We start from the raw sequence: 228,494 nt of genomic DNA, 5'->3' as shown, positions 1-228,494 counted from the left end.
GCCCGGCCGTCGTGGAGCGTCCGCGACCTGGCCGACCGGCTCACCGCCGACGGCCGGCTGCTGGACGAGCTGCACGCCGGCGACCTGGACGTCCGATGCCGGCTGGCCGGCGCGCACGACGCCCTGGATCCGGCCGCTGCCCGCGCGCTGCGGCTGCTCTCGCTCGCGGACACCGCGCGGCTGCTGGTGGACACGGCGGCCTGGATCCTCGGGGAGTCGCCCGCCCGCACGGAGGAACTGCTGGAGCAGCTGGTCGACGCGCACCTGCTGACCGGCGGCCGGCCCGGCGAGTACCGCCACTCCCCCTCGTCCGTCCGGTCGCCCGCGAGCTGAGCCACTGCGTCGACGGCGAACCGGACCGCCACGGCGCCCTGGAGCGCGCGGCGCACCACCCGGGGGCGCTGGCCGCCGCGGCCTGCTGAGCCGCCCCGCCCCACCCGCTCGCCCCCGCCCCACCCGCTCGCCCCCGCCCGGCCGCGCCGGGTCAGCCGCCCGCCCGCAGCACCCGGGAGAGTCCGAGGGCGGCCGTCCGGACGGCGGGGGCGAGCTGGGCGGGGCGGAAGCGGTCCCGCGGCACGGCCACCGACAGCGCCGCGACCGCGGTGCCGCCGCCGTCGAAGACCGGCGCGGCGATGCAGCTCACGCCGAGCGCGGACTCCTGCTCCTCGTAGGCGAGGCCGGAGACCTGCGCCTGCTCGACGGCTGTGCGCAGCCGGGCCGGGTCGGTCAGCGAGTACTCGGTGAGGCCGGTCAGCGGACCGGCCAGGATCTCCTCGGTGAGGGCCGGGCCGGAGAAGGCCAGCAGCGCCTTGCCGACGCCGGTGCAGGTGAGCGGGAGGCTGCCGCCGACCCGGGAGGGCAGCGGCAGGGCGTCGTGGCCGTGGATGCGCTCCAGGTAGACCACCCGGTGGCCGTCCCGGACGCCGAGGTGGACGGTCTCGTGGGTGGCCTCGTAGAGGTCCTGGAGGAAGGGCAGCGCGGTCTCCCGCAGGCCGTGCCGCCGCGGCACCAGGGTGCCGAGTTCGAAGAGCTTGCCGCCGAGGCGGTAGCGGTCGCCGGAGCGCTCCAGCAGGCCGAGCCGGACGAGGTCGGCGGCGAGCCGGTGGGCGGTGGTCTTGGTCAGGCCGGCCCGCTCGGCGAGTTCCGTGAGCCGGTACGGCCCGCCGGTGGGCCGGAAGCAGTCGAGGATCCCGACCGCCTTGTCCAGCATGTTGCCCTGCTCCGCGTTCCGCACCACGCAACGATGATGCGCCGCCGCGGCGGCCGCGGTCCAGCTCGGGCCGGCGGGGCTGCCGCGGTCCGGATCAGGCCGGCGCGGCGGCCGCGGTCCGGATCAGGCCGGCGGGGCGGTCACCGGGCGCCAGCCGGGATTGGTGGAGAGGATCATGGTGCTGGACGGCGGCCCGTACTCGGCCAGCCGCTCGATCAGCGCCTCGAAGGCCTGCATCGTCGGGGCCTCCACCCGCAGGATGCTGCACACGTCGCCGGTGACCCGGTGGATCTCCCGGACGCCCGGCCAGGTCGCCACCTCCGGATCGCGCATCACGCACCGCGGCCCGTAGCAGGAGACCCGGACGAAGGCGGCGACCGTCCAGCCGGCCCGGACGGCGTCGATCTGCGCGTGGTAGCCGGCCACCACCCCGGAGTCCTCCAGTCGGCGGACGCGTTCGGCGACCGCCGGCGGCGACAGGTGCACCCGCCGGGACAGCTCGCTGAAGGACAGCCGGGCGTCCTCCTGGAGTTCCCGCAGGATGGCCCAGTCCATGTCGTCCATGGGGGCACCTTTCGATCGCAAAGTGATCACGCCGATTGCGTTGCGTATGGATGGCCGGACGGCCCTACCGCCGTTGATCCAGTATTCCACCGGCCCGCCCTGCGGCGCCATCATGGCCGGGCCTGCAACAAGGAGGGTGATCCCCATGGAAGAGACCGCCGTGAAACCCGCGGTACGGCCGGCCACGGCCCGGGAGCGTGCCGACCGCGCAGCCGCCACCGGAGGTGTGCCCACCCTGGAGTTCCACGGCCTGGTCCCGTACGACGCCTACGTCCGCGCCTCCGACCTGCACCGGCTCCAGCAGCCGCTGAGCGAGGACGCCGGCGAGATGTCGTTCCTGGTGGTCAGCCAGGTGATGGAGCTGTACTTCGGGCTGGCCCGGCACGACCTGACCGACGCCCAGCAGCGGCTGCGCGGCGACGACGTGTGGGGCGCGCTGCTGCCGCTGCGCCGCGCGGCGCTCCACCTGGAGGGCTCACCGCCAGCTGGCAGACGCTGCGCTGGATGACCCCCGCGGACTTCAACCGGTTCCGCAACCTGCTCGGCGAGGGCTCCGGCTTCCAGTCGGCGATGTACCGGCGGCTGGAGTTCCTGCTGGGCCTGCGGACGGCCTCGCTGATCCGGCCCTTCCGCTCCCAGCCCGAGGTGCACGCCGAGCTGACCGCGGCGCTGGCCGCGCCCAGCCTGTGGGACGACGTCGTCGCGCTGCTCGCCCGCAGCGGCCACGAGCTGCCGCGCGACCTGCTGGACCGGGACTTCAGCACCGAGCACGAGGCGCACCCCGCGGTCGAGGCCGCCTGGGTCGACATCTACCGCGACCACGGCCCCGGCAACCACCTGCGGGAGCTCGGCGAGGCGCTGACCGAGGTCGCCGACCGGTTCGGCGACTGGCGCTACCGGCACCTGAACACCGTCCGCCGCACGATGGGCGCCAAGCCGGGGAGCGGCGGTTCCAACGGTCTGGCGTGGCTCCAGCGCAGCATGGCCAGGGAGGCCTTCCCCGAGCTGTGGTCCGCCCGCACGTACATGTGAGAAGAGAGAGCCAGCTGTGAGCACCCGACCGACCCTCCTGGACGAGGAGGAGGCCCACCGGCTCGACGCCGCCGACCCGGGCCACCGCGAGCTTTTCCACATCCCGCCCGCCGACGGCGGCCGGTACGCCGAGACCGCGTACTTCGCCGGAAACTCGCTCGGCCTCCAGCCGCGCGCCACCCGGGACGAACTGCTCGCGGACCTCGCCGACTGGCAGCAGCTCGGCGTCGAGGGCCACCTGGAGGCGGGCCGGCCCTGGCTGCCGTACCACGAGCTGCTCACCGATGCGGCCGCCCGGCTGGTCGGTGCCCGGCCCGAGGAGACCGTCGTGATGAACTCGCTGACGGTCAACCTGCACCTGCTGATGGTCTCCTTCTACCGGCCGGCCGGGCGCCGCACCCGGATCGTGATCGAGGACGCCGCCTTCCCGTCCGACAGCTACGCCGTGCGCAGCCAGGCCCGGTTCCACGGCCTCGACCCGGACGCCACGGTGCTGCGGCTGCGGCCGCGCGCCGGCGAGTCGGTGCTGCGCACCGAGGACGTGCTGGCCTTCCTGGACCGCGAGGGCGACACGGTCGCGCTGCTGCTGCTCGGCGGCGTCAACTACCTGACCGGCGAGCTCATGGACATCCCGGAGATCACCGCGGCCGGCCGGGACGCCGGCGCCGTCGTCGGCTGGGACCTCGCGCACGCCGCCGGCAACGTGCCGCTGCGGCTGCACGACTGGGGCGTGGACTTCGCCGCCTGGTGCTCGTACAAGTACCTCAACGCCGGGCCGGGTGCGCTCGGCGGGGTGTTCGTCCACGGGCGGCACCTCGCCGATCGCACGCTGCCCCGGTTCGAGGGCTGGTGGAGCACGGAGGCGTCGACCCGCTTCCGGATGGCGCCCGTCGCCGCCCCGCCGGCGTCGGCGGAGGCCTGGCAGGTGTCCAATCCGCCGATCTTCGCGATGGGGCCGGTGCGCACGTCGCTGGAGCTGTTCGACAAGGTCGGCATGGACGCGCTGCGGGCCCGCAGCGTCCGGCTCACCGGCTACCTGGAGCGGCTGCTGGACGCCGTCACGCCGGGCCGCCCGCTGACCGTCGTCACCCCGCGCGACCCGGAGCGGCGCGGCTGCCAGCTGTCGCTGCGGATCGGCCGCGGCAGCGCCGCCGAGCTGGCCCGCCGGCTGCGGCACGAGCAGGGCGTGGTGACCGACGCGCGGGAGCCCGACATCGTCCGGCTCGCCCCCGTGCCGCTGTACTCGACCTATCACGACTGCTGGCGCGCCGCCGACGCGCTGGCCCGCACCGTGGCGGAGGACGCATGAGGAACGACGGCGAGGTCGCCATCGTCGGCGCCGGCCTGACCGGCTGCCTGCTCGCCTGCTACCTGGCCCGCCGCGGCCAGCGGGTGGTGCTCTACGAGCGGCGCCCGGACCCGCGCACCGGCAGCCCGGAGCGCGGCCGCTCGATCAACCTCGCGCTGTCCGAGCGCGGGCTCGACGCGCTGCGCCGGATCGGCCTGGAGGAGCGGGTGATGGCCGACGCGCTGCCGATGCGCGGCCGCATCATCCACCCGGTGGCGGGCGAGCCCGCCTTCCAGGCGTACAGCCACGACGGCGAGCGGGCGATCAACTCGATCAGCCGCGGCGCCCTGAACAACGCGCTGCTGGCGGCGGCCGAGGCCGCACCAGGTGTCCGGGTGCGGTTCGAGCACCGGCTGACCGGGCTGGACGCGCGCACCGGCGACCTGCTGTTCGACACCCCCGGCGGCGAGCTGAAGGCCACCGCCGCGGTGGTGCTGGGCGCCGACGGCGCCGGCTCGGTCGTCCGCGCCCGGCTGGTCGCCGACGGGTACGCCGAGGAGGCCGCCGACCACCTGGACTACGGCTACAAGGAGCTGGCCGTCCCGGCGGTCGACGGCGACTTCGCGCTCGACCCGGGCGCCCTGCACATCTGGCCGCGCGGCACCTCGATGATGATCGCGCTGCCCAACCCGGACCGCTCCTTCACCTGCACGATGTTCTGGCCGACCACCGGCCCGGGCAGCTTCGCGTCGCTGACCGGCCCGCGGGCGGTCGAGGAGCACTTCGCCGCCCACTACCCCGACGTCGTGCCGCTCGCCCCGGGCCTGGTCGACGACTACCTGCACAACCCGGTGGGCCGGCTCGGCACCGTGCGGTGCACGCCCTGGCAGGCCGAGGGCCGGGTGGCCCTGGTCGGCGACGCGGCGCACGCCATCGTGCCGTTCTACGGGCAGGGCGCCAACTGCGGCTTCGAGGACGTGGTCGAGCTCGACCGCTGCCTGGCCGCGACCGGCGGCGACTGGGCTCCCGCGCTGGCCCGCTACCAGCGTCGCCGCAAGGCCAACGCGGACGCGATCGCCGAGATGGCGCTCGCCAACTTCGTGGAGATGCGGGACAAGGTCGCCTCGCCGGTCTTCCGGTTCGTCAAGAGCGTGGAGCACACGCTGGAGCGGCCCTGCCGGGCCGGTACGTGTCCCGGTACGAGCTGGTGTCGTTCTCCACGGTGCCGTACGCCGAGGTGCGCGACCGGGTGCGCCGCCAGCAGCGGCTGCTCGCGGCCGGCGCCGCGGTGGCACTGGCCGGCACGGCGGCGGTCGCCGTCCGTCTGATCGGGAGGAAGAAGCGGTGAGCGAACGACTGTGGCACCCCGGCCTGCTGGCCGGCCGTCCGGACGGTGCGCCGGGCCTGCTGCGCAACCACGTCGGCGGCGAGTTCGTCGGATCGGCCGCCACCTTCACCAAGACCAGCCCGGTGACCGGCGAGGTGCTGTTCGAGGTCGCCGAGGCCGACGAGGCCACGGTGGACGCGGCCGTCGGCGCGGCCCGGGCCGCGCTGCGCGGCCCGTGGGGCCGGATGGGCGAGCAGGAGCGGGCGGCCGTGCTGCGCCGGGTCGCCGACGAACTCGAGCGCCGCTTCGAGGACATGGTGGCGGCCGAGATCGGCGACACCGGCAAGCACGTGGCGCAGGCCCGCACCCTGGACGTGCCGCGCGGCGCCGCCAACTTCCGGGCCTTCGCGGACATCGCGTCCACCACGCCCACCGAGTCGTTCACCACCGCGACGGCGGACGGCGGACGGGCACTCAACTACGCGGTGCGCAAGCCGGTCGGCGTGGTCGCGGTGATCGTGCCGTGGAACCTGCCGCTGCTGCTGCTGACCTGGAAGGTCGCCCCCGCGCTGGCCTGCGGCAACACCGTGGTGGTCAAGCCGTCCGAGGAGACGCCGTCCTCGGCGACGCTGCTCGCCGAGGTGATGGCGGCGGCCGGGGTGCCCGCGGGCGTGTTCAACGTGGTGCACGGCTTCGGGCCGGACTCCGCCGGCGAGTTCCTCACCCGCCACCCCGGGGTGGACGCGATCACCTTCACCGGGGAGTCGTCCACCGGCAGCGCGATCGCCAAGGCGGCGGCCGACGGGGTCAAGGCGGTCTCCTTCGAGCTGGGCGGCAAGAACGCCGGCCTGGTGTTCGCCGACGCCGACCTGGACGCGGCCGTGGAGGGCTCCGTCCGCTCGTCGTTCACCAACGGCGGGCAGGTCTGCCTGTGCACCGAGCGGATCTACGTGCAGCGCCCGGTCTTCGAGGAGTTCGCCGAGCGGCTGGCCAAGCGCGCCGGCGAACTGGCCTTCGGCTGGCCCGCCGACGAGGCCACCGGCACCACGCCGCTGATCTCCCGCCAGCACCGGGAGAAGGTGCTCGGCCACTACGACCTGGCCCGCGCCGAGGGCGCCGAGGTGCTCGCGGGCGGCGGCGTGCCGCACTTCGGCGACGCCCGGGACGGCGGCTGGTACGTCCAGCCGACGGTGTGGACGGGCCTCGGACCGGACGCCCGGACCAACCGCGAGGAGGTCTTCGGGCCGGTCTGCCACCTCGCCCCGTTCGACGACGAGGACGAGGCGTTCGCCCTCGCCAACGACAGCGCGTACGGGCTGGCCGCGACCGTGTGGACGCAGCACGTCGGCCGCGCCCACCGGGCCGGGGCCGCCCTGGACGCCGGCCTGGTCTGGGTCAACACGTGGTTCCTGCGCGACCTGCGCACCCCGTTCGGCGGCATGAAGGCCTCCGGGGTGGGCCGCGAGGGCGGCGTGCACTCGCTGGACTTCTACAGCGAACTCACCAACGTCTGCGTCCAGCTCTGAACCCCCGAAAGGCATCCCGACCGTGACGCTGCACCCCGAGCAGACCGCCGAGCTGGCCGCCCGGCTGGACGAGGCGGCCACCGCCCGCACCCCGATCCCGCAGGTCGCCGCCGCGGCGGGCGCGGACACCGACGACGCCTACGCCGTGCAGGAGGCCCTGGTCGGCCTGCGGCTGGCCCGCGGCGAACGCCCCGTCGGCCTCAAGATGGGCCTGACCAGCCACGCCAAGATGGCCCAGATGGGCGTCTCCGAGGTGATCTGGGGCCGGCTCACCGACGCGATGGAAGTCCCGGACGGCGGAGCCGTCGACACCGCGGCCTACATCCACCCCCGGGTCGAGCCCGAGGTGGCGTTCCTGATGGCCCGGGACGTCGAACCGGGCGACTCCTTCGAGGAGGCGGTGGCGGCTGTCGCCCCGGCGCTGGAACTCATCGACTCCCGGTACGCCGACTTCCGCTTCGCGCTGGCGGACGTGATCGCGGACAACACCTCCGCGGCGGCGTTCACCGTCGGCGCCTGGCAGCCGCCGCCGGCCGGGCTCGCCGACCTCCCCGTCCGGCTGGAGATCGACGGCGAGGCGGTGGAGAGCGGCTCGACGGCGGCGATCCTCGGCGACCCGCGCCGGGCCTTCGAGGAGGCCGTGCGGCTCGCCGACCGGCACGGCGTCCGGCTGCGCAAGGGCTGGGTGCTGCTGGCCGGCGCGGCCACCGCAGCCGTGCCGCTGCGCCCCGGCGCACAGGTCCGGGCCGTGGTCGAGGGCCTGGGCGCGGCCGCGCTGCACGCGCTGCCGGAGAGGGACGGCCGTGGCTGACGCCCGGGTGGTGGCGGGCAAGGCCGTGCCGCGCGGCCGGTTCCCGCACGTCAAGGTGGCCGGCGGGATGGTCTTCGTCTCCGGGACGAGCAGCCGCCGGCCGGACAACACGATCGCGGGCGCCGAGGTCGACGCGCTGGGCACCACGGCGCTGGACGTCCGGGTGCAGACCCGCGCCGTGATCGAGAACATCCGCGACCTGCTCCGCGAGGTCGGCGCCGACCTCTCCGACCTCGTCCAGGTCACCGCGTACCTGGTGAGCATGAACGACTTCGGCGGCTACAACGAGGTCTACGCCGAGTACTTCGACGAGCACGGCCCGACCCGCACCACCGTCGCCGTGCACCAGCTGCCGCACCCGCACCTCTTGATCGAGATCCAGGCCGTCGCCGTGCTGCCGAACGCCACCGGACAGGAGAGTTGACCCATGAGCGAGATCACCGACCCGATCGGCTTCCCGGGCTGGATCGAGGCCAACCGGCACCTGCTGAGGCCGCCGGTGAACAACCGTCAGATGTTCCCGACCGGCGACGACTTCATCGTCCAGGTGGTGGGCGGCCCGAACGCCCGCACCGACTTCCACGTCGACCCGTACGAGGAGTTCTTCTACCAGGTCAAGGGCGACATGCACGTCGACCTGATGACCGCCGACGGGCCGCGGACGGTGGACATCCGGGAGGGCCAGATGTGGGTGCTGCCCGGGAACACCCCGCACTCCCCGCAGCGGCCCGACCCGGAGTCGATCGGGCTGGTGATCGAGCGGGTCCGCGAGGAGGGCACCCTGGAGCGGTTCCAGTGGTACTGCCCGGCGTGCGACGCGCTGGTGCACGAGGTGGAGCTCCAGGTCCGCGACATCGTCGCCGACCTGCCGCCGGTCTTCCAGGCCTTCTACGCCGACGAGAAGGCCCGCACCTGCGGCGGCTGCGGCGCGCTGCACCCGGGGAAGGGCGCGTGAGCGGCCCGGTCGTCGACGTCCACACCCACCTGGTGCCGCGCGGCTGGCCCGACCTCGCGTCGGCCTGCGGCGGCACCGGCTGGCCGTGGCTGCGGATCGACTCCGAGCGGCAGGCCATGATCATGGTCGGCGAGAGCGAGTTCCGGCCGGTCGGCTCCGAGTGCTGGGACGCCGATGTCCGCCGGGCGGACATGGCGGCCGACGGCGTGGACCTCCAGGTGGTCTCCCCCACCCCGGTCTTCTTCGGCTACGAGCGGCCCGCCGCCGAGGCCGCCAAGGTCGCCAGGATCTTCAACGACCTCACCCTGGAGGTCACCGCGCGCGGCGACGGTCGGCTGGTGCCGTTCTGCCAGGTCCCCCTGCAGGACCCGGACGCGGCCTGCGCCGAGCTCGACCGCTGCCTGGCCGCCGGCCACGCGGGGGTGGAGATCGGCAACCACGTCGGCGACCGCGACCTCGACGACGAGGGGATCGTCGCCTTCCTCCAGCACTGCGCCGAGGTCGGCGCGCCGGTCTTCGTCCACCCCTGGGACATGCCGGACGGGCCCCGGCTCGACCGCTGGATGGCCCGCTGGCTGACCGGCATGCCCGCCGAGACCCACCTGTCGATCCTGGCGATGATCCTCGGCGGGGTCTTCGACCGGGTCCCGGACACGCTGCGCCTGTGCTTCGCTCACGGCGGCGGCAGCTTCCCGTTCTGGCTGGGCCGGGCCGACAACGCCTGGCACCGGCGCGGCGACCTGGTGCGCGGGCGCTCCGAGCACCCGCCGAGCCACTACACCGACCGCTTCCTGGTCGACTCGGTGGTCTTCGAGCCCGCCGCGCTGCGCCTGCTGGTCGACACCCTCGGCGAGGACCAGGTGGTGCTCGGCAGCGACTACCCGTACCCGCTGGGCGAGCGGCCGGTCGGCCGGGTCGTCCGCGAGGCGGACTTCCTGACGGACAAGCAGCGCGACAAGCTGCTGTCCGGCAACGCGCTGCGCTTCCTGGGCCGCGGGTGAGCGCCGCGGAGGACCGCTCGGTGCTGGAGCGTCCGGCTCCGGCGCCCGACCTCACCGTCCGCTACGGCGACGGGCCGGACGGGGTCGCCGATGTCTGGCGCGGCGACGGGCGCGCGGCGTCCCGGCCGCTGGCGCTGATGGTGCACGGCGGTTTCTGGCGGCCGGAGTACGACCGGCGGCACACCCGGCCGCTGTGCGCGGCGCTGCGCGCGGCCGGCTGGTCGGTGGCGGCGGTGGAGTACCGGCGCAGCCCGGGCCGCCCGGACGAGTCGGTGCGCGACGTGGCGGCGGCGCTGGCCACGCTGCCGGGCGAGCTGGCCGGGCAGGTGCCGTTCGACGGGTCGACCGCGGTGCTCGGACACTCCGCGGGCGGGCACCTGGCGCTGTGGGCCGCCGCGGTGGCCCCCGCAGCGCGGCCGGCCGGCACGGTCGCGCTGGCGCCGGTGGCTGATCTGCGGCTGGCCGACCGGCTGGGCCTGGACGGCGGGGCGGTCGCCGACTTCCTCGGCGGCCCGCCGCAGGACCGGGCGGACCTCGACCCGGTGCGGCTGGCGGCACCGGCCGCACCGGTCGTGCTGGTGCACGGCACGGCGGACGCGATCGTCCCGCCGTCACTGACGGAGTCCTACGCGGCGGCGCATCCCGGCGCCCGGGTGCTCGCGCCGGTGGGCGCGGGCCACTTCGCGCCGATCGACCCGCTGAGCACGGCCTGGCCGGCCGTCCTGGAGGCGCTGGCCTCGCTCGGCGGCTGACCGGCCCGGACGGCGCACGGGGCCCGGCCGGGAGCGTTCCCGGGCCGGGCCCCGTGCGGGCCGGACGGCACGTCAGGCGTTCAGCACGCCCGTGCCGAGCAGGCCGAAGAGGATCACGCCGATGGCGATCCGGTAGACCACGAAGGCGTTGAACGAGTGCTTGGCGACGTACTTCAGCAGCCAGGCGATCGACGCATAGGCGACCACGAAGGAGACCGCGGTCCCGACCACGAGCGGCGTGGTGCCGACCCCGGCGCCCAGGGCGTCCTTCAGCTCGTACAGGCCGGCGCCGGTGAGGGCGGGGATGCCGAGGAAGAAGGAGAGCCGGGTGGCGGCCACCCGGTCGAGGTCGAGGATCAGACCGGCGGACATCGTCGCGCCGGAGCGCGAGAAGCCGGGGAAGAGCAGCGCGAGGATCTGCGAGGATCCGACGATCATCGCGTCCTTGAAGGTGGTGTCGTCCTCACCGCGCTTGTGACGGCCCATCTGGTCGGCCGCCCACATGACGGCGCTGCCGACGATCAGGGATCCGGCCACCACCCAGAGCGAGGCCAGGGTGCCCTCGATGAGCGGCTTGGCGGCGAGGCCGACGACGACGATCGGGATCGTCGCGTAGATGACCCACCAGGCGAACTTGTAGTCGTGGTGGTACCGCTCCTCGCGGTTGACCAGGCCACGGCCCCAGGCGGAGACGATCCGCACGATGTCCTTGAGGAAGTACAGCAGCACGGCGGCGATGGCGCCGACCTGGATGACCGCGGTGAAGCCGACGACGGAGGCGTCGTCGACCGGGATGCCCATCAGGCCCTCGGTGATCTTCAGGTGGCCGGTCGACGAGACGGGCAGGAACTCGGTCACCCCCTCCACGATTCCCAGGACAACCGCCTGTCCGACAGTGATCGCGCTCACGTGCACCTTCCCAGTGATGTCGGGCAAATCGTCCGGAGATCGACACGCGGGCACGCCGGCCATCGCATGTGACTACAGGAATGTAGACGTGTGCAGCCCCGCCGTCCAACCACCCCGGACCCTCCGGCATCAGGATGAACGAACGGTTAACCGCGCCCGACCACCGGTCGTCCGCCGGGTACCGGCATCATCGCAGGCGCGTCATCCCAGCCGTCGGAGCAGCTCCGCCGCGACCTGCGCCGAGGAGGCCGGGTTCTGGCCGGTCACCAGGTTCCGGTCGACGACCACGTGCGGGGCCCACGGCCCGCCCTCGACGAAGTCGGCGCCGAGGTCGACCAGGCGGTCCTGCAGCAGCCACTTCGCCCGGTCGGCGAGGCCGGCCTGGGTCTCCTCGGCGTTGGTGAAGCCGGTCAGCCGGTAGCCCGCGAACGGGGAGGTGCCGTCCTCGCCGCGCGCGGCCAGCAGGGCGGCCGGACCGTGGCAGACCACCGCGAGCGGCTTGCCGGAGGCCAGCGCCCGGCCGAGCAGCCGGCCGGAGTCGGCGTCCACCGCCAGGTCCTCCATCGGCCCGTGGCCGCCTGGGTAGAAGACCGCGGCGTAGTCGGCGAGGTCCACCGCGGCCACGTCGACCGGGCTCCGCAGCTCGTCCATCGCCGCGAGACCGGCGGCGACCTCGTCGGCGCCCTGCTGCCCGCCGTTGGCGTCCGCGGACAGGCTCGCCCGGTCGACCGTCGGCTCCACCCCGCCCGGGGTGGCCACCACGACCTCGTGCCCGGCCCCGGTGACCGCCCGGTACGGCACCACGACCTCCTCGGCCCAGTAGCCGCTCGGGTGCTTGGTGCCGTCCGCCAGCGTCCAGTGGTCGGCGCCGGTCAGTACGAACAGGATCTTCGCCATGTCTCGTCCTCCAGGAGAGTGCGGGCCGCCGGGGCCCGGGTCGCGCTCCGGTGCCCCGGCCGGGACACCGTCGCGCCGTGGTTCCGACCGTAGGCGCCCGGCCCACCGGCTTCCACCAGGAACACCGCTGCCTGCCATCGGGAAACCGATGGCTCCCGCCGGTTAGGGTCGCGCCATGACCTCCCGCGGCCCCGATCCGTCCCGGCCGGCGCGCCGCGCGCCGGCCGGGACGGACCTCAACCTGCTGCGCACCTTCCTCGCCGTGCACCGGGCCGGCTCGTTCACCGCGGCCGCGCCGCTGCTCGGGCTGTCGCAGTCCACCGTCACGGCGCAGATCCGCACCCTGGAGGAGCAGCTCGGCCGGGAGCTCTTCCGGCGGCTGCCGCGCGGCGTCGAACCCTCCCCGTACGCCGACGAGCTGGCGGGCCGGGTCACCGGACCGCTGGACGCGCTCGCGGCGGCCGCCGCGCACCTCGGCGGGGACGAGGCCCCGGCCGAGCCCGTCCACCTGGCGGGCCCGGCCGAACTGCTCTGCCTGCGGGTGCTGCCCGCGCTGGCCCCGCTGGTGGCGCAGGGCGTCCGGCTGCGGGTGGCGACCGGGCTCACCGAGCCACTGCTGGCCGAGCTCCGGGCCGGCCGTCACGACCTGCTGGTCGCCACCTCGCGGCCGCCCGGCCGGACGCTGGCGGCCGTCCCGCTGGCGGACGAGGAGTTCGTACTGGTCGCCGGCGGGCGGTGGGCCGAGCGGGCCGGCGGACCGGACGGGGTCGCCGGCCGGGGGCCGGCCGCGCTGAGCGACGTCCCGCTGGTGGCCTACGCGCCGGACCTGCCGATCGTCCGCCGGTACTGGCGGCACGTCTTCGGCCGCCGGCTGACCCGCCCGGCCGCGCTCACCGTCCCCGACCTGCGCGGCGCCCTGGCCGCGGTGGCGGCCGGCGCCGGCTTCACCGTGCTGCCGCGCTACCTGTGCCGGGAGGAGCTGGCCTCCGGTGCCCTGGTGGCGCTGCTGGAGCCCGCGGACGCCCCGATCAACACCGCCTACCTGGTGGAGCGGCCCGGCGCGGCCGCCGACCCGCACGTGGTCCTGGTCCGCGATCTGCTGCTGCGCGCCGCCCGGGCCTGGTGACGCCGGGCCGGGTGCCGTATGGTCCGGTGCCGTCGGGCCCGGTGGCCTCCGCCGGGCGGCTCACGGCACGTCCGGGAGCACGGCCCCCGGATCCGGAGCGGGCGCCCGGTCGGGCCCGGGGCCGGGCGCGGCGTCGGGGGCCGGGGCGGCCGGCAGGGTGAGCAGCATGGTGGTGCCGCCGCCGGGGGTGTCCTCGACCTCCAGCGAGCCGCCCATCGCCTCGGCCAGGCCCCGGGAGAGGGCGAGGCCCAGGCCGACTCCGGTGGTGTTGTCGCTGTCGCCGAGGCGCTGGAACGGCAGGAAGACGCGGTCGCGGTCCTCGGGCGCGATGCCGGGCCCGCGGTCGACCACCCGGATCTCCACCCGGTCGAGCAGGCCGCTGGCGGTCACCAGCACCGGCGCGCCGGGTGCGTTGTACCGCAGGGCGTTGGTCACCACGTTGGCCAGCACGCGTTCCAGCAGCGGCGGGTCGGCGAGCACGGGCGGGGCGGTGTCGAGGTCGAGCGGGCGGACGGGGGCGTCGGGGTCGGCCAGCGAGTCCAGCGCGCGGGGCAGCACCTCGTCCAGGTGGGTGGGCCGCAGGTGCAGGGTGAGGGCGCCGGCCTGCAGCCGGCTCATGTCGAGCAGATTGTCGACCAGCCGGGTGAGCCGGACGAGCGAGGCGTCGGCGAGGTCGAGCAGCTCGGCCCGGTCGGCGTCGGAGAATTCGACGTCCGGGCTGCGCAGGGAGCCGATCGAGGCGAGGGCGGCAGCCAGCGGAGTGCGCAGGTCGTGGCTGACCGCGGCGAGCAGGGCGGTGCGCATCCGGTCGGCGGCCCGGATCGGTTCGACCTCGGCGGCGACCGTGGCCAGCCGGTCGCGTTCCAGGGCGGCCGCGACGTGCGCGCCGAACGCGGTCAGCACCTTCTGGTCGGCGGCGGGCAGCCGGCGGCCGGTCAGCACGAGGAGCGCGTCCGGGCCGACCGGCAGTTCGGTGACCGGCCGGTCGGCGGTGGGCGGGCCGTCGGCGTCGCTCCGGGCCAGCACCCGGCCGGCCGCCCGGTCCAGCAGGGCGACGGAGTCCATGGCGAACGCCGTCCGCGTGCGCTCCAGCAGCGCGGGCAGCGCGTCCGCGCCGCGCAGCACGCTGCCGGCGAGGGTGGAGAGGGTCTCCGCCTCGGCGGTGGCACGGGCCGCCCGGGCGGTGAGCCGGGTGGCGTGGTCGACCACGGTGGACACCGTCAGCGCCACCGCGGCGAAGACCAGCAGCGCGATGATGTTGTTGCTCTCGCCGATGGTGAAGGTGTGGACGGGCGGGATGAAGAACCAGTTGAGCAGCAGCGAGGCGGTCAGCGAGGCCAGGAGGGCGGAGGTCGCGCCGCCGAGCAGCGCCACCGCCACCACGCCGAGCTGGAAGATCAGGGCGTCGGTGGTCAGGTTGACGGAGCCGTGGAAGCGCGACAGCAGCAGGGTCAGCAGGGTGGGGACGACCAGGCCGGCGACGAAGCCGGCGACGGTGCGGCGGCGGGAGTGGCGCCGGCCGAGCGAGGGCAGCCGGCCGCGGCCGGTGAAGGCGTGGGTGACCATGTGGACGTCGATGTCCTCGGAGGCGTCCACGGTGGTCTCGCCGATGCCGGGGCCGGTGAGGAAGCGGTTGATCCGCCCCCGGCGGCTGGTGCCGAGGACGAGCTGGGTGGCGTCGTGCGCGCGGGCGAAGGCGAGCAGCGCGGCGGCGATGTCGTCGCCGACCACCACGTGGTAGCTGCCGCCGAGGGTCTCGACCAGCCGCCGCTGCTCGGCGAGCGCGCCGGGTGAGGCACCGGCCAGGCCGTCGCTGCGGGTGACGTGGACGGCGAGCAGTTCGCCGCCGGCCGTCCGGTCGGAGATCCGGGCGGCCCGGCGGATCAGCGTCTCGCCCTCCGGGCCGCCGGTGAGGGCGACGACGACGCGTTCGCGGGTCTCCCAGACCCGGTCGATGGCATGGATGGCGCGGTAGTCGCGCAGGCCCTCGTCGACCCGGCCGGCCACCCAGAGCAGGGCGAGTTCGCGCAGCGCGGTGAGGTTGCCGACCCGGAAGTAGTGGGAGAGCGCGGCGTCCACCTTCTCCGCCTGGTAGACGTTGCCGTGCGCCATCCGGCGGCGCAGGGCCTGGGGGCCATGTCGACCAGCTCGATCTGGTCGGCCCGGCGGACGACCTCGTCGGGGACGGTCTCCCGCTGCGGGATGCCGGTGATCTTCTGGACGACGTCGTTGAGCGATTCGAGGTGCTGGATGTTGACGGTGGTGATGACGTCGATCCCGGCCGCGAGCAGCTCGTCGACGTCCTGCCAGCGCTTGGCGTTGCGCCCGCCGGGGATGTTGGTGTGGGCGAGTTCGTCGACGAGGGCGACCGCGGGCCGGCGGGCGAGCAGTGCGTCGAGGTCCATCTCCTCGAACTCCGCGTCCCGGTAGGACCGCCGGGCGCGTGGCAGCACCTCCAGTCCGTCCGCCATCCGGCGGGTGTGCCGCCGGCCGTGGCACTCCAGGTAGCCGATCACGACGTCGGCGCCGCGCTCGCGCCGGCGGCGGGCCTCGTCCAGCATCCGGTAGGTCTTGCCGACGCCGGGGGCGGCGCCGAGGTAGACCCTCAGCCGGCCGCGCGCGGCGGGGGCGGGGTGGCGGGGCATGGCAGGGGTGTCTCCTCGCAGGGGCGGCGGGCCGGGTACGGGGACGGCCGGCCCGGGTGCGCGGTCACCCCGCGCGCCCGGGCCGGCCCGGCGTCGTCCGTCGATCGGACGGACGGTCACTTCGTGCTGGCGAGAGCGTTGTTGAGCAGGACGACATTGACGCCGGCCTGGCCGAGGAAGCCGAGCGAGCGGCCGTCGGTGTACGTGCCGATCAGCTTGTTCAGGGTGTCCACGGAGAGGTTGCGGGCCTTGGCGACGCGGTCGACCTGCTCCTTCGCGTAGGCGACGGAGATCTGCGGGTCGAGGCCGGAGCCGGAGGCGGTGACGGCGTCCACCGGGACGCTCGCCGGGGCGACGCCGTCGAAGGCGGCGACGGCGGCGCGGCGCTCCTGGACGGCCTTGAGCAGGTCCTCGCTGTCGGGGCCGAGGTTGGACGCGCCGGAGCTCTTCGGGTCGTAGGCGTTGGCGGCGGGCCGGGGCTGGAACCACTTCGGGTCCGGCTGGGCCTGCTCGTTCGGGTCGTCGGGGTGCTTCTTGGGGAGGTCGTAGTTCTGGCCGAGCAGGCTGGAGCCGACCTCCTTGCCGTCGGCCTTCACGATCGAGCCGTCGGCCTTGGCGGGGAAGGCGGCCTGGGCGATGCCGGTGACGAGCAGCGGGTAGGCGAGGCCGAGGATCACGGTCATCACCAGCAGCATCCGCAGGGCGGTGAGGTGGGTGCGCACGGTGGTGGGCAGGGGCTTGGGCATGGTGCTTCCTCCTTCCGGGGATCAGCTGAGGCCGGGGATGAACTGGACGATCAGGTCGATGGCCTTGATGCCGACGAAGGGCACGATCAGGCCGCCGAAGCCGTACACCGCGATGTTCCGGCGCAGCAGAGAACTGGCATCCGAGGGGCGGTACTTGACGCCGCGCAGGGCGAGCGGGATGAGCCCCACGATGACCAGCGCGTTGAAGACGATCGCCGAGGTGATGGCGGACTGGGGCTGTGCAGCCCCATGATGTTGAGGTGGCGCAGCCCCGGGTAGACGCCAGCGAACATCGCGGGGATGATCGCGAAGTACTTGGCGACGTCGTTGGCGATCGAGAAGGTCGTCAGCGCGCCCCGGGTGATCAGGAGTTGCTTGCCGATCTCGACGATCTCGATCAGCTTGGTGGGGTTGGAGTCGAGGTCCACCATGTTGCCGGCCTCCTTGGCCGCCATGGTGCCGGTGTTCATCGCGACGCCGACGTCGGCCTGGGCCAGCGCGGGGGCGTCGTTGGTGCCGTCGCCGGTCATCGCGACGAGCTTGCCGCCGGCCTGCTCCTTCTTGATGAGGGCCATCTTGTCCTCGGGCGTGGCCTCGGCGAGGAAGTCGTCGACGCCGGCCTCCTCCGCGATCGCCCGGGCGGTCAGCGGGTTGTCACCGGTGATCATCACGGTCCGGATGCCCATCCGGCGCAGCTCGTCGAAGCGCTCCTTCATGCCGGCCTTGACGACGTCCTTGAGGTGGATCACACCCAGGACGCGAGGAGTCCCGTCGCCGATCTTCGAGGCGACCACCAGCGGGTGCCGCCGGCGGCGGAGATGCCGTCGACCAGCCGGGCGACGTCACTGCCGACGCTGCCGCCGTTCTCCGTCACCCACCGGCTCACCGAACCGGCCGCGCCCTTGCGGACCTGGTGGACGCCGTCCGGCTCGTCGAGGTCGACACCGGACATCCGGGTCTGCGCGGTGAACGGCACCCAGGTGGCGTGCGCCAGCTCGCCCTGGGCGCGGGCCCGCAGGCCGTAGCCGGTCTTGGCGAGGACGACGATCGAACGGCCCTCGGGGGTCTCGTCGGCGAGCGAGGAGAGCTGGGCGGCGTCCGCGAGCTCCTCGACGGTGACACCGCTCGCCGGCTGGAACTCGGAGGCCTGCCGGTTGCCGAGGGTGATGGTGCCCGTCTTGTCGAGCAGCAGGGTGTTGACGTCGCCGGCGGCCTCCACCGCACGGCCCGACATGGCGAGCACGTTGCGCTGCACCAGGCGGTCCATGCCGGCGATGCCGATCGCGGAGAGCAGGGCGCCGATGGTGGTGGGGATGAGCGCGACGATGAGCGCGACCAGCACGATCATCGACTGCGGCGCGCCGGCGAAGGTCGCCATCGGCTGCAGGGTGACGACCGCGACCAGGAACACGATGGTCAGGGACGCCAGCAGGATGTTGAGCGCGATCTCGTTCGGGGTCTTCTGCCGGGCGGCGCCCTCGACCAGGGCGATCATCCGGTCGATGAAGGTCTTGCCGGGCTCGGAGGAGATCTTCACGACGATCCGGTCGGACAGCACCTTGGTGCCGCCGGTCACCGCGGAGCGGTCGCCGCCGGACTCGCGGATCACGGGCGCGGACTCGCCGGTGATCGCGGACTCGTCGACCGAGGCGACGCCCTCGACGACGTCGCCGTCGCCCGGGATCGTCTGGCCGGCCTCGACCACCACGTGGTCGCCGAGCCGGAGCGCGGCCCCGGCGACGGCCTCCTCCGCCTGCGAGGCGGGCCAGCCGGTGAGGCGGCGGGCCATGGTCTCCGTCCTGGCGCGGCGCAGGGTGTCGGCCTGCGCCTTGCCGCGGCCCTCGGCCACGGCCTCGGCCAGGTTGGCGAAGACGGTGGTGAGCCAGAGCCAGACCGTGATCGCCCACGCGAACACGGACGGGTGGGCGACCGCGGAGACCGTCGTCACGACCGAACCGACCTCGACCACGAACATGACCGGGTTCTTGACCATGACGCGCGGGTCGAGCTTCTTCACCGCGTCGGGCAGGGAGGCGACGATCAGCTTGGGGTCGAGGAGGCCGCTGGAGACTCTGTGCGCGGTCGCGGGGCCCTGGTCCGCCGGTGCGGGGGCCGGTGTGAGGGTGGTGGACATCAGTGGAGACCTTCTGCGATCGGCCCGAGGGCCAGGGCCGGGAAGTAGGTGAGGCCGACGACGATCAGCACGACGCCGGACAGGAGTCCGACGAACAGCGGCTTGTGCGTGGGCAGGGTGCCCGGGGTCGCCGGGACGGGCTGCTGCCGGGCCAGCGAACCGGCCAGGGCGAGCACGAACACCATCGGCAGGAAGCGGCCGAGGACCATCGCGAGGCCGAACGCGGTGTCGTACCACGGCGTGTTCACCGTGATGCCGGCGAACGCCGAGCCGTTGTTGTTGGCGGCCGAGGTGAACGCGTACAGGACCTCGGAGAAGCCGTGCGGCCCGGAGTTCAGCATCCCGGCGCGCTCGGCGGGCAGCGCCATCGCGACACCGGTGCCGATCAGCACGATCGCCGGGGTGGTGAGGATGTAGAGGGAGGCGAACTTCATCTCCCTGCCGCCGAGCTTCTTGCCCAGGTACTCCGGGGTGCGCCCGACCATCAGACCGGCCACGAACACCGCCACGATGGCCAGGATCAGCATGCCGTACAGGCCGGATCCGGTGCCGCCGGGCGCGATCTCGCCGAGCATCATGTTGAAGATCGTGAGGCCGCCGCCGAACGGCGTGAACGAGTCGTGGAAGGAGTTCACCGCGCCGGTGGAGGTCAGTGTCGTCGACGCGGCGAAGAGGCTGGACGCCGCGATGCCGAAGCGCTGCTCCTTGCCCTCCATGGCGCCGCCGGCCGCCTGCAGGGCGGTGCCGGAGTGGTGCGCCTCGGCGAAGGTGATCAGCGCGGCGGAGGCGACCCAGAAGAGGCCCATCACGGCGACGATCGCGTAGCCCTGCCGGTGGTCGCCGACCATCCGGCCGAAGGTGCGGGGCAGCGAGAAGGAGATCACCAGCAGCAGGAAGATCTCCAGCCAGTTGGTGAGGCCGGTCGGGTTCTCGAACGGGTGGGCGGAGTTGGCGTTGTAGAAGCCGCCGCCGTTGGTGCCGAGCTCCTTGATGACCTCCTGCGAGGCGACCGGGCCGCCGGGTATCGCCTGCGGGTTGCCGGTGAGCGTGGTCAGCTCGTGGAAGCCGTGGAAGTTCTGCACCACCCCGTTGGCCACCAGGACCAGCGCGAAGACGATCGAGACCGGCAGCAGCAGGCGCAGCACGATCCGGGTGAGGTCGACCCAGAAGTTGCCGAGGCGGTCGGTGCGGTTGCGGGTGAAGCCGCGGATCAGCGCGGCGACCACGGCGATGCCCACCGCAGCGGAGACGAAGTTCTGCACCGCGAGGCCGGCCATCTGGACGAGGTGCCCCATCGCGGACTCGCCGCTGTAGGACTGCCAGTTGGTGTTGGTGGTGAAGGAGATCGCGGTGTTCCAGGCCTGGTGCGCCGCCATCTGCGGCACGCCGAGGCTCAGCAGCAGGTGGGTCTGGAGGCGGATCAGCCCGTACAGGAAGAGCACGGAGACGGCGGAGAAGGCCAGCACCGAGCGGAGGTAGACGGGCCAGCGCTGGTCGGCGTCGCCGTCGACGCCGACGACCTTGTACAGGCCGCGTTCGATTCTGAGGTGTCTGGCGGAGGTGAGGAGCTTGGCGATGTAGTCGCCGAGGGGGCGGTAGCACAGGGCCAGGGCGCCCACCAGGGCGAGGGCCTGCAGCCAGCCCGCGAGAGTGGCACTCATGGTCAGAACTTCTCCGGGTGGATCAGCGCGAGGACGAGGTAGCCGATCAGGGCCGCTGCGACGAGCAGGCCCACGACGTTCTCCGCGGTCACAGCTTCTCCACCCCTCGGGCGATCAGGGCGATGACGGCGAACACGAGGATCGTGACGCCGACGAAGACGAGGTCCGACATGGCTCCACCACGGTGGCTGAGGGGCAGGCCGGGCGGCCCGCGAGGGAGCCCGTCCGGCGCCGGTGGAAGACCGGCATAGGAAGCCAACCAGCGGTTTTAGCCCGTTGGGGCGGCCCTGACGCGCTCCATACGGGCCGGCCTGCGGCCTTGACGCGGTCTTGACGGTGCCGGCCGCGGCGCACCACGGCAGCGGGCCCCGCGCGGCGTGGTCGCCGCCCGGGGCCCGCTGCCGGAACAGGTGCCTGAGCCCCTGCCGGGGCCCGTCCGTCAGAGCCGCTCGGGCTCGGGGACCTTCCGGCGCTGCTCGGGCTCGCCGCGCCGCACCGCGCCGGGGGCGCGCCTGGCCGGGTGGTCGGCGCGCGGCGCCGAGGAGAGCTGCCAGGGCACGCTGATGACCATCACGCCGGAGGTGAACAGCAGCCGGCTCTTCAGCCAGAGCGCGGACTGGTTGTGCAGCAGGTGCTCCCACCAGTGGCCGACCACGTACTCCGGGATGAACACGGCGACGGCGTCCCGCGGCGTGCTCCGCCGGTACTCCCGGACGTATTGGACGACCGGCCGGGTGATCTCCCGGTAGGGCGAGTCGAGCACCTTCAGCGGCACGCCGATCCCGAACGCGTCCCACTGGCGGGTCAGTTCCTCGGTGGCGTCCTTCTCGACGGCGACCGACAGCGCCTCCAGGGTGTCCGGACGGAACGCCTCGGCGTAGCCCAGCGCCCGCAGCGTGGGCCGGTGGAGCTTGGACACCAGGACGATGCCGTGCACCTGCGCCGGGCGGGCGGACTCGGCCTGCGGGTCGTCCACCGCCAGCTCGGCGGCGACGGCGTCGTAGTGGCGCCTGATGCCGCGCATCATCAGCCAGAGCAGCACGGCCGCGACCACGGCCAGCCAGGCGCCCTGGGTGAACTTAGTGATCAGCACGATCACCAGCACCAGCGCGGTGGTGGCCGCGCCGAAGGCGTTGATCACCCGGGCGCGCAGGGCCGCCCGGCGCACCGCCGGGTCGGTCTCGGTGCGCAGCGCGCGGTTCCAGTGCCGGACCATGCCGATCTGGGAGAGCGTGAACGAGGTGAAGACGCCCAGGATGTACAGGTGGATCAGGCTGGTGACGTCCGCGCCGTACAGCCACAGCAGGCCGCCGGCGACCACGGCGAGCGCGATGATGCCGTTGGAGAAGGCCAGGCGGTCGCCGCGGGTGTGCATCTGGCGGGGCAGGTAGCGGTGCTCGGCGAGGATCGAGGCCAGCAGCGGGAACCCGTTGAAGGCGGTGTTCGCGGCCAGGATGAGCACCAGCGCGGTGGCCGCCTGCACCAGGTAGAACAGCAGGCTGCTGCTGCCGCCGAAGATCGCCGATGCCAGCTGGGCGATCACCGTCTGCTGGGTGAACGCGGCGCAGTCGCCGGCGATGCCGGTCAGCTGGCACGGGTCGTCCACGTAGTGCACCTTGGCGACCAGCGCCAGGGCCGTCACCCCGATGAACATGACGATCGCGGTCAGGCCCATGACGGCCATGGTGGAGGCGGCGTTCTTCGACTTGGGCGCGCGGAACGCCGGGACGCCGTTGGAGATCGCCTCGACACCGGTCAGCGCCGTGCACCCGGAGGCGAAGGCGCGCAGGCCCAGCATCAGCAGGGCGAGCCCGGCGAGGAGTCCTTGCCGTGCGAGGCGGTGACGCCGTAGGCGGCGCTCTCCGCGACCGGCGCGTCGCCGAACACCATCCGCACCAGACCGGTCGCGATCATCAGCAGGATCGCGCCGATGAAGACGTAGGTGGGCGCCGCGAACGCCTTGCCGGACTCGCGGACGCCGCGCAGGTTCATCGCCGTCAGCAGGGCGACGAAGCCGACCGCCATCGGCACCCGGTAGTCGGCGATGCCCGGGAAGGCGGAGATGATGTTGTCCACCCCGGAGGCGACCGACACCGCCACCGTCATCACGTAGTCGACGAGGAGCGAGGCGGCCACCACCAGGCCCGCGTTGGCCCCGAGGTTGCGGGACACCACCTCGTAGGAGCCGCCGCCGCTCGGGTAGGCGTGCACCACCTGCCGGTACGAGAGCACCACGACGACCATGAGCGCCACCACGGCGGCCGCGATCCACGGGGTCAGGTACAGGAAGGCGGTGCCGCCGACGGTGAGCACCAGCAGGATCTCCTGGGTGGCGTAGGCCACCGAGGAGAGCGGGTCGGAAGCGAAGATCGGCAGGGCCAGGCGCTTGGGGAGCAGCGTCTCGCCCAGCTCCTCGCTGCGCATCGCGCGGCCGATCACGAGGCGCTTGAGCGCCTGGGGCAGATTGAACACACGGGCGAGCGTAGGCGGCGGCGGGCGCTGCGCAATGCCTCGTCCGGGTCGGCCCGGAAGGCCGTCCGGCGGGGTGTCGCCGCAGATCAGAGGCGGTACGACCGGCATCCGAGCGCGTGTTCGGGGCCGTTCGGCACGGCGTTAAGACCGCGTCAATGTTCGCACGCGGACTCGGACATTCCCCGCCTTTCGGGCACTTTGCGGGGGTCCGGACGTCCGCGGGCCAGGCCCCGGGGCCGCCCCGGCGACCGGCGGGAGGTCAGCCCACGTGGACGCGCGGGCGCCGCAGCCGGTCCGGCTCGGCCTCCCGGAGGACCTCCCGGGTGACCGGCGCCACCTCGCCCTGGCCGAACAGGAAGAACCGCATGAACTGGGCGAACGGGTTGCCCTCCGTCCACTCGAAGTAGATGTGCGGCTGCTCCCCCGTCCGGTCCCGGATGTGCAGCAGCATCGCGGCCAGCGCGTTGGGGATGCTGGAGTGCTCCAGCGTCAGCACCCGGTAGCGGTCGTGCAGGACCTCGCCGCGGACGGTCAGCTCGGCCTCGAAGTCGGACGCGTCGCTGACGGTGACCTCGACGAAGACCAGGTCGTCCTCGACCGGGATGTCGTTGTCCGTCCGGATCTGCCGCAGCTTCTCGCGGTACTCCTCCAGGTCGCGGCGGTCGGGCTGGTTGGCGATCAGCCGGATCGAGCGGTGCGAGCAGTCCCGGACGAAGCGCTCCGCGACCGGGTCGAGGACGACGTCGGTGACCCGCAGTTCGAAGGCGCGGGCCAGCCGGGAGGCCAGCGAGACCAGGATGATGCCGGCGATGAAGCAGGCGCCGATCTTGACGCCGTCGGGCCGCTCGGCGATGTTCACCGCGGTCGTGTAGACGAAGACCGCCGCGATCACCGCGAAGCCGATCGTCCAGTGGCGCTGGCCGGCCCGGCGCGCCGCGATGGTCACCGCGATCGCCGCCGAGGTGATCAGGACGAGGACACCGGTCGCGTAGGCGCCGCCCTGCTTGTCGACGCTGGCGTCGAACAGCCAGGTCACCAGGAAGGCGATCGCGGTGAGGACGAGCACCATCGGGCGGACGGCGCGCGCCCAGTGCGGTGCCATGCCGTAGCGCGGCAGGTAGCGCGGCATCAGGTTCAGCAGACCGGCCATCGCGGAGGCGCCGGCGAACCAGAGGATGGCGATGGTGGACAGGTCGTACACCGTGCCGAACGCGGCGCCCAGGTACTGATGGGCCAGGTAGGCCAGGGCGCGGCCGTTGGCGGCGCCGCCCGGCTCGAACGCGGCGGGCGGGATGAGCAGGGTGGTGATGAAGCTGGTGGTGATCAGGAAGACGCTCATGATGGCGGCGGCCGTGGTCAGCAGCTTCCGGGCGCCGCGGATCCGCCCGGTCGGCCGCTCCTCGGTGTCGGTCGGGTCCCCCTCGATGTGCGGCATCACCGCGACACCGGTCTCGAAGCCGGACAGGCCGAGCGCCAGCTTCGGGAACACCACCAGCGCCACCCCGATCATGGCGACGACGTTGCCGTGCTCGACGGTGAGCGCGTGCGTCCAGTCGCTGACCAGGTGCGGCTCCTGCAGCACGTGCCACAGGCCGTCCACGACGACGACCACGTTCAGGGCCAGGTACACCGCGACCAGGACGACCGCGACGCCGATCGCCTCCCCGAAGCCCTTCAGGAACACCGCGCCGAGGAGCGCGATCAGCAGCAGGGTGACCGGCACCTGCTTGCCCTGCAGGGCACTGGCGATGTGCGGGTTCTCCACCAGGTGGGCGGTGGCGTCCGCGGCGGACAGCGTGATGGTGATGAGGAAGTCGGTGGCGGCGAAGCCCAGCAGGGCCAGCACGAACAGCTTGCCCTTCCAGAACGACAGCAGCCGCTCCAGCATGGCGATCGAGCCCTCGCCGTGCGGGCTCTCCTGGGCCACCCGCCGGTACACCGGCAGGGCGCCCAGCAGGGTCACCACCACCAGCACGATGGTCGCCACCGGCGACAGCAGCCCGGCCGCCAGCGCCGCGATGCCCGGCTGGTAGCCCAGGGTCGAGAAGTAGTCGAGACCGGTCAGGCACATCACCCGCCACCAGCGCTGGCCCGGGTGCGCGGCCGGTGACTGGGCGTGCGGCCCGGGATGCTGCTTGACCTTGTCGGCCAGGCCCTCCAGCAGCCAGGCCCGGAAACGCTGCCCGGCGGACGCCCCGGGCTCCGGACCGGTCGACGCTGAGGAGACCACGTGCACTCCCGTCTGGATTCCCCTGCTGACCTGCCCGCCGGACGGACCGGCGGCCTGGTCAGCGTAAGCGCCGGGGGTCGGCCCGGCGTGGAGCCCGGCGCCCGAGTCGCCACATCGGCCCAGGGGCCCGGCGGCCCAGCGGCCCGCCCGGGCGGGCGGGCGCCGGGGGCACGGGCGGGCGCCGTCGAAAAATTCCTCCGGGCGGGCGGCAACCCTTCCGGCCGCGGCGGCAACTGAGGGGCAGACAGTGCCCCCTGCCCCAAGGAGCAACCCGCATGTCCGCTTCCTCGCACCGCCGCCCGGTCGGCCGCCGCCGCCTCGCCCTGATCGGTGCCGCCGCCGTGGCCGCCGCCGGGCTGGGCGCCGCCCCGCTGGTGATGAGCGCCGACGCCGCGGCCACCGACCTCGCGCACGGCGTCCTGCCGGCCAAGGACGGCTGGGCCGCGAGCGGCGCGGGCACCACCGGCGGCCGGGCGGCGGACGCCGCCCACGTGTTCACCGTCTCCACCCGCGCCGAGCTGGTGAAGGCGCTGAAGGCGGCCCCGGCCGACGCCCCGCGGATCATCCAGGTCAAGGGCGTCATCGACGCCAACACCGACGACGCCGGCAGGCCGCTGAGCTGCCAGTCCTACGCGGCGGGCACCGGCTACTCGCTGGCCGCGTACCTCAAGGCCTACGACCCCGCCGTCTGGGGCCGCTCCAAGGTGCCGTCCGGCAGCCAGGAGAGCGCCCGCCGGACTGCGCAGCAGAACCAGGCCGCCCGGATGACGTTCGCGGTGCCGTCCCGGACGACGATCGTCGGCGTGCCAGGCACCGGCGCCGGGATCACCGGCGGCAGCCTCCAGGTGAAGAACGCCGACAACGTCGTCATCCGGAACCTCACGCTCACGGACGTCCGGGACTGCTTCCCGCAGTGGGATCCCACGGACGGCTCCACCGGCAACTGGAACTCCGAGTACGACGCGGTCACCCTGCGCGGCTCCACCCACGTGTGGGCCGACCACAACACGTTCTCCGACGGCCCGCACTACGACGGCGCCAACACGTCGTACTTCGGCCGGGAGTACCAGGTCCACGACGGCGCGCTCGACATCACCAACGCCTCCGACCTGGTCACCGTCGAGTACAACCGGTTCACCAACCACGACAAGACCATGCTGATCGGCAGCAGCGACAAGGACACCAGGCTCCGGGTGACGCTGCACCACAACGTCTTCCAGGGCATCGTCCAGCGCGCGCCGCTCGCCCGGGTGGGCCAGGTGCACCTGTACGACAACTACTACGACACCGCGAAGCTCAACGGGTACGCGCACAGCTACAGCATCAACGCGCGGGCCGGCGCCCAGGTCGTGGCGCAGGACAACTACTGGGCGCTGTCGGCCGACCGCAAGGTCGCGCAACTGCTCAGCGGCGACGGGACGGGCGCCGTGGCGGGCAGCGGCAACCTGGTGAACGGCACGGTCACCGACCTCGTGGCGGCGTACAACGCGGCCGGGCCGAAGAAGAAGATCAAGGCGACCGTGAACTGGACCCCCACCCTCACCGCGGGCCTGGAGACCTCGATCGGCGGCCTGCCCGCCGAGCTCGCCCGGAAGGCCGGGGCCGGCGTCCTCACCGCGACCGGCACCGTCGCGGGCTGAGCCGGCACGGGCGGGTCGGGGACGGACGGGTACGGACGGCCGGGCACCGGCGGGAGGCGCGGGGCGATGACCACCGAAGGGCTGTGGGACGGCCGGGAAGGGCTGCCCGGCTGCGGGCCCGCGCGCCCGTCCGGCACCGGCCCGGCCTCCCGCGGACCGGCTCCGGCCCGCCCGCGCACGGCTGATACGCTGCCGCCTCGCACAGCGGGTGTGAACGTTAACATCTCACCGAGAGGCCGCAGCACGGGCATGACCGCCGATGAGGCGTCCGCGGAGTTCCACGGGTTCTTCGAACGCCACCACGCCGAACTGGCCCGACTGGCATACCTCCTGACAGGCGAGGCCGACACCGCCGACGATCTCGCCGCAGACGCGATGGTCGCCCTCTGGCACCGCTGGGACCGCGTCCGCCGGGCCGACCACCCGATCGCCTACGCCCGCGGGGTGGTCGCCAACCTGGCACGCGGCCGGATCCGCAGCGCCGTCCGGGAACGCCGCCGCGTCCTGGCGTTCTGGTCGCACCGCCCCGAGCGGACGGACGATCCCGACGTCGCCGCCGTCGTGGACGTCCGCGCCGCGCTCGCCCGGCTGCCCCTGCGCAAGCGGGCCTGCGTGGTACTGCGGCACGCCTTCGACCTCTCGGAGCAGGACACCGCGCGGGCCCTGGGCATCTCGGTCGGTACGGTGAAGAGCCAGACCTCCAGGGGGATGGCGGAGTTGGAGAAGCTGCTCGGGGCACGGGCCGGCGAAGCACTCACGGGCAGGAGGAGCTGATGGACGACCTGCGCAGCCGACTGCGGGACGCCGCCGACGGCCACCGGCCCGACCGTGAGCGGATGCTGGCCCGCGTCGAGCGCGGCATGGCCCGCCCCTCCCCGACCGCCCCGGTCGGCACCGGGAGCGCACCGCCGTGCTGTCCTGGCCCAAAGTGGTGCTCGCCACCCTGGCCACCGCGGGCGCCATGACCGTCGGCGGCTTCGCGGTGGGCGCCATCGTGCACGGCGGCCCGCAGCCCGCACGGAGCGCGGCCGCCGGCCCGACCGGATCCGCCCCGCCCGTCTCCGCCACGGCATCCGGCCCCGCCGTCCCGTCAGCGACCCGTTCTCCGGGGCCGACCGGGAGCCCGGCCCGCAGCGGCTCCGCCCGGCCGTCCGACGGAACCCCGGACCCGGCGGGGCGGACCTCCGCCGCACCGACGGGCGCGCACGGCCGCACCTCGGACGGGCCACTGTGGTCCGACGGCTCGGTCGACCCGCACAGCACCGACGCCTGGGCGCAGAGCAACGTCACGGTGAAGACCAGGGCGCCGCTCACCGCGCTCACCGTCGAACTGCGGATCGCCCTCACCCCGGGGGTCGCCGACACCGGGCACTGGCAGACCCTGCCCGCCGCCGACGTCGACGTCTCGGTCCGCCGGGACAGCGGTTTCCTGGTCTACCGGTGGACCCTCAAGGCCGGCCGCACCGTCCCAGCCGGGCAGATCGTCTTCGCCGGCCAGTACACCCACGCCACCGGCGGACGGGATGCCAAGGACGACAGCTACCTGGCCGACGGCACCGCCGCCGCCGGTCCGGCGGCCGTCTGGGGGACTTCGCCCGCACCTCCTGAGCGGCCCGGCCCGCGCCGGGCCGGGCGGGCACCGGCCTCACCCGCCGCGGACGACTGCGGCGCACGTCCCGCAGACGCGCTGGCCCCAGCGGGGCGGATACCAGTCGGCACCGGCGTCCGCGGGCTGGTAGGGGTCGCGCTGCAGGCCGGCGGTGTCCAGGCCGCAGCAGGTCCGCCCGGCCGGCCCGGCCCCCGGGTCCGCCGCGGTCGCGTCCGGGTCCACGGTCACCGCGTGCACGACCAGTGCCGCCCGGCCGACGGCCGGGTGCTCGCCGCCGCCGAGTTCGCGGGTCGTCGGCGGTTCCTCGATCTCCAGCATCACCACGATCGGCCTCATGCTCCGAGCCTCCCGCCGGTGGCGGCCGCCCGCATGTCGCGACCGCCCGGGCGGCAGGTTCCGGCCGTCTTTCCTGTGCCGGACATGACAGCAGTGCGGCAGTCGGCTCCGGACGGGTTGCCGGGAGGTTGCGGGACGGGCCCGGGGGCCGCCCCGTCCGCCTGCCGGCCGCCCGTTCCCGCAGGTGGGAGCGGGCCACGGCGGCAGGGCCGGGCCCGGCCCGCCGTCCGGCGGAGCAGTGGCCGAAAGTCGCCCATCCTTGCGCAAGACGCTGCAAGAAATTTCAGGCAGCGGGGTGGATCCGTGCTTCGATGCCGGTCGGGCCGAAGGCCACCGGCCGCTCCCCCACCGCCGGCCCGCCCTTTCCGACTCGACGGAGGAAGACCATGCACGTCACCGTCGGCCGCCCCCGGCCCCGACCGGTCCTGTCGCTGCTGCTCGCCCTGCTCGTCACCGCCCTGCTCGTCCCAGCCGGCACCGCCGCGGCCGCCGGAGCGGCACCGTCCTCGGTGTCCGTACCCGTCCGGGTGACGGCGGCCACCGACCCCGGCGACACCGTCCTGCTGTCCGGGAGCGTCGCCGAACTCGGCGCCTGGGATCCGGCCGAGGCCGTCCCGCTCACCACCGACGGCGGCGGCTCGTCGCTCTGGTCCGCGACCGTTCCGCTCCCGGCGGGCAGTCAGGTCCAGTACACGTACCTCCGGCGCACCGGCGCCGGCGAGCTCGTCCGCGAGGACGTCCCCGTCCGGTCCGTGTTCGTGTCCGCGAACGGGCACCTCGCCCTCGACGACCAGTGGAACGTCGCGGACGGCAACCCCGTCACCACCGTCTTCAACGCCGAGGCCACCACCTGGTACGGACAGCAGCTCCTCGTCAGCGGGAGCCTCCCCGAACTCGGCGCCTGGGATCCGGCCAAGGCCGTCCCGCTGAGCACCAGCGCCTTCGTCTACCCGCAGTGGACGGGCTTCGCCACCCTGCCGCCCGACACCGCCCTCCGGTACAAGTACCTGACCAGGGACCCGGACGGCACCGTCACCTGGGAGAGCGGCCCGGACCGGTCCACCACCACCCCGCCGAGCGGCGGCACCCTGATCGTCCACGACACCTGGCGGTAGGGCCCGGCCCGCGCCGGACGGCCGGGGGCGGATGCGGCGCGCCCCGGCCGTCCGGCGCCGAGAGGCCGGCCGTCCACCGCTCAGGAGCGGACGACGCTCACGCCACCCAGCAGGCCCCAGGCGTCGACGCGTACGGTCGGCCCGCCCGCGGTGCTCGGCCCGTCGTCGCTGACACCGCCCAGCCGGATGCCGCCGACCACCACGCGCACGTCGGGACGGACCCGCAGCCGCACGCCGCCGATCAGGCTCAGCTTGGTGATCCTGAGTTCGGCACCGTCCGGGATCTCCACGTCCGTGAGATCCACGTCCACCCCGCCGATCAGCGAGGCGGTCAGGGTGCGGCTGTGAATCTCGGCGCCCGCCAGACGAGTTCCCCCGATCACACTGACCCGGACATCGGTCTTCCGGTCGTCCCGCTTCTCACTGTTCGTCATGTACTCACCGTAGAGCGGCAGGAAGGCCGCCGACAGTGCTCGGTGACACCTGCCGCGCGTGACATCCGTCAGGTGGTGCACCCGGAGTTGAGCGCGATGTAGCCCTCGGTCAGGTCGCAGCCGTAGACGGTGAACTCGCCGTCGCCGATGCCGAGGTCGACCCCGATGACGATCTCGTCCCCGGCGAGGTAGGCACGGGCGCGTGCCAGCATCGCGTCGTCGGGCTCCTCCGGGAACATCTCCAGCTCCCCGTAGTGGATCCGCACCCGGGCCGGTTCGATGTCGAGGTCGTCGTCGAGCTTGCCGATCGCCATCGCGACCCGGCCCCAGTTGGGGTCGGCACCGTGGACGGAGGTCTTGACCAGCGGCGAGTTCACCACGGCCTTGCCCACCCGCTTGGCCTGGGCGTCGTCGCGGGCGCCGGTGACCCGCACCTCCAGCAGCTTGCTCGCACCCTCGCCGTCGGAGGCGATGTTCCGGACGAGGGAGAGCGCGGCCTCGTACAGCACCCGCTCGAACTCGTCCTCGTCCACCGGGCCGGCCAGGCCGTTGGCGAAGACGGCCGCGGAGTCGCTGGTCGAGGTGTCGGTGTCGATGCTGAGCGCGTTGAACGTCCGGTCGACGACCCGCCGGAAGACCGCCTCCAGCCGGTCGGCCCCGATCTCGGCGTCGGTGAAGAAGAAGGTGAGCAGCGTCGCCATGTTCGGCTCGATCATGCCGACGCCCTTGGCGATGCCGACCACGACGGCGTCGCCGCAGCGCAGGTGGACGGACTTGGCCCGGGTGTCGGTGGTCATGATCGCGGCGGCGGCGGCCTCGAAGTCGGCAGCGGCCGGCGGCGTGGGGATCTTGGCGATGCCCTCGCGGATGCTCTCGATCGGGTAGGGGCGGCCGATGACGCCGGTCGAGCCGATCACCAGCTCCTCGGGCAGCACCCCGGCCTTCTCGGCGGCGAGCCGGCGGACCTCCTCGGCGTGCGCCGCACCGACCTTGCCGGTGGCGACGTTGGCGTTGCGGGAGACGACGACCATGCCGCGGCTGCGGCGGAGTCCGGCGTCGGCGCGGCTGAGCACCACGCTGGGGCCGGCGAAGCGCGACCGGGTGAACACCGCGGCGGACACGGCGGGCACCTCGGACACCACCAGGGCGAAGTCGTGCGCCTCGTCCTTGAGTCCCATGTTCGCGGTGTAGGAGAGGTACCCCCGCGGCACTGCCAAGTCCATGATCGATCCCTTTCGAGCATTCCCGGCCACTGCATTGCCATGCGCTCGGCAGCATACATTCCCAGCGCGGGGCGCGCGAAGACTTCCCCTGCCGGCACTCACCGGCCGGGGAAGTCGGCAGGAAGAGGGCCGACATGACGGACACGCGGTCGGCAGCGAACCGCTCGGCCGTCCGACCCGCGGCGCATACCTATGACCGGCGGGCGCAGGCCCGGCCACCGGCCGCGCCCTCGCGGCGGCCGTCCGGTACGACCCGCCGGACGGCGGCCGGGTTGGAGCATCCGCCACCGCGGGCGTAGAATCCGCGTGTTGTTGTAGGACACCTCGTTCGGTGAGGCGTCTTCACGGACACAGGCCACTGATCCCACCCGTCGAGAGACGCTCCGGATCAGGACAGGTCTCCCCGACCTAAGGGGTGATCCCAAGTGGCTTCCCGCACAGGGACACGCCGTGGAGTGCCAAAGCTCTGACGAGTTGGGGTGTACCGGGATCCGCCCGGTCCTCCCCCTTGCCGCGCCCTGAGCGACGCCCCCGTGCGTCCCGGCCGGAAGGAGGCGAGAGATGGACAGCAGTCCGGGCCATAGTCGGCCCCTCACCACGTTGTCCGCGTCGTCCTCGTCGTCCTTCCGCGGCACGCGGTAGCCACTCCCGTCACCTTCCTCCCCCTGCCCCGACCGTCGGCCTGCCCGGGCCCGGCCGGGCGGGCGGCCGCGAGGGGCGGAGTGCTGCCCGCTGCCGCCCGGAGCCCCGGAGTTGCCGGGGCAGGGGTGTTCACCATGGCCACCAGCACACTGCTCGCCACCACGTCCGCACGCCTGCGCGACCGCCGGGTCAGGTCCGTCCGCCGGGCCGGCGCCGTCCAGGCCGTCCGCGCCTCGCTGGTCTCACTGGCCGGCCTGGTCGGCCGCCCGGTGACCAACCAGTCCGGCGAGGAGGTCGGCCGGATCGTCGACGTGGTCGCCCGGCTGTACGGCTCCGAGCCCTACCCGCCCGTCACCGGCCTAGTGGTGAGCGTCGGCCGGCGACGGGCCTTCATCGCCGCCGACAAGGTCGGCCGGTTCGCCGGCGACCGGGTGTCGCTCAGCTCCGCCCGGCTCGACCTGCGGGAGTTCGAGCGCCGGCCCGGCGAGGTGCTGCTCTGCCGGGACGTGCTGGACCACCAACTCGTCGACGTGGACGGGGTGCAGGTCAGCCGGGCGGCCGACCTCTACCTCGCACCGCAGGGCGGCCGCACCGTGCTGGTCGGGGTGGATGTGAGCCTGTCGACCCTGCTGCGGCGCCTCGGCCCGCGGCGCTGGCAGGCCCGGCCGACGCCGGAACGGGTCGTCGACTGGCAGTCGGTGGCGCCGTTCGCCGAGCAGGCCACCGACGGCCCGGCCCAGGTGCACCTGCGGGCGTCCCGGGCGGCACTGCACCGGCTGCGCCCCGCGGAGCTCGCCGACGTCCTGGAGGACCTCGGCCGGATCGAGCGCCAGCAGCTCCTCACCTGGCTGGCGCCGGCCCATGTCGCCGACGCGCTGGAGGAGATGGAGCCGGCGGAGCTGGAGAACCTGCTGCGCGAGGCTGCCCCGGAGGACGCGGCCCGGCTGGTCGACGAGATGGAGCCGGACGAGGCCGTCGACGCGCTGCGCGACCTGGACCCGGGCGAGCGCGAACGGCTGCTGCAGCGGCTGCCCCAGAGCGACGCCGCCGAGCTGCGCGGCCTGCTCACCTACCGGGAGGGGACGGCGGGCGGCTGCATGACGCCCCGCGTGATCACCGCCCGCCGGACGGACACCGCCTCCGCCGTCCGCAGCAGCCTGGCCGAACTGGCCGAGCACCGCGCCGAGATCGCGGCGGTCGCCCTGGTCGACGACCACGGCCGGCTGTTGGCCGACATCTCGCTGTTCGACCTGACGGTGGCGGAGGAGCCCACCACCATGGGCGAGATCGCCGACTGGACGGCCCAGTTCGGGCCGCCCGCCACCGTGGACCCGCATGCCCGCATCGCGGAGGCCGCCGAACTCCTGGTGGCCTCCCGGGCGTCCTCGCTGCTCGTGGTCGACGGGCAGGGCCGCCCGATCGGCCGCATCCTCGCCGACGATGTCCTCGACACCCTGCTGCCCGAGCGCGGGCGCCTGCACTTCCGGAGGTTCCTGCAGTGACCGGCGACACCACCACCCGTACGCCCCCGTCCGGCACCGTCGCGGCGACGGCGCCGCCCGGACGCCGCGGGCGCTGGGGACGCTTCGCCGTCGTGGCGGCGGTCGCCGGCCCCGGGCTGGTCGCGGCCAACGCCGGCAACGACGCCGCCGGGATCGCCACCTACGCCACAGCGGGCTCGCAGTACACGTACGGCACGCTCTTCTTCATGCTGCTGGTCACCGTCGCCCTGGTGATGGTCCAGGAGATGGCCGTGCGGCTCGGCGCCCACACCGGCAAGGGCCTGGGGGCGCTCATCCGCGAGCAGTTCAGCCTGCGGCTGACCGCGGTGGCGCTGTTCTGCCTGCTGCTGGCCAACACCGGGCTGGTGGTCAGCGAGTTCGCCGGGATCGGCGCCGCCTTCGAACTGCTCGGTGTCCCCAAGTGGGCGGTGATCCCGCCGGCCGCGCTGCTGCTCTGGGCGCTGGTGCTGTTCGGCTCCTACCGCTGGGCGGAGCGGATCTTCCTGCTGATGTCGCTGGTGTTCTTCGCCTACCCGGTGGCCATGATCCTGGGCCGGCCGCACTGGGGGCAGGTCGGCTCGCACCTCGTCCTGCCGCACGTCCAGCCCGACAAGGCGTTCATCCTGCTCGGCGTGGCCCTGATCGGCACCACGGTCAGCCCGTACATGCAGTTCTACGCCGCGGCCGGGGTGGTGGACCGCGGGGCGAAGCCGGAGGACTACCGGCTGATCCGGGCGGACGCGATCCTCGGCGCGCTGTTCGCCTGTGTGATCAGCATGACGATCATCGTCGCGACGGCCTCCGCGATCGGCGGCAGCGGACCGCTCGCCTCGGCCGCCCAGGCCGCCGAGGCGCTGAAGCCGGTGGCCGGGCAGGGCGCCGAACTGCTCTTCGCGTTCGGGCTGATCGGGGCCTCGGCACTGGCAGGCGCGGTGGTGCCGCTGTCGGCGAGCTACGCGATCGGGGAGGCGGCCGGGGTGGAGCGCTCGGTGTCCCGCAGCTTCCGCGACGCGCCGCTGTTTTTGGGACTGTTCACCGCTCAGATCGCGCTGGGCGCCGCGGTGGCGATGACCCCGGTCGACGTGATCAAACTGCTGATCGGCACCCAGGTGCTGCAGGGCCTGATCAGCCCGGTCGTCCTGGTGTACCTGCTGATCCTCACCAACCGCCGCAGCGTGCTCGGGGCGGCCGCCAACGGCCCGCGGTACCGGATCGCGGCCGGTGCGGTGGTCGTCGCCGTGGCGGCCATGTCGACCATCCTGCTGGTGCAGACCGTGCTCGGCTGGTTCGGCCTGGGCTGACGGCCGGCCGGCGCCCGGGGGCGGTCGCCGGCGGCCCGTTCAGGTGTCCAGCCGGACGGGCTGCCAGCGGTAGGCGGCGTCCTCCTGCCAGCACTGCAGCTCGTCCTCCACCACCGCGGCCAGGCACAGCCGCCAGTCGTCGCCGACCGACAGCGCGACCCGGGTGGCCGGCCGCAGCGTGGGCCGCCACCAGCGCGGCCGCCGCGCCCCACCGGACGCGGGCAGGCGCAGCCGGACGCCGCCCGTCCCGGCCAGCGCGATCGTCGGCCCGCCGCGGTGGCCGGCCATCGCCACTCCGAGGGCGGGCTCGGACTCGCCGATCTCGACCGGCGCGGCGCCACCGCCGAGCGGGTACAGCCGGGCCGCACCGTCGGGGCCGAGGATCACGGCCTGCGGCCCGGCGGAGGACCTTGCGAGCGCCGCCCCGCGGGCCCGGACGGGGGCGGCGATCCGCTCGGGCCGGACCTCGGCGCCCACCCGCCAGCAGAGCACCCGGTCCTCGTGCTCCACCAGGACGGACCACGTCCCGACGCGTTCCTCGGTGGCCGCGAGCACCCGGTCGGCCGGACAGCCGGACAGCTCCTGCCCGGTGACGGTGACCCCGGGCGACCAGCGGAAGGACTGCAGGACCCCGGCGCGCGCCGTCCAGACGACCAGTTCGCCGGAGGCGTTGACGGCGCCGGCCGCCCCGGCGACGCCGCGCGCCACCTCCCACCAGCCGGAGCGGTTGCCCACCCAGAGCGCGCCCGCGCCGTCCTCCGCGAAAACGGCGAGCTCCGCGGCCCGACCCGAGCGGCCGGCCACGATCTCCCGGAGCGTCGGCGGGCCCTGGCTCGTCCGGGTGGCGGGCAGCTCCGGCACGGAGAGCCCGGGGCCGCTGTAGCCGACACCGTCCGAGCCGCCGGCGACCACGAGCGGGCGGCCGGCGGTGTCCGGCAGCACGGCCAGGCAGGACGTCCTCGGCAGCGGCCGGTGCGCGCGCAGGAGTTCCCGGCCGCGGGCGGCCCACGGGCCGAGCGGGGCGGGACGGCGGTCCGGGTCGTGGTGCAGCGGCTCGGCCGCCCAGCCGGCCAGTTCCTCGCTGAACCCGGCCGCCACCAGCTCGCGGCGGGCCTGGTCGGCGGCCGTCCGCTGGTCCAGCCGGCCGTGCTCGGGCAGCAGCAGGCTGCGCGCCAGCGTGCCGACCGCGAACAGGTCCTTGGCGGTGGCCGGGAAGCCGCCGACCTGCTCGGCCTCCGGCGGCACGTGCCCGGGGGTGAACACCGCCACCGTCAGGGTCCGGTCCAGCGGGGCGAGGAAGGTCAGGTCGATCAGCTTGACCCGGCCCTCCGGCTCCACCAGCACGTTGGCGGGCGAGATGTCGCGGTGCACCCAGCGCTTGCGGTGGAGTTCGTCGACGATCCGGCAGAGCCGGACCAGCACCTCCGCCACCGCCGGCAGGCCGTCCCGGTTGGCCCGCGCCCACCGGTGCAGCGGCACGCCCTCGACCCACGGGGAGATCTGGTACCCCAGCACCCCGTCACCGGGCGGGCTGCCGGGCCGGTGCGGCGAGGGGCCGAGCAGGAAGCTCGGCACGACCAGGTCGGTGACGGCCAGCCGGTGCGCGTTGTGCGAGACGTCGTCCCAGCGGCCGAGCCAGCGGCGCACCTCGGACGGGTCGCGCTCCAGCATGATCTTCGCCGCCACGAGCTCCTTGAGCCCGCTGCGGCCGGTACGCACCGCGCGCCACACCTCGGCCTCGCCGCCGCGGTGGTGGAACTCGAGGAGTTCGTACTGCTCGGGATCGAACTCCGGCCCGAACCGCAGCCCGGGCACCCAGCGTGACTCTGACACTCCGCCCCCCGCCTGACCGGCCGGCCCCTGCCCCGCCCTGCCCTGCCCCCACGATAGTGGTTTTTCCTGCCCGGACACCCCGAAGGCCGCCTATCCTGATCTCGGCCGGACACCGATTGACGGTACGTCAAGACAGCAACTCGCATGAATAGTTGGTCACCGAACCGACCGAACGGACCGCAGGGGAGACTGCATGGCGCTGTTCGCGCTGCTGCTGATCGCGGTGGCACTCGCCGGCCTGGGGGCTACGCCCTCGTCCGCCGCAGACGGGCCCTCGACGCCGCCTCGGTGGCCACGGCGCTGGCCGCGGCGGCCGCCCGGCTCGCCGCCGGGCAACCCGAACAGGCCCGGCGCCGGTACGCCCGGCTGACCGAGCGCCTCGCCCTGGCACCCCCGCCGCTGCGGCCCCAGCGCGGCACGGCGCTGATCGGTCTGGCCGAGGCCACCGAGGCGCTCGGCGACCGGGCGGCCGCCCTCGGCTTCTGCCGCGAGGCCTTCCCGCTGCTCCCCGCGCCGGACACGCAGATCCCCCGCTGGGGCCTGCTGCGGATCGCGGAGGCGGAGATCCGGGCCGATCGGCCGGACCTCGCCCCCGTCCTGGCCTTCCTGCGCGCCGCCGACCGCGGCCCCGGTCCCGGTGAGGACCCCGACGCCGCCGCCCGCGTCCTCGAGTGGCTGCAGCGGCGCTGCCGGGAGGGCACCGCCGCCGACCGCGACAGCGCCACGGCCGCCGCCCTGAAGGCTCTCCCCGAGCGGGACTGGCCGGTGCTGGCCCGGTCGGCGCTGCTGCGCGACCGCGGCCGGCCCGGCGAGGCCGAGGCCGTCCTCGCCGCCGCCGCGCCGGGCGGCAGCGGCGAACTCTGGTTCCGCCACGGCGCCCACCTGCACGCCGCCGGGCGCAACGCCGAGGCCGTCGAGGCCTTCGGCCGCGCCGTCGAGCGCGGCACCGGGGAGCCCTCGCCGTGGGCACGCGGAGCCGCCCTGCGCGCCGAGGCGCTGCTCTTCCGCGGCCTGGCCCGGCAGTTCCTCGGCGACCACACCGGCGCCGGCACCGACCTCGCCGACGCCGCCGCCGCGGCCCCCGACGACCCGCGCCCCCACTACGCGCTGGGCCGGCTCGCCCTGGTGCTCGACCGGGACGCCGAGGCGCACGGCCACTTCACCGCGGCGCTGGCCGCGCAGCCCGGCCACACCCCGTCCCGGCTCGGCCTCGCCCTGCTGCACGAACGGGCCGGCCGCCCCGCCGAGGCCGCCGCCGACTACCGGACGGCCCTCGACGCGGGCCCGCACTGGCAGCCCGCCAGGGTCCGGCTCGGCGCCGCGCTGCTCGCCGCGGGCCGCACCGAGGAGGCCGCGCCCCTGCTGTCCGCGGAGGCCGGGGCCGCGCATCCCTGGAGCCCGAGCGCCGCCTTCCTGCACGGCCTGGCCCTGGCCCGCAGCGGCGACCCGGAGGGCGCCGTGGCACGCTGGGAGCCGCTGGGCGACCCTGACCTCTCCGACCTGCTGACCGCGCAGCGCGACCTGCTCGCCCGCCGGCTCCTGGACACCGACCCCGGGGCGGCCCGCGCCCTGTGGCAGCGGACCGTCCTCGACACCCCGGACGAGCCGGGCCTGCGCGGCTCCCTGCGCGAGGCCGCCCTCCGTGAGGCCGCCCACCTGCTGCTCACCCGCCGGGACGACCCGGAGGCGCTCGACGCCGCCGCCAACGCCCTCGCCCTGGCCGGCTCCCCCGCCCCCGGCACGGACGGCCCGGCCGCCTCGGCCCGGGAGGGCCGGCTGCGGGCCGCGCTCGCCCTCGCGGAGGGCTCCGCCGCCGGGCCGGACGCCCTGCCCGCCGGCGCCGACCGGCCGCGGGACGTCTACCACCGCTCCGCGGCGGGGCTGCTGACCGGCCGTCCGGTCCGGACGGTCGCCCTGCTCGCAGCGGTCGAACCGGACCCGGGGGCGACCCGGCCCTCGCCCACCTGCGGGCCCTGCTCGCCGAGCGGGCCGGCAACTGGCCCGGCGCCCTCGACTGGTACCGGCGCCACCTGGCGAACCCCGCCGCCCCGGCGCCCGCCCCCGCCGATGGCGCCCCGTGCGCGGCCGCCGACGCCGACGCCTGCGGACAGACCGCCACCGACGCCTGCGGCGGATGCGGCCGAGAGGGCTGCGCCGCGCACCTGCACCGCCCGGAGGGCGCCGGCTCGGCCCGCTGCGGGCGCTGCGCGGAGCGGGCCCTCCTCGCGGTGCTGGACTGCGCCCTGCGGGCGGACCTGCCGGAGGAGGCCGAGCCCACCCTCGCGGCGTGGGCCGCCGTCCTCGGCGACGGCCCGGCGGGCGTCACCGTCCGCGCGGCCCTGTGCCTGCTGCGGGCCGACGACGACGACCTGGACGCCGCCCTCGCCGACCTGCCCGCGGCCGCGCACCGGGCCCGCACCACGGTGCTGGTCCGGCGTGCGGCCCGCGCCGTCGGGGCGGGGCGGTTCGGCGACGCGGCCGGCGACCTGCGGGAGGCCGTCCGGCTGACGCCCGGCCACGCGCAGGCGGCCGAGGCCCTCGGGGTGCTCGCCGAGCACGAGGCCGCGCGCCACGCCGCCGAGGGCCGCCACCAGGAGGCCTGGGACTGCTACCGCGCGCTGCTGCTCAAGGACCCGTCGCACCCCCGGCTGCTGCACGCGCTCGGCCTGGTGAGCTACCGCCTCGCGGCGACCGTCCCGGCCCAGGGGACACCGGCCGGGGGCGCACCGGCGGCGGACGGGACGGACCCCGGAGCGGCGGACGGGAGGGCGGACGGGACGGCGGACGGCGAGGACCTGTGGCACTGGGTCGTCGGCTGCCTCGTCCCCTCGCTGCACCTGCCCGACGTCTGGGACGCCGCCGCCGGGGTCACCGGCCGCGACGCCGAACCCCCGCGGGTGGCCGCCGCCCGCGCCGCCCTCACCGACCGGCTCCGCACCGACCTGCGGACGCTCGACCAGACCCACGGCCGCAGCGGCGACGAGGTCGACGCCTGGACGGTCCGGCTCGGCATGGAGGTCCGCTGCGCGGAGGCCTTCGCCGAGGACGAGGTCCGGATCGCCCGGCCCGACGGCACCAGCCACCGGTTGGTCGTCGGCCCGGCCCTCGAACGGCTGTTGCGGACGTCCCCGCCCACCGGCGAACTCTCCTCCTGGCAGGGCGCGTTCCAGTACGCGGTGCTCCCCTGGCGCAAGCCCGGCCCGTACGGGGTGCACCCGTTGACGCACGCCCTCGGCCTGTTCGAGGAGCTCGGGCCGCAGCGCTACCTGCTGCTCCAGGGCCGCCACGCCGCGGCGGTCTCCGCACTGGAGACCCCGGAGGGGCGGAGACCGACGGGACCCGGCAGCACCTGCTGCGCGAGGCCCTCACCAGCCAGGCCGCCGAACACCACCGCCACCAGGAGTGGCGCGAGGCGGTGGAGTGCCTGACCCGGGCGGGCACGCTGCCCGGCCCCGGGCTCACCCCGGAACTCGCCGCGCTCGGCGCCGACGCCGGCCTGCGCGCGGCCCGCGCCCTGCTCAAGGAGCACGACGACGACCAGGCCGGCGCGGCCGCCCTGCTGGAGCAGGCCCTCGCCCTGTCCCCCGGCCACCGCGAGGTGCGCGAGAACCTCGGTGCCGCGTACGCCCAGCACGCCCGCAAGATCAACAACGAGACCAAGGACTACCGGCAGGCGCTGGTGCTGCTCCGCAAGGCGCTCGCGCTGGCCCCCGACGACCCGACGGCCCGCCACTTCCTGGAGGCCGCGCTGCGCAACCGGGCCAACGAGGTCAGCGTCCTCGGCCCCGACGGCGACCTGGTCGAGGCCACCGAGCTGTGGCAGGAGCTCACCCGCCTCGACGACGACCCCGACCACCGGGCGGGCCTGGTGTACGTGCTCCAGCTCCGTTCGCTCACCGCCGCCATCGCCGACCGGCGCACCGAGGCCGTCACCCACATGGCCGAAGCCCTCGCGGCCGACGAGGAGTTCACCGGCGACCCGGACGCCGAGGCCCCGCGCCGGGTCTCGGTGGTGCTGGCCAACCACGTCCTGGAGAAGTACCAGGACCGGCCGTTCGACGAGCGCGCCTCCCTGCTGCGCCGCGCCCAGACGTACGACGACTCCCCCGACATGCGGGGGGTGATCGTCAACGTGTGGCGCAGCGAGGCCGCGAGGAACTTCGAGGCCGACCGGTTCACGGACGCGACCCTGTTGCTGGAGCAGGCCCTGCAGATGGCGATGACGGCCGACGCCAAGGCCAACATCGGCAAGGAGCTGGGCGTCGTCTACGGCGCCCACGCCGTGCGCAAGGCCAACGCCCGCCGCTTCCAGGAGGCCCGGACGCTGATCGGCCGGGCCGTCGCCCACGACCCGAACGACTCCGGCCTGCGCAGCCTCAAGTACCGGATCGACCGGCTGCGCTGACGGTCCGGCTCCGCCGTCCCCACGTCCACCTCTGTCCAGAAGCAGCCCGAAGCCGTCACCGAAGCCGTCCTGCGGCCGTCGCCGCAGCCGGAGGAGAAGAGACCGCCGCCATGCCCCTGCACGAACCGTCACCGTACGAGGTCCTGGGCATCCCGCCCACCGCAGGTGTGCGCGAGATCAACCTCGCGGTGGGCCCGGCGATGCGGCAGGGCCGTCACACCCGTCAGCAGATCCAGGACGCCGCGGCGCTGCTGCGCAACCCGGACCGCCGGCTGGAGCTGGACATCCAGCAGGTACTGCCGCCCGAACCCGTCGACGGGGTGGCCGAGTTGCTGGCCCCGGTACTGGACGTCCCGCTGCTGGTCGTGGACCGGCCGCCGGTGTCGCCGGCCGACCTGCTGGTCGTCCGGCGCGAGGAGCTGGCCGCGGACTTCGCGGAGCCCGCCCCCGCCCCCGCCGCGGCCACCGCCGAACCGCCCGTCCCGGCGCGGTTCGCCGCCGACCTTTCGGTGCTGCCGCCGATCGAGATCCCGGAGTGAACGCCATGACCACGCAGGAACCCGGCGCACCGGTGCGGACCGCCGAACCGCTGGCGGTGCCGCAGCGGGCCCTCGATGTCGATCTGGGCCAGGCGTTCAGCCAGTTGCTCTTCCGGGCGTCGCTGCTGCAGCGGCTCCGGGACGACGAGGCGCGCGCCGCCCGGGCGGCCCAGCGGGACCTGCTCGGCCTGCTGGTCGAGGTGGACGACGCCCTGGCCGCGCTCGGCCTGGACCCGGAGCTGGTGCGGCTGGGCCGGAGCACCGGCATCGAGGCGACCCGGCGCAGGCTGCTCGGCAAGCTGGCCAAGGCCGGGGTGCGTCCGATGCGGCTGGAGGGGATGGCCGCCGACCCCGTCCTGTCCGAGATCGTCGGCACCGAGGCGCGCACCGGGCTGGAGCCGGAGACGGTCGTCCAGAGCGTGGTCACCGGTTTCTTCTGGAACGACGAAGTGCTGCGCCGGGCCCAGGTGGTGGTCGCCACGACCCCCGCGCCGCCGTCCGCGGAACACCCGGAGCCCACCGGAGGCGCCGAAGCCGGCGAGCCCGGCGGGCCGCTCGGGATCGACGCAGGATTCGAGGACGGCGGGGCCACCCGGGTCGACGGGAGCGTCCACCGGACGACGACGGAACAGGGCCCGGCCACGCCCGCGGACACCGGCACGGGCACGGGCAGGTCCGGCACGGGGAGCCGGTCCCGGAAGAGCGGTTCCAAGGCAGCACGGCTCAAGCGACGCAAGCGCTAGGGCCTGACGCGGCACCAGGCACACAGGGGACAAGAGGGGAACGACATGTACCGCACTCTCGGTATCGACCTGGGCACCACCAACTCCGTGGTGGCCCAGCTCCGCCGGGGCGAGCCGGAGATCGTCTTCAACCGGCAGAACCAGGAGGGCACGCCCTCCGTGGTCGGCCGGGGCCGCCGCGGGGAACTGCTGGTCGGGTCGACCGCCCGGAGCCGGCTCGCCCTCGACGGCGAGAACGTGATCCGCTCGGTCAAGCGCTTCATGGGCCGCAAGTTCCGCGACCCGCAGGTGCAGGCGGCCCTCGACGAGCTGGACTACAAGGTCACCGCGGGCACCGACGGCGACGTCAACGTCTGGTTCGACGGCCGCTCGTACACGCCGATCGAGATCTCCGCGATCATCCTGCACCGGCTCAAGGAGGACGCCGAGCAGCGCCTCGGGGAGCCGCTGCACCGGGCCGTCATCACCGTGCCCGCGTACTTCGGCGAGCGCCAGGTCGCGGCGACCCGGGAGGCAGGCCGGATGGCGGGTCTGCACGTACTGCGGGTGATCAACGAGCCCACCGCCGCCGCCCTCGCCTACGGGATGACGGCCGAGGCCGGCGACGAGGGGCGCACCGTCCTGGTCTACGACCTGGGCGGCGGCACCTTCGACATCTCGATCCTGCTGCTGGTGCCCGGCTCGGTGTCGGTGCTGGGCATCGAGGGCGACAACCTGCTGGGCGGCGACGACTTCGACCGGGCCATCACGACGGCGCTCCTGGAGGACATCCGGGACGAGTACGGCGCGGACTACCAGCCGGACCGGCGGGACCGCCCCGGATCGCCTCGGCCGCCGAGGTGGTCAAGATCGAGCTGTCCAACCAGGAGGCGTCGGACGTCGTCCTGGCGGGCCTCGGCGCGGGCCAGCTGGTGCTGGAGACGGTGTTCGAGCGGCCCCGCTTCGAGGAACTGATCGAGGCCCGGATCGAGCGGACCATCGAGCTGACGCACAAGGCGATCATGCAGGCCAACCTCACCGTCGGCGACATCGACGAGGTGCTGCTGGTCGGCGGGTCGACCGCGATCCCGCTGGTGGCACGGCGGTTGGGCGAGGTCTTCGGGCCCCGGCGGATCCGGCGCGGCGTCAATCCGATGCAGTGCGTGGCGCTGGGCGCGGCCGTGCAGTCGGCCCTGGTCGCCGAGGTGGAGTGCCCGGAGTGCCGGACGCCCGCCGAACTGTCCGCCGCGTCGTGCGGACAGTGCTCGGCCTCGCTGCTGGGCGGCGCCCGGGTGACCTGCACCGGGTGTCATCTGCCGGTGGACACCGCGGCCGACGCCTGCCCCAAGTGCGGTCAGCAGCTGGACGGCGAGGCCGCCGCGCCCGTCGCGGCGCCCGTCGCCCAGACCCGCGACTGCGCGCGCTGCGGCACACCGGCGGCGGCCGAGGCCACCGCCTGCAGCCTCTGCGGCGAGGCACTGCCCGTCGCCGGGGGCGGCCCGACGGCGTCCACCGCGGCGGCCGCGGCAGCCGCGGTCGCCCAGGACATCGGTCTGCGCTGCGGCGGCTGCACGGCGGTGAACCCGCCGGGCACCGAGGTCTGCCCCTCCTGCGGCCAGCTGATGCAGGTGACCAACCCCTTCGACATCACGCCGAAGGACCTCGGCATCGAACTCAACGACGGCCGCCTCGCGGTGATCATCCCGAAGGGCACCGGCTACCCGACGAGCACCCCGGTCAGCCGGGAGTTCGTCGTCTCCGGCGGCGGTCAGCAGCGCCTCGAAGTGGCCGTGTACGAGGGCGAGCAGCCGATCGCCCAGCAGAACGAGCTGATGGGGCACCTCACCCTGCGGCTGCCCGCCGGGCTGGGCGGCCGGATCCCGGTCGAGGTGTCGTTCGGCCTCGACCAGGACCGCACGATCACCCTCTCGGTGCGGATCCAGGGCGGCGAGCAGCGGACGGTCAAGCTCGGCCGGGCCTCCTCGACCCGGAGCTCAAGGTGCAGGTCGAGGAGCAGCAGCGGCAGATCGAGAGCTTCACCGACCGCTGGGCGAACGAGCTGACCGAGGCCGAACTGCGCGAGACGCAGCGGCTGATGGACACCCTTGACGACATGGCGGGCGGCCGGACGGGCGGCGAGTCGGTGGACGCCGCGCTGGAGCGGGCCCAGTTCCTGCTGAACGCGCAGCGCTGGGTGCGCAGCACCGAGGCGTACCTGAGCCTGTTCCTCCTGTACTGCGAGAAGCACCTGGACGCGGGTGACCTGGCCCGGCTGCGCAGCGTGGCGGCCGAACTGCGGGAGCGCCGCGAGGCCGCGGACTGGGAGGGCGCCATGGCGGCGGCCGCCGCCGCGGACGAACTGTGCGACTCGCTGGGCCACACCTTCCGGATGCTGACGATGTGCAATATCTACGTCAGCCAGAACATGGTGTCGCCGGCCCTGGGCCAGCGGATCATCGCGGAGCTGCGTGGCCTGGACTCCGCGGTGGAGTCGGCCAACATGGAGGCCGCGAACCGCCACAACTCGTCGCTGCTGGGCCTGTACGCGCAGGCGCAGCGGGAGATGGGCAACGACAGCGTGCCCGAGCAGGTCGGGCCCGTCCGCCCGGAGGAGGTCGATCCCCGATGACGGCCGTGGCGCCGATCGAGGTGCCGTGCCCGCAGTGCGCGGTGCCCGCCGACGCGGAGAGCCTGCGCTGCCCGTCCTGCCGGGAGGATCTCGCGGCACTCGTCCGGCTCCGGTACGCCGGGCGGATCGACTACAACGAGGCGCTGGAGCGCATCCGGGCCGGGGACGACGCCGCCGCCCTGCTCCTGCTGCGCCGCGCGGTGCGGCAGGAGCCCGGCCTGCGCCCGGCCCTGGACCTCCTCGCCGAGGTCACCGCCCGGGCCGGCGCGGCCGACGCCTGACGACCGCAACCGAGGGCCCCGCCCCGCACCTGACGGTGCGGGGCGGGGTCCTCGGCGGTACGTCCTCCGGCACGTCCTCCGAGGTGTCCTCCGATGCGCTCAGCCGGTGGTGCGTACGCCGTCGAGCGCGATCCCGAGCACCCGGTCGCGCTGCTCCTCGCCGGGGAAGGCGACCGAGCTAATGCCGGAGACCAGGCGCAGCAGGTCGTCGATGTTCATGTCCGGCCGCACGTCGCCGGACTTCTGCGCCCGTTCGAGCAGCGGGGTGCCGGCGTCGTACATCGACTGGCGGCAGGCCAGGAAGACCTCGCTCTCCTCGCCCTCCAGTGCCTCGCGGATCGCGCGCTTGGTGAGGGTGTAGGCGACGAAGCGGCGCAGCCAGCCGGCCAGCGCGTCCCACGGCGGCAGGCCGGAGACCTCCTCGGCGACCAGGGTCAGGTCGTTGACCTCGTTGGCGTAGACGGTCTCGAAGAGGTGCCTGCGGGTGGGGAAGTTGCGGTAGAGGGTGCCGATGCCCACGCCTGCGCGACGGGCGATGTCCTCCAGCGAGGCCTCCGCACCGTGCTCGGCGAAGGCCTCACGGGCGGCGACGAGCAGCGCGTCGAAGTTGCGCGCGGCGTCGGCGCGGCGCGGGCGCTGGGCCGCGATGAACTCGCTGACGACGACCTGTTCCGGCACGGGGACCTCATTTCGGACGCCGGGTTGAACCGGAGGCACACCTCCGCTAATCTGGAGGCATGCCTCAACTTTAGCAGTGAGGCCCCGCTTCCGCCCTGCCGCCGTACGGCAGCGGCCCCACGACCCGTACGCCGCGCGCCGGCCCCGGCCCTCACAACGCCGCGCCGCCGCGCCGGGCCGACCTGCCCGCCGGCGTCCCGCCTGCTCAGCTCCACCGCTCCGCCTGCTCCGCCCCGCTGTCCGCCCGCGTCCCGGGAAGGTTCGATGAACCGCCACTCCAATCGCCTCACCTTCGGCGTCCTCGCGACCGGCGCAGGCGTGTTCGCCCTGCTCCAGTCGCTGATCACGCCCGCGCTCCCGACCGTCCAGCACGCCATGCACACCTCGCAGGCCACCGTCACCTGGGTGATGACCGCCTACCTGCTCTCCGCCTCGATCTTCACGCCGATCCTCGGCCGGGTCGGCGACCTGGTCGGCAAGAAGCGCACCCTCGTCGCGGCCCTGATCGCCCTCCTGGTCGGCTGCCTGGTCGCCGCCCTGGCCCCGAACATCACCGTGCTGATCGTCGCCCGGGTCCTCCAGGGCATCGCCGGTGCGCTGTTCCCGCTCTCCTTCGGCATCATCCGCGACGAGTTCCCCGCCTCGCGGGTGCCCGCCAGCATCAGCAACCTCTCCGCCGTCATCGCGGTCGGCAGCGGCCTCGGCATGGTCCTGGCCGGGCCGATCGTCGGGGCGCTGGACTACCGCTGGCTGTTCTGGTTCCCGGTGATCATCGTCGCTGTCACCGCACTGATCGCCCACCGCTACGTCCCCGAGTCGCCGACCCGCACCGAGGGCAGCGTCAACTGGCTCGCCTCCGTACTGCTCTCCGGCTGGCTGGTCGCCCTCCTGCTGCCCATCAGCCAGGCGTCGAAGTGGGGTTGGGGCTCCACGAAGGTGATCGGCCTGCTCGTGACGGCGGTCGTCCTGTTCGCGCTCTGGGGCGCCGTCGAGGCCCGCTCCCGCAACCCGCTGATCGACCTGCGCATCATGCGCCTCCCGGCGGTCCGGACGACCAACACCGCCGCGCTGCTCTTCGGCGGCGGCATGTACGCGGTCTGGGCCTTCCTGCCCGGCTTCGCGCAGACCCCGTCTTCGGCGGGCTACGGCTTCGGCGCGAGCGTCACCGGCGCCGGACTGCTGATGCTGCCCATGCTGGTCACGATGTTCGTCGCCGGCATCGTCAGCGGCCGACTGGCCGGCCGGTTCCCCGCCAAGGCGCAGCTCATCACGGGCGCCGTCCTCGGCGCGGTCGCCTGCGCGATCCTCGCCGCCTGGCACGGCCAGCAGTGGCAGGTCGCCCTGGCGGCAGGCGTCTTCGGACTCGGCATCGGCCTCGCCTTCGCATCGATGAGCAACCTCATCGTGCAGAGCGTCCCGGCGGCCCAGACCGGCGCGGCGACCGGCATGAACGCCAACATCCGCACCATCGGCGGCTCCCTGGGCGCCGCCGTGATGACCGGCCTGGTCACCGGCCACCTCCAGGCCTCCGGGCGCCCGTACGCATCCGGCTACACCCACGGCTTCACCCTGCTGGCCGTGTTCTGCCTGGCCGCCGCACTGGCCGCGATGCTCGTCCCGACCCGGCGGCGGAGCGTCCCCGCCCCGGTCGAGGCCGCTGCGGCCTCAGCGGTCCGGGGGCCGGCGACCCCGGCGGCAGCCCCGGCCCCGGCAGCGGCGGTCGCGACGGCCGCGGGCACGGGCGCGCGACCGGAGAACGCACGGCGCTGACCGGGCCGCCGTCGGGCCGACCGACCCGACGCCCCCGCTGACCGCCGCACCTGCCCGCCGCCGCCGGCCAGAACCTCTGGTCAGCGGCGGCGGGCACCCGGCATGATCGGGGCAGTGGAAGGGACATACGGGATGCACCTGCGCAACGTCACGCTCGACGACGTCGAGGCCTACGTCCGGATGCGGTGCGATCCGGTCATGATGAAGGACCTCGGCGGTCCGCTGCCGCGGGAGGGCATCCCGGACAAGGTACGCCGCGACGTCGGCACCGCCGCGTCGGACACCGGCTGGATCAAGATGGTCGTCCCCGACCCGGCCACGCCCGAGGTGGTGGCGGGGCAGATCACCCTGTGGTCGCACGACGAGGACGGCGAGCAGATCTCCGAGATCGGCTGGATGATCCTGCCCGGGTTCCAGGGCCGCGGCTACGGCAAGCGGGCCGTCCGCGCGGTGCTGGAGGCGGCACGGGAGGACGGCCGCTGGGGACTCGTCCATGCCTTCCCGGCCACCGCCAACGCGCCCTCGAACGGCATCTGCCGCAGCGTCGGCTTCCGATTCGTCGAGGAGCGCAGCATCACCTTCGCCGACCGGGTGCTGCGCACCAACCTCTGGGTCATCGACCCGCGGACGGGCCTGGGTTGATCCACGGGCCACAGGCCCGGACACCGCCCGAAGCCCGCCCGGACATCACGCCTCCGGTCAGCGCGTCGTGCAAGGGGCCGGCTCATCGCCGGCCACGGCGGGGTGCGACCGGCGCCTCGCCGAGATCCTGATCGGCGCTGCGCGAGCGGCTCGACGGGGCACCCTCCTTCGTCGCCCTCGAGGGCTACGACACGGTCACCGTCCTCGCCGAGGTGCTCCGCTCCCACGGCGGCGGCCGGGCCCGGACCGCCGCGGCCTGGCCCCACGTCGAAGGCGAGGGCACCCGCGGGCAGATCCGGTCCTCCCGCCTGCCGGGCATCAGTGTGTGGCAGTGGGCCGCGGCACCGATCCAGGTTGTCGACCGGGATCCGGCGGACCTCGACCGTTTCCATCCTGCACACCGGCCGAGCGGGCTCGGCGATCTCCCGACGGGAGGACGAGCCCGCTCGACCGGCGGAAGGTCCGGCAGGACGGCCCTCATGACAGCCGAACGGAGACAGGCTCCGCCCGCCGGTCATGCCTGGTGGAGGCCGACAGCCGCGGTGACCTTGCCCTTCGGCATCGTGACCACGGTCCTCGATGTCCGTGACCACATCAACAAGCGGCGGCCCAGGGCACCGGTCGGGTGGCGGCCGGCAGCCGGGTGCGCGTGCGGCCGGTGCACCCGGTGACCCGGTGACCCGATAATGGTCCGCATGTATGCGTGGATCATGGTGGGCTCCGGATTGTGCTGCGTGGTCCGTGGCGTACTGACCTTGAGTGACCGAGGAAACGCGACAGACGTGCGAACGCGTCGGGCCGGCCGGGGTTGGGTGGCGATGGGTGGTGGCTTCGTCCTGAACGGCGGGTCCGCACTCCTCGGCTTCTCTTCCGGCACGAGGGTTTCCCTCTCCTTCGTGGCGCTCGCGCTCATCGTGCTCGGCGGGGTGTTCATGGTCTCGGGCGGAGCATCTTCGCAGGCCCGTCGCCTCGGCAGGAGCGGTCGACCGTAGGCACGGCGCCGAACCGCCCGGGGGGCGCCTTCGGGCCGTACGAGGAGGACCGGGGCGACAGCAGCCGACGCCTCATCGGCAGTCGCCGGACCTCGGGCCCGCCGCCGTGTTGCCCGTCTGCGCCAGTGTCGGCACGTTGCCGGCGCAGTTCAGGGGCCCGCCCACCCGGTTGTCGTCGAACTCCGGGACGTTCTGGTCGGGCTGCAGGCCGCTGCCGCTGTTGCCGGTGACGGTCACGGGTGCCGTGAACGTGTTGCCGGAGACCTCCAGGCCGCCGGTGTTGCCGTTCAGGCTCACCGGCGCCTCGAAGGTGTTGCCCGCGCAGCCCGTCGTGTCGTCCCGGCCGGACCCGAGCAGCACGAAGCCGGTGACCCCGGCGACGCCGAGCGGGCCGGACACGGTCGACCGGCACACGGTGAGCGCGGCCGCACCGTCGACCGAGACCGGGCCGTTGATCCGGGCACCCGAGACGGCCAGGGCGCCGCCCGGCCCGACCGTGACCGGCCCGTCCTGCTCGCTCCCGGGCGCCAGGCACAGCGACTGGCCGGACGCGACCGTCAGCCTGCCGTGGTGCTCCGTGATGCACGGTCCGCCGAAGCCGACGGTCACCACGGTGGCCGACGCCGCACTGCTCGCGGTGAAGCCCGGGTCGCCGCTGTAGACGGCGGTGATGCCGTGGCCCCCGGGCTGGAACTTGCCGGTGGTGAAGCTCGCCCGGCCGTTGCTCAGCGGCACGGTCGCCAGCGGCGTCGTCCCGTCCGAGAAGGTGACCGACCCCGTCGGGGTGCCCTCGACCGGGTCGGAGGGGTCGGCCGGGGCCACGGTCGCGGTCACGGTGACGGCGTGTCCGAAGAGCGGGGTGGCGGTGTCCGTGCCGAGGGCGAGAGACGTTCCGTACCGGAACGACACGACGGCCCTTCCGTTGCCGTGGTTGACGCCGCGCAGGAGGGAGACGTCGGTCGCCGTCGGGTCCGCGTAGCTGCTCCCGCCGCCTCCGCCCGCGCCCGGGAAGTAGCCCGGGTTGCCGCCGCCGGAGCCGCCGCCACCGCCGTGCCAGCCGCCACCGCCGCCTCCGCCGCCGGGGCCTCCCCCACCGCCGTTGCCGCCGGTGCCGCCGCTGCCGGGGTCGGGCTCGCTGGTGATGGGGTCGAGGTCGATGCCGGGGGTCCCGGGGCCGCCGTTCAGGGTGTTGGGGTTGCCGTGACCGGCCGCCGCCGGGCCTGCGCCGCCGCCGGCCAGCCCGGAGCCCAGCGGGCCGTTGCTCTGTCCGCCGTCCTCGCCGACCTCGCCGCCGCCGGCACCGCCGCCGAGCTCCGGACCGCCGTTGCCCGCGCCGCCGCCGCCCCCGGCGACCAGGACACGCTCGGAGCCGCCGAACGCGCCGACCCGGACGTCCGAACCGCCGCCGCCCGAACCACCGCCACCGTGCGCGCCGCCGCCGCCGCGTCCGTGGCCGGTGCCGCCCGGCCGGGCGAACTCACCGTGCCGGGACGAGCCGGGGATGCCGGCCGCGCCCAGGGTGAGCTGGATCGTCCGGCCCGGGGTCACGGGCAGGGTGGCACGGGTCTCGCCGCCGAGGCCGCCGGGTGCGCCCGCGATCGCCGGGTGGGGGTCGATGTAGCCCGCCGCGCTGCCGCCCTCGGCACCGAACAGGTCGACGGCGACCGCTGTCACGCCGTTCGGGACGGTGAAGGTGTCCGTACCGACGGAGTCGTAGGTGCAGGAGGGCTGCGGGGCGGCGGTGAAGACCCCGCCCGTACCGCAGGGTGCGGCCGTACCCGCCGTGGCGGCGGCTGCGGTGAGGGGCACGATCGCGGCCGCGAGGAGGCCGGTGGCGCCGGCCACCGACAGCATCCTGGATCCGAGGATCGTCCGACGGGAGTTCGGACTGTTGTGGCTCATGGGAGTCGCACTTTCTCTCCGGTCCTGTGGCTGACCGGGGTGGGGAGGGGTGATCCGCAGGCGGGCCGGGCCCGCCTGCGGACGGAGCTCGACCGGTCTCTCAGACGCCGTCGTCGGCGCAGAGCGCCCAGACGTCCGAGGAGGTGTTGGCGGAGCCGACCCCGCCGGTGTGGGTCCAGGCCGTCCAGTACGCGGCCGACGTGGCCCCGTCACCGACCGGATTGCCACTGCTGTCGCTGGGGAAGCTGCCGTTGAGGTGGTCCCCCTGCGAGCCCGGCGCGGTGAAGTCGGTGGTCGTGACGCTGCCGCCGCTGATCGCCGCGCCGCCGCTGACGAGCCTGCCGTCGGTGCCGCAGCCCACCGTCACGGTCCGGCCGGTGGTCGCCGTGGTCGGACCGCTCACCTCGCTGTGGTGGACCTTCACGGTGACACCGCTGACGTCGATGCCGTTGCCGCTGCAGATCGCATAGGCGTACGTGGTGTTGGTGGTGCCGCCACCGCCGCCGTTGAAGCCCTCCGCCGTCCAGGAGTCGGGGTTGCTCTCACCGTCGGCCGCGGCCTTCAGGCCGTAGTCGTGGGCGGAGTCGGCGAAGGTGGGGAAGCTCGCGATCGGCTTGAGGCTGCCGACCTCGGCCGGGGTCGTCCGGGCGCCGCCGCCGAGCAGAACGGTGTCGGCCGGGCAGGTCGCGGTGACCGCGAGCGGCGTCGACGAAGTGGTCGGCCCGGCGGCCTTGTTCATGACCGTCCGGGTGTGGTCGATCAGGCTGCTGGTGAAGCACACCGCGTAGGGCGTCGACGAGAACGAGGCGTTCACCGCGCCGCCGCTGCCGCCGATGCCGAGCCAGTGGGTGTCATCGGTGCCCACCGCACCGGTGGAGCCGGTGTACTCGGTGGAGCCGTCGGAGCTCGGCCCGGTGCCGTTGACGTGGTTGCCGTTCGACGACGTACCGGTGCCGATGGCCTGGTCGATCCCGCCGCCGGAGACGAGACCGCTGCTGCAGTCCGCGTGGGTCGAGACCTCGGAGAAGGAGGTGGTGGGCCCGGCGGTGGCGCCGGGGGTCTTCACGGTCACGCTCACGGTGTCGGCGTACGCGACACCGGGCGCCGCCAGGGCCAGCGCGGCGCCGGCCAGCAGGATCTTCCAGGTGGTCGGGCGGTGCTGGGATCGTCTTCGCACGGCGTGCTCCTCGGGGATGTCGAGCGACCGATGCGGCGCGGCAGCACCGTTCGGCCGCCGACGTTCTGCGGTTGATCGCGGGACTGTCCCGCCGCCCCCATCATGGGTTGCACATGCGCGCCGATGAACCGTCAGGCACCAGCATCTGCCAGGCTCAATTCCGGCTCGGGCTGGCAGATGTCACACTTGACAGCGCCTCGGGACCGGAGCGCCGACGCCGCGGGCTCTCCGGCCCACCCGGATCGCACCGACCGCCATCCGCGGCGGTCAACCGCCGATGCCTCGCCAGATGTTGTCGAAGGCCTGCTGCTCGATGGCCCGGCGCTGCCGCACGGCCTCCAACTCCATGACCGCGTCGTTGACGGCGGCGAGCACGATCTCGGCCTCGTCGTCGGCGACGCCCGGCAGATCCCCCGTCCGCGGCCCGGTGATCCCGGTGGCTGCCACGAGGGCGGCGAGGACGGGCTCGTTCGACGCCCGGCGTTCCGCCGCCCGGCGGTGTTCGAGGGATTCGGCCGGCACCGGGTGCCCCGTCCGGCCCGGTGCCCGGCGGCGTTGCCGGGTGAGGTGTTCTTCGGCCTCGCGTGCGGCCAGATAGGCCGCCGCCAGGCCGCTGCCCCTGCGCCACAGCCAGTCGTCGACCGACTCGTAGGGCGCCTGCCGGACGAGCGAGGACGCGGCCCGGTCCAGCAGGCCGTCCGCGACAGCGGGCCGGTCCCCCGGCACGAGGCGATCGCCGTCCAGGCGGACGGCCCGGACGGCGATCAGGTCGATCAGCTCGGCTCCGGCGAGCACGAGCGACAGGTCACCGGCCTCCGGAGGCCGGCCGGTGGCCTCCAGGTCCATGACGACGATCAACAGGTCCCAGGGTGTGGTCATGGACGACTCCACGTCGGAGGCGCCGGCAGCGAGGACGGGCTGCCGGGTCGGTGCCCTCGGGCCTGCCCGACGGCTCCCGCCGCGTGGGCCGCCGCGGCGGAGGCCGCACCCGCCTGCCGCCGGGGCGACCGTACGGGGGCAGGCACGTGGTCAGGCTACGGCCGATCGGGCCGGTCCGCACGCTTCGGGCCCGCGACGCGGCCGGGGCCGGGCCGCCCCGGCCGCAGCGCCCTACCGCCCGTGGACCCCGGTATCCGCGAGGACCTCCACGAGCGACCCGCGCCGGTCGAGTTCGAGGACGTGGGCCATGTCCCGCGCGAGCGCCCCGGCATCCGCGTGGGCCAGGACGACACGGCCGTAGGAGGTGATCAGATCGACGGTCTTCTCGATCCGGTCCCCCGGTACCTGGGTGCAGGTGTCGAAGAGGAAGCTGTCGAGTCCGCCGCAGGCCTCCCGCACGCGGTTGGCCGTGACCGCGCCGGCCTGCGGCGCGGACAGGAAGCACTCGACGACACCCTTCCGCAGCGACGGCCGCACGCCCGTCCGGGCCCGGAACTCGTCCGGCGCCACGCGCGACGCCAGGGTCAGGTCGATCAGGGAGTGGGTGGACGACTCGTCGACGAGCGTCGCGCCGAGACCGCCGTGCATACGGGCGCCCGTCTCGATCAGCACCGGTCCGTCCGCGGTGAGGATGAGCTCGCTGTGGCCGGGGCCGCTCTCGATGCCCAGGGCGGTGAGGGCCTGCTCCACGTAGGCGGCGACGTCCGGGTGGTCGCCGACCTCCACGGCGGACATGGCCCGGTAGACCGGGTTCCCGTCGACCGTCTCCTTGGTGTACCGGAACATGTCGACGATGAAGTGCACGCCGTCGAGGGAGACCGAGTCGACCACGAACTCGGGCCCGACCAGCCGTTCCTGGACCAGGACTTCGGTGATGAGCTCACCGGCGAGGTCGAGCCGCCCGAACAGCCGCTCGCACGCGGCGCGCACCTCGTGCACGTCGGCACAGAAGTACACCCCGTCGGTGGCGAACGACTTGACCGGCTTCACGACGTACTCGGCCGGGCCACTGGCGGCGGCCCACGCGACGGCGGACTCCGCGTCGGAGGCCTTGTGGTGCGGGATGTACCGGATGCCCGCGTCGCGCAACCGGTTCTGCATCAGGAACTTGTCCCGCCGGACCTCGGAGGGTCCGGAGTTCGGGCGCAGCCCCCAGTGCGCGGCGAGCAGGTCGAAGACCTCGACGCCCGGTTCGGACCCGCAGATCAGGAACTCCGGGCGGCCTCCGCACAGGTCCTCGACGGCTGCGGCCGTCGTCAGGACGTCCGAGAAGCGCACGTCCCCGCCGAAGTCCTCGGCCGGGTAGGTGGCGACGAGCGCGGCGGGCAGGGTCTCCGACGTCAGCACGGCCACGGAGGTCAGGCCGTACACCTCCTTGGCCCGGCGGGCCAGGACCGAACCGCTGGAGTACGGGTCCACCACCACGAGCGTCCCCCGTGCCGTGGCCGCTCCGTCCACGGCACTGCCGGTGCGGTCACCGAGATCAAGCATGCTCCAGCACCTTCTCTTCGTTCTCGTTCTCGTTCGGGGCAGGGCTGGGCTCGTGGTTCCGGACCAGGGTCATCGCGAGCGAGCCGACCAGGGCACAGCCCGCCGAGACCCAGAGCGCGGCACGCCAGTCACCCGCGTCGAGCAGCGCACCGTAGACGGCCGCGGCGACAGCCCCTCCCAGGTAGAACGAGGACTGCCGCAGCGCGATCGAGACCACCTGTCGCGCCGGTGCGAAGCCCGCCATCGCGACCGTGTCCAGCAGCGGCATCAGGCAGTAGTTGAACAGCAGTCGGGAGAGGTACAGCACGGTGAAGACGACCAGCGGCACGGTCAGGGACTGCAGGATCAGACCGACGACGGCGAGGCAGCCGAAGAAGGCGGCGCTCGGGCGCAACGAGAAGCGCTTGACCAGCACGGGCGCGAAGATCGCGCCGATGATGCTGATGATCTTGTCGCTGCCCAGGATGAGCGAGATGTCGCTCACCGGAATCCGGTAGATCTGGGCGAAGAGGACGTTCGCGAACCGGAAGAACAGCGCGATCGACGCACCCAGGAACCCGGCCGCGACGAACAGGGCCGCGAAATTGCCCTTCTCGCCCGCCCCTTGGGCCTCCGCCCGGGCAGTGGCGGCGGCCGGCTGCGGGACGGCCCGGGCCGACGGGAGGCGCAGCACGAACATCACGCAGGCGGCCAGGAACGACAGCAGGAGGAAGAAGCGGTACTTCTGCAGATCACTCGTGTGGAGCCAGCCGCTGACCACGGAGACCAGCGCCGAGCCGACCACGCCGGCGCCGAGGTAGCAGATGAAGAAGCTGCTGAACAGGCGGGTGCGGGCCGTGGCCGGGACCTGTGCGCCGGCCATCGCGTTGCCCACCGAGAGCAGGCCGAGCATGCCGGAGAGGATCAGGCTCAGGACGACGGACGCCGAGGTGACCGATGCCACGAACGGCAGGCCGGCGAACGGCACCGTGTAGAGCACCGAGGCCCCGATGAGCAGGGCTCGTTGCGACAGGAAGCGACGCAGCAGGAGGAGGGGGACGACGGCCACCGCCATGGCTCCGGTGGCGATGGCGTAGATCACGCCCGCGTCGCCCTCGCTGATCCCCCGGTCGGCGAGGTAGAAGTTGAACACCACGTCGAAGATGGTGTTGGCGAGCCCCATGAAGAAGGACGCGGCCAGGTAGAAGAGGACGGGGCGGGGCACCGAGGAGAACTTACTGCGCAAGGGGAACACGTCCCGTGGTCGATTCCAGTGTGTTTCCGGAGAGCCGTTCGATCAACCGGGCCACGTGGTCCCAGCGTCCGTAGCCGTCCCGGGTGGCGAGGTGGCCGCCGCCGGGCACGACCTCGAAGGTGCTGCCCCACGTCGTCGCCAGTTCGCGGCCCCGGTCGAGCGGGAGGAACGGGTCGTCGTCGGACGCCACGAGGTGCGTCCTCATCGGCAACTCCGTGGTGGGAAGCGGCGCCTGGACCTTGATGGCGGGCAGGGCGTCGGCCGCCTCGATGTCGGCCGGGGCGACCAGCAGGGCCCCGACGGCCCGGCTGTCCCAGCGCGTCGCGGCCCACTGGGCGATGGTCACCGAGCCGCAGCTGTGGCCGATCAGGAAGACCTCGTCGTCGATGCCGCGCACGGCCTCGTCGAGCCTGGCGACCCAGCGGTCACGGTCGACGGTGTCCCAGTCGCGCTGGACCACCCGGGAGAAGCCCTGGTGGCCGTTCTCCAGGTGCGTCTGCCAGTGGTCGGGGCCGGAGCCGGTGTAGCCCGGTACGGTCAGATAGTGCATGGTTCTACCTTTCGAGCCCGAGGTCCTGCGGCGGGACGGTGAGGCCGAAGTGCCGGCCGAGCAGTTCCCGGAGTTCCGCGTCGTCCTCGACCGCGGTGGTGGAGCTCTCTCCGTCGTGCACGATGGTCAGGTGCCCGTCCCGCACGCTCACCCTGCCGGTGGGGGTGGGGATGCTGGCCACCTTGTGCCGGTTCAGCAGGCTGTTGGGGGAAGCCGTCGTGTAGAAGTGCGCCATCTCCAGATCGGCGGCCCCGACCGGGGTGTCGACGAAGCTGTAGATGTCCTGCCACTCGACGGCGTTGGTCGCGTGCTCCTTGATCGAGACCGTCCACACCGGAGCACCCGTGCCGTGCGAGAGGCCGACCCTGGTGGAGAGCGCGGGGTGGTCGACCTCCGCGCCGTCCGCCAGACGGACGGGGCCGCGGGGGCCCCGCGCGCCGAAGCCGATGTCGAAGAGCCACCGGTCGGCGCCGATCGTCACGGTGAAGACCTGGTGGGTGGCGGGAGTCCGGCTGGGCGTGGTGACGCTGGCGAGCCGGATCCCGTAGTCGAATCCGCACTCGTCGAGGAGTTGCTGCATGAGCAGCCCCGTCTCGAAGCAGATGCCGCCCCGGCGGCCGTCCACGATCGCCTCGCGGAGTGCCTCCTCGCCGAGTCCGCGCGCCGCGTTGCCGTGCATGCTGAAGTTCTCGAACGGAACGTTGTACAGGTGTGCCTCGTGCAGGTGACGCAGGCACTCGATGGTCGGCTCCAGGGGAACGCGGAGGCCGATCCGGCCGGCGTAGCCGGCGATGAGCTGGTTCACGGGGGTCCTTGTGATGGGGTCGGTCGCCGGGTCAGACGTTGAGCACGAGTCGCGCGCCGATCGACTTGCTCACGCACGGGAGCATGTAGCTCGATTCGGCCTTCTCCTGGTCGGTGAGCACCTCGTCGCGGTGGTCGATCTGCCCGGTGCGGACCTCGATCTCGCACGTCCCGCAGATGCCCTGGCGGCAGGAGGACGGCACTGCCACGCCGTTGCGGTTCAGTGCGTCGAGGAGCGGCTGGTGCTGGGCCGCCTCGAAGGTGATGCCGGTCCTGAGGCATTCGACCTCGACCGACGCGGGCATGTCGGCGACACCGCCGGTCGTCGCCCCGTCGGTGATCAACTGCCGTGCCCCGGACGTCCGATGGACGGCCGAACGGACCTCGGCGACCATCCCGGTCGGCCCGCACACGCCGATGGTGCTGCCGGCCGGGATGTCCCCCACGATCGCGTCCCAGTCCGGCCGGCCCAGCGTCGCGGTGTCGACGGTCACGACGGTGCCGTCCTGTTCCTTCGCCAGTTGCCGGATCTCCTCGAGGAACGGGAACTCCGCCTCGCCGCGGTCGACGTAGACGAGCCGCCAGTCGCGCAGCCGTCCGCCGGCCAGGACCGCCAGGACGGGGTTGATCCCCACCCCGCCGGCCAGGAAGTGGGTGAAGGGCGCCTCGCTCTCGGCGGTGAACCGGCCGTCCGGAGCCGTGACCGCGATCGCGGCTCCGACGTGGAGGCCGGGCGAGAGGTGGTCGCGCCGGTCGCCGCGGTGGCGGTTGCGCACCGCCAGTTCGTAGCCCTCGTCCTGGAGGGCCAGGACGGTGAAGGTCTTGACCCGCGGGCCCACGCGCAGGGTGACGTGCTGCCCCGGCACGGCGGCCGGCAGCGGCGGGCTGCCCGGCGACGCGGTGATCCAGTACTGGGTGACGGTCGGCGTGAGGGCGCGCGCCGCATGGACGGTCGCGGTATTCACGCGATCAACCCCGCTTCCTCGAAGGCCTCGAGCGTGGCGCCGTGCTCCAGGGCCCCGGTCTCGAAGAAGTACTGGAGGGTGGGCGCGGCGCTGCGGCGCACGTCGCTCACGACCTTCTCGCGGGTGTAGACGTCGCTCAGGACCTGGTCCACCTGGTCACCCGTCAGGCCGGACGCCCGCAGCCCCAGGGCCGCACTCGTGTAGTCCGGCTCCAGGAACGCGAAGATCAGGCGGGGGATGTACGGGCCCGCCATGGCCCGCTCCTTCGGCGTCATCGCGGGCCACAGGTGGCGGAGCAGGGTGGAGAAGTAGGAGTGGTGCTTCGCCTCGTCGACCGCGTGATCGGCCACCATGTCGCGGACGCCCCGGGGCAGCCGCTCGTCCTTCGGCAATTCGTCGAGAATCGACGAAATGAGCGTTTCGCTGACAATGGCGAACAGCATCTCGTCCAGGCCGCGGATCTGAGTCGGCAGCTCTTCGTGGATACGCGCCAGCTCGACGGTGAAGGTCGGCGTCTCCGGGATTGCCGGGGTGATCCGCGTGCGCTGCCGGACGGCGCGCATGATCTCGTACGTGAACTGTGCGTGCCAGGCCTCGTCCGTCACGATCTTGAATGCATCCAGGCGCATCGGCTCGGGCAGATCCAGCCCCGACATGCCGCGGCTGATGTGACCCGTCACCGGGATGACCGCGCTCTGCTCCAGGTCGATCGTGAATTTCAGGTACTCGTAGAGGCGGTGGACGAGGACGGCCTCACGGATGTGTGGCTCGGCCTGTTCCAGGATCGGATGCGAAAGGGCGGGAACGAGTTCGGGGCTGAAGTAGAGTTCACCACTTTCGCCCAGCTCTCGGGTCGGACTGTTCCGGACGGTGGCGACCCGCTCCCAGGTACGGAAACGGCTGCGGTAACCGGATTCTACGATCGCCTGATCGAGGCGATTTCTGTGACTGCGGGCGAGAACGGTTCTGTTCGCCGCACTCGCAAATTGCAGTGCCATGCTTCAAACCTTCACGTGACTGCTCGGGTCGTCGTGTGACGTCCGCTCGACGACAGGGGATGCTGCCATCGGCGCATAAACCCGTCAAGCGGCAGGATTTTGCCGCTGGGCGGAGTTGTCCGGTTTACCTGATTTGGATATCGCGCCGGCCCGGTGAACGGTGGCGACCGGCAGAAAATTGCCGGTCGCCGACCGGCCGGCGGATTGCGGGAGCGGCAGAATTCTGCCGCTTGCGCCCGCCCCGGAACGCTGTACTGTGGCGCTGTCCCGGTCGCCTGCGGATCCACCGGGACGTCATTGACGGAACGTCACGCCTGCACGTCAGTGCGGCAGCAGCATGACGCAGCGCAGCCTGTGGTGATAGGCGGGGAGCAGAACGCGGGAGGTGACGCCGATCGGCTCGGGGGACACGTGCGGCAGGTCCAGCCGATACCGGTGCCCCTGGCGGAACGCGACGAATTTCGGCTCCTGCGACCAGAGCCGACGGCATTCGGAATCCTCCAGGACGCGCTGGAGGAGAGCGTCGAGCTTCTCCGTGCGGGGGAGCCCGTGGCCACGGCGAAGCGCAGCATGGCCAGATACACCTCGGCGTGCTGCGCCCAGTCCAGCAGTTGTTCGCGGGCCTCCTCGCCGTTCAGGGCCCAGAGCATCAGATTGGCACCAGGTTCGCGCACCCAGGGGAACCAGGCCGCCATGAGGGCGTTGTATCCCAGAATGTTCCAGGCGCCGTCCGTGAGGTAGGCCGGGAACTGCGTCTGTGCGGTGACCAGCTGCAGGAGTGCCAACTGGCCCTCGGCCTCGCCGTCCTCGTCCGCAAGGGCGATTCCCGCCCCGTCGAGTGCGCGACTGTAGAGGATCATGCGCTCGTCCGGCCCCAGCGCCAATGCCTCGGAAAGCCTGCCGAGGACATCGCTGGAGAGCGAGAGGGAATCGCCCGCCTCAAGGCTTCGGTACCACCGCTCGCTCACGCCGATGCGTGCGGCGATCTCCTTCTGTGGAACGGCCTTGTCCCGTTTCATCCTGCTGCCGGCATCGGCCCGCCATACACGCAGGAGCCGGCACAACTCCATATCTTGAGGAGCGAAATCCGGCGCAAATCCCCGATTACGGACATCAGTATTCCCCATTGGTACTGCAATCCCCCCACGCGGCGTCGGATGATCAACGCACGACCTGGCGTCGAGTGTAGGACATCAATGACTGTTCGTCGGCCCACGGGCGCCATTGTGAACGGCATGCGACGGGAACTCCGAGATCCCTAGCCGCCGCCCCGGCATCTGCTTTCCGTACTTAACTGTCCGACGCGGTCGGGCAGTTGAGCACAGGTGGCGGAAGAGTGGATTCCGGTGCACCACGGCCCCGGCCGGGGGCCGCCCGTGGGAGTGACCCAGGACACGGCCGCGCCGGCGGGCGCCGGAACTCCGGCCGCGACGGGGCCCGCGCGGCGCGCTCATCCCGTACCGGCGTGCTCGGCGGCAGCGGCGGCCAGACCGGCGATGAGCGGGTGGACCCGGGTGCCGTCACCGTCCAGCTCGGGCTGGAAGAGGGTGGCCAGGAAGTAGGGATGGGAGGGCAGTTCGGCGATGCGGACCTCGCCGGACTCGTCGGTGCCGGGGAAGGTCAGGCCGTGCTCGCGCAGCACGTCGAGGTGGTCCGGGTTGGGCCCGTAGTTGCAGTGGTACCGCGCCCGCAGGCGCTCGGCGCCGAGGAGCCGGGCGGTACGGGAGCCGGGGACGATCCGGACGGCACCCTCGTGGCCGACCAGCGAACAGGCCAGCGCCACGATCACGGCGTCCTCGTCCGCGGTCGCTGGTGCGTTCTCGGCGTGACCGGCGCGATCCAGGCCGCAGACGTTGCGGGCGAACTCCAGCAGCATGTGCTGAAAGCCGCCGCAGGTGCCGAGGAACGGGATGCGCTCCTCACGTGCGGTGCGAATCGCCGCCAGCACACCGTCCTCACTGCGGTACGGGCTGCCGGGCAGGACCCAGATCGCGTCGAAGCCCCCGAGGCCCTGGTCGGCCTCCTCGGTCGGGATCCAGTAGGCATCCAGGTCGAAGCCGTCACGCACCCGCAGTGCGTCGAGCAGGCCGGGGATGCGGGCGTGGGAGCGGATGGCGTCGGAGCGGTCCCCGACCAGGGCGATGCGTCCGGTGGAGTTCATGCGTCCATCCTGCTGAACAGCGCGCATCAGGTCCAACGATGTTTCCTGGATCCTGCATAAGCAATACTGATGCCCATGGATCCGCACCTGCTCCGCACCTTCGTCGCGGTCCTCGACCACCGCTCCTTCTCGGCTGCCGCATCGGCGCTGGGCTACACCCAGTCCGCCGTGTCCCAGCACATCGCCGCGCTCGAGGCCGACCTGGGCGCCCGGCTGGTCGAGCGCCGGCCGGTTGCCCCCACTCCGGCCGGAGCACGGCTCATGGAGCACGCCCCCGGGCTGCTGCTGCGGCTGGACGCCGCCCGCGCCGACATCGCCCGCCTCCACGACAGCCGCCCGACCCGGCTGACCCTCGCCCACTCGCCGGCCGCCCTCGGCCCCGCCGTCGCCCGGGCTCTCGCACAACTGCACACCGCCACCCAACCGCTGGACCTGGAGGTGCAGGTTCTCGGGCGCCAGGCCGTGGTCGAGAAGGTGCTCACCGGCCGTGCCGACGTCGGCCTCGTCGACGGCGCCGCGGCCCCCCACGACCCGCTCCCCTCCCCGACCTCGGCCCCACCGTCACGCTCGCCGTCACCGAGGAGACCCTCGCGGTGCTCCTCCCGAGCAGCCATCCCCTGGCCGGACGCCGCTCGGTGCGCCTGACCGACCTCACGCAGGCCCGGTGGATCGACGCCCCCGACACCGCGATCCCCCTCGACCGCCTGCGCGCCCTGTGCCGCACCGACGGATTCCGCCCCCACCTCCGCCACCGCGGAACGGACCTGCACGGCGTCGCCGAACTGGCCGCCGCCGGCCACGGCATCGCCGCGCTGCCCCTGTCGCTCGCCACGGCGCTCCCCGGCATCGCCGCCGTCCCCGTCGCGGAACCCCGCCTCGTCCACCGCACGGAGCTCATCCATCCCGCCGGCCCCGCCGACACCGCCCGGCAGCTGGCCGACCTCGTCACCGGCCGTCGGCCGGCACCGCCCGACCGGCTGCCGAGCTGACCGGCCGTCAGGTCAGCACGGCGGGCTCAGGACCACAGCCGGTCGAGATCCAGACCGAGCGCGCACGTCCCGTCCCGGCCTGCCGCGACCAGCGTGCCGTCGGCGCACAGCATCAGCATGTCGACCGGGTGCAGCAGGGACAGCGCCGCCATCCGGCCCTCGGACAGCTGCCACACGTGCACCCGCCGGTCGGACCACGCCACGGCCAGCAGCAGTCCGGCCGCCGTCTCGGCCAGGTCGACGGCGGTCGGGATCGCCGCCCTGCGCTCCACCGGCACCGGCATCTCGGCCCCCGTGGCGGAGTCCCAGAGCCGGACGGCCCCGTCGAGACCGGCCGACACGACCAGCACGACCCCGACCTCCGGCAGGACGCGACAGGTCACCGCGGTGACCCCGCTCCCGTGGAGCCGGATGCTGCGCGGTGCGGCATCGAGGGACGAGAGCGACCAGAGGTGCACCGCCCCGGCACCGTCGGCCAGGACGACCCGGTCCCGGTGGGCGCCGAGGGCCGTCAGGCGGACGTCGGACGACGGCGCCGCCGTCACGCCGTTGTGGTGCAGCGCCAGCCGGTCGACCCGGCCGGGCGCCATCGACTCCTCGCCGAGCAGCAGCGGGTGCAGCATGCCGTCCTCGTCGAGCGCGAGCGCGCAGCTGTCGGTGAGCGCCGTGAGCCCCACCGGCCGCAGCCGGGGATCGACCGTGACCCGTCCGACCAGCTCACCGTCGGACACCCGGCGGACCCTCACCCGTCCGGTCGCGTCGGCCGTCATCAGCCGCTCGCCGCTCTCCGCGGACCCGGCCGTCAGGGCGGCGGCGGTCGGCCGCCAGGAAGGCCGGTACCACCGGGCCGTCCACCGATGGGTCTCGGCCAGCGGACGGAGCAGCTCGGCGAGCCGCGCGTCGGCGGCGCCGAGCGCCGCCAGGTGCAGGATCGCCGCCCGGTGCGGGTCGGCGAGGCCGGGGTGGACAGCGCCGGCGCGGCCTGCTGCCACACGCCGCGCAGGCGCGAGGGCAGCGGGATCCGGCGATCGGCGAGGGTGGCCGTGATCGCCGGCAGCGAGCCGTGCACCAGGAAGCCCGGGTCCTTCAGCAGGTCGCCGGCCCGGCCCTCGGCGAGCGCCGTGTCGAGCGCCTCCTCCCTCGACCGGCGCGACGCCGTACGCCAGTCGAGCGGCGCACCGGGCTCCCGCCCGGGTCCGTCGGCGGGCGCCGTCCCCCGGTGGGCGGGGCCGATCCGGCGGGCGCGGAGCCGGCCGGTCCGACGGTGGTGCCGAACGGGTCGGCCTCCCGCCGCGCCGGCACGGGTGGCCCGCCGGTGTCATATCCGTCCGGGCCGAGCGTGAGCACCAGCGCGCCCTCGGCCGGCAGCAGGTCGAGTTGGCCGACCTCCACCGCCGCCCGGACGTGCGGCAGGGCGAGCAGCGGGCCGACGAGACGGTCCACCGCGTCCCGGGGCAGCGCCGTCGGCAGATCCGCCGGGCCGCGGCCCGCGGTGTGCAGGTCCGGCAGCAGGAGGCGCACCGGGCGGGGGTCGGCGGCGACCCGCGCGAGGAGTTCGTCGGGCGGAAGCGGCCCGTAGCCGAGCTGGTGCCCGAACTCCCAGGCCAGGGTCTCCGCGATCTGCCCGCGCGCCGGAACGGTCGCGTGGACGGTGGTGCGCGGGTCGCCGTCCGACCCCGCCAGCAGCCAGGCGAGCAGATGGCTCTTGCCCGCGCCGGGGCCGCCCGTGATCAGGCACAGCCGCGGCATGGCAGCGTCGTCCCGCGCGGCCCACGCCAGCAGGGCGGGCGCCACGGCCGCGGCCGGCCCGGCCAGCGGCGGCCATGCCTGGATCGCCGGCGGCGCCGGAGCGGGCGTGACCATCGCTACTCCCCTCGGCCGCGCTGCGCGAGCGCCGCGCGGAGCTGTCGGATGCCCTCGCTGCGCGACTCGGCCGTCTCGCCGTACGGGAAGCTGTGCGTCACCCGGGCGTTGGGGAAGGCCAGGGCGAACCACATCGAGCAGTAGTGGCCGGGCATCGCGCAGGCCTCCAGCTCGGTGTAGATCCTGACGACCTGCTCGGGCTGGATGCCGGCGGCCTCCAGGTTGCGCCAGACCCGCTCCTCCGGATGCAGGCAGATCGAGCCGGAGGACGTGAAGACCTGCTTGTCGCCGTTGTCGTCGAGGATCTCGAACGCCGCGTAGTTCTCGACGCTGGACGTGTCGCGGATGTCGTCGAGCACCAGCGGCCACCAGCTCCCGCGGTCCGCGAACGCCTCCGGGTCCAGGGCCGCGAGGCGCTCTTCGAGACCCGCGAACGCCGCCGCGGCACGCCCGGGGTCGTCCGTCGAGGCGAGGGTGTCGAGGAGCTCGTCGAGCCCGAGCAGGCTCGCGGCGAAGGCCTCCGGCGAGGAGTTGACGAACACGAGCGGCTCATCGGCGTACCGGATCAGCAGGCCGTGGACCCGCCGCTGCGGATCGGCCACGATGTCGTACGCCCGGTCCGAGCCGAGCCGGGTCCAGGCGCGCTGCTCCGGGGCCGGGAGCTCCGCGCCGATCGCGTCGGCGTAGGCGCCCAGCCCGGCGGGCTCCTCGGCGAGGGTGTGGAAGTACGGTCCGACCTGGACGGGTAGCACCAGGCCGTCGTCGAAACGTCGGCACCCGTCGGGTCCGAACCTCTCGGCGAACGGGTCGTTGCTGAGCGTCACGCGATCCTCTCCTCGGACGGACTCGGGGCCCTGGTCGACGGCTCGGTCACGGCAGATACGTCGCCAGGGTCTCGAGCACCGTGTTCCAGGTGGAGTCGGGCATCTCGAAGGCCACCGGATCGGCGGCCGACATCTGCTCCCGCAGCCGCTTGTCCGGGTCCGGGAGGTAACCCGCGTCCTCGATGGCCGCCTGCTCCTCCTCGTCCTCCGAGTCGAAGGCCTCCCAGTCGTAATTGGGCCGCTCGATCTCCAGGAGGCAGAGGAAGCCGACGAAGTCCGCCACGCTGCTGTTGATCAGGTGGGGCGTGTTGCCGTCCGGGTGGGAGAAGACCTTGCCGGTGACGACGTCCACCCCGATCGAGTCGCGCAGGATCTCGCCGAGGTACAGCCAGTTCTCGAATCCCAGCGCCAGTTCCGGGTACCGCTCGGCCGTGCTCCGGAAGCCGATCCGGGGCGCCCCCTGCTTGTAGTCGGGATCGACCCGCAGCCAGTTCTCGTCCGGCAGGCCCACGTCGCGGAGGAACTCCCGCGTCGGCAGGTGCGGGACGGCATCGAGCGCAGCGCCTTCGAGGACGACCGGAGCACCGGACGGGAACACCGACTCCAGGGTGGCCCGATCGATCCGATCCGGCATGGGCTTCTCCTACCAGGTTGGGCGACAGCTGCGTCTTCGGTGCGGGCCAGTCTACTGTCCGCCGTGCCGCCCCCACCGGGGCTCAGCGGGGTGCCTAGGGCTTGTACTTGTTGTGCGGCTTGGGCACTCTCAGCGCGTTGAGGTGGTGTTCCATCTGCCGGTTCCCGAGATCCCGGGACTCCTTGGTGTCCCCGTACTCGACGGTGTGCCGCACCTGGACGTGGTCGGGCAGGTGTTCGTGCATCCAGGCGCTGCAGTTCACACCGCTCGAACAGGGTTCTCGTTCGGTGTACAGGGCGGTGAGCCCGTGCGCCGATCCGCCCTCCAGGAAGGGCACCCCGAGGGCGGGTTCCGAATGCGGCCCGCGGTTCTGGCTCCTGGCGACGAGGATGAATCCGTCCTCGTCGCCCTCGTGGCCGTAGCGGGCGGCCGCGTAGTTGTTCGCCTGGAAGTCGTACTCGCCCGTGGTGGCGTTCTTGCGGTAGCCGCCGTAGCTCTTGTCCTCGTGGCGGGCGAGCTGGGTGGCCTCGGCCAGTTCGTCGTGGTCGAAGGGCACCTGCTGCGAGGGGACTTTGGGCCGGCTCCCCGTCTTGGGCTTCTCGGGCAGCGGGTAGGGGCGCTCACCGGGATTGACCTTGGGCGGCTCTATCCGGTGGTTCGCGTCCAGTTTGAGCGGGAGCCGGTCGATGTCCGCCTGCTCGAGCTTCTTCGGGCCGCCCCCGGTCAGCCGCTGGACCACGCCGTCGGGCCGGATGTGGTAGACGGGGGTGGCCGAGTCGATCTTCGAACGGAGCTCGTCCGGGGTGTGGGCGCCGCCCAGGATCCCCTTGAGCTCGGCCTCCTTCTCCGCTTCGTGCACCATATGGTTCTTGGCGGACTGGGTGAGCCCCTTCTCGGTGTCGCCCAGCAGGTTCTCGACGGCCTTGACCCCGTCCTTGCCCGCGGCCGTGCCGGCCTTCTCCAGGGCGTGTTCCAGCGCTTGCGTGACCGGGTTGGTCATTCGAAGCTCACCCCCGAGAGCTTGGCGAGGAAGACATCCCCGTGGCCCCGCACCTCGTCGGCGTGCTGCCTGATCGTCTGCGCGTGGGCCATCACCGCCTCCGGATCGATCCGGAAGCCCTCGCCCGCCGGACCGCCGCCGGAGACTCCCAGCGCGGATTCGACGGCGCGGTAGGCCAGCCCGCTGACCGCCTTCTCCACCGTCTCGACCAGCGGATTGATCGCCGCCTCGATGACCTGCCCGATGATGTACTGCTCCATCTGCTGGACCAGGAAGTCGACCAGCTTCTCCGCCGCCTCCTCGATCAGCACCAGCGCCGCCTCGGCCGCGCCGAGCGTCGCCACCGCGGCCGCCTGGTCGGCGACGAACGCGGCCGCCATGGCGATCAGTTCGCCGATCGCCTCCATCTTCATGGCGATGATCGCGTCCGCCGCGACGTCCAGGGCCGTGGACACCACGTGGCAGGCCTGGATCAGTTCCCGCATGTGACTGTCGGACAGCTGGGCCCACTTCGCGGCCAGCACGTCGTACCCGGCGCCCTGGTAGGCCTCGCCGATCTGCTGGATCGTCGAGCCGGCGCTCTCGTGCGTCCGGCTCAGGTTCTCGGCGAACTCCTTGACGTGCGCGCCGAACTCGCGGACGGAGTCCTCGTTCACCTGGGGCCAGTTCACCCCGATGAACTGAAGGAACGACACCACCTCGCCGGGCAGCTCGATGGCCATGAATCCCCCTCACCGCGCCACGGATCGCACCTCACCGCAGCGTAGTACCGGTGACGGGGACTCAACAGATCCGAATGTCGCGGTTCCGTGGAAATCCGAGCGCCGCCGGCCCCACTGGCGGACAACCCGGCCACCCTACCCATCCAGGAACTCACCGAAGGTCCGGCAGCACCATGAGCGGCTTCCGCTGCCCGGCCGAGGCACGGCCACCCGACGCGCCGACACCACGGCGGGCCGCCGGGCGCGCGCTGTGGTGGCGCACCCGGCGGCCCGCGTCCTCGGGGCCGGCCGTCGCTCAGTTCGCCCCGTCGTAGTGGCGGTGCATGGTCACGCTCGGGCCGGACTTCGCCAGCGGGTTCACCACACCGCTTTTGGGGGCGGACGACGCCTCGCGGTCGAGGATCGCCTTGACCTGGGCGGCCAGGTCGTCCGCGCGCTGCTTGACCACGGAGATCGGGTCGTCCGAGGTGCGCAGCGCGTCCAGCCGGCGGTGGACGGCGAGCAGCTGGTTCCTGGCCCCTGGCTGAGCCGGAACGGCTGCGGGGTGGAGACGATGAACTGGTAGGCGCCGGCCAGGGTCTGGCAGCCGGGGCACTGCTCGTTGATCGCCCGGCCGAGGTTGGTGGCGTTGAGCCGGACATTGTCCCCGGCCATGGTCACGATCTGGAAGGACAGTGCGATCGACCGGCACGGGTGCTGGGTCGAGCAGCCGGCCGACACGGCGGTGGCCCGGTTGTTCGCGCCCACGCTGTACACGGAGCCGAGTTCGTGGACGGTGAACGAGTCGTCGTACTGGTCCGGGTGGACACGGCTGGCGTGCGTGGCCGCGTGGTCCGCGAAGGCCGCGACGCCGCGGCCCGGGTGGGAGGAGAACGGGACGGCGTCGGCGGGGGCGGCGACGGCGAGCGCGGTGAGGCACGCGGCGCTCAGCACGCCGAGGCGTCCGGCCGTCCGGCCGATGATCGAAGCCCGGTGCGAAGTACGGTGTTTCACGAAGACCTCCTGAGGATGCGCACGGGGCCCGGCGGCGGTTCGGCCGAGGCGTGCGGGGCGGTTGGCGTGGGGCGGTGCGATGCCGCGGGCGCCCGTCCGCGCGAGGCCGGGCGGACGAGGATCCGGCGGAGCAGCCGGGCAACCGTCCGGGCCGCGAGGTAGGCGCCGCCGACCAGCGGGCACAGCAGGGTGAGCACCCCGATGGCGCCGATCGCCGCGGTGGCGAACTCCCCGTCCGAGAAGGCGGTGAGGGTGTCGGCGGCCTGCGCGGAGAGCGAGCGCACGGCCGTGGTGAGAATCCTCGGCAGGTTCCACAGGACGTAGCCGAGCTCGCCGGCGAGCAGCGGGACCATGGTCAGCACCCACACGGTGACCACCGCGCGGGCGGACCTCTTGAGGTCGGCGACCTCGGGCCTGACGGGGCGTCCGGGCAGCATGCTCAGCAGGGTCGGCCGGATCTTGCCGAACAGGTCCGGGACACCGGCGAGGTCGCCGAGGATGAAGTAGCCGTCCAGGCGGACGACCGGCATGAGCTGTTCGACGATCTCGACGTGCGCGACGAGCACCGCGGCCAGGAAGAGCGGCCGGCCGGTGAGGGCGTAGCCCCGGCGAGGCCCAGTATGAAGACGACGTTGAAGTAGACGCCGCCGAGGTCGGTGCGCAGCCGGCCGGCCCGGCCGATCCGGTACACGTCGGTGACGTCGGTGTAGAGCGAGGGCCACAGGACGTACAGGCCGCAGCCGATCGGGCCCGGCCGCGCTCCGCCGTAGCGGCAGGCCGACGCGTGCCCGAACTCGTGGAACAGCAGCGAGGCGACGGTGAGGCCGAACACGGCGAGCAGGAGCACGGGCTGGTCCAGCACCTGCAGCACGGGGCCCAGCGCCCCGTGGAAGGCGAACAGCCAGACGTCCAGGGCGACGGCGGCCGTCAGGACGGCGGCCGACACCCACGGGCGGTGCAGCCAGGCGAGCGACCGTGCGATCCGGACGACCTGGCGCTCGCGCAGCAGGACGCGGCGGCCGGTGAGGGCGAGCAGCAGGTCCGAGCGAGGGGCGTCGGCCAGGGTGCCGGCGCCGCCGGGCGGCGCGGTGATCCCCATCGGCCGGAGCTTGTGCTCGATGAGGTAGTCGATGTTCTCCGCGCTGACCTCGCGTCCGTAGCGGGCACTGACCTGGTGCGCGATGGCCCCGGTGTCCCGGGTGCCGTCGATCGATCCCGCCACCAGGTGCAGCAGCAGGGTCAGTTGCACCACCTGGCCGTCGCCGCGGCGGGCGAGGTAGCGGGGTTCGGTGAACCCGCCGCCCTGGTACTCGCCGTGCAGCCGCAGTCCGGTGGTCAGCCGCGGCACCGGGAGCGGCGCCGCGGGCGGGTGGCCGTCGGCCGCCGTCGGTAGGTCTCCAGCCACGCTGGACACGTCCTTCCTCGTGGGCGGACCGCGCCACCGGGCGCGGTCCGCTCACGTGCGGGGGAATTACCGCTGGTAGACGTTGATCGACTGCGCCGCCTCGGACTGCGCGACCGCGAGCGGCGAGTAGTCGTTCACGGCCCACGACTCGTTGTGCGCGTGGACGAAGGCGACGTTGGCGTGGATCTTCACGAACTTCAGCCGTCCCAGCGCCTCGCGGCTCGGCAGCAGCTCCACGGTCTCGGCGTTGAGCTCGGTGACGTTCATGCTCATGGCAGTGCCTCTCTGTCGGGGCCAGGGGGATCCCCCGACTCCTGTCCAGTCAGATCGGACGTTCTGTCCGACGAGATTGGACGCTAATCGCTGCCCGGGGTTGACCGCAAGTACAGACACGAACACGTCGTGTCATCACCGCTCGATGGAGGGAAATCGGCAGGTGGGATGCGTGATCGCATGGACGGCGCGCCGTACGCCCGTAGAATCGGGGCCACCCGGACGCGTTTCCGCCGGCTCCGACAGCAGGAAGCACACCATCCCGTGGACAACGCACTGCAGCGAATGATGAGGCGGCAACTGGACGCGCAGGGCTGGTCCTACGGCGACGTCGCCCGTCGCGGCGGCCTCCCGCGCTCCACCGTCCACCACCTCGCCACCGCCGAGCGCCTGGTGCGGATGCCGCAGCCCGCGACGCTCGAACGCCTCGCCACCGGGCTGGAGTTGCCGCTGGAGACGGTGCGGCGGGCGGCCGCCGAGGCCTGCGGGATCTACCTGTACGCGGAGGGCGACCCCGGAGCGGCCGCCGATCCCGAGGTCGCCACCCTGATCGCCAGCCTCCAGCAGCTGTCCGCCACCGACCGGCAGCACGTGGCCGCGCTCGTGGACTCCCTGCTGCGGCGCAACCCGCGGCCCGAGTAGCGCCGCCCGCGCAATGGCGCGGGCCGCCTGCGGTCGGCCGCGCAGTCCGTGGACGGACGAACGGCAGCCGGCGATCGGAGGGTGTGCGACGCAGTGACATGCACCCGCCCCGCCGCGAACGCGGGCAAGACATACCGCCGTTAGAGGGTGGAAAAGGATAAAAATCGGGAGATCGGGGCTATCGTCTTCTCCTACCCGAGGCTGTGAGCCGCACGAGCCTCCGGCACCTGCTGCGTGCTCGTCGGACACGGAGGCGATGTTGCTTGTCGTGCACGGAGGCTCGAACACCGCGATCGTCCGCGACCGAACGGGCCGGCCCGTCGTCCTGCTGTCGGGCCCGCGCCCCGAGGCCCTCACCTCGGCCATACTGATCGGCCTGCGCGACCTGGCCGCCGCCGTGCTCACCACCGGGGAGACCGAACGGCTCGAACGCTGCCTCGCCGCACTGCGACGCGGCGACCTGATCAAGCGCAGCCGCATGGAGGTCGAGGGCGTGGTCCTCACCCTCTACGGCGAGGTCTGAGCCCCTCGGTCATCCGTCTGCCACGCCGGGCGCTACAGCTGGCTCAGGATCGTCGGATCCGTGATGCTCAGGTCGTCGGCCAGCAGCACGGCCTTGCTGAGGATCACGGCCAGCATGCGGTCTCCCTCGAAGGGGAGGTACCCGGTCTGCGGGGCAGCCGCGCCGGACGTCGGGACGATGCACAGGTACCGGTCGTTCGGTGTCATCAGGATGTTGCCCGAACCGAGGTGGATCTTGTACGTGTGGCGCTCGCCCTTCACATGCAGGAAGCGGCCCTCGACGGTGCAGCGGTCGGCGATCGCCAGCCTGGGCACGAGTCGTTCCAGCAGCACGCGGCGCGTCTCGGCGCTCTGGTTGAGCTCCCCGAAGCCGACGGACGTCCAGTACTCCTGGAAGCGGCCCTCGGGCCCGCCGTCCTGCCAGGTCGGGTCGTTCCCGATGCTCGCCACACCGACGAACAGATCGACGTCGCGCAGGACTTCGGACAGCACCAGGGGCGGGATGTCGGCGATCGGCAGGGAATCCACCGGCTCGGCACCGTGGGGCAGCCACATGCGGTAGTCGCCGCCGTAGCAGGACGCCGAGTTCTCCGGGGCGTCGATCGGATAGAAACGGACCTGGTCGGTCGCCAGGCGCAGGTAGCTGCCGGAGTCGGTGGTGTCGTCGCCGTAGCCGTCGCCCTCCCCGTGGATCCAGTACTCGGCGCGCAGCCCCCACTGCGGCAGCTCGCGCGTGGCCGGCGGGGCCGAGTCGTCCACCATCAGCCGCAGCTTGTTGCGCCACCCCCGGATTGCGGCCAGCGAGTTGAACTGGTGCTGGCGCAGGATGTGCGCGGCGAAACGGTTGGAGTACGTGCCCGTGGCGCGCTCGGCATCGGTCAGCAGATACACCTCGCGGTGGGCCTGCTTGAACGGCTGGGTGATCCCGTGCCGCTCCAGCCAGTCGCGCCAGGCCACGATCTCGGCGGGCTCGTGGCCCACCGGATGCCACAGCCGGACGTCGGCCCCTCCGCGCACCGGGTCGTCGACGAGGGTGCGCAACTCGCCGTCGGCGAACCCGACGATCGTGCCGTCGACCGTCCAGAGCAGGCGCCGGGCCAAGGTGCCGAGCAGCGGATGGTCGAGGTACCGCTCGCGCCAGGCGGAGTAGGCCCAGGTGCGGTCGGCGACGAACTGCCGGTCCAGGCGGTCGCTCTGCGCGGACAGCATCCTGTCGATGTCCTTGACCGCGGCCTTCAGCTCCTTCAGCTCCTCGGCGTGGTCACGCCTGACCGCGGCCGGCACGCTCTTGACTCCCTTGCCTGCCGAGGTGCGCCAGCCGAGGACGGCCTTGGCCCCCGGACCTCCAGCACGGCCGTGACGTCACCCAACTGCCGCTCGGTGCGCCCGACCTCGGTCAATCCATAGGCAGGGACGGCGAGTTCCTCGATCTCCTCACGGGAGAGACCCAGCGCTTGGGCCCGGGTCTCCAGGGCGGCTTCGAGCAGCTTGAGCGTGCCCTTGTAGGTCACTCGGGTTGCGAGCCGGGCGAGTTCGGCGAGGGCGGACTCCCCGTCGATGCGGGCGAGCGCGTTGACACCGGCGTTGGCGACCTTCGGGTTGCGCGGGCCGAGCCCGGCGACCTTCCTGAGCGAGGTCTCGACCAGGGCGCCGAGGGCACGGGCGGTGTCCGGGTGCGACGGCAGCAGGGCGAGCACCCAGGTCAGTCCGCGCAGGGCGTTGGCGTTGTAGGGGTCGTAGGCGTTGTTGATGTCGGGCTCGTACTCCCGGCGCTCCAGCTCGAAGGTGCGACGACCCGCGAGCGCGAACCAGGGCACCACGGTCGTCCGGACCCGGTCGGCGCCCAGCGGTTCGATCAGGGCGCGGGCCCGCTGCTCCCACGCACGGGTGGGCCTGGCTGCCGTGGCGGTCGCCGCATGCCGCAGCAGGGCCTGCCATTCGGGCGCGCCATCGGCGTCCCGCAGTGCCCGCTCGGCCCATTCCTCGCCGACGTTGAGGACGGGCTCCGTGAGCTTGGCTGCGAGCGCGGGCAGCGCGTCGTCGCGGTAGGCCTCCAGCGCCGTGCGCCGGAAGAGGGCCACGACGGCGGGTGCGAGGGCGCGACCGGCGGCGAGTTCGGCCTCGGCGAGGACCTCGTGGCGCTCCAGGTACCAGAAGGTCTGCCGGCGGCCGAGCTCGTCGAGCTTCTCGAGGCGCTCCGCCGAGAGCCGGTCGCCGGGCAGGCCGCGCGCGATGACACCGATCAGGGTCAGGGCGTTGCCACGGGCGACCGGGCCGGCCTCGGCCGAGTGGTACTGGGCAACCAACGCGTCGGCGATCGCGGTGCGGCTCTCCGGCGGCAGCGCACGCACCTCGTCGAGCACGCGGGCCCACGGCGCGTTCCAGATGCCCCTGTTGTCGGCCGCGAGCTTCAGCAGTTCGACGGCGATGGCGCCCGACTCCCCGGCGGCCACGTGCTGCCGGACCAGGTGCACGGCCTTCTCGACGTTCCCCATGATCAGCCTCCCACCAGAGCCACGAGCTTCAGGAAGGTGACCTCCATGCCGAGCACGAGCTCGATCTCCTCCTCGGGATCGGTGACCTGACGGTCGCCGACCAGCACCAGGAAGCCGTTGCCCGCGAAGGCCCTGAGCGCCAGGTCGGTCTGAGCCTCGGGGTCGATCCGGCGCGGCGTGCGCAGCGCGAACCCGTTCAGCACGCGCTCGGCGTCCGTCGGCTGCACGAGGCCCTGGAACACCTGCGGTGTCCGCGCGTTGTACTCGGCGACCTCCTGGAACACCCGGCGCCGGATCAGCTCACGCACGGTGAGCCTCTCCTCGGCGATCTCCAGACCCCACCCGTCGCTCCGGTCCCCCGCCGTCGTCTCGTCGACGAACATCACGATTGCCATGCCGTGGAGAGTACGGGTGGCCGGTGACATCGAGCCCCGGAGCGCGACCCGGTCGCCTCGACCCCCGGGAGCACGCCGGGCCCCTGTCCATATCACCCCGGCCAACACAGCTCGGCGACCGGGGAACCATTCGGGTCCACCAAACTGTCGGATAGGTTGACGCCCGGCGAACACATGCCCACGAACGGCCGAGGGGGACTCTGTGGCGATCGAACTGCCTGGTGAGGTGGTGTCGTTCCTACAGCTCATCGGCATCAACTGGCCGACTGTGAACGAGGACAAGGTCCGTGAGTTCGCATCGCATGTGCGGGAGTTCGCGCAGAACGTGGAGTCCGCTCACCAGGATTCAACCAACACGATCCAGCGCCTCGGCCGGGCCTATGAGGGCGCGTCGTACGAGGCGTTGCTCGCCAAGTGGACATCGGTGTCCGACCAGCACTTCGACGAGCTGGTCAAGGCCTGCCATGTCGTGGCGGACGCCTTGGACGTCGCAGCGGATGTGATCGTCGGCATGAAGGTCGAGACCATCGGCGAACTGATCGCACTGGCAGCGGCGTTCATCGCCGACCAGGCCGCCGCCGTCGCCACCTTCGGCGCGGCCGAGGCTGCGGTCGTCCTCATCGAGGAGGCCGCCAAGCGCCTGATCAACTACCTCGAGCAGCAGCTGGAGCAGTACATCATCGGCCAGGTGGTCGAGGCGGCGATCGGCCCACTGATCGACACGGTCGCCAACGCCGTCTCCGGGATGGTCTTCCAGGCTGCCGAGTCCACCCTCGGCGTCTCCGGCGGAGGAGGAGGTGGCTCCGGCTTCCGTATCGAGCCCGACGCACTCGATGAGCACGCCCGGGTGATGCACGACCACGCCGACACTGTCGCCGGTCACGCGCAGCTGTTCCAGTCCAAGATCGCGGGGGTGAGCTTCGAATGAGCAACCAGATCGTCAAGGCCCTCGAGCACGGCGCCGAGAAGCTCGGCAAGACCCTCGCCGAGGATGCCGCCAAGGCCATGAAAGGCTTCTACCGCAAGGCCGGCGACAATCTGAAGCAGGTCGCGAAGAACACCCGCGAGGTCGAGGCCAAGCACACCAAGGACCTGGAGAAGATCCTCCACTCGGGCAAGAACGAGATGCCGCGCAGCCCGCACGGCAGCGGCGGCGGGCCCGGCCATGGCAGCGGCCCCCACAACGGCGGCCAGGGCCGCCGGCACGTCGAGGACCCGCACGGGCCGGGCCGGCCGCAGGAATCGCGCTGCCAGGGTGGCGAGCCGGTGGACATGGCCACCGGCCTGATGTTCATCGAGCAGCAGGACCTCTCCCTGCCGGGCGCCCTTCCCCTGCTGTTCAAGCGGTCCTTCGAGTCGAACTACCGGGCCGGCTGGTGGATGGGCCCGAAGTGGGCGTGCACCTTCGACGAGCGGCTGGAGATCGACGCCGAGGGCGTGGTCCACCTCACCGCCGACCGGATTGCCCAGGCCTACCCGCATCCGACCCGCGACGAACCGTCCCGGGCGAGCGCCGGTGCGCGGCTGGACCTCGCGGTCGACGCCGCCGGCGACTACGCGCTGACCGACCACGCCGGCGGCCTGGTCCGGGAGTTCACACTGCAGCCGGCGGGCGACGTCGCCCTGCTGACGGCGATCCGGGACCGGATCGGCCACCGCGTCGACTTCGCCTACGACACCGACGGTGTACCGCTCAGCATGACCCACTCCGGTGGCTACCGGGTGCTGGTCACCACCGACAGCGGTCGGATCACCGCGCTCCGGCTGGCGGGTGCGGGCGACGAGGGCCGCGACCGGCTGCTGACCCGTTACGGCTACACCGACGGCCACCTGACCTCGGTCTACAACACGTCCGGCAGGCCGCTGCGTTTCGCCAACGACTCCCAGGGCCGGATCGTGTCCTGGACCGACCGCAACGGCACCCAGTACCGGTACACCTACGACCCCCACGACCGGGTCGTCGACGAGGGCGCCGCCGACGGCACCCTCCGGTTCCACTTCGAGTACGGCGCACCGGACCCGGTAACCGGCATCCGGGTGAACTCCGAGACCAACGCCCTCGGCCACACCACCCGTTACCAGGTCAACGAGCGCTCGCAGATCGTCGCCCAGGTCGACCCGGTCGGGAACGCGACGCTGTTCGAGCGCGACGAGTACGACCGTCTCCTGTCGCGGACCGATCCGCTCGGCCGCACCACCCGCTTCGCGTACGACGGCGTCGGCGACGTGGTCGCCGTCACCCGCCCGGACGGCGAGCAGTCCACCGCGGCGTACTTCGGCGACACGAGCATGCCGACCGCGATCACGCGGCCGGGCGGCCTCACCTGGCTGCAGACCTACGACGAGTCCGGCCTGCGGACCTCGGTCACCGAGCCGACCGGTGCCACCACCCACTACCGGTACGACGAGGCCGGGCACCTGGCCGCCGTCACCGATCCGCTCGGCCACTCCACCCTGGTCCGTTGCAACGCGGCCGGCCTCCCGGTCGAGATCGTCGACCGGAACGGTGCCACCAGCCGGTACGAGCGGGACGCCTTCGGCCGGGTCACCGCCGTCACCGACCAACTGGGCGGCGTCACCAGGCTCGCCTGGACCGCCGAGGGCAAGCTGAGCTCGTACGCGGCAGCCGACGGGGCCACCGAGACCTGGGCGTACGACGACGAGGGCAACCTCCTCACCCACACCGACCGGCTCGGCCAGGTCACCTCCTACGAGTACACCCCGTTCGAGACGATCGCCGCCCGGACGGATCCCGACGGCAGCCGGCTGGTCTTCGGCTACGACGCCGACATGAACCTGGTGTCCGTCACCAACCCGCTGAGTCAGAGCTGGACCTACCGCTACGACGCCGCCGGCCGATTGGTCGGGGAGACCGACTTCCACGGACGGACCGTCAGTTACCGACTGGACGCAGCTGGACAACTGCTCTCCCGCACCAGCCCGACGGGCGGAGAGGTCCACTACGCGTACGACTCCCTGGGCCGGCTCGTCACCAAGAACGTCGACGACGCGACCACCACGTACGCCTACGACCCGGCCGGCCATCTGCTCAGGGCAACCGGCCCGGACGCGGACGTGCTGCGCACCGTCGACGCACTCGGCAACCTGCTCTCGGAGACGGTCAACGGACGCACCCTCAGCCACACCCGCGACCTGCTCGGCCGCAGTGTCCACCGCACCACCCCGACGGGCCACTCCAGCGCCTGGTCCTACGACCCGGAGGGCCGTCGGACATCGATGGCGACGCCCGACGGTGCGCTGGAGTTCTCCTACGACGCGGCGGGCCGTGAACACGAGCGGACCATCGGCGAGCGGCTGACCCTGGCCAGCAGCTGGGACTCCGAGCACCGCCTGACCAGCCAGATTCTCCGCTCCGAGCAGGACGTCGTCCTCCAGCGCCGCGACTACACGTACCGCGCCGACGGCGTGCTGACCGGCATCGACGACCAGCTCAACGGGCTGAAGGTGTTCGAGCACGACGCCGGCGGCCGGGTCACCGCAGTGCAGGCCGGCGACTGGACCGAAACGTACGCCTACGACGCGGTCGGAAACCTCACCGACGCCGACTGGCCCGCGACCGGTGCCACCAAGGCAGCCGTGGGCACCCGTTCGTACAGCGGCACCCAGCTCACCACGGCGGGCCGGGTCCGCTACGAGTACGACGCCGCCGGACGGACGGTCCTCCGGCAGGTCGCCCGGCTGTCCAAGAAGCCCGACACTTGGCGCTACACCTGGGACACCGAGGACCGCCTCACCGAGGTGGTCACCCCGGACGGCACTCGCTGGCGCTACCTCTACGATCCGTTCGGCCGCCGCACCGCCAAGCACCGGCTGTCCCTGGACGGCGCCGGCGTCCAGGAGCGCACCGAGTTCACGTGGGACGGCTCCGTCCTCGCCGAGCAGACCACCCGGGCTCCCTACCTCCCCGGTCCGCACACCCTCAGCTGGGACCACAAGGGGCTACAGCCACTTGCCCAGACCGAGGCCATCGCCGATCAGGACCAGGTCAACCGGCGCTTCTTCGCCATCGTCACCGACCTCGTCGGCACCCCGACCGAACTGGTCGACCCCGCCACCGGGGCGATCGCCTGGCGGGCCACCCCGACGGTGTGGGGTCACACCACCTGGCCCAACGACAGCACCACCTACACCCCGCTGCGCTTCACCGGCCAGTACTTCGACCCCGAGACCCGGCTCCACTACAACCTCAACCGCTACTACGACCCCGAGACGGCCCGATACACCAGCCCCGACCCGCTCGGCCTCAGCCCCGCGCCCAACCCCGACGGCTACGTCCACAACCCGCACACCTGGTGCGACCCGCTCGGTCTGACGCCGGAGGGGATCCCGGACGTCAAGAAGCACCTGATGGACCTGGGCAAGCAGCGCGTCAAGGACGTGGCAGCGGGCCTCGGCGAGGACGAGAAGCCTCCGGGCGCCTACACGGTCGGCCGCGACCGCACCACCGGTAAGATCTACTACGGCGACAGCGGCCCGGAGACCGGCCACCACCAAAAGGTGAACGAGGCGTTGCCTTCCGAGTCGCAGCGGGAGGACAAGCGGCCACCCGGTGTGTGCGGCGAGCCACGGATGTTCACCAACGCGATCAAGGACGGCGCGGACCCGAAGAACGTCGATCTGGTGACCGTCAACCCCAAGGGTAAGAAGTTCAAGATGTGCGAAAACTGCGGAAGCTGGGTTCCCGGCTTCGGAGGCGAGGTCCTGACAGGATGACCGACACCCACGAGCGCGAGGGCGTCCCGGCCCTCCGGGCGGCGCTTGCCGACGCGGCACGGATCGAGGTCCACCCGCTCGACGTGGAGGACGCCTGCCGGCAGTACGCCGAGGACGACTACCAGGTCACCGACCGACTCCGGGAGTTCCTCGCGGCCTGGGGCGAGCTCACCGTGACCTGGCAGTTCCGGGAGCGCGACGTGGTCCTCACCACCGCGGTCGAGCAGACCCTGGAGTCCGCCCACGCGACACCGAGGAACCTGGGCATCTTCGCGAGGCGCCTCGGCCAGGAGGTCGCCATCGTCGGCACCGCCTTCGTCACCGAGGAAGCCGTCCTCCTGGCGGAGAACGGCGACATCCTGCTCGTGGGCGACGTCGGGTTCCAGCGCGTCGCCAACGGCTTCGGCGAGGCGATCCGGCGCCTCGTAGCGGCCGACTACGACAGGACATTCTTCTGGCCGGACCCGCCGAAGGCCGCCGAAGGCCCGGGTGACACCCCCGCCAGGACTGAGGCGTGGGCTGAGCCGCGCGTGGCCGTCGCGCGGTGGAAGAAGGTCCGGTGTGCCAGGCGCTCGGCGAGCCGGTGCTCTACCCTCTCCAGGTGGATGAGAGATTCCCTGTGATCGGGGACTTCAGAGAGCTCGGACGGGGCCGGCCGGACGGACCGTCACTCCGGTCTGCCGTCCGCGACCGAGAGTCGGCACATGCACGTGAACTCGTCGAGTACCTGCGCAACGGCACGGTCCTGGTCGCCGCGACCACACTCGTGCGTGACGTCCTCAGCCCTGACCAGGCCGTCATCGGCGGCTGGCACCTGATGACGGACGGGCACTGGCTCTGGAACTCCGACCTGGCCCACTACGTACGGCACTACCATGTGGCACTCGACCCGGAGTTCATCCGGCACGCGCGACGCAACGACTGGACCGTGCCCGAGCTGAGCGACAGCGACGTGGACGCGATGGTGGCCGTGCTCCTCGGAGACGAGTCGGGCTGACAGGCCTCGGTGGGCGTGCGTGATCATGCGGCGCTCCGGGCCCGCGGTCGCTGTCCCCGGCCGGGAAGCCGGTCCGACCCGGGCGAGGCGACGCGGCTTGCGAGACGAGTCCGTAGGCGTTCGGATGAACGTGCGCCGGGGGCGGCGTGGCGCTGCGAGCCAAGATCCGGAGGGACTTTCCTAGGACGCATGGACATCCGGATGGGCCGAACCGCCCTGCTGCGCATCGCGATGGTCGTCTCTGCCTGTGTGGCAGCCTCCCTGCCCCCGATTGCCGCTCCCGCAGCGGCCGTACCGAGTTCCAGGACATCGGCCACCGCGTCACAGCAGTGGGACGCGACCGCGGCGGAGCTCGACCGGGTGATCCAGCGGACGGCCGCCGACGCCGGGGTCCCCGGAGTGATCGTGGGCGTCTGGAAGCCTGGAAAGCCGCGCTACGTACGGGCCTTCGGTGTCGCGGACAAGATCGACTGTGAGCCGATGCGAACCGACCTGAACATGCGCATCGGCAGTGAGACCAAGACCTTCACCGTCACCGCGATGCTCCAGCTCGTCGACCGCGGAAAGGTCGGCCTGGACGACCCCATCTCCAGGTACGTCGACGGAGTGCCCGACGGAGAACACATCACGCTGCGGCAGCTCGCGGAGATGCGCAGCGGCCTGTTCCCCTACACCAAGGACGCGGACTTCCAGCACCTGCTGACGACCCAGCCGCATCGCCAATGGGCGCCGGAGGAGTTGCTCCGCATCGCCTTCGAGCACGCGAACCAGTTCCCGCCCGGCACGCAGTTCGACTACTCCAACACCAACACCGTGCTGCTCGGGCTGGTCGTCGAGAAGGTCACCCACCGCCCCCTGCAGGTCGCGATCCGGGACCTGATCACCCGGCCGAGCGGCCTGGACCACACCTTCCTGCCGAAGGCGGCGGAGTTCCCGCAGCCGCACGCCCACGGCTACACCGACTTCACGCCGGACGGCACGGTGGCGGACGCCACGGACTTCAACCCCAGCTGGGCCTGGGCAGCCGGCGCGATGATCTCGGACCTCGACGACCTGCGCTCCTGGGCGGTGAACGTCGCGACCGGCCGACTGCTGACCCCGCACACCCAGCAGGAGCGCCTCGACGCGCAGCCCACCGGCGCGCCGGGCGACTTCTACGGACTGGGCATCGACATCAACCACGGGTGGATCGGCCACGCGGGCTCCCTGCCCGGCTACCAGAGCCTGACCGTCTACCTGCCCGCTTCGAAGGCGACGATGGTGATCCTGCTCAACACCGACATCAGCTCGAACGGCGAGAACCCGAGCACCCTGCTCGGCCGGGCGATCACCCAGGTGATCAGCCCCGGCAACGTCTACGGCGACGCCTCCGATCAGAACTGAGGCACGCCCAAGGCGATGCGGGCGAGGACATGGCTGCTGCATGTTCGCTGCCCGAGGGCCGCAGGCACTCGCGCAGCAGTGTGCCTGCGGCCCTCGGCGCGGCCTGATGCGGGACCTCTGCGGGCAGACCGAGCCCGGCCACGGTGATCTGCCGGACAAGGGCACCGACGGCGCACGTCGGAGGACGATCCCGTAATCCCCGAGTGCTTGGGCTCGGGTACGAGTACCTGCGACGCCGCGACCTCCGGCACACCGGGCTGACGTGGATGGCCGACGCAGGGGTGCCGCTGCACGTCCTGCGGAAGATCGCCGGGCACGGGTCGCTGACGACGACCCAGCGCTGTCTCCACCCCGACCGGCGCGCCATCGAGAAGGCCGGCGAGGCACTGAGCGCCCATCTGAGCGGCCCCCGCAAGACATCTGGTCCCGAAGTGATCCCGCCGGACTCCCACGGCCGACACTTACGGCTCGTTCGCTGAATCAACCGGCCGCAGAAAAGGCAAAAGCCCCGCTGGCCTGGACTTCCGTCCAGTCAGCGGGGCTCCGACATTCCTGTCGGGACGACAGGATTTGAACCTGCGACCCCTTGACCCCCAGGCGCATCCGCCGACACAGAACTAACAAGCCGACCTTGCAGCCCCGAAAGGTTGCCGCAGATCTGCTGGCTTCCTGTTCCGCCTCGCGTGTCAGCATCCCAGCCTGTTGATGTCAGTCGTAGATGTCAGCAGGCTGACGAGCCGTCATCCATTAGCTGGGGCCGATCCTGTTCTTACGACGGCCAGTGTTCCAGGCGTCGATGATGAGCCGGTAAGCAGCCATTTTCCGAGACCCAGTACCGTCCGACTTCGAGCCGAAGCCTGTCGCCTGGCTACGGGCGTCTCCGATGAGACGCGCAGCCGAAGAACGCTTTGCCAGCTTGCGAGCGAGATCGTCGAGGTCAGCATCACCGCTGATGACGTCACGATGGCGACCAAGGAACTCTCCGAGTCCGCCAACGACGATCCCATCCCATGCCTCAGCGGTACGGCCATATGCCTTCTCGGCGACGGTAAGCACATCGTCCAACACATCTGCGCCGTACTTGTCAGTGATCGCGAGGATTCCCTGAACAGCGCCGATCTGGTTGGAGGAGGTGCTTCCGATCTTGAGACTGTGCGAAACGAGAACGTCCTCGGTGTCGACGAACAGCGGCAGGCCCGCCGTGAGGCCAATCCGATATTCGTCGTGAGCGTTGGTCTTAGATGCTTCCCTGTTCTTAATCAGGAACAGGGTGGCTTCTTCCTGGATCGTCAGGCCGCGATGGACCTCTGCCACGATCGTTTCGATGCCCGCGATTCGGCAGGCCTCACTGCGGTGCTGCCCGTCGATGATGTACAGATCGCCATTTGATCGCTGGGAGACAATGATCGACCCGAGCGCATGCGGCTTGATCTCGGCGGCAATCGCCCGGGCGCGTGGCAGGTTGAGCGTGCGCTGAGCCTCCGGCTCGATCTTAAGGTCGACCGTTGCGACCTTCACCCCGTAGTCAACAGGGTGTTCCGGCAGCTCGTAGCGGTACTTCTTCGCCATGGGTGGCGCACCTCGCATCTGCGCCGCGCTGAGGGATGCGGCCTAGGGGCCTAAGGGATGGCGGCGCACGGGCATCAAATCATCACATATGACTCTGCATCAACTCCGCTCTGTCTGAACCCTTGTCCGACCTCTGGGGCTCCGCCATCACTTCAAGGACGACACAGACAGCTTGAGCCTTCGGTCCCTTGACCCCCAGATCGCGTTGCGCGGTATTCCTGCAGGTCAGCCTGCCTGCAGGGCTCTCAGAGGTGCTCGGCCGAGGCAGCAAGGTTCACCTCCAGGCAGAGCGTCTGGTCCCGCCCTGGTCCCGCCCTTCTTACCTCCAGAGCCCGCCAGGATGGGACGCCTGCACTACTGCTGTCACAGCAGTGTCACTGGCGAATGACCAGCTCAGAAGCTATGCAGTGACAGAGTGACATGTGTGACAGTTACCGACGCCCTGAGCTGTCACTCCTCAGTTGCATCCGCCGAAGGCTCGACAAGATCATCGTCGCTCCACATTCCGCCAGAAGCTAGAGACGAATCAGGCGCGGGCGGTGTTGACGGCGAAGGAGGCTCAGTAGGCCGCTGCCGGCCCACCGGGCCGGAGATGTAGGCGTCCATGCCCGCTGTAGCCAGGGGGTGGTGGTGAGCCGTCTCGTGATCGCCGTGCAGACGCAGCAGTACATGGTCGTCACCGACCAGGCAGTCGGTGTACGGGAGGGTGTGGGACAGCACGCGGGCGAAGTCGTCACAGGCCGCCCGGACGTCCACCTTGTTGAGGCCTAGCCAGACGTGCAGCGTGCCGTCCTGAACCGATAGCTCAACGTCGATGCGGGTGTCGGCCGCCTCGGCGGCTTCGCCGCACCACGTCAGGGTCTCGTGCAGCGCGCCGAGGTGGACGAGGAGCGGATGGAAGACCTCTTGGCGCATATCGTCACGGATCGTGACGCCGGTGGCCTGGGCCTGGTCATGCCACCACGCCTGCACAACGTCGCGGACCGAGGTGGCCTGCGGCCCGCTGCTCAGTGCTCGCCTTACGGCGTCTGCTGCATTGCGTCGGACCAGGCTCGTGGCGTCGTGTCCTGGGCTGGCGGCCATGCGGTGCAGGAGCGAGCCGAACCCGATGCGCGTGTCGTCGAGGACCTTCCGGTACAGCTCTCGCAGCGTGTCCGGCACGGCCGTCTCATCCGGCCCGAGCAGGGAACGCACACGTTCTGCCCAGGCAAGAAACGCCTTGGTGTCGCTGGTGGCAAGGAGGTCGGTGCCGAGGTCGCCGCGGGCGAGCATACGGGCGCGCTGCCGTTCTGCCGGCTGGCCGAGGCCATCGAGCTGAGCGTGCAGGAGGAAGACGAGCAAATCTCTTTCTCGGACGAGGAGATCATCGACGACACCGTTAACGGGGGTGGCAAGGATGTCGAGCACAGCCTCGGCAGTCGCCTGCTTCGCCTCCTGCTTCCCGGGGGCTCCGGGCAGATGCTCTGTCCACCGGTGGACCCGGCCCCGAGCGTCCCGCAGCCCAACCGTGGCGGTGAAGGCCGTCAGGTGTTCCGGTCCCGAGACGTCATACGTGTACTCGACGTCGATGCCATACGTGGTGGCCAAGTTGGCGAGGACGGTCACCGGGTCATGATGGTGTTCCAGGCCAGAGAGCCACTCGTCGAGGACGGCGGGCCGGCGCCCAAGCAGCCGAGGCCCGTGGACGCGCCAGGCAGCGGCGACAACCGCCTGGGCGGCGTCCGACGCCGCCGTGCGGCCCTGCCCGCTCTCGCCGTGGCTCGTCAGCAGCCCTTCTGCGAGCTGAAGCCCTGTACCGAGCCGGGCCATGTCGTCGTCAGACGGGGTGAGGATGCGCGCACCGTCCTCGTCGGGGGTGAGATCGTGTCCGAGAGCCCGACGAGCGCGGACGTGCGCGGCGAGGTGGCCCGCCACGTGCGCGCCGTGGTGGGCGAGGAGCTGGTTGTCGCGCTGGCGGGCAGCGGTCGCCGCCGCCTGATTCTCGTGGACCCAAGAAACATGGGTGAGGGCCTGGGCGAGGAGCCCGTCCGAGCCGTAGCCGAGCTCAAACATGGCCGCCAAGTCGCTCACAGCGTCCCGGTGCCGGACGCCCGGCTGTGAATACGGCCGCGGCGACGAAGCTGGCCCAGTTACGGGGTCTGCCTTACGCTTGGCGTCCGCTGCTGCAACCACCTGCGGGTACGCGTCGAGCAGCGCTCGTGCCGCCGCCGCCCGCGCCGCCTTCTTGGACTGGCCGGTGCCTTCCGCCATGCGGCCGGTTTCGGTGCGGACGCTGGCGCGGAAGACCTTGCGGTGATCCGGGCCCTCCTCGGCATAGTCATAGGTCAGTCCTTCCTTGCGGAAGGCCGTTTGCGCCAGAGTGACGGGATCGGTTCCCATCTCCACAGACGGTCGGTCGAGGTTGGCCCACACAGAGGCGACCAGTCTCCGGGCAATCTCGTGCTCGCCGCAGAGGCTTAGCACGCCGATGATCTGCCGGGCCACTCCTTCGAAGACGGACCTGGCAGGCTGCTGTGCCTCTCCCGCGCCCATGCGTGCCAGCCCTTGGTCGGTGACCCACGCACCGAGCGCGAGGTCGGCGGCAGCGCGTCGCCGGGCGTGTTCGACCGACTGTTCGCCTGACTTCCGAGGGGTCGCCCAGCGTACATAAGCGTCGAGCAGGATCACGTCGAGCGTGGTGCCGCCGAGCCGGTCAAGTATGCCGAGTACATTCGGTGTTACCTGATCGGCGTGGCGACTCTCGTAGAGGTGGCTGCGGTGCTCTGCCGCTAGGCCCAGCCAGGCGGTGACCTCGGGGCTGGCATCCCACCCGCGCACGGCGTTCCCCACGGCTTCGCGGACCACTTGCCCGTGCGTGCCCACCAGCGACACCGGCGGCTCGCACAGCGCCGAGTACGTGACGTCATGGACGTCGAACCGCCGTTCGGTGCGGATGTAAGACCGGACCGGCTCGGTCGACGGGCGCTGCCTGGTAGAGGTCGGGACCGACCGCGCAGACCGGGCCGTGCGGTCGACTTCGGGGTCTGTCGTCCAACCCCGACGTGTGGACTCCGGGTGCTGGTGGGCAGGACTCGACCTCGGTCGCCGGCGGTCCAATTGCGCCCTCTGCCTGCCCATAGACGATGTGTTGGTCTTGCCGTACAAGAGGTTCTGGAGTTCGTTGGTGAGCCAGGAGGGCAACCCGGTCGGGGGATGGCCGCCATCAAAGAAGTCACCGGCGAGGTCGACGCAGTATTCGTACCGACCCCACTCAAGGTGGCGCGCGTGCTCCTGACCGATCGCGCGCAACGCCGACCGCATCTGCGCGTACGGCACTATCTGACCCGCCAACTGGTACGACGTACGGTGCCGTGCGGCTTCGATGGCAAGCGAGATGCGGTGCACGGGTGTCGGTGGCGCGGTCTCGCGCAGCGACACGATGCCAACCCAGCGGTTCATGGCCCTCCCCATGCCGGATGACGTGGCCTTACAACGCCCCAGGCACACCCGCTTCCGGAAGGCGCCAGCGCTCCGTCCCGGTACCTGTGGACGGGCGGCGACCTGACTCCGGTTCTGCTGTCCCTTCCTCCCGCCGTGGCTCACAAGTCCCGGTGATCACGGCGGCACTGGCCGATCAGCGTATGCCGCCGAGCACGGGTTCGGAAAGGGGCGCTCGACGCGGATCGTTCCAAACTGCCCGCGCCCGAACCGACCTTGTTGCGCAGGAACTGACTCATTGCCCTGTTCGCCTGCGTTGCCGCCACGTCACGTGCCTTTGACCAGTGATGGAGCTGTTAGTGGACGTCATCCGCGGCTACCTTCGTACCGCCTCGTACGGCCCACAGACGGCCCAGGATCGCCTTGCTCCACTAACCTTCCGCCGAACCATTGAGCATCACCCGTGCGGATAGCGGTCCGAAGGTCCGTGACCACGAGCCCACATCTCCGCCATCAGCCATAAGGCCGGCAAGAGGCTGCGACATCGAGGTGCCTCGGCCGCTCGAATCAGCCGGGGCGCATCAACCGCCGCGACTGTCACGGCGGTGTCACTGACGTTTATCCAGCTCAGGAGTCATGCAGTGACAGCTGTGACAGCGGGAGACCGTTCGTGGCTGTCACACATCGTCATGGATGAGCATGCTGGTAGCCACCCTATGCCACTCATCCGCATATCGCGGGTGGGACATAGATCCGTCTGTTGGCCCTGCTCATCACAAGGAGGACTTGCTCAGCTCCTGCCGACCATCATCGAACGCTGGCTGACCCCGCTCACGCGGGGAGGACTGCGGCCCGTTCCTGGCGCAGCTCAACCCCGACGGCTGACCCCGCTCGCGCGGGGAGGACGATCCCTGGGCTCCGGGGTGGTTCGGCCCAGGCGGCTGACCCCGCTCGCGCGGGGAGGACTTGATGTTGCCCGCGTTCACCGTGTAGGTCTGCGGCTGACCCCGCTCGCGCGGGGAGGACGAGCGGCTGCACCACTTCGTCACCCGCTTCGACGGCTGACCCCCGCTCGCGCGGGGAGGACGCGGACTCGTCGGCGACGGCACCGAAGTTGAGCGGCTGACCCCGCTCGCGCGGGGAGGACGACCCGGTCTGCTTGGACACGGCCTCGGCGTGCGGCTGACCCCCGCTCGCGCGGGGAGGACGCCGACCGGGTCGACGAAGGCCTCCCCTTCGACGGCTGACCCCGCTCGCGCGGGGAGGACACGCCCGGCTACGTCAAGGGCTTCCGGTACACCGGCTGACCCCGCTCGCGCGGGGAGGACTCAGCGCCGGTGTGGGTGATCTCCATCCCCCACGGCGGACCCCCGCTCGCGCGGGGAGGACGCCCTGACCGTCGCCACCGTCGCGCTGGGGATCGGCTGACCCCGCTCGCGCGGGGAGGACGATGTCGGTGAGGGTGCCGAGGAACTCCATGGCGGCTGACCCCGCTCGCGCGGGGAGGACGGCCCCGGGAACTTGAGGTAGCGGCCCGGCCACGGCTGACCCCCGCTCGCGCGGGGAGGACACGTACGGGGCGGACGAGATCCGGCGCATCGGCGGCTGACCCCCGCTCGCGCGGGGAGGACCTGCTCTCCTCGGACTCCTCCGGGGAGATGGTCGGCTGCCCCCGCTCGCGCGGGGAGGACATGTCCACCAGGCGATGCGGTGCACCACCCGGCGGCTGACCCCCGCTCGCGCGGGGAGGACTTCTCGCACGGATGACAATTCGCTCCAGAATTCGGCTGACCCCCGCTCGCGCGGGGAGGACTTCTCGCACGGATGACAATTCGCTCCAGAATTCGGCTGACCCCCGCTCGCGCGGGGAGGACACTTCGGACGGGTCGTAGTTCTTGCCGCTGATCGGCTGACCCCCGCTCGCGCGGGGAGGACCCGATCGCCATCATCATGGCGATCTGGAACCACGGCTGACCCCCGCTCGCGCGGGGAGGACGCCATCCACGTGGCCGCCCGGTACATCTCCACCGGCTGACCCCCGCTCGCGCGGGGAGGACGCCCTGACCGTCGCCACCGTCGCGCTGGGGATCGGCTGACCCCGCTCGCGCGGGGAGGACCCCTACCGCAGCTGGGCTGCAGCGATCGCCGGCGGCTGACCCCCGCTCGTGCGGGGAGGATGCGTCGACGCGCTTCTTCGCCTTCTCGTACTCCGGCTGACCCCGCTCGCGCGGGGAGGACGCGTTCACCGACTTCGCCGTGGAGGGCATCACCGGCTGACCCCGCTCGCGCGGGGAGGACTACCAGCGCACCTAGGAGCCCCGCATGCCCCGCGGCTGACCCCCGCTCGCGCGGGGAGGACGACGACAGCCAGGTCATCGAGACCGTCAACGACGGCTGACCCCGCTCGCGCGGGGAGGACGGAGTGTCCGACCGGTACACCACCTCATCCGTCGGCTGACCCCCGCTCGCGCGGGGGAGGACAACCCGGAGCAGATGCTCGGCATCCCCACCGGCGGCTGACCCCCGCTCGCGCGGGGAGGACAAGTACCCGGCGCTGGAAGCAGGAGCGAATGGCGGCTGACCCCCGCTCGCGCGGGGAGGACCGGTCGTTCTGGAAGGCCCGCCGCTTCTCGCCCGGCTGACCCCCGCTCGCGCGGGGAGGACAGCTCGACCGGAACGACGGACCCCGCGATCCTCGGCTGACCCCCGCTCGCGCGGGGAGGACGAATGGTCCTGACCGACCGCGTACGCTGCCACCGGCTGACCCCGCTCGCGCGGGGAGGACGCGTTGACGAACTTGACCATGTCGCGGAGGACCGGCTGACCCCGCTCGCGCGGGGAGGACAACCTGGCAGCGCTGGGCCTGGCCGGCGTCGGCGGCTGACCCCCGCTCGCGCGGGGAGGACTTCCTCCGGTCGCCTTGGGCATGGCGTCAGAACGGCTGACCCCGCTCGCGCGGGGAGGACATGTTCCGAACCTGGCCGCTGAACGTGTTGAGCGGCTGACCCCGCTCGCGCGGGGAGGACGGGGTCTCGTTGCTGCCGTACCGCCAGGCGACCGGCTGACCCCCGCTCGCGCGGGGAGGACGCAGTGGCGCCGGTCTCCATCCTGCTAATGGACGGCTGACCCCCGCTCGCGCGGGGAGGACTGCGCGTCGGCGGCCGAGATGGTCACGCCGACCGGCTGACCCCCGCTCGCGCGGGGAGGACACCGTGACGGGGCAGGTGTGGCGGGCGGACAACGGCTGACCCCCGCTCGCGCGGGGAGGACGGGGTCTCGTTGCTGCCGTACCGCCAGGCGACCGGCTGACCCCCGCTCGCGCGGGGAGGACATGTTCCGCACCTGGCCGGAGAACGTGTTGAGCGGCTGACCCCGCTCGCGCGGGGAGGACGGTGCGACTGTGGCTGACGACCCGTTCGCCATCGGCTGACCCCCGCTCGCGCGGGGAGGACGGCCACGCGCGCACGGTCCGATACCCGGCCGCCGGCTGACCCCCGCTCGCGCGGGGAGGACACAAACATGCTGGTGACGACCCAGGTGTTCGCCGGCTGACCCCCGCTCGCGCGGGGAGGACGGCCCCCACGAATACGTCCAAGGCCCCCGCGGCGGCTGACCCCCGCTCGCGCGGGGAGGACTTCGAGTAGGCCCAGAGCGGGATGTGACTCGGCGGCTGACCCCCGCTCGCGCGGGGAGGACCTCTTCAGCCGGAAGAACCGCAACGCGCCCACCGGCTGACCCCGCTCGCGCGGGGAGGACGAAGACGAACTCCTGCCTGATGGTGAAGAGGTCGGCTGACCCCCGCTCGCGCGGGGAGGACACTGCGCACGGTTTCCGGATGGACGGCCGGTGCGGCTGACCCCGCTCGCGCGGGGAGGACAAGGTCTACCGGGACGCGGTGGTGGACATCAACGGCTGACCCCCGCTCGCGCGGGGAGGACCCACCGCTTCACGCCGCCCCGGGCCTGAATCTCGGCTGACCCCCGCTCGCGCGGGGAGGACTCCGACGTCTCGGTGGAGTTCAACGGCGAGCACGGCTGACCCCGCTCGCGCGGGGAGGACACTTACTGACCTGCAACGCTAGAGAGCCTTTGCGCAAGCTTTGCTTCCGTTCAGGCCTCATCCGTACATGCGGTCGCCAGCCTGAATCGTAGCCAGGGGCAACACATCAAGCCCAGTCCGTCGAGTCCAGAAGCGTTTGCCGTAGGTACTAAACATCAGCCAAGACGCCCGTTGTCAGTCATTGGTGATAGGCCTGCGCCCATGACCGAGGAGACCGAAGCCTCACGATCCGTTGCAGTTGACCCCGCCATGGCACAACTGGACACCCGTCTATGGGGCAAACGGGCTGGCCTGCCCGGGCCCTATCCCGTGATCTGCCACTTGCTCGATACCGCTGCGGTCGCCGGTGCCCTCTGGGATTCAGTCCTGAGCCGTGGTATGCGAGCGCAAATCGCCAACGGGATCGGCGTGCCAGAGGCGGAGGCGCGTCGGCTGATCACGTTCTGGGCTGGGCTGCACGACGTAGGCAAGATCACCCCGCCGTTCCAAGCCAAGGTGCCCGAGGAGTTCGCCGCTCTCGCGGCCGACGCCGCGTACTCGGAGCAGGCCACGCCGGAGCAGTTACGGCATGAAGCGGCGACGCACTGGAGCCTGGTCGAGTTCCTCAGCCAGTGCGGATATCCCGAGGGACGTGTGGTGCGGCGCTCTGTCGGGCATCAGGTGGCGCAGCTCCTTGGCGGGCATCACGGCTGTTTCGGTGAGGCGCTCCAGCGTAAGCACCTGGTCAACGCCGCTGCGTACCAGCCCGGTTTGGGTCGGGCAGCAGGTTGGCGCAAGCAGAGATTGCTGCACGCCAGTGCAGTTCGGCGGCTGACCGGTGCGGTCGGCACGCCGGAGAGCATCTTGTCGGGGCAGTCCGCAGTGGTGGCGGCCGGGCTCGTGGTCGTTGCCGACTGGCTGGCGAGCCAGACCGACGTGATCGAGCCGAGGATGCCAGAGCGGGGATGGGCTGGCAGTGACGCGGACCTGGAACAGCACTACGAGCGCGCGGTAGCGATGGCGCCAGCCTGGGTACGGGAGGCCGGGCTTGGCCGGGCGACCTTCCCGGAGCGGACGTTCGGCGACCAGTTCCCATTCACGCCGAACACCTTGCAGGCGGACATCGCCGCGACGCTGCCAGGTCTGGCTACGGGCGCGGGCCTGTTGCTGGTGACAGCGCCCACTGGGGACGGCAAGACCGAGGCGGCACTGCATGCCGCCTCGGTGATGGCTCGTGCCTCTGGTGCGGGCGGGGTGTACTTCGCTCTGCCCACGATGGCGACGGCCGACGCGATGTACGAGCGGGTGCGGCGCTTTGCCGATGCGAATGCCGAGGGTGAGCGGGCATTGACGCTCTTGCACAGCATGGCCTGGCTGAGCCCGGCTTACGTGCCAGCAGAAGACTCTGACGGGGTCTCACCGGTGCTGTCCGATGGTCACACGGGCACAGAGGCTGGCCGCTGGCTCAGGGCCGCCCGCCGGGGGCTCCTGGCCCCCCTGGCGAACGGAACGATCGACCAGGCCCTCACCGGTGTACTGCCCGTACGGTACGGGTTCCTCCGGCTGTTCGGTCTGGCGAACAAGGTACTTGTGGTGGACGAGGCGCACGCCTACGGGCCGTGGATGCACAGCTTGTTGGTGCGCCTGTTGGAGTGGCTCGGAGCGCTGGGCGCACCGGTCGTCCTGCTGTCGGCCACACTTGCCGGACGGACCGCGACCTCGCTGGTGGACGCCTACCGTCGCGGCGCCGGCTTCCAGGACCGGAGCACTGTTGAGCCTTGCTACCCGGGCTGGTTGTTCGTCGATGCGGCAAACGGCGAGGTGTCCAGGCCTCGGCAGGTCGGCAGCGATCGGGCGCGAACGCTGCGCGTCGAGTCTCGCCGGGTGACCTGGGATGTCCGGGAGGGGCCCGTCGACAGGCCGCGGCAGGGCTCGCGCAGGGCTGCCCTTCGGGTACTTCTTGGCCCGGTGGCGGCGGAGGGCGGGTGTGTCCTGGTCTGTTGCACGACGGTCGAGGAGGCACAGCGCACCTTCCTGGATCTGCAGTTCGCGCTGCCCGACCTGGCCGCACGGGAAGGCGGTCTGCGCCTGCTGCACTCACGGTTCCCCGCGATGGAGAGGCAGCGGATCACCGCGGAGTGTGAGGCGGCTTTCGGGAAGCCGCAGGGTGGTGCTTCCGGCACGAGGCCTGGATCGGTACTGGTGGCGACCCAGATCGTTGAGCAGTCCCTCGACCTGGACTTCGACCTGGTGGTGTCCGATCTCGCTCCGCTGGCGCAGTTACTGCAACGGGCAGGGCGGAGCAAGCGCCACCCGCGGGCCGATCGGCCGGCGTGGACGGGGGATGCGGCCGAGCCGAGGCTGGTGGTGCTGGAGCCCGTAGATGGGGAGGGGTCCGTCCGTGCTCCGCGGACGTGGGGCGATGTGTACGACGCGGCGCTGCTGTTCCGTACGAGCGTGTTGGTGGAGAAGCTCGCGGGAAACGGCGTCGCCGTGCCGGACGATGTGCAGGGGCTTGTCGACACCGTGTACGCCGATGACTTCGGGGCCGGGTTGGCGGATGCGGCTCAGCGGGAGCTGCGGAGCATGGATGCGACGCGGGTCGCGTCGGCTGTCGCGGAGAGCCAGCTGGCCGAGGCGACGACGGTGCGGTCGCCCTACGACGTGCAGGGAGACCTGTCCTGCCTGACGGATCGCGGCTCAGGTGTGATGGAAGAGCTCCTGACCACCCGACTCGGTGCGGATTCAGCCAGGGCCGTCTGCGTGTACCTGCGGGACGGGGGACCTTCGCTGGATGAGGACGGCGACATCCCTTTGCCGGGCACTGCCCTGGGAGGCCGCCTGACCTCTGCCGAGATCGCACCGATCATGCGTCATACCGTCCCGCTGCCCGGCCGATGGCTGGCGCGCCGCACCGAGGACAACGACGTGCCAGCAGACTGGAGGGACAGGCCCATGCTCGCCGATCTCGCCGTCCTGCCCATGCAGCTCGGCGGGGACGGGCGTTGGACGTGCCGCCTCGGTGATCGGGAGATCGAAATCTCGAAGAACCTCGGAATCTCTGCAGATCTTCCGAATCTTCCTCATGCACCCCGCACTTCGCACTAACGTGGCCGTGCCGCCCCAGCAGTAAACCTGATGGTCCGTCACCGGGGCGGCACCACCCCGCTCGCGCGGGGAAATGGGGCCGATACGGGCCTGTTCCTGCACACCGCATGGCTCACCCCCGCTCGGTTGCGGGGACTCGCAGAGCCTACCCACCCCATCAACCACGCCCAGCCTCGCCGGAGGCCGCATGTCACCTGCTCCCACACCGGTCCCGCCGGTGTTCAACCTTGTCGACGACCCGTGGATCCCCGTCCGCGGACGCCCCGACCCGACCCGACGCCACCCGGACAGACCGCTGCCGGAAGTCGTCGGCCTGCGCGAACTGCTGCTGCGCGCCGACGAGATCGAACAGATCGCCATCGGCCTGCCGCCCGCCCTGTCGGCGCTTTACCGGATCCTGTACGCCCTCACCTCCCGGATCACCGGGCTGGATGAGGCCGGACCCGGTGCCTGGGCGGAACGCCGCGAAGATGCGGTGGAGGAGGGCCATCTCGACGAGGGCAAGGTCGAGGCGTACCTCGACACCTACCTCCACCGGTTCGACCTGTTCCACCCCGAGCAGCCGTTCCTCCAGGACCCGCGACTTGCCCAGCAGTGCGACCGGGCGAACACCGCTGGCGTGGACAAGCTCATCACCACCAGGCCCTCCGGCAACAACCACGCCTGGTTCCACCACATCGACAGCACCAGCCCCGACCTGCCCACCAGCGCCCAGGCCGCCATGCACCTGCTGATCTGGCACTACTACGGCCCCTCGGGCCGCTGTTCGAACCGCACGGTCGGCGACGTGAAGGCCGCCAACGTCACCGCCGGACCGCTGCGCAGCACCCTCTCCTACCACCCGGAAGGCGAGTCCCTGTTCGAGACCCTCCTTGCCGGACTGCCCGAGCCCGGACAGGACGTCCGCAGGGCTGCCGATCTCTGCCCCTGGGAACGGGCGGAGGCGACAGACCCGACCGCCCCGCCGCCCGAAACCGCAGGCCCCTGCTCCCGACTCACCGCCCGCTCCCAGCACGCCCTGCTGCTGGTCCCCGCCCCCACCGGGCAGCACGTCACGGACGCCTTCATCACCTGGGCCTACCGGCACAAGATCCCCCGCCAGGGCGACCCCTACCTGATCTGGCAGACCAGCAAGGAGGGCAACACCTACCCGCGTCCCGCCGACGCCCAGCGAGCCCTGTGGCGAGACCTGGACGCTCTCCTCCTGAAGGACCCGCCGGGGGCAGCCATCCACGCCGGCCTGAAGTCTTCGCCACGGCACCCGAGGTCTCCGAGTACCTCCGGGTGCGGGCGCTGGGCTTCGAGCAGGACGGGCAGGCCAAGGACGTCCAGTTCGTGGACGCCAGCACACCGCCCGTACTCGACCTCGCGGAAGAGCAGGAGCCTGCGACGGCAGTGGAGATCGGCCGGCTCCGCGCGCTGGGCGAGCTGTACGGATACCGGCTGGACAAGGCCGTACGCAGGGCCTGGGCCGACTACACCGCCGCCCCCAAGCTCCGCGACTGCGCCTGGGCCGTCGATGCGGCCGCACGCTACTGGCCCGACGCCGAGGCCGAGTTCTGGAAGCACGTGGACGCGAGGGAGTTCGTCGGTGCGGCAGCGGCGTTCCGCACCATCGCCGAAGACGCCTACGACAAGATCACCTACACCGCGCTCGGGACCCTCCGCGGCGCGAAGGCCGCTGCGCGAGCACGCGTCGAGCTGTACGGCGGGCCCGCGAAGACGCCCGCCAAGGCCGCCGCCACCCGCCCCGGTACTCCAACGGAGGACAAGTGAGCGACACCACCGCCACCACAACCATCCCCGCCCCCCGCCCCGCAACAATCGTTGCCGCGGGGACCCGAAGAGTAGGTGCCGACTGGTCCAGCGCCGAACTCCGCCGCGCCCGCGCCTTCACGGACTGGATCGACCGCCGCTGTTCCGAGGACCCGGGGGTACGGGCAGCGCTCCGGCGCGGGGTGGGGAAGGACCTGGACTCGGTGCCGTTCATGCACCGCTTCGTCGCCCACAGGCTGACCGACGAACAGATGGCCGACCTGGACATCCAGCGGGCCCACTACACGGTCGCCTCGCTCATTGCCGCCCAGCGCCGCGACCAGTACGCCGCCGCACGAACCGCCACGAACCTGGACGAAACCACCGCAGGCCCCGACGAGTCGAAGCCTGCGACACCGCGCAGCCGCAGCCTCGGACGATCCTTCGCCGACGGCGTGGCCAAGGGTGGCACGGAAGCCGGACTGCGCGCCTCCTCCGCCGAAACCCGCCTGAATCTGCTGACCCGTCAGAGCCTGGATGGTCTGCACCGGCACCTCCCGGGCGCCATCCGGCAACTGCGGGGCAGCGACGTCGACGTCGACTGGGCCCAGCTCCTGGTCGACCTCTGCAGGTGGCGCCGTCACGCGGGCACCGTGAAGCGGCGCTGGCTGCAGGACTACTACCGGACCCGCCAGGCGGACGAGGAACGACGCGCCCAGGACGCCGACACCGCACGCGCCGCCGCCCAGCCCGACGCCGGCACCGACAACCCGCCTACCGCGAACTGAACCACCGCACCACTCTCGGGGAACCGCCCCGGACCCCAGACCCGACCGCTTGAGGAGAAGAGCATGGCTCCGGCCGACCGCACCACCGCCCGATTCATCGACCTCCACGTCGTGCAGAGCGTCCCGTTCGCGAACCTGAACCGCGACGACAACAACTCGGTGAAGACCGTCCGGTACGGCGACGCGGACCGCACCCGGGTCAGCAGCCAGTCGTGGAAGCGCGCGGTACGCGAATACTTCCAGGACAGCTTCGGCGAGCGGGCCCTGCGCACCCGGCGCATCGGCGCCCGCGTGACCCGCCTGCTGGAGACCGAGCGCGGCTGGCCCAGCGACCTCGCCGTGCGCGCAGGCCAGCATGTCGCCGCCGGCAGCAGCATCAAGTTCGAGACCGCCAAGGACTCGCCGGTCCTCACCACCAACGCCATGGTCTACGTTCCCGAGACCGCGGTGGCCGACCTTGCGGACCTCGCCGAGGAGCACCGGAAGGCACTGGAGAACGGGAAGGACATCAAGAAGGCCGCGGACAAGAGTGTCCTGCCGCAGGATCGGATCGACGCCATCCTGCGGACCCGCAACGGCGTGATCAACCTGTTCGGGCGCATGCTTGCCGAGGTCGACGACGCAGGAGTGGACGGCGCGGTCCAGGTCGCCCACGCGCTGACCACCCACGGCACCGACGTCGAACTCGACTACTTCTCGGCCGTCGACGACGTCACCTCCGCCTGGGGCGACACGACCGGCAGCGCCCACATGGGCCACGCCGAATTCAGCGCCGGCGTCTTCTACCGCTACGCCACCATCGACCTGGCCGACCTGGCCCGCAACCTCGGCGGCGACCGAGCCGCCGCCCGCGAACTCGCCGCCGGCTTCGCCGAGGCCTTCATCCTCTCCCTCCCCCAGGCCAAGAAGACCGCCACCGCCCCGCACACCATCCCCGACCTCGTCCACCTGTCGGTCCGCACCGACCGGCCGCTGTCCTACGCCGCCGCGTTCGAGAAGCCGGTGCGCTCCCACCGCGAGGACGGCGGCTACGCGGGCCCGTCCCGCACCGCACTGTCGGACTACGCCCAGGCCGCGAACACACTGCTCGGCAACCGCGGCATCCTCACCGCCGGCTGGGCAAGCCTCGACGAGAAGGACCTCGCCGGGCTCGGCGTCCGCGTCGATTCCTTTCCCGAGCTCCTCGACACCGCCCTGAACGCCGCCTTCCCCGAGGCCGCCGCGTGAGCCCCACCACCAGCGGCGCCGGTCTCCTGCTGCACCTGGCGGGACCGCTCCAGTCCTGGGGAGAGCGGAGCCAGTTCAACGAGCGGGACACCGCGCCGTTCCCGACCCGCTCCGGGGTCATCGGGCTCCTCGCATCGGCCCTCGGACGACGGCGCGAGGACAGCATCGAGGACCTCACCGGTCTCTCCCTGACCGTTCGGGCCGACCGCCCGGGAGTGCTGCTGCGCGACCTCCACACCGTGGGCGGTGGCCTGCCCGGCCGCCAGACGGTCACGACCGCCGAGGGCAAGAAGCGCTCGGGCGGCACCGCAACCCTGCTTTCCCACCGCTACTACCTCGCCGACGCGGCATTCACCGCCGCCCTCACCGGTGATGCGGATGTCCTCGAATCGTGCCGGACGGCGCTGCGCGACCCCGTGTGGCCGCCCTACCTCGGCCGGCGCTCCTGCCCGCCGGAGGGACCTCTGCTCCTGGGCCTGTTCGACGATGCGCTCCACCATCTGCTGCACCTGCCGCTCGCGCGGCGGGCCTCACGGGCAGAGGGGGCACTCCTCGACATCGTCTTCCACAGTGACTGCCCCCTCGGCGACCTCAGCCCGGGCAGCGGGACCGGATCGGACGACGGCACCGCGCCGGCAGGCCAGGTCAACGACGACCCGCTCACCTTCCACAGCCGCAACCGCTCCTTCCGTGCACGCGCCCGCTACCAGCGGACCCTCCGGCTGCCCGCAGGCCAGTGCGCCGGGTTCTCCACCGACTACCTGGCGGCAGTCGGCACCTACCTCGCCCAGCACCCGACCCGTCACGAAAGCGCCCGCGCATGAGTCTGTGGCTGACCCGCATCGTCCCCGACCAGCGACACCGAGACGCCCGCCGGGACGCGGCCAGCGCCGTCGGCCTCCACCACCGGCTGATGTCACTCTTCCCCGACGACGTACCCAGCACCGAGCCCCGCCGCGAACTCGGAGTCCTCTTCCGCGCCGAACCCGGGCCCAGCGGCCCGCAGATCCTCCTACAGAGCGCCCGCCAGCCCGACATCGGCAAACTGCCCGCCGGCTACGGCCAGGCCCTCACCCGACCACTGGCACCGCTCCTCGACGCCCTCCGCCCCGGTCTGCCGGTCCGCTACCGCATCGCCGCCAACGCCATCCGCAAACCCGGACGCACCACGCGCGAGATGTACCAGCTCGGCGCGATCATCCCGCTGTCCGGCCGCGCGGCCGACGAATGGTGGACCCGCCAGGCCGAGACCTCGGGCCTCACCCTGACCACACTCCACGCCACACCGCTGGACGCCGCACACGGCGCACGGCGGGACGGCCAGCAGCAGGTCAAACACGCACGCACCCTCTTCGAGGGCACCGCCCTCATCACCGACCCGGACCGCCTCCGCACCCGCCTGACCGAAGGAATCGGCAAGGGCAAGGCTTACGGCTGCGGCCTTCTCAGCCTCGCACCACAGAAGGAGACCGCATGACCGGTCCGAGGAGGAGTCCCGACACCGCGGCTCGGCGGAAGCTGGCGGCGCCCACCGTGGCGATGCTGCCCCGTACCGCAGACTCGCTGTCCTTCCTCTACCTGGACATCGCCCGCATCGTCCAGGACGACACCGGTGTCTGCGCCGAAGTCACCAGCCCGCAGCGGGGCACAGAGTCGGTGTACCTCCCCACTGCCGCACTCAACTGCGTCCTGCTCGGCCCCGGGACCTCCATCACGGCACGCGCCCTCTCCACCTTCGCCCGGCACGGCACCACCGTCGTCATCACCGGGTCAGGAGGTGTGCGCTGCTACGCGGCGACGATTCCCGACTCCCTCAGCACCACCTGGCTCGAACGACAAGCCCGAGCCTGGGCCAACGATGACCTCCGACTGAGCGTTGCGACAGCGATGTACGAGCAACGCTTCGGTCGAGCAAGCGTTCCCCCGGCACCAGCCTCGCCCAACTTCGCGGTATGGAAGGACAACGGGTCAAGGCCCACTACCGCCTACTGGCGCAGCAGCACCGCATCGGCCGCTTCCGCCGCGCCTACGACCCCGCCTCGTGGGACACCCAGGACCCGGTCAACCTCGCCCTCTCCTCGGCCAACACCTGCCTGTACGGCATCGTCCACGCAGCCTTGCTCGCCATCGGCTGCTCCCCTGCCCTCGGCTTCGTACACAGCGGCAATCAGCAGGCGTTCGTGTACGACATCGCCGATCTTTACAAGGCCGAACTCACTATTCCGCTCGCATTCTCGCTACACAGCTCTCCCCAGCCGGAAGCCGAAGCAAGGCGCAGCTTCCGGCACGGACTGCGTCTGTTCAAGCTCCTGCCCCGCATTGTGGCCGATGTCCAACGCCTGCTTGCACCGGACCAGGAGATCGAATTGCCCGATCCCGAGGAGCAACTGGTGGACCTGTGGGACCCAGTTGCCGGGGCAATCCCGGGCGGAGTCAACTACGCGCTGGGAGAGCCACTGTGAGGGCGCTGCCATCAGCCTCGACCGCGTTCATTCGGGAGCCCCTGTGGCGTCGATGACCGTCCTCTCCGTTACCGCCGTCCCCGACCACGTACGCGGTGCCCTGACCCGCTGGCTCCTGGAGGTCACGCCTCACCTCTACGTCGGAACCATCTCTGCGCGTGTCCGCAACGAGCTCTGGCGTGCAGTCAGTGGTTGCGTCGCAGGCGGTGTAGCAGTCCTCGTCCATCCAGCGGCGAACGAACAAGGATTCGAGCTGCATACCGCCGGTGACCAACGGCGTCAGCCTGTCGATTTCGACGGACTGACCTTGATCGCCACCACCGCCCAATTGCATCAAGAAATCGCAAAGCCCTAGCGAATCTGCAGGTAGGGAAGTGTCCTCCCCGCGCAGGCGGGGGTCAGCCGGCGGTGGCCGCGAGGCCGGTGCCGTTGAGGACGTCCTCCCCGCGCAGGCGGGGGTCAGCCGGCGTAGGCGATGGTCATCGCGCACCACGCGCCGTCCTCCCCGCGCAGGCGGGGGTCAGCCGCTGCGGCGGGTGCGGGTCCGGCGGTGGTCCACGTCCTCCCCGCGCAGGCGGGGGTCAGCCGGCGGCGACATGACCCGTACAACGCCCGCCCACGTCCTCCCCGCGCAGGCGGGGGTCAGCCGGACACCGTCATGGACTGGGTCGACGGCTACGGGTCCTCCCCGCGCAGGCGGGGGTCAGCCGCTGAACTGGCACCTCGCCCGGCTCGGGTTCGGGTCCTCCCCGCGCAGGCGGGGGTCAGCCGTGGGCCCGCTGCCGCTCGGCGCGTGGCTGGTGGTCCTCCCCGCGCAGGCGGGGGTCAGCCCAGTGCCGGGCGGAGGCCAGCCACCACAGGCCGGTCCTCCCCGCGCAGGCGGGGGTCAGCCGGTCGCCGGTCTGATCGTGATCGGCGCCGTCGTGTCCTCCCCGCGCAGGCGGGGGTCAGCCGAAGACGAAGGGCAGCACCGACTACCGGCAGGGGTCCTCCCCGCGCAGGCGGGGGTCAGCCGCCGGACACCACGTCCCGGCACGTCCTCCAGGCGTCCTCCCCGCGCAGGCGGGGGTCAGCCGGCACTGAGCATCGGCTCGGCCATCGTCACGGTGTCCTCCCCGCGCAGGCGGGGGTCAGCCGTCGGGGCGCAGCATTGGCGGGCCGGCGGCTGCGTCCTCCCCGCGCAGGCGGGGGTCAGCCGGGATGGTTCAACCGCGGGTGATGTGTCAGCCAGTCCTCCCCGCGCAGGCGGGGGTCAGCCGCGCTGCTTGATGATGTCGTTGACCGTGTTGCCGTCCTCCCCGCGCAGGCGGGGGTCAGCCGGCGATGGCCCTCGACCAGGTGCCACCGGACGGGTCCTCCCCGCGCAGGCGGGGGTCAGCCGAGGCTGCACCCGGCGAACCCCCTGTTCTGGGCGTCCTCCCCGCGCAGGCGGGGGTCAGCCGTCCACCTGGTGGCTCCTCCTGCTCCCGATGTGGTCCTCCCCGCGCAGGCGGGGGTCAGCCGTCGTTGTCCGTGGTCAGGATCGGATTGGTGGCGTCCTCCCCGCGCAGGCGGGGGTCAGCCGAACGCCCGGGCCAGCCCGGCGGCCGCGGTCAGGTCCTCCCCGCGCAGGCGGGGGTCAGCCGGCCCCGGAGACCGAGTTCAGCCAGCGGCTGGAGTCCTCCCCGCGCAGGCGGGGGTCAGCCGCCGCAGATGCGGCACTGCTCGCCGTCGTAGGTGTCCTCCCCGCGCAGGCGGGGGTCAGCCAGTTAAGCCGGAGCGGTTCGTCTCACTGGGGCTTGTCCTCCCCGCCCAGGCGGAGGTCAGCCGCTGCCGGGGACCGACGGGTGGAGATCCTTTACGTCCTTCCCACGCACGCGGGGGTCAGCCGTTGGGGATTCCTGGAAAAGAGCCTGCTCTCTTGCCCGAGCACCGACAAGACATCGACGTCAGACAACTGAAGCGCCCCCGGTGTTTCAACCATCTGATGGGCGGTCGCCAACCACCGTCACCGGCAGGTCACTGCCATCCTCGCAGCTCAGTGGCTATTCAGTGACAGAGTGACAGCTGTGACAGCCACCTTGATGGCAGAAGAGTCACATCCTGCCGGAAGGCACCGTGCAGTCGGCAATCCCGTGGCGGATCACTGGCCGCTTGATGCGACCAATTGCCACCGCACAACCTCAGCCATACTGGCCACGCCCACGATGACGGCTTTCGCACTGCGACATCCTTCATCGTGGCTGGAGACCAGAGGACGAGGAAGGGACGGCCAGTGAGCGAGCGGAGTCCGCGCGGCACGTACCTGCAGATCGCCGAGGCGCTGCGTGCCGAGATCGGCGACGGTTCCGGGCTGGCAGCCCTACCGTCCGAAGCCGAGCTGATGGCTCAGTACGGCGTGGCCCGGAGCACCGTGGGTCGTGCGCTCAAGGTGCTGACGGACGAAGGCTTGATCCGCTCCCGGCAGGGCACGCGCCGAATCGTCGCAGCCACAGAATCGGCACCCTCGGTCTATGACCAGATCGCGGGTGTCATCTCAGCGGAAGGTCTGACACCGGGTGACGAATTCCCGTCCGAGAGCGAGCTCTGCAAGCTGACCGACGCGTCCCGGGGGACCGTACGCCGCGCGCTAGCTCAGCTTGAAGGCGCTGGCGTGCTGGAGGTCCGGCAGGGCAAGGGCCGCTTTGTCCGCGCGCTGCCCCGCCCGAGCATCGCACCACCTACCTCCTAGGAATGGACGCCACCGTGTGGGCCTACGACCTCGCTGAAGCACTCCTCTCCGACGACCTTCCCCGCCGCTGGACCCACTCCAAGGGGGTGGCCGGACGGGCTCGCGCGCTGGCGCCGATTCTCGGGCCGGATGCCGAACTGCTCGAAGCCGCCGCCGTGCTGCACGATGTCGGCTACTCCCCCGCATCACCGACACCGGCTTTCATCCACTCGACGGCGCACGCTTCCTTCGCAACGTGGAGCGAGTGGACGAGCGAATCGTTCGGCTCGTCGCGCACCACTCCTGCGCGTTGCTGGAAGCCGAGGAGCGGGGGCTACGCGAGGAGCTGGAGGCCGAGTTCCCCTTGGAGGAGCCAGGGCTGGTCGATGCGCTGATCTACTGCGACATGACCACGACCCCGGACGGCACGTCCACAACGACTTCGGCGAGGGTTGCCGAGATCGTGAGCCGGTACGGGCCGGACAGCATCGTCGGGCGGTTCATTCGCCGGGCAGAACCGGAAATCCACGCGGCGGCCCAGCGCGTGGAGCACAGGCTGACGCTGGCTAGCCCCGCGAGCTAGCCGATGTACGGCTGGGTGCGGTCCGGGTCGAGCGCGTGCTGGATTCGCAACCGCATGGACGGATGAATGTCGAGGCCTTCGAGGTCCGCCGGGTTCACCCAGCGGACCTCCTTCGATTCTTCGCTCGTCCGAAGGTTCCCGCCGATCGGCCTTGCGCGGAAGCAGATCGAGAACTGCTGTCGGACCTCTCCGTCGTCGTACGCCATAAGGTGCCCAGGGTCGGTGTATAGCCCGGTGACCGTCTCGACCTCGACATCGATACCGGTCTCCTCGCGTACCTCCCGGATCACCGTGCTGGCCACGAACTCGCCGATATCGTGTCCGCCGCCAGGGAGCGCCCACAGCCCATTGTCTGTCTTATGGATCAGTAGCACCCGACCACCTTCGTCCTGCACGACGGCGACGACCGACGGGACGACCGAGTTCGCCGCCGGCGCGTTGGGGTCGTTGATGTAGTCGATCCGGCTCATGCCGCCTCGTCCTCAAGTCTCGGGGAAGTGATCCTTCGAGAACTCTCCCAGATTCGCTCGATGCTCGCCGCGTACGTGCTGAACAGCTCCCCGCCGGGCACCTTCGAGAGGTGCAGCACGGGTGCGAGGTAGGCGCCAACTCCATGGACGTGGCCGTTGACGAGCATCTCGTCATCGGCTCGGTAGAGCGAGTTGTAGAGCGTCGTCGAGTGGAGACGAAACTCAACCCCTGGCACGTTGAAGATCGGCGCGTAGTTGGCAAGCGCGTTGCGGATCTTCCCAGCCATCGCCGGGCCGATCCCTTCGTCCTCGCCACGCTGCGCGACCGGGTGTGAGTCTGGGTCGCCGAGCATCATCCGGACAGGCACGCCCGCGGTCGCCTTCTCCCTGATCAGGCGAAAGAAAAGCGGATCTTCGGATAGCCAGAAGCCTGCGTAGACGACCAGGTCGAAGTGCCGGGCGGCACCTGAATAGAGCGACGTCCACAAGTCCTTCGGCACCACGGCGCGGTGTGGGTAGAGCCGCACGAGTTCGGCACGGCCAGCCTCGGCTGTTTGGCTGGCGCTCTCTTCGTCCGGCCAGAGGTCGGACAGGTCGCGTTGCATGAGGTTCGCCAGGGCGTACTGGAAGCGCCGGTACGGTCTGCGCTGGCCCCTGGCCTCAACCCACCGCTCCACCGTGCGTGCGCTGACGCCGATGCGTTCTGCGATCTGCTCTACCGTCAGGCCGCTTGCCAGGATTGCTCCTCGAAGCCGCTCATTGGCCATGTCGCCCTCCCCTGGACGATGCGGTGGCGCTTGGACGATGCGGGACGACTTGACCGTAGCGAAGTCGGTTCGAGGCCGTCCACTGACGCCGTATCTCGACATGCCCGAACGGGCGAATCTAGTGATGCGCAGTCGGGACGGATCCTCGACGAATCAACGAAGGACTTGACGGAGCGTCGGTTCAGCGCCATCGTAAGAGACATGTTCAACATGTCTCGCATGGCGGGGCTGGCGAACTGACAGCCCTTCTTTGGGCTGCCCTGAGCTGCACAAATGCGTCCGGAAGTCGACTTCTGCGGGGGTCGGCCAGGGAAGCGCTCGTTCTTTGACAAGGCTGCCGTCCTACGGCCCTCGAAAGGGGCCGCGCGGTAGCGGGCCAGACGCTCCTGTCCGGCCCCATCGCGCCACTTGCTACATGCTGCGGCCCGCCCTTTCAGGGCGCCGGCCGTTGTCCTCGACCACGGCCGTTCCGGCTGGCGGTCTCTTCTGCCCGAGTGCGGGGCGGCTTCCTGACCTTGGCCGGGAGAGAAGCCGCCCCGCTGGGCCCTCACCGTTGGAGAAGGACCCGTGAGACTGATTGTTGCAGGCCAGGAGGCCGCTACGGCCTCCGAGTTCGCCGAGTTGGCCCTCGGCATCGACATCGAGCTGTTCGCCGGCGCCGACGGGGAGACGGCCACCGACACGGTGGTGCGCCTCGACGTCGCCCGGGACGTGCTGCGCGACCTGGCTCCCGAGCCCGCCCGCTACGCCAAGGCGCTGATGCGCACGGCCGAGCGGCGCCGGGTGCTGACCTGGAAGGCGGCCGCGTGATGACCCGCATCGTCCGCCGCGGCCTGCGCGGCACCTTCCGCCCGCACCTGACCGCCCGTCCCACCGGCGTGGTGGAGGTCATCCCGTCCCCGGACGGCGACCTGCGCGGCGCCGCCTGCCAGGGCATGGACCCGGATCTGTTCTATGCCGAGCCCGACCCGGACGACACCAAGGCCGATCCGACGGCCGGTGAGTTCGCGATCCGCCGGGCGAAGATGGTGTGCGCCGGCTGCCCGGTGCGGCAGATGTGCCTGGCGCTCGCCGTGGACCGCAGCGAGCCGTACGGCATCTTCGGCGGGCTGACCGCCGACGAGCGCCGCACACTCAAGCGCACCACCGCCAAGGCCGCCAAGACGGCGGCGAACCTGGGCCCGGTGACGGCATGAGCCTCACACCGGAGCGCCTGGCCCAGATCCTCGCCCTGGGCGACGACGAACTGCGGACCGACGGCGACACCATGGACGCGATCGAAGACCTGCTGACCGAGGTCGACAACCTCCGCGCCTCCCTGCTGTCCCTGTCCGTCCTGCTGAACAACACCGCCTACACGGTGGAAGCGGGCCGCACCACGGACGCCGCCGCCCTGCGCCACGCCGCCGGCGTCGCCTACGAGCAGACCGGGGACCGCAGTGATCAAGCGTCTCGGGTGGGCGGTCCTGCTGCTCGCCGTCGCCTTCCCCCACGCCGCCCGCACCGTGGCCGGCGCGCTGGCCGCCGTGGCCGTGGCCGTGCTGGCGCACCCGACGGCGGTGTGCGCGGTCGCCGGCGGACTGCTGCTGGCGAGCACGGGGGCCACCCTGCGCCGCCGCGCCGCCCACACCCGACAGCTCCGCACGCTGCGGCACCTGACCCGTTCGCGCGGGCCGCTGAACCTGTTCCGACTCGCCTTCGGGGGGACTGACCTGTGAGCGTCACCGAACTGCGGCCCACCAGCCGCACCCGCCCCGCGCCGCCGAAGTCTGCCGGGAAGGAAGCCGCCGAGGCCGAGGCCCTGCGCGCCAAGACCCAGGCCACCAAGGCCGCGGCAGACATCGCCAACCAGCTCAAGGCCGCCAAGGCCGCCGCCGAGATCGCCGAGGGCGAGGCCCAGGCCCAGGAAATCCGCGAGGAAGCCGCCAACCGGCGGCGCGAGGCCGAGCGCCGGCGCATTGAGGCCCAGGCCGCCCGGGAGAAGGCCGAGCGGTCCGCGGCCCAGTGGCGGACCTGGGCCAGGACGATCGCGGTCATCTGCGTCGTGGTGTCCCTGCCGCTCCAGTTGATGGCGTTCTGGTCCCCGAGGGCGCCGTTCCTGCTCGCCGCTCCGCTGGTACTGGAGGGCCTGGCCTGGGCCCTGCTCAAGGGCGCCGAGGCCGCGATCGACGACCACCGGCCGTCCTGGCACTACCGCGCCCTCGCCGGCGCGGTCGCCCTGTTCGCCGCCACCGTCAACTACCTGCATGGCTCGGCCGCGTTCGGCCTCGGCACCGGCCTCGGCGGCGCGTTCTGCTCGCTCGCCGGGCCGCTGGTGTGGGACCTCCACGAGCACGGCCGGATCCGCAAGCGCGACGGCAAGGTCAGCCGCCGCCAGCGCCGCACCGAAGCCAAGCGCCTCGCCGCCGTGGCCGCCGAGCAGAAGGCCACCGCCGAGCGCGAGGCGGAGGAGCGCGCCGCCGTCGAACAGCTCCGCTCGGTGCAGTGGCCGCAGGTGTGGGAGCGCGCCGTGGCCCTGGCCGCGGCGGTGGGCGAGCTGCACCCGAGCGAGCCGACGTGGAAGCGCGCATGGGACGACACCCAGGGCGCGACGCTCGGCGACACCGCCGAGTCCATCGCCGCGCGGGTGGCCGCCAAGGCTGCCGTGAAGGATGCCGCCAACGACCGGACAAACACGATTGAAAAGGCGCAAAAGGTGCAGGTCGAATCCCAGATGACCCGCCCCGTGAAGACCGCTGCCGAGAAGCGTCCGGACGGCCGCCGGAACAACGGCGGCACCCCGCCCGTGCGCCGCGCCGGCGACACCATCGGCTACTCCCCCGTCGCCCGCCGCGCCATGGCCCTCGCCGCCCGCGGCGGCCGCCACACCCGGGCCACCGCCAACTGACCGCCATCACAGCGAAGGAGCGCACGACCATACACCAGAGCATCGACCGGGCCGCCCGGTTCGCCGCCGCCTACGCCCTGCTCCGCTCCGCCGCCGACCTGGCGGACCACTGGATCCAGACCGACCACCAGGCCCGCACCAAGGGCCAGCACGACCGCCACGACGGGCAGTCCAGCGCGGCCGGCCGCCGCGCCTGCGCCGCCCACGTCACCACCTATACCGCCAGCCAGGCCGCCGCGCTGCTGCTCGCCTCCCGCCTGCTCGGTCTCCGGCTGCGGCCGGGCCCGGTCGCTGCGGCCCTGGCCCTGTCCGCGGTCACGCACTACGCCGCCGACCGGCGCGAGCCGCTCCGCCGAATCGCCGACCGCACCGGGAAGGGCACGTTCGTCCGGCTCGCCGACCACGGCCTGAACGGCGCCTACCTGCTCGACCAGTCCTGGCACCACACCTTCGAGACCGCCGCCGCTCTCATCGCCTCCGCCTGACCCCGGAAGGAACCCCATGTTCATCCCCGTGGACCCCGCCACCGGGCTGCCGGTCGGCACCGAGGCCGTGTTCCTCACCCTCGGCGCCGCCCTGGTCTCCCTGTACAACCACGCCGAAACCGCCGACCTGAACGGCCGCGAACTGGCCTTCAAGTGGCTCTGCCTGGGCTGCAAGACCAGCAACGGCCCCGGCTCCACCCAGCGCTACGCCGCCCGCGACGCCGCCAACAGGCACGCCGCCGACTGCCGCTCGATCCCCTGGCGCGCCACCGGCGACCAGAACTGACACGCCACTGGCACGACACCCCGGGACGGCCGCTCAGCTTGCCGGCACGACGGCCGCCCCGGACCCCCTTACCTGCACCACTGAGCAGTGAGGAAGGACCCTCAGTGAACCACGAAGAACACGCCCCCACCGGGCTGCCCGACCCCGCCAAGACCACCCCGAACGGCGGCGGCGAGGTGCTGCCGTTCCCCGACCGCCTCTCCAAGAAGATCCCCCAGCCCACGCCCGCCCCGGACCCGGCCGACGAGTCGGTCTACCTGCCGCAGGACACCGCCCCGGAGCTGCAGCCGCCCATGGTGGCGGCCAGCGAGCGGGCCGACCTGGCCGGGGACCGGCCGCTGCTGCCGCAGTGGATCCGCACCCGCGACGGCCGCCGCACCATGGCCCGCGCCCGCAGCACCCAGGCCCGCCGCGCCCTGCGCCGCTGGCTCGCCCGGCAGCGCACCGACCGCGGCCACGCCGCCCAGGCCTGGCGCGGGATACGGCGCTCCGCGCAGTGGACGGCCGGGTTCGAGGGCGCTCACGTGCAGGCCGCCGGCCACCAGGCCCACATCGCCACCCGCGAGGCCCGCGACCTGGCCCGCCGGGCCCGCTTCACCCTCCTGCCCGGTGACCGGGCGCTGGCGCAGAAGCAGTCCGAGGCCGCCCTCGCGGTGGCCGTCACAGCTGTCGCCGCGCACAAGAAGGCCAAGTCCAACCGCCGTCGGATCCGCTTCGCCCGCGCGCTGGTCGCCTACGGCATCCCGCTCGCCGCCATCCTGGCCGGCTACATCGCCCTCGGCACCGCCGGCCTGCTGCTCGGCCTCGGCTCGGTCCTGACGATGGAGGCGTTCCTCGGCCGCAAGCCCGACCGCGAGACCGTGTGGGACGCCGACGTGCGGGCCCTGTCGGACGGCGATCCGCTGACCGAGTCGATGCTCGACAGGGCGTTCAAGGCCGCGAAGGTCATCGGCGACTCCCAGCGGCTCACGATGGTCACCCCGTGCGCAATCGACCCCGCGGTGCCGAACGCCTGGCACGCGGTCATCGACCTGCCCGACGTGACCGTGAAGAAGGCCCGCGACCGGGCGGACGAGATCGCCGCCGCCATGGGCATCGACCGCACCAACCTCGACATCCGCCAGGTCGGCTCCAACGGCCGCCGGATGGCGATCTGGGCCTGCGGACAGAACCCGTTCCTCGCCACCCGCCGCAACCCCCTCGTCGCCGGCCGCGCCAAGCAGGTCAACACCTGGCGCGACGGCTTCCCCTCGCCTTCGACAAGCGCGGCAGCATCCTGCGCCCGACCCTCTCGGACTACTCGTTCCTGTTCGCCGGCGCCACCCGCTCCGGCAAGGGCATGGGCCTGGCCAACCTGCTCGCCGCCGCGATGCTCGACCCCCGCGTGCGGATCCGGCTGTTCGACGGCAAGGGCGCCGGCGAATACGTCCCCCACGCCCGCGCCCTGGCCACCTTCGTGCGCCGCAACCCCGGACGCCTCGTCAAGTTCCTGCGCCTGATGGTCGAGGAGATGAACCGCCGCACCGAAATCCTGGTCGAGGCGGGCCTGTCGAAGGCGAACGAGAAGCTGATCGACAAGCTCGGCGGCATCGAGCTGGTCATCATCGACGAACTCGCCACCTACACCGCCAAGAACGGCCCGTCGGGCAAGTACGCCGAGGAGATCACCGAGCTGCTGGCACAGATCGCCGCGGTCGGCGCCGCGGTCGGCATCGTCCTGGCGCTGGCCACCCAGTACCCGGAGGCGGAGATCGTCACCCCGCGGCTGCGCGGCAACCTCTCCGCCCGCATGGCCATGCGCGTCGAATCGCCCGGCGCCTCGAACGTCGTCCTCGGGGACGGCATGGTCGGCCAGGGCTACGACGCCTCGAAGATCCCGATCGAGAAGACCAGCCGCGGCCGGGCCTGGCTGACCACCCCCGACACCGGGGTGATCGAGGTCCGGTCCCTGTTCATCGACGAGGCCGCGGGCGAGATCCTGCCGCTGATCGAGGCCGGGGTGGCGCTGCGCGAGGCGGCCGGGTGCCTGCCCGGTCACTACGACGACCCCATCGAGGCCGCCATGGCCCGGGAGACCGGCGTCAGCGCCGCCGCCGGCGGCACCGACGGCCTCGGCTCCGTGGTGCGCCGCACCGTCCTCGACCACATGGCCCGGGCCGCCGAGGCCACCGGGGACGGCCAGATCAGCAGCGCCGACCTGCTCGGCCACCTCGCCGACATCGACCCGGACCGCTACGGCCGCACCACCCGGGAGACCGACGCCGCCTGGCTGTCCCGCGCCGGCAAGGCCCTGCGCACCGAACTGGCTGGCCTCGGGGTCGAGTTGGAGGCTGCCCGGATCACCCTCCCGGACGGCTCCCGACCCAACGGCTACACCCTGACGGACCTGCGCGCGGCAGCCGCCCGCCTCAACGGCACCGACTGACCTACCGCCCGTTCTGTCCTGATTCACACCCCTGACAGACCTTCGCCACCCACACAAAGCCGCAGGTCAGAGCCTCGCAATCCCGGTCGGCACCCCTGCCGACCCCTGCCCGAAACCGCCCCGCGCGGACACCCCCGGCAGGGGTCGGCCCGCCACCGGCACCCCTCCGACCTGCGGCGATCCCGCGCCGGCAAAGGTCCGCCGGGGCAACCGAGCATGCCCAAATCCACCCAAACCAGCCTCCCGGGAAGGGAGCCCGTTCGTGCTGTTCACCGTGTCCGCCGCGCTGCTGTTCGGCGTCGCACTCGCCCTGATGCTCCGCTTCGGCGCCGTCAGCTACAGCGGCGCGATCGTCGCCGCGCTGTTCGGCTTCTACCTCGCCTCCACCGGCATCGCCCCGAGCGTGAACCACGCCATCACCGCCCTGTTCCACTCCCTCGCCCACCTGCGCTGAACGGAGATCGCCATGCCCGCCCACCCGAGCACCACCGAACCCGGCCCCGAGCAGGACGTCGTCCTCGACGTCTTCACCCACGGCGACGTCACCTGCGCCCACACCGCCAATGCGATCCACCCGGGCGAGTGGTGGCACCTGTGGACGGCCGCCGGCCGCTACCTCGGCTCCACCAACCGCCCCGAACTCCTCGGCGCCCTCATCCAGCAGACCCGCTGACCCCACGCGCCGCCCGCGCCGAACGGAGGAACCACCATGCCCGCCAACCGCCTTGCCGCCCTGCTCACCATGCCGGACCTCGCGTTCATCGCCGACGGCGGCGCCCTCGTCCGCGAAATCGAGGCCTACCTCGCCACCCAGCCCCACACCACCCGAGTTCCGGTCCCCGAGACCTGCGCGTACGGTCAGGCCCCGGTCACGTGGGACCTGGGCCTGACCCGGCCGCAGCCCACCGCGCTGGACCGGCTGCGGCGCCGCCCACCGGCCCCCACGCCGATCGACACCGCCACCCACCTGCGGCTCCTGTCCCGCTACCTGACCGTCCACGGCTGGTGCCAGGGCCGGCTGTGGGACGAGCAGGGCCGCCGCTGCCTGCTCGGCGCCCAACTCGCCGTCCTCGCCGCCGGATACGGCACCGAGGCCACCGCCATGCGCGCCCGCCGCTTCCTCATGGAGCAGTTCACCGCCCAGGACCCCACCGTGCGCTCCGTCGACCGCTGGAACGACGCCGAAGGTCGCACCCCGGCCCAGGTCCACCGCGCCCTCGACATCGCTGCCGCCCGCGCCCACGGCTGAACCGAAGGAACCCGCAATGACCAGCCAGAACGTGACCCTGCACCCCGACGGCCCCTACCTCCTGCGCCGCGCCGTCACCCGCCTCCTGCCCCACGCAGCGCTCCGGGTCGAGAGCCACATGCGCGAGAGGATGCCGGCCACCCTCGTCCGCCTCGCCCACCCCGCCGACTTCGGCCGGGCCGCCGTCGAATCGGTCGGCGGCACCCCCACCTGGTGGCGCGCCGCCAAGGAGCGCGAGCACCACCGGCGCATCGCCCGCGACGCCCAGGGCCTGACCGTGCCCACCGCCCACGGCACCGTGCTCGTCCTGCTGCACATCGCCGCCATGCGCGACCGGGCCCAGCTCCACCCCACCCTCGTGCACGAACTCGTCCACGCCGTCCAGATGGGCCGCACCGCGACCGCCGCCGACACCCTCGCGCGCAACCGCCACCACCTCGGCCTCGAACACCGCTCTCGCCGCTGGCTCGCCGACCACGACGAGGCCATCGCCCGCGACGAGGACGAGGCCTACCGCATCGAGCACCTGCTCACCGCTGCCTGACCGGTCTGCCCGACCGGCCGTGCCGCCCGCACCCCGCCGCAGCCAGCGGCCCGGGGCGCGGGCGGTGCGGGGGACCGGACAGACCCGCTCCCGGAACACCCGAGCGCCCTTGGAGGCCCCCGTGTCCGTCGGAGAAACCCCGATCACCGTCGTCGGCAACCTGACCGACGACCCCGAACTGCGCTTCACCCCCGCCGGCGTGGCGATGGCGCGCTTCACCATCGCCTCCACCCCCGCACCTACGACAAGACCACCGGCCAGTGGAAGGACGGCACCGCACTGTTCCTCCGGGCCACCGCCTGGCGCGAGATCGCCGAACACACCGCCGACACCCTCACCAAGGGCATGCGCGTGGTCGCCACCGGCCGCCTCGTCCAGCACAACTGGCAGACCCCCGAGGGCGAGAACCGCTCCATGCTCGGCCTCGACCTCGACGACATCGGCCCGTCCCTGCGCTTCGCCACCGCCAAGGTCACCAAGACCCAGCGCACCGGCCAGCCCAACACCGCCGAGGCCACGGACCCGTGGACCACCGCCGGACCCGCACCCGCCGCAGCCGCGCCGGCCGGCGCCGGATTCACCGCCGACCCGCCGTTCTAACCGGGCCCGCGCCCGACAGCACAAATCCCCGCAGCAGCCTCCGGATCTTGGCAGAGAGGCGGCTGCTGCGGGGCCCATCCAGCCCGTACGAGACGAGACGGAAAGGCCATCATGCCCCCGAATCCCCGCACGGCCGGCCGTACCCCGCCGCTGGCCGGCGCCGACCTGTGGCAGGCCGTCCTGGCCGCCGCGGCCGGGCGTTGCCAGTGCCGCGGCGCCTGCGGCAAGTCCCACGCCAAGGACGGCGGACGCTGCGACCGCGAGCACGGCGGCTACCAGCGCCACCACGGCGCCGGCACCGTCCGCCTGCTCGCCGCGCCCGCCGACCCGGCGCACCTGCTGCTGCCCGAGCACCGGGCCGCCGCCCTGCCCAAGCGGGACCTCGCCGCGTGGTGCCCGCCCTGCCACGACGCCGCCCGCACGGCCGCCCGCAAGGCCCAGCACAACGCCGCCGAGCACGTCGCCCCGGACGCCCTGTTCTAGCCCTGACCTGGAGGAACCCGCCATGAGCGTCACCCTCACCGACCTGCCCACGATCGTCCGCCAGCTCACCCCGCACATCGGCACCGACGACACGCTGCCCGTGCTGAACGGCATCTACCTCGAAGCCACCGGCACCCACATGTACGCGGCCGCCACCGACCGCTACACCTTCGCCCTCGCCCGCCGGGAAGCCACCGACACCGCCCAGGGCGCGCCGTGGAAGGTGCTGCTCACTCGCGCCGACCTCGCCGCCCTGCGGGCCCTGTTCCCGGCCCGGCGCCACCGCGTCGACCTCACTCTGACCTACCAGCCCACCCAGGGAGCCGACCTCTCCGACGGCTGGCTGACCGTCGACGACGGCACGCGCTCCCTGCGGCTGTCCGCGAACGCCCCGCTTGCCTGCTGCTTCCCGAAGTGGCGGCCCCTATTCGCCACCGCCCTCGCCGCCGAGCCCCAGCTCACCGACGAAGCGCACTACAGCGCCGCGTTCCTCGCCCGATGGTCCAAGGCCCCCGCCGACCGGTACGAGCCGCTGACCCTGTGGTCCGCAGGCCCCGGCAAGCCGCCCCTCATCGCCGCCGGCCACGACTTCCTCGGCCTCCAGATGCCCATCCGCCACGACGAGAAGCCCACCGCCGAGGCCTGCGACCGCCACGACCGCGCCGCCCTGCGCACCACCTGGACCGACACCCTCACCACCACCACGACCACCGGCACCACGCGCCAGCTCAAAGCGGCCTGACCACACCCCGGAGCGGAGCCTGCGGCCACCCGCACCGCAGGCCCCGCCCTCGTCATCACCACCCTGACCCGGAGGTTTTCGTGCCTGCACCCGACTGGCACCACGCCCTGGCCGCCGCGCAGTTCGCCGCCGCGCGGGGCCTGTGGTCCTTCCCGCTGGCCCGCAGCAAGCGACCAGCGATCCCCAGCCCCCACCCACGTGACCCGCACTGCCGGGGCGCCTGCGGCCTGCTCGGCCACGGCGTCCACGACGCCACCACCGACCCGGAGCGGCTCCGGGAACTGTTCGAGGCGGCGCCGTGGGCCACCGCCTACGGCATCGCCTGCGGCCGGCCCCCGCACCACCTCATCGGCCTCGACCTCGACGTCAAACACGGCGACGACGGCCCCGCCAACCTCCAAGCCCTCGCTACCCGACACGGCTTCGACATCCCGCCGACCGCCACCGTGGCCACCCCCAGCGGCGGCCTCCACCTGTGGCTCACCGCCTCACCCGACACCCAGGTAACCAACTCGGCCGGCACCGTCGCACCCGGGATCGACGTGCGCGGCACCGCCGGTTACCTCGTCGGCCCCGGCTCCCGCACCGAACACGGCGTCTACGCCTTCGCCTCCGGCGCCGACCCCAACACCCTCGCACCCGCCCCCGAGAACCTGCTCGCCCTACTGACCCCGCCACCGGCACCACCCGTCCACGCGCCGGACCCCGAGGCGCTCCGCGCGGGCATCCGCGTCCAGACCGCCTACGTGCAAGCCGTCCTCACCGGCGAAAGCGCCAAAGTCCGCGCGCAGCGCCAACCCGGCCGCAAAAACCGGCTGTTCGCGTCCGCCGCCCGGCTCGGCCAGCTCATCACTGCCGGCACCGTCCCCGAACAGCTCGCCCACGACGAGCTCCTGACGGCCGGGCTGGCGTGCGGGCTGACCGAGGCCGTGTGCGAGCGGACCATCCGGCGCGGTTTCGACCGGGGCACCGGACACGCCCCGCGCGCTGCCTGACCACCGGCCCGGGCCGTGCGGGGGCGGATAAGCGCTTATCCGCCCCCGCATCACTCAAGCCGCCGATCACCGGCTCACCACGTATCCATCCCACGCCCGAGAGGACCCCTATGGCCAGCTCCGCCACCGACAGCAGCGCCGCCCCGGACGGCCGCCGGCCCGGCGGGGCCGTGGCATGACGCGCCCTGCGGGCCCCGACGACCCGCGCCCGACGCCGCACCTGCGCGTCGTCCACGACGACCCGCAGGACGCCCCCTGGCCCGACGAAACCGACCCCGATCCAGCCTCCTGGGCCGAGCCGGGCCCCGAACCGCCACAGGCCGCCCCTGCGGTCCCTCAGGGGCCCGCCAGGCCCCGCGCGGTGTGGAACGCCGCCGACCTGATGGCCACCGACTTCCCGGAACCCCGGTGGGCCGTACCCGGGTTCTTCGCCGAGGGCGTCAGCCTGCTCGCCGGACCGCCCAAGGTCGGCAAGTCCTGGCTCTCCCTGGGCCTTGGCCTGGACGTCGCCGCCGGACGGCCCGCCTTCGGCACCGTCCCCGTCGAAGCGGGCCCCGTGCTCTATCTCGCCCTGGAGGACACCCCGCGCCGCCTCAAGACCCGCATGGGCAAGCTCCTCGCCGGCCGCCCGGCGCCCCGGGATCTGACCATCGTCACCGAGTTCCCGCCGCTGCCCCAAGGCGGCGCCGACGCCCTCGACCGCTGGCTCACCCAGAACCCGGACGCCCGTCTGGTCGTCATCGACGTGTTTGCCAAGGTCCGCGGCAGCTCCGCCCCGGGCGTGGCCGCGTACGACGCCGACTACGCCGCCATCGGCCACGTCAAGCAGGTCGCCGACCGCCACTCGGTGGCGACGATCCTCGTCCACCACGTCCGCAAGATGGGCTCCGACGACTTCCTCGCCGAGGTCTCCGGCACCAATGGCCTCGCCGGCGCCGCCGACGCCACCCTCGTCCTCAAGCGCTCCCGCGGCAAGGCCGACGGTGTCCTGCACATCACCGGCCGCGACGTCGACGAGAACGAGCACGCCCTCGCGTTCCAGCCCGAGAGCGGCAACTGGCTGCTGCTCGACGGCCCCGCCACCGACCACACCATCGGCGACACCCGCGCCACGATCCTCGCCCACGTCCGCACCCACCCCGGCACCCGCCCCAAGGACATCGCCACCGCCACCGGCCTCGACTACGCCAACACCCGCCAGACGTGCACCCGCATGGCCAAGGACGGGCAGCTCCACACCGACGCCAGCGGCGCCTACGTCGTCCCCGAGCAGGTGTGACAGCCCAAACCACCCCCCGACTGTCACAGCTGTCACTCATGTCACTGCAAGGCGCTGACCTGCGCGGATGCCAGTGACACCGGCAGTGACAGCCCTGCCCCCAGAGTCACCGACTGCCCGGAGGAGCCTCTTGTCCACCGCGATGCCCGCTGCCTTGACCGTGCCTGAAGTCATGGCCACGCTCCGGCTGAGCCGCAGCAAGGTCTACGACCTCATCCGGTCACGAGCACTTCCCAGCTTCACCATCGGCCGCTGCCGGCGATTCGATGCCGCCGACGTGGCCACCTTCATGCGCAACCGAGTTGAGGAGAACTACTAGTGTCAAGGCGCGCCAACGGCGAAGGCACCATCACCCGCCGCAAGGACGGGCGGTACGCCGCCGCCGCGTACGTCTACAAGCCCGACGGCACCCGGGCCCGCAAGTGGGTCTACGGCAAGACCCGGGCTGAGGTCGCCAGCAAGCTGACGGAGATGCAGGAGAAGACCCGGCAGGGAATCCCCGCCATCACCTCCAGCATGCCGCTCGACAAGTACCTGGACTACTGGCTCCGGACCGTCGCACCCGAGCGGTACAAGCCCTCGACCATGTCCAGCTACGAGCCCATCACGCGGGTCTACATCGTTCCGGCACTCGGACGGAAGCCGCTCAACCGGCTGACGCCGACGGACGTGCGCCGCTTCCTCGCCGACTTCCGTGCCGGCTGCCTGTGCTGCCTGCGCCGCGTCGACCACAACCGGGCCGCCGACAAGCGTGAGTGCTGCGCGGTCGGGAAGTGCTGCCAGCGCCGTCCCTCGGCGCGCACGGTCCAGTACGCCCATGCCGTGCTCCGGTCCTCGCTGCAGAGCGCCGTGCGCGAGGAGCTGCTGGCCCGGAATGTGGCCCGGCTGGTGGAGCGCCCCTCCGTGCCGCACAAGGAGGTCCAGCCGCTCAATGCGGCCGAGGTCCGTCTCCTGCTGCGGGCCGCCCGGGGCCATCGGCTGTACCCGCTCTGGCTGCTGCTCGTCTCGACGGGCCTGCGGCGAGGCGAGGTGCTCGCGTTGACCTGGTCGGACATCGACCTCAATGCGCGGCAGTTCCGGGTGCGGCGCAACCTCCAGCGGGTGACGGGCAGCCTGGTGTTCGGAACCCCCAAGACGGCCCGCTCCCTGCGGACGATCGCGCTGCCGGCGTCCTGCGTCGCCCAGTTGCGCCAGCGGCGCGAGGAACAGCTCCAGGAGCGTGCCGAGGCGGGCATGGAGTGGCAGCCCCTCGACATCCAGCCCGAGGGGCTGGTCTTCACCACGCTTACCGGCACGGCGCTGGACCCGCGGAACCTGAACCGCAGCCTCGCGGCGCTCTGTGCCGCGGCCAACGTGCGGCGGATCCGGGTGCACGATCTGCGGCACACCTGCGCCTCCCTGATGCTCGCCGAGGGGGTCGCCGTTCGGACCATCATGGAGACGCTGGGGCACAGCACCATCACCATGACCCTGGATACCTATGCGCACGTCATGCAGACGACGTTGCGTGAGGCCGCAGACCGGATGGACGACGCGCTCGGCATCGTCGGCGAGGCCAGTACGGACGACCCCGAGGATGGAGAGGACCCGGCCGCCGGGGTGCCGGCGAGGCGCTGATCAGACAAGGCTGATGTCACCCGTGGATGTCGAAAGGGCCGGAGACTCATGTCTCCGGCCCTCTGACCACTGTCGGGACGACAGGATTTGAACCTGCGACCCCTTGACCCCCAGTCAAGTGCGCTACCAAGCTGCGCCACGTCCCGTGGTCTTGTTGCCGTGTCCCGCCGACCTGGGTCGGTGATCTTCGGCTTCTTGACCTTGTCTCCGGTCTCCCGGCGACGTGGAAAACAATACAGCACGTCGGGGGTGCTCGCTGCCAGGTTTCGGGTGGCGTCGCCGGGTGGTGTCGGGGCTGGTCAGGGGTGGGGCCGGGGGATCACGGGGTGGGGTGGCGGGCGTCGTAGCGGAGGAAGGCGGGGCGGCGGGCGGCGAGGAGGAGGACGGCGGCGACGCAGGCGATGCCGCCGGTGACGACGGAGACGGCCGGGGAGGTGAGGGCGGCGACGGTGCCGGACTCGAAGTCGCCGAGGCGGGGCCCGCCGGCCACCACGACGATGAAGATGCCCTGGAGCCGTCCGCGCATCTCGTCCGGCGCCGCCACCTGCATCATCGTGTTGCGGAAGATCATGCTGACGGTGTCGGCGCAGCCGGCCGCCGCGAGGAACAGCAGGCCGAGCCACAGGTTGTGGACGAGGCCGAAGGCGGCGATGGCCAGGCCCCACCCGGTGACGGAGGCGAGGACGGCGGCGCCGTGGCGGTGGACCCGGCCGATCCAGCCGGAGAACAGGGCGCCGCCGAGGGCGCCGACGGCCGGGGCTGCCACGAGCAGGCCGACGGTGCCGGCCCCGCCGCCGTAGAAGCCGAAGGCGATCGCGGGGAACAGCGCCCGGGGCAGGCCGAAGATCATGGCGGCGAGGTCGGCGAGGAAGCTGGTGCGGAGGTTGGGCTGGCTGCGCAGGAACCGCAGGCCGTCCAGGACGGACGCCCGGCCGGTGCGGTCGCCGAGCGGCCGCATGGACGGCAGTCGCCACATCGCGTACAGCGTGGCGCTGAAGGCGACGGCGTCCACGAGGTACGCGGCCTGCGCACCGTACGCCCCGATGAGCAGGCCACCGAGCATGGGGCCGACGGTCATGCCGAGGTTCATGCTGACGGTGTTGAGGGCGTTGGCGGCGGCGAGCTGTTCGCGGGGGACGAGCCTGGGCACCATCGACGACCTGGCCGGGGACGACAGGGCGAAGAAGCCCGCCTGAACGGCGACGGCCGCGTACAGCAGGGCGACGGCGTGCAGGCCGAGCAGGGCTTGGCCCGCCAGCACCACCGAGACGGCGGCGAGGCCTGCCGAGCCGATCAGGCCGAGGCGGCGGCGGTCGACGGTGTCGGCGATCGCACCGCCCCACAGGCCGAAGGCCATCAGCGGGACGAGCGAGAAGAGTCCGACCAGGCCGGTGGCGAAGGGCGAGTGGGTGAGGGCGTAGACCTGGACGGCGACCGCGACGGCGGTCATCTGCTGGCCGACCGAGGAGACGGTCTGGCCGAACCAGACCCGCCGGTAATCCGGGTGGTCGCGCAGCGGGCCGATGTCGGCGAGGGCCCCCGGGCGGCCCTCCGCAGCCGCCCGCCCCGGACACCGACCTCCGCGCCCACCAGGAGGCGCTCGGGCGCGGCCCCCGGTCCTGCCGATGCGTCGTCGACAGGGTCGGTGCTCTGCGCGGCCATGGCAGTGGAGGTCGCCGTGGACGTGGAGGGTTGTTCAGTCGCCATAAGGACCCATGCTCGACCATGCTCCTGTCGACCGGCCGCCCGGGGTCACCCCCGGCACCACTTCAGGCATCGCTTCCGGCACCACCTCCAGCGCCACTGCCGGCGCCGCTCCGTGCCCCACGCCCGGCCCGGCGCCGTCGGGCGTCGGGCCTCGCCGTCAGCCGGTCACGACGTGCCGCTCCCCCGCCTCGACGGACAGCGGCAGCCGGTTGCCCGGCGGCGGGAACGGGCAGACGAAGTGGTCGGCGAAGGCGCACGGCGGCAGGTAGGCGCGGTTGAGGTCGAGCACCGTCCGGCCCTCCGCGTCCGGCGCGGGCAGCGTGATGAACCGGAACCGGTACGTCTCGTGGCCGCTCGTGAGGTCCGCGATCACGCCGCTGAGCCGGCTGCCGTCACTGCCCGACACGGTGAGGGTGTGCGTCTCGCCGGCGAGGGTGAAGGCGATCTGTCCGGCGACCTCCAGCGGCCGGTCCCGGCCGTCGGCGTTGGGGACGGTGACGGCCCGGCCCCCGTCCGCGAACGGCGTGAACACCGCGGGGACGGCCCACTCCGGCGCGTACGGGAAGACGTCGATGCCGGCGAACACGGCCCGGGCGGGCGCGGCGGGGTCGAAGACCCGCAGCGCGAGCTCGCCCTCCCGCTCGATCGGGACGAGGCGCCGGTCCCCGTGGGTGGCGCGGTCCGGGGCCGGGTCGGTGTCGGGCCGGAGCGCGGCCTCGCCCTCCAGCACCTCGACCTCGCCCTCCAGTCGGAGGCCGTCGGCGCTCTTGGCACCGAGCCGGACGAGCCCTCCCTCCGCCCACCACTCCCCGGCAGGCCGGGGATCTCCTCGGGCTCGGGCCCGAGCCAGTGGGTGCCGGTCAGGGCGAGCGGCCCGTGCACGGCGGAGGCGTACGCGGTGCGGGCCTCCGTCCAGCGCTGCCAGGCGTCCGCGGCGGTGTCGGCGGCGGTCATGTGATTTCCCTCCCGGGGGTGGGGCGGCAAGGGGCTTCGCGGCCGGTCAGCGGCCGCCGAGCGGCCGGAACAGGCCCTCCTGGACGACCGAGACGACCAGCCGGCCGCTGCGGTCGAAGATCTCCCCGCGGGCGAGCCCGCGGGCACCGTGCGCGATCGGCGACTCCTGCTGGTAGAGCAGCCACTCGTCGGCCCGGAACGGCCGGTGGAACCACATCGCGTGGTCGAGCGACGCCATGTCGAAGTTGCGTTCGCCCCACAGGGGTTCGACCGGTGCGCGGACGGCGTCGAGCAGCGTCATGTCGCTCGCGTAGGTGAGCGCGCAGACGTGGATCAGCGGGTCGTCGGGCAGTGCCCCGTTGGTGCGCAGCCAGACCCGCTGCGCGGCTGGACGCCCGCGAGGTCCTCCTTGCTCCAGCGCAGCCGGTCGACGTAGCGGATGTCGAACGGCTGGCGGCGGCTGATGAACGGCGGGAGTTCGCCGAGCCGCGACCCGACCTCGTCGAGGGCGCTGGGCAGGTCCTCGGGGGCGGGCACGTCCGGCATCGCGTCCTGGTGCTCGATGCCGCCCTGCTCGGGCTGGTGGAAGTCGGCGGTCAGGGCGAAGATCGAGCGGCCCTGCTGGATGCCGAGGACCCGGCGGGTGGTGAAGGAGCGGCCGTCCCGGATCCGGTCGACCTGGTAGACGATCGGCACACCGGGGACACCCGGGCGCAGGAAGTAGGCGTGCAGCGAGTGCACGGGGCGTGCGCCGTCGACGGTGCGCCCGGCCGCGACCAGTGCCTGGCCCGCGACCTGCCCGCCGAAGGTGCGCTGGAGCTCCTCCTCGGGGCTGCGACCCCGGAAGATGTTGAGCTCGATCTGTTCCAGATCGAGCAGGTCGACGAGCTGGTCGACGGGCGTCCCCATGGTTGCGTGTCCTCTCCCGGCGCCGGGTCGCGGCGCACTACGACTACCTGAAGTCTGCGCGCTGCCGGGGAATTCCCGCCTGCCGACCGGCCGCCCGGAACGCACGCGGCACCCCGGAGCGGGCGGCAGCACCGTGGCAGCACGGCGGCGGTCGCCGCAGGACGGCGCTGCGGACGACAGACAGGACGGCGACGGTCGCAGCAGGGCTGCGCTGCGGACGACAGACAGGACGGCGGTGGTCACGGCGGGCGTGACCGCGGCGGTCACGGATCGACCAGCCCGGACTGGCGCACGGTGATGTTGAGCCGGCCGACCAGGCCCAGGTCGGGGTCGGCGGTGCCCGGCAGGGTGCGCACCACCCCGTGGTACGCGAACCGGGACGGCCCACCGAAGACCAGCAGGTCGCCGCTGCGCAGTTCCAGGTCCGTCCAGGGCCGGGTGCGGGTCTCGGTGTTGCCGAGCCGGAAGACGCAGCTGTCCCCCAGCGAGAGCGAGACGACCGGCGCGTCGATCCGTTCCTCCTTGTCCTTGTGCAGGCCCATTTTGGCTCCGTGCGGGTAGTGGTTGACGACCGCGATGTCCGGGGCATAGCCCTCGGCCCCGGCGATCGCGGACCGGCCGTCCGGCCCGTAGACGGCCTCCAGGGCCCGAAGCGCGAGGTCGCCCAGCACGGGCGGGAACGGCTTGACCGGGGCGCCGTCCCCGTCGACGACGGTGCGGGCGTAGCCGTACGGGTACCAGTGCCAGCCGAGGCAGACGGTGCGGACGGACATCACGCCGCCGGTGGGGAGCCGGATCGTCCGCATGCCGGCCGGCGGGCGGGCCCAGTCGCGGCACGCCCGGACGAGGTCGCGCTGCTCCTGCGGGTCGAGCCAGTCCGGGAGGTGGACGGCGCCGGGGGCGGGTTCGGCGCGCTCGCGGGGGAACGGGAGGGGGTCGCCGGTCACTCCCCCATCCTCGCAGCAGCACCCGGGCCCCGGGGCGGACCGCAGGCGGTCACACCCGGTCGCCCGGCCGGCAACCGCAGCGCGGGCTTCGTCGGCCGTTCGGCGCAACGGGGGCCGGGCCGGGCATGCGCGGGCGCGGTCGGCGGACGAGGCTGATCGGGAGGCACCCCGCCGTCCGCGACCGCCCCACCGGAGGGAGCCCGCATGAGCAGGCTGGACTTCACCGTCGTCGATCTGCCCGAGAGCTCGCAGTGCAAGACGGCCGTACTGGTGACGGGCGCGCACGGGGTGATGCTGGTCGACACCGGCCTGTCCCGGTCGGACGGGCGACGGCTCGCGGAACGCGTCCGGGCCACCGGGCTGCCGCTGACCACGGTGGTCGTCAGCCACAGCGACCCGGATTTCTACTTCGGTACGGAGGAGGTGCACAACGCCTTCCCCGATGCCCGCTTCCTCGCGCACCCGGTGGTGATCGGGCAGATCGCGCAGACCTACCCGGCGGAGCTCGCCGCCTGGGCGTCGCGGCTGGGGAGCGAGCTGCCGACCCGGCCACCGCGGCTGCAGCCGATGGCGGGCGAGGCGGTCGAGTTCGAGGGCCACCGCTTCGAGGTACGCGGCTTCGAGCTCGGGCTGCCGGACCGGCACTACCTGTGGGAGCACCGCGCCCGGGTGGTGCTCGGCGGGGTGCTGCTCTTCCAGGGCGTCCACCCGCGGACGGCGGACACGCCCACGGCGGTCCAGCGCGAGGCCTGGATCGACCTGCTGGACGGCATGACCGCACTCGACCCCGCCCTCGTCCTGCCCGGACACCGGGCCGCTTCCACCCCCGCGGCGCCGGGCGCCTCGTCGGCGATCGCGTTCACCCAGGACTATCTCAAGGCGTTCGAACGCGAGCTGGGCCGGACGGGGGACGCGGCCGCGGCGGAGGCGGCACTGCTGCGGCTCTACCCGGACGCCGCGCTCCCCTCGGCGGCGGAGGCGGGCACCAGGGCCGCCCTGGGGACGGTCGGCCGGCCGACCGGCGGTGCGGCGGGCGAGGCGGCGGGCCGGACGGCCCAGGGCTGATCCGGCGGCCGCCGGGGCCCGGGGCTCCGTCCGCCGCACCGCCGGTCGGGCCGCCGGTCGGGGTGCGGCGGACGGGCCGCCAGGTGCTTCAGCGCCGGAGCAGACCGAGGGTGCGGGCGCAGGCGGACCAGGCCCGCCAGCCCTGGGTGGCGAGGATGGTCTCGGCGACGGTGATCTGTTCGCGGCGGGTGGCCCGGTCGGGGCGGTCGGCGAAGCGCAGGCCGTCGGCCTCGCGCCAGGTGGGAGGCCAGATCTGAAGGCCGCCGTAGTAGCCGTTGCCGGTGTCGGCCTGCCAGTCGCCGTCGCTCTCGCAGTCGGCGAGGGCGTCCCAGGTCGCGTCCGGGGTCGGCCCGGTCGCCTGATCAGGGGTCGGGCCGGGGTCGGGGTCGGGGGTCGGCCCGGGGCCGGGGTCGTCGTCCCGGCCTCCGGGGCGGGTCGGGTCGGCGGCCGGACGGGCCGTCCCTCGGGCAGCGGCTGCGGCCGCACGGGCCGTCCCCGGGGAGGCCGCCGGGGCGAGCCCGAGAGCCGGTGCGGCGAGCAGGATCAGGACGAGGGCCGGCGGGAGGGCCCGCGGGGGCTTCGAGCACACAGCACCCGAGCGTAGGCAGCCGTCCGCGGCCGCGCCGCCGTACCGCCGCCGCGCGGGTGGCGGTACAGCGGCGCGGGCCGGGCCGGACGGGGCGGCCGGGAACGCGCCGCGCCCGCCGGCCGGACGAGCGGACTCGTACGGCCGGCGGGCGCGGTGGGGCGTCAGGTGTCCGGGCGGGCCCGGACGGTGGACGAGCCGCAGGCTCAGACGGAGAGGACCTGGCCCGGGAGGATGAGGTCCGGGTTGCCGCCGATGACGCCGGCGTTGTTCTTGTACAGGGTCTTCCAGTCCAGGCCCTTGGCGTTGGCGATCTTGCTCAGGGTGTCGCCGGACTTGACGGTGTAGTTGCCACCGTTGGTCTGCGCCGGGGCGGTGGCCGGCTTGGCGGCCTTCTTGCCCGTCCAGTCGGCCTTCGCGCGGGACTCGCTGCGGCTGGCCTGCTGGTCGGTGGTGGCGGCCTTCGGGGTGGCGGCCGGGGCCGCGGCCTTCGGCGCGGCAGCCTTGGGGGCGGCGGCGGGCTTGGCGGCCGGGGCGGCAGCGGCCGAGCCGGTGTCGACCTGCGCGGGGGCGCCACCGGCGGTCAGGCCGGCCTTGACGGAGCAGACCGGCCAGGCGCCGGGGCCCTGGGAGGCGAGGACCTTCTCGGCGATGGCGATCTGCTGCGCCTTGGTGGCCAGGTTGGCCTGCGGGGCGTAGGCGGTGCCGCCGTACGCGGCCCAGGTGCTGGAGGTGAACTGCAGGCCGCCGTAGAAGCCGTTGCCGGTGTTGATGGACCAGTTGCCGGTGCTCTCGCACTGGGCGACGGCGTCCCAGGTCGAGACGGAGGCGGCAGAGGCCGAGTTGGCCGTGACGAGGCCCGCCACCGGGAGGACCGCGACAGCGGCGGCGCCCAGGACGGCCACCCGGGCGCGGTTGCGCTTGGTGGCAGAGGTGGTGGCAGCGGCGGTCTCGTTACGGAAGAGCATGGGATTCCTCTCGACAGCCCCGGGCGGGCATGCGGAACCAGGCCGTCGAAGGCCTCGTTCTGCTCGCCGCGTCCGCAGGACGGCAGGCACGTGTCGGACGTGCTGTGCCGTCCCGGCCACCCTCCTCGCCGCGCGGTGGTCAGCCGCCCTGGCGGGCATCTGCGCCGCCGGTCGGACCGGCGGGCCGTGCGTCGGGGTGAACCCGGGAAGTGCTCGGTGCACTGGCCATGAACCTACGAGCCGCTCGGCCGGGCAACCAAACAGTTCGGGGTCGTCCCAGCTCAGCCATGCGTTACCGGCGGTATTGATCAAACATGTCGAGGAGATATGCCCCATTTGCCCTGGTTTTCCATGATCGATCCCCGGTCGATCGTGCCCCGGCTCACAGTTTCGGTGCTGTGAGCTCGGGCACCTCGTCGACAGATTGCGACCACACGGGCACCCGTCGCAGTCAGATCCGCGGCAAATCACGTCGGTGCCGGAAGCACCCGTGACTCCGGCCACAACCTCCCGTTGCTAATGGCGGCCAAGGTGCGCCGAGCCATCCCTGACGACCGGAGGAGTCCCCCTTGCCGCGCATGCTCGATGTCAGCAACGAAGTACGAGCCGAGATCGGCGACGACGAGGCGGATCGCCTGCTCGCCGGAGCCCACGCCCCCGACGCCTACGACTGCACCTCCTGCCGCACACCCGGCGACTCGTACCGCGAACCGACCAGCACCGTCCTGTTCATCGGGGACGAGACCGCCGTCCTCGCCTTCGCCCACGCCCGCTGCATCCCCTCCCAGGTGGTGCCGGTCGACGAGGAGCAGCTGCTCGGCGCCGTCCGTTCGATCAGCCAGGCGCAGGGTGCGGCCGGCTCCCCGGGCCTGTCCCCCGCGCAGGCCGCGGTGCCCGCCCCGGCCCACGCGGCGCCGCCGCGCTCGCAGCTCGCCCCGCCCGCCGCCGTCGCCGACCCGGGCCAGCAGCCGGCCGTCCTCGGCGTCACCTGCGGCCTGGTGCTGTGCGGGGACACCCCGTACGCGGCCCTGGTGGTGGAGCCGACCGGACCGGTGGCCCGACCGGGCAGCGGCTCCACCGAGGACGAGTTCCTGTCCCTGCTGACCGACCACGGCTTCCAGCCCGTGCAGTCGGTCGACCGGGCTCCGGTGCGGCCGCTCGCCGGCTGGTCCGTCCTGATGGCGATGGGCCAGCTGCACGCCATCCTGCAGCCCTCCGCCACCGGCGGCAGCGCCGCCTGGTGGCAGGCGCACCAGCCGCTGCAGGTGACCGACGCCTGGCGCTCCTCGGTGAGCCGCCGCTCCGAGGTGATCATGTACGCGGTGCCCGCCGGGACGATCGGCCGCCAGCCCCGGGAGGACCTGCTGCGGCTCGCCCTGGACCGGGCCGCCTCGCACGGCATCCTGGTCGCGGGCATGCTCCCGCTGGCCGGTACCTGACCGGCGCCCGGCAGGCGGCACGGCCGCTCCGGCGGACGGCCGCCGCGCGCGCCGCACCGAACAGGCGCGCGGCGGCCGAACGGCGCTCCGGTGCACCACCGGCGCACCCCGTGCCCGCGGTGCGACCGCCGCGGCCGCCGCGCGCCCGGGGATCCTGCCGGGGCCGCATCCCCGGGCGCTCTCGCTCGTTGGCCCTCACGTGTACAGCTACGACGTCGCCCCGACCGCCCGTCCGTCCACCGGCCGCACCATCCCGGGCATGCGCCCGTCGTTCGATGCGGACCACCCGTCCTCGCCGACCCCGATCTACGACGCGCTGTACTCCGAGTACCGGAGACTCTTCCGGGCCCTGCCGGGCGACCGCACCGACGAGGAGCAGCTGCGGTTCAGCTCCTTCGCCGCACAGGCCGGGGTGTCGTACCCGCAGCACCAGGTGTTCGAGACCTTCGCGGGCCACGCGCAGGGCACGCCGCAGTTCATGACGCAGACGTACGGAAGGGCGGCGGGGGCGGAGCACCAGCAGGGGCGGGCCGCAACCGGGCAGGCGAGCGGCGGGACGGGGCAGGGCTGGGTCGCGGCCGGCTACCTGGCGCCGGCCGCCGCCACCGCACCCGGCACGGGGGCGGCCGGCGGGCGGCACCGCTCGATGCTGTCGCTGCCGGCCGGACGGCTCCCCGAGCAGCAGGGATAGTCGCCCGCCCCGGCAGTGGCCGACTGCGGCCCGCCGCCGCGCCGGTGCGCGCGGTCCTCACCCCGAGCAGCCGGGTACGAGCAGCCCGGTACGAGCAGCCCGGTACGAGCGGTGCGGTACGTGACGGAAGGGCCGGGGCCGGCAGCGTGATCGCTGCCGGCCCCGGCCCTTCGTCGTGCCGCAGGGACGCCCGGGCGTCCGGCGGGTCTACTTCCTGCGCCGCTTCTCGCGGACGCGGACCGAGATCGAGATCGGCGTCCCCTCGAAGCCGAACTCCTCGCGCAGGCGGCGCTCGACGTAGCGGCGGTAGCCGGCCTCCAGGAAGCCGGAGGCGAACAGCACGAACCGCGGCGGGCGGACGCCGGCCTGGGTGCCGAACAGGATGCGGGGCTGCTTGCCGCCGCGGACGGGGTGCGGGTGGGAGGCCACCAGCTCGCCGAGGAAGGCGTTCAGCCGCGCGGTCGGGATGCGGGTCTCCCAGCCCTGGAGCGCGGTCTCGATCGCCGGGACGAGCTTCTCCATGTGACGGCCGGTCAGCGCCGAGACGTTGACCCGCGGCGCCCACTGCACCTGGACGAGGTCGCGCTCGATCTCGCGCTCCAGGTAGTAGCGGCGCTCCTCGTCGAGCTGGTCCCACTTGTTGTAGGCGATGACGACGGCCCGGCCGGCCTCGACGGCCATCGAGATGATCCGGGTGTCCTGCTCGGCGAGGGTCTCACTGGCGTCGACGAGGACGACCGCGACCTCGGCCTTCTCCAGGGCGGAGGAGGTGCGCAGCGAGGCGTAGAAGTCCGCGCCCGCGGTGAGGTGGACGCGGCGGCGGATGCCCGCCGTGTCGACGAACTTCCAGGTCTTGCCGCCGAGTTCGATGAGCTCGTCGACCGGGTCGCGGGTGGTGCCGGCCAGCTCGTTGACGACCACCCGCTCTTCGCCGGCGACCTTGTTGAGGAGGCTGGACTTGCCGACGTTGGGGCGGCCGATCAGCGCGACGCGGCGCGGGCCGCCGACGGGACCGTTGCCGAAGGTCTGCGGCGGGGCCTCGGGCAGCGCCTCCATGACGGCGTCGAGCAGGTCGCCGGAGCCTCGGCCGTGCAGCGCGGAGACGGGGTACGGCTCGCCGAGGCCGAGCGACCACAGGTAGGCGGCCTCGGCCTCGGTGGAGGGGCCGTCGACCTTGTTGGCGCAGAGCACGGTGGGCTTGCCGGCCCGCCGGATGATCTTGATCAGGGCTTCGTCGGTGTCGGTGGCGCCGATGGTGGCGTCGACGACGAAGAGCACCGCGTCGGCGGACTCGATGCCGTACTCGGCCTGGGCGGCGACGGCGGCGTCGATGCCGAGGACGTCGACCTCCCAGCCGCCGGTGTCGACGAGCTTGAAGCGGCGGCCGTTCCAGGTCGCCTCGTAGGTGACCCGGTCGCGGGTGACGCCGGGGCGGTCCTCGACGACGGCCTCGCGGCGGCCGATGATGCGGTTGACGAGGGTCGACTTGCCGACGTTCGGGCGGCCGACGACGGCCAGCACGGGCAGCGGCCCGTGCGAGGCGGCGTCCAGGTCCGCGTCGATCTCCTCGGCGTCGAAGCCCTCTTCGGCGGCCAGCGCCATGAACTCGGCGTACTCGGCGTCGCCGAGTTCGCCGTGATGGGCGGTGGTGTCGTTGCTCATGTGCGGTTCTTCCGTTTCCCGGCACGGCCCTTCCCAGGGGCGTGCCGTGCGTACCTGCCCTCGGAGGGGCAGCGCGAGACTACGAATCCCGTAGTCGGGCGGGCGCGCGTGCGCCCGCCGGGGTGGTGCGGGGGGCTGTGGTGCGGGGGTCAGACGGCGGTCAGCCGGCCGGCCCGCTCCTCCACCAGGGCGACGACGGTGTCGATGACCTGGTCGAGGGTGAGTTCGCTGGTGTCCACCAGGACGGCGTCCGGGGCCTGGGTCAGCGGGGCCGTCTCCCGGGAGGAGTCGGCGGCGTCCCGGCGGGCCAGGTCGGCGGCCATCGCGGTGATGGTGGCCTCGTCGACGCCCTTGGCGCGCAGCTCGGCGGCGCGGCGCTCGGCGCGGGCGTCGCCCGAGGCGGTGAGGAAGATCTTCGCGGTGGCGTCCGGGAAGACCACGGTGCCCATGTCGCGGCCCTCGGCGACGATGCCGCGCTCGGCGACCTCGGCGCAGCCGCGCTGGAGCTCGACCAGCCGGGCCCGGACGGCCGGGACGGCGGAGACGGCGGAGACCTTGGCGGTGACCTCGGGGCCGCGGATGGGCCCGGAGACATCCAGGCCGTCGACGGTGATGGTCGGGCCGGCGGCGTCGGTGCCGGAGACGATCACGGGCTTGCCGCAGGCTATGGCGACCGCGTCGGCGTCCTCGACGTCGACCTCGTTGGCCAGCATCCACCAGGTCATCGCCCGGTACATGGCGCCGGTGTCGAGGAAGCTCAGGCCGAGCCGGGCGGCGACCGCGCGGGAGACCGTCGACTTGCCCGATCCGGAAGGTCCGTCGATGGCGACGACGACCGGGGCGTGTGCTCGGTCGGCAGTGTCCACGGGGCGAACCTCTCTCTCGGGCCGGCGGGCGCGCGGCCGGGATGACTATCTCAAGGTTAATGGACCGGCGGAGGCTCCCGATCCGCCCCGGTTCCGGGCCCGGCGGCGGAGCGCCCGCGCCGGGCCCGCGGGCCGGGCGGGCGGCACCGTGCGGCGGCCCCCGGCACTGCCGCCGGGTCAGTCGCGCAGCGCCCAGCCGCGGTCGCGCAGCCCGCCGACGAGCGGGCGGACGGCGGACGGGGCGACGTCCAGGTGCACGTGGCCGACCTGCTGGCCGGTGGAGTGCTCGATGGTGACGTCCTCGATGTTGACGCCGAGCTGCCCGACCTCGCCGAACAGCCGGCCGAGCTCGCCGGGCTGGTCGCCGAGGACGACGGTGACGGTCTCGTACCGGGTGGGCGGGGCGCCGTGCTTGCCGGGGATCCGGGCCTGGCCGGTGTTGCCGCGCCGCATCACCGCCTCGATGCCCGCCGCGCCGGCCCGGCGCTCACCCTCGTCGGCGGCCTGGAGGGCGCGCAGCGCGGTGACGGTGGAGCCGAGGTCGGCGGCGACCTCCTGGAGGATGTCGGCGACCGCGGCCGCGTTGGCGGACAGGATGTCGCCCCACAGCAGCGGGTCGGAGGCCGCGATCCGGGTGACGTCGCGCACGCCCTGCCCGCACAGCCGGACGGCGGTCTCGTCGGCCTGTTCCAGCCGGGCCGCGATGATCGAGGAGAGCAGCTGGGGGCGTGCGAGACCAGCGCGACGGCGCGGTCGTGGGCGGCGGCGTCCATCACGATCGGGACGCCGCCGCAGAGCGCGACCAGCTCCAGGGCCGCGTTCAACGCCTCGGTGCCGGTGTCCGGCGTCGGCGTGAGGACCCACGGACGGCCCTCGAAGATGTCAGCGCGGGCGGCCAGCGGGCCGGAGCGCTCGCGGCCGGCCATCGGGTGGCCGCCGATGTAGTGGGTGGTGTCGCAGCCCAGTGCGGCGACCTCGGCGCGCGGACCGGCCTTCACGCTGGCCACGTCGGTGTAGCTGCGGGCGAGGCCGCGCCGCTGGCAGTCCGCGAGGACCTTGCCGACCAGGGCCGGCGGCACCGCGATGATCGCGAGGTCGACCGGGCCGTCCGGGGCCTCGGTGGTGCCGGCGCCGAGCGAGGCCGCGGTGCGGGCGGCGTCCGGGTCGGCGTCCTCCAGATACACCGCGACCCCGCGGCCGGTGAGGGCGAGGGCGGCGGAGGTGCCGATCAGTCCGGTGCCGACGACGGCGACTGTGCGCATGGCGGGGTACGTCTCCTGGAGGCGGGCGGGGCGGGTCCGGTTGTCGCCGTCCATCCTCGCGTACCGCCCGGGGGCCCCGCGCGCCGGTCCCGCCCGGCGGACGCCCGCGGCCCGTCGCCCGCCCCGGCCCGCACCACCGTGCGCCGCCGCGCCGCGCAACCGATCGCCGCCGGACGCCGTCCGATCCACCGACGCGCGCCGAAAATCCACCGGCGGCGGCCGGGCCCGGGTGCAGACTGGGCGCCCGGACAGGGGACGGACGAAGGGGTGGGCCGGGGTGCCGGAGACGGACGTGTGGGAGTCGGTGCTCGACTCGGTGGTGGTGTACGCGAGCGGGGCGCTGTGCCGCAGGCGGGCGCGGGGGACGCTGCCGCCGGGCGGGGTGGTGCGCTTGCCGGGGCTGCCCCGGGTGGCCGACGCGGCCTCGCTGCGGGCCTCGGTGGTCGGCGGCGGCGCCCGGGTGCGGGCGGCCCGGCTGGAGACGTCCGTGGCGCTGCGCGAGCGCACCGACCTGCCGGAGCTGCAGCAGCGGCTGGAACGGGCCCGCGAGGCCGTGGACACGGCCCGCAGCCGGGCCGCCCGGCAGGACTCCCGGATCGCGGAGATCGGTGCCGTACGGGCCGTGCCGCCGCCCGCCGGGGAGGACGAACCGCACCGGCGGACCCCGGCCGACGCCTGGCTCCAGCTGGCCGACTTCGTCGACGAGCGGCTCACCGCGCTGCACGGACGCGCCGCCGAGCTCGCCGACGAGGTGCGGCTGGCCGAGCACGAGCTGGCGGTCGCCGCGGACGCGCTGGCCCGGGCCTCCAGCGCGGCCCCGGCCGGGCCGGTGGAGACCGGCACGGTCGCCGTGGTGACGGTCGACGGCGCGGCCGCCGGGGACGAGGTCGAGCTGGAGGTCGAGTACGGCGTGCCCGGCGCGGTCTGGGTGCCCACCTACCGGCTGACGTACCGGCAGGGCGAGGCGGGCGGCACGCTGCTGCTCCGCGCCCAGCTGGCGCAGCGCACCGGGGAGGACTGGACGGGCGTCCGGCTCGGTCTGTCCACCGCCGACCTGCAGCGCCGCACCGACCTGCCGCGGCTGCGGTCGCTGCGGATCGGCCGCCGGCAGCCCGCACCGGGCCCCTCCGGCTGGCGCGAGCCCCCGGCCGGGCTGGGCGAGCTGTTCACCGGGTACGACGCAGCGGGCGCCGGCCCGGAGCCGGCCCGCCGCCCGGGACGGTCCGCCGTCGCGCTCTCCGCCCCCGCCCCCGCCCCCGGACCGGTGCCGCGGCCGCCGGCGATGCCGATGGCCGCTCCCCCGCCGCCCTCGCCCTCCGCGCCGGGCGGCGCACCGCCCGTCCAGGCGTACGGTGCGCCGCCGCCGGCCCCGCAGGGTTTCGGCGCCGCCGCGGACGCCATGCGCAGCCGGGCCGCCGCCGCCCCGAAGAAGGCCCGCCTCGGTGGCGGCCGGCCGGGCGCCGTGCAGGCTTCCGTCCCGGCCGCGGAGGGGGCCGCCGGTGCCTTCGCCCCCGAGCCGGCCGAGCCGGCCGGGCCGGCCGGTCCCGCCGCCCCGCCCGGCCCGCCGGAGCCCTCCGCCGCCCAGCTGGACTACGCCGGGCTGGTGCTGGCCGGGGCGGCCGGCCCCGCCGGCCGGCGCGGGCGGCTGTTCCCCGGCGGCACCGTCGACGGGGCGACCCTGCTGGAGCGCAACCGCGCCGAGTCGGTGGCGGCGCTGCCGCTGCCGCCGCACGCGGTGCGGCCGCGGGTCTCGGCCGGCTCCTTCGACCAGCGCCACGACGCCGCGGCGCCCGCCGACATCCCCTCCGACGGCACCTGGCACACCGTCGCCGTCGCCGAGATCCCGGTCTCGCTGCGCACCGAGTACGTCTGCGTGCCGGCCGTCGAGGAGGCCGTGTACGCGACGCTGGTACTCGCCAACGCGACGTCCGGGGCGCTGCTGGCCGGGCCGGTCGAGGTCACCGTCGACGGCGACTTCCTGCTGACCGCGGCGCTGCCGACGCTGGCCGCGGGCGCCTCCCGCCGGGTCGGGCTCGGCCAGGCCGAGGAGGTGCGGGTGACCCGCCGCACCGAGCTGCGCGAGTCGACCGCGGGGATGCTCAACTCGACGGCCGTGCTGGACCACCGGATCCACGTCGAGCTGGCCAACCGGCTGCCACGCCCGGTGACCGTGGAGGTCCGCGAACGGGTGCCGGTCTCCCCCGACCAGGACGTCCGGATCGAGGAGCGGGCCGACTGGTCCCCGCCCGACGCCCCCTCGCACGCCTACCCGGCGAGCATGCGCCGCTGGCGGGTCGAGCTGCCCGCGGGCGGCACCGCCGCCCTCGACGGCGGCTACGAGATCAGGATCCCGGCGGGCAAGGCCGTCGTCGGCGGAAACCGGAGGAGCTGACCATGGCGCCCACGCCCATCACCGCGCTGCCCGTCACCGCCGTGACCTGTCTGGAGGACCGCGCGCACGTCGAGCGGACGGCCACCCTGGAGCCCGCCGCCGGCGTCACCCGGCTGCGGCTGGGCCCGGTCTCCGCCCTCGCGGTCGACCGCACCCTGCGGGCCGAGGTCACCGCCGGCGACGCCCGGGTGCTGGACGCCCGGATCGTCCGCAGCTGGACACCGCGGGCCCCGCTGCCGCCGACGGAGGACGACTCCGCACTGCGCCGCCGCTTCCATGCCCTGGAGCAGGAGCGGCTGGCCGAGACCCGTACCCGGGAGCGGCTGGAGGCCCGGCTGGCCCTGCTCGCCCAGCTCGCCGCCGACCTGCTGCGGGAGATCGGCGAGGGCGCCGGCCGCGGCGAGCTGGAACGGGCCCGCTGGTCCCGGGAGCTCGACCGGGTCGACGCGGAGCGCGACGCCCACGGGGAGCGGCTGCGCGCCTCGCTGGCCCGGATCGACGCCCTGGAGGAGGAGTGGGCGGCGGCCGGGCGGGCGCTGGAGGAGGCCGAGGAGGAGCCCGCCGAGCTGGTCGCGCACCTGGAGCTGACGCTGGAGGCCGCGGCGGCGGGCCCGGTCTCGCTGCGGGTCGGGCATCTGACACCGTGCGCGCTCTGGCGGCCGGCCTACCGGGCCACGCTGGCGGGCGGCGCGCTCGCCCTGGAGACCGAGGCGGTGGTGTGGCAGCGCACCGGCGAGGACTGGACGGGGGTGGCGCTGACGCTCTCCACCGCCCGCTCGGCGCTGGCCTCGGAGCCGCCCCGGCTGGTGGAGGACGTGCTGGCGCTGCGCGACCGCTCCGCGGAGGAGCGCCGCACGGTCGAGGTGGAGCTGCGGGAGGAGGAGATCGGCTCGACCGGTCCGTCCGACGAGGGCCTGCCGGGAGTGGACGACGGCGGCGAGGTGCGGGTGCTGCGCACCCCGGTGCCGGTGTCGGTGCCGGGCGACGGCCGGGCGCACCGGATCCCGCTGACGTCGTTCTCGACCACCGCGAGCAGCGAGTTCGGGGCGGCGCCGGAGCTGTCGCCGCTGGTCACCCGGGTGGTGCGGTTCCGCAACGACGCGGGGCACGCGTTGCTGGCCGGGCCGGTGGACCTGGTGCAGGACAGCGGTTTCACCGGCCGCGGCGAGTTGCGGTTCACGGCCCCGGGCGCGCCCGCCGAGCTCGCCTTCGGCAGCTCGGACGACTACCGGGTGGTGCGGGAGACGGAGGAGAGCCGGGGGACGGCGGGCATCGCCCAGCGCACCGTGGTGACCCGGACGATCCGGCTCCACCTGTCGCGGTTCTCCGGGCCCGGGGAGCGCGACGAGCAGGTGGTGACCGTCCGCGAGCGGATCCCCGTCTCGGAGGTGTCGGCCGTGGAGGTGCGACTGCGCAAGGAGGCCTGCTCGCCCGCACCGGACGAGCTGGACGCCGAGGGGATCGTGCGCTGGGACGTCCGGCTGCCGCCGGGCGGGCGCCGCACCGTCACGCTGGTGTACGAGGTGTCGGCGGCCTCGAAGGTCGCGGGGCTGTGAGCAGGGCCGCCCGGCGGCAGTGGGGAGCGCGGAACGCCGCGAGCCCTGCCGCCGGGCGGTCCCTTCCCGGTTTGGCCCGTCAACTCCGGTAGAAATGACCCATGATCTACCACCTCGCCCCGCTGGACGACTGGCTGCGCGACCCGGGGCGGCCGTACGCCGCCGCCTCGCTGCTGACCGACGGCTTCATCCACTGCTCGGCGGACGAGCCGACCGTGCTGGCCGTCGCGAACCTCTTCTTCGCGGACACCCCGGACCCTTTGATGGCGCTGCTGATCGAGGAGAAGCTGATCGAGCCGATGGTCAAGTGGGAGGCCCCGTCGGGCCCGCCGCCGGCGGGTGCCACCCCCGGCGTGCTCTTCCCGCACATCTACGGGCGGCTCAACCGGACGGCCGTGGTGGGCCTGGAGAAGGTCGAGCGGGGCCCGGACGGCCGCTGGGACCGGCTGCTGCCCTGGAGCTGACGGCCGCCCCGGCGGACGGGCCGGACGGGGCCGACGGGGCCGTGCGGACGGTACGGGCTCCCGGGGCCCCGGCCGGGCCTCAGAGCCAGCCGCGCTCGCGCGCCGCCATGCCCGCCTGGAAGCGCGTGGTCGCCCCCAGCAGCCGCATCAGGCTCTGCAGCCGGCGCTGGGTCGTCCGGGCGCTCCAGCCCAGCGAGCGGGCGATCGACTCGTCGGTCAGCCCCGCGGCCAGCAGGCCCAGCAGCTTGCGGTGGTCGGCCTCCGGGCCCTGGTCGACCTCGCCGTCGCCGATCGCCGCCTGGAGCGGCACCGCCCGCTCCCACTCGGCCTCGAACAGCGCGTCCAGGGCCTGCAGCAGCGCCGACGGGTGGATGACGTAGGCCGCGTCGAGCACACTGTCGCCGACGGTGATCGGGATGATCGCCATCTTGTCGTCCGACATCATCATCTTCATCGGCAGCACCGGGCGGACCCGGGCCTCCTCGCCGTCCTCGACGCCGACCAGGATCTCCTTCTCCAGCCGCCCGGGCCAGGCCACCGCGTCCTTGTCGTAGACGGTGCGGAACCGCACGCCGGCCTTCAGCTTCGCCCGCTGCCGCGGCATCTGCGCCGTCGGGTCCTGGATGTAGGGCGGGCAGTCGAAGCCGCGCACCTGGTACTGGGTGCTGTCGACCAGGTGCTCCAGCCGCTGGGCGATCGCCTCGGCGCCGGTGAGCACCTCCACCGAGTGCGCCGGATCGGTGTAGCGGGAGGCCTCCCGGAAGGCGTCCATCAGCCGGTGCATCTCGGCCCTGGCACTGCGCAGCTGGGCCTCGCGGTGACCGATCAGGGTGCCGATGGCGACGTCCGGCGCCACCGCCAGGTACCGCTCGCGGTCGACCGGCGCACGGGTGGCCATGCCCTGGTCGGCCAACCGGTCGAGGGCGTCCTGGCTCTGTTGGAGTGTCAGGCCGCACTGCTCGGCCAGTTCCTCGGCGGTGGACTGCGGTGCGATCACGAGGGCCGCATACACCTGTCCGTCCGGTCGTCCGAGGCCGAGCACTCCGAATGCGTCGAGCACGCCGCTCCCTTCCCCCAATCGGCTCTGCCCCCGGTGGCGCAGTTCCGCCACACGGCGGGCCGTTGTCCCGTGGCAATCCTCTGCCACAGATCCACATCATGACAAGCCGGTGGGGCGAGGTTCACACGCGGCCCCCGCCGGACAGCCGGAAGGCCTCCCCGCCGAACGGCGGGGAGGCCTTCGAATCCAAGGCGTGGAGTCCGGTTCGGACTACAGACCGACCTCGCGCATCAGCTGGCCCACCTCGGGGTTGGTCAGCCGGCGCAGCCAGCCCGACTTCTGGTCGCCGAGCGCGATCGGGCCGAAGTGGGTGCGCACGAGCTTGTCGACCGGGAAGCCGGCCTCGGACAGCATCCGGCGGACGATGTGCTTGCGGCCCTCGTGGAGGGTCACCTCGACCAGGTAGTTCTTGCCGACGTTGGAGACCACCTTGAAGCTGTCGGCGCGGGCGTAGCCGTCCTCCAGCTCGACGCCCTTGGCCAGGATCTTGCCGAGGTCGCGCGGGATCGGGCCCTGGATGGCGGCCAGGTAGGTCTTGGTGACGCCGTAGCGCGGGTGGGTCAGCCGGTGGGCCAGCTCGCCGTGGTTGGTGAGCAGGATGATGCCCTCGGTCTCCGTGTCGAGCCGGCCGACGTGGAACAGCCGGGTCTCGCGGTTGGTGACGTAGTCGCCCAGGCACTGGCGGCCGTCCGGGTCCTCCATGGTGGAGACGACGCCGGCCGGCTTGTTGAGCGCGAAGAACAGGTACGACTGGGTGGCGACGGTCAGGCCGTCGACCTTGATCTCGTCGTTCTGCGGGTCGACGCGCTTGCCCTGCTCGGTGACGCGCTGGCCGTTGACCTCGACGCGGCCCTGCTCGATGAGCTCCTCGCAGGCCCGGCGGCTGCCGATGCCGGCCCGGGCCAGCACCTTCTGCAGGCGCTCGCCCTCGGGCTCGCCGAAGGTCTTCGGGGTCTTCACCGCCGGCTTGTCGTGCCGGGCGAGCACGGCGTCCTCGATGCGGGCCTGCAGCTCGCGGGAGCGCTGCGGCTGACGGCGCGGGTCGCCCGGGGCGCCCTGGCCCTCACGGCGCGGCTTGGGCGCGGGCGCCGGACGGCGCCCGGCGTAGCCGCCGCGGGACGGCGTCGCGTTGGGGCCGCCACCGAACTCGGGGCGGTCGTACCGGCGCTCCTCCGGCCGCAGCGGGCGGTCCGGGTACTGCCGGTCGTCACGGCGGTCGTCACGGCGGTCGCCGCCGCGCGGCGCGGAGCCGCCACGGCCGCCGGAGGACGAGCCACCGCGGCCGCCACCGTACGAGCCGCCCCCGGAGGACGAGCCACCGCGGCCGCCACCGTACGAGCCGCCCCCGGAGGACGAGCCGCCACGGCCGCCGCCCTGGCCGCCACCGCCGTACGACGAACCGCCGCTCCGGCCCCCGCCCTGTCCACCACGGCCCTGGCCGCCGCTGTTCCTGCCGTTGCCACTGCTACGCATCAAAGTCGTCCGTACGTCGTTTCCGTCTAGGTGAGCGCCTCCTGTGCGGCGGCGACCGCCTCCGCGATCATCGTGCCTTCGAGGGACTCCGCTTCCACGTCGTCGACCTCGGGCAGGAAGGGCGCCAGCTCCGGCAGCTCCGCCAGGCCGCGCAGCCCCATCCGTTCCAGGAAGTAGTTCGTCGTCCGGTACAGGATCGCCCCTGTCTCGGGCTCGGATCCGGTCTCTTCCACCAGTCCTCGCTGTACCAGGGTACGCATCACGCCGTCACAGTTCACACCGCGTACCGCGGAGACCCGGCTGCGCGACACCGGCTGACGGTAGGCGACGACCGCCAATGTCTCCAGCGCGGCCTGGGTCAGCCGGGCCTGCCGGCCGTCCAGGACGAAGCGGTCGACGGCGCCCGCGCAGTCGGCCCGGCTGTAGAAACGCCAGCCACCGGCGACCATCCGCAGGTCGAAGCCGCGGCCCTGCGCGGTGTACTCGGCGGAGAGCTCGCGCAGCGCGGCGGCCACCACCGCCCGCGGGCGGTCCAGGACGTCCGCGAGGTGGGACTCGGCGGCCGGCTCCTCCACCACCATGAGAATGGCCTCCAGTGCGGCGCGCAGCGGCACCTCGGGCTCGTCCGGGGAGTCCGGCACGGGCTCCGGTTCCGGTTCCGGCTCGGGAATCGGCGCCGGGTCGGGCATCGGCTCGGGCTCGGAGGTGCCGGTGGCCGGGGCGGGCACCCGGGCGGGCGCCGCCTCCCCGGGGCCGTGCAGCGCCTCCTCCGGGCCGTACGCGCCCTCCTCGGGGCCGTACGCGGACTCCAGCCACTCGTCGGGCCGGGACTGGCCGGGCACGCCCAGGGTGCGCCTGGCGGGCCTGTGCTCGCTGCTCACTGCGGTTCTCCGTCCTCGCCGGGGGCGCCGGTGCCGGGGCCGTCGTCGGCGTCCTCGCCGGGCGGCCGGTCGAACTCGTCGGTGACCTCGACCCTGCGGTCGGCCTCGGCCACCCAGTGCACCAGCAGTTCGCCGAGGGCCTCCGGCTGGTCGAAGCCGAGCACCTTCTCCCGGTACAGCTCCAGCAGCGCCAGGAAGCGGGCGACCACGACGAGGGTGTTCTCGGCGTCCTCCACCAGCCTGCCGAACGTGGCGCTGCCCAGCGCGGTGAGCCGGTCGACGACCACCTCGGCCTGCTCGCGGACGCTGACCGGCGGGGTGTGGATGTGGTCGACGTAGACCACCGGCCGGGGCTTGGGCGTCATGGCGCGGGCGGCCAGCGCGGCGAAACCCTCCGGACCGATCGTGATGACCACCTCGGGCAGCAGCAGGGCGTGCTGCGGCTCCAGGCCGGCGGTGCGCGGCCGCTGCCGCTCCTCGGCGGCCCAGCGCTGGGCGAACAGCGCGGCGGCCTGCTTGTAGGCCCGGTACTGGAGAAGGCGGGCGAAGAGCAGGTCGCGGGCCTCCAGCAGGGCGAGGTCCTCCTCGTCCTCGACCTCGGCGGCGGGCAGCAGCCGGGCCGCCTTGAGGTCGAGCAGCGTGGCGGCGACCACCAGGAACTCGGTGGCGGCATCGAGGTCCCAGTCGGGGCCCATGGCCCGGATGTGCGCCACGAACTCGTCGGTGACCCGGGAGAGGGCGACCTCGGTGACGTCCATGCGGTGCTTGGCGATGAGGCCGAGCAGCAGGTCGAACGGGCCCTCGAAGTTGTCCAGCCGCACCATGAATCCGCCGCGCTGCTCGCCCGGGGCCGCGGGCACCTCGGGGGTGCCCTGTCCGGGGGCGGGGGCGGCGGGCACCGGCGGCGGGCTCGGGCTCGTCATGACCCGACCATCTTCACCCGGTGCGGGCCGTGGCGGGGGCCCGGGGGCCCGCGACACGCCTGCGGGGCCCAGGAGGCCGCTCAGCGGCCCCTCAGCGGCCGCGCAGCCGCCGGACCAGGATGCTGGCCTCGCCGCGCTGTTCGAGGTCGGCCAGCACCACGGAGATCGCCTCGCGGACGACCCGGCCGCGGTCGACCGCCAGGCCGTGCTCGCCGCGGAGCACCAGCCGCGCGTGCTCCAGGTCCATCAGCTCCTCGGCGGAGACGTAGACCGTGATCTTCTCGTCGTGCCGCTCCCGCCCGGAGGGGCGGCGCGAGGCGCGCCCGCGGGGGCGTCGGCGGGGCTCCGCCTGCTCCTCGGGGGCGGGGTACCGGCGGGCGCCGTCCGCGGGGTGCTGCTCGCCGCGCGCCGCCCGGTCGGCCTCGGCGCCCTCGGCGCCGGCCTCCGCCGGGGACTGCTCGGCGGGCCGGGCGGTCTCCGTTCTGGGGGCCTCGGCCGACCGGCCGAGCGAGGGCGACAGGGCCATCCCGCCGGTGGTCCGGAACAGCTCGTCGGCTCCCGGGAGACTCACTCGGCGGGGCGGCACCGGTCGAGCACCTCCCTGGCGAGCTGGCGGTAGGCGGCGGCGCCGACCGAGTTGGTGGCGTACGTGGTGATCGGCTCGCCGGCCACCGTGGTCTCGGGGAACCTGACGGTGCGCCCGATGACGGTGTGGAAGACGTGCTCGCCGAAGGCCTCCACGACGCGGGCCAGCACCTCGCGGCTGTGCACGGTGCGGGAGTCGTACATGGTGGCCAGGATGCCGTCCAGGCGCAGGTCGGGGTTGAGCCGCTCGCAGACCTTCTCGATGGTCTCGGTGAGCAGCGCGACACCGCGCAGGGCGAAGAACTCGCACTCCAGCGGGACGATCACGCTGTGAGCCGCCGTCAGGGCATTGACCGTCAGCAGGCCCAGCGAGGGCTGGCAGTCGATGATGACGTAGTCGTAGTCGGGCAGCAGCGGCTTGAGGGCCCGGGCGAGTGCGGACTCGCGGGCGACCTCGCTGACGAGCTGGACCTCGGCGGCGGACAGGTCGATGTTGGAGGGCAGCAGGTCCATGCCGGGCACGGCGGTCTTCAGCAGCACCTCATCGGCCGTCAGGCCCCGCTCCATGAGCAGGTTGTAGACGGTGACGTCGAGCTCCATCGGGTTGACGCCGAGGCCGACCGAGAGGGCGCCCTGCGGGTCGAAGTCCACCAGCAGCACCCGGCGCCCGTACTCGGCGAGCGCGGCGCCCAGGTTGATGGTCGACGTGGTCTTGCCGACGCCGCCCTTCTGGTTGCACATGGCGATGATCTGCGCGGGGCCGTGGTCGGCCACCGGGGCGGGGATCGGGAAGTACGGCAGCGGACGGCCGGTGGGGCCGACCCGCTCGCGGCGCTGCCGGGCGGCGTCGGGGGCCAGGGTGGCCGCGTACTCCGGGTCCGGCTCGTACTCGGCGTCGGGGTCGTCGTAGGGGCCGTAGCCGAGGTCGGCGTAGGACAGGCCGTAGGAGGCGAGCTCCGCGTCGTAGTCGCCGGCGGCCGATGCGGCGCTCTGGCGGGCCTCGAAGGTGCGGACCGCGACCGAGCCGACCTCCGCCGCGCCCACCGTGGTGTGCCGGGCGTACTCGTCGTTCGGCGCTCCGGCGGAGAGCTCCGCCAGTCCTGGCTGACCACCCCCGGGAGCAAATGTCGACTCATTCACAAGTCGTCTTACCTCCTTGGGCTTCCAGGACTCTATGTCGATACGTCAGCGTGGCAGCATGCCGACGGTTTGCGACTCTAGGCCGTTCCAGGCGTTCGCAGCAACACAATCCACGGTAGTGGGCCCGATGTGTCGGCTCCCGGAGCCGTCGCTGTCAAGGCTTTAGGAGGCCGGGAACCCGCCGTTTCCACGGCGGGCGACCCTCGCGGCGGGGCGACCTGCGGCGAGCGGGTCCGCAGGGCGGGTGACCGGGCGCACAGGAATTGACACCGGCTGTCCACCGCACGGTCATCAACAGGTTCACGACAGACATCCGCGGGCGGACATGCCGCGACCCCCGGCCCGTGGGGAACGGGCCGGGGTGTGGCGCCTCCGCCGGCGAGCCGGCGGGTGAGGCGGTGTCAGGCGGTCACGCGCCGCGTCCCGCGTCAGGCGAGGACGGTGCCCAGGTCGACCGACGGCAGCTCGAAGGCGTCGGCGACGGCCTTGTAGGTGATCTGGCCCTCGTGCACGTTCAGGCCCTTGGCGAGCGCGGCGTCGCGGCGCAGCGCCTCCTTCCACCCGCGGTTGGCCAGCTCGACGATGTAGGGCAGCGTCGCGTTGGTCAGCGCGTAGGTGGAGGTGTTCGGGACGGCGCCCGGCATGTTGGCCACGCAGTAGAAGACCGAGTTGTGGACCTGGAAGGTCGGCTCGGCGTGCGTGGTCGCGCGGGAGTCCTCGAAGCAGCCGCCCTGGTCGATCGCGATGTCGACGAGCACGGAACCCGGCTTCATACGGGAGACCAGCTCGTTGGTGACGAGCTTCGGCGCCTTGGCGCCCGGGATCAGCACGGCGCCGATCACCAGGTCGGCCTCCAGGACGGCCTTCTCCAGCTCGAAGGAGTTGGAGGCGATGGCCTTGATCTTCGTGCCGAAGATCCGGTCGGCCTCGCGCAGCTTGTTGATGTCGCGGTCGAGCAGGGTCACGTCGTAGCCCATGCCGATGGCGATGGTGGCCGCGTGCCAGCCGGAGACACCGCCGCCGATGACGACCGCCTTGGCCGGGTGGGTGCCGGGCACTCCGCCGGGGAGCACGCCGCGGCCGCCGGCCGGACGCATCAGGTGGTAGGAGCCGACCTGCGGGGCGAGACGGCCCGCGACCTCGGACATCGGGGCGAGCAGCGGCAGGGCGCCGTTGGCGAGCTGCACGGTCTCGTACGCGATGGCGGTGGTGCCGGAGGCGACCAGCGCGTCGGTGCCGGCGCGGTCGGCCGCCAGGTGCAGGTAGGTGAAGAGGGTCTGGCCCTTGCGCAGGCGGTGGTACTCCTGCGCGATGGGCTCCTTGACCTTCAGCAGCAGGTCGGCGGTGGCCCACACCTCGTCGGCGGTGGGGAGGATGGTGGCGCCGGCGGCCACGTACTCCTCGTTGGGGATCGAGGAGCCGAGACCGGCGTTGTCCTCGATGTAGACCTCGTGTCCGTTGCGGACCAGCTCATGCACGCCGGCGGGCGTGATGGCCACGCGGTACTCGTGGTTCTTGACCTCGCGGGGGATGCCGACCTTCACGGCTAAACACGTCCTCTTGCCATGGGGGTCCCTACCGGAGAAGACCGGCGGGCGGCGCGCACGGGGAGGGCCCCGGATACGCCAGGGCACGTTCGCTGCGCGACTGCTGTCGAGTGTAATGAAGCCCAGCGGATACGTCAGCCTTCCAAAGTGACTAATTCTGCGGGACTCATTGGCAGGTTCGTAGGCTTGTGCGGCCTTCACATGCCCAAAGGGTGCGACTACCGCATATCCGACACTACTCCGCAAACGGGTGATTCCACTCGCCTTCGAGCTGCTGCTGGAGGCGCTCCAGCGCCTGTCCCACCAGGGATTCGCCCCGGCTGTCGCCCAGCCGGCGCAGCATCCCGAGGGCCGCCCGGTACTCGCGCAGCGCCTCCTCGAAGCGGCGCTGCGCGGTGTGCGCCTCCGCAACCCGGGCCAGCAGCCGGGCCTCGCCCGCGGCGTCGCCGAGACCCTGCCGCAGGGCCAGCGCCCGGCCGTACCCGTCACCGGCGCGCAACGGGTCCCCGAGCGCCCGGTAGCAGCCCGCCGCGCTCTCCAGCGCGCGGGCGCACCCGAGCTCGTCGCCCGCCTCCCTGGCCCGTTCGACGGCCGCCCGGTAGCGCTCGGCGGCCTCGTCCCAGCGCCCGGCACCGGCCTGGAGGTCGCCGAGGCGCAGCAGGGCGGCGGCCGCCCGGCGAGGGTCCCCGGCCCGCTCGGCGACGGCGAGCACCAGGACGTGCAGCCGGTGGAGGTCGGACGGCAGGGCGTCGCCGCACAGCGGCAGCGCCCGCAGCAGCGCGGCGACCAGCCGGCCGGACGAGCCGTCCAGGTCGCCCCGCCCGATCGCGTCCCCGACGGCGGTGAGCAGTTGCTCGCGCTCCTCGGCGAGCCACTGGGCGGCGTGGGCCGCCGTCCGCAGGCGCAGCGGCCCGGGCAGCGGGTCGGGCCGCGGGCCGTCACCGGGGGCGAGCAGCGCGAGTGCCGACTCGACCATCCTGACCAGCCGCTCCACCAGCCGGGCCCGGGCCAGCTCGACCTCGGCGGGCCGGTCGGACTCCGTCCGCAGCTCGACCAGCCGGGCGTGGAAGCGGCCGGGCAGCCGGTACCGGGCGGTGCCGTCGCCGGCCTCCCGCTCGGTGCCGAGGAGCTCGTGGCCGGCCAGGGCGGCCAGCTGCTGGGCCGCCTCGGGGGCCGGGCAGCCCACCAGGGCGGAGGCGGTCCGCAGGTCGGCGAGCTGGGCGGGGGCGAGGGTGAGCATCCGCAGCATCCGGGCCTGGGCCGCGGGCAGGGCGCGGTAGACCAGGTCGAAGGCGCCCAGCAGCGGTTCGCCCTCGGGGAGCGGCAGTGGCCCGTCGTCGCCGGGCTGCGGGGCCGCGGCCGGGCGGCCGGGGGCTGCTGCGGCCGTGGGCTCGGCGGCCCGCTGTGCCTGCTTGCGGCCCTTCCCGGGGGCGGTGCCGCTGCGCTCCCCGGGGTTGCCGGTGCCCTTGCGGGGGCCGTCCGCCGAATCCGGCCCGGCCTCCGCCGGGACGGCGTCCTGGGCCCCGTCGCGACCCCCGTCGCGGCCTGCCGGACGGGTGTCGGCCCGGGTGTCGGCGGGCTTTGCGGTGCCGGCCGCGGCGCGGCCGGTGGCGGCGGCGAGCTCTCCCGCGGCGTCGGTGACCGCCGCACGGGCGTTTCCGCGCAACCGGTCGGCCATCAGCCGCAGGGCCGCCGGACGGGCCGCGCAGGCCTCGGCGAGCTCGGCCGCGCCGACCGGGTCGGCCGCGACCCGGGTGCCGCCGACCAGCTCGCCGAGCAGGCGGACGGCGGAGGTCTGGTCGAGCCCGCCGAGGATCACCGGGTCGACCTTGTCGATGCCGGTCAGCGGCCCGGCGGTGACGGCCAGCAGCAGGCAGCTGGCGCCGACGCCGAGCAGCGGCCGCAGCTGGGCGGCGTCCCGGACGTCGTCGAGCAGCAGCAGGGCGCGGCGCCCGGCCAGGGCCTCGCGCAGCGCGGCGCAGGCCGGGTCCTCGGTGTCCGCGGTGTCGGCGGGCGGCAGCAGTCCGGGCGGGACGGCGCCGAGCTGCCGGAGCAGTTCGCGGGCGGCCCGGCCGGCGGTGACCCGGCCGCCGTCCGGGGCGGAGAGCCGGACGTAGAGCAGGCCGTCGGGGTACTCGGCGGCCAGCGTGCGGGCGTGGTGGACGGCGAGGGACGTCCGGCCGGAGCCGGGCCGGCCGGCCAGCACGACGAGCCGGCCACGATCCTCGGGGGCATGCCGCGCGGCGCGGGCGGCCGCGCCGAGGGCGGCGAGTTCGGCCCGCCGGCCGGCGAACGGGGCGGCGCCGGGCGGCAGCGCGTCCGCAGCGGCCGCCGGGCCGCCCCCGTCGGCGATCGCCGCGTCCATGGTCGCCGTCTTCCTCGCCACCCGTGCCCACTCCCGACCGTCGCCCAGCAGACCGGCCCCAAGGTGCGGCCCTGTCCGCGAAGCGTAGTTCGCGGGCGAGGCGCTGCCGAGCTGACATCCGGTACTACCAACCGGTGAATCACCCCGGTGGATCAACGCCCGCGCCGCGGGCCGCGGCACGGGCGGGGCCCGGTCGGGCCGGACCCTGCCTCAGAAAGTGTTGGGTAAGCGGGGGACTACTCGGTTTTGAGGTCGTCGGCGAGGCGGCGGGCTGCTTCGGTCTCGATGGGGCCGCGCGGTTCGATCTCCTCGCCGGCGAGGCGAGCGGCCATGAGCCGGATCATCGCAACCTTGATCATCGCCTCGGCGTGCGCGGTCTTGCGTTCGTAGTCCCGTGCCAACCGTCTGCACCGCCCCAGCCAGGAGAAAGTCCGCTCCACCACCCACCTGCGGGGCAGCACCCGGAAGCCTTTCACATCGGCGTTCCGCGGCACCGCGACGATCTCCAGGTTCTCGTGCTCCGCCGCCCAGCCGACCAGGCTGGCATCGACGACATTGACGTAGCCGCCGTCGACCCAGACCAGCCCGACCTGCGGAAACAGGTTCCGGATCCCGGCAAGGACCAGCTTCGCGCCCGCCCGGTCCTGCACCGAGGCCGAGTGCACGACCGCCCGCAGCACGAGTCCACAGGTGTCCACCAGCAGGTGCCGCTTGCGGCCACGCACACGCTTGCCCGCGTCGTAGCCGATCGCCTGCCCGCCCTGGTGACTGCGAGCCGACTGCGAGTCCAGCACCGCCGCCGACGGCTGCGGATCCCGGCCGTCCGCCAGCCGGACCCGCTCGCGCAGCGCGTCGTGGACCCGGTCCCAGGTCCCGTCCGCCGTCCAGGCACGAAACCACCGATAGGCCGCGTCCCACGGCGCCAGGTCATGCGGCACCAGCCGCCAGGCACAGCCGCTGACCAGCACGTACAGCACGGTGTCCACAATCAGCCTGCGCGGGAACTTCAACGGACGGCCACCCCGACGCAGGTCCCGCTCCGGCAGCAACGGCTCGATCACCGCCCACTGAGCATCCGTCAACGACGATTCATAGGACGGCTTACACGAACAGACACACATGGCGGCGATCTTCGCGGACACCTCGCCCGCGAAGATCACAACCCATGCATCACTCCATGCAGCTGATCAATTACCCAACACTTTCTCAGGCGGCGCGGAACGGCCGGGCCGGCCAGGGCGCGTCCGCGGGCCGCAGGGCGTCGAGGCCGGGGCCGGCCAGCGCGGCCTGGAGCGCGAGCACGCCGGTGACCAGGGTCGGGTTGTGCAGGGCACCGGTCAGCACGAGCCCGATGAGCTCCTCCAGCGGGACGCGCGCGGTCTCGATCTCCAGCTCCTCGCCGTGGGCCGCGTAGCGCTCGCCGTCGGCCTCGGCGAGGTCGGTGGCCAGGAAGAGGCGCAGGGCCTCGTCGGTGCCGCCGGGCGAGGTGTAAAAGTCGACCAGCACGCGCCAGTCGGCGGCCTTGCAGTGCGCCTCCTCGTAGAGCTCGCGCTGGGCGGCGGTGAGCGGGTTCTCGCCGGGCACGTCGAGCAGACCGGCGGGCAGCTCCCACAGGCGCTGGCGGACGGGGTGGCGGTACTGGCGCAGGATGAGGACCCGCTGCCGGTCGTCGACGGCGAGGACGGCGACGGAGCCCGGGTGGATCTGGTAGTCGCGGCGCGCCCAGGAGCCGTCGGGCATCTGCACCTCCTCGGTGCGCACCCCGGTGACCCGGCCCTTGAACGGTGTCTCCCCCGCCCGGACGGGCCACTGCTCGGCGGCGTCGCGGATCTGCTGCTGAAAGTCCATCGCACTCCCCTTTTCGTCAGTACGACACAATCTATCCCCACGCACCCTCAGCCTGCGCCCGCCACGGCGTGGAAACAGCCGGACGGCGGCCGTGCGGGGGATCCGCACGACCGCCGTCCGGTCGGACACGACCTGTCAGGCGCCCGTCTTGATCGCGATGGCGGCGGCCACCAGGCCCGCGAACAGCGGGTGCGGGCGGGTCGGGCGCGACTTCAGCTCCGGGTGCGCCTGGGTGGCGACCAGGTACGGGTGGACCTCGCGCGGGTACTCGACGTACTCGACCAGGTCACCCTTCGGGGAGAGGCCGGAGAACTGCAGGCCGGTCTTCTCCAGGTCGGCGCGGTAGGCGTTGTTGACCTCGTAGCGGTGGCGGTGGCGCTCCTCGACGTACTGCTCGCCGCCGTAGACCTCGCGCACGATCGAGCCCTCGGCCAGCTTCGCCGGGTAGAGGCCCAGGCGCATGGTGCCGCCCAGGTCGCCCTTGCCGTCGACGATGGCCAGCTGCTCGGCCATGGTGGAGATCACCGGGTACTTGGCGGCCGGGTCGAACTCGGTGGAGTTCGCGTCGGGCAGGCCGGCCAGGTTGCGGGCGGCCTCGATGACCACGCACTGCAGGCCCAGGCACAGGCCCAGCAGCGGGATGCGGTTCTCGCGGGCGTAGGTGATCGCGGCGACCTTGCCGTCCACACCGCGGTCGCCGAAGCCGCCGGGGATGCAGATCGCGTCGACGTCGCCGAGGTGCTCCTGGGCGCCCTCGGGGGTCAGGCAGTCGTCCGAGGTCACCCACTTGATCTCGACCCGGGCGTTGTTGGCGAAGCCTCCGGCACGGAGTGCCTCGGTCACCGACAGGTACGCGTCCGGGAGGTCGATGTACTTGCCGACCAGGGCGACCTTGACGATGTGCTGCGGCTCGTGGACACGGCGCAGCAGGTCGTCCCAGACCGTCCAGTCGACGTCGCGGAAGGGCAGGTCCAGGCGGCGCACCACGTACGCGTCCAGGCCCTCGCCGTGCAGCACCTTGGGGATGTCGTAGATCGACTTGGCGTCGATGGCCGCGACCACGGCCTCCTCGTCGACGTCGCACATCAGCGAGATCTTGCGCTTGATGGCCTGCGGCACCTCGCGGTCGGCGCGCAGCACGATCGCGTCGGGCTGGATGCCGATGTTGCGCAGCGCGGCCACCGAGTGCTGGGTGGGCTTGGTCTTCAGCTCGCCCGAGGGGCCGATGTACGGCAGCAGCGAGACGTGCACGAAGAAGACGTTGTCCCGGCCGACCTCGTGGCGGACCTGGCGGACGGCCTCCAGGAACGGCAGCGACTCGATGTCACCGACGGTGCCGCCGACCTCGGTGATCACCACGTCGACGTCCTCGGTCGCCATCCGGCGGATCCGGGACTTGATCTCGTTGGTGATGTGCGGGATGACCTGGACGGTGTCGCCCAGGTACTCGCCGCGGCGCTCCTTGGCGATGACGGTCGAGTAGACCTGGCCGGTGGTGACGTTCGCCGACCCGTGCAGGTTGGTGTCGAGGAAGCGCTCGTAGTGGCCGATGTCGAGGTCGGTCTCGGCGCCGTCGTCGGTGACGAACACCTCACCGTGCTGGAACGGGTTCATGGTGCCCGGGTCCACGTTGAGGTACGGGTCGAGCTTCTGCATCGTCACGCGCAGACCGCGGGCCTTGAGCAGGGCGCCGAGGCTGGAGGCGGTGAGCCCCTTGCCGAGCGAAGAGGCGACACCCCCGGTGACGAAGAGGTGCTTGGTCGTCACGGCGCGGCCGCTGGCCGACTTGCCGGAATGGGGCTGTGCCAAGAGGGGGCTCCCGTGGTTCGCGTGTCGAGGAGTGACTCCGGTGGCCGGGCCTCCCGCTCGTCCGCGTCGACAGAGCTGCACGCCGGGTGCCCGGCGGGGTCGTCGAATCGGCGGATCCGGGGTGGTCCTCAGCGTGTGCTGCCCACCAGTCCACGGGATACCAGGGTATCAGCGCCCCGGACGGGACGCCGTCCGGCCCGGCGCGGACGGCCGATCCGCCCGCCCCCGCACCGCGCGGAAGGATCAGCTCCGGATGGTCCCAAAGGATCACCCCGGGCCCTGCGGCACTCCCCCGGCCGGACCAGCCCTACTGATCAGTTAGGTGGGAGTACGGGCTGCTCGGACCCTTGCGGGTGCCCCGGGGCCCCCGGCCGACGTATTCTGCACGAACGCATCGCCGACAGCAGAGCACGCGGAGGGCGACGGGGTCCGGTCGACTCCGCTCGGTCCCCGATGCGCGACCGGAATCCTCCCGTCCCACCCCGCCGGACACGGCCAGGGGCCGCACCAGGCCCCATCGGGCGCCCCACGAGCCTCCCCACCCCCACGGACTCGAAACGCCCCGGCCTGCCGGCTCCGGCCCCGCTGCCCCGCCGTCGACGCAGCCGCATCGCGAACTTGGAGACCCACGTGGCCGGCCGTATCGAGGACTACGCACTCATCGGGGACATGCAGACCGCCGCCCTGGTCAGCAGGGACGGGGCGGTGGACTGGCTCTGCCTGCCCCGGTTCGACTCGCCGGCGGTGTTCGCCGGACTGCTGGGCACCGATGAACACGGGTTCTGGCGGATCGGCCCCGCCGAGGCGGTGGCCGCCCCCGGAGCCGCGCCGGCCGCCCCGGCGTCGCCCGCCGACACCGGCGAGCTGCGGGTGCCGCCGCCGACCGCCGCCGCCCCGGCGCTGCCGGCCGACCGGCGGACCTACCGCGGCGACTCGCTCGTCCTGGAGCAGGAGTGGGACACCCAGGGCGGCACCGTCCGGGTGATCGACTTCATGCCGCCGCGCCACCTGCTCGGCACGCCGGACGTGCCCCAGATGATCCGGATCGTCGAGGGCGTCGCCGGACGCGTCCGGATGCGCTCCGCCGTACGGATGCGCTTCAGCTACGGCAAGGTCGTGCCCTGGGTGCACCGGGTCGAGCAGCCCGACGGCGGCCACCGGACGGTCGCCGTCGCCGGCCCCGACTCGGTCTGGCTGGACGGCGAGGCCGAGACGTACGGCCGCGACCTCACCACCTACGCGGACTTCACCGTCGAGGCCGGCGAGCGGATCGCCTTCGCCCTCACCTGGCAGGCCTCCCACCTGGCCGCCCCCACGCCGCCCGACGCCGAGGACGCGCTGGCCGCCACCGAGCGGTTCTGGCGCGACTGGGTCGCCCAGTGCACCTACCAGGGGCCCTACCGCGAGCCGGTGGTCCGCTCGCTGATCACCCTCAAGGCGCTCACCTACGCCCCCACCGGCGGCATCGTCGCCGCCCCCACCACCTCGCTGCCCGAGGACATCGGCGGGGAGCGCAACTGGGACTACCGCTACACCTGGCTGCGGGACGCCGCGATCACCCTCTCCTCGCTGCTGCGCACCGGCTACCGCGACGAGGCGAAGGCCTGGCGCGAGTGGCTGCTGCGCGCCGTCGCCGGCGACCCGGAGAACCTGCAGATCATGTACGGCATCGCCGGCGAGCGCGAGCTCACCGAGTCGACCCTGGACTGGCTGCCCGGTTACGAGGGCTCCCAGCCCGTCCGGGTCGGCAACGGCGCCGCCGGGCAGCTCCAGCTCGACGTGTACGGCGAGGTCGTCGAGGCCCTGCACCTCGCCCACATGACCGGCCTGGTCCGCAACGACCACGCCCACCAGCTGCAGCTGAAGCTGATCACCTACATGGAGAAGCACTGGCGCGAGCCGGACGAGGGCATCTGGGAGGTCCGCGGCCCGCGCCGGCACTTCGTGCACTCGAAGGTGATGGCCTGGGTCGCCGTCGACCGGACGATCCGGTTGCTGGAGGACACCGCCACCGAGGGCCCGCTGGAGCGCTGGAAGGCCCTGCGCGAGGAGATCCACGCCGACGTCTGCGAGAAGGGCTACGACGCCGAGCGCAACACCTTCACCCAGTACTACGGCGGCAAGGAGCTGGACGCCTCGCTGCTGCTGATCCCGCAGGTCGGGTTCCTGGCACCGGACGACAAGCGGGTGATCGGCACCATCGAGGCCATCCAGCGGGAGCTGTCCACCGAGGACGGCTTCGTGCTGCGCTACCCCACCCACGACGACCACGGCACCAACGTGGACGGGCTCTCCGGCCACGAGGGCGCCTTCCTGGCCTGCTCCTTCTGGCTCGCCGACGACCTGGCGATGATCGGGCGGGTCACCGAGGCGCGCGAGCTGTTCGACCGGCTGCTGGCCCTGCGCAACGACGTCGGCCTGCTCGCCGAGGAGTGGGACCCGCGCGCCAAGCGGCAGGTCGGCAACTTCCCGCAGGCGTTCAGTCACGTGCCACTGATCGACACCGCGCTGCGGCTCACCGCCTGCGCGGGCGCCTACCTGACCTCGCAGCCCGAGCAGCACTGAGCAGCACCGGACTCGTCACCGCGGCGGGCGCCGGGCCGGCCGGCCCGGCGCCCGCCGCGGCGTCAGCCCCGCTGGACCAGCTCGTCGTAGGTGGACAGCACCTGGGCGACGGTGTCCGCCTCGTCCGGCCAGGTACGGGACTGCTGGTGCGCCGCGTCCACCAGGGCCGCCCGGCGGGCCGGGTCGGTCAGCACCTCGCGGACGGCCGCGGCCAGCGCCGCCGGGTCGCCCGCGGGCACCAGCGCCGCGGCGTCGCCCACCAGCTCCGGCACCCCGCCGACCGCCGTCGACACCACCGGCACACCGGCCCGCATCGCCTCCTGGACGACCAGTGACCGCGCCTCCCAGCGGCTGCTGACCACCAGCACGTCGGCGGCGGCCAGCAGGTCGGGGACGTCCGTGCGGTAGCCGAGCAGGTCCACCGGCAGCTTGTCGGCGGCGATCCGCTCGCGCAGGCCCGGCGCGTCCGGGCCGTCGCCCGCGATCACCACCAGCGGGTCGAGGTCGGTCAGCCGCGCCACCGCGTCCAGCAGCAGCCCGAACGCCTTCTGTGCGACCAGCCGGCCGATGGCCAGCACCACCGGGCGCCCGGGCTCGTCCGCGCCGGCCGTCACCTCCGGCTGCGCCGCCTCGCCGACCCCCGCGAACAGCGCGGCCCGGGTGGTCTCCCGGGGCACCGAGGCCGGCGCCGAGGGCGGCGGCGCGATCGGGCCCAGCCGGGCGTCCGTCGCGCCGAGTTCACGGGCCCGCGCCACCAGGTCCGAGGAGGCACCCAGCACCAGGTCCGCGGCGCGGGCGACCCGGCGCTCCATCAGCCGCTGCAGCCGGCGCTCCATGCCGGTCGCGAGCATCGCGTGGTGCGACGTGACGACCAGCGGGGTCTGCGGGCGCAGCCCGGGAAAGCGCCCCGCCGTGCGCAGCGCCAGGTCGGAGAGCAGGCCGGCGCGCAGCCCGTGCGCATGCACGATGTCGGAACCGGTGAAGGCCCGGCGCAGCTCGCCGATCGCGGCGGCGTCGCTGCGGGCGCCGGCGGTGGGTGTGATGTCCACCGGGTGGAAGCGGGCACCCGTCCGGGAGAACCCGAACAGCGCGTCCGCGGCCTCCGGGGCGCAGACCGTCACGCCCACCCCGTGTGCGACCAACCCCTGGGCCAGCGACCGCACATGGGCGCCGATCCCCCCAGTGCCGGTCGACAGGACGAGCACCACGCGCAGCTGGCCGGGTCCTTCATGGGCCGCTGCGGCGCTCTGGGCGGCGGAATGGTCCACGTCGTCTCGCTCCGACTCGTTCAGGTGACGAACACCGTCGCCGCACCCTGTGCCCGGCCCGGTTCGGCCGAGTGGTGCCCCCGGCCCGCCGGTGGGCGGGGAGGGCGGGTTCCGACGGACGGCCCTCGGGACTGGAAAGCCATTGTCCAGCCGCCACCATGCCAGGTCCGGCCGGGTCTTGGACAGTCGGCGGGCCCTGCGGGCGCGTCGCCGACCGGCACCGCCGCCGCTCGGGCGGGCGCCGGCCGGCGGTGCACCGCCGTCAGCGGCCCCGCGGGGCACGGGCGGCGGCCAGCAGCTCCTCGGCGTGCGCCCGGCCGAGCTCGGAGTCCTCCAGGCCGGCGAGCATCCGGGAGAGCTCGCGCACCCGCTCCTCGTCGGTCAGGGCCTTCACCCCGCTGCGGGTCACCACACCGTCGTTGGTCTTCTCGACCACCAGGTGCCGGTCCGCGAACGCGGCCACCTGCGGGAGGTGGGTGACCACCACGACCTGGGCGGACTCGGCGAGTTTGGCCAGCCGCCGGCCGATCTCGACCGCGGCCTTGCCGCCCACGCCGGCGTCGACCTCGTCGAAGAGGTAGGTCGGCACCGGGTCGGCACCGGCGAAGACCACCTCGACGGCGAGCATCACCCGGGAGAGCTCACCGCCCGAGGCGCCCTTGGCGATCGGCCTCGGCTGGGCTCCGGGGTGCGGGGCGAGCAGCACCTCGACCTCGTCCACGCCGTGCGAGCCGTACGCGACGGTGCGGCCCCCACCTCCAGGCCGGACAGGTCGTCGACCTGGGCGATGGCGAAGCTCACCCGGGCGTGCGGCATGGCCAGTTCGGCGAGTTCGGCGGAGACGGCGGCCGCGAAGCGGTCCGCGGCGGCGTACCTGGCGGCCGACACCTCGGCCGCGAGCTCGGCCAGCTCGGCCCGCAACTCGGTTTCCTGCGCCCCGAGTTCGTCGATTCGGTCGTCGTCGCCGTCGAGCTCGGAGAGCCGCTGCGCACCCGTCTCGGCCCACTCCAGGACCTCGGCGAGGGTGCCCTCGGCGCCCGCGTACTTGCGCAGCAGCTGGGCCAGCACGGCCCGGCGCTCCTCGACCGCGGCGAGCCGCACCGGGTCGGCGTCCAGGTCGTCGGCGTAGCCGGCGAGGTCGCCGGCGACGTCGGCGAGCAGGTAGCCCACCTCGTCGAGGCGGTCGGCGAGGGCGGCGAGCCGCTCGTCGTGGTGGCGGACGGCGTCCAGGGCGCGCCGGGCCTGGGCGATCAGGGTGCCCGCGTCCAGCGAGTCCGGGTCCGCGGGGTCGCCGGCCAGTGCGGCGTGCCCCAGGGTCGCGGCCGAGGACAGCGCGTCGGCGTGGCCGAGCCGCTCCGACTCGGCGGCGAGGTCGGTGTCCTCACCGGCGACGGGCTCGGCGGCGGCGACCTCCTCCAGGCCGAACCGGAGCAGGTCGGCCTCCTGGGCGCGCTCGCGGGCCCGGGTGGTCAGCTCCTCCAGCGTCGCGGAGACCTCGCGCAGCCGCCGGTACACCCCGCGATAGCGGGCCAGCGGCTCCGCGACGGCCTCGCCCGCGTACCGGTCGAGCGCGCCGCGCTGCCGGGAGGGCGCAGCAGCCGCTGCTGGTCGGTCTGGCCGTGCACGGCGACGAGGTCCTCGCCGAGCTCGGCGAGGAGGCCGACCGGCACCGACCGGCCGCCCACGTGCGCGCGCGAGCGGCCCTCGGCGGAGACCGTCCGGCTGATCAGCAGTTGGCCGTCGTCCAGTTCGGCGCCGGCCTCCAGCGCGCGGGCCACCACCGCGGAGCCGGCGGGCATGCTGAGGCGGCCCTCGACCACGGCCCGCTCGGAGCCGTTGCGCACCAGCGCGGGGTCGGCGCGGCCGCCGAGGAGGAGTCCGAGGCTGGTCACCACCATGGTCTTGCCCGCACCGGTCTCGCCGGTCACCGCGGTGAAGCCGGGTGCCAGCTCCACCACGGCGTCGTCGATGACGCCCAGATCCCGTATCCGCATCTCGTCCAACACGGAGACGACCTTACGAGGTTCCACCGTCGGTGCGCGACGAGCCCGGGCCCCGACCGGTCAAGTTCATCCCTTCCGGGCCGCTTCGGCGAGTTCCCCGGACGCCTTCCCGCCCACGCCGTGCGGCGCCCGCCGCGGCGGGACGGTGCACCAGCGCAGGAAGCCCTGGGCGAGCGGCCCGATGGCCAGTGCGTACGCGATCGTGCCGATGCCGAAGGTGCCGCCCAGCAGGATGCCGGCGGCGAGCACGGTGAGTTCGATGCCGGTGCGGATCAGCCGCAGCGACCGGCCGGTCCGCCGGTGCAGGCCGGTCATCAGCCCGTCGCGGGGACCGGGGCCGAGCCGGGCGCCGATGTAGAGGCCGGTGGCGAGGCCGTTCAGGACGATGCCGCCGACCAGCAGGGCGATCCGGGCGGGCAGCCAGTGCGGCGGGTCGACCAGCCCCATGGTGACGTCCATGGCGGCACCGAGGACGAGGACGTTGCCGACCGTTCCGACGCCAGGGCGCTGCCGCAGCGGGATCCAGAGCAGCAGCACGCAGGCGCCGACGACGGTGACCCAGAGGCCGACGCTGTGGCCGAGGTGCCGGGCGAGGCCCTGGTGGAAGACGTCCCAGGGGTTGCCGCCGAGGGACGCCCGCAGCATCAGGCCCATGCTCGTGCCGTAGAGCACCAGCCCGGCGGCCAGCTGGACGAGCCGGCGGACCGGCCGGTCGTCCGTCCACCGCACCCCGCCCGGGGCGGTGGCGGGAGCGGTGGCGGTGGCGGGAGCGGTGGCGGTGCCGTCGCCGACGGCCGTGTCGTCGGTGGTATCGGGTTCGGGGTCGGGGTCGGGGGCGGCGACGGTCGTGGCGGTCGTGGCGGTCGTGGCGGCGGCCATCGGTGCTCCTTGCGGCAGGTCCGGGATTGGCGCCATCATGGGCGGTCCAGACCGGGCCGTTCCAGGGCCAATCCGATCCGAGTGGACTGGAAGCCCGAGCGGCCCGAGAGGTCCGAGGAAGCGGGGACGGCGATGAGCGAATGGCACACCACCATCGGCCCGCCGGCACTGGCGCGCCTGCTGCCCGCCGCCCGTGTCCCGGACGCGGCGGGCCGGCCCCGCTCCGCCTACCGCACCCTGGCCGCCCGGATCGCCGCCCTGGTCGCCGACGGCCGGCTGCCGGTCGGCACCCGGCTGCCCGCCGAACGCGAACTCGCCGCCGAACTCGCCGTCAGCCGCACCACCGTCGCCGCCGCCTACGAGGCCCTGCGCGCCGACGGCTACCTGCGCAGCCGCCGCGGCGCCGGAAGCTGGACGACCCTCCCCGAGGGCACCCGCCCGCCCGCCGACGCCCTCCACCCCGTCCCGCCGGACGAGTCCGGCAGCGTCGTCGACCTCGGCGTCGCCGCCCTGCCCGCGCCCCAGCCCTACCTCGGCGAGGCCGCTGCCCGCGCCCTGGAGCAGCTCCCCGCCTACGCCGCCGGGCACGGCCACTACCCCACCGGGCTGCCGGTGCTGCGCGAGGCCGTCGCCGCCCGCTTCACCGCCCGCGGGCTGCCCACCTCGCCCGACCAGATCCTGATCACCACCGGCGCCATGGGCGCCCTCCACCTCGCCCGCCGGGCCCTGGTCGGCCTCGGCGACCGGGTCGCCGTGGAGGCGCCGAGCTACGCCCACACCCTCCAGTCGCTGCGTCGCGGCGGCGCCCGCCTCGTCCCCGTCCCGCTCTCCGGCGAGCGCGGGTGGGACCTCGCCGAGTGGCGCCGGGTGCTGCGCGGCGCCTCGCCGCGGGCGGCGTACGTCATCCCGGACTTCCACAACCCGACCGGCGCACTCGTCGACGAGGAGCAGCGGCGGGCGCTGCTGGCCGCGGCACGGGCCGCCGGCACGGTGCTGCTCGTGGACGAGACCACCGCCGAACTCGGCTGGGGCGTCGAGGACTCCGCGCTGCCCCGGCCGGTGGCCGCGCTGGACCGGACGGCCCAGGTGGTCACCATCGGCTCCGCGAGCAAACTGCTCTGGGGCGGCCTGCGGATCGGCTGGCTGCGCGGCACGCCCTCCCTGGTAAGGCAGTTGGCGACCGACCGGGTGTTCGGCGACGTCGGCACCGCCGTCCTCGACCAGCTGATCGCCGCCGTCCTGCTGACCGAGCACCTGGACGAGGTCCGGGCCCACCAGCTGCACCGGCTGCGGGCCAGTGCGGCCGCCCTCACCACGGAGCTCCACCACCGGCTGCCCGACTGGCGGTTCAGCGTCCCGCCCGGCGGCCTGGCGCTCTGGCTGGCCACCGACGGGGTCCCCGGCACCGCCCTCGCGCGGATCGGCGAGCGGACGGGCGTACGGCTCGCCGCCGGCGCCCGCTTCGGGGTGGACGGCGCCTTCGAGGACTACCTGCGCATCCCGCTCACCGTCCCGCCGGCGGCCGTCCCCGAGGCGGTGGCCCGGCTCGCCGCAGCCGCCGACGCCGCCCGCGCCGGCGCCCGCCCCGCCGACCCGGACTCCCCGCCCCTGGCGGTGTAGCCCGCATCGGCCCGTCCGGTGCCGCCGAGAGCGGCCGGTGGGGCTGCTGACACGATGGCCGGATGACCCCAGCAGCGCTCTGCCGCGTCCCCGCCGCGGCGCTCGGTACCCGCGCGGGGCGGTGCTACGTCGCAGCGGCCGTCCTGGTGGTGCCGCTCGCCGAGCAACTGCCCCGCCTGGCACCGGCGGCGGACGTCCTGAACGCACCGGGCCGGCTCGCCCTGGTGGTGTTCTGGCCGCTCGTCCTGGCCCTGCCGCCGGGACCGGCGGAGATCATCGCGACCGTCCTGCAGGCGGGCGCCGCGCTCGTCGCCGCCGCACTCCTCACCGGCCTCGCCCGCACGCTCCCCCGGCTGCGGCGCGGCGCCCCGGCCGCCGTACCATCCGGGGATGGCCCGCAGCAGCAGAAAGGCCCGGCGTCTGATCGTCGGTGACGCGACCTTCCGATGGACCGTCGGACACCTGCACGACGTGACCGAGGGCCCGGCGGGCCGCTACCAGGACTGCCGCGAGACGCTGACGCTGCGTCGGGACGGGGCGCCCGGCAGGCTCGTGCTGGTGTTCGGCGGTGCCGCCGGACGCCTGGTGCCGGACGGAATCCTGGAATCCGGCGCGGTCGGCACCACCGGCGGCACCTGGCTGAACCTGCACGAGCCGGGCGCCGTCCGGGCGTTGCTCGACGAGGCCAGGGCCCGCGGGTGGCGGCCGGAGGATCCGGCCGCCACCGAGACGGACGGCTGGCCGCTGTTCGACACGGTGACCGCCCGCCGGGACGCGGGCCGCAGCGGCACGGAACAGCAGTCGAACTGACCCAGCGTCAGTGCAGGCCGCCGCGGCCGCGCCAACCGGTCACCGGCAGAGCGAACTTGGCCACCAGGCGGTCGGTGAACGGAGCCCGGTGCAGCCGGGCCAGCCGCACCGGCGTACGGCCCTTGCGGACCTCGACCCGTGCGCCGGCGGGGAGTTCGACCGAACGCCGGCCGTCGCACCACAGCACCCCGTGCGGCGTCCTCGGCTGCACCTCGACCGCCAGGACGGACTCCGGCGAGGTCACCAGCGGCCGGGCGAACAGCGCGTGCGCGCTGATCGGCACCATCAGCAGCGCCTCGACCTCCGGCCACACCACCGGCCCGCCCCCGGAGAACGCGTACGCGGTCGAGCCGGTGGGGGTCGCGCAGACCACGCCGTCGCAGCCGAAGTTCGACACCGGACGGCCGTCCACCTCGGTGACGACCTCCAGCATCCGCTCCCGCGAGGCCTTCTCGATCGAGGCCTCGTTCAGCGCCCAGTCCTCGTGCACCACGTCGCCGTTGGTGCGGACGACGACGTCGACCGTCATCCGCTCCTCGACCTCGTAGTCGGCGTCGACCACCCGATCGACCACCACCGCCAGGTCGTCCCGCTCCGCCTCCGCGAGGAAGCCGACCCGGCCCAGGTTGATCCCCAGCATCGGCAGCCCGGACTCCCGGGCCAGCTCGGCGCCGCGCAGCAGCGTGCCGTCGCCGCCCGCGACGAGGATCAGCTCGCAGCCGTCCGCCGCCCCGTGCCCGCCGGACACCCGGTCGACGCCTTCGGGCAGATCGAGGCCGACCGCCTCGGACGCGAGCAGCCGGATTCTGATCCCCGCCTTCAGCAGGCCGTGCACCAGCGCTTCCACGCTGCGCAGCGCCGCCTCCCGGCCGGTGTGCGCGATCAGGAAGACCGTACGTTCCTCGCTCATGCCCGCTGCCCTCTCCCTACGCCTGCCGGGTCGCCCTTGGCCCGGTGAGGCCGCCACACGGCGGTGGCGGCAGGACGCCTGCACAGCACCCTATCGGGGGCCCTCCGCGACGGCCCGGTCCGCATCGGCCGGATCCAGCTGCGGAGCGCCACGGCGCAGCCACAGGAAGTACTCGACGTTGCCGGACGGTCCGGGCAGCGGACTCGCGGTCACCGCCCGCACACCGAGACCGCACTGCCACGCCTGCTCGGCGACCTGACGGATCGTCTCGGCGCGCAGCTCCGGGCTGCGGACCACACCGCCGCTGCCCAGGCGCTCCTTGCCGATCTCGAACTGCGGCTTGACCATCATCACCAGGTCGGCGTCGGCCGCGCAGCAGCCCGCCAGTGCGGGCAGCACCAGCCCCAGCGAGATGAAGGACAGGTCGCCGACCACCAGGTCGACCGGGGTGCCGCCGATCTGCTCGACGGTGAGCTCCCGGACGTTGGTGCGGTCCATGACGGTGACCCGCTCGTCGCTCTGCAGCGACCAGGCGAGCTGCCCGTAGCCGACGTCGACCGCCAGCACGCGCGCGGCGCCGGCGCGCAGCAGCACGTCGGTGAAGCCGCCCGTGGACGCGCCCGCGTCCAGCGCCAGCCGCCCCTCGACGACCAGGCCCTGCGGGACGAACGCCGCGAACGCGCCGGCCAGCTTGTGGCCGCCGCGGGAGACGTACTCGGGGTCGGTGTCGTCCTTGGCGACCACGACGGCCGCGGCCGTCTCCACCTGGGTGGCCGGCTTGGTCGCCGTGGTGCCGCCGACCGTCACCCGGCCCGCCGCGATCAGTTCGCTCGCGTGCTCACGCGAGCGGGCCAGCTTGCGCCGGACCAGCTCGGCGTCGAGTCGGCGTCGTGCCACTGCCACTGCTGTTCCATCTCCTACGCGCCCGGCCGGAGCCGGGCGGTCACTCGTCGTCGTCGAGGGCGGCCAGGGTGTCCGCGAGCCGCTGGTGAACATCTTCGTACACCGCGACGTGCGCCTCGGTCTCCACCCCGTCCAGCGTGGCCAGGCGGGCGAGCGCATCGTCGACCGGCGGGTGGCCGGTCTCGGTGGGTTCAGGCACCGCCGCCCTCCGGCTCCCGCGGCGGACGGGGGTCACGCTCTTCTTGACCACGGTCGTCCTGCGGCCGGTGGCCTTCCGGGCGGCGGGCGGCTGCGCGACGGTCCGCTTCGCGGTCGCCTTGCGCGTGGTGGTCTTCTTGGCGGTCGTCTTCTTGGCCGGGGCGGCCTTCTTCGCGGTGCTCTTCCTCGCGGCGGCCTTCTTGGCCGGGCCGCTGCCGTCCGCCGCCTTGCTGTCCGCCGCCTTGCCGTCCGCCGCGTTCGCCTCAGGTGCGGCGGCGGCGCGGGGCGGCGCCTTCTTGGCCGGCGCCTTCTTGACCGGCGCGTTCTTGGCCGAGGGCTTGCGGGGCGGCGCCTTCTTCGCCGCCGGGCGACCGGCGGCGGGCCCCGTCCCGGCGGTGTCCCCGTCCGCGGCCGGGGCGGCGAAGCCCGCGGCCGCCCCCTCGGACGCCTGCGCGGCAGGCTCGTCCTCCCAGCCGGCGCCGAACAGCACGTCCGCACGGTTCTCCCGCCGCGGCGCGGCCGGTTCGGCCTCCGGATCCTCGTCGGCGTCCCGGAGCCTGCCCTCCAGGAAGCTCAGCACCACGCCCAGCTTCACCACCTGGTCGCCGACCGTCTCGAAGGCCCGCTCGACCTCACCGCGGGCCACACCCACGACCAGGTCGACACCGGCCCGGCCGACGGTCACGGCCTCCCCCGCCAGGGTCCGCAACGACTGGGCCGAGGGCGGGAACTGCTCGACCACCCTCCGCTCCACGGCGGCGACGTCGACACCGCTGCGCTCCAGCAGCTCCGTCGCCGTACCGACCACCCGGCGGCCCGCCTCCTCCGCAAGCGTGGCAGCCACCGCCACCACACCCCGCACCGCATCACGCAGCATCCGAACGCCTCCTCCGCTTGCCCGGACTCCGCTGACGACGCTACCCCGTACCGGCCCCGCGCCGCTGCACCTCGCGGCCACCCGGTCGACCGACCCTCCCGGCCGACCCTGCCCACGGATCCTCCGGGCCGCCCGGCCCGGCCGGGCGACCCACTGCGTTAGCGTGGGCGTCCGGCCGACCGGCGCCGAAGGACCGACGGGAGCACCACCGCGATGGCCAGCACGGACGAGTGCCGCGAGGCGCTGGAGCAGCTCAGCCGCAACATGGCCCGGTCGGACGGCGACGTCCGGAAGGCCGCGGCCCTCGACCGCTCGCTCAGCTGCCACCTCACCGACCTCGGCCTCACGTTCACCGGCCGCCTGCGGGACGGCCGGATCGCCGACGTCGTGGAGCGCCCCGGCCCGCCCGCCGAGAAGGCCGACATCCGGCTCACCATGACCGGCGACGACCTCGTCGCCCTGGTCGGCGGGCACCTCAACTTCGCCTCTGCCTGGGCGGCCGGACGGGTCCGCCTGGAGGCCGGGATCCGCGACCTGCTGCGACTGCGCACCCTGCTCTGACGGAGCGGCCCCGGGCGGATGCCCGGGGCCGGCCGGTCAGAACCCGAGCTCGGCGAGCGCCTTCCGGCCGTCCACGGGCCGCCCGCCGTCCGCCGCGTCGAGCGCCGTCCAGGCAGCCGCGCAGAGCGCCCGCAGCCCGTCGTAGCGATCCCCCGTCCCGGACAGTTGCAGCACGCCGTCGGCCGCCCGGGCCGTCCAGCCGCCGCACCCGAAGCCGTCCCCGGCCGCCGACACCTCCGGCTGCCCGGTGAGCAGTCCGCGCAGGTCCGCCGCGAGATAGGTCGGACGGTGGTGCGCAGGCGCGGACAGCAGCTGGGCCGGGGTGGTGACCCCGGTGAACACCAGCAGGCTGTCGACGCCCCCGTTGTAGGCGCCCTCGATGTCGGTGTCCAGGCGGTCGCCGACCACCAGCGGCCGCTTCGCCCCCGTCCGGATCACCGTCTCACGGTGCATCGGCGGCAGCGGCTTGCCCGCGACCTCCGGCTCGGCACCGGTGGCCGTCCGCACCGCCGCCACCAGCGAACCGTTGCCCGGCGCGATGCCCCGGCCGGTCGGCACCGTCAGATCGGTGTTGGAGGCCACCCACGGCAGCCCCGCCGCCACCGCGTACGAGGCCTCCGCCAGGTGCTGCCAGCCCACCGACGGATCGAAGCCCTGCACCACGGCGACCGGGTGCTCCGCCATCGACCGCACGGCGACCAGGCCCCGCTCGGCCAGCGCCTCCTCCAGGCCCGCACCGCCCACGACCAGGACCTTCGACCCGGCCGGGACCTTCTCGGCGAGCAGCCGGGCGGCCGCCTGCGCCGAGTTGATCACATCCGACGCCTCGGCCGGCACACCCAGCTCGGTCAGGTGCGCCGCCACCGCCCGCGGCGGCCGCGAGGCGTTGTTGGTGACGTAGGCGAGCCGCATCCCGGCCGAACGGGCCGCCTCCAGCGACTCCACCGCGTGCTCCACAGCGTCCGGACCGGCGTACACCACGCCGTCCAGGTCCAGCAGCGCGGTGTCGTACTCCTCGGTCAGCGGGCGCGCGCAGCCCCGGGTACGGTGCGGTCGCGGCCGGTCGGGGTGTCCGTCATCGCGTGCTGTTCCTCCTCGTCCTGGCCGCCCGCGGTCACGGCCGGCACGTCGTCAGGGCCGGCCGGCCGGATCCTCCGGCGGAGCCAGGTAGCCCGGCGCACCCGGCTGGAGCGGCCCGAAGGCGCCCGCACGCGCGGCCCGCGTCGCCCGGGTCTGCCGCAGCGCCGCCCGGTAGTGCGCGTTGTCCGGCCGCATCGCGACCGCCAGCGCCAGGTGCTCGGCCGACGACTCGAAGTCGCCGAGCCGGGCCGCCGCCACGCCCCATCCGAACTGAGCGTAGTCGTCCGACGGATCGGCCAGCGCCACGGCCCTGAAGTTCTCCAGCGCGGCCGCGTAGGAGCCCGCGTCGAACTGCGCCCGCGCCAGCGCCTCCCGGATCGACCGGGACAGCGGTTCGGCCTCCGCCGCCCGCGCCAGCAACTGCACCGCAGCGGCCGGGTGCCGCTCGTCCAGCAGTTGCACCCCGCGCCGGAACCAGTCGTACACCTCGCCGTCGGGCGCCCCCGCACCCCCGGTCCCGTCCAGCCGTTCCTGTCCGCTGCCCATCGCCCACCTCGTTCCCGCCACAGCCCGATCCGGTGACGGCACCGAACGCCGCGTCTGTGTTCGATCTCCCAACACCCGCCACGCGATTAACATGCCCAGAATGAGTGCACCCAGTGCAGACAGCGGAGCCGAGGCTCCGGCGGGCGGCCCCGGCGATCCCGGGCACGTCGCGACCGCAGGCCTGTCCCTGTCCCCCTTCCGCGGTCTGCGGTACGTCCCCGACCGGGTCGGTACCCTCGCCGCCGTCACGTCCCCGCCGTACGACGTCGTCGACCCCGGCCGCCGGCTGGACCTGGAGACCGCCGACCCGTACAACGTCGTCCGCCTCACCCTGCCCCGCCCCGAACCGGAGGACAGCGGCGACCGGCCCGACCGTGACACCCGCTACCGGCACGCCGCCCGGCTCCTCGCCCAGTGGCAGGCACAGGGAGTCCTCGCCCCCGACCCGGTGCCCGCGCTGTACGTCTACGAGCAGCGCACCCACGAGTCCGGCGGCGGCAGCGTGCAGCGCGGACTGATCGGCGCCCTGGCCGTCAGCGGCCGCGAGGCCGGCGTGGTCCTGCCGCACGAGGACGTGATGCCCCGGCCGGTCGCCGACCGGGTCGGCCTGATGCGCACCACCCGGGCCAACCTCGAACCGCTGCTGCTCACCTACCGCGGCAACGGGGGCGCCGCGGGCGTCGTCGAACGCGCGGCGGCCGGCGCGCCGCTCCTCGCGACCACCACCAGCGACGGCACCGACCACCGGCTCTGGGCCGTCACCCACCCCGCCGAGCTCGCCGAGGTCACCCGCGACCTGGCCACCTGCCGGGCACTGATCGCCGACGGCCACCACCGGTGGGAGATGTACCTGCGGCTCCAGCGCGAGCACCGGCACCTGCCGCGCAGCCCCTGGGACCGCGGCATGGTGCTGCTCGTCGACACCGCCCGCTACCCGCTGCGGGTGCGGGCCATCCACCGGGTGCTCTACCGGCTGCCGATCGCCGACGCACTCGCCGCCCTCGACCCGCACTGGCAGGTCAAGGAGGTGCCCGGACCGCTCGACACCGCGATGCAGACCCTCGCGGAGGCGAAGCGGCACGGCGGCACCGCCTTCCTGCTCACCGCCGGCGACGGCACCTACCGGCTGGTCACCGACCCCGACGAGTCGCTGATCGCCCGGACCGTCCGGACCGACCGGCCCGAGGAGTGGCGCCGGCTCGACGCGACCGTGCTGCACGAGACGCTGTTCGAGCACACCTGGCGCATCCCGGACGCCCCCGACCACATCGGCTACCTGCACACCGCCCGGGCCGCCGAGCAGGAGGCCGCCCGCAGCGGCGGCACCGCCGTCCTGCTCCACCCGGTCAAGGAGAAGGTCGTCCGCCGGCTCGCCGAGCAGGGCGTCACGATGCCCCGCAAGTCGACGTCCTTCGGCCCCAAGCCCGCCACCGGCCTGGTGCTGCGCTCGCTCCTGCTGGGCTGAACCCGACCCGGACCGGGAACGGCCGAAGGCCCGGGCCCGTGGAATCGGATTCCACGGGCCCGGGCCTTCGGCCGTTCGGAGGGGCGTCAGCCGCGCTCGTCGCGCTTCCGGTCGCCGTTCTCCTCGTACTCCTCGTCGATCTCGAGGTCGTCCTCGTCGTAGAACTCCTCGACGTCCTCGTCGTCCTCGTAGATCACGCGGTCGTCGCCGACCTCGTCCGGGGCGATCCGGCGCGCGGGAGCCTGCGGCTCCTGCGCCACGGCCTCCTCGTCGTCCTCGTCCTCGTCGTCCTCGATGTCCTCGACGTCGTCGAACCCGGCCTCGGCGCCCTCGGACTCCTCGCCGTCCGTCTCGTCCTCGTCCATGGCGTCCACGAACTCCAGGCCGTCGATCTCGGCCAGCCGCTCCGAGGCGTTGGTGGCACCGTCGGTGTCCGCCTCGGCGGCCTTCGCGAACCAGTCGCGGGCCTCCTCGCCACGACCCGCGGCGATCAGGGCGTCGGCGTAGGCGTACCGCAGGCGCGCCGTCCACGGGTGGACGGCACTCGACGCGAGCTCGGGGCTCTGCAGGGTGACGACGGCCGCGTCGAACTGCTCGAGGTCGGCGCGCGCACCGGCCGCGACCAGCCGCATCTCGACCTGGCCGGCCTTGTCCAGCTGCTTGACCTCGGGCTCGCCGGCCATCGCGATCGCCCGCTCGGGACGGCCCAGACCGCGCTCGCAGTCCGCCATGACGGGCCACAGGTCGGCCCGGCCGGTCATCCGGCGAGCAGCGCGGAACTCGGTCAGCGCCTCCGAGTAACGCTGCGTCATGTACGAGGCGAAACCGGCCGCCTCACGCACACTCGCCACACGCGACGCCAGCCGCAGGGCGACCCGGGAGTACTTGTAGGCCTCCTCCGGCTCGGTGTCGAGCAGCCGCGCCACCATCACCAGGTTGCGGGCCACGTCGTCGGCGAGCGTCTTGGGCAGGCTCTTGAGGTCCTGGCGCACATCGGCGTCGATCTCGAAGCCGGTGACCTCCTCCGGGATCGGCAGACGCTGCACCGGCTCGTGGCTGCCACGGCGGTCGTCATAGTCCCGACGGTCGTCGCGCCGGTCGTCCCGGCGGCCCTCGTAGCGCCCACCGCGGTCGCCCCGGTCACCGTAGGACGGACGCCCGCCGCGGTCACCGCGGTCGCCCCGGTCGTCACGACGGAATCCACCGCCGCCACCCCCACGCGGGCGGTCGTCGCGCCGGTCACGGTCACCGAAGGAGGGGCGGTCGCCGTACGAGGGACGGTCACCGTAGGACGGACGGTCACCCGTGCGGGGGCGGTCGCCGTAGGAGGGGCGGTCGCCGCCACGGTTGAAGTCGCCACGCGGGCGGTCGTCACGACGGCCACGGTCACCGTACGACGGACGGTCACCGGAACGGGGACGGTCACCGTAGGACGGACGGTCACCCGTGCGGGGGCGGTCACCGTACGAGGGGCGGTCGCCGCCACCACGGTAGCCACCACCGGACGGACGGTCACCCGTGCGCGGCCGGTCACCGTAGGACGGACGGTCACCCGTGCGCGGCCGGTCACCGTAGGACGGACGGTCACCGCCACGCGGGCGGTCGTCACGACGGTCACGGTCACCGTACGACGGACGGTCACCGGTACGCGGGCGGTCGCCGTAGGAGGGGCGGTCACCCGTGCGGGGGCGGTCGCCGTAGGAGGGGCGGTCGCCGCCACCACGGTAGCCACCACCGGACGGACGGTCGCCGTACGACGGACGGTCACCCGTGCGCGGCCGGTCACCGTAGGACGGACGGTCACCGCCACGCGGGCGGTCGTCACGACGGTCACGATCACCGTACGACGGACGGTCACCGGTACGCGGGCGGTCACCGTAGGAGGGGCGGTCACCGCCACGCGGGCGGTCGTCACGACGGTCACGATCACCGTACGAGGGGCGGTCGCCGCCACCACGGTAGCCACCACCGGACGGACGGTCGCCGTACGACGGACGGTCACCCGTGCGCGGCCGGTCACCGTAGGACGGACGGTCACCGCCACGCGGGCGGTCGTCACGACGGTCACGGTCGCCGTACGACGGACGGTCACCCGTGCGCGGGCGGTCACCGTAGGACGGACGGTCACCGGAACGGGGACGGTCGCCGTAGGAGGGGCGGTCGCCGCCACCACGGTAGCCGCCACCGGACGGACGGTCGCCGTACGACGGACGGTCACCCGTGCGCGGCCGGTCACCGTAGGACGGACGGTCGCCGCCACCACGGTAGCCACCACCGGACGGACGGTCGCCGCCACGCGGGCGGTCGTCACGACGGTCACGGTCACCGTACGACGGACGGTCACCCGTGCGCGGCCGGTCACCGTAGGACGGACGGTCGCCGCCACCACGGTAGCCACCACCGGACGGACGGTCGCCGTACGACGGACGGTCCCCGCCGCGGGGGCGGTCGTCGCCGCGGTCATCCCTGCGCGGGCCGCGGTCGGTCGACCAACTGCCGCGCGACCGGGGCTCGTAACCGCGGCCCTCGTCCGATCGGCGGTCCGGACGGTCCTGGGGCGGGTTCGACATCCTGGTGACTCCTGTCTGCTGCTTCGACGTCTGCCGCCGGCTGCCGTCAAGGGGCACCAGCGCCATCACATCCGGTGCCGGCCACCTGGCCGCGCACCTCTCTCCATTGTCCGGCATCCGGTTCGACCCTGCGTCTGGGCGGAACCGTCCCGGCCTGCATCCTGCACATGCTGCGAAAAAACAAAAAGGCCGCGGCCCCAGCGAATCGCTGGGGCCGCGGCCTTTGAATAATTGTTCGGCGGCGTCCTACTCTCCCACAGGGTCCCCCTGCAGTACCATCGGCGCTACGAGGCTTAGCTTCCGGGTTCGGAATGTGACCGGGCGTTTCCCTCGTGCTATGACCACCGAAACCCTATCGGGTATTCAGCGAAACACACTTTTCAGTTGATAAGTGTTTCTTGGATTCGCCGGCGATAGCTGTTCGCTACCCGGGAACCACACAGTGAACGCGAGCGTCTGAGGACAAGCCCTCGGCCTATTAGTACCGGTCAACTCCACCCATTACTGGGCTTCCATATCCGGCCTATCAACCCAGTCGTCTACTGGGAGCCTTACCCTCTCAAGGAGATGGGAGTGCTCATCTCGAAGCAGGCTTCCCGCTTAGATGCTTTCAGCGGTTATCCCTCCCGAACGTAGCCAACCAGCCATGCCCTTGGCAGGACAACTGGCACACCAGAGGTTCGTCCGTCCCGGTCCTCTCGTACTAGGGACAGCCCTTCTCAACACTCCTACGCGCACAGCGGATAGGGACCGAACTGTCTCACGACGTTCTAAACCCAGCTCGCGTACCGCTTTAATGGGCGAACAGCCCAACCCTTGGGACCTACTCCAGCCCCAGGATGCGACGAGCCGACATCGAGGTGCCAAACCATCCCGTCGATATGGACTCTTGGGGAAGATCAGCCTGTTATCCCCGGGGTACCTTTTATCCGTTGAGCGACGGCGCTTCCACAAGCCACCGCCGGATCACTAGTCCCTACTTTCGTACCTGCTCGACCCGTCAGTCTCACAGTCAAGCTCCCTTGTGCACTTACACTCAACACCTGATTGCCAACCAGGCTGAGGGAACCTTTGGGCGCCTCCGTTACTCTTTAGGAGGCAACCGCCCCAGTTAAACTACCCACCAGACACTGTCCCTGATCCGGATCACGGACCCAGGTTAGACATCCAGCACGACCAGAGTGGTATTTCAACGATGGCTCCACCATGACTGGCGTCACGGCTTCAAAGCCTCCCACCTATCCTACACAAGCCGAACCGAACACCAATATCAAGCTATAGTAAAGGTCCCGGGGTCTTTCCGTCCTGCTGCGCGAAACGAGCATCTTTACTCGTAATGCAATTTCACCGGGCCTGTGGTTGAGACAGTCGAGAAGTCGTTACGCCATTCGTGCAGGTCGGAACTTACCCGACAAGGAATTTCGCTACCTTAGGATGGTTATAGTTACCACCGCCGTTTACTGGCGCTTAAGTTCTCAGCTTCGCCACGACGAATCGTGACTAACCGGTCCCCTTAACGTTCCAGCACCGGGCAGGCGTCAGTCCGTATACATCGCCTTACGGCTTCGCACGGACCTGTGTTTTTAGTAAACAGTCGCTTCTCGCTGGTCTCTGCGGCCAACCCCAGCTCAGACAGTAAATGTCATCACCAGGACTGGCCCCCCTTCTCCCGAAGTTACGGGGGCATTTTGCCGAGTTCCTTAACCACAGTTCACCCGAACGCCTCGGTATTCTCTACCTGACCACCTGAGTCGGTTTGGGGTACGGGCCGCCATGAAACTCGCTAGAGGCTTTTCTCGACAGCATAGGATCATCCACTTCACCACAATCGGCTCGGCATCAGGTCTCAGCCTCAATGAGTGACGGATTTGCCTATCACTCGGCCTACACCCTTACCCCGGGACTACCACCGCCCGGGCTGGACTACCTTCCTGCGTCACCCCATCGCTCACCTACTACCCTGTTGGGTCACCGGCTCCACCACGTCCCTTCGTCCGAAGACTCCAGGCCGGCTTCACGGGCTTAGCATCAAGAGGTTCGACGTTGGCGCTTCAAAGCGGGTACGGGAATATCAACCCGTTGTCCATCGACTACGCCTGTCGGCCTCGCCTTAGGTCCCGACTTACCCTGGGCAGATCAGCTTGACCCAGGAACCCTTGGTCAATCGGCGCAAGAGTTTCCCACTCTTGTATCGCTACTCATGCCTGCATTCTCACTCGTGAACCGTCCACAACTGGATTCCTCCGCTGCTTCACCCGGCACACGACGCTCCCCTACCCATCCACAGCGCCGTTGGGCGTATTCTGTGAATGACACGACTTCGGTGGTGTACTTGAGCCCCGCTACATTGTCGGCGCGGAATCACTTGACCAGTGAGCTATTACGCACTCTTTCAAGGGTGGCTGCTTCTAAGCCAACCTCCTGGTTGTCTCTGCGACTCCACATCCTTTTCCACTTAGCACACGCTTAGGGACCTTAGTCGGTGTTCTGGGCTGTTTCCCTCTCGACCATGGAGCTTATCCCCCACAGTCTCACTGCCGTGCTCTCACTTACCGGCATTCGGAGTTTGGCTAAGGTCAGTAACCCGGTGAGGCCCATCGCCTATCCAGTGCTCTACCTCCGGCAAGAAACACACGACGCTGCACCTAAATGCATTTCGGGGAGAACCAGCTATCACGGAGTTTGATTGGCCTTTCACCCCTAACCACAGGTCATCCCCCAGGTTTTCAACCCTGGTGGGTTCGGTCCTCCACACGGTCTTACCCGCGCTTCAACCTGCCCATGGCTAGATCACTCCGCTTCGGGTCTTGGGCATGCAACTGTACCGCCCTATTCGGACTCGCTTTCGCTACGGCTACCCCACACGGGTTAACCTCGCTACACACCGCAAACTCGCAGGCTCATTCTTCAAAAGGCACGCAGTCACAGTCCGAAGACTGCCCCCACGGCTTGTAGGCACACGGTTTCAGGTACTATTTCACTCCGCTCCCGCGGTACTTTTCACCATTCCCTCACGGTACTATCCGCTATCGGTCACCAGGGAATATTTAGGCTTAGCGGGTGGTCCCGCCAGATTCACACGGAATTTCTCGGGCTCCGTGCTACTTGGGAGAAGCTCAAGTGAGCCGCTGATGTTTCGTCTACGGGGGTCTTACCCTCTACGCCGGACCTTTCGCATGTCCTTCGACTACACCAACGGTTTCTGACTCACCCAGCCGCCGGCAGACGACTGAAGAACTTTCCCACGACCCCTCATACGCAACCCCTGCCGGGTCTCACACGTATCAGGTTTAGCCTCATCCGGTTTCGCTCGCCACTACTCCCGGAATCACGGTTGTTTTCTCTTCCTGCGGGTACTGAGATGTTTCACTTCCCCGCGTTCCCTCCACATACCCTATGTGTTCAGGTATGGGTGACAGCCCATGACGACTGCCGGGTTTCCCCATTCGGACACCCCCGGATCAAAGCTCGGTTGACAGCTCCCCGGGGCCTATCGCGGCCTCCCACGTCCTTCATCGGTTCCTGGTGCCAAGGCATCCACCGTGCGCCCTTAAAAACTTGGCCACAGATGCTCGCGTCCACTGTGCAGTTCTCAAACAACGACCAGACACCCACCCGCGAACCGTCCGAAGACAACCCTCAAGTGAGGCCGGCATCCCAGAGGCGAACGAAAAAATCGTTCCCTCAGGACCCAACAGCGTGCCCGACCCACCAAGCGGTCCCCGCGTTCCACGCCCCCGAAGGAGCAGTACTGACAGACCCATACTCGATGTGCCGAATAGTCAACGTTCCACCCATGAGCAACCGTGCGAGACATTCGCTCGCAACCGGCCATGTGCTCCTTAGAAAGGAGGTGATCCAGCCGCACCTTCCGGTACGGCTACCTTGTTACGACTTCGTCCCAATCGCTGGTCCCACCTTCGACGGCTCCCTCCCAAGGGTTAGGCCACCGGCTTCGGGTGTTACCGACTTTCGTGACGTGACGGGCGGTGTGTACAAGGCCCGGGAACGTATTCACCGCAGCATGCTGATCTGCGATTACTAGCAACTCCAACTTCATGGGGTCGAGTTGCAGACCCCAATCCGAACTGAGACCGGCTTTTGGGATTCGCTCCGCCTCGCGGCATCGCAGCCCTTTGTACCGGCCATTGTAGCACGTGTGCAGCCCAAGACATAAGGGGCATGATGATTTGACGTCGTCCCCACCTTCCTCCGAGTTGACCCCGGCAGTCTCCTGTGAGTCCCCATCACCCCGAAAGGCATGCTGGCAACACAGAACAAGGGTTGCGCTCGTTGCGGGACTTAACCCAACATCTCACGACACGAGCTGACGACAACCATGCACCACCTGTACACCGACCACAAGGGGGCGACCATCTCTGGCCGTTTCCGGTGTATGTCAAGCCTTGGTAAGGTTCTTCGCGTTGCGTCGAATTAAGCCACATGCTCCGCTGCTTGTGCGGGCCCCCGTCAATTCCTTTGAGTTTTAGCCTTGCGGCCGTACTCCCCAGGCGGGGAACTTAATGCGTTAGCTGCGGCACCGACGACGTGGAATGTCGCCAACACCTAGTTCCCAACGTTTACGGCGTGGACTACCAGGGTATCTAATCCTGTTCGCTCCCCACGCTTTCGCTCCTCAGCGTCAGTAATGGCCCAGAGATCCGCCTTCGCCACCGGTGTTCCTCCTGATATCTGCGCATTTCACCGCTACACCAGGAATTCCGATCTCCCCTACCACACTCTAGCCTGCCCGTATCGAATGCAGACCCGGGGTTAAGCCCCGGGCTTTCACATCCGACGCGACAGGCCGCCTACGAGCTCTTTACGCCCAATAATTCCGGACAACGCTCGCACCCTACGTATTACCGCGGCTGCTGGCACGTAGTTAGCCGGTGCTTCTTCTGCAGGTACCGTCACTTGCGCTTCTTCCCTGCTGAAAGAGGTTTACAACCCGAAGGCCGTCATCCCTCACGCGGCGTCGCTGCATCAGGCTTTCGCCCATTGTGCAATATTCCCCACTGCTGCCTCCCGTAGGAGTCTGGGCCGTGTCTCAGTCCCAGTGTGGCCGGTCGCCCTCTCAGGCCGGCTACCCGTCGTCGCCTTGGTAGGCCATTACCCCACCAACAAGCTGATAGGCCGCGGGATCATCCTGCACCGCCGGAGCTTTCCACCCACCCCCATGCAGGAGCAGGTCATATCCGGTATTAGACCTCGTTTCCAAGGCTTGTCCCAGAGTGCAGGGCAGATTTCCCACGTGTTACTCACCCGTTCGCCACTGATCCACCCCGAAGGGCTTCACCGTTCGACTTGCATGTGTTAAGCACGCCGCCAGCGTTCGTCCTGAGCCAGGATCAAACTCTCCGTGAATGATTACCCGTAATCGGGTTCACACCCGCGTTGAGCGGCACGGCGGTCACCGGAATGAGGTGAACCCCGCGCACTGCGTCCTCGCTGTGTTTGTTACTTCAAAAGGAATCTCCAACCCCAGAAGATCCGGGGCCGGGGATGTCAACATATCTGGCGTTGACTTTTGGCACGCTGTTGAGTTCTCAAGGAACGGACACTTCCTTCGGACCGCCTTCCAGCGGACCCTCCGGGCGTTTCGCTCTTTCGTGTTCCCAGCTTATCAGATCCGAGCTCGTGCTCTTTCCCGACTTGCTTTCGAATCACATTGCCTTGCGGCTTTGCCTTTCGGCTTTCCCCACTCTAGCAGAGCGATTCCGTCCGCATTTCCCGCTCGATTTCTCGAATAGGTGCGCGACAGGTCGCTCATCAGAGATTTGGGGGCCGCCACCAGGTGCTCCCGGTTTCTGCGACTCGTCCAACGTTAGGGCACTCCCGGACGAGCGTCAAACACGGCGGGGCCGGATCTGGCTGGATCCGGCCCCTCACGTGCATATGCGCTGGTCAACCCAGGTGCGGTTTCAGCCTTCTGATGTCAGTTCGACACGAGCTCGACGGCTGCGAGGTTGCGCTTGCCGCGTCGCAGCACGAGCCAGCGGCCGTGCAGCAGGTCCGAGGCGGCCGGTACGGCCTCCTCATCGGTGACCTTGGCGTTGTTCAGGTAGGCGCCGCCCTCCTTGATGGTGCGGCGGGCACCGGAACGGCTCGGGGCGAGACCGACCTCGACGAGCAGGTCGACCACCGACTGCAGTTCGGAGACGGTCGCCTTGGGCACCTCGGCGAGCGCGGCGGCCAGCGTGGCCGGCTCCAGATCGGCGAGGTCGCCCTGGCCGAAAAGCGCCTTCGACGCGGCGACCGCGCGCTCGTACTGCTCGGTGCCGTGCACCAGGCCGGTGAGCTCCTCCGCCAGGGCCCGCTGGGCAAGCCTGGCGGCGGGACGCTCGGCCGTCTCGCGCTCCAGCTCCTCGATCTCCTCCCGCGAACGGAAGGAGAAGATGCGCAGGAAGGTGGAGACGTCCCGGTCGTCCGCATTCAGCCAGAACTGGTAGAAGGCGTACGGCGTGGTCAGCTCGGGGTCGAGCCAGACCGTGCCGGTCTCGGTCTTGCCGAACTTCGTGCCGTCGGCCTTGACGATCAGCGGCGTGGCGAGGGCGTGCACGGAGCGGCCCTCCGCCTTGCGGATCAGATCCGTGCCGGCGGTGAGGTTGCCCCACTGGTCGCTGCCGCCGGTCTGCAGGGTGCAGCCGTAGCGGCGGTTCAGCTCCAGGTAGTCCATGCCCTGGAGGATCTGGTAGCTGAACTCGGTGTAGCTGATGCCGGCGTCGGAGTTCAGCCGCCGCGCGACCGCCTCCTTGGCGATCATGTTGTTGACCCGGAAGTACTTGCCGACGTCACGCAACAGGCCGATGGCCGTCATCCCGGACGTCCAGTCCAGGTTGTTGACCATGCGGGCGGCGTACTCTCCTCGAAGTCCAGGAACTTCGAGATCTGGCCACGCAGGCGGTCCACCCAGCCGGCCACCGTCTCGGGGTCGTTGAGGACGCGCTCGGCGGTCGGCTTGGGGTCGCCGATCAGGCCGGTGGCACCGCCGACCAGGCCCAGCGGCAGGTTCCCGGCGAGCTGGATACGGCGCATGGTGAGGATCTGTACCAGGTTGCCGAGGTGCAGGCTGGGCGCCGTCGGGTCGAAGCCGCAATAGAACGTGACCGGGCCGTCCGCGAACGCCTTGCGCAGTGCGTCCTCGTCGGTGGACAGGGCGATCAGCCCCCGCCACCGCAGCTCGTCGACGATGTCCGTCACGGTCACGCTTCTCCTTCGGTCGCGTCCGGCGGTCCCGGAGCCCGGCTGTGGGCCCCGCGCCTGGACGACTCCAGCGTTCTAGAGAGTACGCGCTCGGCGCCAGCCGGTTTCCGTACGGTCCGCCGGGTGGACGACGCCGCTGCGCTCGGCCCCGGGACCGGGCGGACGGAAATTCCGTTGTTGGGGCGCCCGCCGACGTTCACAGTGGAGCCACCGCCGTGCGGCGGCAGTGACGGGTTCGGTCGGGCCGCCGGGGCCGCGACCGCGCAGGGAGGTGGCCGGAACGATGCGCAACACACTGGTGCTCAACGCGAGCTACGAACCACTGACGACGGTGTCGCTGCAGCGCGCCGTGGTGCTCGTCCTGCAGGACAAGGCAGTCGTGGAGCACGCGCATCCGCTGCGGATGGTGCGCGGCACCGGCGTGGCCGTCCCGGTGCCGCGGGTGATCAGGCTCAATCGCTACGTGCGGGTGCCGTTCCGACAACGCGCTCCGTGGTCCCGGCGCGGCGTGCTCGTCCGGGACCAGCACCTGTGCGCCTACTGCGGCCGCCGGGGGACCACCGTCGACCACCTCGTGCCGCGCTCCCGCGGCGGCGCGGACAGCTGGCTCAACACCGTCGCCGCCTGCTCGGAGGACAACCAGCGCAAGGCCGACCGGACACCGGAGCAGGCCGGGATGCGGTTGCTGCGGCAGCCGTTCGAGCCGACCCCGGAGGCGACCCTGATGTCCGCCCTCGGGCTGCGCGACGGCGAGCTCGCCGACCTCGCGCCCTGGCTGCCCGCCACCGCCTAGCACGGGCGGGACGGCGGGGAAGGAACGCGCGGGCCGACCCGATCGGGGGACGGGCCGGCCCGCGTCGCACCGCAGCGCGCGAAGGGCGCGCTGCGGTCAGCCCTTGGCCTGGAAGGCGGTGGCGCTGCCGAAGTTCGCCGCGTGCTCGGGGAGCACGACGACCTTGCCGGTGCCGTTGAGCACCAGGCCCGCGGAGAGCAGCGAGCCGGTGCCCTTGGGGAAGGCACCGCCCTGGGTCTCCTGGCCGCCGGTGAGCGCGAAGCGGCTGATGTGCGCGGGCTGGTCGAGCCGCTCGTCGACGGCGAGCAGCAGCCCGGTGTCGGCCTCCAGGCCGACCGCGCGGGCCTTGCGCTTCTCCGTGATGACGGTCGTCCACTGCGGCTTGCCGGTGGTGAGGTCGTAGGCGGTGACGGCCGTCGGGATGCCGCCCTCGGCCGGACCGAGCGTGGCGATCAGCGAGGTGCCGTGGAAGTAGACGGTGGGCGCGGCGTCGAAGGTGCCGCGGGAGACGTCCAGCCGGCCGGCCTGGCCGGTGACCGGGATCTCCGCGGCCGGGTCGCCGGTCGCGCCCCAGGCGAAGACCCGGTCGTCGGTGGCGTTCGCACCGGTGGTGGCGACCACCGCGGGTTCGGCCGAGAGCACCGTCACGGTCTTGGGCTGGTTGTTCAGCCCGCGCCACCACTTCAGCTTGCCGTCGGCCGCGTTGAGGGCGACGGCCTGGTCGGCGGGGGTGCTGTCGGCGCAGTTGCTGTGCAGCAGCACGGTGGCGCCGCTCGCGCCGCCGGAGAGGCTGCAGAACTTGCCCGGTCCGCCGTACTGCCACAGGTCCTTGCCGTCGGCCGCGGCCCAGGCGGACACCTTGTCGTCGCCGACCGCGATCACCTTGTCGCCGAGCACGGCGACGTGCGCGGCGTAGGCGTCCTTGGTGTCGGACAGGGTCTTCGTCCAGGCGGTCCGGCCGGTCTTGGTGTCGACGGCGGCGAGCAGGGTGCAGGGGCTCTTGGCGTCGGCGCCCGTCCGGAAGAGGGCGACGCCGAGCCCGGAGGCGCCGACGGTCGGGGAGAGCGCGCAGGGCACGGCGCCGTCCGCCGGGGCGGCGACGGACCAGCTCGGCTTGCCGTCGGCGAGGGCGTAGGCGCGGACGCCGGAACCGTCGGCGCGGACGACCGCGTCGGCGGTGACCCAGCCGCCGGCCAGGGTGTCGTCGGTGGTCGCGGGGGCCGCGGACGCGCCGGCGGCGGCCGGGGTGACCGCCCAGGCCTTGGCGTGGGCGACGTTGAAGTTGCGGGCGGCGGCGGAGTCGGAGCCGGCCACGGAGCCGCCCTTGTCGGAGCTGCCGCCGGACATGGCCAGCACGCCGGCGGTGACCAGCACGGCCAGGGCCGCGACGCCGGCGCCCGCACGGATCAGCAGGGTGCGCCGGCCCGGGGAGTGGTCGGCCGTGACGGCGGCGGCCGCTGCCGCCTTCGCCCGCTCGACGAGCGAGCGCGGTCCACCGCTCCCGGTGTCCGGGCCGTCCTGGCCGGTCCTGCCCCCGGACACGCCGCCGCCGGTCTCGACGGTCGGCGGTACCGGCGCGGACGGCGGGAAGCCGGTGCCGGAGGTGTCCGGATGCCCTTCGGCGGCCGGCTGGTACGGCTCGTAGGCGGTGTACCCGGAGTCGGTGCCGGTCGGCGCGTAGAGCTGGTCCGGCTGATGGGGCTGGTAGGACTGGTCCGGCCGGTACGCCTGTTGATCCGTCCCGCCCGTGCCGTAGCCGGCGTACGGGTCGGCGGGGGCGTAATGGCTCGTGGGGGCGTAACCGTCCGTGGCGGTGTATCCGTCCGTGGGCGCGTAGCCCTCGGTCGGCGCGTAGGCCTCACCGGTCGGGTAGGCCCCGGCCGGCGCGTAGGCGTTGCCGGACTCGTAGCCGCCGGTCGCGTAGGGGTCGGCGGCGGGCCCGCCGTAGGCGCCGCCCGGCGCGTACGGGTCGCCGGCAGGCTGGGCCGGCGTCTGACCGCCCGCGTAGTAGTCGGCGTAGCCCGCAGCGCTGTGGCCCTGGGCCCAGCCGGCGTCCGGCTGGGGCTGCCAGGCCTGCTGCTGGTCGGCGCCGGCCGGGTAGGCCTGCCCGCCCGCCGTCCCCCAGGGGTCGGCCGGCTGCTGGTCCGGCTGCTGCGGGTACCACGCCTGCTGCTGGTGGTCGTAGCCGCTGGGCTGCTGCCCGGTGGCGTCGCCGTGCGGATGCCCCTGGTCGAAGGTCCGGGGAGGGTCCTGAGCCATACGTTCCGTCCGTCCCGACTGCTGCTGCAAACCGCCAGCATCTCATGGCGCCGGCCGGCCCTTCGGGGAACGGGTGGGCGGGCGCCCGGCGGTGGAGCCGACGGGGGCTCAGGACGGGGTCAGGAAACGGTCCGCAGCATCTCGTCGATCCTGGCCGCGAGGGCGGTGTCCAGGCCGGTCAGTCCGCCGGCGCTGTGGGTGGAGAGGACGAACCGCAGGGTGCGCCAGCGGATGTCGATGTCGGGGTGGTGGTCGAGCTCCTCGGCGGCCACGGCGACGGTGTCGACGACCCGGATCGCGGTGGGGAAGCTCGCGGTCTCCGCGGTGCGGACGATCGATTCGCCCTCGCGGTGCCAGGCCGGCAGGGCGGCCAGGGCGGCGGTGATCTCGTCCTCGGTCAGCCGGGTTCGGCTCATCGGTCAGCTCTCCCTGGGTCGGCGGTGGCCCGGTGGGTCCGGGCGCAGCGGCGCTCCCTGGAGCATAGGAAGGTGATCGCCGGAAAGGCGGCCGACACCGCGCGCCCGCGGGTCGCATCTGCGCGGTCGGCGGTCGGGGACGGTCGTGCGGGCCGTGCGGGCCGTGCGGGCCGTGCGGGCCGTCAGCCGAGCAGCAGCCGGGTGACGGCGGCCAGGCCGACCACCACGATCGCGGAGCGCAGGACGGGCGGCGGCAGCCGGCGGCCGAGCCGGGCGCCGAGCTGGCCCCCGGCCACCGAGCCGACGGCGATCAGCATCACGGCCGTCCAGTCGATGTCGGCGACGAAGAGGAAGAAGACGGCGGCGACGCCGTTGACGATCACGGCGAGCACGTTCTTGGTGGCGTTGATCCGCTGCATGTCGTCCTGGAGCAGCATGCCCATCAGGGCGAGCAGCAGGACGCCCTGGGCGGCGCCGAAGTAGCCGCCGTAGACGCCGGCCAGCAGGACCCCGGCGAACAGCAGCGGGCCGGCCTCGGGCGCGGGGCCGTCGGTGGCGCGGCGGCGGGCGGCCATGGCGCGGGCGACCCGGGGCTGGAGGACGACGAGGACGAGCGCGAGCAGGATGAGCACGGGGACGATGGCGCCGAACGCCTTGCCGGGCAGCACGACGAGCAGCCAGGCGCCGAGCAGTCCGCCGATCAGCGAGCCGGTGCCGAGGCGGAGCAGGCGGCGGCGCTGGCCCGCGAGTTCGCGGCGGTAGCCGATGGCGCCGGAGATCGAGCCCGGGACGAGGCCGAGGGTGTTCGAGACGTTGGCGGTGACCGGCGGCAGGCCGAGGGCGAGCAGCACCGGGAAGGTGATGAGCGTGCCGGAGCCGACGATGGTGTTGATGGTGCCGGCGGCGACGCCTGCCAGCAGGACCGCGAGGCCCTCCCAGACCGTCATGAGTCATTCCCTCCCGTGAACCTGTCGAGAGGATCATGCAGGGCACGGCGGGCCGGGGGCCAGTCCGGTCCGCGATCCGGAACGGCCGAGGGCCCGTTCCGTGGCGGAACGGGCCCTCGTGGGTCCGGCGGCGCCGGTGTCGGCGCCGGCCGGCAGGTCTCACTCGGGGTCGATCTTCGGGTACTCGCGAGTGGGCTCGACCCGCGGACGGGCGGTCGACTTGTTCGCGGTGTCGACCGGGCGCGGGACGCTCGGCCCGGATCCGTTGCCGTTGCCGTTGCCGTTTCCGGCGATGCCGCTGAAGGCCCCGCCGAGGCCCTTGAGCGCGTCACCGACCTCGCTGGGGATGATCCACAGCTTGTTGGAGTCGCCCTGGGCGAGCTGCGGCAGGGTCTGCAGGTACTGGTAGGCGAGCAGCTTCTGGTCGGCGTCGCCGTCGTGGATCGCCTCGAAGACCGTCCGGATCGCGGCGGCCTCACCGTCGGCCTTCAGCACCGCGGCCTGCGCCTCTCCCTCGGCCTGCAGGACAGCGGCCTGCTTCTCGCCCTCGGCGCGCAGGATCTGGGCCTGCCGGGCGCCTTCGGCGGTGAGGATCGCGGCGCGCTTGTCGCGGTCGGCGCGCATCTGCTTCTCCATCGAGTCCTGGATGGAGGTCGGCGGCTCGATCGCCTTCAGCTCGACGCGGTTGACGCGGATGCCCCACCGGCCGGTGGCCTCGTCCAGGACGCCGCGCAGGCCAGCGTTGATGACCTCGCGGGAGGTCAGGGTGGACTCCAGGTCCATCGAGCCGATGATGTTGCGCAGCGTCGTGACGGTGAGCTGCTCGATCGCCTGGATGTAGCTGGCGACCTCGTAGGTGGCGGCGCGCGGGTCGGTCACCTGGTAGTAGATGACGGTGTCGATGTTGACGACGAGGTTGTCCGAGGTGATGACCGGCTGCGGCGGGAACGGCACGACCTGCTCGCGCAGGTCGATCCGGTTGCGGATGGTGTCGATGAACGGCACCACGATGTTGAGGCCCGCGCTCAGGGTGCGGGTGTAGCGGCCGAAGCGCTCGACGATCGCCGCGCTGGCCTGCGGGATCACCTGAATCGTCTTGATCAGCGCGATGAAGGCCACCACGACCAGGACGACCAGCACGATGAGGACGGGTTCCACGTTTCTCCCCTAGACGACCAGGGCGGTGGCGCCCTGGATTTCGACGACGTCGACCTGCTGCCCCGGCTCGTAGACACGGCCGGGGTCGAGCGCCCGGGCCGACCAGATCTCGCCGTTGAGCTTGATCCGGCCGCCCTCCCCGTCGACCTTCTCCTGTACGAGCGCGCTCGCGCCCACCAGCGCCTCGACGCCGGTACGGATCTGCGGACCCTTCTGCAACTGGCGGTAGGCGATGGGCCGGACGAACACCAGCAGGGCGACCGACACCCCGACGAAGACCAGGAACTGCGCCACCACGCCGGCGCCGAGCGCCGCCGTCGCCGCGGCCGCGCCGGCGCCCACCGAGAACATGGCGAACTCGGGCATCGCGGTGATCACCAGCGGTATGCCGAGGCCGACGGCGGCCAGGAGCCACCAGATCCAGCTGTCCACGGAGCCATCCTAGGGAGGGGAACGCCTGTGACGCGTAGCTTCCCGCAGGTGGAGGGACGGAAACCGGTCGTGCGTGCGGTCGCCCCCGGGTTCAGTGGAGTTCAGTGGTTCAGGCCGCCGGCCAGGCCGGCGGCCCGAGGGTGCCGACGGCGGGTCAGCCGAGCGGCAGGCCCTGCGCGGACCAGCGGTCGCCGTGCCGCTCCAGGGTCAGCGGCAGGCCGAAGCAGAGCGACAGGTTGCGGGCGGTCAGCTCGGTGTCGATCGGACCGGCGGTCAGCACCTTGCCCTGACGGATCATCAGCACGTGGGTGAAGCCGGGCGCGATCTCCTCGACGTGGTGGGTGACCATCGCCATCGACGGCGCGTACGGGTCCTGGGCGAGCGCGCCGAGGCGGCGGACGAGGTCCTCGCGGCCGCCGAGGTCCAGGCCGGCCGCGGGCTCGTCGAGCAGCAGCAGCTCGGGGTCGGTCATCAGCGCGCGGGCGATCAGCGTCCGCTTGCGCTCGCCCTCGGAGAGGGTGCCGAACCGGCGGGTGGTGTAGCCGGCCATGCCCATCCGGTCGAGCAGGGCGAGCGCCCGGGTCTCGTCGCTGACGTCGTACTGCTCGTGCCAGGTGGCGGTCATGCCCCAGGCGGCGGTGAGCACCGTCTGCAGGACGGTCTGCTCGCCGGGCAGCTTGTCGAACATCGCGGCGCTGGCGAGGCCGATCCGGGCCCGGAGCTCGAAGACGTCCACCGAACCGAGCTTCTCGCCCAGGACGGCGGTGGTGCCGGAGGTCGGGAAGAGGTAGGTGGAGGCGACCTGGAGCAGGGTCGTCTTACCGGCGCCGTTCGGGCCCAGGATCACCCAGCGCTCGCCCTCGGCGACCGACCAGGAGACCTGGTCGATCAGCGCGCGCCCCTCCCGGACCACGGATACGTCCACCAGCTCCAGCACGTCGCTCATGCCTACGCCTTCCCCAATGCAGATTTCGGCCGTCCGAGGTCCGGCGGCATCGGGTCCTCGGGGTGCGGTCCACTCGTGTCGACTAGTCGGTGCGCGCGGGGCAGCGTACTCCGCCGGTCGGGTGGGGCGGGGACGGGGTGCACCGCGGCACAGAGGCAAACCTACGCCACGCGGATGGCCGCGCAGTCCGTAGGCTGGCGGGATGCTCGCCACACCCGACGACAATCCGTTCCAGGAGCCGCGGTCGGCACGGCTCACCGCATGGGGCAACGCCCTGCTGGCCGGGGCCGCCCCGCCGGACGACGTGGTCACCGCCGTGCTCGGCGACGACGAACCGCACCGGGTCACCGGGCTGCCCGGCGACGCCGACGGCGACCTGCACGGCCTCAGCTGGGCGCTCGGCCGGCTCCGGGTCCTGGGCGTCCAGGGCCTGCGGCTGGCGCTGCCGACCGCCGGGCACCCGCTCGGGCTGACCGGCCCGGCCCCGTTCAACGCGGCGGCGCTCGCCGCCGGCGAGGCCGTGCTCGCGGTCGGGGCGCCGATCGGCTTCGTCCCCGAGGTGACGGTGCACGGGCCCGCCGGGGACCGGACGGCCACCGTGCTGTGGCGCTGCGCCACCGTGAACGACGGGCCGCCCGCGGACGTCCCCTCGCTGCACGAGGCCGAGTTCGAACTCGCCGACGGCCTGCGGGAGGCCACCGCGCTGCTCACCCGGCTGGACGTCGCCGGGGCCGGCCCGGAGGCGCTGCGGGCGCTGGAGACGTACCGCCGGCGCGGCCATGCCGAGCTGCTGGCGCCCGGCTACCCGCCGCGGGCGGTGCGGGTGCTGCAGTCGGCGCAGCAGGTCGCCGCGCTGCTGGCGATCGCCTCCGGTGGGCACGGCGCGGCCGTCTCCGCCTCCGAGATGGCCGCCCGGCGTGACGTGCTCGCCCCCTCGGGCGGACGGCCCGCAGGGCGCAGGTGGCCGCCTACAACGCGCTGGTGGACGAGTCCCGCTGATCCCCGCCGAGCCCGTCAGCCCTCGCCGTTGCGGACGGCCCACAGGGCCGCCTGGGTGCGGTCGGCGAGGTCGAGCTTCATCAGGATGTTCGACACGTGCGTCTTCACCGTCTTCTCCGACAGGTGGAGCGTGCGGGCGATCTCGCGGTTGGACCGGCCGTCGGCGATGTGGCCGAGCACCTCGCGCTCGCGCTCGGTGAGGCTGCCGCCGCGTCCCTGGGCCGGGCGCGGGCCGTCGTCGGACAGCAGCGCCGCGGCGAGCTCGGGCTGGAGCAGCACGTGCCCTGCATGGACGGAGCGGATGGCACCGGCGAGCGCCTCCGGGTCGACGTCCTTGTAGACGTACCCGGCGGCGCCGGCCCGCAGCGCGGGGACGACGGTGCGGTGCTCGGTGAAGCTGGTGACGATCAGGATCCGGGCCGGGCTGCCCTCCTCCTTGAGCGTCCGCAGCGCCTCGATGCCGTCGACGCCGGGCATCTTGAGGTCCATCAGGACGACGTCGGGGTGCAGTTCGCGGGCCCGCTCCACGCCCTCGGCGCCGTCGGCGGCCTCGCCGACCACGACGATGTCGTCCTGCACCTCCAGGAAGGTGCGCAGGCCGCGCCGGACGACCTGGTGGTCGTCGACCAGCAGGACGCGGATCGGTGATGCGGCGTCAGGCACCGGGGACCTCCATCTCGACGACCGTCCCGCTGCCGGGGGCGGATTCCAGCGTGAGGGTGCCGCCGACGGCGGCGGCACGGTCGCGCATCGACACCAGGCCGAGGTGGCGGCCGGCCCGGCGGACGGAGTCCGGGTCGAAGCCGTGCCCGTCGTCGGCCACCCGCAGCACCGCGCCGCGCGCCGGGGTGCCGGTGAGGGTGACCCGGACGGAGCCCGCCCCGGAGTGCCGCAGCGCGTTGTGCAGCGCCTCCTGGGCGACGCGGAGCACGGCGGCCTCCTGGGCGGCGGGCAGCGCCCGGACCTGCCGGGCCTCGAAGGCGACGGTGGCGGTGTGGGCGCGGTCGAGCACCTGGGCCTGCGAGGCGAGGGTGGCGGTCAGGCCGTCCTCCTCCAGGGCGGCGGGGCGGAGCTCCACGACGACGGCGCGCAGTTCGTCGGCGGCCTCGGCGGCGAGCCTGGCGACCTCGGCGAGTTCGGCGCGGGCCCTGCCCGGGTCGCGGTCGACGAGGGTGGCGGCGGCCTGGGCGGTGAGGCGCAGCGAGAAGAGCTTCTGCGACACGGCGTCGTGCAGGTCGTGCGCGATCCGGGCGCGTTCGCCGGCCAGGGTGAGTTCGCGGCTGCGCTCGTACAGGCGGGCGTTGGAGAGGGCGATCGCGGCGTGGGCGGCGAGGATGCGCAGGAGCTCCTCGTCGTGGGCGGTGAAGCCGCCGGCCTTGTTGGCGAGGAAGACCGCGCCGAGGATCTCGGTGCCGTCGACGATCGGCATGCCGAGGAAGTCGGTCATGTCGGGGTGCGCGGCGGGCCAGCCCTCGAAGGCGGGCGCCCGGCGGACGTCGGCGAGGCGGGTGGGGGCCGGGTCGTGGAGCATGGTGGCGAGGACGCCGTGCTGGCGGGGCAGCGGGCCGATCGCCTTCCACTGCTCGTCGCTGACGCCGTCCACCACGAACTGGGCGAAGCCGCCGTGGTCGTCGGGCACGCCGAGGGCGGCGTACTCGGCGCCGAGCAGGCTGCGGGCGGAGGCGGTGATCCGCCGCAGCACCTCGCGGACCTCCAGGTGGCCGCTCATCGCGAGCACGGCGGTGCTGATCGCCTCGATCCCGCCCAGGCAGGGGTCGCAGGCCGGGACGGCTTCCTCGGACGGCATGCCCCCACGCTACCGCCGCCCGCGCGGGCCGGTCATGAGGCGGCGGGCGTAGGTCCGGGGGTGTACGCCGACGGGCGGCACTCCCCCGCGGTGGGGGTGTGCCGCCCGTCGGGGCGGTGCAGGCGCGGCGGTGCGCTGCGGTGCGGTGGGGGTCAGCCCTTCTGCATGACCTCGGGCTCGTGGCGGCGCAGGAGGCGCTGGACGAGCAGGGCGAGGCCGGTGGAGATCACGAGCAGGACGACCCAGTTGAGGATCAGGTGGCCCGCGGTGTGGTCCCACAGCGGGTCGACGATCGGCTTGGGCGGGCGGGTCTCGGTGAAGCTGACGGCCGAGGTGTGGGCCAGGTCGAGGGTGTTGCCGCTCGCGGCGAGGCCCCAGCGGCCGGGCATCAGCCAGGCGAACTGCTCCAGGCCGGGCTTGTCGAAGACCTGGAAGATCGCGCCGGTGAAGACCATCTGGACGATGGCGAACATGACCAGCAGCGGCATGGTCTTCTCGGCGGTCTTGACCAGGGCCGAGATGGTGAGGCCGACCAGCATGGAGGTGAAGCTGAGCAGGATCACGCCGATCGCCATCTCGGCGGCCGGCATGTGCTTGAGCAGCACGCCCTCGGCGGGCAGGGTGCGGGTCTTGAAGGCGATCGCCGAGATGACGCCGCCCTGGACGAAGCTGACCAGGCCGAGCACGACGACCTTGGAGACCAGGTAGGCGGAGCGGGACAGGCCGGTGGCGCGTTCCCGTTCGTAGATCGCCCGTTCCTTGATGAGTTCACGCACCGAGTTGGCGGAGCCGGAGAGGCAGGCCCCGAAGGCCACCACCAGCAGGATCATCTTGGCGACGTCGTTGCGTCCGGAGGCGGCGCAGGCGGCCAGTCCGCAGTGGTCGGGGATCAGCACCGACACCCCGCCGAGGACGAGCGGCAGGATCAGCGACAGCAGCATGAAGCCCTTGTCGGATCCGATCACCGCGAGGTAGCGGCGGATCAGTGTCCACAGCTGGGAGCCCCAGCTCTGCGGCTTCGGCGGGCGCGCCTGGGCGATCGGCACGCTCGGGGTGGCGTGCGCGGCGGGCGCGTCCACGTCGGCCGAGTACTGCCGGTAGTGGACGGAGCCCTTGTAGCGGCCGGCCCAGTCGTGGTCCGGGTAGTTCTCGAAGGCCTGGAAGACGTCGGCCCAGGTCTCGTAGCCGAAGAAGTGCAGGGCCTCGGACGGCGGGCCGAAGTAGGCCACCGAGCCGCCGGGGGCCATCACCAGCAACCGGTCGCAGAGCGCGAGTTCGGCAACCGAGTGGGTGACCACGAGGACGGTGCGGCCGTCGTTGGCCAGGCCACGCAGGGTCTGCATGACCTCGCGGTCCATGCCCGGGTCGAGGCCGGAGGTGGGCTCGTCCAGGAAGATCAGCGAGGGCTTGGTGAGCAGCTCCAGGGCGACCGAGACGCGCTTCTGCTGGCCGCCGGAGAGGGCGGTGATCCGGTTGTCCGCGCGCTTGTCCAGGCGCAGTTCGTACAGCACCTCGTCGATCCGGCGCTCGCGCTCGGCGGGCTCGGTGTCGCCGGGGAAGCGCAGCCGGGCGGCGTACTTGAGGCCGCTGCGGACGGTGAGCTCCTTGTGCAGGATCTCCGACTGCGGCACGAGGCCGATGCGGGAGCGGAGCTCGGCGAACTGCCGGTACAGGTTGTGGTTGTCGTACAGCACCTCGCCGCGGTCGGCCGGGCGGTAGCCGGTGAGGGCGCGCAGCAGGGTGGACTTGCCGGAGCCGGACGGGCCGATGACGGCGACCAGGGACTTCTCCGGGACGGAGAAGGAGACATCGTTCAGCAGGACCTTCTTGCCGCCCTTGAAGTCGACCTCGACGGTCAGGTGGCGGGCGGAGAAGGTGACCTCGCCGGTGTCGACGAACTCCTGGAGCTGGTCGCCGACCAGCACGAAGCTGGAGTGGCCGACCGTCAGGCGGTCCTGCGGGCCCATCAGCTGGCGCTGGACGGGCTGGCCGTTGAGGAAGATGCCGTTGTGGCTGCCGAGGTCGACGATCTCCCAGCGGCCGTCGGCGAGCTGCCGCAGCTCCGCGTGGTGGCGGGAGACCTGGAGGTCGGAGACGACGATGTCGTTGTCGAGGGCCCGGCCGATCCGGATGGTGCGCATGCTCGCGGTGAGGCTGCGGACCATGGTGGGGTTGCCGAGGCCGGTGGCGGCCGGTGCCTGCTGCGGCGGGACCTGGGCGGCCTGCTGCGGGTAGCCCTGCTGCGGCACGGCGGGCTGCGGCGCGGGGGTGTCCCAGGACTGGTGGACGGGCGGCTGCGGGTGGTCGGCCGGCGGCTGCTGCGGGGTCCACGGCTGCGCGGCGGCGGGCGGCGGGGCGGCCCGGCTGGTCACGGCCTCGTGCACGCCGACGGGCTGCGCGGGGGCCGCGACGGGGGCGGAGAACGCGAGCCGGGGGCCGTTCTCGCCATTGCCGAGGTTGACCACGGTGCCCGGGAACAGCGGGACGTGCTGGGTGCGGGCGCCGCCGGCGAACGTGCCGTTGGTCGAGCCGTGGTCGGCCAGCTGCCAGGAGGCCCCGTCGAAGGAGATGGTGGCGTGTCGCCAGGAGACCCTGGCGTCCTCGAACGGGAAGTCCGAGGACGGGTCCCGTCCGATGGTGTACGCGCGGCCGGGCTCCAGGACCCGCTGCTGCCCGTTGATGTCCAGTACGAGTTGCGGCACTGTCGGCCCGCCCCGCTCTCTCGGTCCCCCGATTGGCTCCCCGCCGGGGAGTTGCGCCTGTGATCTGACGGGGGAATCATTCCAGCCCCGCCGCCCTACCTGAAAGTCACCTCCGGCGGTTGTGACCGGTCGGCGACGAAACCAGGGCCCGGTCGTGGTCGTCCCACCGTGCGGACGCCGGACGTGGGCCGACCCACCGGCCGGGTAGCGTGGGACGCACCATGAACGCGACTGATCCGGCCGCCGCGCCCTCCCCGCCCCGCAGCCACGGACCGACGACCGCACCCTGCTGGTCAAGGTGTTCGGCAAGGACTGCCCCGGTATCACGGCGGGCCTGTTCGCCACCCTCGCCGAATTCGGCGTGGACGTGATCGACATCGAGCAGGTCGTCACCCGCGGCCGGATAACGCTGTGCGCCCTGGTGACCCCGCCGGCCGGCGCGGGCGCCGAGGGCGGGCTGCGGGTCACCGTGCACCGCTGGGCGGAGGAGCAGAAGCTCCAGGCGGAGATCATCTCCGGCACCGGCGACAACCGGCCGCGCCGCGAGGGCCGCTCGCACGTGACGGTGCTCGGGCACCCGCTGACGGCCGCCGCGGTCGCGGCGCTGGCGGGCCGGGTGAGCGAGGCCGGCGGCAACATCGACCGGGTGTTCCGGCTCGCCAAGTACCCGGTGACGGCGGTGGAGCTGGCGGTCTCGGGTCTGCCGACCGAGCAGCTGCGGGCCGAGCTGGCCCCGGAGGCGTCCGCGCTGGGCGTGGACATCGCGGTGGTGGCGGCGGGTCTGCACCGCCGGGCCAAGCGCCTCGTGGTGATGGACGTCGACTCCACGCTGATCCAGGACGAGGTGATCGAGCTGTTCGCCGCGCACGCCGGGTGCGAGGCGAAGGTCGCCGAGGTGACGGCGGCGGCGATGGCGGGCGAGCTGGACTTCGCCGAGTCGCTGCGGGCCCGGGTCGCCCTGCTGGCCGGGCTGGACGCCGGGGTGGTGGAGAAGGTCCGCGCCGAGGTGCGGCTGACCCCGGGCGCCCGGACGCTGATCCGCACCCTCAAGCGGCTCGGCTACCAGGTGGCGATCGTCTCCGGCGGCTTCACCCAGGTCACCGACCACCTGGTGGAGCAGCTCGGGCTGGACTTCGCGGCCGCCAACACCCTGGAGGTGGCGGACGGCCGCTTCACCGGGCGGGTCACCGGCGAGATCGTGGACCGCGCGGGCAAGGCCCGCTGGCTGGCGCGCTTCGCCGAGCAGGCCGGGGTGCCGCTGGCGCAGACGGTCGCGATCGGCGACGGCGCCAACGACCTCGACATGCTGAACGCGGCCGGGCTGGGTGTCGCCTTCAACGCCAAGCCGGTGGTGCGGGAGGCCGCGCACACCGCGGTCAACGTGCCGTTCCTGGACACCGTGCTCTACCTGCTGGGGATCACCCGGGACGAGGTCGAGGCCGCCGACGAGTCGGACGGCACACCCGGCGAGTGACCCGGCGACGGGGGCGGCGGGCGGCCGCGGCCGGCCGCCGCCCCCCGTCGCCCTCGCGGTCACTCCTGCGGGGTGTGGTACGAGTCCAGCTTGGCGACGCCGGGCTCGACGGCCTTCCACGGGCCGACGAAGCTCAGCACCGCGATGGCGGCCGTCGGGAAGCTGGTGAGGCGCAGCCGGTTGAGCGCGTCGCGGTCCCCCTCGTCCCCCGCGAGGACCTGGGTGAGGCCGAGCACGCCGGGGTTGTGGCCGACCAGGATCAGGTCGGCGAACTCGTCCGGGGTCTCCTGGAGGACGGCGATGATGTCGCCCGGGGCGGCCTCGTACACCCGGTCCTCGTAGACCGTCCGGCGGGGCCGCTTGGCGAGTTCGTGCACGGCGAGCTTCCAGGTCTCCCTGGCGCGCAGCGCGCTGGAGCAGAGCACGTAGTCGGGGTTGATGCCGGAGTCGGCGAGCCAGCGGCCGGCCTCCGGCGCCTGGTGGCGGCCCCGGTCGGCCAACGGCCGCTCGTGGTCGGCCACCTGGTTCGGCCAGTCGGCCTTGGCGTGACGGAGAACGATGATCCTTCGGGGTGTGTCGGCGCTCATACCCCTAGAGCTTTGCAGAAAATGTGCCGCCGGGCGCGGGCTCTGGCCGGGCGCCACCCGCAGGGGTGCCGCCGGCCCGCGGGGGCGGTCAGCCGATCCTGGCGGCGACGCTGGCGACGACGGCGACCAGCACGACGATGCCGGCGATCACGCCCATGAGCTGCAGGAGCTTCTTCTGGCCGTTCGGGGGATTGGGTTCGAGGACTGGCATGGACCGAGTCTCGCATCCGGTCGTGCACCTCCCCGAACCGGCCCCCGGCCCATCACCCGTTCTTGACCGCGGCTTGGGGCACCTCGTCCTCGATGTGGCGGGGCCGGCCGGCCCGGGCGCCGAAGACCATCTGCGGGACGAGCAGCAGGGCGAGGAAGCCGAGCGGCAGGTACCAGTCGCCGGTGGCCTGGTAGAGCGCGCCGACCAGGACCGGGCCGGGGATGGAGATCAGGTAGCCGATGCTCTGCGCGAACGCGGAGAGGCGGGCCACGCCGGCCGGCGTCCGGGCGCGCAGGCCGATCATGGTGAGCGCGAGCGGGAAGGCGCACATCGACAGGCCGATCAGGCAGGCCCACAGCCAGGACGCGGTGCCGGCGGCGAACGCCAGGCCGGTGTAGCCGGCGATGCCGCACAGGCCGAGCACCACCACGAACAGCCGCTGGTCGCCGCGGCGGACGGCCAGGTTCGGCAGGATGAAGGAGGCCGGCACGCCGATGCCCATGACCAGGGCCAGGAGCACGCCGGAGGCACCGTCGCCCACCCCGGCGTCCTGGTAGATCTTCGGCAGCCAGCCCATGGTGGCGTACGCGCTGGTGGCCTGGAGGCCGAGGAAGACGGCGAGCGCCCAGGCCGTGCCGGACCGCAGGATGGGCAGCTCGGCGGCGCGCGAGCGGCCGCCCTCGGGGCGTTCGCGGCGCTGCAGGACGGTGACCAGCCAGAGCACGGCGGCGACGGCGGCGAGCGCGGCCCACACGCCGAGGCCCAGGCGCCAGCCGCCGCCGAGCGCGGTGGTGACCGGGACGGTGGCGGCGGCGGCGAGCGCGGTGCCCACCGAGAGCGCCATCGAGTAGACGCCGATCATCGGGCCGACCCGGTCCGGGAAGTACCGCTTGATGACCACCGGCAGCAGCACGTTGGAGACCGCGACGCCGGCCAGCGCGAGCGCGGTGAGCAGCAGGAAGGTCGCGGTGCCGCCGGCGAACGAGCGGGCCAGCACCCCGAGGGTGATCGCGCCCATGCCGGCGGCGACCACCGCGACCGGTCCGACCCGGCGGGCCAGGGCCGGTGCGGCGAGGCCGAAGACCGCGAAGCAGAGCGAGGGGACGGCGGTGAGCAGGCCGGCGACGCCTGCGCTCATGCCGAGGTCGGCGCGGACGTCGTCGAGCAGCGGGCCGAGGCTGGTGACCACCGGCCGGAGGTTGACGGCGGCCAGCGCGACGGCGACGACGAGCAGCCAGGCGCGCGGACGGGCCCGGCCGGCCACGGCCTGCGGGGCCGGTGGCGCCTCGGTACGGGTGGGGGTGGCGGGGTCCGCTGCGGTCGACATAGCGGCCATCATAGAATGATGGGATGAATTGCCGCACCCGGTTATCCTGGAAACACGCAGGGTCCGGAAGCGGCTAGGGTCTGAGACCCCTCAGGAACAGGAGTCCCATGGCGCTGTCGACCACCCGCCGCACCCCGCTGTCCGATCAGGTGATCGCGCAGCTGCGGGCCCAGATCACCTCGGGCGAATGGCCGGTCGGCGCGCGGATCCCCACCGAGGCCGAACTCGTCGAACAGCTCGGGGTGGCCCGCAACACCGTCCGCGAGGCCGTGCGGGCGCTCGCCCACAACGGCCTGCTGGACATCCGGCAGGGCTCGGGCACCTACGTGCTGGCCACCAGCGAGCTCGCCGGGGTGATGCACCGCCGGTTCGCCGACGCCGACCAGTCCGAGGTCGCCGAACTGCGCGCGAGCCTGGAGATGTCCGCCGCCGGGCTGGCCGCCGTCCGGCGCGGCGAGCGCGACCTCGAACTGCTGGCCGCCGCACTCGACCGGCGCGACCTGGCCTGGCACTCGGGCGACCCGGAGGCCTTCGTGCAGGCCGACGCGGCCTTCCACCAGGCCGTGGTGGCCGCCGCCCACAACGACGTCTTCGCCGCCGTCTACGCCGACCTCGGCGAGGTCATGCGCGCCCACCTGCGGCACGACGTCGGCCCGGAGCTGGTCGCCGAACGGTACGTGGGCCACGACGGCATCCTGGACGCGATCCGGGCCGGCGACGCCCAGCGCGCCTCCCTGGAGGCGGGCCGCGCCATCGGCGCCTGCCGCGCGGAGAGCTGACGCCGACGACGGCGAAGGGGCGCGGGGCGCCGTACGGGACGGATCCCGTACGGCGCCCCGCGCCTCGCGGTGCGCGTGCGCCCCTGGTGTCAGGCGCCGATCGCGTGCAGGCCGCCGTCGACGTGGACGATCTCGCCGGTCGTCTTCGGGAACCAGTCCGAGAGCAGGGCGACGACGCCGCGGCCGGCCGGCTCCGGGTCGGAGAGGTCCCACTTCAGCGGCGAGCGGTGGTTCCAGGTGTCGGCGAGGTCGCCGAAGCCCGGGATGGACTTGGCGGCCATCGAACCGATCGGACCGGCCGAGATCAGGTTGCAGCGGATGTCCCGCGAACCCAGGTAGCGGGCCAGGTAGCGGTTGGTGGACTCCAGCGCGGCCTTCGCCGGGCCCATCCAGTCGTACTGCGGCCAGGCGTACTGCGCGTCGAAGGTCAGGCCGACCACCGAGCCGCCGTCCTGCATCAGCGGCAGCAGCGCCATGGTCAGCGACTTCAGCGAGAACGCCGACACCTGCATCGCGGTGGCGACCGACTCCCACGGGGTGTCGAGGAAGTTGCCGCCCAGCGCGTCCTGCGGGGCGAAGCCGATCGAGTGGACGATGCCGTCCAGGGTCGGCAGGTGCTCGCGGACCTGGTCGGCGATGCCGGCCAGCTGCTCCTCGCTGGAGACGTCGAGCTCCAGCACCTTCACCGGCTTCGGCAGCTTCCGGGCGATGCGCTCGGTCAGGCTCGGCCGCGGGAAGGCGGTGAGGATGATCTCGGCGCCCTGCTCCTGGGCCAGCCTGGCCGTGTGGAACGCGATGGAGGACTCCATCAGCACCCCGGTGATCAGAATGCGCTTGCCCTCGAGGATTCCACTCATGCTCAGTGACCCATGCCCAATCCGCCGTCGACGGGAACGACGGCTCCGGTGATGTATGCGGCCTCGTCGGAGGCGAGGAAGCGGACCGCGGCGGCGACCTCCGCGGGCTGGGCGTAACGGCCCAGCGGCACGCCGGCCACGATCTCCTTGCGGCGCTCGTCGCTGAGCACCGCCGTCATGTCGGTGTCGACGAAGCCGGGGGCGACCACGTTGATCGTGATGTTGCGCGAGCCGAGCTCGCGGGCCAGCGACCGGGCGAAGCCGACCAGGCCGGACTTGGACGCGGCGTAGTTCGCCTGGCCGGGCGAGCCCAGCAGGCCCACCACGGAGGAGATCAGCACCACGCGGCCCTTGCGGGCCCGCAGCATCTTCGCCGAGGCGCGCTTGACCACCCGGAAGGCGCCGGTGAGGTTGGTGTCCAGCACCGAGGTGAAGTCGTCCTCGGACATCCGCAGCAGCAGGGTGTCCTTGGTGATGCCCGCGTTGGCGACCAGCACCTCGACCGGTCCGTGCTTCTCCTCGATCTCGGTGAAGGCCGCGTCGACCTGACCGGCGTCGGTGATGTCGCACTTGACGGCGATGGCGCCGTACGCCGCGAGCTCCGCCGGGACCTCGCCCGAGCGGCTGGTGACGGCGACCTTGTCGCCGCCTTCGGCGAAGGACAGAGCGATCGCGAGGCCGATGCCCCGGTTGCCTCCGGTGACGAGAACCGAGCGGCTCAACGATCCACCTCTCTGAGTAGTTGACCGCGGTCTCCGCGCGGCCGAGAGGCCGCCGGACCGCGAGCGGTACGCCGGGAACGCGTACGCACTGTGACGCTATCGGTCGTCGCGGCCCTTCGACGGATCGACGTCCCACAGGTCCGTCCCACCTGAACTGTGGCATTCCGACAACGCGCCGCGGCCTTCGGGAACAACCGGGGCGGCCCTGCCCGTTGCCCTCTGGGCAGCCCGGATCGCCGGGTGCCGCACGCCGGCGGGCCGGGCACACGGTCGGTGACGAGAGAAGCGGAAGCACGGATGACCCAGGCACACCTCCCCGCCACGACCGGGCGGCGCGGCCGCCTGCTGGCGCTGGCCGCACTGGCCGCCACGGCCGGCGCCGCCGCGTACGCGCTGCGTGACCTCCCGGCCGCGTTCGGCCGGCGTCCCGACGGCGCGCGCGAGGAGCGGATCCGCAACTCCCCCAGTACCGCGACGGCGTCTTCCACAACGCGCCCTCCGAGCTGGCCCGGCACACCACGCCGGACGCCGACACGGTGCGCCGGATGCTCTTCGAGCGCGAGGGCCGCCGCCCCGCACTGCCGGTGCCCACCGTGCAGGCGCACCCGGGCGGCGACACCGCGGCCGCCGAGGGCGTGGAGATCGTCTGGTACGGACACGCGTCGGCGCTGGTCGAGATCGAGGGCAGCCGGGTGCTGCTCGACCCGATGTGGAGCGACCGCTGCTCGCCGTCCGCGCACGTCGGCCCCAAGCGGCTGCACCCGGTGCCGGTCGAGCTGGAGGAGCTCCCCGGCTGGACGCGGTGCTGATCTCGCACGACCACTACGACCACCTCGACATGGCCACCGTGCGCCGGCTGGTCACCGCCCAGTCCGCGCCGTTCCTGGTGCCGCTCGGGATCGGCGGCCACCTGCGCCGCTGGGGCGTGCCCGAGCACCGCATCATCGAGCTGGACTGGAACGAGACCTGCACCCTGGGCGACCTCACCCTGACGCTCACCTCGGCGCACCACTTCTCCGGCCGCGGCACCACCCGCAACACCACGCTGTGGGGCTCCTGGGTGATCGCCGGGCCGACCCGCAAGGTGTACTACACGGGTGATTCCGGCTACTTCGAGGGCTACGCGGCGGTCGGCGCGCAGCACGGCCCGTTCGACGCCGCGCTGGTGCAGATCGGCGCGTACGACGAGGCCTGGGCGGACATCCACATGACGCCCGAGGACGCCGTCCGCGCCCACCGGGAGCTGAACGCCGGGCTGCTGGTGCCGGTGCACTGGTGCACCTTCAACCTGGCGCTGCACCGCTGGTCCGAGCCGATCGAGCGGCTGCTGGTGGAGGCCAAGGCGAACGCCGTCCCGGTGGTCGTGCCGCGCCCCGGCGAGCGGGTCGACGTCGACCAGCCGCAGGAGCTCGACGGCTGGTGGGAGACGATCGCCTGACGGCCCGCCGCGCGGCGCGGGCGAATTCGCTGGATACCCGGGCGGTCGGCGGGACATGATGCGATGCGGGTGCCCCTGTGGGCACCCGCACCCTCGACCCGCCCGACCCAGGAGCCCGATGCCGCCCACACCCCGCGCCGTCGACCCGCTGTTCACCGGCTATCCGCTGACCGCCCTCGCCGACGCGGCCCTCGGCCGCGCGCGCGAACTCGGCGCCGGCCATGCCGACTTCCGCATGGAACGAGTGCGCAGCGCCTCCTGGCGGCTGCGTGACGCCCGGCCGTCCGGCGGGTCGGACAGCGTCCAGCTGGGCTTCGCCGTCCGGGTGCTGCTGGACGGCGCCTGGGGCTTCGCGGCCGGCGTCGACCTCACCACCGCCGCCGCGGCCCGGGTCGCCGAGCAGGCCGTCGCCGTCGCCCGGCTCTCCGGGTCGATCAGCCGCGCGGCCGGCTCCCCCGACGTGGTGGAGCTGGCCGACGAGCCGGTGCACGCCGACGCGGTCTGGGTCTCCGCGTACGAGGAGAACCCGTTCGACGTGCCGGACGCGGAGAAGACCGCCCTGCTCGCCGACTGGAGCGGCCGGCTGCTCGCCGCGGACGGCGTCTCGCACGTCACGGCGGCACTGCTGACCGTCCAGGAGAACAAGTTCTACGCGGACACCGCGGGCACCGTGACCACCCAGCAGCGGATCCGGCTGCACCCTGGCTGGAGGCCACCTCGGTCGACGGGCGCAGCGGCGCCTTCGACTCGATGCGCACGCTGGCCCCGCCGGCCGGCCGCGGCTTCGAGTACCTGCGCGGCACCGGCTGGGACTGGGACGCCGAACTCGCCGAGCTCCCCTCGCTGCTCGCCGAGAAGATGAAGGCGCCGAGCGTCACCGCCGGCTCCATGGACCTGGTGGTCGACCCGTCCAACCTGTGGCTGACCATCCACGAGTCGATCGGCCACGCCACCGAGCTCGACCGGGCGCTCGGCTACGAGGCCGCCTACGCGGGAACGTCCTTCGCCACCTTCGACAAGCTCGGCAGCCTGCGGTACGGCTCGGAGCTGATGCACGTCACCGGCGACCGCACCGCCGAACACGGCCTGGCCACCGTCGGCTACGACGACGAGGGCGTGGCGACGCAGTCCTGGGACCTCGTGAAGGACGGCACCCTGGTCGGGTACCAGCTCGACCGCGGGATGGCCCGGCTGAAGGGCCTGGGCCGCTCCAACGGCTGCGCCTACGCCGACTCCCCCGCGCACGTGCCCGTCCAGCGGATGGCCAACGTGTCGCTGCAGCCGGTCGCCGGCGGCCCGGACACCGCCGGCCTGATCGCGCAGGTGGAGAACGGCCTGTACATCGTCGGCGACCGCTCCTGGTCGATCGACATGCAGCGCTACAACTTCCAGTTCACCGGCCAGCGCGCCTACGCGATCCGGGGCGGCCGGCTCGCCGGCCAGGTCAAGGACTTCGCGTACCAGGCGACCACCACCGACTTCTGGGGCTCGATGACCGCCGTCGGCGGCCCGCAGACGTACGTGCTCGGCGGCGCCTTCAACTGCGGCAAGGCCCAGCCGGGCCAGGTCGCGGCGGTCAGCCACGGCTGCCCGTCCGCGCTGTTCCGCAACGTCAACGTGCTCAACACGCAGCAGGAGGCCGGTCACTGATGAGCGGGATCAACCCCCACGAGCTGGTCGAGCGCGCCCTGGAGACGTCCCGGGCGGACGGCACCGTCGTCATCGCCGACGAGGAGTCCACCGCCAACCTGCGCTGGGCCGGCAACGGCCTCACCACCAACGGCGTCACCCGCGGCCGCCGGCTCACCGTGATCGCGACCGTCGACGGCGCGGAGGGCACCGCCTCGGGCGTGGTCTCCCGCGAGGCGGTCACCGCCGACGAGGTGGAGAGCCTCGTCCGGGCCGCCGAGGCGGCCGCCCGCGCGGCCGGCCCGGCCGAGGACGCCCGGCCGCTGATCGCCGCCCGGCCCGCCTCCGCGGACTTCACCGCGCCCCCGGCGGAGACCTCCGTCGAGGTGTTCGCCGACTTCGCGCCCGCCCTCGGCGAGGCCTTCGCGCGCGCCCGCAAGGGCGGCGAGCTGCTGTACGGCTTCGCCCGGCACGAGGTCACCAGCAGCTACCTCGGCACCTCCACCGGCCTGCGGCTGCGGCACGACCAGCCGACCGGCACGGTCGAGCTGAACGCCAAGACCGCCGACCTGACCGGCTCCGCGTGGGCCGGCGCCGCCACCCGCGACTTCACCGACGTCGACGTGGCCGGCCTGCACGCCGGCCTGACCCGCCGGCTGGCCTGGGGCCGCAAGCGGATCGACCTGCCGGCCGGCCGCTACGAGACGCTGCTGCCGCCGTCGGCCGTCGCCGACCTGATGGTCTACCTCAGCTGGTCCGCCGGCGGTCGGGACGCCGCCGAGGGCCGCACGGTGTTCTCCCGGCCCGGCGGCGGGACACGGGTCGGCGAGCGGCTCAGCGGGCTGCCGCTGACGCTGCGTTCGGACCCGGCCGAGCCGGGCCTGGCGGCGGCGCCGTTCGTGCTCACCCACTCCTCGGGCGACAACGCCTCGGTGTTCGACAACGGGCACCCGCTGGCCGCCGTGGACTGGATCCGCGACGGCGAACTGGCCAACCTCCTCACCACCCGGCACTCGGCGGCCCTGACCGGCCTGCCGCTCAACCCGCCGGTGGACAACCTGGTGCTGGAGACGGCCGACCAGGCGGCGGCGCCGACGCTGGACGAGATGATCGCCCGCACCGAGCGCGGCCTGCTGCTCACCTGCCTCTGGTACATCCGCGAGGTCGACCCGGCGACGCTGCTGCTCACCGGCCTCACCCGGGACGGCGTGTACCTGGTCGAGAACGGCGAGGTGGTCGGCGCGGTCAACAACTTCCGGTTCAACGAGTCGCCGGTGGACCTGTTCGGGCGGATCACCGAGGTGGGCCGGACGGAGCCCTGCCTGCCGCGCGAGTGGGGCGACTGGTTCACCCGGGCCGCGATGCCGCCGGTGCGGGTCGAGGGTTTCCACATGAGTTCGGTCAGCCAGGCCTCGTAGCCGGGCGCACGGAGCACGAAGCACGAAGCACGAAGAGGGACGACGGAGTGGACGAGAAGCAGACGGTCAAGGTGTCCAAGCGGCTGTCGCGGATCCTGCGGCACGACCCGGCCTCGGTCGGGATCACGCTGGACGCGGCGGGGTGGGTCGCGGTGGACACCCTGCTGGCCGCGCTGGCCCGGCACGGCACCCGGGTCGGCCGGGCCGACCTGGACCACGTGGTGGCGACCAACAACAAGCGCCGCTTCGCCTTCTCGGAGGACGGCCGGTCCATCCGGGCCAGCCAGGGCCACTCGGTCGAGGTCGACCTCGGACTGCCGCCCAGCGACCCGCCCGCGGTGCTGTACCACGGCACCACCGGGCGGGTCCTGGAGGCGGTCTTCCGGGAGGGGCTGCGGCCGATGTCCCGGCAGGACGTCCATCTCTCCGCGGACACCGAGACGGCCGTGCGGGTCGGGTCCCGGCACGGCCGGGCGGTCGTCCTCGTGGTGGACGCGGCCGCGATGGCCGCCGACGGCCACGAGTTCCGGGTCAGCGCCAACGGTGTGTGGCTCACCGACGCGGTGCCGCCCCGCTACCTGCGCAACGTCTGACGCCCCGCGCGGCCCCGGCCTTCGCGCGGGCCGTTCGGCGGCGTACCGTGAGAAGGCCGTGCCGGTCCGAGGGCACGGGGGACGAAGGCGGGACGAGATGGCGAAGAGCGCCGGCAGCGGGCCGGTCTTCCGGATCACGGGGGCGCGCACCAGCCTCTCCGAGGACGTGCGGGGCGGCAGCGCCGCTACGTCATCTCGATGCTCGTCCGCACCGCCTGCGTGCTGCTGGCGGTGGTGCTGTGGGACATCCAGCGCTACGTGGCGATCGCCTGCCTGGCGGGCGGCGTCCTGCTGCCCTACTTCGCGGTGCTGATCGCCAACGCGGGCCGGGAGCGCGCACCGGGGCTGCCGAGCACGTTCGCCGTCTCCCCGGAGGCGAAGCTGATGCTGGGGCCGGGCGGGACGGGCGGCGGCGGGCGCCCCGAGCAGGCCGGGCACCCGGCAGGTGCGCCCGGCGCGGGCCCGCACGCCGGCACGGAGCGTGACGACACCCCGACCCAGGACTGATCCTCACTCAGGCTGCTTGCCGATATGCCCGTTTCTGCGGCTTATCACCCGGTGGAAAGCTCAGATCCGGCTCAGATAAATCATGGAAGAGCTAGCCATTCGGGGGTTCCGCCGTGACATACTGCGTACGCGTTCCGCATCCCCCGTCGGAACGACAGACCGACGCCGGGCGGCTCCCCCGTGGCTGCCCGGCGTCGTCATGCCCGCGTACGGGCGACTCGTGCGCGGATGCGAGACTGGCCGTGAGAACTCCGGCAGCACCCACCAGGACGGCACACCATGGACACCCCCGCGCTCGGCCTCTTCGGCACCGCGGACGGCCCCGACGGGCCGCCGGTCTGCTCCGGCAAGGGCTGCCGCACCACCGCCGTGTGGGTGCTGGTCTGGAACAACCCCAAGCTGCACACCCCGGACCGCCGCAAGACCTGGCTGGCCTGCGACGAGCACCGCGAGCACCTGTCGCAGTTCCTCGGCGTCCGCGGCTTCCTGAAGGAGGTCGTCCCCCTCGCCGACTTCCGGGCGTAGGGCACCGAACGGCGGCCGGCCGGCCGCCGGTCAGCCGCCGATCGCGGACATCGGGCGGTCCGGCTGGTGGAACGAGGGGTCGTCGATTCCGGCCCCGGCCTTCTTGCCCCACATGGCCTTGCGCCACAGGTCGCCGAGCTCGGCGTCCGAGGCCCCCGAGCGCAGCGCGGTGCGCAGGTCGGTCTCGCCGGTGGCGAACAGGCAGTTGCGGACCTGTCCGTCGGCGGTGAGCCGGGTGCGGTCGCAGGCGCGGCAGAACGGGCGGGTCACCGACGCGATCACGCCGACCCGGGCCGGGCCGCCGTCGACCAGCCAGCGCTCCGCGGGCGCCGCACCGCGGGTCGCGGAGGGCTCCGGGGCGAGGTCGAAGCGTTCCCGCAACAGGACCAGGATCTCCTCGGCGGTCACCATCCGGGAGCGGTCCCAGCCGTGCTGGGCGTCCAGCGGCATCTGCTCGATGAAACGCAGCTCGTAGCCGCGGTCGATGCACCAGCCGAGCAGGTCCGCGGCCTCGTGGTCGTTGACGCCGCGCATCAGGACGGCGTTCAGCTTCACCGGGGTGAGGCCGGCGGACTCGGCGGCGGCCAGCCCGGCCAGCACGTCGTCGTGGCGGTGCCGCCGGGTCAAGGTGTGGAACGTCCCGGCGTCCAGGGTGTCCAGCGAGACGTTCACCCGGTCCAGCCCGGCCTGCCGCAGCGCCGCGGCGGTGCGGGCCAGCCCGATCCCGTTGGTGGTGAGCGACAGCTCGGGCCGCGGCGCCAGCTCGGCGCAGGCGGCCACGATGCCGACCAGCCCGGGGCGCAGCAGCGGCTCGCCGCCGGTGAAGCGGACCTCGGTCACGCCCAGGTCCCGGACGGCGATCGAGACCAGCCGGACGATCTCCTCGTCGGTGAGCAGGTCGGGCTTGGCCAACCACTGCAGGCCCTCCTCGGGCATGCAGTACGTGCAGCGCAGATTGCACCGGTCGGTCAGGGAGACACGGAGATCCACGGCCTGGCGGCCGAAGGTGTCGAGCAGCATCGTGGCTCCCTTCCGAGGACCAGCGGCCCGGCCGCCGCTGCGGGCGGGCCGGGCCAGCCTATCGGGGAGGTGTGACGGCCCCCGGGGTCCGTCCGGTCAGTGGGCGCCCAGCCCGGTGAGCGAGCGGACCTCCAGTTCAGCGTACTTCGCCGGATCGGCCCGTTCGCGGGAGAGCAGGGTGCCGATCCAGCCGGCCAGGAAACCGACCGGGATGGAGACCAGGCCGGGGTTCTCCAGCGGGAACCAGTGGAAGTCGCTGTGCGGGAAGAGCGAGTTCTTGCCGCCCGAGACGACGGTCGAGAAGATCACCAGGGTGACCGAGGTGATCAGGCCGGCATAGACCGAGCTGACCGCTCCGGCGGTGGTGAAGCGCTTCCAGAACAGCGAGTAGAGCAGCGTCGGGAGGTTCGCCGAGGCGGCGACCGCGAAGGCCAGGGCCACCAGGGCGGCCGCGTTCAGCTTGTCCGCGAAGATCGAGAGCAGGATGGCGATCGCGCCGATCGCCACGGCGGCCAGCTTGGCCGAGGCGACCTCCTCCTTCTCCGAGGCCCGGCCGCGCCGGATCACGTTGGCCCAGAGGTCGTGGGCGAAGGACGCCGAGGAGGCGAGGGTCAGACCGGCGACCACGGCCAGGATGGTGGCGAACGCCACCGCCGAGATCACCGCCAGCAGGATGGCTCCGCCGGTGGTGCCTGCGCCGCCGCCGAGCTGCTCGGCGAGGAGCGGGGCCGCGGTGTTGCCGGCCGCGTTGGACTTCTTGATCGCCGCGGGGCCGACCAGGGCGGCGGCGCCGAAACCGAGCGCCAGGGTCATCAGGTAGAAGCAGCCGATGATGCCGATCGCCCAGAGCACGGACTTCCGGGCGGCCCGGGCGGTGGGCACGGTGTAGAAGCGGACGAGGATGTGCGGCAGGCCGGCGGTGCCGAGCACGAGGGCGAGGCCCAGGCTCAGGAAGTCGAGCTTGCTGGTGCCGGTGGCGCCGTACCTGAGGCCGGGCTCCAGGAACGCCGAGCCGGCCTTGCCGCTGGCGTCGGAGGCCGCGCCGAGCAGGGTGGACGGGTTGAAGTGGTACTTGGCCAGCACCAGGATGGTCATCAGCGCGGTACCGGCGATCAGCAGCACGGCCTTGACGATCTGCACCCAGGTGGTGCCCTTCATGCCGCCGATCGCGACGTAGACCACCATCAGCGCGCCGACGGCGACGATCGTCCAGCGCTTGGCCCCGTCGCCCTCCACGCCGAGCAGCAGCGCGACGAGCGAACCGGCGCCGACCATCTGGGCCAGCAGGTAGAAGATCGACACGATGATGGTGGAGACGCCCGCGGCGGTGCGCACCGGCCGCTGCCGCATCCGGAAGGCCAGCACGTCGGCCATGGTGTAGCGGCCGGAGTTGCGCAGCGGCTCGGCGATCAGCAGCAGGGCGACCAGCCAGGCGACCAGGAAGCCGATCGAGTAGAGGAAGCCGTCGTAGCCGTACAGCGCGATGGCGCCGGCGATGCCGAGGAACGATGCCGCGGACATGTAGTCGCCGGAGATCGCGAGGCCGTTCTGGAAGCCGGTGAATCCGCGGCCGCCGGCGTAGAAGTCCGCCGCGTCCTTGGTCTGACGTCCGGCCCAGATCGTGATGCCGAGGGTGGTCAGCACGAAGAGGCCGAACAGGGTCATGGTGAGGCCGCGGTGGTCGGTCGCGGCGCTGGCCAGAGCGGTCATTCGGCGGCCTCCCGGGGGCGTGGACGGCGGGGCCGTGCGCGGCGCGGATGGCCGCGGCCGGCGGGTCGAGCCGGCGGCCGGCGAACCGGGCGTACCAGGCCGCGATGGCGAAGGTCGAGACGAACTGCAGCAGGCCGAGCACCAGCGCCACGTTGATGTGGCCGACGACCTTGGTGGCCATGAAGGCGGGGGCGTAGCCGGAGAGCAGGACGTACAGCAGGTACCAGAGGATGAATCCTGCAGCGACCGGGAAGGCGAAGGCCCGGAAGGACGACCGCAGTTCGCGGAACTCCGGTCCCTCCTCGATCCGTTGAGCCTCTGCGGTACCGGTCGTCTGTTCGGTCGGCGGGTTGTCCACGCGGGGTCCTCCTGACGTCTTCGGGTGCGCGGGCGGTCCACGGGCAGGGCTGCGTGTGAGGGGGATCACAGCTGCGCGCCGCTGCATGCTAGATCCGCCGCAGCGCTCATGACAGCGCCCACGCACGATCGGCCGCGGAGGCGACGCGATCTGGCCGAAAACCGTCCGCGCGGCACGACGGGGCGGCACCGGAAGCCCGGCGCCGCCCCGTCGTGACGATGCGTCAGAAGACTGCGTTCAGAGGGCGATCCGCACCTTGAGGGCGGTGCGGTTGTCCATCTCCCGGTAGCCGTCGGGCACCCCGTCCAGGCCGACCGTCCGGTCGAAGACCAGGCCCGGGTCGATCGCACCGGACAGCACGTCCGGCAGCAGCTCCGGGATGTACGCCCGGGCCGGCGCCACCCCGCCGCGCAGCGAGACGTTGCGGCCGAACATCTGGCCGATGTCGACGCCGGCACTGCCGCCGTGCGGGACCCCGACGTAGCCGACCGCGCCGCCGTCACGGGCGATCGAGATCGCGGTGCGCATCGACTCCTCCGTGCCCACCGCCTCCAGGACGGCGTGCGCGCCCTGCCCGCCGGTCAGCTCCCTCACCGCCTCGATCGCCGCCTCACCGCGCTCGGCCACCACGTCGGTGGCACCGAACGCCCGCGCGATCGCGGTACGCGCCTCGTGCCGCCCCAGCGCGATGATCCGGCCCGCACCCAGCCGGTGCGCGGCCAGCACCCCGCACAGCCCCACCGCACCGTCGCCGACCACCGCCACCGTCGCCCCCGGCCGCACCCCGGCCGTCACCGCCGCATGATGCCCCGTGCTCATCACGTCCGACAGCGCCAGCAGCCCCGGCAGCAGCTTCTCCTCACCCACCGCGTCCTTCGGCAGCGCCACCAGCGTGCCGTCCGCGAACGGCACCCGCACCGCCTCGCCCTGCCCGCCGTCCGACCCCACCTCGCCCCAGAACCCGCCCTCCGGACACGACGTGTGCAACCCCTCACGACAGAAGTCGCACGTCCCGTCCGACCACACGAACGGCGCCACCACGAAATCACCCGGCCGGAACCCCCGCACCTGAGCGCCGACCTCCTCCACCACACCCAGGAACTCGTGACCGATCCGCTGACCCGCCACCCGCGACGCCACCCCCCGGTACGCCCACAGGTCACTGCCGCAGATACAGGCGTTCACCACCCGCACCACCGCATCCGTCGGACGCCGCACCGCGGCATCCGGCACCTCCTCGATCCGGATGTCGTTCGGGCCGTGGATCACGGTGGCACGCATGGGGATTCCTTCACGGGGAGACGGACGGTCGTCGGGGTGCGGACGACCCGGGGACGCCCGCACGGTAGTACGACCGCTCCGACGACCACTCTATTCCGGCCCGGCCGGGCCCACCCTCCGCACGGGAAGCGGCCTGACCACCCGCCCGTCGCCCTTAGAGTGGTGCACCATGCATGCGATCCAGTCACCGTGGAACGACCCGGCGCCCGCGCCGTTCCCGGCGCAGCGGCCCGCGGCCGAGGCCGGCCCCGGCTTCGCCGTCGTCGACGTCGAGACCACCGGGCTCGGCCGGTCCGACCGGGTCATCTCGGCGGGCGTCTACCAGCTCGACGCCCAGGGCGAGGTCACCGGGCACTGGTACACCCTGGTCAACCCCGAGCGCGACCCGGGCCCGGTCTGGATCCACGGCCTGACCGGCGCGATGCTGGCCGACGCCCCGACCTTCCCGGAGATCGCCGAGGAGCTCGCGGAGCGGCTGCGCGACCGGGTCATGGTGGCGCACAACGCGCTCTTCGACTGGAACATGATCTCCCGCGAGTACTCCCGGGCCGGGCTGCGCGCCCCGGTCGAGCAGCGGCTGTGCACCATGGTCCTCTCCCGCGACCTCGGCCTGCCGCTGCCGAACGGCAAGCTGTCCTCGCTCGCGGAGTACTTCGGCGTGCAGCAGCGCCAGGCCCACAACGCACTCGACGACGCCCGGGTGCTCGCCGAGGCGTTCCGGCCCAGCCTGCGGCTGGCCCGGCAGGTCGGCCTGCCGCTGCCGCTGACCACCTGCGTCGCGGTCACCGACCTCGGCGAGGAGTCCTCCCCGCGCCGGCCCGCGGATCCTTCGCCTCCTCGTACCGGCCGAGCCGCAAGCGGCCGCCCTGCCCGTACCCGAACCCGGGGCGCTGGTGCGACGGCACCCCGCTGATGCAGGGCATGCGGGTGGCGATCACCGGCGACACCGCGACCGAGCGGGAGCTGCTGGAGGACCGGGCGATCGAGGCCGGGCTGCACATCGCCACCTCGGTGAGCCGGCTCACCAGCCTGCTGGTCACCAACGAGCCGGACAGCTGGAGCGGCAAGGCCCGCAAGGCCCGGGAGCACGGCACGCCGGTGGTCGGCGAGGACGCCTTCCTCCAGTTGCTGCGCGAGGTCGCACCCCACCCCGGTGTCCGGTCGGGCGTTAAGTAGGGCGTAGCGTGCCGGGTGTGTACCGATTTCTGCTGTCCTGGCGCTGGGCTGCCATCACGCTGGTGGGGCTGCTGCTGATCCCCACCATGATCCGGCTGGGGTTCTGGCAGCTGCACCGGCACGAGGCCCGGGTGGCCCGCAACGCGCTGATCGGCCGCAACCTCACGGCGGCGCCGGTCGCCTTCGACTCGCTCTCCACGCCCGGCTGGGCGGTGCCGACCGGGCAGACCTGGCGTGCGGTGACGGCGGTCGGCAGCTACGACGCCGCCCACGAGTTCGTGATCCGCGGGCGGACGGAGCCGGGCGGCAGCAGCATCGGCTACTTCGTGGTGACCCCGCTGAAGCTCGCCGACGGCAAGGGCGAGGTGCTGGTCAACCGGGGCTGGGTGGAGTCCGGCTCGGACGCGACCAGCTATCCGACGGTGCCGGCGCCGCCGAGCGGCCGGGTGACGGTCACCGGCCGGCTGCGGGCCGACGAGACCACCGCGAGCAGCGGGATCCGGGACCGCGGCGGCCTGCCCGACCGGCAGTTCAAGCTGATCAACAGCGGGCAGCAGGCGAAGGCGACCGGTGCGCCCCTGCTCGGCGGCTACCTGGAGCTGGCCTCCTCGGTGCCGGCCGCGGGCGCGACCCCGAGGTGCTGCCCGAGCCGGAGCACTCCGACATCGGCCCGCACATGGCGTACGCGGTGCAGTGGTGGCTGTTCACCGCACTGGTCCCGGTCGGGCTGGTGGTGCTGGCCCGCCGGGAGGCGAAGGAGATCGCGGCCGAGCGCGCCAAGGCCGGCCAGGACGGCGAACTCGTCGACGCCTGAAGGGACTCGACGCCGCGGCAGGGCGGGCCGCGGCAGGGTTGACGGCCGCTTTGGTCTAGTCCACAGTGTGGGGTCGACCGCCCTTCCGGCACGCTCTCCCCCACGGAGCGACCCATGACGCAGTCCGCCCGACGCATGCGCGCCGCCGCCGCGGCCGCCCCGCTGCTGCTCGCCGCGGCCGCCCTGACCCTGCTGCCCGACCGCGCGGGCGCCGCGACCGGAGAGCTGCTGGTGAACGGCGGCTTCGAGTCCGGCGCCGCGGCGCCGTGGAGCTGCACCGGGGCAGCCGCCGTCGGCACCGCCGCACCGCACTCCGGCGCCTACGCGCTCACCGCCACCCCCGGCGGCAACGACCTCGCGCCCTGCGCGCAGACGGTCGCCGTCCGGCCGAACACCGGCTACACGCTCAGCGCCTGGGTCCGCGGCCCGTACGTCACCCTGGCCGCGGCCGGCAGCGGCGTCTCCACCTCGACCTGGACGAATTCCACCGGCTGGACGCTGCTGACCCGGACGTTCACCACCGGGGCGACCGCGGACACCATGACCGTCACGCTCAGCGGCTGGTACGCGGCCGGCGCGTACGGGGTGGACGACGTCTCGCTCACCGCCACCACGGGCGGCACCCCGCCCCCAGCACCTCGGCTCCCGCCTCCCCGACCCCGCCCCCTCGGCGAGCCCGTCGGCGACCCCGACGGCGACCCCGACGGCGAGCGGCAGCCCGAGCACCTCCCCGAGCGCCTCCCCGACCGGTGGCGGCGGCACGGTCGACGTCAGCACCGGCAAGCAGCTCCAGGCGGCGCTGGACGCCGCCGTCCCCGGGCAGACCATCCGGCTGGCCGACGGCACCTACACCGGCAACTTCACCGCCACCGCCCGGGGCACCGCCACCGCCCGGATCACCCTGACCGGCTCGCCGAACGCCGTCCTCACCACCAGCACCGGCGGCGGCTACGGCCTGCACCTCAACGGCGCCGCGTACTGGACGGTGCACGGCGTCACCGTCACCGGCGCGCAGAAGGGCATCGTGGTGGACGCCGCGGACCACGTCGAGCTGGACGCGGTGACCGTGCACCACACCACCATGGAGGGCGTGCACTTCCGCACCTCCAGCAGCTGGGGGTGCTGCGCGACTCCACCGTGCACGACACCGGCACCGCCGGCGACGGCAAGGGCGAGGGCGTGTACGTCGGCACCGCCAACACCCTCACCGACACCAGCGACCACGTGCAGATCACCGGCAACACCATCGGCCCGAACATCGGCGGCGAGAACGTCGACCTCAAGGAGGGCACCACCGGCGGCCTCGTCTCCGGCAACACCTTCGACGGCAGCGGGCTGACCGGCGGCAACTACGACGACTCCTGGGTCGACGTGAAGGGCAACGGCTACGTCATCGAGAACAACACCGGCAGCCGCACCACCAACGACGGCTACCAGGCGCACAGCCAGTTCCCCGGCTGGGGCTGCGGCACCGTCTTCCGCGGCAACCGGTCGGACCTGACCGGCGCGACCGGCACCGGCCGGTACGCCTTCGACCTCACCGACTACGACGCGGTCTCCTGCCCGGCCACCGTGACCGCCGACAACACCGTGACCGGCGGCGACGGCCTGGTGAACCCCGGCGTGCCGGTCAGCTGACCGGCCCGGTCCGCACCCGCCCGGCGGCGACCGGGCAGGATGGGCCCCATGGATCTCGGACTGCAGCAGAGGGTGTACGTACTGACCGGCGCCACCCGGGGGCTGGGGCTGGCCTCCGCCCGCGCCCTGGTCGCCGACGGGGCACGGGTGGTGGTGAGCGGCCGCAGCAAGGAGTCGGTGGCCTCGGCGGTGGAGTCGCTCGGCGGGGCCGGCCACGCCCACGGCGTGGTCGCCGACAACGCCGACCCGGACACCGCGGGCCGCCTGGTCGCCGCCGCGCAGGAGCGGTTCGGCCGGCTCGACGGCGTGCTGATCAGCGTCGGCGGGCCGGCCGCCGGACCGGTCGCGAAGGTCGGCGACGAGGTGTGGCGGACGGCCTTCGAGTCGGTGTTCCTCGGCGCCCTGCGGATCGCCCGGACGGCGGCCGAGGTGCTCGGTGAGGGCGGTGCGATCGCCTTCGTGCTGTCGGCGTCCGTCCGCGAGCCGATCGGCGGCCTCGGCGTCTCCAACGGCCTGCGGCCGGGCCTGGCCATGGCCGCCAAGTCGCTCGCGGACGAGCTCGGGCCGCGCGGCATCCGGGTGGTCGGGCTGCTGCCGGCCCGGATCGACACCGACCGGGTGCGCGAGCTCGACGCGATGAGCGGCGACGCGGACGCCGCCCGGGCCCGCTCCAGTGCGGCGATCCCGCTCGGTCGCTACGGCACCCCGGAGGAGTTCGGCAGGGTCGCGGCCTTCCTGCTCTCGCCGGCCGCCTCCTACCTCACCGGCGTCATGCTGCCGGTGGACGGCGGCGCGCTGCGCGGCCTCTGACGGATGGTCAGACCACCCGTCGGCGGCGGCGCTCGGCCCGCCGCCGACGGCGCTCGGAGTGCGGAGGCGCCACCTTCACCCGGACCTCGGCCGGCAGCTCCGCGAGGCCCAGGCTGGTGCGGGCGTTGGCGAACGGTCCGGCGTCGAGCGCACGGAGCACCGTGCCCACGCCGCCGCCGGGGGCGAGCCGGACGGCCGTGCGGAGCGCGACCCGGTGCGGGCCGCCGGCCACCTTGGCGGTGACCCGTTCGACGTCCGGCAGCGCCACCGTCTCGGTCTCGACGGCGTCCACCAGTGCCCGGCCGCGCAACCGCAGCGCCACACCCGCACCGTCCGGGACGGGCACCTCCACCGTCGAGGGGCCGGTGCGGTGCAGCTGGGCGAACAGCCACCACAGGCAGCCCGCCACCAGCAGCGCGGGGACGGCCAGCACCACCGGCCACCACCAGTCCATGTCCGACCAGTGCATCCGGGCCCCCGGGCTGAGCACCGCCTGCTCCGGGCGGCTGAACGGCCACCCGTTCGGCACGGTGACGCCCAGTCTGCCGTAGAGGTCCAGGCCGCCGGCGATCGCCAGCAGCCCGCCGCCCAGCAGCAGGATGCCGACCACGGCGAGGATCGTCCGGTTGACCGCCGACCGGCTCATCGGGAGGCCTCCTGGGCGAGCCGGCCGTGGCCGTGGCGGCGGTCGTGCGGCTGGGCGGGGCGGCCCGGCCGGGTGCGGACGTCGAGGCGGTAGGCGCCGGCGAGCGGCACCCGGGCGAGTTCGGCCCGCAGCGCCCGCTGCACCTCGGCCGGCTCGGCGGAGCCGGTGATGACGGCCTTGGCCCGGTGGCGGCGCACCCTGACCTTGCACCGCTCGACGCCGGGCAGGTCCGCGGCGCGGGTCCGGACGAGCGTGCCGACGGCGTCCCGGTGGACCACCGCGCCGGGTCTGCGCAGCGGCAGCCAGTGGCGCAGCCCCGGGGCGAAGGCGGCCCAACAGAGCACGATCCCGACGACGGCCGCGATCCCGGCGCCGATCAGCACCGGGAGGTCCTGCAACTGCCGGTCCGCGAGCTCCTGCTCCAGGGTCGCGCGCCACTGCCGGGCCGGGTGCCCGGTGCGTGCGGCCACCGCGTCGTAGAGCACGGCGCCCGCCGCCACCAGGACGCAGGTGACGACCACGGCGGTGAGGACGGTGCGCGGGGCGCGCGGACGCCGGATCCTTACCGCGGGCCACTCCTCGGCCGGCGCGGGACCGTCGTCCGGCAGGCCGTCGGGCGGCGGGGCGTCGGGCGGCGGGGCGTCGGGCGGCGGGGCGTCGTCGGGCGGCGGGGCGTCGTCGGGCGGCCCGGCGGCGGGCCGGCCCTGCACCGGCCGCCCCGCCCCGGCGTCGGCCCGGGCCTCGGGCTCGGCATCCGGGTCCGGCGGCGTCTCGGGCCCGGTCACGCGAGGCCCGCCGGGACGAGCCGCTCCACCAGGACGGCGACCGAGCCGACCGGCGTGCCGGTCAGCTCGGCGACCCGGGCGGCGGCCGTGTCACGGGCCAGCCCGGAGAGCCGGGCCAGGTCCGCCGGGTAGGGCAGGTCGAGGTGCAGGGTGACCCGGGCGCTGCCGCCCACCACCAGCACCGACGCCTTCGGCGGGGCGCCCGTCGCGGAACGGCGCGCCCACTCGTCGGCCAGCGCCTCCCGGACGGCCTGCTCGGCGATCCCGCTGTACACCCGGTCGGCGATCCGCAGCCGGCCGCGGGGGCCGGTGCGGCCGCGGTGGTGGCCATCACCGGCGCCGGTCACGGCCCCGGAGCAGGTCTCCGAGGTCTCCGAGGTCGGTGTCACCATCGAGCAGCCGGCCCAGCACGAAGCCCACCGCCCCCAGCGCCGCGACCAGCAGGAAGGCGGCGAAACCGCCGAAGTATCCGGCGAAGCCCAGGGCCATGCCGGCCAGCAGGCCGACCAGGGCCAGGTTCATCCGCTCCTCCTCGTGTACGGCGGGGGTGGGGTGCTGCGGGTCCTGCGGGCCGCGCCGACGCTGCGGTCCTGCGGTACGGCTGGTGCCGGGTGCTACTGGACGCGGCGGCCGGAGTCCGCGTCCTCGTCCTCGTCGGGCTCGTCCGGCAGGTGGACGTCGTTGACCGAGATGTTCACCTCGACGACCTCCAGACCGGTCATCCGCTCGACGGAGACGATGATGTTCTCCCGGACGTCGGCGGCGAGCTTGGGGATGACCACCCCGTACTCGACGACCAGGGCGATGTCGATGGCGGTCTGCCGTTCACCGACCTCCGCCTTGATCCCCCGGCCGACGCCGCCCGACTTGGAGCCGGGCACGCGGTCGCGCATGGCCCCGAAGGTACGGCTGAATCCGGAGCCGAGCGCATGGATCCCGGAGATCTCGCGGGCGGCCATGCCGGCGATCTTCTCGACGACGCCGACGGCGAGGGCCGTGCGGCCCCGCTCACTCGCCGTGGTCGCGGAAGGGTCGGCGTGGGGCTTCTGCAGGTCGGCCGGGGTGGGTGTCTGCGGCATGGCTTGCGTCTCCTGTGGTTGCGTCTCCAGCTATATCGCAAATCACCCCCAACTCTGACATTCCGCCACGAACCGCGCGCGCCGGATCTGCATCCGGACGGCGCCCGGAGGCTCCGGGCCCGGACGCACCGGGGCCGGACGCACCGGGGCCCGGACCGCGCGGTGCGGCCCGGGCCCCGGAGGCCGAGAACGGCAGGGTTCAGTCCCCGATGCCGGCCAGGTCGCGCATCCGGCGGGTCTGGGCCGCCCGCTCGGCCGTCCGCTGCTCGTCGTAGGAGCGGCCGCCGGCGCCCTGGAGCAGTGCCTTGGTCTCGATGACCGCGTTGCGCGGCGCGGCCAGCAGGGCGGCGGCCAGGTCGCGGGCGGCACCGTCGAGCTCGCCGGCGGGGACGGCGAGGTTGGCGAGGCCGGTCGCGGCCGCCTCCTCGGCACCGACCCAGCGGCCGGTCGCGCAGATCTCCAGCGCCCGGGCGTAGCCGACCAGTTCGATGAGCGGCTTGGTGCCGGCGAGGTCCGGGACAAGGCCCAGCGAGGTCTCCTTCATGGCGAACTGGACGTCGTCGGCGACCACCCGGAGGTCGCAGCCGAGCGCCAGCTGGAAGCCGGCGCCGACCGCGTGCCCCTGGACGGCGGCGATGGTGACCAGGTCGGCGCGGCGCCACCAGGTGAAGGCCTCCTGGTACTCCGCGATCGCGGCGTCCGTCTCGGCGTCGGTGCCGGAGGCGAGCCGGACGAAGGAGTGCTCGCCGGGGATTCCCTCGGGGGTGAACATCTGGCGGTCCAGGCCCGCCGAGAAGGAGACGCCCTCGGCGCGGAGCAGCACCACCCGGACGGTGCCGGGCAGGCTGCGGCCCACGGCGGCGAGCGCGCGCCACATGGCCGGGGTCTGGGCGTTGCGGCGCTTCGGGTGACAGAGAGTCACCAGCGCCAGTTCACCCTCGACGTCGAGACGGACGCCGTGCTCCTCCCACTGCTGTGGGTCGGTGTCGACGACGGGAGCGGTCATGGGGGTACCTCCAGCGGCGGACAGTAGAGCTACTGGAGAGTAACAAAGCCCGGCCCGGGCGGCCAGAGCCGACCGCGGAATCCTCCCTCCGGGGCCGGACGCGACGAACGGCGGCCCGGGGAACCCGGCCGCCGTCTCGTCCGGAGCATGATCGCCCGCGCATCTGCGCGCTGCGGTCGCCGCACGCTGCGCGACCCGGCGGGGCCGCTCCGAGGCCGTACCGCCGAACGATCTGATGAGTCGTCAGGAACCTGCTGCCACAGTCGCCTTGCCCTTGCCGCGCGTGGCACCGCCGCGCCCCCGGAGGTTCACTCCGGACTCGCTGAGCATGCGGTGCACGAAGCCGTAGGAGCGGCCCGTCTCCTCCGCCAGCGCGCGAATGCTCGCCCCGGAGTCGTACTTCTTCTTGAGATCGGCCGCGAGCTTCTCACGCGCGGCACCTGTCACCCGGCTGCCCTTTTTCAGAGTCTCGGCCACCCGTGCCTCCTCGTAGCTGTGCTCGGTCAGATTCCCATGATCACCCATCGCCGGTCTCCTGGCCACCCATTCGACAAGGTCGATGCGGGGAAAGCGCAGTCTGCCGGTGGTGTCCGCAGTGCACAAGGGCGCTCACCCTGGGTGCACGCGCCCCCGGAAATCCCGGGAGATCCGGTGAATGGGCTGATCAGAACGGACGGCCCCGCCGCAGAAGTGCGACGGGGCCGTTCCCAACGGAATGCCGCACACCGGCATTCCCGAAGCCGTCCGAAGACGGGTTTATCTACGACACACAGCTGATCCGGCGTCTACTCGCCGGTCAGGCCAGCGAAACCAGATCCGCGTACGCGGGGCTCCACAGGTCCTCGACGCCGTCCGGCAGCAGAATGATGCGCTCCGGCTGGAGCGCGTCCACCGCGCCCTCGTCGTGGGTCACCAGGACGACCGCGCCGGTGAAGGAGCGCAGCGCGCCCAGGATCTCCTCGCGGCTCGCCGGGTCCAGGTTGTTGGTGGGCTCGTCGAGCAGCAGCACGTTGGCACTGGAGACCACCAGGGTGGCCAGGGCCAGACGGGTCTTCTCACCGCCGGAGAGCACACCGGCCGGCTTGTCGACGTCGTCGCCGGAGAACAGGAACGAACCCAGGATCTTCCGGATCTGCACCAGGTCGGTGTCCGGCGCCGAGGAGCGCATGTTCTCCAGGACGGTGCGCTCCGGGTCGAGCGTCTCGTGCTCCTGGGCGTAGTAGCCGACCTTCAGGCCGTGGCCGGGGATCACCTCGCCGGTGTCCGGCTTCTCCACCCCGGCGAGCATCCGCAGCAGGGTGGTCTTGCCCGCACCGTTCAGCCCCAGCACCACGACCTTGGAGCCGCGGTCGATCGCCAGGTCGACGTCGGTGAAGATCTCCAGGGAGCCGTACGACTTCGACAGCCCGGCCGCGGTCATCGGCGTCTTGCCGCACGGGGCCGGGTCCGGGAAGCGCAGCTTGGCGACCTTGTCGGAGACCCGGGCCTGCTCCAGTCCGGAGAGCAGCTTCTCGGCGCGGCGGGCCATGTTCTGCGCGGCCACCGTCTTGGTCGCCTTGGCGCGCATCTTGTCGGCCTGGGCGTTGAGGGTTGCGGCCTTCTTCTCGGCGTTGGCGCGTTCGCGCTTGCGGCGCTTCTCGTCGTCCTCGCGCTGCTGCTGGTACTGCTTCCAGCCCATGTTGTAGACGTCGATCTGGGCGCGGTTGGCGTCCAGGTAGAAGACCTTGTTGACGACCGTCTCGACCAGGTCGACATCGTGCGAGATGACGATGAAGCCGCCCTTGTAGGTCTTCAGGAAATCCCGCAGCCAGGCGATCGAGTCGGCGTCGAGGTGGTTGGTGGGCTCGTCGAGCAGCAGGATGTCGGCGTCCGAGAAGAGGATCCGGGCCAGCTCGACCCGGCGGCGCTGGCCGCCGGAGAGGGTGTGCAGCGGCTGGCCGAGAATGCGGTCCGGCAGGCCCAGCGCGGCGGCGATGGTGGCGGCCTCGGCCTCGGCCGCGTACCCGCCCTTGGTGAGGAACTCGGTCTCCAGCCGGGCGTACTTCTTCATCGCGTTGTCGCGGGTGGAGCCCTTGCCGTTGGCCATCCGCTCCTCGTTCTCGCGCATCTTCTTCAGCACGGAGTCGAGGCCGCGGGCGGAGAGGATGCGGTCCCGGGCGAGGACGTCGAGGTCACCGGTGCGCGGGTCCTGCGGGAGGTAGCCGACCTCGCCGGAGCTGGTCACCGTGCCGCCGGCCGGCAGGCCCTCGCCCGCCAGCACCTTGGTCAGCGTGGTCTTGCCGGCGCCGTTGCGGCCGACCAGACCGATCCGGTCACCGGGGGCGACCCGGAACGAGGCGGACTCGATGAGGACGCGGGCGCCGGCGCGCAGCTCCAGGGCGTTCGCGGAAATCATGGCTGGGTCACTCCAAGGACGGGGACGAGGCACGGCGGCCGAGCGGGACGGAGACGGCAGGGCGGGGGGCGGGCCTACGAGAACCCGCCGACCGGCGCCTAATGCCCGGGGAACACAGCCATGCGTCCCAGTCTACCGGGCGCCCGGAGGATGCCCGGAGGAACGTCCCCGAGCGGCCTCAGCCGACCGGGCAGCCCTCCTGCGGCGGGACGGCCGCGAACGCCAGTTCCGGGCTCCCGCAGCCGGTCTCCAGCGCGCCCCGGCGGGTGTCGACGACCCGGCTGCCCACGATCGGGCCGTCCTCGATCGTCACGCGGTGGGCGTCCAGCCGCCGCAGCTGCACCTGCGGCCCGGCGCCCATCTGCCAGCCGCGGCCGCTCAGCCGGAAGCCGTTGATCCCGCCGGGCAGCGGGCGGGCGGCGCCGCCGGCCGGCGTGCAGGTGCGCGGCACCAGCACCGCGTCGTCGGTGTGCACGGTGCGCAGCGGGTCGAAGGTGCAGCCCTCGGCCGGACGGGAGTTGAACCGCAGGTCGCCGTCCCGGTCGCGGAAGCCCATGGTGAGGGTGGGCGTCACCACCGCCACCCAGGGCTCGTCCTCCACCGCGGTCTGCAGGGCTGCGGCCGCGCGGGCCACCTCGGTGTCGCGCTTCTCGGCGTCGGTCCGGTCTGCGGCGCCCGGTTCGCCGTCGGCGCGCAGCCAGTCGGCCAGGCCCGGCACCGCGCGGTGCCAGCGCACCACGTGGTCGCTCGGGCGGACGGAGGTGACCAGCCCGTCGTCCCAGACCACCACCGCGCTGTCGCCGGCCATCGCCAGGTGCAGTGCGGTGGCGTCCTCGCGGCGGTAGGACCACAGGTGCTCGCCGGTCGCGCGGTCGTAGGCCTCCAGCCCGGGGCCGACCCGCAGTTCCAGTGCTCCGGTGTCCAGCGACTGCGCCCCGACCGGGCTGGCGTCGGCGATGCCGGGCTCGGCCACCCGGTCGCCGAAGGGCACCGGGCGGTTGGCGTGGGCAGCGGCGCCCGCCCCGAGAACCAGCGCAACGGCCAGTGCGGGGAGCGCGGATCGGCGGGTCAGGCTTCGCAGCGGCTTCCAGGACACGGGCGGAGCGTACCCGTCGCACGCGTGTCCGTCAGCTGGAAATCCGGCCACCGCCCGGGTGCCGTGCGTCACCCGGGCAACCGGGCGCCCTGCTCCGACCTGCCGTGTCGGGGGCCCTCGACACCGGGTGCGGCCGCCGCGGACCGGCGGCGGCCGGGACGGACTGTTACACAGGTGGTACAGGACGCAGTTCGACGATCGGGGCGGCCTCGGCACTTCCCGGGTGCGGTGGCCGAGCGGCTGCGGGCGCGGGCCCGCTCGCCCGTACGAACTGCCACGTTCGGGTGATATGGGGCTTTTCCGGCGCCCGCGGGGCTTACTGTTCGGTCACCGACCCCGCCGCGCCCAGGAGTTCCCCCATGCGATTCGGCCGTCTCGCGCTGACCGCCGCCGCGCTGCTGCTGGTGACCACGGCGAGCGTTCCCGCCGGCACCCCGACGAACCGGACCGGGCGGCACGACGGGCTCTCCGCCGACGGCGCACCGCCCCGCGGCGCCGCACCCCGGCCGACCGTGCTGCGGCCCGCCCACGAGGTCCCGTTCGGCGCCTTCGTGGGCTCCTGGGACAGCTACATCCCGCAGATCCAGCGGTTGTCCGCCTGGCTCGGCGGGGCCGACCTCCAGGTCGGCCACACCTACCTCGCGGGCAACGGCTGGGCCGACGTCGAGGGCGAGAACCAGGTGCTCGGCCTCTGGTCGCAGTGGCGACTGGCCGACCCGGCCCGCATCCTGGTGCTGGGCGTGCCGATGCTGGTGCCCAACGAGGGCGATCTGCCCGACTCCCGGGTGGCCGCCCTGCTGGAGCGCGGCAACCACGGCGAGTTCGACCGGCACTTCCTGCAACTGGCCCGCAAGCTGGTCGCGTTCGGCGGCGCCGACACCATGCTCACGCTCGGCTGGGAGATGAACGGCACCACCTACACCTCCCGCTGCCGGCCGGACCCGGCGGCCTGGAAGGCCTACTGGCGGCGGATCGTCACCGTGATGCGGTCGGTGCCCGGGCAGCGCTTCCGCTTCGACTTCGCCCCCACCCGCGGGCTGGACGCCGTGCCGTGGACGCGCTGCTACCCCGGCGACGACGTGGTGGACATCATCGGCATGGACTCCTACGACATGCCGGCCGGCACCGGCTTCGACGACATGGTCTCCGAACCCTACGGGCTGCAGGACCAGGTCGAGTTCGCGGCCAGGCGCGGCAAGCCGGTCTCCTACCCGGAGTGGGGCCTGTTCCGCAACGGCGACGACCCGGTGTACGTGCGGCGGATGATCGAGTGGATCCGCACCCACGACACCGCCTACCAGACCGTCACCGACTACTGCCCGCACGGCTTCTGGGGCTGCCCGGACAATCCGCGGTCGACCGCGGTGTTCAAGGAGCTGATGTCCGGCTCCCCGGGCGGCCCGAGCGGGGCCGGTTCAGGCCCGGCGGCGCGCCACCAGCGCCTCCTTCACTTTCGGCAGCCGTGAGTCCAGCACGGCGACCGCCGCCTGCCGGGCCCGCACCGCCAGCGCCAGCGCGGCCGCCACCGGGGCCGGCCCGGCCGGGCCCGCCACCAGCCGGACGTTGCGCAGCGCGTCCGGGCGCCAGCGCTGCTTGTACGGCTCCTGGCCGCGCAGCAGGCTGAGCACCGGGATGTCCGCCGCCCGCACCTCGTCCAGGGCCGCGCCGAACAGCAGGCCGGCGATGTCGAGGCGCTCGCGCAGGCTCGGGTGCGCGCCGTACAGGTAGAGGCCGCCGAACGACGGGCAGAGCACCACCAGGTTCACGGCGAGCAGTTCGCCGTCCAGGGTGAAGCGGTGCATCGCGGCCCGGCCGGTCGCGACCATCGCCGTGGTGGACTCGGTCAGATGGGCGGCGAACCGCTCGGTGCGGTGCTCGGCGGTGACACCGCGGTCCTGCCACTGCAGGAAGTGCAGCCGCAGCAGGTCGGCGACGGTCTGCGGCACCTCCTCGGGCCGCGCGGCGTCGACCACCACGCCGGACTCGGCGATCCGGCGCAGCTTCACCCGGCTGCGCTGCGCGGTCTTGCCGGGCAGCCGCTTCAGCAGCTCCTCCATCGGCACCACCGGCAGGTACTGGCAGAGCGAGTCGTCGAACCGGCGGGTGCGCCCCGGGTGGTGCGCCAGCACCCGGTGCACCGCGGCCTCCGGGTGCACCTCGCGCAGCTCCAGACTGTGCCAGGGCCGCCGCAGCGGCAGGGCGGCGGCGAGTTCGGCCGCGGCCCGCTCGGCGCAGTCGTCGTCCAGCAGCACGTCGCTGAAGTCCGCGAGGGCGCCGCCCAGCCCGGTGAGCCCACCGAACGGGCCTCGCCGGCGCAGCGCCGCGGCCCCGGCCGGCCGGCCGTCCCGGCGCACCACCACCAGCACCAGCGCGCCCGGGCGACCGTAGCGGCGCCACCACGAGCACAGCCACCCCGCGTACTGGAACGGCGTGGTGGTGCGGCAGCGGCCGGCCAGGGCGTCCCACTCCGCGGCGAACCGCTCCAGCGCGTCGTCCTCGCGGTGCACCTCGGCCGTCCAGCGTTCGGCCGGCGCGGCCGCGCCGCCCGGCCGGAGGGCCGGCCGCGCCTCGGCGGGCAGGGTCATCGGGTGCTCCCGGCGGACTCCCTCGCGCGGGCCCTGGCCGGGTCGGCGTCCTCGGTGCGGGGCCGGGGGCCGCGGGCCCGGGCGCCGGCTCCGGCTCCGGCTCCGGTCCGGCGGGGCCGCGCCGGGCCAGCATCGCCAGCGCGCCGACCAGGACGCCGGCCGCGGCACCGACCGCGGTGTCGAGCGCGGCGGAGGGCGACGAAGGCCCGTCCGGCGGGGCGGCCTTGGCGAGCGGGACCAGCCGCACCCCGGTGTCCTTGCTGCTGAGGTTGGCGAAGGCGACCAGCGAGCCGGCGACCGCGTCGGCGGACGTCACCGCGTCGGCGGGGCGCGGGCCCGTCCCGGTGATCTCGATCATCGGGGCGTCCGGCGAAGTGGTGCCGCGGACGGCGTCGGCCAGCGCGGCGACCGTCCGGCCCGTCCCGGCGGCGGCCGCGGCGAGCACCTGCGGCTGGCCGGCCAGCCGGCCGTACGCCTGCGCGAAGTTGACCGCCGTGGCGCCCTCGCCGGGGTTCTGGGCGACCACCACCACGTAGGAGCTGGCGGTGTACGAGGCGGGCGTCACGGCGGCGTAGCCTGCGCCGGCACCGGCGCCCAGCGGGACGGCGAGCGCCACCGGCCACCAGCGGCCGGCCAGGGTCCTGCGGGATCGGCGCGGTTGGGACATCGGTCACTCCTTGACTGGACGCGGCGGGCGGTACGGAACGGCCCGCCGCAGTGGGAACGGTGGTGGGGTCAGCGCCGCAGCGCGGCGGCCGGGACCGGGGCCGGGGCCGGGCCGAGCCGGTCGTACAGCTCGGCGAGGGCGGCGGCGATCCGGGCGATGTCGTAGTGGCCGACGGCCGGCGGCTGCGGCAGCCGGGCGCCCGGCGGGCCGGCCCGCAGCTCCTCCAGGGCCCGCGTCCAGGCGGCGGCCTCGGCGGGGAGCCGCCGGGCGCCGGGGGCGGCGTCCGGCGGCAGTGATTCCAGGGCCGGGCAGGCGGTGTAGCGGACGGGCAGGCCGGCGGCCAGGCCCTCCAGGACGGTCAGGCCGAACGTCTCCTCCGCCGAGGGGGCGGCCAGCACGTCCATGGCGGCGAGGAGTTCGGGGACGTCGTCGCGTTCACCGGTGAACCGGACCCGGTCCGCGACGCCCAGCCGGGCGGCTAGGGCGGCGAGTGCCTCCCGCTCCGGGCCGGCGCCGACCAGCAGCAGCCACGGGTCGCGCGGGCCGGGCCGGTCGCACAGCGCGGCCAGCGCGTCGACGAGCACCCCGAAGCGCTTCCCGGGCACCAGCCGGCCCACCCCGCCCACCACGAACGCCCGGGCGGGCAAGCCGAGTTCGGCCCGCACGGCCTGGCCCACCTGCGGCGGCAGGAGATACCGCCGCGCCTCGATGCCGTTCGGCAGCAGGTGTACCCGGTGCGCGGGCACCCCCAGTCCGCCAGTGTCGTGGCGACCTGCCCGGAGACCGCGACCGTGACCGTGCCGAGCCGCTCGGCGGCCAGGTACAGCGCGCGGACGCCCCGGGTGGCCGGGCGGCCCTCGATCACCCCCGGGTGCAGCGAGTGCTCGGTGGCGACGACCGGGCGCACGCCGGCCAGCCGGGCGGCCAGCCGGCCGTACAGCCCGGCCCGGTAGAGGTGGGTGTGGACGGCCTGGTGGCCGCCGGCCCGGATCAGCCGGGCCAGCCGGGGCAGCACGGCCACGTCCCGGTTCCCGCGCATCGCGAGGTCGTGCACGGTGAAGCCGTCCGCGCGCAGCGCCGCGGCAACCGTGCCCGGATTCGTGAGCACCGCCACCTCGCAGCTGTGGCGCTCGGGCAGGTGCTTCAGCAGCAGGTGCAGCTGGCGCTCGGCTCCGCCCGAGGCGAGCCCGGTGACGACGTGCAGGACCTTCACCGGACCGCCTCCTGCGGGGCGGGCACCGGGGCCCGGCGCAGCCCGGTCACGGCGTCCCGCCAGTGGTGCCGGCCCTGCTTGGCGCGCAGCCGCCAGGCACCGTCGCGGTCGCCGACGTAGCAGCGCGGCAGCGCGAACCGGCCGGTCAGCTCGCTGTGCTCGATCGCGCAGGCGTACTGGTAGCCGGCCGCCTCGACGGCCAGCGCGGCGGCCCGGTCCACCGCACCGTACGGGTAGCAGAAGCCGGTCACCGGCCTGCCGACCAGCTGCTCCAGCACGCGTCGGCTGCCGCGGGTCTGCTCGGCGAGCTCGTCCGCGCGCAGCCCCGGCAGCGCGGTGTGGCCGAGCCCGTGCGAACCGATCTCCCAGCCCGCGGCGGCCAGCTGCACGACCTCGTCGACCGTCAGCAGCGGCTTGCGGGGGCCCTCCGGATCCCAGCCGTTGTCGCCGCCGAGCAGGTCCGGCACCACGTAGGCGGTGGCGGTGAAGCCGTACCGGCGGAGCACCGGGACGGCGTACCGGGCGAAGTCGGCGTAGCCGTCGTCGAAGGTGAGACCGACCAGCCCGGCGGCGGCGCCGGCGGCCCGGGCCCGCAGCAGCTCCCGCACGCTCACCCCGCGGCGCCCGCTGCGCGCCAGCCAGCCCATCTGGGCGGCGAACCGCTCCGGGCTGACGGTGAGCAGGTACGGGTCCTCGTCCTCGTGCGCCACCGAGTGGTACATCAGGATCCAGGGCGCCGACCTGGGGGCGTCCGCCGCCACCGGCAGGCCCGGACCTCGGACGGCTTCAGCGTCCATGGGACTTCCCTTCTCCGGCCGGGACGACCGGGCCCGCCGCCCGGAGGACGGCACGTACCGGCCCGCGGACCTCGGCCGCGCCGAGGACGGTGCCGAACAGGGCGAACACCGCCACCACGACCAGCCCGCCGAGCAGAGTGGCGGCGAGCGGCGCCGCCACCTGGCCCGCCGCCACGGCCCCGGCCGCGGACGCGGCCACCGCGGCGGCCAGCAGCCGGAGTTGCCCGCCGAGCACCTGGCGCAGGCGGAGCGCGATACCGCGCAGCAGCAGCCCGCGCAGCAGCAGGACGGCGGTGGTCGTGATCCCGGCGGCGTTGCCGGCGGCCAGGCCCGGCGCGCCGAACCGCGGGGTCGCGGTCACCCCCACCGCCACGGTGACCACCAGGCCGAGTGCCATCGCGGCGACCGGGTACCAGTCGAGGGCCCGGCGGCCGGCCGCGGGCTGCGCCTCCCCGGCCCGGCGGACCACCGGGCGGACGGAGAAGAACGGCCGGACCATCACACCGATCAGCGCCTGCGCGGGCAGTCCGAAGGAGTACACCCGGATCACCGCGGCGGTGGCGGCGGTGTCGTGCGGGCCGAAGGCGCCGCGCTGGAACAGCAGCGCCACCACGGACGGCGCGCAGGCCATCAGGAAGGCGGTGCCGAGCAGGACGACCGCGGCGGCCTGGCCGAGGTCCTTCTCGACCCGGTCCCGGGCGGCCTTCAGATCCCCCGCGGCAAGGGCCCTGGCCACCAGCGGGAAGGTCACCGTGACGATCAGGATCCCTGCGGTCATCGCCAGTTGGGAGACCTTGGCGGCGTAGTTCAGGTGCGAGATGGTGCCCGGTGGCAGGCCCGATCCGAGGTAGCGCTCGATGAAGACCTGGGCCTGCCGGGTCAGGGTGAAGGCGGCCACCGGCAGTATCGCCAGCGGGATCAGCACCAGGCCGCCGCCGGCGGCGCCCGCCACCGGGGCCGAGCGGCCGCGCGCCCGGAGCCGGCGGGCCGCCGGGCCGAGCAGCAGACCCGCCATCAGCAGGCTGCCGAGGGTCACGCCGACGGCCGCCGAGCCGACCCCGAGGACGGTGTGGCCGGTCAGCAGCACCGCCAGGATGCCCAGGTTGTAGGCGACGTAGATGCCGGCCGGTGCGGTGAAGGTGTGGTGGGCGCGCAGCATCGAGCAGAGGTACCCGACGACGCCGAACGGCAGGATGGTCAGCGCGGTGACCCGGGTGCAGGTGACGGCGAGGCCGGGATCGGCCAGCCCCGGGGCCAGCAGGCCGACCAGCGGGCCCGCCCCGAGCGCCGCCGCCAGGGTCAGGGTGCACAGGGCGAGCAGCAGCCACGGCAGGGTGGCGCGCACCAACTCCCTTACCGGGTCGGGGCCGTGCGGCCGCTCCTCGCGCAGGACGAGGGCCAGGCTGAAGGCCGGGACCATCAGGAAGGCCATCGCGTCCTCGATCAGCAGCGGCGCGGCGGTCTCCGGCACCGTCCAGGCCACGAGGAAGGCGTCGGTGCCCTGGTTGGCGCCGAAGTAGCGGGCCAGCAGCAGGTCGCGGAGCAGACCGAGCCCGGAGCCGGCGGCGCTGAGCACCGCCGTGACGCCGAAGGCCCGGGCGACGAATCCGCCCTCGGGGCGCGGCGCCGGGCGTGCCGGCCGCCGTCCGGGGCGGGCCGGGCCGGCGGCACCGCCGTCCGGGCCGCGGTGGTCGGCCGCTCGCCGCTCATGCCGTCTCCGGGCCGCGCGGGTCGGGGAAGGCCGTCCGGGCCGCGAGGCCGAGCACCACCGAGGTCAGCACGGTCGTGGTGCCGCCGATGTCCGCGTAGAGGAAGTCGACCAGCACCCAGGTGAGCAGGCCGAGCGCGGCCAGGCCCGGGCCCGCCGCCCGGCGCAGGCACCCCAGCAGCAGGGCGAGGAACAGCGCTGCGTACGCCACGATGCCGAGCAGGCCCTGCTCGCTGAGCACCAGGAAGTACATGTTGTGCGGGGAGAGCAGGGGCTCGCGCTGGAAGCCGATCGTGGCGTCCTCGGCGTCGCTGCCGGAGGAGAGCCGCAGCGGGGCGTGGCCGTCGCGCAGCTGCTGGAAGGCCTTCGGTCCGGCGCCGGTGGCGGGGTGGTCCTGCCAGATCCGGGTGGCGGTCGTCCACAGGTCGTAGCGGTCGCTGACGGACTGGTCGGGTGCGGCCTGCACGGAGCCGATGCTGCCGAGCCGCTCGGCGACCCCGGAGGAGCCGAGGCCGAGCCCGCCGACCAGGACCACGGCCGCGGCGGCGGCCAGCAGGACGCCGCGGACGACGAGCCGGGCGTCGGCGCGCAGCAGCAGCACGGTGACCGCTACCGTGCAGGCGATCCAGCTGCCGCGGCTGAACGAGACGGCCAGCGGGAAGGTGAGGAACGCGGCGGCCGCGTACAGACCGCGGCGCAGCGCGCGGTTGCCGTGCGGTCCGCGTTCGCCGAGCGCCAGCGCGAGGGCGGCGAGCAGGCCGAAGCTGACCACGGTGGACATCGCCATGATGTCCAGCGCGCCGAACGTGCCCACCGCGCGGATGGGTTGGCCGGTGTAGGAGGCGCCCGTCCGGGTCAGGTACTGGTGCGCGCCGACCGCGCCCTCCACCAGGGCGGCGGCGACGAACGAGCCGAGCACCAGCCGCCGGTCGAGCGGGTCGCGCAGGGCGCAGGCCACCGCGGCCGGGACGAGGACGAAGACCTGGACGAGCCGGACGAAGCCGGTGACGGAGGCCGCCGGGTCGATCGAGGCCAGGGTGGCCGCGCCGGCGGCGCAGACCACCGCCGCGAACAGCAGGCAGGCGGCGGTGTCCAGGCGGGCCGCCCGGCCGCGCAGCAGCTCCAGGCCGACCAGCGCGACCAGGGCGAGCGAGGCGAGGTCGGCGGGGGTGATGTGGACGGCGGCGGTGACGTCCTTCTCGCCGGTGGGGACGCAGACCAGCAGCACGGTGGCGCAGGCGGCCAGCGCGGGCAGGTGGCGTCGCACCGGAATGCGGCGCAACGCTGCTGCCGGTTCGGCGAGTTGGAGCGAGAGCGCCACGTCAGCTCCCGTCCGGGTTGAGCATCAGGGCGGCCGTGCGGAGGAGGATCTTGGCGTCCTGCCAGAGGCTCCAGCCCTCGATGTAGCGGTTGTCGAAGCGGGCCCGGTCCTCGATCGAGGTGTCCCCGCGCAACCCGTTGACCTGGGCGAGCCCGGTGAGGCCGACCGGCACCCGGTGGCGGTCCTGGTACTCGGGGTAGGCCTGGCCGAACCGCATGACGAAGTAGGGGCGTTCGGGGCGCGGGCCGACCAGGCTCATGTCGCCGCGGACGACGTTCCACAGCTGCGGCAGTTCGTCCATCGACGTCCGGCGCAGCAGCCGGCCGACGGCGCCCATCCGGTGGTCGTGCGAGATGTTCCAGCGGGTCGCCGACTCGTGTTCGTTGCTGGGCCGCAGGGTGCGGAACTTGAGCAGCGTGAACACCTGGCCGTCGAGGCCGGTGCGCTGCTGGCGGAACAGCACCCCGGGGCCGGTGTCCCAGCGGACGGCGAGCGCGCAGGCGGCCAGCACCGGGGAGAGCAGCAGCAGGCCGAGCGAGGCCGCGCCGACGTCCAGGGCGCGCTTGACCGGCCAGCCGGGGCGGCGCAGCGCGGGACGGGCCAGCAGGACGACCGGGAAGCCCCAGAGCTGGTCGGCACCCCGGCGGCCGAGCGCCGCGTACTCGCGCAGCTGCGGCACCAGCCAGACCGTGCAGCCGAGCCGGGTCGCGGTGCGCAGCGCGGCCGCGGTCTGCGCGTCGTCGGCGGCGCCCTCGGTGACCACCACGTGGTGGATCCGCTTGCGGCGCAACTGGCTCTCCAGGGCGTCGTGTCCGCCGAGGACGCGCAGCGCCGGGCCGTCGGCGAGCAGGCCGGGCTGGGAGTCCAGGAAGCCGATCGGGCGCAGCCCGTACTCGCGGTGCTCCAGCATCGCGGCGGCGACCCGCTGGCCGAGCTGGCCGGCGCCCAGGATCAGGGCGGGGCTCGGGCGCAGCCGCCGGGCGCGGCGCAGCAGGCGGTAGACCAGGGCCCGCAGGAGGCAGGCGGGCAGGGTGAAGGCGACGACCAGCGCGGCGAGGCGCAGCGGCGAGGCGGGCCGGGCGTCGCCGAGGCAGGCGGCCAGGGTGACCGCCAGGGCGACGGCGACCGCGGCGCGGCCGGCCAGCGCGGGCAGGTCGTCGAGGGCGGAGACGGTGAGGCGGGGCCGGTAGAGGCCGCCGGCGAGGTTGAGCGGGAGCAGGACGGAGAGCAGGACGGCGGTGCTGTGCAGCGGCCGGGTGTCGACGGCGGTCACGGCGGCGGCGGTCAGCGCGAGGACGTCCGAGCCGAGCAGGCCGGCGGGTACGGCCGCCCGGGAGCGGAAGGGCCGGCGGTGCCGGCCCGCGGAGGGCACCGGACGGGAGCGGGATGCCTGGGCCGGCCGGTCGAGCAGGCCGGTGCCGGGCTGCCGCCGTGGCGACGGTGGCCGTCCGGGCCGCGGCACGCTCTCGTGGTCGATGGTCATCAGTGCGCGAACTCCCCTGCTGTGTACCGGCCGTCGCGGGGCCGCCGGGCCGGCCCGTACTGGTTCGGCGGCCCGGCCCGGTGGAGACGGTCCAGGTGGGCACCTGCTGCCTGGACGGCGATCGGCCCCTCCGGCGGCGGGCATCGATCGCCCGGCCAGCCGAACAGGTACGAAACAGGCAAAATCAGACAATAGCGAACGCTTGCTTCAACGCCACGAGTTGACGGGCCGTTTCATCCCGTCCGCCCATTTGTCGGACTGTCGGACGGAGCCCCCCGACCGCCGCGCGAAGGTCGGCCGCCCACCTGCCGGGGCGGCGGTCCGGTGCAAGCACTCACAGTCGGATAAACGATCGCCGTCCACCGGGGACACGGGGATCCGGGGGCCCGGACACCCCGGCCGGCAGCAGGGCCCGGTACACCTCGGCGACCTGCGACACCGTCCGGCGCACGTCATGCCGGCCGGCGACGAACTCCCGGGCCCGGGCGCCGCGGCGGGCACACGCGTCCGGGTCGGCGAGCGCCTCGGCGAGGTGTTCGGACAGCGCCTCCGGGTCCTCCGGGGGCACCGGGGGTACGCCGTCGGGCGGCGGCGGCAGGCACTCGCGGGCGCCCGGCACATCGGTCAGCAGCACGGGCCGGGCGGCGGCCATCGCCTCCAGCGGGGCCAGCGCCATCCCCTCCCACCTGGAGGGCAGCACCACCACGTCGGCCGCCGCCAGCCAGGGCCGCGGGTCCGCGACCGGGCCGACGAGCAGCACACCGGCCGGGTCCGGCAGCGTCCGGACGCGGGCCGCGAGGAGTTCGGCGTCCGGGCCGCCGCCGACCACCGCGAGCCGGGCGCCGGGGACCCGGGCGGCCACCGCCGGCCAGGCGTCCAGCAGCACGTCCTGGCCCTTCTGCCGGCAGAGCCGGCCGAGGCAGACCGCGAGCGGGGCGTCGGCGGCGAGGCCGAGCACGGCGCGGGCGGCGAGCCGGCCGGGGGCGTCCGCAGGCCCGTGCCGTTCCAGGTCGACGCCGTTCGGGACGACGTGCCACCGCCCGGCCAGCCCGGCGGCCTCGCCGTCCCGGCGCTCCTGCTCGCTCACGCAGAGCAGCGCGTCCGCCCAGCGGGTCGCGAACCGCTCCCAGCGCCGGGTGGCGGCGGCCAGCGCGCCGTCCACGGCCGCGAACGACCAGGCGTGCGGCTGGAAGACGGTCGGCACCCCGCGGCGCACCGCGAGCCGGCCGGCCAGCCCCGCCTTGGCGCTGTGCAGGTGCAGCACGTCGGGGGCGGCATCGCGCACGATCCGGCGCAGCCGCAGCGCCTCACCGGCGGTGGCCGGCCCCGGCGAGCGCCGGGCCGGCCAGTCGATCACCCGGGCCCCGGCGGCGGCCGCCTCGATGCCGAGGCGGCCGTCGGGCGGGCAGGCGACCAGCACCCGCCGGCCGTCCGCGCACTGTCCGCGGACGAGGTCGACCACCACGCGGGCCACCCCGCCGTCGACCGGCTGGGATACATGAAGGATCGTCAGATGCACGGCCGCGAGCCTAGGTTCGCGCCACCTTCGGTGCCGCGGCCGTCACCCGTCCCGGTGATGGGACGCCACCCGAACGGGGTGCGGGTGCGGACGGGTGTTCCCCGCCCCGAACGGGCGGGCGGGCCGGATCAGGCCTGGGCGATCTCGTCCCCGAGGCGGTCGAGGACCGCGCCGTGGATGCGGTTCAGGCCCTTGGGCGCGAAGGTGCGCTCGAAGAAGCCGCCGATGCCGCCGGCCCCCTGCCAGGAGGCCTCCAGCACCACCCTGGCGTCGTCCGGACCGGCCGCGGAGACCGTCCAGGTGATCACCATGCTGGAGTTGGCGTCCGTCTCGACCAGCGTCAGCCGGCCCGGCTCGGTCACCGTGAACAGGCAGTCCCGGACGCGGCTCTCGGTGGCCTGCAGCTTCCAGTGCACCTGGGTGCCGGCACCCGTGCCGCCGGCCCGCACCTCGTACTCGCTGTACTGCGCGGGCAGCAGCCGCGGCCGCACGGTGGTGTAGTCGGCGAGCGCCTCGTACACCCGTTCCGGGGAGGCCGGGTAGACCCGCTCGGTGGTGGCCTGGACCTTGCCCATGGGGGCTCTCCTTCGGTGGACTTCGCCGGCGTCGCGGCGGACGGCAGATCGGGCCAAGCCAACCACACCCGCCCCGGCGGGCCGCGGCGGCGGGTGGCGTGCGCCGCCGCCGGGTTAGGGTGGCCGGTGTGCTCGATCAGGTGACCGCCCTCCGCTACCTCGATCCGCTGCGCGCCGGAGGCTCCGTCCCCGGCGTGGTGGAGACCGACGATCTCGGCACCTACGTGGTGAAGTTCACCGGCGCCGCGCAGGGACCGAAGGCGCTGGTCGCCGAGGTGGTGGTCGGCGAGCTGGCGCGCCGGCTCGGGCTGCGGGTGCCGCCGCTGGTGGTGGTCGACTTCGACCCGGCGGTGGCCGCGCACGAGCCCGACCCGGAGATCCAGGACATCCTGCGGGCCAGCGGCGGCGCCAACCTCGGGATGGACCTGCTGCCCGGCGCGCGCGACTTCCGGCCCGGCATGGTCGACGTCGACCCGCTGGAGGCCGGACGGGTGGTCTGGCTCGACGCGTTCACCGGCAACGTCGACCGCACCGTCCACAACCCCAACCTGATGGTGTGGCACGGACGGCTCTGGCTGATCGACAACGGCGCCGGGCTGATCTTCCACCACCGCTGGTCGGCGGCGTCCGCCGCGCTGTTCAAGCCCTACCCGATGAACGCCCACGCCCTCGGCGCGTCCGGGCCGGACCTCGCGGCCGCCGACGCCGAGCTCGCGCCGCTGGTCACCGAGGAGCTGCTGCGCGAGGTGGTCGGGCTCGTGCCGGACGCCTGGCTGGCGGACGAGCCGGGCTTCGACTCGGTGGCCGACCTGCGCGAGGCGTACGTGGCCCACCTGGCCGCCCGGGCGGCGCGGTCCTCGGCCTGGCTGCCGGCCCGTTTCGCCAGCGCCCAGGAGCTGCGCGCCGCCGAGGAGCGCAAGGCCGCCGAGACCGCCGCGGGCCGCCCGGCCTGGCTCAAGCAGGTGCCCAACCGGCACGGCCTGGCCCAGGTCGAGGCGGACTGGAGCCGCCACATCGGCTGACCGGGCGCACCCCCGGCGATCGCCCGCGGTCAGTAGGTCGCCGGCACCGAGTCCACCCCGGCCGCCAGCAGCAGCCACTCCCCCAGCGTGCCGCAGAACAGGCAGAACGCGCAGAGCGCGGCGCGCTCCAGCGGATCGAGCCGGCCCACCGCGGGCACCAGCCGCACCAGCAGCCAGGCCGCGGCCAGGCCCGCCAGCGGGCCGCCGAGCACCGGCAGGCAGGCCCGCACCCAGTCGCCGAACCGGGGCGAGGGCGAACTGCCCACCCCGAACCCGACACCGATCACCAGCAGCAGCACACCGGGCCCCGCCACCACCAGGCTGCCGGCCAGCACCAGCACGGCCGCAGCACGTCTCCTGTCCGCCAACTCCCCCGCCCCCAGCGATCCCTGGCCCCGGATCCGGCCCACCGACAGGATCGCGGAAACGGTCCTGCCCCGCCTGAGTACGGATACTCGGGCGGGGCAGGAGAGTTCGTCCGGCGTTCAGCTCACAGCCGCCACCACTGGGCCGCCTTCTCGGCGTTCACCACGCCGGCGCCGTAGAAGCCGTTGTCCGAGGCGCCGCC

Annotated in this window: 191 protein-coding genes, 1 tRNA gene, 3 rRNA genes, 21 pseudogenes, 4 CRISPR repeat arrays and 1 riboswitch (2 of these 221 cut by a window edge); of the genes and pseudogenes, 98 read left to right on the top strand and 118 right to left on the bottom strand. The window is 73.1% G+C overall.

Annotated features, from left to right (window positions below; translation table 11 throughout):
• Nucleotides 1-333, top strand: partial view of an AfsR/SARP family transcriptional regulator gene (locus ABEB13_RS30030; protein ID WP_345707961.1) — the 3' end only. 1,437 nt of this gene lie to the left of the window's left edge; the window shows 333 of its 1,770 coding nt (coding positions 1,438-1,770); the start codon falls outside the window, past its left edge; its stop codon occupies nt 331-333.
• 151 nt (nt 334-484) lie between these two features.
• Here the strand turns inward: ABEB13_RS30030 and ABEB13_RS30025 are convergent, their stop codons facing one another.
• Both ABEB13_RS30025 and ABEB13_RS30020 read right to left on the bottom strand, forming a co-directional pair.
• Nucleotides 485-1,210: an IclR family transcriptional regulator gene (locus tag ABEB13_RS30025; protein WP_345709872.1), complete on the bottom strand. Its 726-nt coding sequence runs from the start codon at nt 1,208-1,210 to the stop codon at nt 485-487.
• Nucleotides 1,211-1,333: 123 nt separating this feature from the next.
• Nucleotides 1,334-1,774 (bottom strand): Lrp/AsnC family transcriptional regulator, encoded by a 441-nt coding sequence (locus tag ABEB13_RS30020; protein WP_100887914.1) that lies wholly within the window; start codon nt 1,772-1,774, stop codon nt 1,334-1,336.
• Nucleotides 1,775-1,919: 145 nt separating this feature from the next.
• Here ABEB13_RS30020 and ABEB13_RS40795 point away from each other — a divergent pair.
• The 9 genes and pseudogenes from ABEB13_RS40795 to ABEB13_RS29970 all read left to right on the top strand — a co-directional run bounded on the left by ABEB13_RS40795 (nt 1,920) and on the right by ABEB13_RS29970 (nt 10,466).
• Nucleotides 1,920-2,806 (top strand): annotated as a pseudogene (locus ABEB13_RS40795) (tryptophan 2,3-dioxygenase).
• 16 nt (nt 2,807-2,822) lie between these two features.
• Complete coding sequence (kynU, locus tag ABEB13_RS30005; protein ID WP_345707958.1) at nt 2,823-4,115, top strand: kynureninase; 1,293 nt, start codon at nt 2,823-2,825, stop codon at nt 4,113-4,115.
• Nucleotides 4,112-5,422, top strand: a complete 1,311-nt coding sequence (locus tag ABEB13_RS30000; RefSeq protein WP_345707957.1) for an FAD-dependent oxidoreductase — start codon at nt 4,112-4,114, stop codon at nt 5,420-5,422. Before kynU ends, ABEB13_RS30000 begins: the two co-directional genes overlap by 4 nt.
• Before the next feature lie 79 nt (nt 5,423-5,501).
• Nucleotides 5,502-6,947, top strand: a complete 1,446-nt coding sequence (locus ABEB13_RS29995; protein ID WP_380230395.1) for a 2-hydroxymuconic semialdehyde dehydrogenase — start codon at nt 5,502-5,504, stop codon at nt 6,945-6,947.
• 22 nt (nt 6,948-6,969) lie between these two features.
• Complete coding sequence (locus ABEB13_RS29990; RefSeq protein ID WP_345707955.1) at nt 6,970-7,758, top strand: 2-keto-4-pentenoate hydratase; 789 nt, start codon at nt 6,970-6,972, stop codon at nt 7,756-7,758.
• On the top strand, nt 7,751-8,182 hold the full coding sequence (locus ABEB13_RS29985; protein ID WP_345707954.1) for a RidA family protein: 432 nt from the start codon (nt 7,751-7,753) through the stop codon (nt 8,180-8,182). Before ABEB13_RS29990 ends, ABEB13_RS29985 begins: the two co-directional genes overlap by 8 nt.
• A gap of 3 nt (nt 8,183-8,185) precedes the next feature.
• Nucleotides 8,186-8,713, top strand: a complete 528-nt coding sequence (locus ABEB13_RS29980; RefSeq protein ID WP_345707953.1) for a 3-hydroxyanthranilate 3,4-dioxygenase — start codon at nt 8,186-8,188, stop codon at nt 8,711-8,713.
• Nucleotides 8,710-9,714: an amidohydrolase family protein gene (locus ABEB13_RS29975; RefSeq protein WP_345707952.1), complete on the top strand. Its 1,005-nt coding sequence runs from the start codon at nt 8,710-8,712 to the stop codon at nt 9,712-9,714. Before ABEB13_RS29980 ends, ABEB13_RS29975 begins: the two co-directional genes overlap by 4 nt.
• Entirely contained in the window at nt 9,711-10,466 is a 756-nt protein-coding gene (locus ABEB13_RS29970; RefSeq protein WP_345707951.1) for an alpha/beta hydrolase, read from the top strand. Before ABEB13_RS29975 ends, ABEB13_RS29970 begins: the two co-directional genes overlap by 4 nt.
• Nucleotides 10,467-10,538: 72 nt before the next feature.
• Here the strand turns inward: ABEB13_RS29970 and ABEB13_RS29965 are convergent, their stop codons facing one another.
• Nucleotides 10,539-11,375: an undecaprenyl-diphosphate phosphatase gene (locus ABEB13_RS29965; protein ID WP_100887922.1), complete on the bottom strand. Its 837-nt coding sequence runs from the start codon at nt 11,373-11,375 to the stop codon at nt 10,539-10,541.
• Nucleotides 11,376-11,576: 201 nt separating this feature from the next.
• Nucleotides 11,577-12,272, bottom strand: a complete 696-nt coding sequence (locus ABEB13_RS29960; RefSeq protein ID WP_345707950.1) for a type 1 glutamine amidotransferase domain-containing protein — start codon at nt 12,270-12,272, stop codon at nt 11,577-11,579.
• A 175-nt stretch (nt 12,273-12,447) separates the two neighbouring features.
• On the opposite strand from ABEB13_RS29960, the gene ABEB13_RS29955 reads away from it, so the two are divergent.
• Complete coding sequence (locus ABEB13_RS29955; protein WP_345707949.1) at nt 12,448-13,398, top strand: LysR family transcriptional regulator; 951 nt, start codon at nt 12,448-12,450, stop codon at nt 13,396-13,398.
• A 60-nt stretch (nt 13,399-13,458) separates the two neighbouring features.
• Here ABEB13_RS29955 and ABEB13_RS29950 read toward each other — a convergent pair.
• From ABEB13_RS29950 to ABEB13_RS29915, 8 genes and pseudogenes are all read right to left on the bottom strand, one after another.
• Nucleotides 13,459-16,043, bottom strand: a pseudogene (locus ABEB13_RS29950) (ATP-binding protein).
• Between the two features lie 116 nt (nt 16,044-16,159).
• Nucleotides 16,160-16,789 carry a K(+)-transporting ATPase subunit C gene (gene kdpC, locus ABEB13_RS29945; protein WP_345707948.1) on the bottom strand — a complete coding sequence of 210 codons (630 nt, stop codon included), beginning with the start codon at nt 16,787-16,789 and terminating at the stop codon, nt 16,160-16,162.
• 21 nt (nt 16,790-16,810) lie between these two features.
• A pseudogene (gene kdpB / locus ABEB13_RS29940) lies at nt 16,811-18,923 on the bottom strand (potassium-transporting ATPase subunit KdpB).
• On the bottom strand, nt 18,923-20,584 hold the full coding sequence (kdpA, locus tag ABEB13_RS29935; protein WP_345707947.1) for a potassium-transporting ATPase subunit KdpA: 1,662 nt from the start codon (nt 20,582-20,584) through the stop codon (nt 18,923-18,925). Before kdpA ends, kdpB begins: the two are co-directional and overlap by 1 nt.
• Before the next feature lie 2 nt (nt 20,585-20,586).
• Nucleotides 20,587-20,676 carry a K(+)-transporting ATPase subunit F gene (kdpF, locus tag ABEB13_RS29930; RefSeq protein ID WP_100887929.1) on the bottom strand — a complete coding sequence of 30 codons (90 nt, stop codon included), beginning with the start codon at nt 20,674-20,676 and terminating at the stop codon, nt 20,587-20,589.
• Nucleotides 20,673-20,843 carry a hypothetical protein gene (locus ABEB13_RS29925; RefSeq protein ID WP_345707946.1) on the bottom strand — a complete coding sequence of 57 codons (171 nt, stop codon included), beginning with the start codon at nt 20,841-20,843 and terminating at the stop codon, nt 20,673-20,675. The genes kdpF and ABEB13_RS29925 overlap by 4 nt, the downstream gene beginning before the upstream one ends.
• Nucleotides 20,844-21,023: 180 nt before the next feature.
• Nucleotides 21,024-23,008 (bottom strand): annotated as a pseudogene (locus ABEB13_RS29920) (APC family permease).
• Between the two features lie 307 nt (nt 23,009-23,315).
• The gene (locus ABEB13_RS29915) at nt 23,316-25,286 is read right to left on the bottom strand and encodes an APC family permease (protein WP_345707945.1); all 1,971 of its coding nucleotides are present in this window, start codon (nt 25,284-25,286) and stop codon (nt 23,316-23,318) included.
• A gap of 275 nt (nt 25,287-25,561) precedes the next feature.
• On the opposite strand from ABEB13_RS29915, the gene ABEB13_RS29910 reads away from it, so the two are divergent.
• The 3 genes from ABEB13_RS29910 (at nt 25,562) to ABEB13_RS29900 (ending at nt 27,891) form a co-directional block, all read left to right on the top strand.
• Complete coding sequence (locus tag ABEB13_RS29910) at nt 25,562-26,926, top strand: pectate lyase family protein (protein WP_345707944.1); 1,365 nt, start codon at nt 25,562-25,564, stop codon at nt 26,924-26,926.
• 249 nt (nt 26,927-27,175) lie between these two features.
• Nucleotides 27,176-27,700, top strand: a complete 525-nt coding sequence (locus tag ABEB13_RS29905) for a SigE family RNA polymerase sigma factor (RefSeq protein WP_345707943.1) — start codon at nt 27,176-27,178, stop codon at nt 27,698-27,700.
• Nucleotides 27,700-27,891 (top strand): hypothetical protein, encoded by a 192-nt coding sequence (locus tag ABEB13_RS29900; RefSeq protein WP_345707942.1) that lies wholly within the window; start codon nt 27,700-27,702, stop codon nt 27,889-27,891. Before ABEB13_RS29905 ends, ABEB13_RS29900 begins: the two co-directional genes overlap by 1 nt.
• A 680-nt stretch (nt 27,892-28,571) precedes the next feature.
• Here the strand turns inward: ABEB13_RS29900 and ABEB13_RS29895 are convergent.
• Complete coding sequence (locus ABEB13_RS29895) at nt 28,572-28,871, bottom strand: hypothetical protein (protein ID WP_345707941.1); 300 nt, start codon at nt 28,869-28,871, stop codon at nt 28,572-28,574.
• 386 nt (nt 28,872-29,257) lie between these two features.
• On the opposite strand from ABEB13_RS29895, the gene ABEB13_RS29890 reads away from it, so the two are divergent.
• Nucleotides 29,258-29,986: a carbohydrate-binding module family 20 domain-containing protein gene (locus ABEB13_RS29890; protein ID WP_345707940.1), complete on the top strand. Its 729-nt coding sequence runs from the start codon at nt 29,258-29,260 to the stop codon at nt 29,984-29,986.
• Between the two features lie 80 nt (nt 29,987-30,066).
• On the opposite strand, the gene ABEB13_RS29885 is transcribed toward ABEB13_RS29890, so the two are convergent.
• Entirely contained in the window at nt 30,067-30,420 is a 354-nt protein-coding gene (locus ABEB13_RS29885) for a hypothetical protein (protein ID WP_345707939.1), read from the bottom strand.
• A 68-nt stretch (nt 30,421-30,488) separates the two neighbouring features.
• Nucleotides 30,489-31,643, bottom strand: coding sequence for a bifunctional glutamate N-acetyltransferase/amino-acid acetyltransferase ArgJ (gene argJ, locus ABEB13_RS29880; protein WP_345707938.1), 1,155 nt, complete (start codon nt 31,641-31,643; stop codon nt 30,489-30,491).
• A gap of 316 nt (nt 31,644-31,959) precedes the next feature.
• A riboswitch (M-box (ykoK) riboswitch) is annotated at nt 31,960-32,129 on the top strand.
• Between the two features lie 290 nt (nt 32,130-32,419).
• Between argJ and ABEB13_RS29875 the strand changes: the two genes are divergently transcribed.
• Both ABEB13_RS29875 and ABEB13_RS29870 read left to right on the top strand, forming a co-directional pair.
• The gene (locus ABEB13_RS29875) at nt 32,420-33,787 is read left to right on the top strand and encodes a magnesium transporter MgtE N-terminal domain-containing protein (RefSeq protein ID WP_345707937.1); all 1,368 of its coding nucleotides are present in this window, start codon (nt 32,420-32,422) and stop codon (nt 33,785-33,787) included.
• Nucleotides 33,784-35,088, top strand: coding sequence for an NRAMP family divalent metal transporter (locus tag ABEB13_RS29870; protein WP_345707936.1), 1,305 nt, complete (start codon nt 33,784-33,786; stop codon nt 35,086-35,088). Before ABEB13_RS29875 ends, ABEB13_RS29870 begins: the two co-directional genes overlap by 4 nt.
• Before the next feature lie 39 nt (nt 35,089-35,127).
• Here ABEB13_RS29870 and ABEB13_RS29865 read toward each other — a convergent pair whose 3' ends face one another.
• Entirely contained in the window at nt 35,128-36,903 is a 1,776-nt protein-coding gene (locus ABEB13_RS29865) for a protein kinase domain-containing protein (protein WP_345707935.1), read from the bottom strand.
• 306 nt (nt 36,904-37,209) lie between these two features.
• Here ABEB13_RS29865 and ABEB13_RS29860 point away from each other — a divergent pair, with 306 nt between their 5' ends.
• From ABEB13_RS29860 to ABEB13_RS29820, 9 genes are all read left to right on the top strand, one after another.
• A complete protein-coding gene (locus ABEB13_RS29860) occupies nt 37,210-39,429 on the top strand; it encodes a tetratricopeptide repeat protein (protein ID WP_345707934.1) in 2,220 nt (739 codons plus the stop codon).
• On the top strand, nt 39,345-40,349 hold the full coding sequence (locus ABEB13_RS29855; protein ID WP_345707933.1) for a hypothetical protein: 1,005 nt from the start codon (nt 39,345-39,347) through the stop codon (nt 40,347-40,349). The genes ABEB13_RS29860 and ABEB13_RS29855 overlap by 85 nt, the downstream gene beginning before the upstream one ends.
• Nucleotides 40,337-41,326 carry a tetratricopeptide repeat protein gene (locus ABEB13_RS29850; RefSeq protein WP_345707932.1) on the top strand — a complete coding sequence of 330 codons (990 nt, stop codon included), beginning with the start codon at nt 40,337-40,339 and terminating at the stop codon, nt 41,324-41,326. Before ABEB13_RS29855 ends, ABEB13_RS29850 begins: the two co-directional genes overlap by 13 nt.
• A 110-nt stretch (nt 41,327-41,436) precedes the next feature.
• Nucleotides 41,437-41,865, top strand: coding sequence for a hypothetical protein (locus ABEB13_RS29845; RefSeq protein ID WP_345707931.1), 429 nt, complete (start codon nt 41,437-41,439; stop codon nt 41,863-41,865).
• A 5-nt stretch (nt 41,866-41,870) separates the two neighbouring features.
• Complete coding sequence (locus ABEB13_RS29840) at nt 41,871-42,608, top strand: nucleotide exchange factor GrpE (RefSeq protein ID WP_345707930.1); 738 nt, start codon at nt 41,871-41,873, stop codon at nt 42,606-42,608.
• A gap of 45 nt (nt 42,609-42,653) precedes the next feature.
• Complete coding sequence (locus ABEB13_RS29835) at nt 42,654-43,562, top strand: Hsp70 family protein (protein WP_345707929.1); 909 nt, start codon at nt 42,654-42,656, stop codon at nt 43,560-43,562.
• Nucleotides 43,448-44,650 carry an Hsp70 family protein gene (locus ABEB13_RS29830; protein WP_345707928.1) on the top strand — a complete coding sequence of 401 codons (1,203 nt, stop codon included), beginning with the start codon at nt 43,448-43,450 and terminating at the stop codon, nt 44,648-44,650. The genes ABEB13_RS29835 and ABEB13_RS29830 overlap by 115 nt, the downstream gene beginning before the upstream one ends.
• Nucleotides 44,587-45,216, top strand: a complete 630-nt coding sequence (locus tag ABEB13_RS29825) for a hypothetical protein (RefSeq protein ID WP_345707927.1) — start codon at nt 44,587-44,589, stop codon at nt 45,214-45,216. Before ABEB13_RS29830 ends, ABEB13_RS29825 begins: the two co-directional genes overlap by 64 nt.
• On the top strand, nt 45,213-45,497 hold the full coding sequence (locus tag ABEB13_RS29820) for a hypothetical protein (RefSeq protein WP_345707926.1): 285 nt from the start codon (nt 45,213-45,215) through the stop codon (nt 45,495-45,497). The genes ABEB13_RS29825 and ABEB13_RS29820 overlap by 4 nt, the downstream gene beginning before the upstream one ends.
• 99 nt (nt 45,498-45,596) lie before the next feature.
• Here ABEB13_RS29820 and ABEB13_RS29815 read toward each other — a convergent pair whose 3' ends face one another.
• Nucleotides 45,597-46,175: a TetR/AcrR family transcriptional regulator gene (locus ABEB13_RS29815; protein ID WP_345707925.1), complete on the bottom strand. Its 579-nt coding sequence runs from the start codon at nt 46,173-46,175 to the stop codon at nt 45,597-45,599.
• 264 nt (nt 46,176-46,439) lie between these two features.
• Here ABEB13_RS29815 and ABEB13_RS29810 point away from each other — a divergent pair, with 264 nt between their 5' ends.
• The 3 genes and pseudogenes from ABEB13_RS29810 to ABEB13_RS29800 all read left to right on the top strand — a co-directional run.
• A complete protein-coding gene (locus ABEB13_RS29810) occupies nt 46,440-47,945 on the top strand; it encodes an MFS transporter (protein ID WP_345707924.1) in 1,506 nt (501 codons plus the stop codon).
• A gap of 132 nt (nt 47,946-48,077) precedes the next feature.
• The gene (locus ABEB13_RS29805) at nt 48,078-48,587 is read left to right on the top strand and encodes a GNAT family N-acetyltransferase (protein WP_345709871.1); all 510 of its coding nucleotides are present in this window, start codon (nt 48,078-48,080) and stop codon (nt 48,585-48,587) included.
• Nucleotides 48,588-48,718: 131 nt separating this feature from the next.
• Nucleotides 48,719-48,988 (top strand): annotated as a pseudogene (locus ABEB13_RS29800) (ABC transporter substrate-binding protein); the annotation flags it as partial.
• 663 nt (nt 48,989-49,651) lie between these two features.
• Here the strand turns inward: ABEB13_RS29800 and ABEB13_RS29795 are convergent.
• The 11 genes from ABEB13_RS29795 to ABEB13_RS29745 form a co-directional block, all read right to left on the bottom strand.
• Nucleotides 49,652-51,481, bottom strand: a complete 1,830-nt coding sequence (locus ABEB13_RS29795) for an Ig-like domain-containing protein (protein ID WP_345707923.1) — start codon at nt 51,479-51,481, stop codon at nt 49,652-49,654.
• A 100-nt stretch (nt 51,482-51,581) separates the two neighbouring features.
• A complete protein-coding gene (locus tag ABEB13_RS29790) occupies nt 51,582-52,658 on the bottom strand; it encodes a hypothetical protein (protein ID WP_345707922.1) in 1,077 nt (358 codons plus the stop codon).
• Nucleotides 52,659-52,925: 267 nt separating this feature from the next.
• Nucleotides 52,926-53,537 (bottom strand): GPP34 family phosphoprotein, encoded by a 612-nt coding sequence (locus ABEB13_RS29785; protein ID WP_345707921.1) that lies wholly within the window; start codon nt 53,535-53,537, stop codon nt 52,926-52,928.
• 231 nt (nt 53,538-53,768) lie between these two features.
• Nucleotides 53,769-55,088 carry an ATP-grasp domain-containing protein gene (locus ABEB13_RS29780; protein ID WP_345707920.1) on the bottom strand — a complete coding sequence of 440 codons (1,320 nt, stop codon included), beginning with the start codon at nt 55,086-55,088 and terminating at the stop codon, nt 53,769-53,771.
• Complete coding sequence (locus tag ABEB13_RS29775) at nt 55,081-56,313, bottom strand: MFS transporter (RefSeq protein ID WP_345707919.1); 1,233 nt, start codon at nt 56,311-56,313, stop codon at nt 55,081-55,083. The genes ABEB13_RS29780 and ABEB13_RS29775 overlap by 8 nt, the downstream gene beginning before the upstream one ends.
• The gene (locus ABEB13_RS29770) at nt 56,303-56,872 is read right to left on the bottom strand and encodes an RBBP9/YdeN family alpha/beta hydrolase (protein ID WP_345707918.1); all 570 of its coding nucleotides are present in this window, start codon (nt 56,870-56,872) and stop codon (nt 56,303-56,305) included. The genes ABEB13_RS29775 and ABEB13_RS29770 overlap by 11 nt, the downstream gene beginning before the upstream one ends.
• A gap of 4 nt (nt 56,873-56,876) precedes the next feature.
• Nucleotides 56,877-57,677 carry an arylamine N-acetyltransferase family protein gene (locus tag ABEB13_RS29765; RefSeq protein WP_345707917.1) on the bottom strand — a complete coding sequence of 267 codons (801 nt, stop codon included), beginning with the start codon at nt 57,675-57,677 and terminating at the stop codon, nt 56,877-56,879.
• Between the two features lie 31 nt (nt 57,678-57,708).
• On the bottom strand, nt 57,709-58,641 hold the full coding sequence (locus ABEB13_RS29760; protein ID WP_345707916.1) for a 2Fe-2S iron-sulfur cluster-binding protein: 933 nt from the start codon (nt 58,639-58,641) through the stop codon (nt 57,709-57,711).
• Nucleotides 58,638-59,639: a diiron oxygenase gene (locus ABEB13_RS29755; protein WP_345707915.1), complete on the bottom strand. Its 1,002-nt coding sequence runs from the start codon at nt 59,637-59,639 to the stop codon at nt 58,638-58,640. The genes ABEB13_RS29760 and ABEB13_RS29755 overlap by 4 nt, the downstream gene beginning before the upstream one ends.
• 308 nt (nt 59,640-59,947) lie before the next feature.
• The gene (locus ABEB13_RS29750) at nt 59,948-60,658 is read right to left on the bottom strand and encodes a helix-turn-helix domain-containing protein (protein WP_345707914.1); all 711 of its coding nucleotides are present in this window, start codon (nt 60,656-60,658) and stop codon (nt 59,948-59,950) included.
• 431 nt (nt 60,659-61,089) lie between these two features.
• Nucleotides 61,090-61,800: a CTP synthase C-terminal region-related (seleno)protein gene (locus ABEB13_RS29745; protein ID WP_345707913.1), complete on the bottom strand. Its 711-nt coding sequence runs from the start codon at nt 61,798-61,800 to the stop codon at nt 61,090-61,092.
• A gap of 75 nt (nt 61,801-61,875) precedes the next feature.
• Here ABEB13_RS29745 and ABEB13_RS40790 point away from each other — a divergent pair.
• Nucleotides 61,876-62,789, top strand: a pseudogene (locus ABEB13_RS40790) (LysR family transcriptional regulator).
• 26 nt (nt 62,790-62,815) lie between these two features.
• Here the strand turns inward: ABEB13_RS40790 and ABEB13_RS29730 are convergent.
• The 10 genes from ABEB13_RS29730 to ABEB13_RS29685 form a co-directional block, all read right to left on the bottom strand.
• Nucleotides 62,816-63,781, bottom strand: a complete 966-nt coding sequence (locus ABEB13_RS29730) for a WD40 repeat domain-containing protein (protein ID WP_345707910.1) — start codon at nt 63,779-63,781, stop codon at nt 62,816-62,818.
• A gap of 94 nt (nt 63,782-63,875) precedes the next feature.
• Nucleotides 63,876-64,652 carry an ATP-binding protein gene (locus tag ABEB13_RS29725; RefSeq protein WP_345707909.1) on the bottom strand — a complete coding sequence of 259 codons (777 nt, stop codon included), beginning with the start codon at nt 64,650-64,652 and terminating at the stop codon, nt 63,876-63,878.
• Between the two features lie 2 nt (nt 64,653-64,654).
• A complete protein-coding gene (locus tag ABEB13_RS29720; RefSeq protein ID WP_345709870.1) occupies nt 64,655-65,533 on the bottom strand; it encodes a nucleic acid/nucleotide deaminase domain-containing protein in 879 nt (292 codons plus the stop codon).
• Nucleotides 65,523-66,110 carry an SUKH-4 family immunity protein gene (locus tag ABEB13_RS29715; RefSeq protein WP_345707908.1) on the bottom strand — a complete coding sequence of 196 codons (588 nt, stop codon included), beginning with the start codon at nt 66,108-66,110 and terminating at the stop codon, nt 65,523-65,525. The genes ABEB13_RS29720 and ABEB13_RS29715 overlap by 11 nt, the downstream gene beginning before the upstream one ends.
• Before the next feature lie 94 nt (nt 66,111-66,204).
• Nucleotides 66,205-67,110: a nucleic acid/nucleotide deaminase domain-containing protein gene (locus tag ABEB13_RS29710; RefSeq protein ID WP_345707907.1), complete on the bottom strand. Its 906-nt coding sequence runs from the start codon at nt 67,108-67,110 to the stop codon at nt 66,205-66,207.
• Nucleotides 67,107-67,832, bottom strand: a complete 726-nt coding sequence (locus ABEB13_RS29705) for a WXG100-like domain-containing protein (protein ID WP_345707906.1) — start codon at nt 67,830-67,832, stop codon at nt 67,107-67,109. Before ABEB13_RS29705 ends, ABEB13_RS29710 begins: the two co-directional genes overlap by 4 nt.
• Before the next feature lie 357 nt (nt 67,833-68,189).
• Nucleotides 68,190-68,825 (bottom strand): hypothetical protein, encoded by a 636-nt coding sequence (locus tag ABEB13_RS29700; RefSeq protein WP_345707905.1) that lies wholly within the window; start codon nt 68,823-68,825, stop codon nt 68,190-68,192.
• Nucleotides 68,822-69,355, bottom strand: coding sequence for a hypothetical protein (locus ABEB13_RS29695; protein WP_345707904.1), 534 nt, complete (start codon nt 69,353-69,355; stop codon nt 68,822-68,824). Before ABEB13_RS29695 ends, ABEB13_RS29700 begins: the two co-directional genes overlap by 4 nt.
• Nucleotides 69,265-70,230 (bottom strand): hypothetical protein, encoded by a 966-nt coding sequence (locus ABEB13_RS29690; protein ID WP_345707903.1) that lies wholly within the window; start codon nt 70,228-70,230, stop codon nt 69,265-69,267. The genes ABEB13_RS29695 and ABEB13_RS29690 overlap by 91 nt, the downstream gene beginning before the upstream one ends.
• A 66-nt stretch (nt 70,231-70,296) precedes the next feature.
• On the bottom strand, nt 70,297-70,503 hold the full coding sequence (locus ABEB13_RS29685) for a hypothetical protein (RefSeq protein WP_345707902.1): 207 nt from the start codon (nt 70,501-70,503) through the stop codon (nt 70,297-70,299).
• 264 nt (nt 70,504-70,767) lie between these two features.
• On the opposite strand from ABEB13_RS29685, the gene ABEB13_RS29680 reads away from it, so the two are divergent.
• Entirely contained in the window at nt 70,768-71,145 is a 378-nt protein-coding gene (locus tag ABEB13_RS29680) for a helix-turn-helix domain-containing protein (protein ID WP_345707901.1), read from the top strand.
• A 268-nt stretch (nt 71,146-71,413) separates the two neighbouring features.
• Entirely contained in the window at nt 71,414-71,668 is a 255-nt protein-coding gene (locus ABEB13_RS29675) for a hypothetical protein (RefSeq protein ID WP_345707900.1), read from the top strand.
• 32 nt (nt 71,669-71,700) lie between these two features.
• On the opposite strand, the gene ABEB13_RS29670 is transcribed toward ABEB13_RS29675, so the two are convergent.
• Genes ABEB13_RS29670 through ABEB13_RS29660 form a run of 3 tightly spaced genes read right to left on the bottom strand, consistent with a single transcriptional unit; the run spans nt 71,701 to nt 74,557 of the window.
• Nucleotides 71,701-72,951, bottom strand: a complete 1,251-nt coding sequence (locus tag ABEB13_RS29670) for a DUF4132 domain-containing protein (RefSeq protein ID WP_345707899.1) — start codon at nt 72,949-72,951, stop codon at nt 71,701-71,703.
• Nucleotides 72,912-74,162, bottom strand: a complete 1,251-nt coding sequence (locus ABEB13_RS29665) for a hypothetical protein (RefSeq protein WP_345707898.1) — start codon at nt 74,160-74,162, stop codon at nt 72,912-72,914. Before ABEB13_RS29665 ends, ABEB13_RS29670 begins: the two co-directional genes overlap by 40 nt.
• A 2-nt stretch (nt 74,163-74,164) precedes the next feature.
• A complete protein-coding gene (locus ABEB13_RS29660; RefSeq protein ID WP_345707897.1) occupies nt 74,165-74,557 on the bottom strand; it encodes a hypothetical protein in 393 nt (130 codons plus the stop codon).
• Between the two features lie 202 nt (nt 74,558-74,759).
• Here ABEB13_RS29660 and ABEB13_RS29655 point away from each other — a divergent pair, with 202 nt between their 5' ends.
• From ABEB13_RS29655 to ABEB13_RS29630, 6 genes are all read left to right on the top strand, one after another.
• Nucleotides 74,760-75,485, top strand: coding sequence for a WXG100-like domain-containing protein (locus ABEB13_RS29655; RefSeq protein WP_345707896.1), 726 nt, complete (start codon nt 74,760-74,762; stop codon nt 75,483-75,485).
• Complete coding sequence (locus ABEB13_RS29650; protein ID WP_345707895.1) at nt 75,482-79,291, top strand: RHS repeat-associated core domain-containing protein; 3,810 nt, start codon at nt 75,482-75,484, stop codon at nt 79,289-79,291. Before ABEB13_RS29655 ends, ABEB13_RS29650 begins: the two co-directional genes overlap by 4 nt.
• Entirely contained in the window at nt 79,288-79,914 is a 627-nt protein-coding gene (locus tag ABEB13_RS29645; protein WP_345707894.1) for an SUKH-3 domain-containing protein, read from the top strand. The genes ABEB13_RS29650 and ABEB13_RS29645 overlap by 4 nt, the downstream gene beginning before the upstream one ends.
• A gap of 143 nt (nt 79,915-80,057) precedes the next feature.
• Nucleotides 80,058-80,288, top strand: coding sequence for a hypothetical protein (locus tag ABEB13_RS29640; RefSeq protein ID WP_345707893.1), 231 nt, complete (start codon nt 80,058-80,060; stop codon nt 80,286-80,288).
• 201 nt (nt 80,289-80,489) lie between these two features.
• Nucleotides 80,490-81,671 carry a serine hydrolase domain-containing protein gene (locus ABEB13_RS29635; RefSeq protein WP_345707892.1) on the top strand — a complete coding sequence of 394 codons (1,182 nt, stop codon included), beginning with the start codon at nt 80,490-80,492 and terminating at the stop codon, nt 81,669-81,671.
• Nucleotides 81,672-81,814: 143 nt separating this feature from the next.
• Nucleotides 81,815-82,150 carry a tyrosine-type recombinase/integrase gene (locus ABEB13_RS29630; RefSeq protein ID WP_380230352.1) on the top strand — a complete coding sequence of 112 codons (336 nt, stop codon included), beginning with the start codon at nt 81,815-81,817 and terminating at the stop codon, nt 82,148-82,150.
• A 268-nt stretch (nt 82,151-82,418) separates the two neighbouring features.
• On the opposite strand, the gene ABEB13_RS29625 is transcribed toward ABEB13_RS29630, so the two are convergent.
• Nucleotides 82,419-83,240 carry a DUF6551 family protein gene (locus ABEB13_RS29625; protein WP_345707891.1) on the bottom strand — a complete coding sequence of 274 codons (822 nt, stop codon included), beginning with the start codon at nt 83,238-83,240 and terminating at the stop codon, nt 82,419-82,421.
• Nucleotides 83,241-83,690: 450 nt separating this feature from the next.
• Nucleotides 83,691-86,678, bottom strand: coding sequence for a putative dsRNA-binding protein (locus ABEB13_RS29620; protein ID WP_345707890.1), 2,988 nt, complete (start codon nt 86,676-86,678; stop codon nt 83,691-83,693).
• Between the two features lie 1,701 nt (nt 86,679-88,379).
• Nucleotides 88,380-88,714: direct repeats of the CRISPR family, unit length 29 nt; unit sequence CGGCTGACCCCCGCTCGCGCGGGGAGGAC.
• A 393-nt stretch (nt 88,715-89,107) separates the two neighbouring features.
• Nucleotides 89,108-89,382: a CRISPR direct-repeat array (repeat unit 29 nt; unit sequence CGGCTGACCCCCGCTCGCGCGGGGAGGAC).
• A 697-nt stretch (nt 89,383-90,079) separates the two neighbouring features.
• Nucleotides 90,080-90,353: direct repeats of the CRISPR family, unit length 29 nt; unit sequence CGGCTGACCCCCGCTCGCGCGGGGAGGAC.
• Nucleotides 90,354-90,917: 564 nt separating this feature from the next.
• On the opposite strand from ABEB13_RS29620, the gene cas3 reads away from it, so the two are divergent.
• The 11 genes and pseudogenes from cas3 (at nt 90,918) to ABEB13_RS29565 (ending at nt 103,307) form a co-directional block, all read left to right on the top strand.
• A complete protein-coding gene (gene cas3, locus ABEB13_RS29615) occupies nt 90,918-93,803 on the top strand; it encodes a CRISPR-associated helicase Cas3' (RefSeq protein WP_345707889.1) in 2,886 nt (961 codons plus the stop codon).
• A gap of 73 nt (nt 93,804-93,876) precedes the next feature.
• Nucleotides 93,877-94,968 (top strand): annotated as a pseudogene (gene casA / locus ABEB13_RS29610) (type I-E CRISPR-associated protein Cse1/CasA); the annotation flags it as partial.
• Nucleotides 94,969-95,087: 119 nt separating this feature from the next.
• Nucleotides 95,088-95,579 (top strand): type I-E CRISPR-associated protein Cse1/CasA, encoded by a 492-nt coding sequence (locus ABEB13_RS29605; protein ID WP_345707888.1) that lies wholly within the window; start codon nt 95,088-95,090, stop codon nt 95,577-95,579.
• Nucleotides 95,576-96,346, top strand: a complete 771-nt coding sequence (casB, locus tag ABEB13_RS29600) for a type I-E CRISPR-associated protein Cse2/CasB (protein WP_345707887.1) — start codon at nt 95,576-95,578, stop codon at nt 96,344-96,346. Before ABEB13_RS29605 ends, casB begins: the two co-directional genes overlap by 4 nt.
• A gap of 63 nt (nt 96,347-96,409) precedes the next feature.
• Nucleotides 96,410-97,573, top strand: a complete 1,164-nt coding sequence (gene cas7e, locus ABEB13_RS29595) for a type I-E CRISPR-associated protein Cas7/Cse4/CasC (protein ID WP_345707886.1) — start codon at nt 96,410-96,412, stop codon at nt 97,571-97,573.
• A complete protein-coding gene (cas5e, locus tag ABEB13_RS29590; protein WP_345707885.1) occupies nt 97,570-98,397 on the top strand; it encodes a type I-E CRISPR-associated protein Cas5/CasD in 828 nt (275 codons plus the stop codon). Before cas7e ends, cas5e begins: the two co-directional genes overlap by 4 nt.
• The gene (gene cas6e / locus ABEB13_RS29585; RefSeq protein ID WP_345707884.1) at nt 98,394-99,050 is read left to right on the top strand and encodes a type I-E CRISPR-associated protein Cas6/Cse3/CasE; all 657 of its coding nucleotides are present in this window, start codon (nt 98,394-98,396) and stop codon (nt 99,048-99,050) included. The genes cas5e and cas6e overlap by 4 nt, the downstream gene beginning before the upstream one ends.
• A 62-nt stretch (nt 99,051-99,112) precedes the next feature.
• Nucleotides 99,113-100,035: pseudogene (gene cas1e / locus ABEB13_RS29580) on the top strand (type I-E CRISPR-associated endonuclease Cas1e).
• A 43-nt stretch (nt 100,036-100,078) separates the two neighbouring features.
• Entirely contained in the window at nt 100,079-100,390 is a 312-nt protein-coding gene (gene cas2e / locus ABEB13_RS29575) for a type I-E CRISPR-associated endoribonuclease Cas2e (RefSeq protein ID WP_345707883.1), read from the top strand.
• 21 nt (nt 100,391-100,411) lie between these two features.
• A CRISPR array of direct repeats spans nt 100,412-101,905; the repeat unit is 29 nt; unit sequence GTCCTCCCCGCGCAGGCGGGGGTCAGCCG.
• A 384-nt stretch (nt 101,906-102,289) separates the two neighbouring features.
• Entirely contained in the window at nt 102,290-102,745 is a 456-nt protein-coding gene (locus tag ABEB13_RS29570) for a GntR family transcriptional regulator (RefSeq protein WP_345707882.1), read from the top strand.
• 2 nt (nt 102,746-102,747) lie between these two features.
• Nucleotides 102,748-103,307: pseudogene (locus ABEB13_RS29565) on the top strand (HD domain-containing protein).
• Here the strand turns inward: ABEB13_RS29565 and ABEB13_RS29560 are convergent.
• Together ABEB13_RS29560 and ABEB13_RS29555 are read right to left on the bottom strand one after the other, a co-directional pair.
• The gene (locus ABEB13_RS29560) at nt 103,304-103,777 is read right to left on the bottom strand and encodes an NUDIX domain-containing protein (protein ID WP_345707881.1); all 474 of its coding nucleotides are present in this window, start codon (nt 103,775-103,777) and stop codon (nt 103,304-103,306) included. The pseudogene ABEB13_RS29565 and the gene ABEB13_RS29560 sit on opposite strands and share 4 nt — an antisense overlap.
• Nucleotides 103,774-104,544: a helix-turn-helix domain-containing protein gene (locus ABEB13_RS29555; RefSeq protein ID WP_345707880.1), complete on the bottom strand. Its 771-nt coding sequence runs from the start codon at nt 104,542-104,544 to the stop codon at nt 103,774-103,776. The genes ABEB13_RS29560 and ABEB13_RS29555 overlap by 4 nt, the downstream gene beginning before the upstream one ends.
• Nucleotides 104,545-105,111: 567 nt before the next feature.
• Between ABEB13_RS29555 and ABEB13_RS29550 the strand changes: the two genes are divergently transcribed.
• The 4 genes from ABEB13_RS29550 to ABEB13_RS29535 all read left to right on the top strand — a co-directional run bounded on the left by ABEB13_RS29550 (nt 105,112) and on the right by ABEB13_RS29535 (nt 107,431).
• Nucleotides 105,112-105,354: a hypothetical protein gene (locus ABEB13_RS29550; protein WP_345707879.1), complete on the top strand. Its 243-nt coding sequence runs from the start codon at nt 105,112-105,114 to the stop codon at nt 105,352-105,354.
• Nucleotides 105,354-105,740 (top strand): WhiB family transcriptional regulator, encoded by a 387-nt coding sequence (locus ABEB13_RS29545; RefSeq protein ID WP_345707878.1) that lies wholly within the window; start codon nt 105,354-105,356, stop codon nt 105,738-105,740. Before ABEB13_RS29550 ends, ABEB13_RS29545 begins: the two co-directional genes overlap by 1 nt.
• Nucleotides 105,741-105,983: 243 nt before the next feature.
• Nucleotides 105,984-106,262, top strand: coding sequence for a hypothetical protein (locus tag ABEB13_RS29540; protein ID WP_345707877.1), 279 nt, complete (start codon nt 105,984-105,986; stop codon nt 106,260-106,262).
• Nucleotides 106,259-107,431 (top strand): hypothetical protein, encoded by a 1,173-nt coding sequence (locus ABEB13_RS29535; RefSeq protein WP_345707876.1) that lies wholly within the window; start codon nt 106,259-106,261, stop codon nt 107,429-107,431. Before ABEB13_RS29540 ends, ABEB13_RS29535 begins: the two co-directional genes overlap by 4 nt.
• Here ABEB13_RS29535 and ABEB13_RS29530 read toward each other — a convergent pair.
• Entirely contained in the window at nt 107,356-107,874 is a 519-nt protein-coding gene (locus tag ABEB13_RS29530) for a hypothetical protein (protein WP_345707875.1), read from the bottom strand. The two genes, ABEB13_RS29535 and ABEB13_RS29530, sit on opposite strands and share 76 nt — an antisense overlap.
• A 58-nt stretch (nt 107,875-107,932) precedes the next feature.
• Here ABEB13_RS29530 and ABEB13_RS29525 point away from each other — a divergent pair, with 58 nt between their 5' ends.
• From ABEB13_RS29525 to ABEB13_RS29465, 13 genes are all read left to right on the top strand, one after another.
• Entirely contained in the window at nt 107,933-108,202 is a 270-nt protein-coding gene (locus tag ABEB13_RS29525) for a hypothetical protein (protein ID WP_345707874.1), read from the top strand.
• A gap of 1,339 nt (nt 108,203-109,541) precedes the next feature.
• Nucleotides 109,542-110,627 (top strand): FtsK/SpoIIIE domain-containing protein, encoded by a 1,086-nt coding sequence (locus tag ABEB13_RS29520; protein ID WP_345707873.1) that lies wholly within the window; start codon nt 109,542-109,544, stop codon nt 110,625-110,627.
• Between the two features lie 262 nt (nt 110,628-110,889).
• Complete coding sequence (locus tag ABEB13_RS29515) at nt 110,890-111,081, top strand: hypothetical protein (RefSeq protein WP_345707872.1); 192 nt, start codon at nt 110,890-110,892, stop codon at nt 111,079-111,081.
• 12 nt (nt 111,082-111,093) lie between these two features.
• The gene (locus ABEB13_RS29510; protein ID WP_345707871.1) at nt 111,094-111,300 is read left to right on the top strand and encodes a hypothetical protein; all 207 of its coding nucleotides are present in this window, start codon (nt 111,094-111,096) and stop codon (nt 111,298-111,300) included.
• A 36-nt stretch (nt 111,301-111,336) separates the two neighbouring features.
• Nucleotides 111,337-111,876, top strand: coding sequence for a DUF6197 family protein (locus ABEB13_RS29505; protein ID WP_345707870.1), 540 nt, complete (start codon nt 111,337-111,339; stop codon nt 111,874-111,876).
• A 16-nt stretch (nt 111,877-111,892) separates the two neighbouring features.
• A complete protein-coding gene (locus tag ABEB13_RS29500) occupies nt 111,893-112,420 on the top strand; it encodes a hypothetical protein (protein WP_345707869.1) in 528 nt (175 codons plus the stop codon).
• Between the two features lie 279 nt (nt 112,421-112,699).
• Entirely contained in the window at nt 112,700-113,020 is a 321-nt protein-coding gene (locus tag ABEB13_RS29495; RefSeq protein ID WP_345709869.1) for a single-stranded DNA-binding protein, read from the top strand.
• Nucleotides 113,021-113,131: 111 nt separating this feature from the next.
• Complete coding sequence (locus tag ABEB13_RS29490; RefSeq protein WP_345707868.1) at nt 113,132-113,503, top strand: hypothetical protein; 372 nt, start codon at nt 113,132-113,134, stop codon at nt 113,501-113,503.
• 22 nt (nt 113,504-113,525) lie between these two features.
• On the top strand, nt 113,526-114,245 hold the full coding sequence (locus ABEB13_RS29485; protein ID WP_345707867.1) for a DNA polymerase III subunit beta family protein: 720 nt from the start codon (nt 113,526-113,528) through the stop codon (nt 114,243-114,245).
• Nucleotides 114,246-114,325: 80 nt separating this feature from the next.
• Nucleotides 114,326-115,240 carry a bifunctional DNA primase/polymerase gene (locus ABEB13_RS29480; protein ID WP_345707866.1) on the top strand — a complete coding sequence of 305 codons (915 nt, stop codon included), beginning with the start codon at nt 114,326-114,328 and terminating at the stop codon, nt 115,238-115,240.
• A 175-nt stretch (nt 115,241-115,415) separates the two neighbouring features.
• A complete protein-coding gene (locus tag ABEB13_RS29475) occupies nt 115,416-116,519 on the top strand; it encodes an AAA family ATPase (RefSeq protein WP_345707865.1) in 1,104 nt (367 codons plus the stop codon).
• A 130-nt stretch (nt 116,520-116,649) separates the two neighbouring features.
• A complete protein-coding gene (locus ABEB13_RS29470; protein WP_345707864.1) occupies nt 116,650-116,838 on the top strand; it encodes a helix-turn-helix domain-containing protein in 189 nt (62 codons plus the stop codon).
• Nucleotides 116,838-118,136, top strand: coding sequence for a tyrosine-type recombinase/integrase (locus ABEB13_RS29465; RefSeq protein ID WP_345707863.1), 1,299 nt, complete (start codon nt 116,838-116,840; stop codon nt 118,134-118,136). The genes ABEB13_RS29470 and ABEB13_RS29465 overlap by 1 nt, the downstream gene beginning before the upstream one ends.
• Before the next feature lie 72 nt (nt 118,137-118,208).
• Here the strand turns inward: ABEB13_RS29465 and ABEB13_RS29460 are convergent.
• From ABEB13_RS29460 to ABEB13_RS29435, 6 genes are all read right to left on the bottom strand, one after another.
• A tRNA-Pro gene (locus ABEB13_RS29460) sits at nt 118,209-118,282 on the bottom strand.
• Nucleotides 118,283-118,455: 173 nt separating this feature from the next.
• The gene (locus ABEB13_RS29455) at nt 118,456-119,661 is read right to left on the bottom strand and encodes an MFS transporter (protein ID WP_345709868.1); all 1,206 of its coding nucleotides are present in this window, start codon (nt 119,659-119,661) and stop codon (nt 118,456-118,458) included.
• Between the two features lie 339 nt (nt 119,662-120,000).
• Entirely contained in the window at nt 120,001-120,573 is a 573-nt protein-coding gene (locus ABEB13_RS29450) for a DUF1684 domain-containing protein (protein ID WP_345707862.1), read from the bottom strand.
• A gap of 270 nt (nt 120,574-120,843) precedes the next feature.
• Nucleotides 120,844-121,215 carry an acyl-CoA thioesterase gene (locus tag ABEB13_RS29445; protein WP_345709867.1) on the bottom strand — a complete coding sequence of 124 codons (372 nt, stop codon included), beginning with the start codon at nt 121,213-121,215 and terminating at the stop codon, nt 120,844-120,846.
• Nucleotides 121,131-121,706, bottom strand: coding sequence for an acyl-CoA thioesterase (locus ABEB13_RS29440; protein WP_345707861.1), 576 nt, complete (start codon nt 121,704-121,706; stop codon nt 121,131-121,133). The genes ABEB13_RS29445 and ABEB13_RS29440 overlap by 85 nt, the downstream gene beginning before the upstream one ends.
• Before the next feature lie 263 nt (nt 121,707-121,969).
• Nucleotides 121,970-122,653, bottom strand: a complete 684-nt coding sequence (locus ABEB13_RS29435) for an alpha-ketoglutarate-dependent dioxygenase AlkB family protein (protein ID WP_345707860.1) — start codon at nt 122,651-122,653, stop codon at nt 121,970-121,972.
• Between the two features lie 204 nt (nt 122,654-122,857).
• Here ABEB13_RS29435 and ABEB13_RS29430 point away from each other — a divergent pair, with 204 nt between their 5' ends.
• A complete protein-coding gene (locus tag ABEB13_RS29430; RefSeq protein ID WP_345707859.1) occupies nt 122,858-123,718 on the top strand; it encodes an MBL fold metallo-hydrolase in 861 nt (286 codons plus the stop codon).
• A gap of 88 nt (nt 123,719-123,806) precedes the next feature.
• Here the strand turns inward: ABEB13_RS29430 and ABEB13_RS29425 are convergent, their stop codons facing one another.
• Together ABEB13_RS29425 and ABEB13_RS29420 are read right to left on the bottom strand one after the other, a co-directional pair.
• Complete coding sequence (locus ABEB13_RS29425) at nt 123,807-124,307, bottom strand: transglycosylase family protein (RefSeq protein ID WP_345707858.1); 501 nt, start codon at nt 124,305-124,307, stop codon at nt 123,807-123,809.
• Nucleotides 124,308-124,510: 203 nt separating this feature from the next.
• On the bottom strand, nt 124,511-125,272 hold the full coding sequence (locus tag ABEB13_RS29420) for a transglycosylase family protein (protein WP_345707857.1): 762 nt from the start codon (nt 125,270-125,272) through the stop codon (nt 124,511-124,513).
• Between the two features lie 578 nt (nt 125,273-125,850).
• Here ABEB13_RS29420 and ABEB13_RS29415 point away from each other — a divergent pair.
• Nucleotides 125,851-126,711, top strand: coding sequence for a hypothetical protein (locus ABEB13_RS29415; RefSeq protein ID WP_380230392.1), 861 nt, complete (start codon nt 125,851-125,853; stop codon nt 126,709-126,711).
• Between the two features lie 199 nt (nt 126,712-126,910).
• Nucleotides 126,911-127,402, top strand: coding sequence for a hypothetical protein (locus tag ABEB13_RS29410; RefSeq protein ID WP_345707855.1), 492 nt, complete (start codon nt 126,911-126,913; stop codon nt 127,400-127,402).
• A 207-nt stretch (nt 127,403-127,609) separates the two neighbouring features.
• On the opposite strand, the gene der is transcribed toward ABEB13_RS29410, so the two are convergent.
• The 3 genes and pseudogenes from der to ABEB13_RS29395 all read right to left on the bottom strand — a co-directional run bounded on the left by der (nt 127,610) and on the right by ABEB13_RS29395 (nt 131,192).
• A complete protein-coding gene (der, locus tag ABEB13_RS29405; RefSeq protein WP_345707854.1) occupies nt 127,610-129,064 on the bottom strand; it encodes a ribosome biogenesis GTPase Der in 1,455 nt (484 codons plus the stop codon).
• A 149-nt stretch (nt 129,065-129,213) separates the two neighbouring features.
• A complete protein-coding gene (gene cmk / locus ABEB13_RS29400) occupies nt 129,214-129,930 on the bottom strand; it encodes a (d)CMP kinase (RefSeq protein ID WP_345707853.1) in 717 nt (238 codons plus the stop codon).
• A 177-nt stretch (nt 129,931-130,107) separates the two neighbouring features.
• A pseudogene (locus ABEB13_RS29395) lies at nt 130,108-131,192 on the bottom strand (prephenate dehydrogenase).
• A 277-nt stretch (nt 131,193-131,469) separates the two neighbouring features.
• Between ABEB13_RS29395 and ABEB13_RS29390 the strand changes: the two are divergent.
• The 3 genes from ABEB13_RS29390 (at nt 131,470) to ABEB13_RS29380 (ending at nt 135,604) form a co-directional block, all read left to right on the top strand.
• Complete coding sequence (locus ABEB13_RS29390) at nt 131,470-133,584, top strand: DUF4139 domain-containing protein (RefSeq protein WP_345707852.1); 2,115 nt, start codon at nt 131,470-131,472, stop codon at nt 133,582-133,584.
• A 2-nt stretch (nt 133,585-133,586) separates the two neighbouring features.
• Nucleotides 133,587-135,140 carry a mucoidy inhibitor MuiA family protein gene (locus ABEB13_RS29385; RefSeq protein ID WP_345707851.1) on the top strand — a complete coding sequence of 518 codons (1,554 nt, stop codon included), beginning with the start codon at nt 133,587-133,589 and terminating at the stop codon, nt 135,138-135,140.
• 101 nt (nt 135,141-135,241) lie between these two features.
• Nucleotides 135,242-135,604, top strand: coding sequence for a DUF952 domain-containing protein (locus tag ABEB13_RS29380; RefSeq protein ID WP_100888003.1), 363 nt, complete (start codon nt 135,242-135,244; stop codon nt 135,602-135,604).
• Nucleotides 135,605-135,683: 79 nt separating this feature from the next.
• On the opposite strand, the gene ABEB13_RS29375 is transcribed toward ABEB13_RS29380, so the two are convergent.
• From ABEB13_RS29375 to pyrG, 11 genes are all read right to left on the bottom strand, one after another.
• Complete coding sequence (locus ABEB13_RS29375) at nt 135,684-136,664, bottom strand: helix-turn-helix domain-containing protein (RefSeq protein WP_345707850.1); 981 nt, start codon at nt 136,662-136,664, stop codon at nt 135,684-135,686.
• A gap of 210 nt (nt 136,665-136,874) precedes the next feature.
• A complete protein-coding gene (locus ABEB13_RS29370) occupies nt 136,875-138,137 on the bottom strand; it encodes a pseudouridine synthase (RefSeq protein WP_345707849.1) in 1,263 nt (420 codons plus the stop codon).
• 26 nt (nt 138,138-138,163) lie between these two features.
• Nucleotides 138,164-138,826 carry an SMC-Scp complex subunit ScpB gene (scpB, locus tag ABEB13_RS29365; RefSeq protein WP_380233132.1) on the bottom strand — a complete coding sequence of 221 codons (663 nt, stop codon included), beginning with the start codon at nt 138,824-138,826 and terminating at the stop codon, nt 138,164-138,166.
• A gap of 188 nt (nt 138,827-139,014) precedes the next feature.
• On the bottom strand, nt 139,015-139,941 hold the full coding sequence (locus ABEB13_RS29360) for a segregation and condensation protein A (RefSeq protein ID WP_345707848.1): 927 nt from the start codon (nt 139,939-139,941) through the stop codon (nt 139,015-139,017).
• A gap of 91 nt (nt 139,942-140,032) precedes the next feature.
• Nucleotides 140,033-140,512: a hypothetical protein gene (locus tag ABEB13_RS29355; protein WP_345707847.1), complete on the bottom strand. Its 480-nt coding sequence runs from the start codon at nt 140,510-140,512 to the stop codon at nt 140,033-140,035.
• Nucleotides 140,509-141,570 carry a ParA family protein gene (locus ABEB13_RS29350; protein ID WP_380233134.1) on the bottom strand — a complete coding sequence of 354 codons (1,062 nt, stop codon included), beginning with the start codon at nt 141,568-141,570 and terminating at the stop codon, nt 140,509-140,511. Before ABEB13_RS29350 ends, ABEB13_RS29355 begins: the two co-directional genes overlap by 4 nt.
• A 524-nt stretch (nt 141,571-142,094) precedes the next feature.
• A complete protein-coding gene (gene ald, locus ABEB13_RS29345; RefSeq protein WP_345707845.1) occupies nt 142,095-143,210 on the bottom strand; it encodes an alanine dehydrogenase in 1,116 nt (371 codons plus the stop codon).
• A 238-nt stretch (nt 143,211-143,448) separates the two neighbouring features.
• Complete coding sequence (locus tag ABEB13_RS29340) at nt 143,449-145,599, bottom strand: tetratricopeptide repeat protein (RefSeq protein WP_345707844.1); 2,151 nt, start codon at nt 145,597-145,599, stop codon at nt 143,449-143,451.
• Nucleotides 145,600-145,814: 215 nt separating this feature from the next.
• On the bottom strand, nt 145,815-146,699 hold the full coding sequence (locus ABEB13_RS29335; RefSeq protein ID WP_345709548.1) for an IS5 family transposase: 885 nt from the start codon (nt 146,697-146,699) through the stop codon (nt 145,815-145,817).
• 85 nt (nt 146,700-146,784) lie between these two features.
• Nucleotides 146,785-147,426 (bottom strand): NUDIX domain-containing protein, encoded by a 642-nt coding sequence (locus ABEB13_RS29330; RefSeq protein ID WP_100888011.1) that lies wholly within the window; start codon nt 147,424-147,426, stop codon nt 146,785-146,787.
• 135 nt (nt 147,427-147,561) lie between these two features.
• On the bottom strand, nt 147,562-149,235 hold the full coding sequence (pyrG, locus tag ABEB13_RS29325; RefSeq protein WP_345707843.1) for a CTP synthase: 1,674 nt from the start codon (nt 149,233-149,235) through the stop codon (nt 147,562-147,564).
• Between the two features lie 630 nt (nt 149,236-149,865).
• Here pyrG and ABEB13_RS29320 point away from each other — a divergent pair.
• On the top strand, nt 149,866-151,800 hold the full coding sequence (locus ABEB13_RS29320; RefSeq protein WP_345707842.1) for a glycoside hydrolase family 15 protein: 1,935 nt from the start codon (nt 149,866-149,868) through the stop codon (nt 151,798-151,800).
• A gap of 62 nt (nt 151,801-151,862) precedes the next feature.
• Here ABEB13_RS29320 and ABEB13_RS29315 read toward each other — a convergent pair whose 3' ends face one another.
• The 3 genes and pseudogenes from ABEB13_RS29315 to yczE form a co-directional block, all read right to left on the bottom strand.
• Entirely contained in the window at nt 151,863-153,068 is a 1,206-nt protein-coding gene (locus tag ABEB13_RS29315) for a glycosyltransferase family 4 protein (RefSeq protein WP_345707841.1), read from the bottom strand.
• Between the two features lie 262 nt (nt 153,069-153,330).
• A pseudogene (gene recN / locus ABEB13_RS29310) lies at nt 153,331-155,062 on the bottom strand (DNA repair protein RecN).
• 75 nt (nt 155,063-155,137) lie between these two features.
• Entirely contained in the window at nt 155,138-155,950 is an 813-nt protein-coding gene (gene yczE, locus ABEB13_RS29305; protein ID WP_380232911.1) for a membrane protein YczE, read from the bottom strand.
• A gap of 132 nt (nt 155,951-156,082) precedes the next feature.
• Between yczE and yczR the strand changes: the two genes are divergently transcribed.
• The 3 genes from yczR to ABEB13_RS29290 all read left to right on the top strand — a co-directional run bounded on the left by yczR (nt 156,083) and on the right by ABEB13_RS29290 (nt 158,380).
• Nucleotides 156,083-157,570: a MocR-like transcription factor YczR gene (gene yczR / locus ABEB13_RS29300; protein ID WP_345707840.1), complete on the top strand. Its 1,488-nt coding sequence runs from the start codon at nt 156,083-156,085 to the stop codon at nt 157,568-157,570.
• A 62-nt stretch (nt 157,571-157,632) separates the two neighbouring features.
• The gene (locus ABEB13_RS29295) at nt 157,633-158,004 is read left to right on the top strand and encodes a hypothetical protein (protein ID WP_345707839.1); all 372 of its coding nucleotides are present in this window, start codon (nt 157,633-157,635) and stop codon (nt 158,002-158,004) included.
• Nucleotides 157,961-158,380, top strand: a complete 420-nt coding sequence (locus ABEB13_RS29290; RefSeq protein WP_345707838.1) for a hypothetical protein — start codon at nt 157,961-157,963, stop codon at nt 158,378-158,380. Before ABEB13_RS29295 ends, ABEB13_RS29290 begins: the two co-directional genes overlap by 44 nt.
• Before the next feature lie 7 nt (nt 158,381-158,387).
• On the opposite strand, the gene ABEB13_RS29285 is transcribed toward ABEB13_RS29290, so the two are convergent.
• The 3 genes from ABEB13_RS29285 to ABEB13_RS29275 form a co-directional block, all read right to left on the bottom strand.
• A complete protein-coding gene (locus ABEB13_RS29285; protein WP_100888015.1) occupies nt 158,388-159,290 on the bottom strand; it encodes an NAD kinase in 903 nt (300 codons plus the stop codon).
• Nucleotides 159,291-159,380: 90 nt separating this feature from the next.
• Nucleotides 159,381-160,187 (bottom strand): TlyA family RNA methyltransferase, encoded by an 807-nt coding sequence (locus tag ABEB13_RS29280; RefSeq protein WP_345707837.1) that lies wholly within the window; start codon nt 160,185-160,187, stop codon nt 159,381-159,383.
• A gap of 46 nt (nt 160,188-160,233) precedes the next feature.
• A complete protein-coding gene (locus tag ABEB13_RS29275; RefSeq protein WP_345707836.1) occupies nt 160,234-161,268 on the bottom strand; it encodes a hypothetical protein in 1,035 nt (344 codons plus the stop codon).
• Between the two features lie 213 nt (nt 161,269-161,481).
• On the opposite strand from ABEB13_RS29275, the gene ABEB13_RS29270 reads away from it, so the two are divergent.
• A complete protein-coding gene (locus ABEB13_RS29270) occupies nt 161,482-161,829 on the top strand; it encodes an alkyl sulfatase C-terminal domain-containing protein (protein WP_345707835.1) in 348 nt (115 codons plus the stop codon).
• A 36-nt stretch (nt 161,830-161,865) separates the two neighbouring features.
• On the opposite strand, the gene ABEB13_RS29265 is transcribed toward ABEB13_RS29270, so the two are convergent.
• Together ABEB13_RS29265 and ABEB13_RS29260 are read right to left on the bottom strand one after the other, a co-directional pair.
• Nucleotides 161,866-162,852: an HAD-IIA family hydrolase gene (locus tag ABEB13_RS29265; protein WP_345709864.1), complete on the bottom strand. Its 987-nt coding sequence runs from the start codon at nt 162,850-162,852 to the stop codon at nt 161,866-161,868.
• A 108-nt stretch (nt 162,853-162,960) separates the two neighbouring features.
• The gene (locus ABEB13_RS29260) at nt 162,961-163,455 is read right to left on the bottom strand and encodes a tetratricopeptide repeat protein (RefSeq protein ID WP_345707834.1); all 495 of its coding nucleotides are present in this window, start codon (nt 163,453-163,455) and stop codon (nt 162,961-162,963) included.
• A gap of 100 nt (nt 163,456-163,555) precedes the next feature.
• Between ABEB13_RS29260 and ABEB13_RS29255 the strand changes: the two genes are divergently transcribed.
• The gene (locus ABEB13_RS29255) at nt 163,556-164,920 is read left to right on the top strand and encodes a DUF1015 family protein (RefSeq protein ID WP_345707833.1); all 1,365 of its coding nucleotides are present in this window, start codon (nt 163,556-163,558) and stop codon (nt 164,918-164,920) included.
• 86 nt (nt 164,921-165,006) lie between these two features.
• Here the strand turns inward: ABEB13_RS29255 and ABEB13_RS29250 are convergent, their stop codons facing one another.
• Entirely contained in the window at nt 165,007-165,912 is a 906-nt protein-coding gene (locus tag ABEB13_RS29250; protein WP_345709863.1) for a tetratricopeptide repeat protein, read from the bottom strand.
• Between the two features lie 60 nt (nt 165,913-165,972).
• Here ABEB13_RS29250 and ABEB13_RS29245 point away from each other — a divergent pair, with 60 nt between their 5' ends.
• Nucleotides 165,973-167,721, top strand: a complete 1,749-nt coding sequence (locus ABEB13_RS29245) for a hypothetical protein (protein ID WP_345707832.1) — start codon at nt 165,973-165,975, stop codon at nt 167,719-167,721.
• Between the two features lie 2 nt (nt 167,722-167,723).
• Here the strand turns inward: ABEB13_RS29245 and rrf are convergent.
• The 4 genes and pseudogenes from rrf to tyrS form a co-directional block, all read right to left on the bottom strand.
• Nucleotides 167,724-167,839, bottom strand: a 5S ribosomal RNA gene (gene rrf, locus ABEB13_RS29240).
• Nucleotides 167,840-167,948: 109 nt separating this feature from the next.
• A 23S ribosomal RNA gene (locus ABEB13_RS29235) occupies nt 167,949-171,054 on the bottom strand.
• Nucleotides 171,055-171,336: 282 nt separating this feature from the next.
• Nucleotides 171,337-172,857 (bottom strand): 16S ribosomal RNA (locus ABEB13_RS29230).
• Together the 16S, 23S and 5S rRNA genes form the textbook arrangement of a ribosomal RNA operon.
• 571 nt (nt 172,858-173,428) lie before the next feature.
• Nucleotides 173,429-174,693 (bottom strand): annotated as a pseudogene (gene tyrS, locus ABEB13_RS29225) (tyrosine--tRNA ligase).
• 286 nt (nt 174,694-174,979) lie between these two features.
• Between tyrS and ABEB13_RS29220 the strand changes: the two are divergent.
• Nucleotides 174,980-175,489, top strand: coding sequence for an HNH endonuclease (locus tag ABEB13_RS29220; protein WP_100888022.1), 510 nt, complete (start codon nt 174,980-174,982; stop codon nt 175,487-175,489).
• A gap of 96 nt (nt 175,490-175,585) precedes the next feature.
• Here the strand turns inward: ABEB13_RS29220 and ABEB13_RS29215 are convergent, their stop codons facing one another.
• The 6 genes from ABEB13_RS29215 to ABEB13_RS29190 form a co-directional block, all read right to left on the bottom strand.
• Complete coding sequence (locus ABEB13_RS29215; protein ID WP_345707831.1) at nt 175,586-177,748, bottom strand: outer membrane protein assembly factor BamB family protein; 2,163 nt, start codon at nt 177,746-177,748, stop codon at nt 175,586-175,588.
• Nucleotides 177,749-177,867: 119 nt separating this feature from the next.
• Nucleotides 177,868-178,164: a 4a-hydroxytetrahydrobiopterin dehydratase gene (locus ABEB13_RS29210; protein WP_100888024.1), complete on the bottom strand. Its 297-nt coding sequence runs from the start codon at nt 178,162-178,164 to the stop codon at nt 177,868-177,870.
• Between the two features lie 182 nt (nt 178,165-178,346).
• Entirely contained in the window at nt 178,347-179,111 is a 765-nt protein-coding gene (locus tag ABEB13_RS29205; protein WP_345707830.1) for a sulfite exporter TauE/SafE family protein, read from the bottom strand.
• A 159-nt stretch (nt 179,112-179,270) separates the two neighbouring features.
• Nucleotides 179,271-180,269, bottom strand: a complete 999-nt coding sequence (locus tag ABEB13_RS29200; protein ID WP_345707829.1) for an SPFH domain-containing protein — start codon at nt 180,267-180,269, stop codon at nt 179,271-179,273.
• A 9-nt stretch (nt 180,270-180,278) separates the two neighbouring features.
• Complete coding sequence (locus ABEB13_RS29195) at nt 180,279-180,701, bottom strand: NfeD family protein (RefSeq protein ID WP_100888027.1); 423 nt, start codon at nt 180,699-180,701, stop codon at nt 180,279-180,281.
• Nucleotides 180,702-180,855: 154 nt separating this feature from the next.
• Entirely contained in the window at nt 180,856-181,647 is a 792-nt protein-coding gene (locus ABEB13_RS29190) for an ABC transporter ATP-binding protein (RefSeq protein WP_100888028.1), read from the bottom strand.
• A gap of 202 nt (nt 181,648-181,849) precedes the next feature.
• On the opposite strand from ABEB13_RS29190, the pseudogene ABEB13_RS29185 reads away from it, so the two are divergent.
• A pseudogene (locus ABEB13_RS29185) lies at nt 181,850-182,646 on the top strand (hypothetical protein).
• Between the two features lie 15 nt (nt 182,647-182,661).
• Here the strand turns inward: ABEB13_RS29185 and ABEB13_RS29180 are convergent.
• The 3 genes from ABEB13_RS29180 to ABEB13_RS29170 form a co-directional block, all read right to left on the bottom strand.
• Nucleotides 182,662-183,309, bottom strand: a complete 648-nt coding sequence (locus ABEB13_RS29180; RefSeq protein WP_100888030.1) for a response regulator — start codon at nt 183,307-183,309, stop codon at nt 182,662-182,664.
• Nucleotides 183,302-184,453, bottom strand: a complete 1,152-nt coding sequence (locus ABEB13_RS29175; RefSeq protein ID WP_345707828.1) for a GAF domain-containing sensor histidine kinase — start codon at nt 184,451-184,453, stop codon at nt 183,302-183,304. The genes ABEB13_RS29180 and ABEB13_RS29175 overlap by 8 nt, the downstream gene beginning before the upstream one ends.
• Before the next feature lie 152 nt (nt 184,454-184,605).
• Nucleotides 184,606-187,155: an FHA domain-containing protein gene (locus ABEB13_RS29170; protein WP_345707827.1), complete on the bottom strand. Its 2,550-nt coding sequence runs from the start codon at nt 187,153-187,155 to the stop codon at nt 184,606-184,608.
• A 298-nt stretch (nt 187,156-187,453) separates the two neighbouring features.
• On the opposite strand from ABEB13_RS29170, the gene serB reads away from it, so the two are divergent.
• Nucleotides 187,454-188,629: a phosphoserine phosphatase SerB gene (gene serB / locus ABEB13_RS29165; RefSeq protein WP_345707826.1), complete on the top strand. Its 1,176-nt coding sequence runs from the start codon at nt 187,454-187,456 to the stop codon at nt 188,627-188,629.
• A gap of 59 nt (nt 188,630-188,688) precedes the next feature.
• On the opposite strand, the gene ABEB13_RS29160 is transcribed toward serB, so the two are convergent.
• The 3 genes from ABEB13_RS29160 to ABEB13_RS29150 all read right to left on the bottom strand — a co-directional run bounded on the left by ABEB13_RS29160 (nt 188,689) and on the right by ABEB13_RS29150 (nt 190,754).
• Nucleotides 188,689-189,216 (bottom strand): SixA phosphatase family protein, encoded by a 528-nt coding sequence (locus tag ABEB13_RS29160; protein WP_100888034.1) that lies wholly within the window; start codon nt 189,214-189,216, stop codon nt 188,689-188,691.
• An 88-nt stretch (nt 189,217-189,304) separates the two neighbouring features.
• Nucleotides 189,305-189,427 carry an SGM_5486 family transporter-associated protein gene (locus ABEB13_RS29155; protein ID WP_345707825.1) on the bottom strand — a complete coding sequence of 41 codons (123 nt, stop codon included), beginning with the start codon at nt 189,425-189,427 and terminating at the stop codon, nt 189,305-189,307.
• A 52-nt stretch (nt 189,428-189,479) separates the two neighbouring features.
• Entirely contained in the window at nt 189,480-190,754 is a 1,275-nt protein-coding gene (locus ABEB13_RS29150; protein ID WP_345707824.1) for an MFS transporter, read from the bottom strand.
• A 107-nt stretch (nt 190,755-190,861) separates the two neighbouring features.
• Here ABEB13_RS29150 and ABEB13_RS29145 point away from each other — a divergent pair, with 107 nt between their 5' ends.
• On the top strand, nt 190,862-191,533 hold the full coding sequence (locus tag ABEB13_RS29145; protein WP_345707823.1) for a FadR/GntR family transcriptional regulator: 672 nt from the start codon (nt 190,862-190,864) through the stop codon (nt 191,531-191,533).
• A gap of 89 nt (nt 191,534-191,622) precedes the next feature.
• On the opposite strand, the gene fabI is transcribed toward ABEB13_RS29145, so the two are convergent.
• A complete protein-coding gene (gene fabI / locus ABEB13_RS29140; protein WP_100888037.1) occupies nt 191,623-192,390 on the bottom strand; it encodes an enoyl-ACP reductase FabI in 768 nt (255 codons plus the stop codon).
• A 2-nt stretch (nt 192,391-192,392) separates the two neighbouring features.
• On the bottom strand, nt 192,393-193,112 hold the full coding sequence (gene fabG, locus ABEB13_RS29135; RefSeq protein WP_345707822.1) for a 3-oxoacyl-[acyl-carrier-protein] reductase: 720 nt from the start codon (nt 193,110-193,112) through the stop codon (nt 192,393-192,395).
• A 545-nt stretch (nt 193,113-193,657) separates the two neighbouring features.
• Between fabG and ABEB13_RS29130 the strand changes: the two genes are divergently transcribed.
• The 7 genes and pseudogenes from ABEB13_RS29130 to ABEB13_RS29100 all read left to right on the top strand — a co-directional run bounded on the left by ABEB13_RS29130 (nt 193,658) and on the right by ABEB13_RS29100 (nt 199,222).
• The gene (locus tag ABEB13_RS29130) at nt 193,658-193,921 is read left to right on the top strand and encodes an MBL fold metallo-hydrolase (protein ID WP_345707821.1); all 264 of its coding nucleotides are present in this window, start codon (nt 193,658-193,660) and stop codon (nt 193,919-193,921) included.
• Nucleotides 193,822-194,550, top strand: coding sequence for an MBL fold metallo-hydrolase (locus tag ABEB13_RS29125; protein ID WP_345707820.1), 729 nt, complete (start codon nt 193,822-193,824; stop codon nt 194,548-194,550). The genes ABEB13_RS29130 and ABEB13_RS29125 overlap by 100 nt, the downstream gene beginning before the upstream one ends.
• A gap of 118 nt (nt 194,551-194,668) precedes the next feature.
• Nucleotides 194,669-196,200 (top strand): annotated as a pseudogene (locus tag ABEB13_RS29120) (TldD/PmbA family protein).
• Nucleotides 196,200-197,597 (top strand): metallopeptidase TldD-related protein, encoded by a 1,398-nt coding sequence (locus ABEB13_RS29115; protein WP_345707819.1) that lies wholly within the window; start codon nt 196,200-196,202, stop codon nt 197,595-197,597. The pseudogene ABEB13_RS29120 and the gene ABEB13_RS29115 overlap by 1 nt, the downstream one beginning before the upstream one ends.
• A gap of 47 nt (nt 197,598-197,644) precedes the next feature.
• Nucleotides 197,645-198,190: an RNA 2'-phosphotransferase gene (locus tag ABEB13_RS29110; RefSeq protein WP_345707818.1), complete on the top strand. Its 546-nt coding sequence runs from the start codon at nt 197,645-197,647 to the stop codon at nt 198,188-198,190.
• A 97-nt stretch (nt 198,191-198,287) separates the two neighbouring features.
• Nucleotides 198,288-198,697 (top strand): annotated as a pseudogene (locus tag ABEB13_RS29105) (DUF3099 domain-containing protein).
• A gap of 279 nt (nt 198,698-198,976) precedes the next feature.
• Complete coding sequence (locus ABEB13_RS29100) at nt 198,977-199,222, top strand: hypothetical protein (RefSeq protein ID WP_345707817.1); 246 nt, start codon at nt 198,977-198,979, stop codon at nt 199,220-199,222.
• Nucleotides 199,223-199,252: 30 nt separating this feature from the next.
• Here ABEB13_RS29100 and moaA read toward each other — a convergent pair whose 3' ends face one another.
• From moaA to ABEB13_RS29080, 4 genes and pseudogenes are all read right to left on the bottom strand, one after another.
• Nucleotides 199,253-200,242, bottom strand: coding sequence for a GTP 3',8-cyclase MoaA (gene moaA, locus ABEB13_RS29095; RefSeq protein ID WP_345707816.1), 990 nt, complete (start codon nt 200,240-200,242; stop codon nt 199,253-199,255).
• A gap of 96 nt (nt 200,243-200,338) precedes the next feature.
• Nucleotides 200,339-201,952 (bottom strand): solute symporter family protein, encoded by a 1,614-nt coding sequence (locus ABEB13_RS29090; RefSeq protein WP_345707815.1) that lies wholly within the window; start codon nt 201,950-201,952, stop codon nt 200,339-200,341.
• A 40-nt stretch (nt 201,953-201,992) separates the two neighbouring features.
• A pseudogene (locus ABEB13_RS29085) lies at nt 201,993-202,397 on the bottom strand (DUF485 domain-containing protein); the annotation flags it as partial.
• Nucleotides 202,398-202,547: 150 nt separating this feature from the next.
• A complete protein-coding gene (locus ABEB13_RS29080) occupies nt 202,548-203,591 on the bottom strand; it encodes a zinc-dependent alcohol dehydrogenase family protein (RefSeq protein ID WP_345707814.1) in 1,044 nt (347 codons plus the stop codon).
• Nucleotides 203,592-203,760: 169 nt separating this feature from the next.
• Here ABEB13_RS29080 and ABEB13_RS29075 point away from each other — a divergent pair.
• The 5 genes and pseudogenes from ABEB13_RS29075 (at nt 203,761) to ABEB13_RS29055 (ending at nt 208,029) form a co-directional block, all read left to right on the top strand.
• Nucleotides 203,761-204,767: pseudogene (locus ABEB13_RS29075) on the top strand (DEDDh family exonuclease).
• 17 nt (nt 204,768-204,784) lie between these two features.
• Nucleotides 204,785-205,581: pseudogene (locus ABEB13_RS29070) on the top strand (SURF1 family cytochrome oxidase biogenesis protein).
• Nucleotides 205,582-205,695: 114 nt separating this feature from the next.
• Nucleotides 205,696-206,130: pseudogene (locus ABEB13_RS29065) on the top strand (carbohydrate binding domain-containing protein); the annotation flags it as partial.
• A gap of 124 nt (nt 206,131-206,254) precedes the next feature.
• Nucleotides 206,255-207,219, top strand: a pseudogene (locus ABEB13_RS29060) (right-handed parallel beta-helix repeat-containing protein); the annotation flags it as partial.
• Between the two features lie 48 nt (nt 207,220-207,267).
• The gene (locus ABEB13_RS29055; protein WP_345707813.1) at nt 207,268-208,029 is read left to right on the top strand and encodes an SDR family oxidoreductase; all 762 of its coding nucleotides are present in this window, start codon (nt 207,268-207,270) and stop codon (nt 208,027-208,029) included.
• Between the two features lie 7 nt (nt 208,030-208,036).
• Here the strand turns inward: ABEB13_RS29055 and ABEB13_RS29050 are convergent, their stop codons facing one another.
• From ABEB13_RS29050 to ABEB13_RS29010, 9 genes are all read right to left on the bottom strand, one after another.
• Entirely contained in the window at nt 208,037-208,675 is a 639-nt protein-coding gene (locus ABEB13_RS29050; protein WP_345707812.1) for an Asp23/Gls24 family envelope stress response protein, read from the bottom strand.
• A complete protein-coding gene (locus ABEB13_RS29045; protein WP_345707811.1) occupies nt 208,672-209,460 on the bottom strand; it encodes a DUF6286 domain-containing protein in 789 nt (262 codons plus the stop codon). The genes ABEB13_RS29050 and ABEB13_RS29045 overlap by 4 nt, the downstream gene beginning before the upstream one ends.
• Nucleotides 209,457-209,807 carry an Asp23/Gls24 family envelope stress response protein gene (locus tag ABEB13_RS29040; RefSeq protein WP_345707810.1) on the bottom strand — a complete coding sequence of 117 codons (351 nt, stop codon included), beginning with the start codon at nt 209,805-209,807 and terminating at the stop codon, nt 209,457-209,459. The genes ABEB13_RS29045 and ABEB13_RS29040 overlap by 4 nt, the downstream gene beginning before the upstream one ends.
• Nucleotides 209,791-209,982, bottom strand: a complete 192-nt coding sequence (locus ABEB13_RS29035) for a hypothetical protein (protein WP_345707809.1) — start codon at nt 209,980-209,982, stop codon at nt 209,791-209,793. The genes ABEB13_RS29040 and ABEB13_RS29035 overlap by 17 nt, the downstream gene beginning before the upstream one ends.
• Nucleotides 209,983-210,074: 92 nt before the next feature.
• The gene (locus ABEB13_RS29030; protein ID WP_345707808.1) at nt 210,075-210,539 is read right to left on the bottom strand and encodes an Asp23/Gls24 family envelope stress response protein; all 465 of its coding nucleotides are present in this window, start codon (nt 210,537-210,539) and stop codon (nt 210,075-210,077) included.
• 199 nt (nt 210,540-210,738) lie between these two features.
• Nucleotides 210,739-211,545, bottom strand: a complete 807-nt coding sequence (locus ABEB13_RS29025) for an enoyl-CoA hydratase/isomerase family protein (protein WP_345707807.1) — start codon at nt 211,543-211,545, stop codon at nt 210,739-210,741.
• A gap of 243 nt (nt 211,546-211,788) precedes the next feature.
• On the bottom strand, nt 211,789-212,022 hold the full coding sequence (locus ABEB13_RS29020; protein WP_345709862.1) for a helix-turn-helix domain-containing protein: 234 nt from the start codon (nt 212,020-212,022) through the stop codon (nt 211,789-211,791).
• A gap of 319 nt (nt 212,023-212,341) precedes the next feature.
• Nucleotides 212,342-213,940 (bottom strand): ABC-F family ATP-binding cassette domain-containing protein, encoded by a 1,599-nt coding sequence (locus ABEB13_RS29015; RefSeq protein ID WP_345707806.1) that lies wholly within the window; start codon nt 213,938-213,940, stop codon nt 212,342-212,344.
• A gap of 178 nt (nt 213,941-214,118) precedes the next feature.
• Complete coding sequence (locus tag ABEB13_RS29010) at nt 214,119-215,036, bottom strand: PQQ-binding-like beta-propeller repeat protein (protein WP_345707805.1); 918 nt, start codon at nt 215,034-215,036, stop codon at nt 214,119-214,121.
• Nucleotides 215,037-215,395: 359 nt separating this feature from the next.
• On the opposite strand from ABEB13_RS29010, the gene ABEB13_RS29005 reads away from it, so the two are divergent.
• Entirely contained in the window at nt 215,396-216,502 is a 1,107-nt protein-coding gene (locus ABEB13_RS29005; RefSeq protein WP_345707804.1) for a glycoside hydrolase family 26 protein, read from the top strand.
• Here ABEB13_RS29005 and ABEB13_RS29000 read toward each other — a convergent pair.
• On the bottom strand, nt 216,452-217,621 hold the full coding sequence (locus tag ABEB13_RS29000) for a GNAT family N-acetyltransferase (protein WP_345707803.1): 1,170 nt from the start codon (nt 217,619-217,621) through the stop codon (nt 216,452-216,454). The genes ABEB13_RS29005 and ABEB13_RS29000 overlap by 51 nt on opposite strands.
• Nucleotides 217,622-217,872: 251 nt before the next feature.
• Here ABEB13_RS29000 and ABEB13_RS28995 point away from each other — a divergent pair, with 251 nt between their 5' ends.
• A complete protein-coding gene (locus ABEB13_RS28995) occupies nt 217,873-218,157 on the top strand; it encodes a hypothetical protein (protein WP_345707802.1) in 285 nt (94 codons plus the stop codon).
• A 199-nt stretch (nt 218,158-218,356) separates the two neighbouring features.
• On the opposite strand, the pseudogene ABEB13_RS28990 reads toward ABEB13_RS28995, so the two are convergent.
• From ABEB13_RS28990 to ABEB13_RS28960, 7 genes and pseudogenes are all read right to left on the bottom strand, one after another.
• Nucleotides 218,357-219,501 (bottom strand): annotated as a pseudogene (locus ABEB13_RS28990) (glycosyltransferase).
• The gene (locus tag ABEB13_RS28985; RefSeq protein ID WP_345707801.1) at nt 219,498-220,298 is read right to left on the bottom strand and encodes a polysaccharide deacetylase family protein; all 801 of its coding nucleotides are present in this window, start codon (nt 220,296-220,298) and stop codon (nt 219,498-219,500) included. Before ABEB13_RS28985 ends, ABEB13_RS28990 begins: the two are co-directional and overlap by 4 nt.
• Entirely contained in the window at nt 220,288-221,874 is a 1,587-nt protein-coding gene (locus ABEB13_RS28980; RefSeq protein WP_345707800.1) for a lipid II flippase MurJ, read from the bottom strand. The genes ABEB13_RS28985 and ABEB13_RS28980 overlap by 11 nt, the downstream gene beginning before the upstream one ends.
• A 130-nt stretch (nt 221,875-222,004) precedes the next feature.
• Nucleotides 222,005-223,327, bottom strand: a complete 1,323-nt coding sequence (locus ABEB13_RS28975) for an O-antigen ligase family protein (protein WP_345707799.1) — start codon at nt 223,325-223,327, stop codon at nt 222,005-222,007.
• A 1-nt stretch (nt 223,328) separates the two neighbouring features.
• Nucleotides 223,329-224,810: a sugar transferase gene (locus ABEB13_RS28970; protein ID WP_345707798.1), complete on the bottom strand. Its 1,482-nt coding sequence runs from the start codon at nt 224,808-224,810 to the stop codon at nt 223,329-223,331.
• A 334-nt stretch (nt 224,811-225,144) separates the two neighbouring features.
• Nucleotides 225,145-226,329: a glycosyltransferase gene (locus ABEB13_RS28965; RefSeq protein ID WP_345707797.1), complete on the bottom strand. Its 1,185-nt coding sequence runs from the start codon at nt 226,327-226,329 to the stop codon at nt 225,145-225,147.
• Between the two features lie 128 nt (nt 226,330-226,457).
• Entirely contained in the window at nt 226,458-226,904 is a 447-nt protein-coding gene (locus ABEB13_RS28960; RefSeq protein WP_345707796.1) for an SRPBCC family protein, read from the bottom strand.
• Between the two features lie 128 nt (nt 226,905-227,032).
• On the opposite strand from ABEB13_RS28960, the gene ABEB13_RS28955 reads away from it, so the two are divergent.
• The gene (locus ABEB13_RS28955; protein ID WP_345707795.1) at nt 227,033-227,926 is read left to right on the top strand and encodes a HipA family kinase; all 894 of its coding nucleotides are present in this window, start codon (nt 227,033-227,035) and stop codon (nt 227,924-227,926) included.
• Nucleotides 227,927-227,955: 29 nt separating this feature from the next.
• Here the strand turns inward: ABEB13_RS28955 and ABEB13_RS28950 are convergent, their stop codons facing one another.
• On the bottom strand, nt 227,956-228,336 hold the full coding sequence (locus ABEB13_RS28950; protein ID WP_345707794.1) for a hypothetical protein: 381 nt from the start codon (nt 228,334-228,336) through the stop codon (nt 227,956-227,958).
• 80 nt (nt 228,337-228,416) lie between these two features.
• Nucleotides 228,417-228,494: the final stretch of a S8 family peptidase gene (locus ABEB13_RS28945; protein WP_345707793.1), read on the bottom strand. 1,410 nt of this gene lie beyond the right edge of the window; only the last 78 of its 1,488 coding nucleotides appear in the window; its start codon lies beyond the right edge, outside the window; its stop codon occupies nt 228,417-228,419.

The organism is Kitasatospora paranensis (assembly GCF_039544005.1).
GTDB classification, from domain to species: domain Bacteria; phylum Actinomycetota; class Actinomycetes; order Streptomycetales; family Streptomycetaceae; genus Kitasatospora; species Kitasatospora paranensis.
The sequence above is the reverse complement of the archived record's forward strand: the minus strand, read 5'-3'. Positions and strand labels throughout refer to the sequence as shown.

What these genes read in the sequence shown, in the direction of transcription:
- ABEB13_RS29475 (WP_345707865.1), top strand. Translation starts at nt 115,416, where the DNA reads ATGACGCGCCCTGCGGGCCCCGACGACCCGCGCCCGACGCCGCACCTG.
- ABEB13_RS29155 (WP_345707825.1), bottom strand. Translation starts at nt 189,427, where the DNA reads ATGCCAGTCCTCGAACCCAATCCCCCGAACGGCCAGAAGAAGCTCCTG.
- der (WP_345707854.1), bottom strand. Translation starts at nt 129,064, where the DNA reads ATGAGCAACGACACCACCGCCCATCACGGCGAACTCGGCGACGCCGAG.
- ABEB13_RS29520 (WP_345707873.1), top strand. Translation starts at nt 109,542, where the DNA reads ATGGGCCTGGCCAACCTGCTCGCCGCCGCGATGCTCGACCCCCGCGTG.
- ABEB13_RS29430 (WP_345707859.1), top strand. Translation starts at nt 122,858, where the DNA reads ATGAGCAGGCTGGACTTCACCGTCGTCGATCTGCCCGAGAGCTCGCAG.
- ABEB13_RS29130 (WP_345707821.1), top strand. Translation starts at nt 193,658, where the DNA reads ATGCTCTTCGAGCGCGAGGGCCGCCGCCCCGCACTGCCGGTGCCCACC.
- ABEB13_RS29665 (WP_345707898.1), bottom strand. Translation starts at nt 74,162, where the DNA reads ATGGGGAACGTCGAGAAGGCCGTGCACCTGGTCCGGCAGCACGTGGCC.
- ABEB13_RS29030 (WP_345707808.1), bottom strand. Translation starts at nt 210,539, where the DNA reads ATGCCGCAGACACCCACCCCGGCCGACCTGCAGAAGCCCCACGCCGAC.
- ABEB13_RS29050 (WP_345707812.1), bottom strand. Translation starts at nt 208,675, where the DNA reads ATGAGCCGGTCGGCGGTCAACCGGACGATCCTCGCCGTGGTCGGCATC.
- ABEB13_RS29660 (WP_345707897.1), bottom strand. Translation starts at nt 74,557, where the DNA reads ATGGCAATCGTGATGTTCGTCGACGAGACGACGGCGGGGGACCGGAGC.
- ABEB13_RS29100 (WP_345707817.1), top strand. Translation starts at nt 198,977, where the DNA reads ATGGACACCCCCGCGCTCGGCCTCTTCGGCACCGCGGACGGCCCCGAC.
- ABEB13_RS29955 (WP_345707949.1), top strand. Translation starts at nt 12,448, where the DNA reads ATGACCTCCCGCGGCCCCGATCCGTCCCGGCCGGCGCGCCGCGCGCCG.
- cas7e (WP_345707886.1), top strand. Translation starts at nt 96,410, where the DNA reads ATGGCTCCGGCCGACCGCACCACCGCCCGATTCATCGACCTCCACGTC.
- ABEB13_RS29525 (WP_345707874.1), top strand. Translation starts at nt 107,933, where the DNA reads ATGTTCATCCCCGTGGACCCCGCCACCGGGCTGCCGGTCGGCACCGAG.
- ABEB13_RS29705 (WP_345707906.1), bottom strand. Translation starts at nt 67,832, where the DNA reads ATGGCCATCGAGCTGCCCGGCGAGGTGGTGTCGTTCCTTCAGTTCATC.
- ABEB13_RS29150 (WP_345707824.1), bottom strand. Translation starts at nt 190,754, where the DNA reads ATGTCGACCGCAGCGGACCCCGCCACCCCCACCCGTACCGAGGCGCCA.
- ABEB13_RS29385 (WP_345707851.1), top strand. Translation starts at nt 133,587, where the DNA reads ATGGCGCCCACGCCCATCACCGCGCTGCCCGTCACCGCCGTGACCTGT.
- ABEB13_RS29635 (WP_345707892.1), top strand. Translation starts at nt 80,490, where the DNA reads ATGGGCCGAACCGCCCTGCTGCGCATCGCGATGGTCGTCTCTGCCTGT.
- ABEB13_RS30000 (WP_345707957.1), top strand. Translation starts at nt 4,112, where the DNA reads ATGAGGAACGACGGCGAGGTCGCCATCGTCGGCGCCGGCCTGACCGGC.
- ABEB13_RS29290 (WP_345707838.1), top strand. Translation starts at nt 157,961, where the DNA reads ATGGCCCGCAGCAGCAGAAAGGCCCGGCGTCTGATCGTCGGTGACGCG.
- ABEB13_RS29560 (WP_345707881.1), bottom strand. Translation starts at nt 103,777, where the DNA reads ATGAGCCGGATCGACTACATCAACGACCCCAACGCGCCGGCGGCGAAC.
- ABEB13_RS29160 (WP_100888034.1), bottom strand. Translation starts at nt 189,216, where the DNA reads ATGAGCGCCGACACACCCCGAAGGATCATCGTTCTCCGTCACGCCAAG.
- ABEB13_RS29090 (WP_345707815.1), bottom strand. Translation starts at nt 201,952, where the DNA reads ATGACCGCTCTGGCCAGCGCCGCGACCGACCACCGCGGCCTCACCATG.
- ABEB13_RS29380 (WP_100888003.1), top strand. Translation starts at nt 135,242, where the DNA reads ATGATCTACCACCTCGCCCCGCTGGACGACTGGCTGCGCGACCCGGGG.
- ABEB13_RS29895 (WP_345707941.1), bottom strand. Translation starts at nt 28,871, where the DNA reads ATGAGGCCGATCGTGGTGATGCTGGAGATCGAGGAACCGCCGACGACC.
- ABEB13_RS29780 (WP_345707920.1), bottom strand. Translation starts at nt 55,088, where the DNA reads ATGCTTGATCTCGGTGACCGCACCGGCAGTGCCGTGGACGGAGCGGCC.
- ABEB13_RS29645 (WP_345707894.1), top strand. Translation starts at nt 79,288, where the DNA reads ATGACCGACACCCACGAGCGCGAGGGCGTCCCGGCCCTCCGGGCGGCG.
- ABEB13_RS29650 (WP_345707895.1), top strand. Translation starts at nt 75,482, where the DNA reads ATGAGCAACCAGATCGTCAAGGCCCTCGAGCACGGCGCCGAGAAGCTC.
- cas3 (WP_345707889.1), top strand. Translation starts at nt 90,918, where the DNA reads ATGACCGAGGAGACCGAAGCCTCACGATCCGTTGCAGTTGACCCCGCC.
- ABEB13_RS29035 (WP_345707809.1), bottom strand. Translation starts at nt 209,982, where the DNA reads ATGAACCTGGCCCTGGTCGGCCTGCTGGCCGGCATGGCCCTGGGCTTC.
- ABEB13_RS29205 (WP_345707830.1), bottom strand. Translation starts at nt 179,111, where the DNA reads ATGACGGTCTGGGAGGGCCTCGCGGTCCTGCTGGCAGGCGTCGCCGCC.
- ABEB13_RS29360 (WP_345707848.1), bottom strand. Translation starts at nt 139,941, where the DNA reads ATGACGAGCCCGAGCCCGCCGCCGGTGCCCGCCGCCCCCGCCCCCGGA.
- ABEB13_RS29840 (WP_345707930.1), top strand. Translation starts at nt 41,871, where the DNA reads ATGACCACGCAGGAACCCGGCGCACCGGTGCGGACCGCCGAACCGCTG.
- ABEB13_RS29725 (WP_345707909.1), bottom strand. Translation starts at nt 64,652, where the DNA reads ATGGTCACGCCCGCTCCGGCGCCGCCGGCGATCCAGGCATGGCCGCCG.
- ABEB13_RS29875 (WP_345707937.1), top strand. Translation starts at nt 32,420, where the DNA reads ATGGCCACCAGCACACTGCTCGCCACCACGTCCGCACGCCTGCGCGAC.
- kdpA (WP_345707947.1), bottom strand. Translation starts at nt 20,584, where the DNA reads ATGAGTGCCACTCTCGCGGGCTGGCTGCAGGCCCTCGCCCTGGTGGGC.
- ABEB13_RS29260 (WP_345707834.1), bottom strand. Translation starts at nt 163,455, where the DNA reads ATGGGCAGCGGACAGGAACGGCTGGACGGGACCGGGGGTGCGGGGGCG.
- ABEB13_RS29145 (WP_345707823.1), top strand. Translation starts at nt 190,862, where the DNA reads ATGGCGCTGTCGACCACCCGCCGCACCCCGCTGTCCGATCAGGTGATC.
- ABEB13_RS29190 (WP_100888028.1), bottom strand. Translation starts at nt 181,647, where the DNA reads ATGAGCGACGTGCTGGAGCTGGTGGACGTATCCGTGGTCCGGGAGGGG.
- ABEB13_RS29485 (WP_345707867.1), top strand. Translation starts at nt 113,526, where the DNA reads ATGAGCGTCACCCTCACCGACCTGCCCACGATCGTCCGCCAGCTCACC.
- ABEB13_RS29710 (WP_345707907.1), bottom strand. Translation starts at nt 67,110, where the DNA reads ATGACCAACCCGGTCACGCAAGCGCTGGAACACGCCCTGGAGAAGGCC.
- ABEB13_RS29745 (WP_345707913.1), bottom strand. Translation starts at nt 61,800, where the DNA reads ATGAACTCCACCGGACGCATCGCCCTGGTCGGGGACCGCTCCGACGCC.
- ABEB13_RS29025 (WP_345707807.1), bottom strand. Translation starts at nt 211,545, where the DNA reads ATGACCGCTCCCGTCGTCGACACCGACCCACAGCAGTGGGAGGAGCAC.
- ABEB13_RS29215 (WP_345707831.1), bottom strand. Translation starts at nt 177,748, where the DNA reads ATGGCTCAGGACCCTCCCCGGACCTTCGACCAGGGGCATCCGCACGGC.
- ABEB13_RS29835 (WP_345707929.1), top strand. Translation starts at nt 42,654, where the DNA reads ATGTACCGCACTCTCGGTATCGACCTGGGCACCACCAACTCCGTGGTG.
- ABEB13_RS29620 (WP_345707890.1), bottom strand. Translation starts at nt 86,678, where the DNA reads ATGAACCGCTGGGTTGGCATCGTGTCGCTGCGCGAGACCGCGCCACCG.
- ABEB13_RS29255 (WP_345707833.1), top strand. Translation starts at nt 163,556, where the DNA reads ATGAGTGCACCCAGTGCAGACAGCGGAGCCGAGGCTCCGGCGGGCGGC.
- ABEB13_RS29785 (WP_345707921.1), bottom strand. Translation starts at nt 53,537, where the DNA reads ATGACCACACCCTGGGACCTGTTGATCGTCGTCATGGACCTGGAGGCC.
- ABEB13_RS29885 (WP_345707939.1), bottom strand. Translation starts at nt 30,420, where the DNA reads ATGACGAACAGTGAGAAGCGGGACGACCGGAAGACCGATGTCCGGGTC.
- ABEB13_RS29055 (WP_345707813.1), top strand. Translation starts at nt 207,268, where the DNA reads ATGGATCTCGGACTGCAGCAGAGGGTGTACGTACTGACCGGCGCCACC.
- ABEB13_RS29555 (WP_345707880.1), bottom strand. Translation starts at nt 104,544, where the DNA reads ATGGCCAATGAGCGGCTTCGAGGAGCAATCCTGGCAAGCGGCCTGACG.
- ABEB13_RS29295 (WP_345707839.1), top strand. Translation starts at nt 157,633, where the DNA reads ATGACCCCAGCAGCGCTCTGCCGCGTCCCCGCCGCGGCGCTCGGTACC.
- ABEB13_RS30020 (WP_100887914.1), bottom strand. Translation starts at nt 1,774, where the DNA reads ATGGACGACATGGACTGGGCCATCCTGCGGGAACTCCAGGAGGACGCC.
- ABEB13_RS28970 (WP_345707798.1), bottom strand. Translation starts at nt 224,810, where the DNA reads ATGACCATCGACCACGAGAGCGTGCCGCGGCCCGGACGGCCACCGTCG.
- ABEB13_RS29545 (WP_345707878.1), top strand. Translation starts at nt 105,354, where the DNA reads ATGACCCGCATCGTCCGCCGCGGCCTGCGCGGCACCTTCCGCCCGCAC.
- moaA (WP_345707816.1), bottom strand. Translation starts at nt 200,242, where the DNA reads ATGCTGCTCGACACCTTCGGCCGCCAGGCCGTGGATCTCCGTGTCTCC.
- yczE (WP_380232911.1), bottom strand. Translation starts at nt 155,950, where the DNA reads ATGGCCGCCGCCACGACCGCCACGACCGCCACGACCGTCGCCGCCCCC.
- ABEB13_RS29795 (WP_345707923.1), bottom strand. Translation starts at nt 51,481, where the DNA reads ATGAGCCACAACAGTCCGAACTCCCGTCGGACGATCCTCGGATCCAGG.
- ABEB13_RS29900 (WP_345707942.1), top strand. Translation starts at nt 27,700, where the DNA reads ATGGACGACCTGCGCAGCCGACTGCGGGACGCCGCCGACGGCCACCGG.
- ABEB13_RS29285 (WP_100888015.1), bottom strand. Translation starts at nt 159,290, where the DNA reads ATGAGCGAGGAACGTACGGTCTTCCTGATCGCGCACACCGGCCGGGAG.
- ABEB13_RS29330 (WP_100888011.1), bottom strand. Translation starts at nt 147,426, where the DNA reads ATGGACTTTCAGCAGCAGATCCGCGACGCCGCCGAGCAGTGGCCCGTC.
- ABEB13_RS29505 (WP_345707870.1), top strand. Translation starts at nt 111,337, where the DNA reads ATGCCCGCCAACCGCCTTGCCGCCCTGCTCACCATGCCGGACCTCGCG.
- ABEB13_RS29000 (WP_345707803.1), bottom strand. Translation starts at nt 217,621, where the DNA reads ATGACCCTGCCCGCCGAGGCGCGGCCGGCCCTCCGGCCGGGCGGCGCG.
- ABEB13_RS29115 (WP_345707819.1), top strand. Translation starts at nt 196,200, where the DNA reads ATGAGCGGGATCAACCCCCACGAGCTGGTCGAGCGCGCCCTGGAGACG.
- ABEB13_RS29175 (WP_345707828.1), bottom strand. Translation starts at nt 184,453, where the DNA reads ATGCCGTCCGAGGAAGCCGTCCCGGCCTGCGACCCCTGCCTGGGCGGG.
- ABEB13_RS29715 (WP_345707908.1), bottom strand. Translation starts at nt 66,110, where the DNA reads ATGCCGGATCGGATCGATCGGGCCACCCTGGAGTCGGTGTTCCCGTCC.
- ABEB13_RS29370 (WP_345707849.1), bottom strand. Translation starts at nt 138,137, where the DNA reads ATGCGTAGCAGTGGCAACGGCAGGAACAGCGGCGGCCAGGGCCGTGGT.
- ABEB13_RS29770 (WP_345707918.1), bottom strand. Translation starts at nt 56,872, where the DNA reads ATGCACTATCTGACCGTACCGGGCTACACCGGCTCCGGCCCCGACCAC.
- ABEB13_RS29210 (WP_100888024.1), bottom strand. Translation starts at nt 178,164, where the DNA reads ATGAGCCGAACCCGGCTGACCGAGGACGAGATCACCGCCGCCCTGGCC.
- ABEB13_RS29755 (WP_345707915.1), bottom strand. Translation starts at nt 59,639, where the DNA reads ATGGCACTGCAATTTGCGAGTGCGGCGAACAGAACCGTTCTCGCCCGC.
- ABEB13_RS29805 (WP_345709871.1), top strand. Translation starts at nt 48,078, where the DNA reads ATGCACCTGCGCAACGTCACGCTCGACGACGTCGAGGCCTACGTCCGG.
- ABEB13_RS29905 (WP_345707943.1), top strand. Translation starts at nt 27,176, where the DNA reads ATGACCGCCGATGAGGCGTCCGCGGAGTTCCACGGGTTCTTCGAACGC.
- ABEB13_RS29845 (WP_345707931.1), top strand. Translation starts at nt 41,437, where the DNA reads ATGCCCCTGCACGAACCGTCACCGTACGAGGTCCTGGGCATCCCGCCC.
- ABEB13_RS28960 (WP_345707796.1), bottom strand. Translation starts at nt 226,904, where the DNA reads ATGGGCAAGGTCCAGGCCACCACCGAGCGGGTCTACCCGGCCTCCCCG.
- ABEB13_RS29510 (WP_345707871.1), top strand. Translation starts at nt 111,094, where the DNA reads ATGCCCGCCCACCCGAGCACCACCGAACCCGGCCCCGAGCAGGACGTC.
- ABEB13_RS29750 (WP_345707914.1), bottom strand. Translation starts at nt 60,658, where the DNA reads ATGAAACGGGACAAGGCCGTTCCACAGAAGGAGATCGCCGCACGCATC.
- fabI (WP_100888037.1), bottom strand. Translation starts at nt 192,390, where the DNA reads ATGAGTGGAATCCTCGAGGGCAAGCGCATTCTGATCACCGGGGTGCTG.
- ABEB13_RS29820 (WP_345707926.1), top strand. Translation starts at nt 45,213, where the DNA reads ATGACGGCCGTGGCGCCGATCGAGGTGCCGTGCCCGCAGTGCGCGGTG.
- ABEB13_RS29625 (WP_345707891.1), bottom strand. Translation starts at nt 83,240, where the DNA reads ATGGCGAAGAAGTACCGCTACGAGCTGCCGGAACACCCTGTTGACTAC.
- ABEB13_RS29695 (WP_345707904.1), bottom strand. Translation starts at nt 69,355, where the DNA reads ATGCCGGTCGTCCGCCTGGACGGCTACTTCATCCTCGGCGACCTCGCC.
- ABEB13_RS29420 (WP_345707857.1), bottom strand. Translation starts at nt 125,272, where the DNA reads ATGCTCTTCCGTAACGAGACCGCCGCTGCCACCACCTCTGCCACCAAG.
- yczR (WP_345707840.1), top strand. Translation starts at nt 156,083, where the DNA reads ATGAGCGAATGGCACACCACCATCGGCCCGCCGGCACTGGCGCGCCTG.
- ABEB13_RS29415 (WP_380230392.1), top strand. Translation starts at nt 125,851, where the DNA reads ATGCTCGATGTCAGCAACGAAGTACGAGCCGAGATCGGCGACGACGAG.
- ABEB13_RS28985 (WP_345707801.1), bottom strand. Translation starts at nt 220,298, where the DNA reads ATGGACGCTGAAGCCGTCCGAGGTCCGGGCCTGCCGGTGGCGGCGGAC.
- ABEB13_RS29890 (WP_345707940.1), top strand. Translation starts at nt 29,258, where the DNA reads ATGCACGTCACCGTCGGCCGCCCCCGGCCCCGACCGGTCCTGTCGCTG.
- ABEB13_RS29685 (WP_345707902.1), bottom strand. Translation starts at nt 70,503, where the DNA reads ATGAGCATGAACGTCACCGAGCTCAACGCCGAGACCGTGGAGCTGCTG.
- ABEB13_RS29220 (WP_100888022.1), top strand. Translation starts at nt 174,980, where the DNA reads ATGCGCAACACACTGGTGCTCAACGCGAGCTACGAACCACTGACGACG.
- ABEB13_RS29500 (WP_345707869.1), top strand. Translation starts at nt 111,893, where the DNA reads ATGACCAGCCAGAACGTGACCCTGCACCCCGACGGCCCCTACCTCCTG.
- ABEB13_RS29080 (WP_345707814.1), bottom strand. Translation starts at nt 203,591, where the DNA reads ATGCGTGCCACCGTGATCCACGGCCCGAACGACATCCGGATCGAGGAG.
- ABEB13_RS29910 (WP_345707944.1), top strand. Translation starts at nt 25,562, where the DNA reads ATGTCCGCTTCCTCGCACCGCCGCCCGGTCGGCCGCCGCCGCCTCGCC.
- ABEB13_RS29960 (WP_345707950.1), bottom strand. Translation starts at nt 12,272, where the DNA reads ATGGCGAAGATCCTGTTCGTACTGACCGGCGCCGACCACTGGACGCTG.
- ABEB13_RS29005 (WP_345707804.1), top strand. Translation starts at nt 215,396, where the DNA reads ATGCGATTCGGCCGTCTCGCGCTGACCGCCGCCGCGCTGCTGCTGGTG.
- argJ (WP_345707938.1), bottom strand. Translation starts at nt 31,643, where the DNA reads ATGGACTTGGCAGTGCCGCGGGGGTACCTCTCCTACACCGCGAACATG.
- ABEB13_RS29275 (WP_345707836.1), bottom strand. Translation starts at nt 161,268, where the DNA reads ATGCTGCGTGATGCGGTGCGGGGTGTGGTGGCGGTGGCTGCCACGCTT.
- ABEB13_RS29980 (WP_345707953.1), top strand. Translation starts at nt 8,186, where the DNA reads ATGAGCGAGATCACCGACCCGATCGGCTTCCCGGGCTGGATCGAGGCC.
- ABEB13_RS29810 (WP_345707924.1), top strand. Translation starts at nt 46,440, where the DNA reads ATGAACCGCCACTCCAATCGCCTCACCTTCGGCGTCCTCGCGACCGGC.
- ABEB13_RS29440 (WP_345707861.1), bottom strand. Translation starts at nt 121,706, where the DNA reads ATGGGGACGCCCGTCGACCAGCTCGTCGACCTGCTCGATCTGGAACAG.
- scpB (WP_380233132.1), bottom strand. Translation starts at nt 138,826, where the DNA reads ATGCCCGACCCGGCGCCGATTCCCGAGCCGGAACCGGAACCGGAGCCC.
- ABEB13_RS29490 (WP_345707868.1), top strand. Translation starts at nt 113,132, where the DNA reads ATGCCCCCGAATCCCCGCACGGCCGGCCGTACCCCGCCGCTGGCCGGC.
- kdpC (WP_345707948.1), bottom strand. Translation starts at nt 16,789, where the DNA reads ATGCCCAAGCCCCTGCCCACCACCGTGCGCACCCACCTCACCGCCCTG.
- ABEB13_RS30025 (WP_345709872.1), bottom strand. Translation starts at nt 1,210, where the DNA reads ATGCTGGACAAGGCGGTCGGGATCCTCGACTGCTTCCGGCCCACCGGC.
- cas6e (WP_345707884.1), top strand. Translation starts at nt 98,394, where the DNA reads ATGAGTCTGTGGCTGACCCGCATCGTCCCCGACCAGCGACACCGAGAC.
- ABEB13_RS29335 (WP_345709548.1), bottom strand. Translation starts at nt 146,699, where the DNA reads ATGTGTGTCTGTTCGTGTAAGCCGTCCTATGAATCGTCGTTGACGGAT.
- ABEB13_RS29270 (WP_345707835.1), top strand. Translation starts at nt 161,482, where the DNA reads ATGGCCAGCACGGACGAGTGCCGCGAGGCGCTGGAGCAGCTCAGCCGC.
- ABEB13_RS29015 (WP_345707806.1), bottom strand. Translation starts at nt 213,940, where the DNA reads ATGATTTCCGCGAACGCCCTGGAGCTGCGCGCCGGCGCCCGCGTCCTC.